Annotated in this window: 221 protein-coding genes and 1 pseudogene (2 of these 222 cut by a window edge); 97 read left to right on the top strand and 125 right to left on the bottom strand. The window is 66.7% G+C overall.

The window, feature by feature from the left end; translation table 11 throughout:
- Positions 1-466 carry the end of a cytochrome P450 gene (locus tag AC07U1_RS02140; protein ID WP_495178786.1) on the top strand. It extends 740 nt beyond the left edge of the window, so the window shows 466 of its 1,206 coding nt (coding positions 741-1,206); its start codon lies off the left edge, out of view; the stop codon is at positions 464-466.
- A 10-nt stretch (positions 467-476) separates the two neighbouring features.
- On the opposite strand, the gene AC07U1_RS02135 is transcribed toward AC07U1_RS02140, so the two are convergent.
- The 10 genes from AC07U1_RS02135 to AC07U1_RS02090 form a co-directional block, all read right to left on the bottom strand.
- Positions 477-1,343 carry a hypothetical protein gene (locus AC07U1_RS02135; RefSeq protein ID WP_495178895.1) on the bottom strand — a complete coding sequence of 289 codons (867 nt, stop codon included), beginning with the start codon at positions 1,341-1,343 and terminating at the stop codon, positions 477-479.
- A 25-nt stretch (positions 1,344-1,368) separates the two neighbouring features.
- Positions 1,369-2,307 (bottom strand): AMP-binding protein, encoded by a 939-nt coding sequence (locus AC07U1_RS02130; RefSeq protein ID WP_495197628.1) that lies wholly within the window; start codon positions 2,305-2,307, stop codon positions 1,369-1,371.
- A 31-nt stretch (positions 2,308-2,338) separates the two neighbouring features.
- Positions 2,339-3,835 carry a class I adenylate-forming enzyme family protein gene (locus tag AC07U1_RS02125; protein WP_495178784.1) on the bottom strand — a complete coding sequence of 499 codons (1,497 nt, stop codon included), beginning with the start codon at positions 3,833-3,835 and terminating at the stop codon, positions 2,339-2,341.
- Positions 3,836-3,915: 80 nt separating this feature from the next.
- Positions 3,916-4,605: an SDR family NAD(P)-dependent oxidoreductase gene (locus tag AC07U1_RS02120; RefSeq protein WP_495178783.1), complete on the bottom strand. Its 690-nt coding sequence runs from the start codon at positions 4,603-4,605 to the stop codon at positions 3,916-3,918.
- Complete coding sequence (locus AC07U1_RS02115; protein WP_495178782.1) at positions 4,602-6,206, bottom strand: GMC family oxidoreductase; 1,605 nt, start codon at positions 6,204-6,206, stop codon at positions 4,602-4,604. The genes AC07U1_RS02120 and AC07U1_RS02115 overlap by 4 nt, the downstream gene beginning before the upstream one ends.
- Positions 6,207-6,217: 11 nt before the next feature.
- Positions 6,218-7,666 carry an aldehyde dehydrogenase family protein gene (locus AC07U1_RS02110; protein WP_495178781.1) on the bottom strand — a complete coding sequence of 483 codons (1,449 nt, stop codon included), beginning with the start codon at positions 7,664-7,666 and terminating at the stop codon, positions 6,218-6,220.
- A 4-nt stretch (positions 7,667-7,670) separates the two neighbouring features.
- Positions 7,671-8,480, bottom strand: a complete 810-nt coding sequence (locus AC07U1_RS02105) for an SDR family NAD(P)-dependent oxidoreductase (protein WP_495178780.1) — start codon at positions 8,478-8,480, stop codon at positions 7,671-7,673.
- Between the two features lie 10 nt (positions 8,481-8,490).
- Positions 8,491-8,943, bottom strand: coding sequence for a hypothetical protein (locus AC07U1_RS02100; RefSeq protein ID WP_495178779.1), 453 nt, complete (start codon positions 8,941-8,943; stop codon positions 8,491-8,493).
- 4 nt (positions 8,944-8,947) lie between these two features.
- Positions 8,948-9,976 (bottom strand): phosphotransferase family protein, encoded by a 1,029-nt coding sequence (locus AC07U1_RS02095; RefSeq protein ID WP_495197627.1) that lies wholly within the window; start codon positions 9,974-9,976, stop codon positions 8,948-8,950.
- 4 nt (positions 9,977-9,980) lie between these two features.
- Entirely contained in the window at positions 9,981-11,105 is a 1,125-nt protein-coding gene (locus AC07U1_RS02090) for an Rv3169 family protein (protein ID WP_495178777.1), read from the bottom strand.
- A 137-nt stretch (positions 11,106-11,242) separates the two neighbouring features.
- On the opposite strand from AC07U1_RS02090, the gene AC07U1_RS02085 reads away from it, so the two are divergent.
- The gene (locus AC07U1_RS02085) at positions 11,243-12,166 is read left to right on the top strand and encodes an SDR family NAD(P)-dependent oxidoreductase (protein WP_495178776.1); all 924 of its coding nucleotides are present in this window, start codon (positions 11,243-11,245) and stop codon (positions 12,164-12,166) included.
- 24 nt (positions 12,167-12,190) lie between these two features.
- On the opposite strand, the gene AC07U1_RS02080 is transcribed toward AC07U1_RS02085, so the two are convergent.
- Genes AC07U1_RS02080 through AC07U1_RS02065 form a run of 4 tightly spaced genes read right to left on the bottom strand, consistent with a single transcriptional unit; the run spans position 12,191 to position 16,790 of the window.
- Complete coding sequence (locus tag AC07U1_RS02080) at positions 12,191-13,198, bottom strand: zinc-dependent alcohol dehydrogenase family protein (RefSeq protein ID WP_495178775.1); 1,008 nt, start codon at positions 13,196-13,198, stop codon at positions 12,191-12,193.
- A gap of 22 nt (positions 13,199-13,220) precedes the next feature.
- Positions 13,221-13,772: a nuclear transport factor 2 family protein gene (locus AC07U1_RS02075; RefSeq protein ID WP_495197626.1), complete on the bottom strand. Its 552-nt coding sequence runs from the start codon at positions 13,770-13,772 to the stop codon at positions 13,221-13,223.
- A 31-nt stretch (positions 13,773-13,803) separates the two neighbouring features.
- Positions 13,804-15,450, bottom strand: coding sequence for an FAD-binding protein (locus AC07U1_RS02070; protein ID WP_495178773.1), 1,647 nt, complete (start codon positions 15,448-15,450; stop codon positions 13,804-13,806).
- Positions 15,447-16,790 carry an aromatic ring-hydroxylating oxygenase subunit alpha gene (locus AC07U1_RS02065; RefSeq protein ID WP_492735922.1) on the bottom strand — a complete coding sequence of 448 codons (1,344 nt, stop codon included), beginning with the start codon at positions 16,788-16,790 and terminating at the stop codon, positions 15,447-15,449. The genes AC07U1_RS02070 and AC07U1_RS02065 overlap by 4 nt, the downstream gene beginning before the upstream one ends.
- Before the next feature lie 193 nt (positions 16,791-16,983).
- Here AC07U1_RS02065 and AC07U1_RS02060 point away from each other — a divergent pair, with 193 nt between their 5' ends.
- The 4 genes from AC07U1_RS02060 (at position 16,984) to AC07U1_RS02045 (ending at position 20,101) form a co-directional block, all read left to right on the top strand.
- Positions 16,984-17,775, top strand: a complete 792-nt coding sequence (locus AC07U1_RS02060) for a GntR family transcriptional regulator (protein ID WP_187139067.1) — start codon at positions 16,984-16,986, stop codon at positions 17,773-17,775.
- A gap of 86 nt (positions 17,776-17,861) precedes the next feature.
- A complete protein-coding gene (locus tag AC07U1_RS02055; RefSeq protein WP_056344113.1) occupies positions 17,862-18,851 on the top strand; it encodes a thiamine pyrophosphate-dependent dehydrogenase E1 component subunit alpha in 990 nt (329 codons plus the stop codon).
- A complete protein-coding gene (locus AC07U1_RS02050) occupies positions 18,848-19,858 on the top strand; it encodes an alpha-ketoacid dehydrogenase subunit beta (RefSeq protein ID WP_187139066.1) in 1,011 nt (336 codons plus the stop codon). Before AC07U1_RS02055 ends, AC07U1_RS02050 begins: the two co-directional genes overlap by 4 nt.
- A 12-nt stretch (positions 19,859-19,870) precedes the next feature.
- Entirely contained in the window at positions 19,871-20,101 is a 231-nt protein-coding gene (locus tag AC07U1_RS02045; RefSeq protein WP_187139065.1) for a biotin/lipoyl-containing protein, read from the top strand.
- Positions 20,102-20,114: 13 nt separating this feature from the next.
- Here AC07U1_RS02045 and AC07U1_RS02040 read toward each other — a convergent pair whose 3' ends face one another.
- The 9 genes from AC07U1_RS02040 to AC07U1_RS02000 are packed head-to-tail and all read right to left on the bottom strand — an operon-like array spanning position 20,115 to position 28,469.
- The gene (locus tag AC07U1_RS02040) at positions 20,115-20,816 is read right to left on the bottom strand and encodes a nitroreductase (protein ID WP_495178772.1); all 702 of its coding nucleotides are present in this window, start codon (positions 20,814-20,816) and stop codon (positions 20,115-20,117) included.
- Between the two features lie 3 nt (positions 20,817-20,819).
- Positions 20,820-21,308 carry a cupin domain-containing protein gene (locus AC07U1_RS02035; RefSeq protein ID WP_495178771.1) on the bottom strand — a complete coding sequence of 163 codons (489 nt, stop codon included), beginning with the start codon at positions 21,306-21,308 and terminating at the stop codon, positions 20,820-20,822.
- Positions 21,305-22,078, bottom strand: a complete 774-nt coding sequence (locus tag AC07U1_RS02030; RefSeq protein WP_495178770.1) for an SDR family oxidoreductase — start codon at positions 22,076-22,078, stop codon at positions 21,305-21,307. The genes AC07U1_RS02035 and AC07U1_RS02030 overlap by 4 nt, the downstream gene beginning before the upstream one ends.
- A complete protein-coding gene (locus AC07U1_RS02025; protein ID WP_495197625.1) occupies positions 22,071-23,087 on the bottom strand; it encodes a protein kinase family protein in 1,017 nt (338 codons plus the stop codon). Before AC07U1_RS02025 ends, AC07U1_RS02030 begins: the two co-directional genes overlap by 8 nt.
- Before the next feature lie 34 nt (positions 23,088-23,121).
- Entirely contained in the window at positions 23,122-24,702 is a 1,581-nt protein-coding gene (locus AC07U1_RS02020) for a GMC family oxidoreductase (protein WP_495178768.1), read from the bottom strand.
- 1 nt (position 24,703) lies between these two features.
- Entirely contained in the window at positions 24,704-24,868 is a 165-nt protein-coding gene (locus AC07U1_RS02015) for a rubredoxin (protein ID WP_495178767.1), read from the bottom strand.
- A gap of 12 nt (positions 24,869-24,880) precedes the next feature.
- Positions 24,881-26,131: a cytochrome P450 gene (locus AC07U1_RS02010; protein ID WP_495178766.1), complete on the bottom strand. Its 1,251-nt coding sequence runs from the start codon at positions 26,129-26,131 to the stop codon at positions 24,881-24,883.
- Positions 26,128-27,279 carry a serine hydrolase domain-containing protein gene (locus tag AC07U1_RS02005; RefSeq protein WP_495197624.1) on the bottom strand — a complete coding sequence of 384 codons (1,152 nt, stop codon included), beginning with the start codon at positions 27,277-27,279 and terminating at the stop codon, positions 26,128-26,130. The genes AC07U1_RS02010 and AC07U1_RS02005 overlap by 4 nt, the downstream gene beginning before the upstream one ends.
- On the bottom strand, positions 27,267-28,469 hold the full coding sequence (locus AC07U1_RS02000; RefSeq protein WP_492735940.1) for a cytochrome P450: 1,203 nt from the start codon (positions 28,467-28,469) through the stop codon (positions 27,267-27,269). Before AC07U1_RS02000 ends, AC07U1_RS02005 begins: the two co-directional genes overlap by 13 nt.
- A 323-nt stretch (positions 28,470-28,792) precedes the next feature.
- On the opposite strand from AC07U1_RS02000, the gene AC07U1_RS01995 reads away from it, so the two are divergent.
- From AC07U1_RS01995 to AC07U1_RS01985, 3 genes are read left to right on the top strand one after another with little or no spacing between them, the layout of a single operon-like run.
- Positions 28,793-29,962 carry an acyl-CoA dehydrogenase family protein gene (locus AC07U1_RS01995; RefSeq protein ID WP_495178764.1) on the top strand — a complete coding sequence of 390 codons (1,170 nt, stop codon included), beginning with the start codon at positions 28,793-28,795 and terminating at the stop codon, positions 29,960-29,962.
- Positions 29,959-31,035: an acyl-CoA dehydrogenase family protein gene (locus AC07U1_RS01990; protein WP_495178763.1), complete on the top strand. Its 1,077-nt coding sequence runs from the start codon at positions 29,959-29,961 to the stop codon at positions 31,033-31,035. Before AC07U1_RS01995 ends, AC07U1_RS01990 begins: the two co-directional genes overlap by 4 nt.
- Positions 31,036-31,854: an enoyl-CoA hydratase-related protein gene (locus AC07U1_RS01985; RefSeq protein WP_495178762.1), complete on the top strand. Its 819-nt coding sequence runs from the start codon at positions 31,036-31,038 to the stop codon at positions 31,852-31,854. It abuts the gene before it with no gap.
- 1 nt (position 31,855) lies between these two features.
- On the opposite strand, the gene AC07U1_RS01980 is transcribed toward AC07U1_RS01985, so the two are convergent.
- The gene (locus tag AC07U1_RS01980) at positions 31,856-33,166 is read right to left on the bottom strand and encodes an oxidoreductase (protein ID WP_495178761.1); all 1,311 of its coding nucleotides are present in this window, start codon (positions 33,164-33,166) and stop codon (positions 31,856-31,858) included.
- A 75-nt stretch (positions 33,167-33,241) separates the two neighbouring features.
- Between AC07U1_RS01980 and AC07U1_RS01975 the strand changes: the two genes are divergently transcribed.
- Positions 33,242-33,811 (top strand): nuclear transport factor 2 family protein, encoded by a 570-nt coding sequence (locus AC07U1_RS01975; RefSeq protein ID WP_495178760.1) that lies wholly within the window; start codon positions 33,242-33,244, stop codon positions 33,809-33,811.
- 6 nt (positions 33,812-33,817) lie between these two features.
- On the opposite strand, the gene AC07U1_RS01970 is transcribed toward AC07U1_RS01975, so the two are convergent.
- From AC07U1_RS01970 to AC07U1_RS01940, 7 genes are read right to left on the bottom strand one after another with little or no spacing between them, the layout of a single operon-like run.
- Positions 33,818-34,582 (bottom strand): SDR family NAD(P)-dependent oxidoreductase, encoded by a 765-nt coding sequence (locus AC07U1_RS01970; RefSeq protein WP_495178759.1) that lies wholly within the window; start codon positions 34,580-34,582, stop codon positions 33,818-33,820.
- Positions 34,583-34,599: 17 nt separating this feature from the next.
- A complete protein-coding gene (locus tag AC07U1_RS01965; protein WP_495178758.1) occupies positions 34,600-35,391 on the bottom strand; it encodes an SDR family NAD(P)-dependent oxidoreductase in 792 nt (263 codons plus the stop codon).
- A 23-nt stretch (positions 35,392-35,414) separates the two neighbouring features.
- The gene (locus AC07U1_RS01960) at positions 35,415-36,572 is read right to left on the bottom strand and encodes an NADH:flavin oxidoreductase (protein WP_495178757.1); all 1,158 of its coding nucleotides are present in this window, start codon (positions 36,570-36,572) and stop codon (positions 35,415-35,417) included.
- Between the two features lie 20 nt (positions 36,573-36,592).
- Positions 36,593-38,014, bottom strand: a complete 1,422-nt coding sequence (locus tag AC07U1_RS01955; RefSeq protein ID WP_495178756.1) for an MFS transporter — start codon at positions 38,012-38,014, stop codon at positions 36,593-36,595.
- A 37-nt stretch (positions 38,015-38,051) separates the two neighbouring features.
- On the bottom strand, positions 38,052-39,254 hold the full coding sequence (locus tag AC07U1_RS01950) for an acyl-CoA dehydrogenase family protein (protein ID WP_187139048.1): 1,203 nt from the start codon (positions 39,252-39,254) through the stop codon (positions 38,052-38,054).
- A complete protein-coding gene (locus AC07U1_RS01945) occupies positions 39,254-40,327 on the bottom strand; it encodes an acyl-CoA dehydrogenase family protein (RefSeq protein ID WP_495178755.1) in 1,074 nt (357 codons plus the stop codon). Before AC07U1_RS01945 ends, AC07U1_RS01950 begins: the two co-directional genes overlap by 1 nt.
- Before the next feature lie 18 nt (positions 40,328-40,345).
- On the bottom strand, positions 40,346-41,146 hold the full coding sequence (locus AC07U1_RS01940; RefSeq protein ID WP_495178754.1) for an enoyl-CoA hydratase/isomerase family protein: 801 nt from the start codon (positions 41,144-41,146) through the stop codon (positions 40,346-40,348).
- Between the two features lie 94 nt (positions 41,147-41,240).
- Here AC07U1_RS01940 and AC07U1_RS01935 point away from each other — a divergent pair, with 94 nt between their 5' ends.
- Entirely contained in the window at positions 41,241-41,933 is a 693-nt protein-coding gene (locus AC07U1_RS01935) for a hypothetical protein (protein ID WP_495178753.1), read from the top strand.
- Here the strand turns inward: AC07U1_RS01935 and AC07U1_RS01930 are convergent.
- On the bottom strand, positions 41,925-43,040 hold the full coding sequence (locus tag AC07U1_RS01930; RefSeq protein ID WP_187139044.1) for a GntR family transcriptional regulator: 1,116 nt from the start codon (positions 43,038-43,040) through the stop codon (positions 41,925-41,927). The genes AC07U1_RS01935 and AC07U1_RS01930 overlap by 9 nt on opposite strands.
- Positions 43,041-43,191: 151 nt before the next feature.
- On the opposite strand from AC07U1_RS01930, the gene AC07U1_RS01925 reads away from it, so the two are divergent.
- Genes AC07U1_RS01925 through AC07U1_RS01900 form a run of 6 tightly spaced genes read left to right on the top strand, consistent with a single transcriptional unit; the run spans position 43,192 to position 48,560 of the window.
- Positions 43,192-44,337, top strand: coding sequence for an acyl-CoA dehydrogenase family protein (locus AC07U1_RS01925; RefSeq protein ID WP_492735969.1), 1,146 nt, complete (start codon positions 43,192-43,194; stop codon positions 44,335-44,337).
- A 3-nt stretch (positions 44,338-44,340) separates the two neighbouring features.
- Complete coding sequence (locus AC07U1_RS01920; RefSeq protein WP_495178752.1) at positions 44,341-45,297, top strand: acyl-CoA dehydrogenase family protein; 957 nt, start codon at positions 44,341-44,343, stop codon at positions 45,295-45,297.
- A complete protein-coding gene (locus AC07U1_RS01915) occupies positions 45,267-46,088 on the top strand; it encodes a thioesterase family protein (RefSeq protein WP_495197623.1) in 822 nt (273 codons plus the stop codon). The genes AC07U1_RS01920 and AC07U1_RS01915 overlap by 31 nt, the downstream gene beginning before the upstream one ends.
- On the top strand, positions 46,085-47,041 hold the full coding sequence (locus AC07U1_RS01910) for an SDR family NAD(P)-dependent oxidoreductase (RefSeq protein ID WP_495178750.1): 957 nt from the start codon (positions 46,085-46,087) through the stop codon (positions 47,039-47,041). Before AC07U1_RS01915 ends, AC07U1_RS01910 begins: the two co-directional genes overlap by 4 nt.
- A complete protein-coding gene (locus tag AC07U1_RS01905; protein WP_492735977.1) occupies positions 47,038-47,823 on the top strand; it encodes an SDR family NAD(P)-dependent oxidoreductase in 786 nt (261 codons plus the stop codon). The genes AC07U1_RS01910 and AC07U1_RS01905 overlap by 4 nt, the downstream gene beginning before the upstream one ends.
- Positions 47,820-48,560 (top strand): SDR family NAD(P)-dependent oxidoreductase, encoded by a 741-nt coding sequence (locus AC07U1_RS01900; protein WP_495178749.1) that lies wholly within the window; start codon positions 47,820-47,822, stop codon positions 48,558-48,560. Before AC07U1_RS01905 ends, AC07U1_RS01900 begins: the two co-directional genes overlap by 4 nt.
- 53 nt (positions 48,561-48,613) lie before the next feature.
- On the opposite strand, the gene AC07U1_RS01895 is transcribed toward AC07U1_RS01900, so the two are convergent.
- Positions 48,614-49,657 (bottom strand): phosphotransferase family protein, encoded by a 1,044-nt coding sequence (locus AC07U1_RS01895; RefSeq protein ID WP_495178748.1) that lies wholly within the window; start codon positions 49,655-49,657, stop codon positions 48,614-48,616.
- 46 nt (positions 49,658-49,703) lie between these two features.
- Between AC07U1_RS01895 and AC07U1_RS01890 the strand changes: the two genes are divergently transcribed.
- Complete coding sequence (locus tag AC07U1_RS01890; protein WP_495178747.1) at positions 49,704-50,651, top strand: DUF7064 domain-containing protein; 948 nt, start codon at positions 49,704-49,706, stop codon at positions 50,649-50,651.
- 17 nt (positions 50,652-50,668) lie between these two features.
- On the opposite strand, the gene AC07U1_RS01885 is transcribed toward AC07U1_RS01890, so the two are convergent.
- Positions 50,669-51,652: a phytanoyl-CoA dioxygenase family protein gene (locus AC07U1_RS01885; RefSeq protein WP_056344027.1), complete on the bottom strand. Its 984-nt coding sequence runs from the start codon at positions 51,650-51,652 to the stop codon at positions 50,669-50,671.
- Positions 51,653-51,790: 138 nt separating this feature from the next.
- On the opposite strand from AC07U1_RS01885, the gene AC07U1_RS01880 reads away from it, so the two are divergent.
- From AC07U1_RS01880 to epsC, 4 genes are all read left to right on the top strand, one after another.
- Entirely contained in the window at positions 51,791-52,774 is a 984-nt protein-coding gene (locus tag AC07U1_RS01880; protein ID WP_495178746.1) for a GlxA family transcriptional regulator, read from the top strand.
- 84 nt (positions 52,775-52,858) lie between these two features.
- The gene (locus AC07U1_RS01875; RefSeq protein WP_492735988.1) at positions 52,859-53,866 is read left to right on the top strand and encodes an NAD(P)H-dependent flavin oxidoreductase; all 1,008 of its coding nucleotides are present in this window, start codon (positions 52,859-52,861) and stop codon (positions 53,864-53,866) included.
- 40 nt (positions 53,867-53,906) lie between these two features.
- Entirely contained in the window at positions 53,907-55,127 is a 1,221-nt protein-coding gene (locus tag AC07U1_RS01870; RefSeq protein ID WP_495178745.1) for an aminotransferase, read from the top strand.
- Between the two features lie 329 nt (positions 55,128-55,456).
- Positions 55,457-56,389, top strand: a complete 933-nt coding sequence (gene epsC, locus AC07U1_RS01865) for a serine O-acetyltransferase EpsC (RefSeq protein WP_495178744.1) — start codon at positions 55,457-55,459, stop codon at positions 56,387-56,389.
- 15 nt (positions 56,390-56,404) lie between these two features.
- On the opposite strand, the gene AC07U1_RS01860 is transcribed toward epsC, so the two are convergent.
- The 5 genes from AC07U1_RS01860 to AC07U1_RS01840 are packed head-to-tail and all read right to left on the bottom strand — an operon-like array spanning position 56,405 to position 61,622.
- Positions 56,405-58,075 carry an arylsulfatase gene (locus AC07U1_RS01860; protein ID WP_495178743.1) on the bottom strand — a complete coding sequence of 557 codons (1,671 nt, stop codon included), beginning with the start codon at positions 58,073-58,075 and terminating at the stop codon, positions 56,405-56,407.
- Between the two features lie 30 nt (positions 58,076-58,105).
- Positions 58,106-58,876 (bottom strand): ABC transporter ATP-binding protein, encoded by a 771-nt coding sequence (locus tag AC07U1_RS01855; RefSeq protein WP_495178742.1) that lies wholly within the window; start codon positions 58,874-58,876, stop codon positions 58,106-58,108.
- A gap of 10 nt (positions 58,877-58,886) precedes the next feature.
- Entirely contained in the window at positions 58,887-59,747 is an 861-nt protein-coding gene (locus AC07U1_RS01850; protein WP_495178741.1) for an ABC transporter permease, read from the bottom strand.
- Entirely contained in the window at positions 59,744-60,724 is a 981-nt protein-coding gene (locus AC07U1_RS01845; protein WP_495178740.1) for an aliphatic sulfonate ABC transporter substrate-binding protein, read from the bottom strand. The genes AC07U1_RS01850 and AC07U1_RS01845 overlap by 4 nt, the downstream gene beginning before the upstream one ends.
- 25 nt (positions 60,725-60,749) lie before the next feature.
- Complete coding sequence (locus AC07U1_RS01840) at positions 60,750-61,622, bottom strand: TauD/TfdA dioxygenase family protein (protein WP_495178739.1); 873 nt, start codon at positions 61,620-61,622, stop codon at positions 60,750-60,752.
- 582 nt (positions 61,623-62,204) lie between these two features.
- Between AC07U1_RS01840 and AC07U1_RS01835 the strand changes: the two genes are divergently transcribed.
- A complete protein-coding gene (locus AC07U1_RS01835; protein ID WP_495178737.1) occupies positions 62,205-63,659 on the top strand; it encodes an amidohydrolase family protein in 1,455 nt (484 codons plus the stop codon).
- Here the strand turns inward: AC07U1_RS01835 and AC07U1_RS01830 are convergent.
- The 5 genes from AC07U1_RS01830 to AC07U1_RS01810 form a co-directional block, all read right to left on the bottom strand.
- Entirely contained in the window at positions 63,656-63,931 is a 276-nt protein-coding gene (locus tag AC07U1_RS01830; protein WP_495178736.1) for a CBU_0592 family membrane protein, read from the bottom strand. The two genes, AC07U1_RS01835 and AC07U1_RS01830, sit on opposite strands and share 4 nt — an antisense overlap.
- A 49-nt stretch (positions 63,932-63,980) precedes the next feature.
- Positions 63,981-64,268: a ribosomal protein L7/L12 gene (locus tag AC07U1_RS01825; protein WP_495178735.1), complete on the bottom strand. Its 288-nt coding sequence runs from the start codon at positions 64,266-64,268 to the stop codon at positions 63,981-63,983.
- A 16-nt stretch (positions 64,269-64,284) separates the two neighbouring features.
- Complete coding sequence (acnA, locus tag AC07U1_RS01820; protein WP_495178734.1) at positions 64,285-66,957, bottom strand: aconitate hydratase AcnA; 2,673 nt, start codon at positions 66,955-66,957, stop codon at positions 64,285-64,287.
- Positions 66,958-67,112: 155 nt separating this feature from the next.
- On the bottom strand, positions 67,113-67,277 hold the full coding sequence (locus AC07U1_RS01815; protein WP_495178733.1) for a Flp family type IVb pilin: 165 nt from the start codon (positions 67,275-67,277) through the stop codon (positions 67,113-67,115).
- Positions 67,278-67,408: 131 nt separating this feature from the next.
- Positions 67,409-69,748 carry a bifunctional diguanylate cyclase/phosphodiesterase gene (locus tag AC07U1_RS01810; RefSeq protein WP_495178732.1) on the bottom strand — a complete coding sequence of 780 codons (2,340 nt, stop codon included), beginning with the start codon at positions 69,746-69,748 and terminating at the stop codon, positions 67,409-67,411.
- A gap of 235 nt (positions 69,749-69,983) precedes the next feature.
- On the opposite strand from AC07U1_RS01810, the gene AC07U1_RS01805 reads away from it, so the two are divergent.
- Positions 69,984-70,454, top strand: a complete 471-nt coding sequence (locus AC07U1_RS01805) for a MarR family winged helix-turn-helix transcriptional regulator (protein ID WP_187139021.1) — start codon at positions 69,984-69,986, stop codon at positions 70,452-70,454.
- A 33-nt stretch (positions 70,455-70,487) separates the two neighbouring features.
- Here the strand turns inward: AC07U1_RS01805 and AC07U1_RS01800 are convergent, their stop codons facing one another.
- The 13 genes from AC07U1_RS01800 to AC07U1_RS01740 all read right to left on the bottom strand — a co-directional run bounded on the left by AC07U1_RS01800 (position 70,488) and on the right by AC07U1_RS01740 (position 81,272).
- Positions 70,488-70,784, bottom strand: coding sequence for a hypothetical protein (locus AC07U1_RS01800; protein WP_495178731.1), 297 nt, complete (start codon positions 70,782-70,784; stop codon positions 70,488-70,490).
- Between the two features lie 143 nt (positions 70,785-70,927).
- A complete protein-coding gene (locus tag AC07U1_RS01795) occupies positions 70,928-72,109 on the bottom strand; it encodes a GGDEF domain-containing protein (RefSeq protein ID WP_495178730.1) in 1,182 nt (393 codons plus the stop codon).
- Positions 72,110-72,207: 98 nt separating this feature from the next.
- A complete protein-coding gene (locus AC07U1_RS01790) occupies positions 72,208-73,224 on the bottom strand; it encodes a LacI family DNA-binding transcriptional regulator (RefSeq protein WP_262408157.1) in 1,017 nt (338 codons plus the stop codon).
- Between the two features lie 49 nt (positions 73,225-73,273).
- A complete protein-coding gene (locus AC07U1_RS01785) occupies positions 73,274-74,032 on the bottom strand; it encodes a sulfotransferase family 2 domain-containing protein (protein ID WP_495178729.1) in 759 nt (252 codons plus the stop codon).
- On the bottom strand, positions 74,029-74,829 hold the full coding sequence (locus AC07U1_RS01780; protein ID WP_495178728.1) for a sulfotransferase: 801 nt from the start codon (positions 74,827-74,829) through the stop codon (positions 74,029-74,031). Before AC07U1_RS01780 ends, AC07U1_RS01785 begins: the two co-directional genes overlap by 4 nt.
- Positions 74,826-75,671, bottom strand: coding sequence for a glycosyltransferase (locus AC07U1_RS01775; RefSeq protein WP_495178727.1), 846 nt, complete (start codon positions 75,669-75,671; stop codon positions 74,826-74,828). The genes AC07U1_RS01780 and AC07U1_RS01775 overlap by 4 nt, the downstream gene beginning before the upstream one ends.
- Positions 75,668-76,300, bottom strand: coding sequence for a sulfotransferase family 2 domain-containing protein (locus AC07U1_RS01770; RefSeq protein ID WP_495178726.1), 633 nt, complete (start codon positions 76,298-76,300; stop codon positions 75,668-75,670). The genes AC07U1_RS01775 and AC07U1_RS01770 overlap by 4 nt, the downstream gene beginning before the upstream one ends.
- A complete protein-coding gene (locus AC07U1_RS01765) occupies positions 76,297-78,108 on the bottom strand; it encodes an asparagine synthetase B family protein (RefSeq protein WP_495178725.1) in 1,812 nt (603 codons plus the stop codon). Before AC07U1_RS01765 ends, AC07U1_RS01770 begins: the two co-directional genes overlap by 4 nt.
- Before the next feature lie 160 nt (positions 78,109-78,268).
- Positions 78,269-78,412, bottom strand: a complete 144-nt coding sequence (locus AC07U1_RS01760; RefSeq protein WP_156377568.1) for a hypothetical protein — start codon at positions 78,410-78,412, stop codon at positions 78,269-78,271.
- A 129-nt stretch (positions 78,413-78,541) separates the two neighbouring features.
- Positions 78,542-78,832: a PqqD family peptide modification chaperone gene (locus AC07U1_RS01755; protein ID WP_492736031.1), complete on the bottom strand. Its 291-nt coding sequence runs from the start codon at positions 78,830-78,832 to the stop codon at positions 78,542-78,544.
- 53 nt (positions 78,833-78,885) lie between these two features.
- Complete coding sequence (locus AC07U1_RS01750) at positions 78,886-79,740, bottom strand: sulfotransferase domain-containing protein (RefSeq protein ID WP_495178724.1); 855 nt, start codon at positions 79,738-79,740, stop codon at positions 78,886-78,888.
- A gap of 6 nt (positions 79,741-79,746) precedes the next feature.
- Positions 79,747-80,673, bottom strand: a complete 927-nt coding sequence (locus AC07U1_RS01745) for a hypothetical protein (RefSeq protein ID WP_495178723.1) — start codon at positions 80,671-80,673, stop codon at positions 79,747-79,749.
- Complete coding sequence (locus AC07U1_RS01740; protein ID WP_495178722.1) at positions 80,670-81,272, bottom strand: aspartyl/asparaginyl beta-hydroxylase domain-containing protein; 603 nt, start codon at positions 81,270-81,272, stop codon at positions 80,670-80,672. The genes AC07U1_RS01745 and AC07U1_RS01740 overlap by 4 nt, the downstream gene beginning before the upstream one ends.
- A gap of 195 nt (positions 81,273-81,467) precedes the next feature.
- Here AC07U1_RS01740 and AC07U1_RS01735 point away from each other — a divergent pair, with 195 nt between their 5' ends.
- The 4 genes from AC07U1_RS01735 to AC07U1_RS01720 are packed head-to-tail and all read left to right on the top strand — an operon-like array spanning position 81,468 to position 86,161.
- On the top strand, positions 81,468-82,724 hold the full coding sequence (locus AC07U1_RS01735) for a cupin domain-containing protein (RefSeq protein WP_495178721.1): 1,257 nt from the start codon (positions 81,468-81,470) through the stop codon (positions 82,722-82,724).
- Positions 82,721-83,209, top strand: a complete 489-nt coding sequence (locus AC07U1_RS01730; RefSeq protein WP_187139008.1) for a lasso peptide biosynthesis B2 protein — start codon at positions 82,721-82,723, stop codon at positions 83,207-83,209. The genes AC07U1_RS01735 and AC07U1_RS01730 overlap by 4 nt, the downstream gene beginning before the upstream one ends.
- A complete protein-coding gene (locus AC07U1_RS01725) occupies positions 83,202-84,932 on the top strand; it encodes an ATP-binding cassette domain-containing protein (protein ID WP_495178720.1) in 1,731 nt (576 codons plus the stop codon). The genes AC07U1_RS01730 and AC07U1_RS01725 overlap by 8 nt, the downstream gene beginning before the upstream one ends.
- Positions 84,929-86,161, top strand: a complete 1,233-nt coding sequence (locus AC07U1_RS01720) for a nucleotidyltransferase family protein (protein ID WP_495178719.1) — start codon at positions 84,929-84,931, stop codon at positions 86,159-86,161. Before AC07U1_RS01725 ends, AC07U1_RS01720 begins: the two co-directional genes overlap by 4 nt.
- Here AC07U1_RS01720 and AC07U1_RS01715 read toward each other — a convergent pair.
- The 5 genes from AC07U1_RS01715 to AC07U1_RS01695 form a co-directional block, all read right to left on the bottom strand.
- Entirely contained in the window at positions 86,158-87,147 is a 990-nt protein-coding gene (locus tag AC07U1_RS01715; RefSeq protein WP_495178718.1) for a DUF2891 domain-containing protein, read from the bottom strand. The two genes, AC07U1_RS01720 and AC07U1_RS01715, sit on opposite strands and share 4 nt — an antisense overlap.
- A 177-nt stretch (positions 87,148-87,324) precedes the next feature.
- Complete coding sequence (locus AC07U1_RS01710; protein ID WP_495178717.1) at positions 87,325-88,263, bottom strand: DUF979 domain-containing protein; 939 nt, start codon at positions 88,261-88,263, stop codon at positions 87,325-87,327.
- Entirely contained in the window at positions 88,260-88,934 is a 675-nt protein-coding gene (locus AC07U1_RS01705) for a DUF969 domain-containing protein (RefSeq protein ID WP_495178716.1), read from the bottom strand. Before AC07U1_RS01705 ends, AC07U1_RS01710 begins: the two co-directional genes overlap by 4 nt.
- Positions 88,935-88,991: 57 nt before the next feature.
- Positions 88,992-92,633 carry a hydantoinase B/oxoprolinase family protein gene (locus AC07U1_RS01700; RefSeq protein WP_495178715.1) on the bottom strand — a complete coding sequence of 1,214 codons (3,642 nt, stop codon included), beginning with the start codon at positions 92,631-92,633 and terminating at the stop codon, positions 88,992-88,994.
- Entirely contained in the window at positions 92,617-94,263 is a 1,647-nt protein-coding gene (locus tag AC07U1_RS01695) for a CHASE domain-containing protein (protein ID WP_495178714.1), read from the bottom strand. The genes AC07U1_RS01700 and AC07U1_RS01695 overlap by 17 nt, the downstream gene beginning before the upstream one ends.
- A gap of 181 nt (positions 94,264-94,444) precedes the next feature.
- Here AC07U1_RS01695 and AC07U1_RS01690 point away from each other — a divergent pair, with 181 nt between their 5' ends.
- Both AC07U1_RS01690 and AC07U1_RS01685 read left to right on the top strand, forming a co-directional pair.
- A complete protein-coding gene (locus AC07U1_RS01690; protein ID WP_495178713.1) occupies positions 94,445-95,092 on the top strand; it encodes a glutathione S-transferase family protein in 648 nt (215 codons plus the stop codon).
- A gap of 422 nt (positions 95,093-95,514) precedes the next feature.
- Positions 95,515-96,138 (top strand): hypothetical protein, encoded by a 624-nt coding sequence (locus AC07U1_RS01685; RefSeq protein ID WP_495178712.1) that lies wholly within the window; start codon positions 95,515-95,517, stop codon positions 96,136-96,138.
- Between the two features lie 343 nt (positions 96,139-96,481).
- Here the strand turns inward: AC07U1_RS01685 and AC07U1_RS01680 are convergent, their stop codons facing one another.
- Both AC07U1_RS01680 and bchE read right to left on the bottom strand, forming a co-directional pair.
- Complete coding sequence (locus AC07U1_RS01680) at positions 96,482-97,453, bottom strand: magnesium and cobalt transport protein CorA (RefSeq protein ID WP_187138995.1); 972 nt, start codon at positions 97,451-97,453, stop codon at positions 96,482-96,484.
- A 66-nt stretch (positions 97,454-97,519) separates the two neighbouring features.
- The gene (gene bchE / locus AC07U1_RS01675) at positions 97,520-99,034 is read right to left on the bottom strand and encodes a magnesium-protoporphyrin IX monomethyl ester anaerobic oxidative cyclase (RefSeq protein ID WP_495178711.1); all 1,515 of its coding nucleotides are present in this window, start codon (positions 99,032-99,034) and stop codon (positions 97,520-97,522) included.
- A 61-nt stretch (positions 99,035-99,095) separates the two neighbouring features.
- Between bchE and AC07U1_RS01670 the strand changes: the two genes are divergently transcribed.
- A complete protein-coding gene (locus AC07U1_RS01670; protein WP_495178710.1) occupies positions 99,096-99,467 on the top strand; it encodes a hypothetical protein in 372 nt (123 codons plus the stop codon).
- On the opposite strand, the gene AC07U1_RS01665 is transcribed toward AC07U1_RS01670, so the two are convergent.
- Together AC07U1_RS01665 and AC07U1_RS01660 are read right to left on the bottom strand one after the other, a co-directional pair.
- Positions 99,468-101,795: a GH92 family glycosyl hydrolase gene (locus tag AC07U1_RS01665; RefSeq protein ID WP_495178709.1), complete on the bottom strand. Its 2,328-nt coding sequence runs from the start codon at positions 101,793-101,795 to the stop codon at positions 99,468-99,470.
- Between the two features lie 2 nt (positions 101,796-101,797).
- Positions 101,798-103,942: a S9 family peptidase gene (locus AC07U1_RS01660; RefSeq protein ID WP_495178708.1), complete on the bottom strand. Its 2,145-nt coding sequence runs from the start codon at positions 103,940-103,942 to the stop codon at positions 101,798-101,800.
- Positions 103,943-104,107: 165 nt separating this feature from the next.
- On the opposite strand from AC07U1_RS01660, the gene AC07U1_RS01655 reads away from it, so the two are divergent.
- From AC07U1_RS01655 to AC07U1_RS01635, 5 genes are all read left to right on the top strand, one after another.
- Positions 104,108-104,485, top strand: coding sequence for a BlaI/MecI/CopY family transcriptional regulator (locus AC07U1_RS01655; protein ID WP_056343909.1), 378 nt, complete (start codon positions 104,108-104,110; stop codon positions 104,483-104,485).
- On the top strand, positions 104,482-106,206 hold the full coding sequence (locus tag AC07U1_RS01650) for a M56 family metallopeptidase (protein WP_495178707.1): 1,725 nt from the start codon (positions 104,482-104,484) through the stop codon (positions 106,204-106,206). Before AC07U1_RS01655 ends, AC07U1_RS01650 begins: the two co-directional genes overlap by 4 nt.
- Before the next feature lie 146 nt (positions 106,207-106,352).
- Entirely contained in the window at positions 106,353-107,096 is a 744-nt protein-coding gene (locus tag AC07U1_RS01645; protein ID WP_495178706.1) for a hypothetical protein, read from the top strand.
- Positions 107,097-107,098: 2 nt separating this feature from the next.
- Positions 107,099-109,150 (top strand): TonB-dependent receptor plug domain-containing protein, encoded by a 2,052-nt coding sequence (locus AC07U1_RS01640; RefSeq protein WP_495178894.1) that lies wholly within the window; start codon positions 107,099-107,101, stop codon positions 109,148-109,150.
- Between the two features lie 178 nt (positions 109,151-109,328).
- Positions 109,329-109,712, top strand: a complete 384-nt coding sequence (locus AC07U1_RS01635) for a reverse transcriptase-like protein (protein WP_495178705.1) — start codon at positions 109,329-109,331, stop codon at positions 109,710-109,712.
- A 3-nt stretch (positions 109,713-109,715) separates the two neighbouring features.
- Here AC07U1_RS01635 and AC07U1_RS01630 read toward each other — a convergent pair whose 3' ends face one another.
- Entirely contained in the window at positions 109,716-110,354 is a 639-nt protein-coding gene (locus AC07U1_RS01630) for a TetR/AcrR family transcriptional regulator (protein ID WP_495178704.1), read from the bottom strand.
- Between the two features lie 65 nt (positions 110,355-110,419).
- Between AC07U1_RS01630 and AC07U1_RS01625 the strand changes: the two genes are divergently transcribed.
- The 5 genes from AC07U1_RS01625 to AC07U1_RS01605 all read left to right on the top strand — a co-directional run bounded on the left by AC07U1_RS01625 (position 110,420) and on the right by AC07U1_RS01605 (position 116,459).
- Entirely contained in the window at positions 110,420-111,847 is a 1,428-nt protein-coding gene (locus AC07U1_RS01625; protein ID WP_495178703.1) for an efflux transporter outer membrane subunit, read from the top strand.
- Positions 111,847-112,995, top strand: a complete 1,149-nt coding sequence (locus AC07U1_RS01620) for an HlyD family secretion protein (RefSeq protein ID WP_495178893.1) — start codon at positions 111,847-111,849, stop codon at positions 112,993-112,995. The genes AC07U1_RS01625 and AC07U1_RS01620 overlap by 1 nt, the downstream gene beginning before the upstream one ends.
- Before the next feature lie 143 nt (positions 112,996-113,138).
- Positions 113,139-114,683: a DHA2 family efflux MFS transporter permease subunit gene (locus AC07U1_RS01615; RefSeq protein WP_495178702.1), complete on the top strand. Its 1,545-nt coding sequence runs from the start codon at positions 113,139-113,141 to the stop codon at positions 114,681-114,683.
- Positions 114,684-114,867: 184 nt separating this feature from the next.
- Positions 114,868-115,920, top strand: coding sequence for a rod shape-determining protein (locus AC07U1_RS01610; protein WP_495178701.1), 1,053 nt, complete (start codon positions 114,868-114,870; stop codon positions 115,918-115,920).
- 77 nt (positions 115,921-115,997) lie between these two features.
- Complete coding sequence (locus AC07U1_RS01605) at positions 115,998-116,459, top strand: hypothetical protein (RefSeq protein ID WP_056343882.1); 462 nt, start codon at positions 115,998-116,000, stop codon at positions 116,457-116,459.
- Here the strand turns inward: AC07U1_RS01605 and AC07U1_RS01600 are convergent.
- Entirely contained in the window at positions 116,456-117,478 is a 1,023-nt protein-coding gene (locus AC07U1_RS01600) for an adenosine deaminase (RefSeq protein ID WP_495178700.1), read from the bottom strand. The two genes, AC07U1_RS01605 and AC07U1_RS01600, sit on opposite strands and share 4 nt — an antisense overlap.
- A complete protein-coding gene (locus AC07U1_RS01595) occupies positions 117,471-118,046 on the bottom strand; it encodes a phosphoribosyltransferase (RefSeq protein ID WP_492736083.1) in 576 nt (191 codons plus the stop codon). Before AC07U1_RS01595 ends, AC07U1_RS01600 begins: the two co-directional genes overlap by 8 nt.
- A gap of 87 nt (positions 118,047-118,133) precedes the next feature.
- On the opposite strand from AC07U1_RS01595, the gene AC07U1_RS01590 reads away from it, so the two are divergent.
- The 4 genes from AC07U1_RS01590 to AC07U1_RS01575 all read left to right on the top strand — a co-directional run bounded on the left by AC07U1_RS01590 (position 118,134) and on the right by AC07U1_RS01575 (position 122,050).
- Positions 118,134-119,198, top strand: a complete 1,065-nt coding sequence (locus AC07U1_RS01590) for an endonuclease/exonuclease/phosphatase family protein (RefSeq protein ID WP_495178699.1) — start codon at positions 118,134-118,136, stop codon at positions 119,196-119,198.
- A gap of 90 nt (positions 119,199-119,288) precedes the next feature.
- On the top strand, positions 119,289-119,729 hold the full coding sequence (locus AC07U1_RS01585; RefSeq protein ID WP_492736087.1) for a DUF983 domain-containing protein: 441 nt from the start codon (positions 119,289-119,291) through the stop codon (positions 119,727-119,729).
- The gene (locus tag AC07U1_RS01580) at positions 119,722-121,071 is read left to right on the top strand and encodes an aminotransferase-like domain-containing protein (RefSeq protein WP_495178698.1); all 1,350 of its coding nucleotides are present in this window, start codon (positions 119,722-119,724) and stop codon (positions 121,069-121,071) included. Before AC07U1_RS01585 ends, AC07U1_RS01580 begins: the two co-directional genes overlap by 8 nt.
- Before the next feature lie 94 nt (positions 121,072-121,165).
- On the top strand, positions 121,166-122,050 hold the full coding sequence (locus AC07U1_RS01575; RefSeq protein WP_495178697.1) for a DMT family transporter: 885 nt from the start codon (positions 121,166-121,168) through the stop codon (positions 122,048-122,050).
- 142 nt (positions 122,051-122,192) lie between these two features.
- Here the strand turns inward: AC07U1_RS01575 and AC07U1_RS01570 are convergent, their stop codons facing one another.
- From AC07U1_RS01570 to AC07U1_RS01560, 3 genes are all read right to left on the bottom strand, one after another.
- Positions 122,193-123,455 (bottom strand): L,D-transpeptidase scaffold domain-containing protein, encoded by a 1,263-nt coding sequence (locus AC07U1_RS01570; protein ID WP_495178696.1) that lies wholly within the window; start codon positions 123,453-123,455, stop codon positions 122,193-122,195.
- Between the two features lie 67 nt (positions 123,456-123,522).
- Positions 123,523-123,771 (bottom strand): hypothetical protein, encoded by a 249-nt coding sequence (locus AC07U1_RS01565; protein ID WP_056343855.1) that lies wholly within the window; start codon positions 123,769-123,771, stop codon positions 123,523-123,525.
- A gap of 277 nt (positions 123,772-124,048) precedes the next feature.
- On the bottom strand, positions 124,049-125,719 hold the full coding sequence (locus AC07U1_RS01560; RefSeq protein ID WP_495178695.1) for a M20/M25/M40 family metallo-hydrolase: 1,671 nt from the start codon (positions 125,717-125,719) through the stop codon (positions 124,049-124,051).
- 274 nt (positions 125,720-125,993) lie between these two features.
- Between AC07U1_RS01560 and AC07U1_RS01555 the strand changes: the two genes are divergently transcribed.
- From AC07U1_RS01555 to AC07U1_RS01540, 4 genes are all read left to right on the top strand, one after another.
- Complete coding sequence (locus AC07U1_RS01555) at positions 125,994-128,033, top strand: calcium-binding protein (RefSeq protein WP_187142365.1); 2,040 nt, start codon at positions 125,994-125,996, stop codon at positions 128,031-128,033.
- Positions 128,034-128,123: 90 nt separating this feature from the next.
- Entirely contained in the window at positions 128,124-129,602 is a 1,479-nt protein-coding gene (locus tag AC07U1_RS01550; RefSeq protein WP_495178694.1) for a calcium-binding protein, read from the top strand.
- A gap of 83 nt (positions 129,603-129,685) precedes the next feature.
- The gene (locus AC07U1_RS01545; protein ID WP_495197622.1) at positions 129,686-130,429 is read left to right on the top strand and encodes a 2OG-Fe(II) oxygenase; all 744 of its coding nucleotides are present in this window, start codon (positions 129,686-129,688) and stop codon (positions 130,427-130,429) included.
- A gap of 50 nt (positions 130,430-130,479) precedes the next feature.
- On the top strand, positions 130,480-131,061 hold the full coding sequence (locus tag AC07U1_RS01540; protein WP_495178692.1) for an ECF-type sigma factor: 582 nt from the start codon (positions 130,480-130,482) through the stop codon (positions 131,059-131,061).
- 43 nt (positions 131,062-131,104) lie between these two features.
- Here the strand turns inward: AC07U1_RS01540 and AC07U1_RS01535 are convergent, their stop codons facing one another.
- From AC07U1_RS01535 to AC07U1_RS01520, 4 genes are all read right to left on the bottom strand, one after another.
- Positions 131,105-133,543, bottom strand: a complete 2,439-nt coding sequence (locus AC07U1_RS01535) for a serine/threonine-protein kinase (protein WP_495178691.1) — start codon at positions 133,541-133,543, stop codon at positions 131,105-131,107.
- A 64-nt stretch (positions 133,544-133,607) separates the two neighbouring features.
- Positions 133,608-135,101 (bottom strand): helicase HerA domain-containing protein, encoded by a 1,494-nt coding sequence (locus tag AC07U1_RS01530; RefSeq protein WP_495178690.1) that lies wholly within the window; start codon positions 135,099-135,101, stop codon positions 133,608-133,610.
- 365 nt (positions 135,102-135,466) lie between these two features.
- Positions 135,467-136,357 (bottom strand): hypothetical protein, encoded by an 891-nt coding sequence (locus AC07U1_RS01525; protein WP_495178689.1) that lies wholly within the window; start codon positions 136,355-136,357, stop codon positions 135,467-135,469.
- Positions 136,358-136,360: 3 nt separating this feature from the next.
- Positions 136,361-137,389: a hypothetical protein gene (locus AC07U1_RS01520; protein ID WP_495178688.1), complete on the bottom strand. Its 1,029-nt coding sequence runs from the start codon at positions 137,387-137,389 to the stop codon at positions 136,361-136,363.
- A gap of 256 nt (positions 137,390-137,645) precedes the next feature.
- Here AC07U1_RS01520 and AC07U1_RS01515 point away from each other — a divergent pair, with 256 nt between their 5' ends.
- The 4 genes from AC07U1_RS01515 to gp17 all read left to right on the top strand — a co-directional run bounded on the left by AC07U1_RS01515 (position 137,646) and on the right by gp17 (position 140,916).
- Positions 137,646-137,816, top strand: coding sequence for a GIY-YIG nuclease family protein (locus AC07U1_RS01515; protein ID WP_495197621.1), 171 nt, complete (start codon positions 137,646-137,648; stop codon positions 137,814-137,816).
- Positions 137,817-138,155: 339 nt separating this feature from the next.
- The gene (locus tag AC07U1_RS01510; protein WP_495178687.1) at positions 138,156-138,758 is read left to right on the top strand and encodes a hypothetical protein; all 603 of its coding nucleotides are present in this window, start codon (positions 138,156-138,158) and stop codon (positions 138,756-138,758) included.
- Positions 138,759-138,814: 56 nt separating this feature from the next.
- Positions 138,815-140,101 (top strand): DNA-packaging protein, encoded by a 1,287-nt coding sequence (locus AC07U1_RS01505; RefSeq protein WP_495178892.1) that lies wholly within the window; start codon positions 138,815-138,817, stop codon positions 140,099-140,101.
- Positions 140,102-140,136: 35 nt separating this feature from the next.
- Positions 140,137-140,916 carry a tail completion protein gp17 gene (gene gp17, locus AC07U1_RS01500; protein WP_495178686.1) on the top strand — a complete coding sequence of 260 codons (780 nt, stop codon included), beginning with the start codon at positions 140,137-140,139 and terminating at the stop codon, positions 140,914-140,916.
- A gap of 77 nt (positions 140,917-140,993) precedes the next feature.
- Here the strand turns inward: gp17 and AC07U1_RS01495 are convergent, their stop codons facing one another.
- Positions 140,994-141,332, bottom strand: coding sequence for a hypothetical protein (locus AC07U1_RS01495; RefSeq protein WP_492736134.1), 339 nt, complete (start codon positions 141,330-141,332; stop codon positions 140,994-140,996).
- Between the two features lie 48 nt (positions 141,333-141,380).
- Between AC07U1_RS01495 and AC07U1_RS01490 the strand changes: the two are divergent.
- From AC07U1_RS01490 to AC07U1_RS01470, 5 genes and pseudogenes are all read left to right on the top strand, one after another.
- A pseudogene (locus AC07U1_RS01490) lies at positions 141,381-141,587 on the top strand (phage tail tube protein); the annotation flags it as partial.
- Positions 141,588-141,609: 22 nt separating this feature from the next.
- Positions 141,610-142,938, top strand: coding sequence for a phage tail protein (locus AC07U1_RS01485; protein ID WP_495178685.1), 1,329 nt, complete (start codon positions 141,610-141,612; stop codon positions 142,936-142,938).
- A gap of 12 nt (positions 142,939-142,950) precedes the next feature.
- Complete coding sequence (locus AC07U1_RS01480; RefSeq protein WP_492736152.1) at positions 142,951-143,397, top strand: DUF2793 domain-containing protein; 447 nt, start codon at positions 142,951-142,953, stop codon at positions 143,395-143,397.
- 135 nt (positions 143,398-143,532) lie between these two features.
- Positions 143,533-144,657, top strand: coding sequence for an OmpA family protein (locus AC07U1_RS01475; RefSeq protein ID WP_056343780.1), 1,125 nt, complete (start codon positions 143,533-143,535; stop codon positions 144,655-144,657).
- Positions 144,658-144,911: 254 nt separating this feature from the next.
- Positions 144,912-145,337: an ExbD/TolR family protein gene (locus AC07U1_RS01470; protein WP_187141128.1), complete on the top strand. Its 426-nt coding sequence runs from the start codon at positions 144,912-144,914 to the stop codon at positions 145,335-145,337.
- Positions 145,338-145,360: 23 nt separating this feature from the next.
- On the opposite strand, the gene AC07U1_RS01465 is transcribed toward AC07U1_RS01470, so the two are convergent.
- The 3 genes from AC07U1_RS01465 to AC07U1_RS01455 form a co-directional block, all read right to left on the bottom strand.
- The gene (locus AC07U1_RS01465; protein ID WP_495178684.1) at positions 145,361-145,897 is read right to left on the bottom strand and encodes a DUF1993 domain-containing protein; all 537 of its coding nucleotides are present in this window, start codon (positions 145,895-145,897) and stop codon (positions 145,361-145,363) included.
- 29 nt (positions 145,898-145,926) lie between these two features.
- Positions 145,927-147,690, bottom strand: coding sequence for an ABC transporter transmembrane domain-containing protein (locus AC07U1_RS01460; protein ID WP_495178891.1), 1,764 nt, complete (start codon positions 147,688-147,690; stop codon positions 145,927-145,929).
- Between the two features lie 154 nt (positions 147,691-147,844).
- Positions 147,845-148,102 carry a YjhX family toxin gene (locus AC07U1_RS01455; RefSeq protein ID WP_495178683.1) on the bottom strand — a complete coding sequence of 86 codons (258 nt, stop codon included), beginning with the start codon at positions 148,100-148,102 and terminating at the stop codon, positions 147,845-147,847.
- A gap of 270 nt (positions 148,103-148,372) precedes the next feature.
- Here AC07U1_RS01455 and AC07U1_RS01450 point away from each other — a divergent pair, with 270 nt between their 5' ends.
- Positions 148,373-149,593, top strand: a complete 1,221-nt coding sequence (locus AC07U1_RS01450; RefSeq protein WP_495178682.1) for a polyhydroxyalkanoate depolymerase — start codon at positions 148,373-148,375, stop codon at positions 149,591-149,593.
- A gap of 152 nt (positions 149,594-149,745) precedes the next feature.
- Here AC07U1_RS01450 and AC07U1_RS01445 read toward each other — a convergent pair whose 3' ends face one another.
- The 4 genes from AC07U1_RS01445 to AC07U1_RS01430 form a co-directional block, all read right to left on the bottom strand.
- Complete coding sequence (locus AC07U1_RS01445) at positions 149,746-150,141, bottom strand: YkvA family protein (protein WP_495178681.1); 396 nt, start codon at positions 150,139-150,141, stop codon at positions 149,746-149,748.
- A gap of 57 nt (positions 150,142-150,198) precedes the next feature.
- A complete protein-coding gene (locus tag AC07U1_RS01440; protein ID WP_495178680.1) occupies positions 150,199-150,588 on the bottom strand; it encodes a DUF805 domain-containing protein in 390 nt (129 codons plus the stop codon).
- Positions 150,589-150,631: 43 nt separating this feature from the next.
- On the bottom strand, positions 150,632-151,096 hold the full coding sequence (locus tag AC07U1_RS01435; protein WP_495178679.1) for a pyridoxamine 5'-phosphate oxidase family protein: 465 nt from the start codon (positions 151,094-151,096) through the stop codon (positions 150,632-150,634).
- 64 nt (positions 151,097-151,160) lie between these two features.
- Positions 151,161-151,556 (bottom strand): VOC family protein, encoded by a 396-nt coding sequence (locus AC07U1_RS01430; RefSeq protein WP_495178678.1) that lies wholly within the window; start codon positions 151,554-151,556, stop codon positions 151,161-151,163.
- 196 nt (positions 151,557-151,752) lie between these two features.
- Between AC07U1_RS01430 and soxR the strand changes: the two genes are divergently transcribed.
- A complete protein-coding gene (gene soxR / locus AC07U1_RS01425; protein ID WP_495178677.1) occupies positions 151,753-152,220 on the top strand; it encodes a redox-sensitive transcriptional activator SoxR in 468 nt (155 codons plus the stop codon).
- Positions 152,221-152,226: 6 nt separating this feature from the next.
- On the opposite strand, the gene AC07U1_RS01420 is transcribed toward soxR, so the two are convergent.
- The 9 genes from AC07U1_RS01420 to AC07U1_RS01380 form a co-directional block, all read right to left on the bottom strand.
- Positions 152,227-152,679 carry a DUF3617 domain-containing protein gene (locus AC07U1_RS01420; protein WP_495178676.1) on the bottom strand — a complete coding sequence of 151 codons (453 nt, stop codon included), beginning with the start codon at positions 152,677-152,679 and terminating at the stop codon, positions 152,227-152,229.
- A 4-nt stretch (positions 152,680-152,683) separates the two neighbouring features.
- The gene (locus tag AC07U1_RS01415) at positions 152,684-152,974 is read right to left on the bottom strand and encodes a putative quinol monooxygenase (protein ID WP_495178675.1); all 291 of its coding nucleotides are present in this window, start codon (positions 152,972-152,974) and stop codon (positions 152,684-152,686) included.
- A gap of 15 nt (positions 152,975-152,989) precedes the next feature.
- A complete protein-coding gene (locus tag AC07U1_RS01410) occupies positions 152,990-153,574 on the bottom strand; it encodes a carboxymuconolactone decarboxylase family protein (RefSeq protein ID WP_495178674.1) in 585 nt (194 codons plus the stop codon).
- Between the two features lies 1 nt (position 153,575).
- A complete protein-coding gene (locus AC07U1_RS01405) occupies positions 153,576-154,757 on the bottom strand; it encodes an acetyl-CoA C-acyltransferase (protein WP_495178673.1) in 1,182 nt (393 codons plus the stop codon).
- Positions 154,758-154,828: 71 nt separating this feature from the next.
- The gene (locus AC07U1_RS01400) at positions 154,829-155,287 is read right to left on the bottom strand and encodes a MaoC family dehydratase (RefSeq protein WP_056343740.1); all 459 of its coding nucleotides are present in this window, start codon (positions 155,285-155,287) and stop codon (positions 154,829-154,831) included.
- 94 nt (positions 155,288-155,381) lie between these two features.
- Complete coding sequence (locus AC07U1_RS01395; protein ID WP_495178672.1) at positions 155,382-156,578, bottom strand: mechanosensitive ion channel family protein; 1,197 nt, start codon at positions 156,576-156,578, stop codon at positions 155,382-155,384.
- Positions 156,579-156,609: 31 nt separating this feature from the next.
- Positions 156,610-157,617: a DNA topoisomerase IB gene (locus tag AC07U1_RS01390; protein ID WP_495178671.1), complete on the bottom strand. Its 1,008-nt coding sequence runs from the start codon at positions 157,615-157,617 to the stop codon at positions 156,610-156,612.
- A gap of 83 nt (positions 157,618-157,700) precedes the next feature.
- Positions 157,701-159,083: a putative O-glycosylation ligase, exosortase A system-associated gene (locus tag AC07U1_RS01385; RefSeq protein ID WP_187141116.1), complete on the bottom strand. Its 1,383-nt coding sequence runs from the start codon at positions 159,081-159,083 to the stop codon at positions 157,701-157,703.
- A complete protein-coding gene (locus AC07U1_RS01380; protein WP_187141115.1) occupies positions 159,076-159,225 on the bottom strand; it encodes a hypothetical protein in 150 nt (49 codons plus the stop codon). Before AC07U1_RS01380 ends, AC07U1_RS01385 begins: the two co-directional genes overlap by 8 nt.
- A gap of 65 nt (positions 159,226-159,290) precedes the next feature.
- Here AC07U1_RS01380 and AC07U1_RS01375 point away from each other — a divergent pair, with 65 nt between their 5' ends.
- Positions 159,291-160,514 carry a TIGR04063 family PEP-CTERM/XrtA system glycosyltransferase gene (locus AC07U1_RS01375; RefSeq protein WP_495178670.1) on the top strand — a complete coding sequence of 408 codons (1,224 nt, stop codon included), beginning with the start codon at positions 159,291-159,293 and terminating at the stop codon, positions 160,512-160,514.
- A 20-nt stretch (positions 160,515-160,534) separates the two neighbouring features.
- Positions 160,535-161,362: a hypothetical protein gene (locus AC07U1_RS01370; RefSeq protein ID WP_495178669.1), complete on the top strand. Its 828-nt coding sequence runs from the start codon at positions 160,535-160,537 to the stop codon at positions 161,360-161,362.
- On the opposite strand, the gene AC07U1_RS01365 is transcribed toward AC07U1_RS01370, so the two are convergent.
- On the bottom strand, positions 161,359-161,685 hold the full coding sequence (locus AC07U1_RS01365; RefSeq protein WP_495178668.1) for a hypothetical protein: 327 nt from the start codon (positions 161,683-161,685) through the stop codon (positions 161,359-161,361). The genes AC07U1_RS01370 and AC07U1_RS01365 overlap by 4 nt on opposite strands.
- Entirely contained in the window at positions 161,682-161,939 is a 258-nt protein-coding gene (locus AC07U1_RS01360) for a hypothetical protein (RefSeq protein ID WP_492736179.1), read from the bottom strand. Before AC07U1_RS01360 ends, AC07U1_RS01365 begins: the two co-directional genes overlap by 4 nt.
- Before the next feature lie 126 nt (positions 161,940-162,065).
- Between AC07U1_RS01360 and AC07U1_RS01355 the strand changes: the two genes are divergently transcribed.
- Positions 162,066-162,734 (top strand): S24 family peptidase, encoded by a 669-nt coding sequence (locus AC07U1_RS01355; RefSeq protein ID WP_495178667.1) that lies wholly within the window; start codon positions 162,066-162,068, stop codon positions 162,732-162,734.
- A 7-nt stretch (positions 162,735-162,741) separates the two neighbouring features.
- On the opposite strand, the gene AC07U1_RS01350 is transcribed toward AC07U1_RS01355, so the two are convergent.
- Positions 162,742-163,047, bottom strand: a complete 306-nt coding sequence (locus AC07U1_RS01350; RefSeq protein ID WP_495178666.1) for a hypothetical protein — start codon at positions 163,045-163,047, stop codon at positions 162,742-162,744.
- A gap of 178 nt (positions 163,048-163,225) precedes the next feature.
- Between AC07U1_RS01350 and AC07U1_RS01345 the strand changes: the two genes are divergently transcribed.
- Entirely contained in the window at positions 163,226-164,512 is a 1,287-nt protein-coding gene (locus AC07U1_RS01345) for a methyl-accepting chemotaxis protein (RefSeq protein ID WP_495178665.1), read from the top strand.
- Positions 164,513-164,610: 98 nt separating this feature from the next.
- Positions 164,611-165,336 (top strand): aquaporin Z, encoded by a 726-nt coding sequence (aqpZ, locus tag AC07U1_RS01340; RefSeq protein WP_495178664.1) that lies wholly within the window; start codon positions 164,611-164,613, stop codon positions 165,334-165,336.
- A 37-nt stretch (positions 165,337-165,373) separates the two neighbouring features.
- Here the strand turns inward: aqpZ and galU are convergent, their stop codons facing one another.
- From galU to AC07U1_RS01310, 6 genes are all read right to left on the bottom strand, one after another.
- Positions 165,374-166,237 (bottom strand): UTP--glucose-1-phosphate uridylyltransferase GalU, encoded by an 864-nt coding sequence (gene galU / locus AC07U1_RS01335; RefSeq protein ID WP_056343707.1) that lies wholly within the window; start codon positions 166,235-166,237, stop codon positions 165,374-165,376.
- 43 nt (positions 166,238-166,280) lie between these two features.
- Positions 166,281-166,751: an outer membrane lipoprotein YfiB gene (gene yfiB, locus AC07U1_RS01330; RefSeq protein ID WP_492742645.1), complete on the bottom strand. Its 471-nt coding sequence runs from the start codon at positions 166,749-166,751 to the stop codon at positions 166,281-166,283.
- Between the two features lie 56 nt (positions 166,752-166,807).
- Positions 166,808-168,013: a diguanylate cyclase DgcN/YfiN gene (gene dgcN, locus AC07U1_RS01325; protein WP_492736189.1), complete on the bottom strand. Its 1,206-nt coding sequence runs from the start codon at positions 168,011-168,013 to the stop codon at positions 166,808-166,810.
- Positions 168,010-168,555, bottom strand: a complete 546-nt coding sequence (gene yfiR, locus AC07U1_RS01320; RefSeq protein WP_187141106.1) for a regulatory sequestration protein YfiR — start codon at positions 168,553-168,555, stop codon at positions 168,010-168,012. The genes dgcN and yfiR overlap by 4 nt, the downstream gene beginning before the upstream one ends.
- Before the next feature lie 137 nt (positions 168,556-168,692).
- Complete coding sequence (msrA, locus tag AC07U1_RS01315; protein ID WP_495178663.1) at positions 168,693-169,229, bottom strand: peptide-methionine (S)-S-oxide reductase MsrA; 537 nt, start codon at positions 169,227-169,229, stop codon at positions 168,693-168,695.
- Between the two features lie 32 nt (positions 169,230-169,261).
- Positions 169,262-170,185, bottom strand: a complete 924-nt coding sequence (locus AC07U1_RS01310; RefSeq protein WP_495178662.1) for a M48 family metalloprotease — start codon at positions 170,183-170,185, stop codon at positions 169,262-169,264.
- Positions 170,186-170,272: 87 nt separating this feature from the next.
- On the opposite strand from AC07U1_RS01310, the gene AC07U1_RS01305 reads away from it, so the two are divergent.
- The 5 genes from AC07U1_RS01305 to AC07U1_RS01285 all read left to right on the top strand — a co-directional run bounded on the left by AC07U1_RS01305 (position 170,273) and on the right by AC07U1_RS01285 (position 174,045).
- On the top strand, positions 170,273-171,316 hold the full coding sequence (locus AC07U1_RS01305; RefSeq protein ID WP_492736195.1) for a COX15/CtaA family protein: 1,044 nt from the start codon (positions 170,273-170,275) through the stop codon (positions 171,314-171,316).
- Positions 171,313-172,119: a hypothetical protein gene (locus tag AC07U1_RS01300; protein WP_495178661.1), complete on the top strand. Its 807-nt coding sequence runs from the start codon at positions 171,313-171,315 to the stop codon at positions 172,117-172,119. The genes AC07U1_RS01305 and AC07U1_RS01300 overlap by 4 nt, the downstream gene beginning before the upstream one ends.
- Before the next feature lie 178 nt (positions 172,120-172,297).
- Positions 172,298-172,777 carry a 50S ribosomal protein L13 gene (rplM, locus tag AC07U1_RS01295; RefSeq protein ID WP_056346996.1) on the top strand — a complete coding sequence of 160 codons (480 nt, stop codon included), beginning with the start codon at positions 172,298-172,300 and terminating at the stop codon, positions 172,775-172,777.
- On the top strand, positions 172,777-173,274 hold the full coding sequence (rpsI, locus tag AC07U1_RS01290) for a 30S ribosomal protein S9 (RefSeq protein ID WP_056343681.1): 498 nt from the start codon (positions 172,777-172,779) through the stop codon (positions 173,272-173,274). The genes rplM and rpsI overlap by 1 nt, the downstream gene beginning before the upstream one ends.
- Before the next feature lie 216 nt (positions 173,275-173,490).
- A complete protein-coding gene (locus tag AC07U1_RS01285; RefSeq protein ID WP_495178660.1) occupies positions 173,491-174,045 on the top strand; it encodes a PepSY domain-containing protein in 555 nt (184 codons plus the stop codon).
- Here the strand turns inward: AC07U1_RS01285 and AC07U1_RS01280 are convergent.
- The 5 genes from AC07U1_RS01280 to AC07U1_RS01260 form a co-directional block, all read right to left on the bottom strand.
- Positions 174,038-175,051 (bottom strand): sterol desaturase family protein, encoded by a 1,014-nt coding sequence (locus AC07U1_RS01280; RefSeq protein WP_495178659.1) that lies wholly within the window; start codon positions 175,049-175,051, stop codon positions 174,038-174,040. The genes AC07U1_RS01285 and AC07U1_RS01280 overlap by 8 nt on opposite strands.
- 54 nt (positions 175,052-175,105) lie before the next feature.
- Positions 175,106-176,149, bottom strand: coding sequence for a phosphotransferase (locus tag AC07U1_RS01275; protein ID WP_495178658.1), 1,044 nt, complete (start codon positions 176,147-176,149; stop codon positions 175,106-175,108).
- Positions 176,146-177,237 (bottom strand): Rv3169 family protein, encoded by a 1,092-nt coding sequence (locus AC07U1_RS01270; RefSeq protein WP_495178657.1) that lies wholly within the window; start codon positions 177,235-177,237, stop codon positions 176,146-176,148. Before AC07U1_RS01270 ends, AC07U1_RS01275 begins: the two co-directional genes overlap by 4 nt.
- 477 nt (positions 177,238-177,714) lie before the next feature.
- On the bottom strand, positions 177,715-178,563 hold the full coding sequence (locus tag AC07U1_RS01265) for a metallophosphoesterase family protein (protein ID WP_495178656.1): 849 nt from the start codon (positions 178,561-178,563) through the stop codon (positions 177,715-177,717).
- Positions 178,560-179,390 (bottom strand): diacylglycerol kinase family protein, encoded by an 831-nt coding sequence (locus AC07U1_RS01260; RefSeq protein ID WP_495178655.1) that lies wholly within the window; start codon positions 179,388-179,390, stop codon positions 178,560-178,562. Before AC07U1_RS01260 ends, AC07U1_RS01265 begins: the two co-directional genes overlap by 4 nt.
- 151 nt (positions 179,391-179,541) lie before the next feature.
- Between AC07U1_RS01260 and AC07U1_RS01255 the strand changes: the two genes are divergently transcribed.
- Entirely contained in the window at positions 179,542-180,456 is a 915-nt protein-coding gene (locus AC07U1_RS01255; protein WP_495178654.1) for an alpha/beta hydrolase, read from the top strand.
- A complete protein-coding gene (locus tag AC07U1_RS01250) occupies positions 180,453-181,223 on the top strand; it encodes a nucleotidyltransferase family protein (RefSeq protein WP_495178653.1) in 771 nt (256 codons plus the stop codon). The genes AC07U1_RS01255 and AC07U1_RS01250 overlap by 4 nt, the downstream gene beginning before the upstream one ends.
- 116 nt (positions 181,224-181,339) lie before the next feature.
- Here AC07U1_RS01250 and AC07U1_RS01245 read toward each other — a convergent pair whose 3' ends face one another.
- The 3 genes from AC07U1_RS01245 to AC07U1_RS01235 all read right to left on the bottom strand — a co-directional run bounded on the left by AC07U1_RS01245 (position 181,340) and on the right by AC07U1_RS01235 (position 184,394).
- Entirely contained in the window at positions 181,340-182,029 is a 690-nt protein-coding gene (locus AC07U1_RS01245) for a nucleoside/nucleotide kinase family protein (protein ID WP_495178652.1), read from the bottom strand.
- Between the two features lie 4 nt (positions 182,030-182,033).
- The gene (locus AC07U1_RS01240) at positions 182,034-182,774 is read right to left on the bottom strand and encodes a methyltransferase family protein (protein WP_495178651.1); all 741 of its coding nucleotides are present in this window, start codon (positions 182,772-182,774) and stop codon (positions 182,034-182,036) included.
- 90 nt (positions 182,775-182,864) lie between these two features.
- Positions 182,865-184,394 carry a lipopolysaccharide biosynthesis protein gene (locus AC07U1_RS01235; protein ID WP_495178650.1) on the bottom strand — a complete coding sequence of 510 codons (1,530 nt, stop codon included), beginning with the start codon at positions 184,392-184,394 and terminating at the stop codon, positions 182,865-182,867.
- Between the two features lie 124 nt (positions 184,395-184,518).
- On the opposite strand from AC07U1_RS01235, the gene AC07U1_RS01230 reads away from it, so the two are divergent.
- The 3 genes from AC07U1_RS01230 to zapE are packed head-to-tail and all read left to right on the top strand — an operon-like array spanning position 184,519 to position 186,904.
- A complete protein-coding gene (locus AC07U1_RS01230; RefSeq protein WP_056343647.1) occupies positions 184,519-185,301 on the top strand; it encodes a succinate dehydrogenase iron-sulfur subunit in 783 nt (260 codons plus the stop codon).
- Entirely contained in the window at positions 185,298-185,783 is a 486-nt protein-coding gene (locus AC07U1_RS01225; protein ID WP_187141090.1) for a PaaI family thioesterase, read from the top strand. The genes AC07U1_RS01230 and AC07U1_RS01225 overlap by 4 nt, the downstream gene beginning before the upstream one ends.
- Positions 185,780-186,904 (top strand): cell division protein ZapE, encoded by a 1,125-nt coding sequence (zapE, locus tag AC07U1_RS01220; protein WP_495178649.1) that lies wholly within the window; start codon positions 185,780-185,782, stop codon positions 186,902-186,904. The genes AC07U1_RS01225 and zapE overlap by 4 nt, the downstream gene beginning before the upstream one ends.
- Here the strand turns inward: zapE and AC07U1_RS01215 are convergent.
- Together AC07U1_RS01215 and AC07U1_RS01210 are read right to left on the bottom strand one after the other, a co-directional pair.
- Positions 186,875-187,918 carry a polysaccharide deacetylase family protein gene (locus AC07U1_RS01215; RefSeq protein ID WP_495178648.1) on the bottom strand — a complete coding sequence of 348 codons (1,044 nt, stop codon included), beginning with the start codon at positions 187,916-187,918 and terminating at the stop codon, positions 186,875-186,877. The genes zapE and AC07U1_RS01215 overlap by 30 nt on opposite strands.
- 59 nt (positions 187,919-187,977) lie before the next feature.
- Positions 187,978-188,520 (bottom strand): phosphatase PAP2 family protein, encoded by a 543-nt coding sequence (locus AC07U1_RS01210; RefSeq protein ID WP_495178647.1) that lies wholly within the window; start codon positions 188,518-188,520, stop codon positions 187,978-187,980.
- Between the two features lie 209 nt (positions 188,521-188,729).
- Between AC07U1_RS01210 and AC07U1_RS01205 the strand changes: the two genes are divergently transcribed.
- From AC07U1_RS01205 to AC07U1_RS01145, 13 genes are all read left to right on the top strand, one after another.
- A complete protein-coding gene (locus tag AC07U1_RS01205; RefSeq protein ID WP_495178646.1) occupies positions 188,730-190,241 on the top strand; it encodes an eCIS core domain-containing protein in 1,512 nt (503 codons plus the stop codon).
- Between the two features lie 224 nt (positions 190,242-190,465).
- A complete protein-coding gene (gene mdh / locus AC07U1_RS01200; protein ID WP_495178645.1) occupies positions 190,466-191,428 on the top strand; it encodes a malate dehydrogenase in 963 nt (320 codons plus the stop codon).
- Positions 191,425-192,171 carry a hypothetical protein gene (locus AC07U1_RS01195; protein WP_495178644.1) on the top strand — a complete coding sequence of 249 codons (747 nt, stop codon included), beginning with the start codon at positions 191,425-191,427 and terminating at the stop codon, positions 192,169-192,171. Before mdh ends, AC07U1_RS01195 begins: the two co-directional genes overlap by 4 nt.
- Before the next feature lie 9 nt (positions 192,172-192,180).
- Positions 192,181-193,071, top strand: a complete 891-nt coding sequence (gene sucD / locus AC07U1_RS01190; RefSeq protein ID WP_077147395.1) for a succinate--CoA ligase subunit alpha — start codon at positions 192,181-192,183, stop codon at positions 193,069-193,071.
- A gap of 94 nt (positions 193,072-193,165) precedes the next feature.
- Positions 193,166-195,985 (top strand): 2-oxoglutarate dehydrogenase E1 component, encoded by a 2,820-nt coding sequence (locus AC07U1_RS01185; RefSeq protein WP_187141083.1) that lies wholly within the window; start codon positions 193,166-193,168, stop codon positions 195,983-195,985.
- A 20-nt stretch (positions 195,986-196,005) separates the two neighbouring features.
- Entirely contained in the window at positions 196,006-197,250 is a 1,245-nt protein-coding gene (gene odhB / locus AC07U1_RS01180) for a 2-oxoglutarate dehydrogenase complex dihydrolipoyllysine-residue succinyltransferase (RefSeq protein WP_495178643.1), read from the top strand.
- Between the two features lie 13 nt (positions 197,251-197,263).
- Positions 197,264-197,629, top strand: a complete 366-nt coding sequence (locus AC07U1_RS01175; protein ID WP_495178642.1) for a gamma-glutamylcyclotransferase family protein — start codon at positions 197,264-197,266, stop codon at positions 197,627-197,629.
- Positions 197,629-199,026 carry a dihydrolipoyl dehydrogenase gene (gene lpdA, locus AC07U1_RS01170; RefSeq protein WP_495178890.1) on the top strand — a complete coding sequence of 466 codons (1,398 nt, stop codon included), beginning with the start codon at positions 197,629-197,631 and terminating at the stop codon, positions 199,024-199,026. The genes AC07U1_RS01175 and lpdA overlap by 1 nt, the downstream gene beginning before the upstream one ends.
- 22 nt (positions 199,027-199,048) lie before the next feature.
- Positions 199,049-200,386, top strand: a complete 1,338-nt coding sequence (locus AC07U1_RS01165; RefSeq protein ID WP_495178641.1) for an amidohydrolase — start codon at positions 199,049-199,051, stop codon at positions 200,384-200,386.
- Between the two features lie 9 nt (positions 200,387-200,395).
- Positions 200,396-201,022 (top strand): trimeric intracellular cation channel family protein, encoded by a 627-nt coding sequence (locus AC07U1_RS01160; protein WP_495178640.1) that lies wholly within the window; start codon positions 200,396-200,398, stop codon positions 201,020-201,022.
- 106 nt (positions 201,023-201,128) lie between these two features.
- Complete coding sequence (locus AC07U1_RS01155; protein ID WP_492742643.1) at positions 201,129-201,416, top strand: hypothetical protein; 288 nt, start codon at positions 201,129-201,131, stop codon at positions 201,414-201,416.
- A gap of 18 nt (positions 201,417-201,434) precedes the next feature.
- Positions 201,435-202,337 (top strand): alpha/beta fold hydrolase, encoded by a 903-nt coding sequence (locus AC07U1_RS01150; RefSeq protein ID WP_495178639.1) that lies wholly within the window; start codon positions 201,435-201,437, stop codon positions 202,335-202,337.
- Positions 202,334-203,071: a PepSY domain-containing protein gene (locus tag AC07U1_RS01145; protein ID WP_495178638.1), complete on the top strand. Its 738-nt coding sequence runs from the start codon at positions 202,334-202,336 to the stop codon at positions 203,069-203,071. The genes AC07U1_RS01150 and AC07U1_RS01145 overlap by 4 nt, the downstream gene beginning before the upstream one ends.
- A gap of 55 nt (positions 203,072-203,126) precedes the next feature.
- Here AC07U1_RS01145 and sppA read toward each other — a convergent pair whose 3' ends face one another.
- From sppA to AC07U1_RS01115, 6 genes are all read right to left on the bottom strand, one after another.
- Entirely contained in the window at positions 203,127-205,112 is a 1,986-nt protein-coding gene (sppA, locus tag AC07U1_RS01140; RefSeq protein WP_495178637.1) for a signal peptide peptidase SppA, read from the bottom strand.
- Between the two features lie 78 nt (positions 205,113-205,190).
- Positions 205,191-206,090, bottom strand: coding sequence for an NAD-dependent epimerase/dehydratase family protein (locus AC07U1_RS01135; protein WP_495178889.1), 900 nt, complete (start codon positions 206,088-206,090; stop codon positions 205,191-205,193).
- A gap of 17 nt (positions 206,091-206,107) precedes the next feature.
- Complete coding sequence (gene proB, locus AC07U1_RS01130; RefSeq protein WP_495178636.1) at positions 206,108-207,214, bottom strand: glutamate 5-kinase; 1,107 nt, start codon at positions 207,212-207,214, stop codon at positions 206,108-206,110.
- Between the two features lie 45 nt (positions 207,215-207,259).
- Positions 207,260-208,060 carry a MipA/OmpV family protein gene (locus AC07U1_RS01125; protein WP_492736242.1) on the bottom strand — a complete coding sequence of 267 codons (801 nt, stop codon included), beginning with the start codon at positions 208,058-208,060 and terminating at the stop codon, positions 207,260-207,262.
- 50 nt (positions 208,061-208,110) lie between these two features.
- A complete protein-coding gene (obgE, locus tag AC07U1_RS01120) occupies positions 208,111-209,154 on the bottom strand; it encodes a GTPase ObgE (protein ID WP_495178635.1) in 1,044 nt (347 codons plus the stop codon).
- A gap of 174 nt (positions 209,155-209,328) precedes the next feature.
- A complete protein-coding gene (locus tag AC07U1_RS01115; RefSeq protein WP_056346987.1) occupies positions 209,329-209,934 on the bottom strand; it encodes a TetR/AcrR family transcriptional regulator in 606 nt (201 codons plus the stop codon).
- Between the two features lie 83 nt (positions 209,935-210,017).
- Between AC07U1_RS01115 and AC07U1_RS01110 the strand changes: the two genes are divergently transcribed.
- Positions 210,018-210,923, top strand: coding sequence for a metal-dependent hydrolase (locus tag AC07U1_RS01110; protein WP_495178634.1), 906 nt, complete (start codon positions 210,018-210,020; stop codon positions 210,921-210,923).
- A gap of 111 nt (positions 210,924-211,034) precedes the next feature.
- Entirely contained in the window at positions 211,035-211,565 is a 531-nt protein-coding gene (locus tag AC07U1_RS01105) for a GNAT family N-acetyltransferase (RefSeq protein ID WP_495178633.1), read from the top strand.
- A gap of 119 nt (positions 211,566-211,684) precedes the next feature.
- Here AC07U1_RS01105 and AC07U1_RS01100 read toward each other — a convergent pair whose 3' ends face one another.
- Positions 211,685-212,131 (bottom strand): NfeD family protein, encoded by a 447-nt coding sequence (locus AC07U1_RS01100; RefSeq protein ID WP_056343594.1) that lies wholly within the window; start codon positions 212,129-212,131, stop codon positions 211,685-211,687.
- Between the two features lies 1 nt (position 212,132).
- Positions 212,133-213,056 (bottom strand): SPFH domain-containing protein, encoded by a 924-nt coding sequence (locus tag AC07U1_RS01095; RefSeq protein WP_056343591.1) that lies wholly within the window; start codon positions 213,054-213,056, stop codon positions 212,133-212,135.
- A gap of 80 nt (positions 213,057-213,136) precedes the next feature.
- Between AC07U1_RS01095 and AC07U1_RS01090 the strand changes: the two genes are divergently transcribed.
- Together AC07U1_RS01090 and AC07U1_RS01085 are read left to right on the top strand one after the other, a co-directional pair.
- Positions 213,137-213,940: an HpcH/HpaI aldolase/citrate lyase family protein gene (locus AC07U1_RS01090; RefSeq protein ID WP_495178632.1), complete on the top strand. Its 804-nt coding sequence runs from the start codon at positions 213,137-213,139 to the stop codon at positions 213,938-213,940.
- Positions 213,941-214,004: 64 nt separating this feature from the next.
- On the top strand, positions 214,005-215,510 hold the full coding sequence (locus AC07U1_RS01085; protein ID WP_495178631.1) for a M28 family peptidase: 1,506 nt from the start codon (positions 214,005-214,007) through the stop codon (positions 215,508-215,510).
- A 116-nt stretch (positions 215,511-215,626) separates the two neighbouring features.
- Here the strand turns inward: AC07U1_RS01085 and AC07U1_RS01080 are convergent, their stop codons facing one another.
- Complete coding sequence (locus AC07U1_RS01080; RefSeq protein ID WP_495178630.1) at positions 215,627-217,000, bottom strand: class II 3-deoxy-7-phosphoheptulonate synthase; 1,374 nt, start codon at positions 216,998-217,000, stop codon at positions 215,627-215,629.
- A gap of 240 nt (positions 217,001-217,240) precedes the next feature.
- On the opposite strand from AC07U1_RS01080, the gene AC07U1_RS01075 reads away from it, so the two are divergent.
- The 4 genes from AC07U1_RS01075 to AC07U1_RS01060 are packed head-to-tail and all read left to right on the top strand — an operon-like array spanning position 217,241 to position 220,311.
- Entirely contained in the window at positions 217,241-217,918 is a 678-nt protein-coding gene (locus AC07U1_RS01075; protein WP_495178629.1) for a Crp/Fnr family transcriptional regulator, read from the top strand.
- A 46-nt stretch (positions 217,919-217,964) separates the two neighbouring features.
- Positions 217,965-218,312: an ArsC family reductase gene (locus tag AC07U1_RS01070; protein ID WP_495178628.1), complete on the top strand. Its 348-nt coding sequence runs from the start codon at positions 217,965-217,967 to the stop codon at positions 218,310-218,312.
- On the top strand, positions 218,309-219,379 hold the full coding sequence (locus AC07U1_RS01065; RefSeq protein WP_495178627.1) for a glycerophosphodiester phosphodiesterase: 1,071 nt from the start codon (positions 218,309-218,311) through the stop codon (positions 219,377-219,379). The genes AC07U1_RS01070 and AC07U1_RS01065 overlap by 4 nt, the downstream gene beginning before the upstream one ends.
- The gene (locus AC07U1_RS01060; RefSeq protein ID WP_495178626.1) at positions 219,376-220,311 is read left to right on the top strand and encodes an aldo/keto reductase; all 936 of its coding nucleotides are present in this window, start codon (positions 219,376-219,378) and stop codon (positions 220,309-220,311) included. Before AC07U1_RS01065 ends, AC07U1_RS01060 begins: the two co-directional genes overlap by 4 nt.
- A gap of 93 nt (positions 220,312-220,404) precedes the next feature.
- Here AC07U1_RS01060 and AC07U1_RS01055 read toward each other — a convergent pair whose 3' ends face one another.
- The 4 genes from AC07U1_RS01055 to AC07U1_RS01040 all read right to left on the bottom strand — a co-directional run bounded on the left by AC07U1_RS01055 (position 220,405) and on the right by AC07U1_RS01040 (position 222,443).
- On the bottom strand, positions 220,405-221,187 hold the full coding sequence (locus tag AC07U1_RS01055) for a dienelactone hydrolase family protein (protein ID WP_495178625.1): 783 nt from the start codon (positions 221,185-221,187) through the stop codon (positions 220,405-220,407).
- Between the two features lie 112 nt (positions 221,188-221,299).
- Complete coding sequence (locus AC07U1_RS01050; RefSeq protein ID WP_056343571.1) at positions 221,300-221,521, bottom strand: helix-turn-helix transcriptional regulator; 222 nt, start codon at positions 221,519-221,521, stop codon at positions 221,300-221,302.
- Positions 221,514-222,002: a hypothetical protein gene (locus AC07U1_RS01045; protein ID WP_495178624.1), complete on the bottom strand. Its 489-nt coding sequence runs from the start codon at positions 222,000-222,002 to the stop codon at positions 221,514-221,516. The genes AC07U1_RS01050 and AC07U1_RS01045 overlap by 8 nt, the downstream gene beginning before the upstream one ends.
- A gap of 3 nt (positions 222,003-222,005) precedes the next feature.
- Positions 222,006-222,443, bottom strand: coding sequence for a hypothetical protein (locus AC07U1_RS01040; RefSeq protein WP_495197620.1), 438 nt, complete (start codon positions 222,441-222,443; stop codon positions 222,006-222,008).
- A 113-nt stretch (positions 222,444-222,556) separates the two neighbouring features.
- On the opposite strand from AC07U1_RS01040, the gene panB reads away from it, so the two are divergent.
- Positions 222,557-223,405, top strand: partial view of a 3-methyl-2-oxobutanoate hydroxymethyltransferase gene (gene panB / locus AC07U1_RS01035; protein ID WP_056343565.1) — the 5' portion only. 15 nt of this gene lie beyond the right edge of the window; the window shows 849 of its 864 coding nt (coding positions 1-849); its start codon is at positions 222,557-222,559; its stop codon lies off the right edge, out of view.

Genomic DNA, 223,405 nt, shown 5'->3' with positions numbered 1-223,405 from the left:
GGCGTCCGAAATATCCTATATCGCCCACTATCTCGCCCAGCATCCCGAGCAGCAACGGCGCCTGCGCGAAGAGCCCGAGATCATTCCCGCCGCCTGCGAGGAATTCCTGCGCCGTTTCGGCTTGTCGAACACCGGCCGAATCCTGACCCGCGATTTCGAATATAAGGGCGTGTTGTTCAAGAAGGACGAGATGATCATGGTCCCGAACAATTTGTCGGGGATCGACGATCGCGAATATGCTTGTCCGATGGACGTCGATTTCGATCGCAACGCGCCCGCGCACAACACCTTCGGCAATGGCCCGCACAAATGCGTCGGCCAGGGGCTGGCGCGCGCCGAGATCGAGATATTCCTTGAGGAGTTTGTCGGCCGTCTGCCCGAATTCCGGCTCGATCCGGACCGCAGGAATGTCGAGCATTGCGGGTCGGTGCCTGGCTTCGACGAGCTTTATCTTCGCTGGGACTGAGAGCCGCGCGTCAGCCGGCGGCGATCGCCTCGCCGCGATAGAGCGCCTCGACATCGGCGACGCGCTGGCGCTGCACTTCGCGCTGGTTGACATAGCCCTTGTCGGCGATCTCGTCGCCGGCGGGCGGCGCGATCAGCAGGCGCAGCGCGGAGACGCGGCGCGACTGGCCGCCCGCCGCGGCATTGTGGTGCGCGAGCCGTGCCGCGACATGCGCCGCGATCGCCGGATGACCGGCCAGCGCCGCGGCGTCGAGATCGTCCCCGGCCAGTTTGCGCGCATCGGCGATCCGCATCCAGCCGAGCGCGCGCACCTCGCCGCGTCCCTCGCCCGCGATCACGACATCCTGCAACAGCGGATCGAGCGCATCGAGCAGCGCCATGCGGAGCGCCCCGACATGGACCCAGGTGCCCGACGACAGCTTGAAATTCTCGGTCACCCGGCCGTCGAAGACAAGGCCGAGTTCGGGGCGATCGGGATCGACGAAGCGGGCGGCGTCGCCGGTGCGATAAAAACCCTCGTCATCGAAGGCGGCGGCGGTGGCCTCGCGATCGCCGAGATAGCCGGGGGTGACGGTCAGTCCCTTGACGCGGATCTCGAGCCGCCCGCCGGCGGGCGCCAGCTTCACCACATTGCCGGCAAAGGGCAGCCCGATCGGGCCGGTGGTTTCGAGCGGCCAGCCGACGATCGTCGTCCCCTGTGTCTCGGTCGTCCCATATTTGGTGATGATCGGAATCCGGCGCCCGGTGGCCGCGACCGCCAGAGCCTGCAGGCGGCGAAACACATCCTCCGACAATCCCGCCGAACCATAGCTGAGGAAGCGCAGGTCGCGGAAAAAATGGTCGCGCAGCCCGTCGTCGGCCTCCATCGCGGTGACCAGTTCCGAAAAGAAGATCGGGGTCGAATTATATTCGGTCAGGCATATCTCGCGCAGGTTGCGGATCGATTCGGCGAACTGGCCGGGCAGGGGGGCGCCCGTCGTCGATGTAAAAGCAGGCGGCCTCGTTGAAGATGTCGGCGGGCAGGGTGTTGTTGCCGCCGACATGGCTCCACGGCACCCACGACAGAAAGGCCTTGGCCGCGCTTTCTTCCTCTTCATGCGCATACATCGCCTGATGCTGCGCGACGATGCCGGTCAGGATACGCTGGGTCTGGATCACGCCTTTGGGCTTGCCGGTCGAACCCGAGGTGAAGATCGTCTTGGCGTGGGTGTCGGGGGTGATCGCGGCGAGCGACGCATCGACCGCATCGGTCGGCACGGCCGATATCAGATCGCCCAGCGCCAGCGTTTCGCCATCGGGAGCGGCCTCGTCGGTGACGAGGATCAGGTCGCCCCGTTCGTTGAGCGCGCGCATCGCGGGCAGGAAGATGCGCCAGTCGTCGGCGTAGACCAGCCGCGGCCGGCATATCGCGAAGCAGTGCCGCAGCCGCGCGAAATCGCCGCCGGCCAGCGAATAATTGACCGACACCGGCGCATAAGGCGCGCGCGCCATCTGCGCGGCGAGGTTGACGACCAGATGTTCGGGGCTGCCCCCCGACAGAACCATGACCGACGCGTCGGGGCCGATCCCCCGATCGATCAGCGCCTGCGCCAGCCCGCGCACCTGCTGCAAGGCGTCGCCGAACGATAGCCGCCGCCATTCGCCGCGGCCGCCGTCGGGCAGCAATTCGCGGCGCGCGACCAGCGGGCGATCCGGAAAACGCTCGGCGCGGTCTATGAACAGGTGCGGGATCGACGGCCACAGATCGGGCAGGCGATAGCCCGGCGTGATCAGCGTCGAGCCGTCGTCACGACCCTCGAAGCGGCAGCGATGCGGTTCGAAAGGCAAAGGCGCATAATCCACCGTCGGGCCATGCTTCAGCCGACCGGCCCGATCAAGCCGCTTCGAGCAGCTTCCTGAGTTCGGGCTGGCTGGGTTTCATCGATGGCGTCCGTGGGAAATCCTGCACTTCGAGCAGCTTGGTCGGCAGCTGATAGGCGGTCAGCCGTTCGCGCAGATACGCCCGCAGTTCGTCGGCGGCGACCGACTGTCCCGCTTTCACGCGATATCCTGCCGCGGGAACCTGCCCCAGTCGCGGATCGGACAGCGCGACGACACAGGCTTCGAGGACGGCGGGATGGGTCTCCATCGCCTTGACGACGTCGTCGGGGATGATCTTGAACCCGCCGCGGATGATCGCATTGTCGGCGCGGCCGAGGATCCAAAGAAATTGTTCCTCGTCCATGCGCGCGAGGTCGGTCGTCCGGACCCAGTTCCGGCCGTCGCCAAGATGTTTGGCGCGCAGTTCGAGCAGCCCCTTTTCGCCATAGGCCAGCGGCTCGCCGCTTTCGGGATCGACGATGCGGCCGTCGACACCGGGGTTCATCTTGCCGACGCTGCCGCGCCGCTGGGCGCCCGATTTCAGGAAATCGGGGAGCGTCCATCCCGCGACCCCTCCCGCGAACTCGGTCGCGCCATAATTTTGCAGGACCGGAATGCCGAAATGCTCGTAGAACTGGTCGGCCAGCGCGGGATCGAGCGGCGCCGTCGAGGTGCGAAAGGCGACGAGGCTGGACAGCGCCTCCTTGGGCACCCCGGCATCGAGGATCATCCGCAGCGCGGACGGCGGCGCGCCCGCGACCTTGGGCCGGTGCCGCTGCACCGCGTCGACAAATTCATCGACCCGGAAGCGGTCGAGCATGCACGACTTGCGACCCGCGGACAGCGTGACGAACAGGCTGAAGATTCCGCCGATGTGCGAGAAGGGGGTGTTGGAAATGCTCACCGCCCGCGACAAGGTCGGCGGCGCATCGATATCGCGCTTTTCGAACACCGCCGCGTCGAGCACCATCTTCGAGAAATTGGCGGCTTTCAGCGGCACCCGCTTGGGCGCGCCGGTCGTGCCGCTGGTCAGCATCTCGATGCCGATCCCCGCGGCATCGCTGTGGAAATCGGTCCCGGTGCTTGCCATGATCAGACGCGCGGGCTGATCCTTGTCGCCGGTAATCTCGATCCCCAATGCGCCGCTTTGCGCGACCGCGTCGCGCACCGGCGCGCGCTGCCAGTCCTCGGTCTGGGCGATGATGACGGGCGTCTTCAAGGTAATGATGTCGTTCGCGAGCTTTTCGTCGGGCAGCGCGGGGTTGAGCGTGACGACGCAGCGGTCCGACGTGATTGTGCCGATGATCACCGCCGCCATCGGCGGGGTGTTGCGCAATATGCCGCCGATGCGGGTGCCCGAACCGATTCGATGCTGCTGCAACAGCGCCTCGACCGCATCGATCACCCCGCTGAGGTCCCCCCAGCTGTGCCACTGCCCCTGATATTCGAGCGCCGGGGCGGCAGGGTCGATCGCCATGACGTTGCGGACGATCGAATTGAGCGTGGGCATGCTGCCGTAATCCTTGCGAGCGGTGGAAATTAATGTCTATCTGATTTATATGTATATGCCCTCGCTTTGCAAGCCATTCCTCATGAAATCAGGAAGCCGCCGTCGAGCGCCAGCATCTGTCCGGTGACGAAACGCGCCGCCGGGGAGGCGAGATAGACGATGGCGCTGGCGACATCCTCGGCACGCCCCATTCCCAGCATCAACCGGCCGGGCTGGGTGGCCGGTCCGCCCAGCCGCTCCATATCGGCTGGCGGGTCGCCCACGGGCACGGCGCCGGGCAACACCGCGTTGACGCGAATGCCGTCGTCGGCATGGTCGAGCGCCGCCGCGCGCACGAGGCCGTTGAGCCCCGCCTTCGACGCGCCATAGGCGCCGTTGCCCTTCAGCACCGGGTGGACCGATCCCATAGTCGATACCGCGACGATCGCGCCGTCGCCCTGTTGCTGCATGGCGGGAATCACCGCGCGCATGGCCAGAAAGGCACCGCGCAGATTGGCATCATGCACCTGATCCCATTGGTCGAGCGACATCGTCGGCAGCGCATAGGTGCCGATGCGCGTGACGGCATAGACCATCACGTCGATCCGGCCATGACGCGCGGCAAACCCCGCAACCGCGTCGGCGATCACCTGCTCGCCCGGTGCGATATCGGCGATTTCGGCAGTGGCCCCCAGTTCGTTGAACAGCGCGGCGGTGGCCTCGCCGATCGGCGTGGCGCCGATGACCAGGACCTTGCGGTCGGTCACTCCAAAAATGCGTTCGAGCGTCATATTCCTCTCCCGATCCATTCGGCAGCGCGTTCGGCGATCATAATCGTCGGTGCGTTGGTGTTCGCCGACACGGGTTCGGGCATCACCGACGCATCGACCACCCGTAGTCCCGCGATCCCCCGGACCCGCAAATGCGGATCGAGCACCGCCATCGGGTCGCCATCAGCGCCCATGCGGCAGGTGCCGACCGCATGATATCCGATGCCGCCCCATTGGCGGACATAGGCTTCCCACTGGTCGTCGTTTTGCGGCAGGGGATCGGGCCGCAGCGTCCCGGTGATGATCGCGGCCAAGGCCGGCGTGCGGCACAGGCTTTCGACGATCTTCAGCCCCGCGACCAGCTTGTCGACGTCGCTCTGCGCGCTTTGCAGCCGATGGTCGATCACCGGCTTGGCATCGGGATCGGCACTGCGCAGCCGGATTTCGCCGCGACTTTGCGGGCGCGCGACATGGAATCCGAACGAGAAGGACGGACGCTTCTCCACCACCGCGTCGCCCTTGTCGTTGAACGACACCGCGACGGGCAGCATCGACAGGATGATGTCGGGGTCGGCGAGGTCGGGATCGGTGCGGAATGCCGCCATGACCTGCACCGCCGGGGTCGTCAGCAGCCCGCGATGGAAGAACATGTAATTCAGCATGTGGCGTGCGAGCTTGAACGGGCCGAGCTCGGCGCTCATCGTCGGGATGTTGACGAGCTTCGCCAAGCTGACGCTGTTGTGCTCGCGCAAATTCCGCCCGACGCCGGGCAGGTCGCGCTGCACTGCGATGCCGTGCGCGGCTAGCCCCGCCGCCGGACCGACACCCGACCGCATCAATAGGGTGGGCGACAACAAGGTGCCGGCGCACAGCAGCACTTCGCCGCGCGCCCGGATGACGCGGCGCTCGCCGGCCACGCGCACCTCCACCCCGGTCGCCCGGCCGCCCTCGATGACGATCCGGTCGACATGCGCCTGGGTGACGACGGTCAGGTTCGCGCGGCCGCGCACCGGATCGAGATAGGCGCGCGCCGCCGAACAGCGCTGGCCGTCCTTCTGCGTCGCGAAGATGCGATAGACGCCGCTCTGGCTGCCGTTGCAATAATCCTCGTTCAGCGGAATCCCGGCCTGGGTGAAGGCGTCGATGACATATTGGCCGATCGGTTGCGGATCCTGGATCGGCGAGACGCTGAGCGGGCCGTGCCGGCCATGCGATTGCATCGGCGGCCCGTGAAACTCCTCGGCCTTCAGGAAATAGGGGAAGACATCGTCATAGCCCCAGCCGGTGCAGCCGGCGGCGGCCCAATGGTCATAGTCCGACCGTTCGCCGCGCATATAGACTTGGCCGTTGATCGCCGAACTGCCGCCCAGCGCCTTGCCCGCCGCCCATTGCATCGTGCGGTCGTTGATTGATGGGTCGGGTTCGGTCGGCAGGCACCAGTCGAACTTTTTGTGCCCCATCAGTTTCGCGGTGCCGGCGGGCATCCGGACGAGGAAATCGCGGCCTTCGCCGCCGGCCTCGAGCAGGATCACCCGATGCCCGGGATTTTCGCTCAGCCGCGCGGCCAGGACGCAGCCCGCGCTGCCCCCGCCCACAATGACAAAGTCCGCCTCGTCGTCCACGCCTCATCCCCTCAGCGCAGGTGCATCAGCACCTGCTTGATCTGCATGAATTCCTCGAGCCCCGCACGGCCGCCCTCGCGTCCGAAGCCGCTTTGCTTGACGCCGCCGAAGGGCTGATTGGGGGCCATCGGCAACATGCCGTTGACCGCGACGCATCCGGCCTCGAGCGCGGCGGCGACCTTGTGCGCGCGCGACAGGTCGCGGGTGTGGAGATAGGCGCCGAGGCCGAAGCGCGAATCATTGGCCATCGCCACCGCGTCGGCGTCATCGTCGAACCGTACGATTGACAGCACCGGGCCGAAGACTTCCTCGCGGGCGAGGTGGCTGTCGTGCGCGACGCCGGCGAACACCGTCGGCTCGACGAAGCTGCCGGCGGCGAGGTCGCCTTGCCCGCGGCGACCCCCGGTGACCAGCCGGCCACCGCTTTCGGCTTTGGCGCGGTCGATCACCCCGATGATCCGCTGCGCGGCGGCCTCGTTGATGACGGGTCCGATGATGGTGGCAGGGTCGAGCGGATCGCCAAGCGTGTAGCTTTCGGCATGCGCGCGCACCCGGTCGACGAACTCGTCGAAGATCGCGCCATGCGCATAGACGCGCGTCGGCAGGACGCAGCCTTGCCCCGCCAGCGGGACCAGGCTGCAACCGGCGGCCATCGCCGCCGCGACATCGAGATCGGCATCGGCGAAGATCAGGTTCGCCGACTTGCCGCCGAGTTCCAGCGCGACGGGTTTCAGATGCTCGGCGGCGGTCCGCATCACCGCCTTGGCGACGATGTCGCCGCCGGTGAAGCTGATCTTGCCTACCGCCGGATGCGCGATCAGTGCCTCGCCCGCTTCGGCATCGCCGGGAACGATGTTCAGCACTCCTGCCGGAATCCCCGCCTCGAGCGCCAGTTCGCCAAAACGCAACGCGACGAACGGGGTCTGCGTCGGCGGCTTGAGGATGACGGCATTGCCCGCCGCCATCGCCAGGATCGCGGTCATCGCGATCGCCACCAGCGGCGAATTCCACGGGATGATGACGCCGATCACCCCGATCGGCTCGTGCCGCGAATAGGCTAGTCCGGCGATGCCAAAGGGTTCGCTGTAGCTGCCCTCGATCTTGTCGGCCCAGCCGGCATAATAGCGGATCCACGACAGCGCGAGGCCGCTCGAATTGCTCGACAGCGGCGTGCCGCATTCGAGCGCCGCCATCCGCAGGAGCTTGGCCGCGTCGGCTTCGATCAGGTCGGCGAGGCGCAGCAGGCTATCGCGCCGCTTTTCGGGGCCGAGCGCCTGCCACGCCTGTTGGCCGAGAACGGCAGCGCGCGCCGCGGCATCGATCTCGCTGGCGCCGCCGATCAACACGCGTGCCTGAACCTGTCCGGTGGCGGGATTGACATGATCGCGCGCGCCGAGGCCGGTCGTCGCCGGGCGCGTATCGCCGATCAGGGGACGGCTGTCGGAGAGCAGGTCGGTCATGCCATCAACCCTTGGTGAAGCCGGCGTCGACGAGCAGTTCGGCGCCGGTGATATAGCTCGCCGCGTCGCTGGCGAGGAACAGGATCGCGCGCGCCATTTCGATGGGATCGGCGATGCGCCCCATCGGGTTGCGCCCCGGGATCGTCGCCGGCCCCGCGATGACCGCGCCGCCCGCCGCCTGCGCCGCGCGCATCTTGTCGGGTCCGGGGGTCGCCATGCCGCCGGGCAGCACCGAATTGACGCGTATCCCGTCCTTGCCGAACTCGACCGCCGCCAGCCGGGTGATCGCGTCGACCCCGGCCTTCGCCGAGTCATAATGCATGTTGGGAAAGATCGTCGGATGCTGCGCGCTCATCGACGAGACATTGACCACCGACCCGCCGCCGCGCAGCCGCATCTGCTTGACCGCTTCGCGCAGGCACAGGAAACTGCCGCGCGTACACACGGCGTGCATGATGTCCCATTCGGCGACCGACATGTCCATCGTGTTCGCCTTGCCGCGATAGGCGGCGTTGTTGACCAGCACATCGACGCCGCCGAACCGCTCCGCCGCCGCAGCAAACCCGGCTTGCACCGCCGCCTCGTCGGACACGTCCATGCCGATGCCGAGCGTCGGCCCCTGGGCCGCGAGTTCGGCGGCAACCGCGGCGGCGCCCTCGGCATTCAGGTCGGCGATCACGACGCTGGCGCCGACGTCGAGGAAAAGCCCGGCGGTCGCCTTGCCGAGGCCCGACGCGGCGCCGGTTATCAGCGCGATCTTTCCAGTCAGGGTGAAGGGCGCGAGGGCGGCGGACTCAAGGATAGTGTCGGTCATAGTGGGCTCCTCAAAACATCGGTCCGTCGAGCGCGGGAACGCAATAGGCGGCTTCGCGGCCGATCTGCGCCGCCAGTTGCGCGCGCAGGCTGGTGCGGACGGCGGGGGCGAGCGGCTCGGCGAGCGCCCGTTCGAACAGGCGTTTCCACGCGTCGTTGAGCGCGGTGAGATCGGCCATCGCGATATGGCCGGGTTCGGCGTCGGCGGAGAGGGTGCGAACCTCGGCGGCGAGCGCCGGCGGAAATTCCCCCGCTTCGGTCAGCGTGCCCAGCAGACAGCGCTTCTCGCGGCAATCCTCGACCAGTGCGGCGCCTTCCTGATCGAGGCGCAGGATGACATGGTTGATCAGCATGCGCGCGCACATCATCGCGCTTTTCGCATGCGGACTGCTGATTTCGGGCGCGACCAGCTCTTCGAGATTCTCGACGCAACCGCGAAGAATGTCCTGTGCTGAAGGATTCATCGCCTCAACCCTTCCCGAACTGTGCGGCGGCGGACAGGTTCGCCTGGACCATCACCGGATAGAGGCAACCGAGCGTAAGAAGTTGGACGCGGCGGTCGCGGCCGTCGTTGTAGTTGCGCAAGGCCGAGTGCAGCGCGCACGCGCCCTTGTAGCCCCAGAAGCGCCGGTACCAGCCGACCGCCTCCTGCGTCACCGGGTGCGGCGCGACGCTGTTGTAATAGGCGAGCGCGGCATCCTCGTCCCAATATTTGGCGGTCGTCCCCATCGCGACGGCCAGGTCGAGCGCCGGATCGCCCAGGCTCGCGCCCTCCCAGTCGCACATGCCGACGATCCTGCCGTCCTGCCAAATCTCTTCGCCGATGCCGTTGTTCTCCTTGCGCAGGACGATACGCGCCGGGGCGGGGGGCGGGTTGTCGAGCAGCCAGCGACCGATTTCGCGCAGGCCCGGAAGCGGCTCCTGCGCGTGGCGGTCGAGCATCTCGAGATGCCGGACGACATCGTCCTTACCGCAATTCTCGGGGTCGGACGGAATGGGCAGCAGCTGGCCGAAGCCCATCGCGTCCCAGTCGAGTGCGTGGAGCGCGGCCAATTTGTCCATCTGTTCCTTGACGATGCCGATCTTCGCCGCTTCGGCTTCGTCGCCGGTCTCGCGAAGACAGGCCGGCTCGATCTCGCCATCGATCCATTCGCGGATCGTGAATTCGCGTCCCTCAAGCAGCCATTGGGGACGGTCCTCGTGCACCACCAGGCGCGGCACGGGCACCGCGGTGCCATGGAGCAGGCGATAGACTTCGCTTTCGTCGCGGAGCGGACTGTCGGACATGCAGCCGCCGGGCGGATCGAGACGGACGACGAATTTCTCGCGGCCCTTTTCGCCGTCGGCGTCCCAGGCGAGCGTGACCCACCAGGTTTCGCGCGACATGCCGGGGTAGGAGCGCTTGACCGTTTCGAGGCGCGCCTTGGGCCGATCCGGGAAAAGCTGTTGGAAATAGGCCGTCATCTGCGGCTCGTTGAGGGGTTGATAGAGGGGCATCGATTTATCCCTGCAGCCGGTAGCGTGGGTGGGGGCCGGTAAAGCCGACCATCGAATCGGCCATGCCGGCGGCGCCGTTGAGGGTGATCGCCAGCGGATATTCGTGCGGCAGGACGGCCGGAAAGGTCACACGACCGCTGAGGTCGCGCACGCTCGACGGATCGCTGACATCATAGGTCTCGCCTTCGACGATGCCGTCGCCGCGCCACGCGCCGAGTCCGCGCTGGTCCCAATAGCCGTTGTAATAGCCATAGCCCTGATAGACGAAACCGTCCGAGAGCGGCGTGCCGCGCAGTTCATACCGGTCGCCGCCGGCGGTGAAATCGAAATTCAGCGCCGTCGGTTTCAGCGTGCCGGGGACGAGGCCGATATCGACCGTCGCGCCGTCGATGGTCATCTCGCGCCATCCGTCGCCGTCGGGCCGCACCAGCTTGCCGCCCGAATAGACGGTGCGGCCGCTATCATCCTCCTGGATCTGGACGCTGCCATGGGTTCCGTCGTCGCAGGCGAAGGCCATGCCCGAAATCACCGACGTGACGCGGCCGCCCGCGACCGGCGCGGGCGGGGTCGGCGGTGGCGGGCCGCCGACCGACGGGCGGACGCCGAAGGATCGGTCGCGAAAGCCGAACCAGTCGACGATCTCGATCCGCGTCCCCTGCGCCTCGGCCCAGCCGTTGACCCGCCCGAACTGATAATAGCGCCGATAGTCCTCGTGCAGCACCCCGTTGATATGGCGGCGGTGATGCGGCTCGTCGAACGCCGGCAGCGTCGCTTCCCAATGCATGTCGAAAGACACGCCAAAATCATTCGGTTCGAGCAGCAGGCGAAAGCTCTTGAGCCCCTCCTTGATGATATAGTCGAGCGGCCCCGCGCCGATCCGGCCGACATTCGGGCGCCAGGCGCGAGACGTCCGCACATTATGCTGCTGCCCGTCGAGCAGGATCGTCCCGAAGCCGTCGAGCACATTCATATTCTTGTAGACGCCGAGGCCCGAGTTCACCTGCGCGCGATTCTCGGGATCATAGGCGACCCACCAATAGCGGTCGAAAAAGCGATGGTCGCTGCTGCCGGCACAGTCGAAATGGTCGGCGATCTGGTGATAGGGGTAATCGTCGAACGCGCTCAGCATGCATCTCTCCCATCGGCAGCTCCTGTCATATGAGGCCGTCCGGCGATCGTGAGTCCGGTTGAATCATGCTCACAATCGTATAAAACCTATATACCTTTAATCGGGAATCGACACAGAACACAAGTAGGGAGCAGGATATGGGACGATATGACGGCCGGGTGGCCGTGATCACCGGCGCCGGGCGCGGAATCGGGCGCGAAACCGCGCTGCTGATGGCGCGCGAGGGGGCAAAGATCGTCGTCAACGATCTGGGCGGCGGGCCGCAGGGCGGCGGCGGCGATGCCAGTTTCGCGCAGCAGGTCGTCGACGAGATCAAGGCCGCAGGTGGAGAGGCGGTCGCCGACACCTCGAGCGTCGCGTCGATGGCGGGCGGCCAGGCGGTCGTCGATTGCGCGATCGACCATTTCGGGCGGCTCGATTATCTGATCAACAACGCCGGCATCATCCGTCCGCGCCGGATCACCGAGATGAGCGAGGAGGATTTCGACATCGTCATCGCGGTCAACCTCAAGGGCTATTTCGCGACGATCCGCGCCGGGGCCGAGCATCTGAAGAAACAGGGCGGCGCGATCGTAAACTTCGCCTCCCCCTCGGGCTTTGGCCATTATGGCATGGCCAATTACAGCGCCGCGAAAGAGGGTGTCGTCGGCATGTCGCGCACCGTCGCGCGCGAATTGGCCGAATATGGGGTGCGCACCAACGTCATCCGCCCGATTTCGGGGCCGAGCAACATGAATATCCCCGAGGTGTACGAGACGCTCGGCTATGCGATGAACACGCTCAAGATTCCGCCGCTGTCGAACCACTGGATCGGCAACAGCGGCCCCGACGGCCGCCCGTGGAATGTCGCCGCGGTCGCGGCCTGGCTCTGTTCCGACCTGTCGGAAAACCTCAACGGACGCGAACTCTTCATCAACGGCGGCCATGTCGCGCTGGTGCAAGAACCCGAATATGTACGCAGCCAGTTCGCGGTCGACGGCTGGACCTTCGAGGGCCTGTGCAACGAGGGAACCACGCGCGCGCTGACGTGGGACATCCGCAACCGATTTACCGGGAAATAAGAAGGAAAAGGTGATCCGCGTCGCTCAGACCCGGATCACCACTTTTCCGAAATGGGTTCGCGATGCGAGATGAGCCAGCGCCGCGCGGGCCTGATCGAAATCGAAGACGCGGTCGATCACCGGCGCGAAATTTTGCGCCGCGCAATCGACGAGGTGGACGAGATCGGCGCGCGATCCGACCGAGATGCCGCGGATGGTGCCCGTCGTCCGCATCAGCGGCAGCGGGCTGATCGCGCTCATCGGATCGTCGAGTAACCCGACCAGCGCAATCTCGCCCTCGGGCGCCAGCGCCGCCATCGAGCGGGGCAGGGTGCCCGCGCCGCCGACCTCGACCACACGATCGACCCCGCGCCCGTCGGTGAGTTCCAGAACCCGCCGGTCCCATGCGGGGTATTCGCGATAATTGATGACGTCGCTCGCGCCCATGGCGAGCAGGCGCTCGGCTTTGGCCTCGCTCGATGTCGTGGCGACCACCCGGGATCCCCTGGCGCGCGCGATCTGCAGCGCGAACAGCGAAACCCCGCCGCTGCCCATGACGAGGACGCTGTGACCGGGGCCGACCGGCGCGCCGCGATCGAGTGCGGCCCAGGCGGTGACGCCGGCGCACGGAAGCGTCGCGGCCTGTTCGAATGACATCGAAGCGGGGATCGGAACCACGGCGCGCGCCGCCACCGCGACCTGTTCGGCGAGGACGCCGTCGACCGCGCCGCCGAGGTCGGTCGCGATCGCCGCGGGATCGAAGGGGCCGCCGATCCAGCCGGGGCGGAACGGGATGACGACGCGCATTCCCGGCGCGATGTCGGTCACCGCCGATCCGCAGGCGATGACCTCGCCCGCGCCGTCGGACAGGGGGATCAGCCCCGGTTTCGGGCCATAGGGTGAGGGACCGAACACCATCATCAGGTCGCGGGCGTTGAGCGACGCGGCGCGGATGCGGACGAGCACCTCGCCGGACCCGATTTCGGGAACCGGCGCGCCCTCGATCGCCAGATTGTCGAGCGACCCGTGATCGCGGAGGCGATAGACTTTCATCGCTGGGGACGCGGCCGCTGCGTCAGGTGCCGGCGAGAATATCGACGTTGATCCCGACGCGTTCGGGCGGGATCGTCAGCGGCCGCTCGTACGAGCAGTCGCTGGCATCGCGCGCGGTCGTGCCGCTTTGCGCCAGCATCGCGCGCGCCTCCGGGCTGATCTGGGTCGCCACCGGCTGGCCGCCCCAGTCGGGGACGCATTTGCGCGCCGCGATGCGCCATTCGCCGCCGCGTTTTTCCATGCGGTCGACATAACGCCCGCCGCCGATCGTCAGATTCTGCCCGTTCGGATCGAGCGCGGCGAACATCCAATAGGTTTCGCAATGCGCGGTGTCGCCGTCGAGCTCGCAGCTGTGGTTGGTGATGATGTGCTGATGGGTCGCCTGGGCGGTGGTGTGATAATGGTTCACCCACGCCCAGAATTCCTCCGGCCCCGCGACGACGAAGCCATGGTCATCGACCGCGTCGGGGTGATAGGCCGACAGGAACAGGTCGCGGTCCATCCGGTCGACCCCGCGGCAATAGCGCGTCACGACCTCGCGGATCTTCTGCTTGTCATACAGTTCGCGCACCATTGCTTCGACGGAGGGTTCCATATCCGGGCTCTCAGTTTGGCAGGCGGTGCAGCGCGTGCTGTGCCGCGACCCAGCCGAAGATGAACGACGGCGAGATGCTCGCGCCCGCGCCTGGATAGGTCTTGCCCATCACCGAGGCGGTCGAGTTTCCGGTCGCATAGAGGCCGGGGATCACGCTGCCGTCGTCGCGCAGCGCGCGCGCATATTCGTCGGTCAATATGCCGCCGAAGGTGCCGACATCGCCGGGAAACACCTCGATCGAATAGAAGGGCGCCCGTTCGATGACGCCCAGCGTCGGGCTCGGCTTGTGGGTGCGGTCGGCATAGACGAGGTCATAGGCCTTGTCGCCGCGGCCGAAATCGGGATCCTTGCCGACGCGGGCGAACCCGTTGAAGCGCTCGACCGTCGCTTCGAGGCCGTCGGGATCGATCCCGCGCAGCGCCGCGAGCTCGCGCAGGCTCGCCGCCTGTTTGAGGAAGCCGCTGTCGTACCAGACCTGCGGAATCGCGCCCATGCGAAAGCCCCAGCTATATTTCTTGAAATAGGACGCATCCATGATCGCATAAGCGGGCACCGCGCCATGCGCGTAAAAGTCCTGCCCGTTCGCCATATAGGATTGCGCTTCGTCGAGGAAGCGCTTGCCCAGCTTGTCGACCAGGATGCAATGCGGCTTGGGCAGGTCGGGGACATTCATCAACGGCGCGCCGTCGGGCGGGACCGAGGTCGGGATCCACACCGCCTGATCGGTCAGGTCGAGCGCTGCGCCATGCGCGCGGGCGATCTCGATCATTTCGCCGGTGTCGCCGGGATTGGCGTTGGTCCATGCGGTCGATGAGGGCTGCGGGCCATATTTCTTGCGGAGCTCGGCGTTGTGGGCAAAGCCGCCCGCGTTGATCAGCACGCCGTCGCGCGCCTCGATCCGCCAGGGCTTGCCGTCCTTTTCGGTCACCACGCCGACGATGCGGCCGTCCTGTTCGACCAGATCGCTGACCCCCGAATCGGTGCGGATATCGACGCCATGGTCGAGCGCCATTTTTAGCATCCGCCCCTGGATCGCGGCGCCCGAGCCGACCTGGTGGATGCCGAGGATCTTGTTGCGTATCAGGCGCAGGCCGATCTTCACCATCGCGAGCTTGCCGGCCCAGGTCACCTTCATCAGCGTCAGATGCTTGGTTTCGGTGCGCTTGGCGGGAATGCCGAATTCGCCGCGGCGAAGCTTCGGATACCATTCCTTGCCGAGCGTCTTGATGTTGAAGATTTCGACGCCGAGCGAGCGGCCCTCGGCCAGCCCGCCGGGCAGATCGTCGTGATAGTCCGACCAGCCGCCGTAGCGGACGAAGGGCATGCCCTTTGCTTCGAGATAGTCGACCATCCGCGGACCCATTTTCAGGAACATGTCCTTGCGCTCGCGCGACGTCGACGGGCCGACGTCGCCGACCGCCGAATCGAGGTAGGTGCGCGCCTTGTCCGCATTGTCGTCGATGCCGTCGCGCGCCTGCAAGGGGTGGTTCGGAATCCAGAAAACCCCCCCCGACAGCGCGGTCGAGCCGCCGACCCGGTCGGTCTTTTCGAGGATCAGCGGTTTCTTTCCGGCATCGATTGCGGAGATCGCGGCGAGCATCGAGCCGCCCCCGCTGCCGACGACGATGAAATCGGCACTCTCGTCCCACCCGCTCATTGGGCGTATCCATTCTCGACGAAGTCGTCGAGGCTGCGGTGGAAGTTGATGACCGCGATCTCCTGCCGCGGATTGGGCTTGGCGCCCTTGAAGCCCTTCGACTTCATGCCCTTCTGGACCTGGCCCATATTCTGATAGTCCTGGGTCAGGATCAGGCCCCAGAAATCGACGTCGCCATGATCCTGGCTCCATTCATGCTCGACCTTCGGCACCTGCCCTTCGGGATAGCGCTGAAGCGAATAGACATCCCAGACGCATTTGTCGGGGTCGTTCCCGAACGGACGCGCGCGATAGCCGAGCAGGCCGGTGGGACCCATCAGCATGATCTGGTTCGGGAACAGATGCCAGTCGACGCCCGCGGCATACATCTGCTCGGGCGTGATGCTCGGCCATTGCAGGCCCTGCGAGGCGGCATTTTCATATATATACTGGCCGAATTTGGCGAGCACCTCCATCGGCGGGGTGCCCGGCGGCACCTCCTGTTCGACACGCCGCGCGGCAAAGACGGTCTGCACCGACGAACCCGCGTTCAGCGTCGCCGCCATATCTTCCATATAGTCGCGGATGCCGGGGCGGATATCCTCGGTCGGCTTGCCGTCGGTCAGCCGGGCCGAACGCGAACCCATCGGCATCGATTCCCAATAGCCGAAGTGCGAATGGCGCCCGCGCGCATAGCTTTGCGTCCAGTCGTCCATGTAGCGCAGCATCTGGTTGTGCGTCGTCTGGACATGATAGCCTTCGTTGAAGGCTTCGAGCGCGACCTTCCAGTTGCAGTCGAAAATCGTCGATTTGCGCCAGTGATAATTCATCCCGCCGATATCGTAGGGGTCGAGATAGGCTTTCGCGGGCGCCAGATGCTCCTCCAGGCTGATGCTGTCGGGGTCCATGTTGATATAGACCCAGCCGCTCCAGCGTCCGACCTTGACCGGGACCAGGTTGAGGTCGTCGTCGGTCAGCGATTCTTCGGGCCATTCATGGCGATCGACGACCTTGGCGATCGTCCCGTCGAGCTTCCACGACCAGCCATGGAATTTGCAGAACAGGCGCGCGGCGTGGCCGCATCCCTCGGTGATCGTGCGGCCGCGGTGCGGGCAGACGTTGTAATAGGCTTTGATCTCGTCGGCGGCGACGCGGATCACGATGATCGACTGGTCGACGATGTCATAGGTATAATAATCGCCGACGTTGGGAATTTCCTCCTCGCGGCAGGCCATCTGCCAGACGCGATACCACAGCTTTTCCGCCTCGATTTTCGCGAATTCGGGGGAAATATAGTGATCGGCGGCAACGACATAGCCCGCGCCATCCTGCTGCAGTCCGTCCTTGGTCTGAACGTTCATCGAAATTCCTCTCCTCATGCCCATTCAGTGTACTGAATGGGCGCGCGTTCCGCAATGCCGATCGCGCGCCGACGTGTGCCTTATCATCTAACTAGGTAATATGACTGTTTGCAAGAGGCGAGTCGATCCGGCTAAGCTTGCGCGGCGCGCGGTTTCGGGGCAAAAGGCGCCCAACCCCATAAAGGAATTAAACTTGTCTAACGCTTTTGTCGCAATACCCGTCGGCAATCGAAGCAATGCGGCGGCCGTTCGCGTTCCCAAGACCGCCGAACTGGTCGCGAAACAAATCCGCAACGCCATCATTCGCGGCGAACTCGTCGATGGCGATACGCTTCCCGCCGAATCGCATCTGATTGCCGAATTCGAAGTGTCCCGCCCGACGATCCGCGAGGCGGTGCGTATTCTCGAATCGGAGGGACTGGTGACCGTCGCGCGCGGCGCGCGGGGCGGCGCGCGCGTCAGTTCGCCCAATTATGTGATGATCGAACGCGCCGCCGGGATCACCTTGCAGGCGACGGGCGTCACCATCGGCGACCTTTACGAGATGCGCACCCTGATCGAACCGCCCGCGGCGCGGCTGGTGGCCGAGCGCAACAGCGAAAAAGCGGTGCCGATCCTGCGCGCGATGATCGAAGGCGAAATGAGCCATATCAAGGACCGGTTCGCGATCACGTCGATGATCGCCGAATTTCACCGGGCGATGATCGACCTCGCCGGCAACAAGACGCTGATCATGTTCTCGCACGCGCTCAGCGGTCTGGTGAATGAACATCTGAACCTGGCGCAGCGGCGCAATTCGGTCGACCCGGAAATTTCGCTGAAACAGCTCCGGTTCGGCCTGAAATCGCATACCAAGCTTGTCGATCTGATCGAAGCCAGGGATGGCGCCGGCGCCGAAGAACATTGGAAGGCGCATATGGTCGCGGCGGGCAAAGTGTGGCTGGCGCAGGTCGGCCCCAATTCGGTGGTCGATCTGATCGACTGAAATTCCTCGCATATCACTCTCGACAGAAGCAGTGTAATTATATAACTGATTGCACTGATAAACGACTGTCTCAGGGAGTGTGATCGATGGCCAGCAAGCAGTTTGTGGCGAATCCAGCGGTATTGCTGGAGATTTATCAACGCGCCGCGTTGCTGAAAGCGAACGACGAGCGTGCACGGAAGGTGATTCTCTCGGGTCAGATCGCGATGGTCTATTATTCCTATCGCGGGCAGGAAATCATTCCCTCGGTGATGGGGCAGGTGCTGCGCGACGACGACAAGCTGTGTACCATCTATCGCGGCATCCACGACATGCTCGGCAAGGGCTTTCCCTTACGCGAACTCTGGGCCGAGCTGGCCGGGCGAACCACCGGTTCGTGCAAGGGCAAGGGCGGGCCGATGCACCTGACCTATCCGCCGAAGGGGATCATGGTCACCACCGGCATCGTCGGATCGTCGGCGCCGATCGCCAACGGTCTCGCCTGGGCGGCGCAACTCGACAAGAGCGACCGGGTTTCGGTCTGCACCTTCGGCGATGGCGCGTCGAATATCGGCGCCGTCCATGAGGCGCTCAATCTGGCGGCGGTCTGGAAACTGCCGACGATCTTCGTCTGTCAGAACAATCTGTTCGCCGAGCATACCACCTTCGAAAAGATGACCGCCGGCGGCAATATCGCCGGCCGCGCCGAGGGCTATGGCATCCCGGGCGTTCGCGTCGACGGCAACGATCCCGAGGCGATGTATTCGGCCTTTGCCGAAGCCGTTGCGCGCGCCCGTGCCGGCGAAGGTCCGACACTGCTCGAATGCATGACCTTCCGCTTCCATGGCCACACCTTCGGCGATGACGACAGCTACATGCCCAAAGGACAGAAAGCCGAGGCGATCGAGGCCGATCCCGTTCCCCGCCTCCGCGCACGCCTGCTCGCCGACGGAATCGCGAGCGAGGATCAACTGGCGGCGATCGAGGCGGATATCGAGAAACAGATCGACGATGCGATCGAATATGCGCTTGCCTCGCCCTGGCCCGAACGGGACTCCTTGCGCTTCGACGTATTCGCGCAGGAGATAGCAGCATGAGCGCGGCGGAAAAGGCGGCGAAGCCGAAAGTCACCATCATCGAGGCGATTTCGAAAGCCTATCAGGACGCCTTTGCCGACGATCCGACGGTGATCACGCTGGGCGAAGATCTCGCCGATCCGGAGGGCGGTGGCATCGCCAAGATCACCAAGGGGCTTTCGACGACGTTCGGCGACGACCGCGTCCGTTCGACGCCGATTTCGGAACAGGCGATCATGGGCGCCGCAATCGGCGCGAGCCTTGGCGGTTACAAGCCGATCGCCGAGATCATGCTGATGAACTTCACCACGGTCGCGATGGACATGATCGTCAATCACGCCGCGAAGCTGCGGTTCATGTCAGGCGGGCAGACGAGCGTGCCGATCGTCATCCGGACGATGACCGGGCTGGGCTTCGGTTCGGGCGGCCAGCATTGCGATTATCTGGAGGCCTGGTTCGCGCACACGCCGGGGATCAAGGTCTGCGCGCCGTCGACGCCGGCGGACGCCTATGGCCTGCTCCGCGCGGCGATCGACGATCCCGATCCGGTGATCTTCATCGAGAACCTGCCGACCTACCGGACCCCGATGGCGTTCGAACTGCCCGACAGCAGCCACCGCGTCCCGCTGGGCAAGGCCGCGGTGCAGCGCGAGGGCAGTGACGTGACGATCGTCACCTATGCGCGCATGGCGGTGCTGGCCCGCGCCGCCGCCGATCAGGCGGCCGAACAGGGGATTTCGGTCGAGGTGGTCGATCTGCGCACCATCGCGCCGTGGGATCGTGAGACGGTGCTGGCATCGGCGCGCAAGACCGGTCGGGTGATCGTCGTCCATGAAGCGGTCAAGCAGCATGGCGCCGGCGCCGAAATCGCCTCGGTGATCAACGAGGAACTGTTCGGCGCGCTCAAGAAACCCGTCAAAAGGCTCGGCGGCGCGTTCAGCGCGGTGCCCTATTCGCGGCCGCTCGAAACCGCCTATGCGCCGGATACCGACACGATCCTCGCCGCCATCAAAGACATCGTCAGCTAAGGAGGCCCCCAAGTGGCTGTGCAAGTGACCATACCGAAAATCGGCTTTTCAATGAACGAGGGCATTCTTGCCGAATGGATGGTGGAGGACGGTGCCGACGTGACCGAAGGCCAGCCGCTTTATGCGCTGGAGGCCGACAAATCGACGAACGAGGTCGAGAGTCCCGCGAGCGGCAAGATCCGGATCATCGGCGAAGTCGGCGAGACCTATGAGGTCGGCGATCTGATCGCGGAGATCGGCTAGCGGGGCGCGGCGCTCAGTCGTCGAACCCGACGAAGGTCGCCGCCTCCTCGACGGCTTTGCGCGTCGAGACCACCGCATTGGCCGGAAAGCTTTCGTCGGGCCAGCCGATCGCGATGCAGATCATGATCGTCTGGTCGTCGGCGATTCCGGCCTCGGCGCGCACCACCGCCGAATGCATGATGCCCTGGCTGTTGATCACGCAGCCGAGCCCGCGCGACCAGGCGGCGTTGACGATCGCCGTCGCGACCGCGCCGCAATCGAAGGGTGCGATGTCGCTTCCCACCAGCACCCGGTCATAGGTGACGACGATACAGGCCGGTGCATCGAATTGCCGAAAGCCGCGCAGCACCCAATCCTTGCGCTTCGGCTTGTCGTCGCGTTCGATCCCCATCGCGCCGAACAATTGCTTGGCCACGCCGACCTGGCGTTCGCGGTGGACGCCGTCGTAATTCTCCATGCTGCGGAATTCGCGGGTGTGCGGAATGCGATCGAGATTGCGCTGGGTGTTCCCGGCGCGAATCCGCGCCAGCGGCTCGCCCGTCACGACATAGAAATTCCACGGCTGGGTGTTGAGCGACGAAGGCGAGCGCATCGCCAGCTCCAATATCTCGACGATGAGCGACCTGGGTACCGGATCGGGCTTGTAGCCGCGAATGCTCCGCCGCCCGTTGACCACCTCGCTATACGCCTGCGCCAGCGCTGCTCTGTCTTCCATTGCTTAATCCACCGTTGCGCCGGCGCCGACCGGCGCCGCGTCGATATTGACGAAAATCATCTTTGCGATCTCTGGCCCGCGATTGCGCCACGCGTGCGGGACGCCGCGGTCGACGATCAGGTCGCCGGGCACCAGATCGACTTCGCCGGTCTGGGTGACCAGGGTGATCCGGCCCGCCAGCATGACGCCATAGTCGAGCGTGTCGGTCGCGTGCATGCCGGGTCCGAGCAGTCCGTCGCCCGGATCGAATTCGACGATCAGGAACTTGGTGCCGCCCCGAGCAAAGGCGAAAGAATAGGCGGCGTCGGCTGCGTCGGTGTCGCTGCTGTTGTCCGCCGGCGACCGGTCGCTCTGCCACAGCGATGTGACGCGGACACCTGCCGCTGCGGTGACGAAGCCCCCGGGGCCATCGAACAGGATGCACGACCGCCCCGTCGGATCGAGCCCGGTCACGATGCGGCGATGACCCGTGCGCTGCGCCTCGCCGGTCACGGCAATCGGTCGCCGCGCCGGATGGCGTCCTTGCCGCCGTCGGCGAAGATCGTTTGCCCGACGATATAGCGATTGTCGGGACCGGAAAGGAAGCTGAGCAGCGGCGCGATGTCTTCGGCTTCGGCATAGCGATCGACCGCGATCGGCGTCGCTTCGGCCAGCATTGCGCCCCCCTCTTCGGTGGCGAGGATCGGCCGGGTGATCCGGGTCAGCACCGTGCCGGGCGCCACCGCGTTGAGCAGGATGCCCGCGCCTGCCCATTCGGGACGGATCGCGTGATGTCGGACCCAGCGGCTCAACGCGACCTTCGTCGAGGCATAGACCAGCCGCGGTTCTTTCGCCGCCAGATGCAGGGCGTGCGTCTCGTCGCCCGCAAGGCAGGCTTCCACCAAGTCTTCATCATGGCCGAGGATGATCGAGGACGAGGAGACGGCAACCGCGCGCGGGGCTTCGGCCGCTGCGAGCAGTTCGCGCACGCCTTCGAGCAAGGCGATCGTGCCGAAATAATTGACCCCGACCATCGCCGCGGTGTCGGCACCGGCCAGTCCCGCGCAGGCGATGACGCCGTGCAATTTCCCCTCGCTCCGCTCGCCCACCGCCTTCAGCGCCGCCGCCCGGCCGCCGGGTGTCGCGAGATCGGCGATGATGTCGGCATCGTCGAGATCGAGCCCAATCGGGTGGTGCCCTTCCTCGCGCAGCCATTGGACGGTGGCCGCGCCGATGCCGCGCGCCGAACCGGTCACCAGAATATTGCGCTGTGCCCTAAACACCGAGCGCGCCGAAGCTGTCGAGATCGACCATCGCCATCGCGAAGCGCGTCGCGGCGGCGGTATTGTTCGCCTCGGTCTGGAAATGCGATCCGTTGAGCATCCAGATCAGCAAGCCCCACACGACGTCGCGGCGATAGGCGGCCCACGCGTCGTCGAACGACGGCGGAGCCACGCCATGATCCTTCAGGCAATTGAGATAATGGTCGAGCAACGCGGCTTCCCAGCGTCGCCGGTCGACGAGGTCGAGCCCGGCGATCAGGAAATAGCTGACGTCGATCGACCAGGCGCCGAGACGCGGCTGTGAATCGAGGAAACCAGCAGTGCCGTCGGCATCGACGTAGAGATTGCCGAGGTGCATATCGCCATGATTGATGACCCGCGCCTGCGTTTCGTGCGCCGCGCGCATCGCCCGGTGCGCGGCGCGGATGCGCGGCGGATCGAGTAGCATGCGCGGCATCGCCGCCCCGCGCGGTGCGGTGGCATAGGATTGAAACTGGTCGGGCGTCAGCAACAGGCCGAAATAATGCGCCATCGATTCTTCGCTGGTGCCCGGCACCCACGAAAAGCGCGTCGCGAGCTCGGGCGCATTCCACCATCGGGCGTGCAGTTTTGCGAGGCCCGACAGAAAGGTCTTCGCGAGATCAAAACCGATCGGTTGCTGCAACGACAGGAAGCGCACGCCCCGCCGGCACAGATCCTCGAGGATGACGAGTGCCTTGCCTTCGTCGTCGATGACCGCGGCCAGGCAATCGGGGACGTTGAGCCCGGTCGTCGGCATCAGGTCGTGATAGGCGTGATATTCGTTGACGTGCATCTTGCGCATGGCGGGGCTGTGCGGCTCGAACCCCGCCTTCATCAGCATCGTCGGGGGCAGGTGGGGGCGGTCGCCATGGACCGCCAGTCGTATCTTGGTGCAGGCGCCGTGGATCAGATCGACAGTATCGACCCGGTCGATCCGTACTCCGGGAAAGCGCGGCGCGAGCGCCTCGCTCAGCCAGGCGGGCGTCACCTCCGCAAGATTGTCAGGAACCCGCATCGCAATACTAGCCGGCATCGGCGAGGATAAGCTCACCGGCGCGCGACGCCATCGCCATCGCGGGCGCATTGGTGTTGCCCGACACCAGCGACGGCATCGCCGAGATATCGACGACGCGCAGCCCCGACACACCGCGAACGCGCAGGCTGGTGTCGACAACCGACGCGTCGTCGGTGCCCATCCGGCAGGTGCCCGCCGCGTGATAGCCGCTGCCGCCGATCCGGTGATAGGCGTCGATGATCTCGTCGTCGGTCTCGATGCCGGCGCTCGGGTCGACCTCGGCGACGACGAACGGCGCGAGCGCCGGCTGGGCGAAGAGGTTGCGGATCGCGCGGAACAGCGCGACCGACACGCGCCGGTCGTAATCGGTCGCCAGATAATTGGGATCGATGATCGCCGGCGTCGCGATATCCGGCCCCGCGATCAAAATGCTGCCCTGGCTTTCGGGGCGCATCACATAACCGCCGCACATCGCGCCGTGGAAATCGTGGAGCGACAGGCCCGGGGTGCGGCTGTCGATCGACATCGGCCCCATGCCGAGCTGGGCGTCGGGTCGCCCGCTGCCGGGCTCGGTGCGAATGAAGCCGCCGACCTCGAACGCCGCCGACGTCAACGGTCCCGATTTGAACAGGAAATAGCGCAGCGCGCTGAGATAGAGGCCGAGGCCTTGAAAGGAGGAATTCTCGCTGCCGCCGCGCAGCCGGTATTGCGCGCGGAGCAGGCGGTGCTCGCGCATATTGTGGCCGACCCCCGGCGCGTTGTGGAGCACCTCCATGCCGACGCTTTTCAGATGGGCGGCGGGGCCGATGCCCGATCGCTGGAGCAGCGTCGGCGAGTTGAGCGCGCCGGCGCTCAATATCACTTCGCGCGCGGCAATCTCTTGTTCGCCCGAAGCGCTGCGGATGCGCACGCCGGTGATCCGGCTGCCCTCATGCGTCAGCCGCAGCACATCGGTGTCGGTCACGACCGTGACATTGGGCCGCTGCATCGCGGGGCGCAGAAAGACCTTTGCGGCGCTTTGGCGCTTGCCCTTCCAGATGTTGCGCGGCTGGTAGCCGAAGCCGGCGCTGTCGAGCGAATTGAGGTCGTCGACCGTCGGCACCCCCATTTCGGCGGCGGCGGCGATCATCGCCTCAAGCACCGGCAATTTCGTCGGGTGGACGGTGATGTTCAGCGGACCGCCGGTCCCGCGCATATCGGATGCGCCCAGTTCATGATTTTCGAGCGCCTTGAAATGCGGCTTGAGGTCGGCCCAGCGCCAGCCTTCGCAATCCCACTCGTCATAGTCGCTCGGCTGGCCGCGGACATAGACCATGCCGTTCAGCGAACTCGACCCGCCGAGCGCCTTGCCGCGCACCCAATATTCGGGTTCGTTATGGCCGCCGGTCTTCTTCGCGACATAGGCATGGGTCAGCTTCGGATCCATCAGCGTCCTGCCGAAACCGCGCGGCATGTCGATCAGCGGGCTGGAATCGACCGGGCCGCTCTCGATCACCAAAATCTTGTGGCGGCCGCTGCGGCTGAGGCGTTCGGCGAGCACGCAGCCCGACGATCCGGCGCCGACGATGATATAGTCGAACGGTCCCATCTCAGATCTCGACCATGTCGAATTCGGCCTTCAATGCGCCGCAATCGGGGCATTTCCAGTCGCCCGGAATATCCTCCCACGCCGTGCCGGGTTCGATCTCCCCGGCCGGGTCGCCCAGCTCCTGCTCGTAAATCCAGCCGCAATTCATGCACATCCACTTCTTCATGGGCCGCCTCCGTCAGCTGTCGAACCTGACCCACAGATGCTCGGGCACGCGCAGCAAATGTCCCCGGATATCGGGGCCGGGCTTGTCGGGATCGAGCCGGAGGCCCGGCAACCTGTCGAAGATGGCATTGAGCGCGCGCGTCATTTCGACCCGCGCCAGATGCTGCCCGATGCACAGATGCGGGCCGCTCGCAAAGGCGATGTGGCGCGTGCTGCGGTTGCGGAAGATGTCGAAGCTGTCGGGATTTTCGAACTTGCGCGGATCGCGGTTGGCCGAGGCGAGGACCAGGTTGATGAAGGTTCCCGCCTTGATCGTTGTGCCGTCGATCTCGCTATCCTGCGCCGCATAGCGGAAGGTCGAGGTCACCGGCCCTTCCCAGCGCAGCGCTTCGTCGATCGCCTGCGGGATCAGGCTGCGGTCGGCGGCGACCGCGGCCAGCTGCTCGGGATGGGTCAGCAGGCCGGTCAACAACACGCTGGTGCCGCGATAGGTGGTGTCGCCGCCGGCGTTCATCAGCTGGCGAAGGAAGGAGATCAGCACATCGTCGGGCAGCCGCTCGCCGCCGACCTCGACCGTGGCGAGGTGACTGATCAGGTCGGTGCCGGGATTCTCGCGCTTGCGCGCCAGCAGCGCGCCAAAGAAGGTGCCGAGTTTCGTGCTCGCCTCGGGACCTTGCGGCAGGCCGATCGACGACAATATCTGCGCGATCGCCAGCTTGTGGAACACCGGCGCCTGGTCGGGTTCCAGCTCGACCTGCGCATAGATGACCTGGAACGGATAATGGTGGGTGAATTCCTCGATCAAATCGGCTTCGCCGCGCCCGACGAATTCGCCCATCAGCCGGTTGACCACCGGATCGACCACCGTCTCGCCCCATTGGGTGACGATCTGCGGCAGGAACGCCTTCTGGAATATCTTGCGGTAGTGGGTGTGTTCGGGGGCATCCATCACCGTCACTGTGTTGCCGAACGAGCGGCCGAGGTTGCGCCGGAACGCTTCCTTGTTGGTGAAGATTTCGGGCTGGGTCAGCACCTTCATCACCGCGTCGTACCCCAGCACCATCACCTGCGGCAGATGCCCCATCTGCGCGTCGGGCACGTCGGTGAACTGCATGCGATAGCTGCCCTCGACGACCGCGCCCTGCTCCATCAGCTCGTGGATGCGCGGGTAGGGGTCGGGGCAGTTGCCTGTCGACAATTTCTCGACCAGGAACGGGTCGAAACTCTTGTCCTCGAGATCTTCGAGGCGGGGCATCGCGGTCATGATTTCCACTCCAGGCCGAGCGCCGCGACCACGGCCTTGGAAATCGGCAGGATCGGGTCATCCTGCGGGTCGCGCGCGTTGAACATGCGGTTGTGGCAGATCGCCACGGCGAGGTGCTGGTCGGGGTCGGCCCAGCCGATCGAGCCGCCGGCGCCGGGATGCCAGATCGCGCGCGGGCCGCTGACGCGGTGGCCGCCGAGCCAGTATCCGCCGATGCTGATCGGGATCGGGATGCCGAACATCACCGGGTCGGGTTCGTCGCCATTGTCGCGGATCGTGGAAAAGCCGGCGACGCGTTCGGCGGACAACAAGCGCGCGCCGTCCAGCTCGCCGCCGCCCGCCAGCATCGCCCAGAAGCGCGCTTCGTCGCGGGCGTTGAAGATGCCGCCGACCCCGGCGATGCACGCCCGCTGCACCTCGGGCCGCGCGAACACCGGCGGCACCAGATCGACCGCGGCGGGCATCGAGCGGGCATAAAGCGTCGCGGCGGGAGGCGGGGGGTCATATTCGTTGCGGTTCGACATGACGGCGACGCGATCGGCGACCGTATCGGGGATGCCGATCCACAGGTCCTTCAGGCCGAGCGGCGCGTTGATCTCGTCGAGCACGAACTGGCGGAAGTCGCGGCCTTGGGGGTCGCTGCGCCGGACGATCTCGCCGATGATCCAGCCGAAGGTCATCGATTGATAGAGCGTCTTCTCGCCCGGCGGGGCGAGCGGCTCCATCGCGGCGATCGCGCCGGTCATATAGTCCCAGTCGCACATCGCCGCGGGGGTCACGCCCTCGGGCATCAGCGGGACGCCGGCGCGGTGGGTGAGCGCGTGGCGCACCGTCGCGGCGGCCTTGCCGTTCTGGGCGAATTCGGGCCAGTAATCGGCGATCGGCGCGTCATAATCGATATAGCCGCGCTCGGCCTGGATATGGAGCGCGGTCGCGGCGACCGCCTTGGTCACCGAATAGACGTTGTACAAGGTATCGGCGTCGGCCTTGCGCCCCGACGCGGGGTCGGCGAGGCCGTCCCACAGGTCGAGCACCTTAGCGCCCTTGTGATAGGCGACGACATGCACCGCCTCTTCATGCCCCGCGTCGATCGCGGTTCGGATCGCGGCGCGGACGCCGCTGTCGTCGATGCCCATCACACCGCCCATTTCAGATAGAGTTTGTCGACGCCGTTGACGCTGCCGGCGGCAAAGACCGGCGGACGGTCGGGGTCGATCTCGAAATCGGGGATCGCGGGCAGCCATTCCTCGAGGAAGATGATCAGTTCGCGCCGCGCCAGCACATTGCCGGGGCAGACATGCGGCCCCGCGCCGAACGCGGCGTGCTTGATCTCCGACGGCTTGCGGTGGAAATCCACGACCTCCGGTCGGTCATTGATTCGGTCGTCCAAACCATAGAGGCATTTGGGCATCTGGATCATGTCGCCCTTTTTGAACTTCAGGCCCTTATAGTCATAATCTTCGGTCAGCTGCCGTGCGGTGTTCGGCAGGCCGTAGCGGCGCAGGAATTCCTCGCAGGCGACCTGCGCCAGCTTCGGATTTTCGACCAGCTCGCGGCGATGGCCGGGGTTCTTCGCCAGAAAATGCGCAACGAAACCGATCTGCGACGCGACCGTATCGAGCCCGCCGACGAGCACCAGCAGCGACATTGCCATGATCTCGTGCGGCGTCAACGCGCGTTCGCTGACCTCGCCATTGACGATCATGCCGAGCAGGTCTTCGCGCGGGTTCGCCTTGCGGTCCTCGATATGTCCCATCAGATAACCGGCGAGTTCGCCCTGGGTCCTGGCCTTGAGCTCGATGTCGTTGCTGCGGACCGCGATTTCGGCGCGCGGTAACAGGAAGTCGCGATCGCTCAGCGGCAGGCCCATCATCGTCAGGAACACGTTGATCGGCAGCACCTTGGCAAAATCGTCGATGAATTCGCATTCGCCGCGCGGCTTGAGTGTCGCCACGAGTTCCTGCGCGGTCTCGCGCGCGACTTCGGAATATTGGCGGACCTTCTGCGGCGTGAAGCCGGTCATCAACAGCTTGCGATAGGGGGTGTGATCGGGCGGGTCGAGCGACAGCGGGATCGATTTCATCCGGCCGGGGTTGAGCGGGATGTCGAATTCATTGTGGCTGAAATGCTCGTGATCGACCTGCATCACCTGGATGTCGGCGGCCCGCGTCGCGATCCAATAGCCGCCATAATGCGGGGTCCACACGATGTCGGGGCCCTTGTGGAGTTCGGCCCAGGCGAGTTGAATATCCTCGGCCTTGCCGGCGAGCGTGTAGAAATCGAAATCGACCACCAGTTCGGGTGGCACATTGTCGGGGACCGCGACTGTCTGCGGCATCGCTCGCTCTCCTCATCCCATCGTCCGGTCTTAGAGACCGTCGTTTCTTGAAGTTTTCATGCGCCCAAAGAGGCGAGTTACCCACAGTTCTGACGTTTGGACAAAATTTGTCAATTCGTTTCTGGCCGCTTCCGGGTGGCCATCGGTTGCCGAAAGGTCAAGGGCGGCCTGTCTGGCTTTCCGCGAATCCGGCGCCGACAAACCTGCGCCTCGGCTGCTGTATAATCAAGTGACTTAGTTATCTGATTATCACGTTTTCGATTGACTCTTGGCGGCCGCAGCATTTGAAGGAGGGTAAGCGCTAATCATATAGAGGATTGAGGATGGAACTGGGCTTCGGGGCGGAGTATGACGCCTTTCGTCAGGAGGTGCGGGACTTCATCGGCCAGCATTGGCCGCCCGCCGACGGCAATCTGAAATCGCGCGAGAACGAGCGGGCGTTCGTGATCGCGGCGACCGAACGCGGATATCTGCACCGTGCGATCCCCCGGCGTTTCGGCGGCAGCGAACAGGCAGCCGATATCGGCAAGGCGGAGATCATCCGCGAGGAACTGACCAAGGCGCGCGCGCCGGCGGGCCGCATTCCGGGCAATGGGCTGGTCGTCCCGACGCTGCTCGAATGGGGCACCGAGGACCAGAAGGACCGCTTCATCGCGCCGACGCTGCGCGGCGACATCGTCTGGGCGCAGGGTTTTTCCGAACCCAATGCCGGGTCGGACCTCGCATCGCTGCGCACCAAGGCCGAGCTTGTCGGCGACAAATGGATCATCAACGGCCAGAAAATCTGGACCACCCACGCGCACAAGGCGACGCACATGTTCTGCCTCGTGCGCACCGAACCCGATGCGCCGAAGCATGCCGGCATTTCCTATCTGCTCATCGATATCCGGCAGCCCGGGGTGACCGTGCGGCCGCTGGTCCAGATGACGCGCCAGAAGGAATTCAACGAAGTGTTCTTCGACAATGCCGAGACCCCCGCCGACATGCTGGTCGGCGAGCGCGGTCGCGGCTGGAACGTGACCCGCTCGACGCTGAAACACGAACGGTCGGGCATTTCGTCGATGACGTGGAGCCTGTCGATGTTCCGCGACCTGGTGAAGATGGCGAAGGAGGTCGAGCGCGACGGGGCGCCCGCGATCAAGGATCCCCGCATTCGCGAGGAACTGGCCGCGATCGAGGGCCAGTTGATGTCGCTCACTTACTCGACCTATCGCGCGACATCGCACGACATGCACGACCGCGACATCGGACCGTTTCAGACGATGCCGAAGCTCTATATGACCGAGCTCGCGGGGCGAATTTCCAAGCTCGCGCGCGATATCATCGAGGATGATTTCACCGACATGGGCGGTGCACGGCTGAAATGGATCGAGCGCTTCATGATCTCATTGTCGATGTCGATCGCCGGCGGCACATCGAACATCCAGCGCAACATCATCGCCGAACGGGGTCTCGGTCTGCCGCGCGACCGGTCGCAGGGAGCGGGCGCATGAACTTCCTGCTCTCCGCCGACCAACTCGCGCTGCTCGCCTCGATCGAGGATCTGCTGCGCGACCGCTGCGATTCGCTGCGCGTCCACAAGATTTTCAATGTCGCGGGCGAGGCGCAATATGACGCCGAGCTATGGGCCGCGCTCGGCGATATGGGCCTGCCCGCGATCTTCGTACCCGAGGAACAGGGCGGCCTCGGGCTGGGCATGGTCGATCTCGCGGTCGTCGCCGAACTGCTCGGCGCCTATGCCGCGCCGGTGCCCTGGCTCGGCCATGCGCTGGCGGTTGTCGCGATCGCATTGGGCGGCAGCGATGCGCAAAAGGCCAAATGGCTGCCACGGCTGGCGGCGGGGGAGATATTGGCCACCGTCGCCTTCGGCGAAGGCAAGGGCGCCTGGCTCCCGGGGGAATGGCAATTGTCGGCGGCTGGGGGACTGACCGGCACCAAGGTGCTGGTGCCCAACGCCGCGGAAGCCGATCTCATCGTCGTCGGCGTGGCCGAAGGGCTGGCGCTGGTCGAGAAGGGCGCGGCCTATAGCACGCAGCGGATCGACAGCGGCGATCGCACCCGGCCGGTCGATACGGTGGTTTTCGACGGCGCTGAGGCCGAGCTGCTCCCGGATGGGCGCGCGGTGCGGGACCGTCTGATCGACGCCGCTGCGGTCCTGATCGCCGCCGATGCCTTTGGCGGCGCCGAGCGCTGTGTCACGATGTCGGTCGACTATGCCCGGGTGCGCGAACAATATGGCCAGCCGGTCGCGGGCTTTCAGGGGCTGCGCTACCAACTCGTCGAAATGGCGCTGGCGACCGAACCGGCGCGTGGGTTGTACTGGTACGCCGCGCATGCGTGGGATGCGCTGCCCGAAAAGGCTGCGCATGCCGCGGCGCAGGCAAAGGCGCATCTGACCGACACCTATCTCCAGGTGACGCGCGACACGGTCGAGGCGCATGGCGGCATCGGCTTTACTTGGGAGCATGACACGCACATCTACATGAAGCGCGCCATGCTCGACTGGGCCTGGCTGGGATCGCCCAGCCGCCACCGGCTTCGCGCGGCGGATCTGGCGGGCTGGTAGATGGACCAGGGGCAGGATGTCGTTCTCTATGCCGTTGAGCGTGGCGTTGCGCGGATCACCCTCAACCGTCCCGACCGGCTGAACGCGTCCAACGGTTTATTGTCGCGCGGCCTGACCGCCGCTTTCACCCGCGCCGCCGTCGATCCCGAAGTGCGGGTCGTGCTGCTGACGGGGGCGGGGCGGGCGTTTTGCGCCGGCGCCGACCTGCAGGTTCTCGACGAGCTTTCCGATGATCCGGCGGCGCAGAATTCGGGCTCGGGCGGCCTGCGCTATGACGGGCTGATGTCGATGCCAAAGCCCGTCGTCGCCGCGATCCATGGTCCGTGCGCCGGGATCGGGCTTGCGCTCGCCTGTTCGGCCGACATTCGCATCGCCGCCGACGATGCGGTTTTCGTCGCCCCGTTCGCCAAGCTTGGACTGTGCGCCGAGGGAGGATTGGCGTGGCTGTTGTCGCGGCTCATTGGTCCGGGCAATGCCGCCGAAATGCTGCTCTCCGCGCGGCGGATCGCCGCCGACGAAGCCTATGCCAAGGGGCTTGTTTCGCGCCTGTTCCCGCTCGCGGGCTTTCACGATGCGGCCTTGGCCTATGCGGTCGAACTGGCGCAGGGCGCGCCGTCGAGTTTTGCGCTGATCAAGCGCCAGCTTGGCGATGCGAGCGGCGAGGATTTCGAAACGGCGCGGGCGAATGCGGCAAGGCTGACACGCGAAACCCTCGATGGTAGTGATTTCGGCGAAGCGCTGGCGGCGAAACGCGAAGGGCGGCCGGCGCGCTTCACGCCCGTCACCGCCGCCTTCGCGCCGCCCATGAGCGAGAGCTAGATCATTCGAGCTTCATCAGATGTTCGGTCCGGTAAACCTGCAGCGCGGCGTAGTCGCCGTCGCGGACGCGGTTCGCGAAATCGGGATTGGCGATCATCATCCGTCCGACCCCCAGCAGATCGAAATCGCCCCGTGCAAAGCGCCGCAGCGCCTCTTCGAGCATATGCGGCGGGCCGTCGATCGTCGCGATGTCGGTCGGCGCCGCCGCTTTGCTGCCGGCCGCGACGGCGCGCAGCGCGGCCATCGCGTCCTTTTCCAGCACCTCTCTGGCGATCCCTAGCGAGCCGACCATCATCGTCGGCTTTCGCGTCAGCCTTTTGATCCAGCCCGACAGGCTGAGGTCCGATCCGGCGAATTCGGCTTCCCAGAACCGCCGCGTCGAACAGTCGAACAGGTCGGCGCCGGCCGCCGCCAGCGGTTCGACGATTTCGGCCAGCTCGTCGGCGGACTCGGCGATCCGTGCGCGATAGTCCTGCTGTTTCCACTGCGACAGGCGCAGCATGATCGGAAAGTCGGGCGCCGTCGCGGCGCGGCAGGCGGCGACCACTTCAGCGGCGAAGCGGACGCGGTTGACCAGGCTGCCGCCATAGGCGTCGGTGCGGCGGTTGAAGCGCGACCACAGGAATTCGTCGATCAGATAGCCGTGCGCGCCGTGGATGTTGATCCCGTCACACCCGATTGCCATCGCGGTCGCCGCGGCGCGGGCATAGGACGCGATGCAATCGTCGATCTCGGCGACCGTCATCGGCTCTTCGACCTGCACCGGGTCGGGCGGGGTCAGCGACGGATCGATCAGCCCCGGCATATAAAGCCCCGACGGCCCCATCGACTTCATATCGCGGTTGGCCATTTCCAGTTTCGGGTCGTCGGCCGGATAAGGCGAACGCATCAGCGCGGCGTGCCAGATCTGCGGCATGAACGCGCCGCCCTTGGCATGCACGGCATCCGCGACCTTCGCCCAGGCTTCGGCGCCCGCACCATATATCGTCGAACTGGTCCGCATATGCATCGCGGTCGGATGATCGATCGCGGTCGCTTCGCCGATGACCAGTCCCGCTCCGCCTTCGGCGCGGCGGGCATAATAGGGGGCATAGCCCGGCGACAAAACCCCGTCGCTCGCCGAACCGCGCCCCATCGGTGCCATGACGAAGCGGTTTTGTAGCGTCAGCCGGCCGATCGTCAGCGGCGTGAAAAGCGGCGCGACGTCCAGCGGCTGCGCGCCGTTTCCGGCTGTCGCGCCGGTGGTTTGCCCGCGCTCAGGCTCCGCCGGGCCGGCCTCGTCGGTCATAGCGATCGTCGCGGTTTGCAGCATAGCTCACTCTCCCCTTGTTCGTCTGACGTCTTTTAAATAGTATACTGATATAATCAGGTGACAAGGGGGGAGTCGATGGCGGACGGCGCGACGGAGGATTGGGCGCAGCGGTTGGAGAAGGTCGAAGCGCAGCTCGCCATCCAGCAACTTGCCGCGCGCTATGCGCGCGCGGTCGACAGCCGAAACCTGGACGATCTCGGCGCGTTGTTCGCGCCGCAGACGCGCTTCGGCGACGACGGGCTGGGGGCGACCGGCGCGCGCGCCTTTTACGGCCGCGTGCTCGCCGGCTTTTACCGCAGCTTTCACCAGGTCGCCGGCCATGTCATCACCGATATCGCCACCGACAGCGCGCGCGGCACCGTCTATTGCCGCGCCGAGCATGAGGACGGCGACCATTGGATCGTCAACCTGATGGTCTATTTCGACCGCTATTGCCGCGTCGACGGGCGCTGGTATTTTCTCGGACGGCGGCCGCGTTTCCTGTTCGTCGGCGACCCGCGCACCGCGCCGCGCACGATCGATTTCAACCAATGGCCGGGGCGCGAGGATCGCTTCCGCTGCGAATTGCCGCAATCGGACGAGAGCTGGGGTCAGTATTGGGACGGGCATCCCGATGCGCGGGCGGACGTGACCAGCCTGCCCTGAGCGGCCTCAGCGCGCCGACCAGCCGCCGTCGATCGGGATCGTCAGCCCCGTCGCACGCGCGCCGGCGGGCGCGGCGGCCCAAGCCACCGCATCGGCAATCTGTTCGGGCGACACCATCTGCCGCGACGGGTGAAATTCGCCGACGAGCGCGGTGCGCGCCTCTTCGCTCATCGCCCGCGCGATATTGGGGGTCAGCGTCAGGCCGGGCGCCACGACATTCACGCGAATGCCGCGATCGGCATAGAGCACCGCCGCCGCTTCGCTGAGGTGCACGACCCCGGCCTTCGCGGCATGATAGGCATAGGAGGCAAAGCGCGTCACCCGGATCCCCGCGAGCGACGCGACGTTGACGATGCTGCCCGACCCGGCGGCGAGCATCGGCGGCAGCGCATATTTCATGCCGAGCATGCAACTCGTCAGGCACTGGCGCAGGGTGTTGTCCCAGGCCGCGAGCGCGAGGTCTTCCAGCCCGATTCCCGCGGCATCGCCGGCGCCGAAATTGCCGACATTGTTGATCGCGATATCGAGGCGGCCAAAGGCGGCGAGCGCTGCCGCGACGCTCTGTTCGGTATCCGCCTCGACGGTCGCATCGGCGCGGAAGAAGGTGACGGCGCCCGGCATTTCGCCCGCCATGCGCTCACCGGCGGCTTCGTCGATATCGGTGAACAGCACCTGTGCGCCATCGGCGACCAAGCGCCGCACGATCGCTTCGCCGATACCCGATGCGCCGCCGGTGACGAGCGCGACATCGCCTGCGAACCCCTGGGTCATGACATGCTCCCGCTCGCCTAGGGCGACATGAACAGGCCGCCATCGGCCTGGAAGGTCATGCCGGTCAGGAAGGAGGCATCGTCGCCCGCGAGGAACACCGCGAGGCGGCCGCCGTCGGCATAGATGTCGCCATAGCGGCGCAGCGGGATCGTCTCGACCGCCTTTCGGGCATGGTCGGCCTGGTTGCGGACAAAGCTCTGCAGCGCGTCGGAGGCGATCGCCGGATTGATCACATTGGCGGTGATCCCGTACTTGCCCCATTCGCGCGCGGCGGTCCGCGTCAGCCCGCGGATCGCCTCTTTCGCCGCGTTGTACGCCGCCGATCCTTCATAGCCGACCTGCCCCCAGTAGGAGCCAAAGTTGATGATCCGTCCGGCGCCCGAAGCCTTCAGATGGGGAAAGGCCGCCTTCATGAAATAATAGGTTGCGGTCGGACCCGTCGCAAAGGTGCGGTCCCACTCGCCGTCGTTGAAATCCTCCAGCGGCGTGATCACCGGTGTCGGCGCCGGCTGCTCGGCGGTGCCGAAACTTTGCGCGTTGTTGACGAGGATATGGAGCGCGCCAAAGCGCTCGACCGCGCCGGCGACGGTCGCGGCGATATGGCCTTGATTGCCGACATCGCAGACCATCCCGACGCCCGTGCCGCCCGCGGCGCCAATTTCGGCGAGGGTTTCGTCGATGCTGCCCTGCGATCGCGAGGCGACGACGACATTCGCGCCTTCGCGCGCCAGTTCGACCGCGATGCCGCGCCCGATCCCGCGCCCGGCGCCGGTGACGATCGCGGTGCGGCCGTCCAGCAATCCCGCCATGCTTGCTCTCCTCGCTCGCCGCGTCAGGTCAGCACCAGCCGCGAATTTTCGTCGAACGGCAACAGGTCCTCGCCCTCGCGAATGCGGCGCGTCCAGTGCGGATCGTGCATGATCGCGCGGCCGACCCCGACGAGGTCGAACTCGCCGCGCGCGAGGCGTTCGGCCACCTTGTGGACATTCTCGCGCGCCGCATCGGAGCCGCCGGTCCTTTTCGAATCATAGACCCCCGACGACAGGCCGACCCCGCCGACGGTCTGCGACGCCTTGCCGGTCAGCTTTTTGGCCCAGCCCGCCAGGTTGAGCGGCGAGCCTTCGAATTCGGGCTTGTCGAAATAGCGCTGACTGCCGTCGAAGATATCCACCCCGGCATCGGCGATCGGACCAAGCACCTCTTCCAGCTGCTGCGGCGTATCGGCGAGGCGGGCGCGGACGTCCTGTTGTTTCCATTGCGAGAAGCGGAAGTTGATCACCGGATCGGGGCCGATCTCGCGGCGCACGGCCTGGACCAGCGCGGCGGCGAAGGCGGTGCGGCCCTTATGGTCGCCGCCCCAGTGGTCGGTGCGGCCGTTGGTGCCCTCCCACAGGAAATTATCGACCATATAGCCATGGGCGCCATGGATCGCGATCCCGTCGAAGCCCGCCTCCATGGCCCAGCGGGCACTGCGGGCAAAGCCCTCGATCACGTCGCCGACCTCGCTGTCGGTCATCGCCCGGCCGGGTTGGGCCGCGACCCGTTCGATATAGTCGGGCGAGACCATCGCGGTCCGGTCGAGTGGTCCCCAGACGCCCGACGGCCGGACCGTTTCGACGTTGGGAAAGGGGCCCGTGCCCATTTCGCGCATCACGCCCTGATGCCATAATTGCGGCATGATCACGCCGCCGGCGGCGTGGACGGCATCGATCACCGCGCGCCAGCCGTCCAGCGCCGCCTGACCATACATGTGCGGGGCATTGTCGCCATCGACGCCGCTGCCGCCCAGCGCGGCGGGATGATCGACGCCGACGCCTTCGGTGATGATCAGCCCGGTGTCGGCGCGGCGGCTATAATAGTCGGCGACATCGGCGCCGGGGACACCCCGCGGTGAAAAGCCCCGCGTCATCGGCGCCATGACGATCCGGTTCGCGAGGCGCAGCGAGCGCAGTGCGAAGGGAGAGAAGAGGGGAGCGATCCGCTCGTCCATGGGGTGTTCTTTCGCCTGGGTCATTGCGACGGGGCCGCAAGGCTGCGCGGGAGTCTCTGTGCCACAAGCGCACCGATCAGCGCGGTGGCGGCGACGAACAGAAAGACATTCTCATAGGCCGCCTCGGTCGGGAAGACGCCGGTGGATGTCCCGTGATGTCCCCCCGTCGACAGCATCGTCGCGACGGTCTGGGCGCCGATCGCCATCGCGGTCGACCGGATCACCGCCATCATCCCGGTGGCTTCGCTGACCCGGTCCATCGGCGCCGCGCCGACGATGACGATCGGGATGGTGACGTACACGATGCCGAGGCCGACCGCCTGCACCACGAGCAACAGCATCACGGTCACGATATCCTCGTGCCAGGCGACCAGCGCGAGAAAGGACGCCACCACCATCAGGCACCCCGTCGTCGCGACGCGGCGCGGACCGAATTTCTGGTTCGCGCGCGCCACCAGCGGATAGATCAGCCCGGTGAGGATATTCGCGGGCAGCAACAAAAAGCCGGCGAGCGTCGCGCTGAGTCCCAGCCCGGCGCCGGTCGCGGGCGATTGCTGGCCGAACAGCGCCATGATCTGCCCACCCTGAAACACGCCGAGCGCGATCGTCACGAACAATATATTGGCCCAGGCGATCTGCGGCTTCGCCAGCAGCCGGACGTCGATCAGCGGATTTTCGACGGTGAGTTCGCGCCAGATCCACGCGATCAGCGACAGTAGGGCGACCGCCGCATAGACCATCGTCATCGGATCGGTGAAACCGGCGTGGCCCCCGTTGTCGATGGCGAGCAACAGGCCCACCGCCGCCGGGATAAACAGCAGGCCGCCGACCAGATCGTCGCGCACGCCGCCGAGGTTGGACCGCTTGTCGGGGGCGACATGGATCAGCACCGCGACGAAGGCGATGGCGCCCATCGCCGCCGAAACCTTGAAGATCATCGACCAGTCGGCATAATCGACGATCAGCCCGCCGATCACGAGCCCCGATGCCGCCGCGATGCTGGCCGACGACGCGATGAGGCTGATGCCGAGCGGCACGCGGTCCGCCGCGACCCGTTCGCGGATCAGGCCGAAACACAGCGGGATGATCGCGCCGGCCAGGCCCTGCATCGCGCGCCCGGTGATCAGCCAGCCGAGGTCGCTGGTGACGCTGCTGATCAGCGATCCGACCGTTGACAGTGCGACGACCCAGAGCAGGATGCGCCGCCGTCCCAAAAGATCGCCGAGCCGGCCGAACAGCGCCGCGCCCGCCGCCGACGACAGCATGAACGATGTGACCAGCCAGCCCGCCGACGACGTGCCGCCGAAGTCGGCGACGAGGCTGCGCATCGCGGCATAGATCATCGTCAGTTCGAGCGCCGCGACGACCTCGGCGATCATCAGCGGAATGATGAGCCGGTAAAAGGCCGAAGCCTCCGGTCGGACGGGCAATGCTTCGGTCACTCTATTCTCTCTCCCGCACGATCATTCTGTCTTCGGATCAGCCGCGCGGCATGCCGAGGATGCGTTCCGATACGATATTGCGCATGACCTCGTTCGATCCGCCCGCGATCGTCCAGCCATAGCTTTTCAGGAAATCGTTCATGCGCAGCCGGCTGCTGTGCCCGGTGCCCGGAATCGACGGCTGCCACTTCAGCGCCGCGATGCCATCGGCGCGCAGCAGGAATTCGGTGTAGCGTTGCAGGAACGGGCCCCAGATCAGCTTGATATAGGTCGGCAGCGTCGGCGACGCCTTGTCGGGATTCGCCTCGAGTTCGATCAACAGCTTGCGGATCATCAACCGCAACGACTGAAGCTCGGCATGGAAGGCGGCGTATTCTCGGCGCAGCTGGACGTCCTTCATCCAGCTGTCCTTGGCCTCCTCGGCGTCGAGCTCGAACGACCGCGCGAGCCGCTCGACCGCGCCGAAGATCAGCAGGCCGCGTTCGGTCGACAGGGTGGATTGGGCGATGTTCCAGCCATTGCCCTCGGCGCCGATCAGATTTTCGGCCGGGATTTTCACATCGTCGAGGAAGATTTCGGCGAACTCGGACTCGCCGGTGATCTGCAGGATCGGGCGGACCTCGACCCCCGGCGATTTCATGTCCATGATGAAATAGGAGATGCCGTCATGCTTGCGCTTGCCGTGCGGGTCGGTGCGCGCGAGGAGCAGGCAATAATCGGCGTGCATCGCCGCCGACGACCAGATTTTCTGTCCGTTCACGACATAATGATCGCCCTCGCGCCGCGCTGCAGTGCGCAGCGAAGCAAGGTCGGATCCCGCGCCGGGCTCCGAAAATCCCTGGCACCAGATGTCGGCGCCCTGCGCGACCCCGCCGATATAGCGGTCCTTCTGTTCCTGCGTGCCATGTTCGAACAGCGTAGCCGGGGTGTGGAACAGCGAGATGGTGAACATGTCGAGTTCGGGCGCGTCGGCCCGCGCGAATTCTTCATAGACGATGATCTGATACGCGAAGGGAATACCGGGGCCGCCCCACTCGCGCGGCCAATGCGGCGTCGCCAGCCCGACCTTGCGGCGTTCATCGAGCCATTCGACGACGATCGCCTTGAGTTCGGATTCGCGTACCGCCTGCCATTGCCGGCGCCAGTCGGCGGGCACGGTGGCGGCCAGCCAGTCGCGGATTTCCTGTCGGAAAGCCGCCTCGTCGCCGACCTTGGAAACGATGTCGAATGTCCGGCCCATCACGCGGCCTCCAGCATGTCGGCAATGCGGTCGAGCAGGACCACCCGGGTGCCGAACAGCGCCTCGTTGAGCTTGGCGCGCTTCAGATAGATATGCGGGAAATATTCGGCGGTGAAGCCGACCCCGCCGTGAAGCTGGATGCAATCGCGCGCGATCTCCGCGACGATCCGCGTCACATGCTGTTTCGCCGACAGCGCGTCGAGCAGCGCGTTGGGGTCGTCCGCCGCCAGTCCCGCCGCATGCTCGACCAGTCCGCGCGCCGCGACCAGCGCCGCCTGATGATCGGCGACCCGGTGCTTCAGCGCCTGGAACGACCCGATGACGACGCCGAATTGCTCGCGCATCTTCATATAGTCGATCGTGCCGGCCAGCGCGACTTCGCCGCCGCCGATCGCATCGGCGGCGATCGCCACCGCTGCGGTGCGCAGCAACAGATCGTCGAGCGCGCCGGGATCGCCGGGCAGGATGATGGCATCATCGCCAAGCGCCACGCCATCGAGCGTGACGGTGCCCAGCGTGCGGGTCGCGTCGGTCAGCGCATCGCGGGCGACCGAAACCCCCGCCGCGTCGCCCGGAATCGCGAGCCAGCAGGCCCGGCCCGCCTGGTCGCCTCGAAGGAAAAGGAGGTTCGCCGACGGCGCGTCGACCATGTCCGCAACCGTGCCGCTTGCGGTCTTTCCGTCGGTCGCCACGATCGCATCGCCCGGCTGTGCCACGGCGGCGCGCAGCGATCCGTCGGCGAGCCGCGGCAGCAGCGCGGCCTGCTGCGCGTCGCTGCCCGCCGCCGCGACCAGCGCCGCAGCGAGCGTCGTCCCGAGCATGGGAACGGGCGCCGCCACCGCGCCGAGCGCCGAATGCAGCGCCGCGGCGGCTTCGGTGCCGAGTCCCAGCCCGCCATGCGCTTCGGCTATGGTCAGCGCGGTCCAGCCGAGCGCTGCCATCTGCTCCCACAACGTATCGGCCATCAGCGCGGGCGCCCGCGACCAGGCGACCGCGCGTTCGCGCGGCCATTCGGCGCCGAGCATCTCGGCAAAGCTTTCGGCGAGGACGCCGAGGTCGATGTCATCGGACATGGTGTGGGGGCTTTCTGTTCACTCGTCGATGAAATCGGGCGGGCGCTTGTCGATCATCGCCTGCACCGCCTCGCGGTGATTGGGCGATTCCCACGACCGGGTTTCGAGCCGCAGCATCTCCCCCATGTGGCGCCGCGCCTTGTCGAGGATGTCGAGGTTCAGCGCCTGCTTGGTCGTCTGCAGCGCGCTCGGCGATTTGGAGAGGAAGGTGGCGACCCATTTGGCGACCGCGGCATCCAGATCGTCGCGGGCCACCGACTCGGTGATCAGCCCCTTGGCGGCGGCGTCCTTGCCGCGCAGCGGATCACCGCTCAGCAAATGGCGGCGCGCCTCGACCAGTCCGACCAGATTGGGCCACAGCAGCGAACCGCCGTCGCCCGCCGCGAGACCGACGCTGACGTGCGGGTCGCCGATCAGCGCGTCTTCGACCGCGATGGTGATGTCGGCCGCGAGCGCGAGGCTGGCGCCCATGCCCATCGCATGACCGTTGATCCGGGCGATGACCGGCTTCGGGCATTCGAGCATGCCGACGATGATCGCGCGCGCTTCGAAAATTCCGACATGCCAGCGCTCGCGATTGCCCCAATTGTCGATCATCCTTTTGGGATCGCCGCCGGCGCAAAAGCCGCGTTCGCCCGCACCGGTGAAGATGATGACACGCACGCCGGGGTCGGCCCCGGCGTCGGCCCAGATGCGCGTCAACTCCTCATGCGCCTCGGGCGTCATGCCGTTGAGCGGCGGGTTGTCGAGTGTGATCGTCAGGACATGGCCGTCCTGCCCGACCTTGATGGCCGAATAATTCGCGTATCGCGCTGGCACCCTCAATCCTCCTAACTGGTATACCATATTCCTTGCATCGAACGGCGGTTCGCGGCAAGCCCCATTTCGACATGGCGCGTGACGGAGAGCGAATATGACCGAAGCCAAGGCGATGATGCTCGTACTGCAGAACCCGAAATCAGGCCGGGAAACGGCGCACCGCGACTGGTATCTGGCGCATCATCTTCCCGATGTCTGCGGCGTGTCCGGGGTGCTGCGCGGCGAATTTTCCCGCGTTGCCGAGAGTGAGGAAAACCCGCGATGGTCGAACGCCGCGACCTATTGGCTGGACGGCGACCCGGCCGCGATCCTGACGGAAATATTCACCCGCGCCGGCAGCGGCGACTGGACGATGAGTGACACGCTCGACGGCGAATCGATGATGATGGCGATCGCCGAGGCGTTGACCGAACGTCGGCGGTCGACCGTCACGCCCGACGCCGGGGGCAAGGACCGATTGCTCCATATCGTCCTCACCAACGCCAAGCCCGGCGACGACGACGTCTTCAACCACTGGTACAATCACACCCATCTCCCCGACGTCCTCGCGGTGCCCGGTTTCGTCGCAGTCCAGCGCTTCCGGCTGATCGACCATCCGGCATTGCGTCCCTATCCCTATCGTTATCTGGCGATCTGTGAAGTCGCGGCGGGGGAGGCCGATGCCGCGCTCGCCGAACTCGCGGCGCGGGCCGGGACCGAACGCATGGTTTTGTCGCCGACGCTCGACCGGTCCGGGGTCGCCGCTGCGCCCTTCGCGGTCGACGGCATTTGCCTTGGCTCAGTCTGACAATTCGGCGGCCCGACGTTCCTGCTTGCGTTCGATTCGCGCGATCCAGCGACGGGCATGATCGAACATCGCCCGCATCGACGCCATCGCGCCATCGCGATCGCCGGCCGCGATGGCATCGACCATGTGGCCGTGCTGCATCTTGAGTTCGGGAAGGAAATTCTCGTCGGGCATCGGCATCACCGTCAGGCCGTATCGGAGCGCCACCCCGACAAACAGCGCGAGCGCGCGGTTGCCGCTGTGATCGGCGATGATCTGGTGAAACTCGCACGCCGATGCGAGATAATGGCCCGCCGACGCCTGGTCGAGCCGCACCAGCGCCTTGCGCAGCGCGCCAAGCGATTCGGCGTCGGCGCGGCGGACGAATTTCTCGACCGCCGCGATCTCGAGACAGCTTTGGGCCTCCCACAGATGCGACAGCGGGATGCGCGAGTAGGTGAGGAAGATCGAGGTCAGTTCGATCGTATAAGCCGGGTCGCATTCGCGGATGATGACGCCGCCTTGCGCGCCGGTCTTGACCCGCACGATATCGTGAAGTTCGAGCGGCCGGAGCGCCTCGCGCATCACCGCGCGGCTCGTGCCATAGCGCCGCTGGAGTTCGCCTTCGTTGCCCAGGTTGGTGCCGCGCTTCGCCCCGGCATTTTCGATATCCTGGACCAGCCGCAGCGCGATCGTCTCGCTCAGCTTGGGCACCGAGCCGGCGACCATGCGCTCGTTGGCGAGATCGGTGATCGTCCGCCGGTCGACCGCCTCGAGGAAAAGTTCGATCGCCAGGTTGTCCGCGTCGGCGTGCAGCCGCGGCGCGGCGCGCAGGATCGCGGCCGTGTCGTCGAGCAGTGGGCGTTCGACCTTCGTCAGCTCGAAATAGGTTTTGGCGGCAAAGACGATCGCGTGGCGCGGCGGCGCCTTGACGACGAGGCCGCCATAGACGCCGCGCCGCATCCCCGCCGCGCCATGCCATTCGAGTTGGCGCACCGCTTCGCGGAAGGTCGCGCGTGAGACGCGGAACATCTCCATGAAATCGGCTTCGGTGCCCAGCACCTCACCCTCTTTCCAGCCGCGCCGGATGATCTCGCCGATGATGCGTTCGGCGACAATCTCCCCCAATTTTCGTCTGCGCTTGCCCGCGCCCACCATCTTCGATCTGCCCCCCGGGACGGTACGTCCCCTCTCGCCTTCCGACACTTCGTGATTTTCCTCTCGTTTGACAAGCGAACGATGCGCAGAATAAGTATACCAGTTAAGCGAGGAGAGCGATGTGGAATTTGCCTGGAGCGATTCGGAGGCGGCGTATCGGGCCGAACTCCATGAGGTGCTGGCGACCCTGCCCGATGATTGGTGGGAAAATTATGCGCCGCACGGGCCGTCCAGCCCCAAGCTGATGGAGCATGCCCGTGCCTTCAATGCCCGGCTCGCCGAACGCGACCTGATCGTCCGGCACTGGCCAAAAGACTATGGCGGCTCCGATGCCAGTGCGTGGCAACAAATCATCGTCAGCGAGGAAATGTGGTCGATCGGCGAACCGCGCTCGTCGCTCTACCTCGGGACCAACTGGGCCGGTCCGGCGATCATGAAATTCGGCACCGAGGCCCAGAAGCAACGCTATCTGCAGGCGATCGCGGCGGGCGAACTCCTCTGGTGCCAGGGCTTTTCGGAACCCGAGGCGGGGACCGACCTCGGCAATATGCAGACGCGCGCCGAGCCCGATGGCGGCGATTATGTCATCAACGGGTCGAAGATCTGGACCTCCTACGCGGCGCGCGCCGACATCATGTTCCTGCTCGCGCGCGTCGGCGGCAAGGGCAAGGGCGGGGTGAGCTGCTTCATCGTGCCGATGGACACCCCGGGCATCGAAATCCGTCCGATCCCCGGCGTCCATTCGCGCCACGATTTTCACGAAATCTTCTTCACCGACGCGCGCGTGCCGGCGGATGCGCTGCTCGGCGACGAAGGCCATGGCTGGAAGATCGTCCAGGCGATCATCCATTATGAACGGATCGGCGCCGGGCGCTATGAAAAGGCGGCGCGCGGCCTCGCGCATATCGTGGATGTGCTGAAAGCGCGCGGCGATTTCGACGATGCGGTGGTGCGCGCCGATTGCGCGATCGCGCTCGCTGCGGTCGAGGCAGCGCGCCTGCAAACCTATCTGGTCATCGACGGCCGCGCAAAGGACAGCGACCCCGGCGCGGAAACCTATCTCGCGCGCTATGCGATGATCCAGGCCGACCATGCGGTCGCCAACCTCACCTCGACCTATTTGCCCGACCTGCTCGTCGATGGCGCCGACGGTCATCTGCGCGCGCAGTTCAACTCGGCGATCACCGCCGGCATCGCGGCGGGGGCGGCGGAGGTTCAGCTCAACATGATTTCGGGCCGCTACCTCGGCCTGCCGCGGGGAGCCTGAGCCATGGATTTCGATTTTTCCGCCGACCAGCGGGCGCTGCGCGAAACGATCATGCGGATGGTCGCTGACAACCGCGACCTGCCGCGCACCGGCAATGTCGTCGAACCAAAGACCTTCCACCGTGCTGCCGCGCTTGATGCGTCGCTCGCGGCGGGTGGCTTTTTCGATGTCGCGCTCGAACCGGGCTGCGGCGCCGTCGATGCGGCGGCGCTCGTCTATGAATGCGCGCTGTCGCCGCTGGTGATCGAGGTCGGCGCCTCGGCGCTGGTCGCGCCGTTGCTCACCGGCGAAGCGTTACCGCGTCCGATCGCGATCGGGCGGCTGGCCGATCTGACCCGAGGGATCCGTTTCCTCGGCGACGCGCGGACCTTGCTGATCGATCTGGGCGACGATGTCGCGGTCGTCGATATGGCCGGGCTGGCGGTTACCGAACTCGACGGCGTTTATGCCTATCCGCTCGGTAAGCTCGCGGCGCCGCCCGATCTTACCGCCGCGCGGCGGCTCGGCGCCGGCAAGGCGGTCGAACTGCGGCGGCTGTGGCGCCTCGCGCTGGCGCTCGAAATCGCCGCGGCGATGCAGGCGGCGACCGACTTCACCACCGACTATGTGAAACAGCGCCATGTGTTCGGCCGCCCCGTCGGCTCGTTCCAGGCGGTGCAACATCGCCTCGCCGCCGACGCCGAAAAATGCCGGGGCAGCTATTGGCTCGCAATGAAGGCGGCGTGGAGCGGCCGGCCGCTCGACGCGGCGCTGGCGGCGCTGCACGCGCAGCGCGCGATCACGCAGGTCAATTACGACGTCCACCAGTTCAACGGCGCGCTCGGCATGACGCTGGAGCATGCGCTGCACCTGTGGACCTTTCGCCTGCGCTGGCTGGTCGGCGAAATGGGCGGCTTTCGGACCCATGTGGCGGAGGTTGCCGAACGGGCGTGGCCAGACGCTCTTCGGAAAGCCAGCTGATGAACGTCGAGGTTTCGCGCCCGCTGGTGCGCCATATCTATGATCTGGTCGACGGCGCCTATGTGCCGACCGCGCTCGCGACCGGGCCGTGGGACCGCCGCTTGCAAAGTGGGGTCGTGCTCAACGCGCTGATCGCGCATCTGATCGAACAGGCGCCCAGCCCGGTGCCGATGGTCACCAGCCGTCTGCTCCTCGACATGATGAAGCCGACGCTGATGGCGCCGGTCGAGACGCGGGTCTCGGTGCTGCGCGAGGGCAAAAGGCTGCAATTGCTCGACGTCGAACTGATACAGGACGGCGCCACCACCGCGCGCGCCTCGGCCCTGCGAATCCGGGCGGGAGAATCCCCGGCCACCGATGCGCCGCGCCACCCGCTGCCGCCCGCCGACCTGCCGAGCCTCAACGGCGGCCGCTCGCCGCTTCAGCATATCAACGAGACGCGGCTCGAATCGGGCGGGCTCGAAGTCCCGGGGCCGGGGGTCGTGTGGGCGCGGATGACCGGCGAGATCCTTCCCGGCGTGCCGATCTCACCCTTCGTCCAACTCGCGATGGCCGCCGATTTCGGCAGCGGCACGTCGAGCTTTGTCGACTGGCGCGAATGGAGCTTCGCCAATGTCGACATCAGCCTGCACCTGACCCGCATGCCGCAGGGCGAATGGGTGCGGATCGCCGCCGAAACCCGAAGCGCGGGCAATGGCATCGCGATCGTCCATTCCACACTCGCCGACGAACAGGGCGAACTGGGCCACGCCCACCAGACCCTGTTCCTGGACAAAAGGAAAAGTGAATGAGCCGCATAACCTCCCCCTTCGGCTGGGAATCGACCGCCGCCGAAGTCGCCGCCGGCCATGATTTGTCGGGTAAGCGCGCGATCATCACCGGGGCGAACGCCGGACTCGGCGTCGAAACCGCGCGCGTGCTGGCCAGCCGCGGCGCCGAGGTCGTGCTCGCGGTCCGCGACACCGCTGCCGCCGCGCCGCTGGTCGCCGAGATCGAGGCCGCAGGCGGCAAGGCCAGCGCCGCCGCGCTCGATCTCGCCGACCTTCGCTCGGTCGAGGCCTTTGCCGTCGCCGACAGCGGGGCGCCGCTGCACCTGCTGATCAACAATGCCGGGATCATGGCCTGCCCTTTGATGCGCACCGCGCAGGGGTTCGAAATGCAGCTCGGTGTGAATCATATCGGCCATTTCCACCTGACCAGCCTGCTGCTCCCGGCGCTCAAGGCCGCGAACGGCGCGCGTGTCGTCGCGGTGGCGTCGAGCGGGCATTTGTGGAGCGGCTTCGACTTCGACGACCCCAATTTTGAACGCACCGACTATGATCCGCTCGCCGCCTATGGCCGGTCGAAGACTGCCAATGCGCTGTTTGCGCTCGAACTCGACCGCCGCTATCGGGGCGATGACATTCGCGCCTTTTCGCTGATGCCCGGCGGCATTCACACCTCGCTCGGGCGGCATATGACCGACGAAATTCGCCAACGGCTCGGCGTCGATCCCGCGAGCGCGAGCCAGTACAAGTGGAAGACGGTCGAACAGGGCTGCGCGACGACGGTCTGGGCGGCACTCGGCCGCGAACTCGACGGCAGCGGCGGCCTCTATCTCGAAGATTGCAACGAAGCGCTGCCCAATCGGGAGGGCCGGCGCGACGGGGTCAAAGCCTGGGCGCGCGATCCGGATGCCGCCGAACGGCTCTGGGCCTGGACCGAAAACGCGATCGCGGCCACCAAGGGAAAGGGACGGACATGAAGATCGATCTTGCCGGAAAAGTCGCGCTGGTTACCGGCGGCGGGCGCGGCATCGGCCGCGTCATCGCGACGCAGCTCGTCCAGAATGGCGCGCGTGTGATGATCGCCACCCGCACGCAAGCCAGCGGGCAGGAGGTCACCGACGAGCTGCGCGTGATGGGCGGCGAGGTCGAACTGGTCGCGCTCGACCTTTCGACGCGCGCGGCATGCGATGCGGCGGTGCAGGCGGCGGTCGATGCCTTTGGCGGGCTCGACATCGTCGTCCACAACAGCGCGATCTTTCCGTTCACCCCGTTCGAACAGGTCACCGACGAGGAGTTCGACAGCGTCCTCAAGACCAATCTTTACAGCTTCATGTGGCTGAGCCGCGCCGCGCTGCCGTATGTGAAGACATGCGGCAACGGCCGCATCGTCGGCATTTCCTCGCTGATCGGAAACCACGCCTGGCTCGCCGGGCTCGACAGCTATGCCGCATCGAAGGGCGGCATGAACGGCCTCGCGCGCAACCTCGCGCTCGAATTCGCGAAGCATGGCGCGACGGTGAACGTCATCGAACCGGGCCTCGTCATCGACGATCGCAGCCCCAAGATGGATGATGTCACGCGCGACAAGATTGTGCCGAACATCCCGCTGCAACGCGCCGGCCTGCCCAGCGATATCGCCAATGCGGTGATGTTCTTCTGTTCGCCGACCTCGCAATTCGTGACCGGGCAGGCGCTGGTCGTCGATGGCGGCCATATGCTGCCCGACATGTCGAGCTATGCGATGGCCGCGCGCCTGTGAGCGGTGCGCTGGACAGCAAGGTCGCGCTGGTTACCGGGGCGGCCGGGGGTATCGGCGGCGCGGTCGTCCGCCGCTTCGTCGCCGATGGCGCGCGCGTGTTCGCGAGCGACGTCGACGGGCCGGGGCTCGAACGACTGGCGGCGGACATATCGGGTGTGCGGGTCCACGCCGCGGACATCACGGTGCCCGAGGGCGTCGCAAGCCTGTTCGCCGCGCTGGATGCGGCCTTTGGGCGGATCGACATATTGGTGAACAACGCCGGCATCGGCGGCCCGCGCACCAAGCGGCTACACGAGCTCGACCTTTCCGAATATGACGCGGTCATGGGCGCGAACCTGCGCGCGCCGCTGGCGCTGACGCGCGCAGCGCTGCCGCTGATGATCGCGCAGGGTGGCGGCGCGATCGTCAATCTGGCGTCGCCCGCGGGCATGCACGCGGTGCCGCGCGTCGGCCCCTACAGCATCTCCAAGGCGGGGATGATCATGCTGACCAAGCAGACCGCCAAGGAATATGCCGCCGACGGCATCCGCTGCAACGCGGTCGCGCCGGGGGTCACCGACACCGCGATCCTCGACGGCCTGCCCAAGGCGCATCTCGATCAGATCGTCGCGATGATCCCGCAGGGCCGCATCGCCCGGCCCGACGAAATCGCCGCGATGATCGCCTTTCTGGCGAGCGACGCGGCGAGCTTCGTCAACGGGTCGGTCGTTTTGGTCGACGGCGCGGCGGGAACCTGAAACCGAAGGAGCGCGCGATGTTTTCCCTGGAGGGCAAGACGGGCGTCGTGCGCCTAGCCGGGGATCAGTTCGCCGAGCAGTTGCACCGCCGGATTGGCCGCGCCGCGGGCTTCGGGAGGCAGGCGTCCGGCGGCGATCGCCAGCGCGCGGGCGCGCTCGCTGATCAGTGCGAAGCGATAGCCGGCGAAGACGATGTGCCATTCCATCGCCTGCGCCTTGCGCCCGGCCTCGGCTTCCCACAGCGCCACGGTCCGTTCGGCGTCGCCGATCCCGTCGAGCCGCGGCACGCCGGCGGCTTCGCAGATCATCCGGTCGTAAAACAGCCACCAGCCAAGGTCGGTCTCGGCGCCGCCGAGCGAGGCGGTTTCCCAATCGAGCAGCGCGGTGCAGCGGCCATCGGCGAACAGCAAATTGGGTGGCCGCGCATCGCCCCACGCAAAGCCCGGCGGGCGCGGCGCGGGGCGATGATCCTCCAGCCACCGCCGCGCATGGTCATAGAGCGGCAGGTGGGGGATGGCAGCCCAGCCGCGATAGCGGTCCCACCGCACCAGTTCCTGCGCCACGCCGTCGACACCCGGCGCGATTCCCGGCGGGGCGAGAAAGGCGAACGGCGCGGGATCGAGGCGGTGGAGCCGCGCCATCAACGCAATGCCCTGCGCCCACATCGCCTCGCGCTCGGCGCGCGTGGCGGTCGCCAGCAGTCCCTCGCGATGATAGTCGTTCGGCGGCGCCACCCCCGGCGCGCGCGCCATCAGGAAAAAGGGCGCGCCGAGAATGTCGGGGTCGTCCTCTTGCGCGATCGGCGTCGGGATCGACAGGCCGGATTCGCCCGCCAGCACCTCGATCACCCGATATTGGCGCGCGACCGACGGGTCCTGATAGACCTGATGGCCTCGCGGCTCGATCCGCAGGACCCAATGGGCCGGCCGATGATCGGGGCCGACCAAGGCGTCGATCAGCCAGGTTTCGCTCGACGCCCCGCCCTGCGCCGCGATGATCGCCCCGATTTCGACGCCTCCCAATCGGGCCAGTCGGCGCTTCGCCCAGTCGCCGAGGCGCCGGCGCAGGTCGTCCGGGCTGCGCTCAGCGTGCGGCATCGCGTGGCCCTTTCGCGCTCGTTACGACGCCAACAAGGATAGCGCCATGCATATCTTTTCCGAAGCCGACGACCGCCCCCACCGGCCCGATGACGATCCGCTGTGGCAGGAAAGCAGCCTGTTCGTCTGGCACGACCTCGATGCCGGCGTCGGCGGCTTCTGGCGCCTGGGCCAGGAACCCGTCGCGGGCGCGGTCAACAGCTGTTTCGGCCTCTTCACCCATGACGGACTGCGCTTTCGATCGAATGTCACCGGCACGGCGCTCGATCCTGCCGACCGGGGCGAGGCGCATATGGGCTGGGGTCCGCATCTTCGCGTATCGTTCGACGGCGACGCGGCGATCGTCGCCGATTTCGCCGACTGCGAAGCGGCGCTGCGTTTCACCGACTTCCACCCGCGTTTCGACTATCATGCGGTCGCCATGCCGGGGCGCCAACTGACCGGTGCGGCGCATCATTTCGAGGTGTCGGGGCGGATGACCGGGACGGTCCGCATCGGCGACCGCGAGATCGCGATCGACGCGCTCGGCTATCGCGACCGCTCGTGGGGGCGGCGCGACTGGTCGCAGAGCCGCGGCACCCGCTGGTGGCCCTGCGTCTTCGGTCCCAACCTCACGACCCACATCATCCATCTCGTTCACGCGGGACGGGTGATGAAGGTCGGCTATGTCTGGCGCGACGGGACGACGATCGCGATCGTCGACAGCGACCTGGTGGTCGGGCTCGAATCGGACGCGCTGACGCCGCGGCATGGCGAAGCGGTGCTGCATCTGGCGACCGGCGAGGTGTTGCGCGTCGCGTGCGACCGCGCCGACGCCATCTTGATGCAGGTGCGCGGCTATACCGCGGTCGAGACGATCGGCACCGCGACGCTGGATGGACGGCGCGGCATGTCGAACCTTGAGGTCAGCACCAACGCCGCTGGCGGCCATGCCGCGCCCTTGTGCACCCTGGGGTCCAATGCGGCCGACGGCCTCAGCCGGCGATCGCCCTAGCCAGCGCACCGACCGCGTCAGTTTTCGGATGCGCGGCGCAGCGTTTCGGCATGGTCGCCGTCGAACACCACGACGATCCGCTTGCCGGGCGCCGCGCTCGGCACATAGTCGGACCGCTTCTGGCGCACCCCGGGGTTTTCGATGCGGATGAAGGTCTGGTCGTCGACCGCGAAGCCGCGTTCCTTGCCGTCCAAGGTGCGCACGCGGATCGAATCGGGGGTCGCTTCGACGATATCGGCCATCAGTACGCGCGGGTCGGCCGCCGACTGGACCCGCGTGTCGATCGTCACGCGGCAGCGGTTCGAAACATTGGGCATGCTGGCGTGCGGGGTGCAGGGATTGAGGATCAGCACGTCGCCGGGGAAATAATCGGTCGTCGCCCAGCTGTCGTCGGGGATCACGCCTTCGGGGATCGAACTCGGCGTCTTGGCGATATTGTGGAAAAATCCCCGGTTGCACTGGCGCACCGCCAGCATCAGCCCGCCGACCTCGCGTTCGCAATTGGTCAGCGGGGTCCACACCGGCTTGTAATTCTTGATTCCGGGGCTGAAAAATCCGTCCTGATGGACGCCGGTGACCGATCCGCCCGGCGGATAGGCGCGATATTGCACGATCGGGATGATGCACGCGGGTTCGCCTAGGATCTGTTCCATCAGCCGCATATTGGTCGGATGCTCGATCAGCTTGCGCGCGATGCCCGAAAATTCGGGGCTCTCTTCCATCCCGCCCGGCGACGGCGTGCCGGTCCACACCGGCTCGGTCGCGCCGGCTTCGATCAGGCCGTGCTTCTCCATCACCGCGAACATCGCCTGGCGTGCCTCTTCGACCGAAGCGGCGTCGAGGACGCCGCGCAGCAGGATATAACCCTCCTCGTCATGGAAGCGGATCAGCGCGGCATGATCGTCGAGCAGATGGTTGCAGGATTGCAGTTCCTGCACCGGCTTGACGCTCAGGACATCGAGATCCTTCGCATCGGGCATCGAGATGGATTGCACGGCCATGAGCTTCCTTTCTGATCCTCTCCGCCGCGACCGGTATCGACCGGCTCTCCAGCATCGCCGATGATTTGAGCGAAAGCCCGTCTCGACAACAAGGGGCGTTTTTGACATTATAGGAGGGCATTTTTCCGAAAGCCGGGCATGTCCTACATCGCCGCCGTCGTCACTTCGCCCAGCTATGTCGCCACCCTCGGCGCGATCATCGACGCTCATGCGCGGCTCGGGGAGGTTTTTGCGACCAATCCGGCGCTCGGCGACTATGCCCGGATGCAGACCGAGCTGCGGCTTCTCGCGGCCGAACCCGGTCCGATCGCGCTGGTCGGCGGGCGGCGTTTCGCCGCCGACGCGACCCTCGCGGAAACCGACGACCCGCGCTTCATCTTCCTGCCCTCGTTCCAGCTGGTCGATCCCGATGCGATGGCGGGGCTGCTGTCCGGCTTCGCACCCCTGCATGCGTGGCTCCGCGAGCAGAATGCCAAAGGCGTCGATATCGGCGCCTGCGGGGCGAGCGTGTTCCATCTCGCCGGGGCGGGGCTTCTCGACGGCCGTGCCGGCGCCGTGGGCGCCCGGCTGGTGCCGGCGATGCGGCGGCTGTTTCCGCGTGTGGCGATCGACCCCGACAATGTAATCACCCACGCCGGCAACATCTGGACCTGCAGCCGCGACGCCGACAGCGCCGCGCTGGTGGCGCGCCTGTTCGCCGAATCCTATTCGATCGCAGTGGGGCGCGGCATCGCGGCGCGCGAACCGCCGGGTCCGCTGGCTGCGGCACTCGCGTCCGCCGCCGACCCCTTCGTCGCCCGCGCGCAATTGTGGATCCGTGACCGCTTCACCCGCCGGTTCCGGATCGGCGACCTGGCGCGCGACCTCGGCGTCAGCCACCAGTCGCTGATCCGCCGCTTTCGGGCCGTCGGGTCGGCGACGCCGCGCGAATTCGTTCAACGCACCCGGGTCGATTCGGCGATGATCATGCTCACCGAAACCCGCCGTTCGGTGACCGAAATCGCGCAGCTGGTCGGCTACACAGACATCCCGTCCTTTCGCCGCGTTTTCTTCGCGGCGGTCGGCATGTCGCCCGCCGCCTATCGCCGCGCGCATCGCGCGGCGCGGCCAGAGGGCGCTTGACAAGCGCTCGCGCTTGCGGTTCTAAAAACATATATATAATTAAACTGTAAATGTCGCGGAGGCGACAGGGTGGGAGGATTTCTTATGGCGCTTGAACCTGCACTGCGCGACCGGATGGTCCTTCCGGCGGTCTGCGCCCCGATGTTTCTGGTCAGCAACCCCGCGATGGTCCGCGAAGCGTGCAAGGCGGGGATCATGGGCGCCCTCCCGCGTCAGAACGCGCGCAGCTTCGAAATGTTCGAATCCTGGCTGAAGGATATTCGCGAAGACCTCGATCGTCATGCTGAGACCCATCCCGGTGCGCGGGCCGGTCCGCTGGCGGTGAACCTCGCCTCGCGGATGGACCCCGCAGAGGCGGAGCGGCATCTCGAAGTCGCCAAACGCTATGGCGTCGACATCATCATCAGCGCCCTCGGCAACCCCGCCGAACTGACGCGCCGGGTCCATGACGCGGGATTGAAGATATTCCACGACGTGGTGTCGTTCCGCTACGCGGAAAAGGCGATCGCGGCGGGGGTCGACGGGCTGACCTGCGTCGGCGCGGGAGGCGGCGGCCATTCGGGCAGCGTCGGTCACCTCGTGCTGATCCCGCGAATTCGTAAGATTTTCGATGGCACCCTGTTGATGGCGGGGTCGATCTCGACGGGAGCGGCCATCCGCGCGGCCGAAATACTCGGCGCCGACCTCGCCTATATGGGGACCCGATTCATCGCGACGCAGGAGGCCGGCGTCGATCCCGAATATGCCCGGATGCTGGTCGAATGCCATTCGGAGGATTTGATGTTCACGCCCAAAATCGCGGGCGTGGCGGCGAACTGGCTGCGGCCCTCGATGGAAAGGCTGGGCCTCGACCCCAAAAATCTGCCCGCACCCACCGGTCCCGGCATGAGCCACGATCATTTGCCCGAAGGCGTGAAACCATGGAAAAATCTGTGGTCGGCGGGTCAGGGCATCGACCTGATCGGCGACGTTCCGGCTATCGGCGATCTTGTGCTCCGTCTGCGCGCCGAATATCTGGCGGCCTGCGCGCAACCCAGTTTCGCCGATGTCGCGCGGCTCGTCGATCAGGCGCTGGACGCCGCCGAGGACTAGCATCCGCCTTTACAGCGATGGCTCCGATGCGCGACAATCCATGCCCAATGCGCTGCCGGAGTGTGTCGTGACCCGCCTGAATCCCATTTACGAAGCGATGGAACCGACGATATTCGAATATATGTCGGGCCTCGCCATTGCGCATGACGCGATAAACCTCGGGCAAGGCTTTCCGGACGAGGCCCCGTCGCCGGACATGATCGAGGCCGCGGCGCGGGCCCTGCGTGAGAAATCGAACCAATATCCGCCTGCTTTCGGTCTGCCGGAGCTGCGCGACGCGATCGGTCGTTTCTATGGGCGCCGGCAAGGGCTGCGTATCGCCCGCGACCAGGTGGTCGTAACGTCGGGCGCGACCGAGGCGCTCGCGGCGTCGATCCTGGCTCTCGTCAAGCCCGGCGACGAGGTGATCCTGTTCCAGCCCGCCTATGACAGTTATGCGCCAATGATCCGGCGAGCGGGCGGGATGCCGGTTTCGGTCCACCTCAGCCCACCCGATTGGGGGTATGATGCCGTTGCCCTCGATCGCGCGATGACGCCTCGCACCCGCTTGATCCTGTTGAACGATCCCCTCAATCCGGCGGGCAAGGTTGCTTCCGGGAGCGAGCTCGCGCTCATCGCCGCAGCATGTCGGCGCAACGATCTGGTCGCGATCTGTGACGAGGTCTGGGAAGACGTCCGGTTCGACGGCGTGCCGCATCGCTCGCTCTGGTCGATGCCCGGCATGGAAGAGCGGACGGTGAAGATCGGCTCGGCAGGAAAAATATTCGGACTGACGGGATGGAAGACGGGCTGGCTCTGCGCGTCACCCGACCTGGCCCGGGCCATCGGCCGCGCGCATCAGTTTCTGACCTTCACCACGCCGCCGGCCTTGCAGTGGGCGGTCGCCGAGGGGCTGGATCGGCCCGACAGCTGGTTCGCACCGCAACGCGCGGCCTGGGCAGCGTCGCGCGAACGGCTTGCCAGGGGTTTGACCGATGCCGGCTTTGCGGTGCTGCCGAGCGCGGCAACCTGGTTCCTTTGCATCGACCTCGCGGCGTCGGGGATCGCGATCGACGACCGGAGCTTCAGCGAGCGGGTGGTCCGCGAGGCGGGCGTGGCGTCGATTCCGGTCTCGGCCTTGTTCGAGGGCGAGGGGCCGCGCCATATCGTGCGGCTGTGCTTCGCAAAGGACGCTGCCGTCCTCGACGAGGCGGTGGAGCGGCTCGCGCGCTTTCGTGACGGGCTGACGGCCGAAGGGAACGATGGCGCGGGGCTTCGCTGAGGCGAAACTTTTGCTTTCGCGCGGCCAAGAAAGCTTCGCGCGACATATCTCAATCAAATAAGTAGATAAATTGCAGATCTTCGGATCTCGCGGCTTTTGATAGCTGTCAGCTTGCTCCGCGTCACCAACGGCTAAAGCGCACGAAGACCTGGCGACACGTCGGATTCGTGCTTCTGTAAAGGAGATACGAATATGAGAGTCCGGCGCCAAGAAGGTCCCCGTCGCCGTCAATCGACCCTGTCGCAGCCCCTCCCGCATCCGTCATGGCTGCCGCATCCGGCGGACAGGCGGCGCGTGAGCGCGCAGGAATTCTGGCAGCGGCTCGGCCTGTGATCGGGACAGCCGACGCGGATCGGCCCGAACTGACCGATGGTGTCGCGGCGATCGCATCCGAACTTGCCGAGATTCGCCGCGAATGGCGCGACGCCTATGGTCACAATGCGGAATATGGCAGTGACGGCTTCCCGTCGCGCGGCGATTTGCTGAAGATCGTCGGGGCGCTGTGCGGCGCGCTCTATCCGCTCCGACTCGGTCCCGATTTCGTGCGGCCGCACAACGAGCATGTGTTCGTCGAACAGACGCTGCAGACGACGCTTGCGCGGCTTTACGGGCAGGTGCGGCTCGAACTCATCTACGCCATGGCCGACGAAACGACCCATGCCGTCGATGCGCGCGCGGCCGCGATCGTGCGGACCTTCACCGAGCGGCTACCGGCGCTCCGCCGCCTGCTCGATAGCGACGTCGAGGCGGCGTGGCGCGGCGATCCCGCCGCGCGCAGCGTCGACGAGGTGCTGATCTGCTATCCCTCGATGCTGGCGATCATTCATCACCGCCTTGCGCATCAATTGCATGTCGATGGCGCGAGGCTGGTCGCCCGGATCATCGCGGAGGTGGCGCACGACAAGACGGGGATCGACATCCACCCCGGCGCTCAGATCGGCGACAGCTTCTTCATCGATCATGGCACGGGGGTGGTGATCGGCGAAACCGCGATCCTCGGGCGCAACGTCCGACTGTATCAGGGCGTGACGCTCGGCGCGCGCAGCTTCGCCGCCGACGAGGCGAGGGTGATGGTGCGCAACATTCCGCGCCACCCGATCGTCGAGGACGATGTCGTGATCTATGCCGGCGCGACGATCCTCGGCCGCGTCACGATCGGCGCGGGATCCGAAATCGGCGGCAATGTGTGGCTGACGCATGACGTCCCGCCGAAGAGCCGTGTCATTCAGGCGCGCGAGCAGAACAGCATAAGCGGCGCGTAGACGGCCCACGCGGGGTCATGCGGTCTCCCGTTCGCGCGGATCCGAAATCCAGCCGGCCTCGAACGCCGCCGGGTCGCTGTCGAAGAAGCTGATCGCTTCCTCGATGACGCCATTGTCGCGCACATAGTCGCGCCAGTGGGCGAGCAGTTCGGCGAGCTTGTCGGGACGGGTTGCGGCGAGATCGTGGACCTCGCCGCGGTCCTGCGACAGGTCGTAGAGTTGCCATTGCGACCTGCCGTCGGCGCCGGGGACATAGACCGCCTTCCAGTCGTCCTTGCGCAGCGCGCGGCGGCCGAACAGCTCCCAGCCGGTCGTCGTGCCCGCGGGGTGGATCGCCTCGGCGCCGTCGAGCCAGGCGGCGAAGCTGCGCCCCGATGGCGCGGCGATCGCGCGGCCCCGGTAGCGGGTGCCCGGATGCTGAACCCCCGCGAGTTCGAGCAGCGTGGGCGTGACGTCCTTGACCGTCCCGAACACCTGCGAAATCTCGCCGGCGCGCTGGCCGCCCGGCGCGCGGATGATCGTCGGCACGCGGATGCCGCCCTCGGTCGTGTAGGTCTTGACCAGCCGCGACGGCGCGGTCGCCGCCTGCGCCCAGCGCGGACCGTACCAGGCATAGGAGCCGGGGCGGCCGAGATTGTCCAAGCTGTTGTCGCAATGCTCGGCGATCAGCCTGGCGAACACCGGGCCCATGATCGGCATCGCCTCGACGATCGCGCCCTCGGCGCCATTGTCGGAGAGGAAGATGACCAGCGTGTTGTCATATCGGCCGGTGCGCTTGAGGTGGCCGACGACGCGCCCGACATTCTGGTCGATGCGGTCGACCATCGCGGCATAGATTTCCATCGTGCGCGCCGAATGCGCGCGCTGCTCGGCGGTCTGGTCGGCCCATTCGGGCTCGCCCTCGGCAACAACCGGCGCGATCGTCGTGTCGGGCGCCACCAGCCCCAGCGCCTTCAGCCGGTCGAGCCGGCGCGCGCGCAGCGCATCGGGGCCGTCGTCATAGACGCCGCGATATTTCTGGATGTCGGCGTCGAGCGCCTGCAGCGGCCAGTGCGGGGCCGAGAAGGGGAGGTAGGCGAAGAAGGGGCGATGGTCGCCGGCGGTGTCGGCTTCCTCGAAAAATTCGATCAGCCGCGTTGCGAAATAGTCGGTCGAATAGAAGGGCGTCGGCAGGTCGGTCACCCATTCGCCGTCCTCGGCATAGATCGGGCCGCGCGCCGCGATGCGGTCGAGCGGGCCGCCGCCGAAATGGTCGGCGCCGCCCGGCAGCAGCGCAAAGCTGCGCTCGAACCCGCGCGCGTGCGGCGCGCGGTCGAGCGTGTGGCCGAGATGCCATTTGCCCGACAGGATCGTGCGATAGCCGGCATCGCGCAGCAGTTCGGGCAGCGCCGCGACGCTGTCGTTGAGATAGCCCTCGTAGCCCGGCGCGCCCTTGAAGTCGGGGCGCACCGTCTCGATCATCGAGCCGATGCCCGCGATATGATGATCGACCCCCGAGAGCAGCATCGCGCGCGTTGGCGAGCAGGCGGGCGCCGAGTGGAAATCGGTAAGCCGCACGCCCTCAGCGGCGAGCGCGTCGAGGTGCGGGGTGTCGATCTCGCTGCCGAAAGCACCGAGATCGGAAAAGCCCATGTCGTCGACGACGATGAGCAGGACGTTGGGACGGGCGTCGTTGGTTTTCGTCATGGCGAGGTCCTTGGGTTGGGGGGGATGGAATTATTCGGTCTGCGGCACGCCCAGTTCGGCGAGCAAGGTGTCGCGCAGTGCGTCGAATTCCTTGCCTCCGGCGCGGCGCGGGTGGGGCAGGCGAACGCGGGTGTCGTATCCGATCGCGCCGTCCTGCAGCACGAGGATGCGGTCGGCGAGCAGGATCGCTTCTTCGACGTCGTGCGTCACGAGCAGCGTCGCGGGGCCGTGCGCCTGGCACAGCTCGCCGATCAGCCGCTGCATCTTGAGCCGGGTCAGCGCGTCGAGCGCCGCGAAGGGCTCGTCGAGCAACAGCAGCCGCGGTTCGCGTACCAGCGCGCGGGCGAGCGCGGCGCGTTGGGCTTCGCCGCCCGATAGCGTTGCGGGCCACGCGTCGGTACGATGGTCGAGGCCGACCTCGGCGAGCGCGGCCTCGGCGCGTTCGCGCGACGCCTGCTTGCCGCTCAGGCCGATCACGACATTCTTCCAGACCTTTTTCGACTGGACCAGGCGCGGCTCCTGAAACACGACGGTGCGCGCCTCGGGAACCCAGGCCTCGCCGCCATCGGGGGCATCGAGGCCGGCGAGAATGCGCAGCAGCGTCGTCTTGCCGCTGCCCGACGCGCCGAGCAGCGCGACGAATTCGCCGCTGTGGATCGTGAGGTCGAGGCTGTCGAGGACGCTATTGCCCGCAAAGCTGCGGCTCACTTCGCTGGCCTCGACTGCGACCGGGTGATGCAGGAAACTGGGCTCGGCGACGCGCTCGGCGGCTGCGAAATCGATCGAAAGGACGGCACTCATGGACAATCTCCTATCGGACGGCAATGCCCGCGCGCCACGGCATGAACAGCCGTTCGAGCGAGCGGACGATCAGGTCGGCGCTGAGGCCGAGGACGGCGTAGATCGCGATGCAGATCAGGATGACATCGACCTGCTGATACATTTGCGCGCTGTTGAGCAAATAGCCGAGCCCCGCGGAGGCGTTGATCTGCTCGGCGGCGATCAGCACGAGGACCGAGACCCCCAGCGCGAAGCGCAGCCCGGTGAAAATCTGCGGCAGCGCCAGCGGCAAGACGACGTCGAGGATCAGCCGGCGGCCGCCGAGTCCGAAGCTGCGCATCGCCTCGATCACCTTGCGGTCGACATTGCGCACCCCGGCATAGGTGTTGAGGTACATCGGGAACATCGTCGCGAGCGCGATGAGGAGAAGCTTGGGCGCCTCGCCGATCCCGAACCAGACGATGAACAGCGGGACGAGCGCGAGGAAGGGGATTGTGCGCAGCATCTGGAGCAGCGCGTCGAACAACTCCTCGCCGAGCTTCGACAGGCCGGCGATCGTGCCCAATACCAGCCCGAAGATGATACCCACCGCGCCGCCAACGAGCGCGCGGGTGAGCGAGGTCGCGATCTGCGTGGCGAGCGCCTGCTCGGTCCACAGCTGTTGCCATCCCGCGGCCAGCCCGGCGGGCGAGGGGAGGATCGACGGGTCGATCCAGCCCGCGCTCGTCGAAACCGCCCAGAGCGCGACAACAATCAGGGGTCCGATGGCGCGGCGGACAAAGGACAGCTTTTCGGAGTGGTTTCCGGCCTGTCGGACGACCGGCTGGACGAGCCGGCCGGGATCGCCCGACGCGGTCAGCCCCGACGCGGCGATCGGCGTCGGCGCGTTCACTTCGCCGCCTCCTGCGCGGCGACGATGCTGTCGTAGCGCTTGTCGAAGATTTGTGACGCGTCGAGCTTCTTGCGGATCAGCCCTTCCTTGAGGAACAGATCGGCTTCGGCCTGATGCGCCGCGATGATGCTGTTGTCGATCGGGGTGTATTTCGACGGCGATCGCTCGATGATCTTCTCGGCGATGTCGATGCCGACATTATATTGCTTCGCGAGCGCCGGTGCGGCCTTCTTCACATTTTCGCGCTGCCAGCGCTGTGCGCGCGCCGCCCGCGCGGCAAGGTCGCCGATCGCCCTGGCCTTGGCCGGATCCGCCAGCGCCGCGTCCGACGCGACCAGATAGTTGAAGCCCGGCGTATAGTCGGCGCCGTTGGCGATGATCCGGATCTTCCCCGCTTGTTCGAGTTCGGTCAGGAAGGGTTCGGTCAGGATGATCGCATCGGCCGCCCCCTTGTCGAGCAGGCCCGTGCCGAAACCCGTCGCCTGCACCTGCTTGATGTCCTTGAGCGACAGGCCCTGCTTCTCAAGCAGGTTCGCGATGAAATAGTGCAGCACCGTGCCCTTCATGAAGGTCACCGACTTGCCTTTCAGATCGGCGGCGGTGCGGATCGGCGAATTGGGTTTGACGACGAGCGCATAGGCCGATCCGCCCGCCTTCGCCGACTGGCTGACCGCGACGACCTTCACCGGGCTGCCCGCGGCCTGCGCGAAGATCAGCGGGGTTTCGGCCATCCAGCCGACGTCGATCGATCCGCCGGTCTGCGCGGCGATGATCGGCGGGCCGCCGATGAAATTGGCCCATTCGATCTTGTAGTCGGTCGGCTGACCCTCGCCCGCGACGTCGAGCGAGGATTTGAGCGCGTGGAGCTGGTCGGCGACCTTCAGCGTCGTGCCGCTTTCGGCCGCGCCGCCGCACGCGGCGAGCGACAGAAATGCGCCGGCAACAATCGCGCGAAGTGGGGTGAGGGAGAGTTTCATGGTGACCGCCTTTGTTTGTTCTGGGTCAGGCGGCGGTCGGGCCGACGGGGCGGTCGCCGACGATCGTCACGCGCTCCATGTGGCGCGCCTCGCTATAGTCGGGGACGGCGTAGTGCTGGGTGGCGCGATTGTCCCAGAAGGCGATCGATCCGGGCTGCCAGCTCCAGCGCACATGGAATTCGGGGCGCTTCACCTGATCGAACAGCCGCGCGAGCAGCGCCTTGCTCTCGTCCTCGGGCAGGCCGACGATATGGCGGGTGAAGACCGAATTGACGTAGAGCACTTTCTCGCCGGTCTCGGGATGGATGCGCACCACCGGATGTTCGACCGGCGGGAAGCTGGCGCGGAGCGCCTCTTTCTTCTCATCGCTGTCGAGGAACTGGATGAAGATGCTCGGATCGTGGATCGCGGTGAGGCCGTCGATCCGCGCCTTCGTCTCCTCGTCGAGCGTGTCATAAGCGGCGACGGCGTTGGCGAACACCGTATCGCCGCCTAGCGAGGGCGAAACGCGCTGGATCAGGATCGATGCCGCCGACGGCTCGGCGCGAAAGGTCGTGTCGGCGTGCCAGTTGCTGTCGGTCGACTGGCGATATTTGCCTTTCAGCTCCTCCGAAATCAGCGGCAGGATCTGCGGATAGTCGGGCAGCGAAAAGACCGGATGCTCTTCAAGATCGCCGAACGCGGCGCCGAACGCGATATGCTGTTCGCGCGTCAGATTCTGGTCGCGAAAGAAGATCACGCGATATTTGAGGAGCGCGGCGCGGAGCGCGTCATAGCTGTGCCGGTCGATCGGCTTGGCGAGATCGATGCCGGTGATCAGCGCGCCGAGGCTCGGCTGGAGCGGTGTGACATCGAAGAGTGCGGTTGCGGTCTCATGCTCGAGCGTCTGGACGGTCATGTCGAAGTTCCTTGTGTCGAATGGGAGGCGGGCGCCAGAATGGCGCGCAAATGGGTCGGCGATCGCGCAGCGGCGATTCCGGTATGAAGCGGTAAGCTCGCCGCTGATGAGATAGGCGCGCGCTCTGGGCTAGAGGTGGCGCACCGTTTTGGACATGTGGTCGCTATCGCGGCGGAGAATATTGCATCGTATCACCTCATCGAATGAGGGGAACACGATACCTGGCGCTGTCGCCTGAGCATCGCGCGCTTTAGCTGTTGGTAACGCGGAGCAAGCTGCTTCCCGGTCAAAAGCCGCGAATCCCGAAAATCGATGCCGGTCGGGATCAGCCCGGTAATTCAACTTGATTGGTAGAGTTGAAATGGTCAAGCCTAGTTTCGCTTTCAGGCGGCAAAGCGTCGCTGGGTTGGCCCGTTCCGTCGCGACCGGGCACGGGTGATCCTTTAGGGGCGTCATCGGGGTGACGACATTGCGAGCGCGCGTTTCGCGAATGATCGCGCGGGAGGCCGGACGGCGCTTCATCCTTGTTCTATCCGGCATGGCGGCGGTAAGGGATTTCAACTTCGCAAAAAGGTCGTCCCCATGAAATTCCTGATCGCCACTCTCACCTCGGCCCTGCTCGCCTTCGCGACTCCCGCGCTGGCGGCGCCGCGGCAGGGCGATGTCATCATTCGCCATGTCACGCTGATCGATGTCGAGGCGGTGAAGGCGGTGGAGGACCAGGCGATTGTGTTGCACGGCGACGATATCGTCGCGGTCGGTCCCGATGCCGCGATCGCGCAGGCGTGGCGTGCGAAGCAGCGGGTCGAGGGCAAGGGCAAATATCTGATCCCCGGCCTGTGGGACATGCATGTCCATTTCGGCGGCGGACCCGACCTGATCGAAGAAAATGCGGCGTTGTTTCCGCTCTATGTTGCCAACGGCATCACGACGATCCGCGACTGTTCGGGCGACCTCGCCGACCAGGTGCTCGCGTGGCGCGGCGCGATTACGGAGGGCAAGCTCTTCGGCCCGCGCCTGCTCACCTCGGGCGCGAAGATCGAAGGGATCGCGCCGCTGTGGAAGGGGACGATCGAGGTCGGCAGCGAGGCCGATGTCGATGCGGCGCTGGACCGGCTGAAGAACCGCGACAAGGTCGATTTCGTCAAGATCACCGACAGCACATTGAAGCCCGAGCTTTTCCTCTATGCGCTGAAGCGGGCGAAGGCGCTCGGCATCCGCACCTCGGGGCATATCCCGATGGCGCTGACGACGGGGCAGGCGGTCGACGCGGGGCTGAGCTCGATCGAGCATCTCGACTATGCCTATAATGCCGGGGCGAAGGACGAGGCCGCAATCGCCGCCGATTTCGCCGCAGGCCGCATCGACCGCGCCGAGGCAAACCGTCGGCTCGACAGCGGGTTCGACCGCGACACCGCGATGACCGCCTATCGCCGCTTTGCGCAGCAAGGTGTGTTCGTCACCCCGACGCTCAACGGCAGCCGGATCATCGCCTGGCTCGACCGCGACGATCACAGCAAGGACGCGGGGCTCACCTATATGGGCCCCAAGCTGCGCAAGACCTATGAATGGCGCGTCGAGCGCGCGGCCAAAGCCGATGCGGCGGCAATCGCCGCACGGCACAAGCAGATCGAGGATGTGGGCACCATCCTGCCGATGCTCGCCGAGGCGGGGGTGCCGATCATCGCGGGGACCGATGCGGGTTTCCTCAACAGTTTCAACTATCCGGGCTTCGGGCTGCACGACGAGATCGCGCTATTCGTCGAAAAGGGGCTGACCCCGGCGCAGGCGCTCGCTGCGGCGACGCGCGCGGGGCCGGCGTGGTTCGGCTGGCTCGATCGTTATGGCGCGATCAAACCGGGCATGGCGGCCGATCTGGTGTTGCTCGATCGCAACCCGCTGGAGGACATCACCGCGACGCGCGCGATCGACACTGTGGTGATGCGCGGGCTTGTCCATGACCGGGCCGCACTTGATAAGATGCTCGCCGATACCCGCGCGAAGGTCGCGGCCTGGAATGCCGCCGCGAAGCCCTAGTGGACCGTCGCGCGCGCCGCAGTGCGCGCGCGCCAGACGCTCCACAAAGTGAACAGCCCCATCGCCGCCCAGATGACGTTGAGTCCCGCCGATGGCAGTGCGCCATTATAGCCCGAGTTGATGACGAAGCCGCCGGCGCCGACAACGTTCATCCACTGGTAGAGATAGCCGCGCGGCTCGAGCTTGCCGAGCGAGATCAGGATATAGCTGGCGAGAATGATCGCGGCGGCGGTCCAGCCGATGATCTCGATGCCGATGTTGAATGCGCCCATATCTCGTCCCTTCGCGGCCGTTTGCGCCGCCTGTTTCGGGGACGGCCGTTCAGCGCATGCCCCGTTCGAGTGCTTCGACCGCATCCTTGGCTTCGGCAAGCCCCAACCCGGTCTTTTCGCGCATCAATTTGATCGCCTCGATCTTGCGGTTCTGGCGGATGAGGTCGAGGATTTCGTCATCGCTGATCCGTTCGTCGCCGACGTGGACCATGGGGCGCGGTGCAGGACGTGGTGGCGCTGTCAGGTCGCGCTGGTCGCCCTGACCCTTGCGGATCAGGAAGAGGGTCAGCGCGACCCCAAGCAGCAGTCCGAGGACGAATGGGATCAAGGTGCCCATCGTCCTCGCCTAGTCCTTAAGCGGCCAGCTTGCGCAGCACATAGTGCAGGATGCCGCCGTTCATATAATATTCGACCTCGTTCGCGGTATCGATGCGGCAGAGCGTGTCGAAGGCGAAGGTCGAGCCGTCGGGGCGGGTGACGTTCACCGTGACCGTCTGGCGCGGCTTGAGGTCCGCGACGCCGGTAATGGTGAAGATGTCGTCGCCGGTCAGCCCCAGCGTTTCGCGCGTGTCGCCATCCTGGAACTGCAGCGGCAGCACGCCCATGCCGACGAGGTTCGAGCGATGGATACGTTCGAAACTTTCGACGATCACCGCGCGGACGCCGAGCAAATTGGTGCCCTTCGCCGCCCAGTCGCGCGACGAGCCGGTGCCATATTCCTTGCCCGCGATGACGACGAGCGGGGTGCCGTCGGCCTTGTGGCGCATCGCGGCGTCATAGATCGGCATGACCTCCGAACCGTAACGCGACATGCCGCCTTCGATGCCGGGGACCATTTCGTTTTTGATGCGGATGTTGGCGAAGGTACCGCGCATCATGACGTCGTGGTGGCCGCGGCGGGCGCCGTAGCTGTTGAAGTCGGCCTTGTTAACCTGATGTTCCATCAGCCATTTTCCGGCCGGCGAGTCCGCCTTGATGCTGCCCGCCGGAGAGATGTGGTCGGTGGTGATGCTGTCGCCGAGGATCGCGAGCGGCTTGGCGTCGATGATGTCCTTCACCGGCGCCGGGGTCATCGTCATGCCCTCGAAGTACGGCGGATTGGCGACATAGGTCGACCCGGCACGCCACTGATAGGTGTCGCTGCCTTCAACCTCGATCTTCTGCCAATGCTCGTCGCCCTTGTAGACATGGGCGTAGCGCGCGACGAACATGTCGCGGTCGACCGCGCCGGCGACGGCCTCGGCGACCTCGAGATTGGTCGGCCAGATGTCGGCGAGGAACACGTCCTTGCCCTGCTGGTCCTGCCCGATCGGGGTGGTGGTGAAATCCTCGATCACCGTGCCCTTCAGCGCATAGGCGACGACGAGCGGCGGCGAGGCGAGGAAGTTCGCGCGCACGTCGGGCGACACGCGGCCTTCGAAGTTGCGGTTGCCCGAGATCACCGCCGCGGCGACGAGGCCATTTTCGTTGATCGCCTTCGAAATCGGCTCGGCGAGCGGGCCCGAGTTGCCGATGCAAGTCGTGCAGCCATAGCCGACGAGGTTGAAGCCGATATTGTCGAGATGCTGCTGCAGCCCGGCCTTGACCAGATAGTCGGTGACGACCTGCGACCCCGGGGCGAGGCTGGTCTTGACCCACGGCTTGGGCTTCAGCCCGAACGCATCGGCTTTCTTCGCGACGAGCCCGGCGGCGACGAGCACGCCGGGGTTCGAAGTGTTGGTGCAACTGGTGATCGCGGCGATGGTGACGTCGCCATCGCCGATGTCGAAATCCTTGCCCTCGACCGGAACGCGCGTCTGTTTCTTGTTATAGACGCTCGCCATGTCGGCGTTGAACACATCGTCGACGTCGGGGAGCGAGACGCGGTCCTGCGGACGCTTCGGCCCGGCGAGCGACGGCACGACGGTGCCGAGGTCGAGTTCGAGCGTGTCGGTGAACACCGGGTCCGCCGCGCCCTCGACGATCCACAGCCCCTGCGCCTTGGCATAGGCCTCGACCAGCGCGATATTTTCGTCGCTGCGGCCGGTCAGGCGCATATAATCGATCGTCTTGTCGTCGACGCCGAAGAAGCCGCAAGTCGCGCCATATTCGGGCGCCATATTGGCGAGCGTCGCGCGGTCGGCGAGCGACAGCGAGGCGAGGCCGGGGCCGAAATATTCGACGAAGCGACCGACGACGCCCTTGGCGCGCAGCATCTGGGTCGCGGTGAGCACGAGGTCGGTCGCGGTGACGCCTTCCTTGAGCTTGCCGGTGAATTTGAAGCCGACGACTTCGGGGATCAGCATCGACACGGGCTGGCCGAGCATGGCCGCTTCGGCTTCGATCCCGCCGACGCCCCAGCCGAGCACGCCGAGGCCGTTGATCATCGTCGTGTGGCTGTCGGTGCCGACGCAGGTGTCGGGATAGGCGACGGTTTCACCTGTCGCATCGGCGCTCGACCACACCGCCTGCGCGATATGCTCGAGGTTGACCTGGTGGCAGATGCCGGTGCCCGGGGGGACCGCCTTGAAATTGTCGAGGCTCTTCGATCCCCATTTCAGGAAGTCGTAACGCTCGCCGTTGCGATAATATTCGATCTCGACATTCTGCTCGAACGCCTTGGGGGTGCCGAATTCGTCGACCATCACCGAGTGGTCGATGACGAGGTGGACGGGGACGAGCGGGTTGATCTTGGTCGTGTCGCCGCCAAGCTTGGCGATCGCGTCGCGCATCGCGGCGAGGTCGACGACGCAGGGAACGCCGGTGAAATCCTGGAGCAGCACGCGCGCCGGGCGATACTGGATTTCCTGGTTCGAATGCGGGTCCTTCTGCCAGTCGACCAGCGCCTTCACGTCATCGGTCGACACGGTGAAGCCGCCATCCTCGAAGCGCAGCAGATTTTCGAGCAGCACCTTCATCGAAAAGGGCAGCCGCGACACGTCACCGAGCTTCGCCGCGGCCTTGTCGAGCGAATAATAAGCGTAGCTTTTGCCGCCGACGTCGAGCGTCGAGCGAGTTCCAAGCGTGTCGTTGCCGGTGGTCGTCATGGTGCAGCAGTCCCCTGTAGGCGCGGCGGGGGAAGACCGTCCGACGGACCGAGCGGGAGAGCGGGGCCGAAGGGAGTCGCGCGCGCGGTTATTGTTGGCGTGGCCTTACGCCGGGGGCGGGGAAATGCAAGGGGGTGGCAGAGGAGTATGCCTCGTTATCGTCCGTTCAAGGCATCGTCGATCATCGTGAAGATATTGGCGAGGCTGAGCCCGAGCATCTGAAAGGCAATGATGCAGGCGACCGCGATCAGTGCCGCGATCAGTCCATATTCGATGGCGGTCGCGGCCCTTGTGTCGTCGATCAGCCGAATTTTCCACATGGTGAATTCCCCGTACAGGATCGGCCCCCGCGACCCCGGGCAATCTGGAGCGTTACGTCAGAACAATCTGTTCGAGGACGGGGTTAACGGGCGTGAAGCTATGCGGTGTGGCAGGCGGGTGCGCGGGCGGCTCAGCCGTCCGATTGCGCCTCGCGCGGCGGAGCGCCCTCGGCATAGGGATTTTCGGCGGGGCGGCCGAAATAATAGCCCTGCGCCTGCGGACAGCCCTCGTCGAGCAGCATCTGGCGCTGCGCCGCGGTCTCGACCCCCTCGGCGACGATCGGCATGTTGAAGCTGCGCCCCAGGCCGATGATCGCGCGGACGATCGAGCGCGCCGCATCGTCATCGTCGATCGCCGAGACGAAGCTCTTGTCGATCTTGATCTTGTCGAAGGGAAAGGCCTTGAGGTTCGAGAGCGACGAATAGCCGGTGCCGAAATCGTCCATCGCGACGCGCACCCCCATGTCGCGGATCGCGTGGAGCGCCTTGAGCGCGCTCTGGCGGTTGCGCAGGAAGGCGGTCTCGGTGATCTCAAGCTCGAGCCGGTGCGGGTCGAGCCCCGATTCGCGCAGCGCCTCGCGGACCAGTCCGGGCAGGTTGGGGACCTGGAACTGGATCGTCGAGACATTGACCGCGATCGAGATATTGTCGGGCCAGGTGGCGGCGGTATCGCACGCCTGGCGCAGCACCCATTCGCCGATCTGGACGATCGCGCCGATCTCCTCGGCGATCGGGATGAAATCGTCGGGGGGCACCTCGCCGCGCTCGGGATGGTCCCAGCGTAGCAGCGCCTCGTAACCCACGACCGAGCCGAAGGCGGTGGCGACGAGCGGCTGGAAGACGAGGCGCAGCTCGCCGCGGGTGATCGCGTGGCGCAGGTCGTGTTCGAGCGCGCGGCGTTCGCGCGCGACCTCGTCCATCTCCTGGTCGAAGAAGGCGGCGGTGCCGCGGCCGTTGTTCTTGGCGCGGTAGAGCGCGGTGTCGGCGTTGCGCTGCAGCGTCTCGGCGTCGGCGCCGTCGGCGGGGAAGAGCGCGACGCCGATGCTGACCCCGACCGCCATCGGATCGCGTGCGACATCCATTTCCTCGGCGAGGGCTTCGAGGATGCGGGTCGCCAGCCGGCGCGCGTCGTCGGGGGCGGAGACCGCGCGCTGGATGATCAGGAATTCGTCGCCGCCAACGCGCGCGACGATGTCGTCGCCGCGCACCGCGGCGCGCAGGATATCGGCGACGCGGCGCAGCACCGCGTCGCCCGCGGCGTGGCCGAAGATATCGTTGACCGCCTTGAAGCGGTCGAGGTCGAGCGCGAGCAGCGCGAAGGGGGCGTCGGCGGCGATCGCGTCGTCGAGCGCGACGGCGAACTGCGTGCGGTTGGCGAGGTCGGTGAGCGCGTCGTGCGAGGCGAGATGCTCGATCGCGCGCTGCGCCCGTTTGCGATCGGAGAGGTCGCGGATCGCGAGCACCTGGCAGCTGCGGCCGCGATATTCGATCGTGCGGGTGCCGATCTCGAAAATCTGGTCCTCGTCGGCGCTGCCGCGCAGCCGCGCCTCCACCGACGGACCGTCGGGGGCGGCGAAGGGCGACCCGTCGAGGCGGACGAACCAGTCGCCCGGCGCGCTGCCGAGGATCGCGCCGGCGCTGACCCCGAGCAGATCGCCGAGCTGGTGGTTGACCTCGACGATGCGGCCGTCGTGGGTGATCGCGAGCGCCTCGAGCGTCGCTTCGGCGAGGCCGTGGGCATCGGTGAGCCAGCGGTCGATCAACGAGCCGGTGAGCGCGAGCGCGACGAGCGCGAGGTTGGCGAACACGATCGCGGGGACGAGCCAGTCGCGGGTGACCGCGGCGCCGAGCGCGTCGCCGCGCGTCGGATCGGGGACGAGCGTGGTCGCCGACATCGCGGTGAAATGCAGCGCGACGATCGCCAGCACCGCGAGGCTGGCGGGAAGGGCGATGCGGCGCCACCCGCTGCTGCGTGCGAAGGCGACGAACGACGCCCAGAAGCAGAGCCACGAGACGGCGAGCGAGACGAGGATGGGGGCGACGGCATAGGAGACGTGCGCCGGGGCGATGATCGACGCCATGCCGGTGAAATGCATCGCGGCGACCCCGACCGCGGCGCCCGCGGCGGCGATGGCGCAGCGCGCGGCGGTCGGCGCCTTGCCGAGCCAGCGGAAGCTGACCCAGAAGAAGCCGATCGCGATCGCGACCGAGAGCAGAGTGAGCGAGCCGTCGAAGCGGATCGGCATCGCCCCGCGATAGGCGAGCATCGCGACGAAATGGGTGGCCCAGACCCCGACCCCCTGCGCGACCGCGGCGACGACGAGCCAGTGGCGGCGGCGCGTCTCGATGCAGAAGGTCGAGCGGTTGAGGACGACGAAGAGGCAGATGTTGCCGAGGACGCAGACGAGCGCGGCGACAAGGACCAGCCACAGGTCATGCTGATACACCACGCATTCGAGGACGCTGAACATAAAATTCCCCCTGGTCCCCGCGCTTATCAGACCAGACAGGCGTAAAGATTGGATTATTATTGGAGAAGATACTGAAACCGGTTGAGAAATAAATGATTCAATACTGAGGGGTACCGCGAATCGGTGCGACGGGGCGGCATCCTGCCCGCGCGCGACGGGCACCCCCTCCTGCCTTCAGCGCTTGCGCTTCGCTGCCTTGTCGGCGACAGTCGCGCGATCGGGGGAAGGAGCGCGCGTGCAGGCGGTCGACGACGACAAGGCGCTGGGAATGAAGGTGATGAAGCTGTCGCGCATGCTGCGGCTGCGCTTCGACCGGCGTGTCCAGCCGTTGGGGCTGACGCGCGCGCAGTGGCAGACGATCGCCTGCGTGCGGCGGCGCCCCGGCGCGACGCAGCGGCAGGTTGCAGAACTGCTGGAGGTCGGCGAGGTGACCGTGGGCCGATCGATCGACAAGCTGGTCGAGGCGGGACTGGTCGAGCGACGCCGCGATCCCGCGGACCGGCGCGCGCACCGCATCTGGCTGACCCACGCGATCGAACCGTTGATCGGTGAATTGACGCGGATCGGTGCTGCGGAGGAAGCCGCGGCGCTGGCAGGCTTCGACACGCAAGAGCAGGCGCTGCTCCACGCGATGCTCGACCGCATCACCGCCAATTTGGGCGGCGACGCGGTCGAAGCCGTGACCTGCGAGCCGGAGCAGCGTTGAGAGGGGAGAGCCTTCCGGCGACGCAGGTCCGGATTATTTCTGCTTGAGCGCCTCCGACTTGCTGAGCGTCGTGACCAGCTTGCCGTTGACGATGCTGAGCGTGCTCGCGGGGATGCGAACGGTCTCGCGGTTGACGATCGCGAGGAGGTTGCCCGACGCCTGAACCTTGTAGACCTTGCCGACGATGCGGGCGCTGGTGTCGCGCAGGACTTCGCCTTCCTTCGGCGCGCGTTCGAGCGCGGTGGTCGCTTCGGCCGGCAGCGTAGCGGTTTCGACGGCGAGGGCGGGCGTGGCGACGGCGAGAAGCGCAATGGTGACGAACATACGCATGGGAATGACCTTTCGACTTTATACTAAGTCATATTAGTATATGCTAGTTTAGTGTGCAACGCACAAAAAACTGCCCGCCGCGAAAGCCCGGCTTTGCCGCCGCCGGTGCCATAGGTGTGAAGCCCAAGCGGATGCCCGCCGTGTCAGGACGCGGTGGCGATACGAACCGGTGCCGGGGTAAAGGCGCGGACGCGATTGCGTCCGGCGCGCTTGGCTTCGTAGAGCGCCTGGTCGGCGTCGCGCATCAGCTGCGACAGGCCGGCGCCGGGCACGGCGACCGCCAGCCCGATGCTTGTCGTCGGCGGCGTCGCGCCGGGGAGGCAGGGCTGGCACGCGATAGTCATGCCGGTGCGAACCGCCTCGGCCAGCGCGCGTGCCGTCTCGATCCCGCTGCCGGGCAGCAAGAGGGCGAATTCCTCGCCGCCGATGCGGCCGGCGATCGTCCCGGCAGGGCCGGCCGCGCGAAGATGGGCGCCGAAGGCGGCGATGATCGCATCGCCAGCGGCATGACCGTGATTGTCGTTGACCGCCTTGAAATGGTCGATGTCGGCGATGAGCAGCGCGGCGGGCCGCCCCTGGTCGGCGCAGGCGCGCACCGCGGCGCCCGCCTCCGCCTCGAACCCGCGCCGGTTGAGCAGGCCCGAAAGCTGGTCGCCGTCGGCCTGTTCGCGCAGTTCGGCCATCAGGTCGATCGCCACCGCGACCATCAGCGTGATCGCCGACAGCACCGAGCAGATCGCTTGGGTGAACTGGACGGTGGTCCAATAGACCGACTGCTGGAAGCCGACATAATTGACGATGTCGCCGGTGACCCCGAGGACGAGCAACGGTCGCAGCGTGTAGTTGAGCGCCCAGACGATGCCGAGCCAGAAGAAGATATGATCGACGATGTGCCGTTTGGGCAAGCGGCGCAGGCAGACGGGAATCATCAGCGCGATCAGTCCGAGCGCGAAGCTGATCGCATAGATGCGCCCGACTATGCTGGGATCGACGAGCAGGAACCAGAGGAAGATGGCCATCGACACGGTGCAGATGACCGCCATCGTGCGGCGCGGCACGGCGACGCGATAATGGGCGATGATCGCGCCGACGAGCAGGCAACCGGCGAGGAGATAGCCGAAATTGGCGGGAATCCGCTGCAACTCCATCGGCAGCACCGGGCCAAGATCCTGGACCAGGAAGGCGGCGGCGGTGATCGCATGGCCGGCGGCGGCGGCGAGGAGGTAGCGATATTCGCGGCGGTAGAGCCAGAGCAGCAGGAAGGCGCCCGCCAGCAACAGGCCGATGCCCGGATTGAGCAGGGAAATGAAAAACTGACCCGACAAACGCTTACTGCCTCTCGCACGCAGCGTAACAAGATCAGGGATAATAAGCCGTTACGAGGGCAGTGGGAAAGTGACGAAGCGGTGAACCGTTGACGCCGTCAGGCGCTGCCGCGCACCGCGAGGCGGACCGGGACGCGCGTGCCGTCGCGGACATGCTCGTCATCCTCGAGCGCCATCGCGACGAGCGCCTCGCCGGCGGCCTCGAGATCGGGTTCGAGCGTGGTGAGCGCGGGATCGGCGAGGGTGCCGGCGCGGATGCCGTCGAAGCCGATCAGCGCGACATCCTCGGGCACGCGGCGCCCGATTTCCTTGAGGCCCTGGAGCACGCCGAGCGCGAGCATGTCGCTGGCGGCGAAGATCGCGTCGGTGTCGGGATGCGCGGCGAGCAAGGCATGTGCGGCGGCGACGCCTTGGGCATGGCGGTCGGCGGCGGGCGCGGCCGCCCAGACGACCGGGTCGATAGCATGCGCGGCGAGTGCGGCGGAAAAGCCTTCGCGCCGTTCGTCGAACTGGCGCTGTGCCGAATCGGCGGGGCCGATGAAAGCGGCGCGGCGGCGGCCGGTCGCGATCAGATGTTCGGCGGCAAGGCGCCCGCCGGCGTCATTGTCGCTGCGCATCCAGTGGAAGGGATCGCCCGGGCTGCCCCAGCAGACGAAGTCGAGTCCCGAGGCCTGCGCGGCGCCGAAATAATCCCACGCCGCGTCGTTGCTGGTGGTGCCGATGACGATCATCGCATCGGCGAGCCCCGAGGCGACGAAATCGGCGCGGAAATTGGCGGGGCTTTCCTGGAAGCTGACGAGCAGGTTGAAGCGGCGCGCCGACGTCGCCTCGGCAATGCTGCCGAGCAGCGCGAAATAGAAGGGGTTGATCGCGCTGCGATCTTCGCCGGGGCGGCAGATGGTGACGAGCGCGATCGTCTCGCTGCTTTTCAGGCGCAGGCTGGAGGCGTGGCGGTCGACGACATAGCCGAGTTCGCGCGCGGCCGCCGAGACGCGGGCGCGGGTTTCGGCATTGACCCCGGGGCTGCCGCGCAGCGCGCGCGAGACGGTCGATTGCGACACGCCCGCACGCTCGGCGACGTCGAACGATGTCGGGCGCAGCATTTTCGCGGTCACGATCCCATTCTCCCCTTGATCGCGTCTGTTGCGCGGGCGACGGGCGCTGTCAATCGGCGAGCGGCCAGCGTCGGGCGCGGACCCAGTCGACGAGGCGGACGTCGCCGGGCGAGTCGGCATGGATACGTGCGCGCAGCGCATCGTCGAGGGCGACGCGGCGCGCGACCACTTCGCCTCGCGACGGGTGCGAGGCGGGGAGCTCGATCGAACGTCCGGCGGCGCGATAATGGTCCCAGTCGGCGGGGATGCCCATGGCGGCCGACAGGAAGTCGAGCCCCTCGTTCCAGCGATCGGTGGTGGTGGCGAACCAGCACAGCTCCAGCAGCCGCTGCGCCATCGCAAGCTGCTGTTCGGGATCGGCGGGGAGGTCGGCGCCATAGAGGCGCTGCGCGAAGAAGCGCACCATATAGTCCGACTGTTCGGGGCGGTACCAGTTCATATACCAATCGTCGAAATCGTCGGGAGCGTGGCCGCGGCTCCAGCGGAAATTATAGAGCGAGACGCAGCGTTCGGCGGGGTCGCGGACGACAGTGAAATAGCGCGGCTCGCGCAGCCCAGGAACGAGGCGGTGAATGCCGTAGTCGAGCTGGTGCCCAGCAAGGATTTCGGCGCGGGCGCGCTCTTCGGCCGGGCGATCCTCGAATTCGGGCCGGCCCTGTTCCTTGCGGTAGCGGCGGCCCCAGTTGGAAAATTCGACCAGCTGCTCGTCCATGGCGAAATGGCGTTCGAGATGCGCCTTCAGCGTCGTGCCGCCGCATTTGGGGACGTGGAGGAATATCCACAGGGGGCGGCGCGGGGTGTCGGTCATGCCCCGATCCTGTCGTAGCCGAAGCCGTTCAGCAAGTCGCGGTGATCGTCGAAGACCCGATTGAGATCAGCCAGTTGGGCAGGGGTGAGCCGGGCGATCTGATCGGCGTTCATGTCGCGCAGCACTTCGTTGTAGCGGCCCTTCACCGGAAGCGAGCGGTCGAGTTCGAGGTCGGCGAAAGCCGGGACGAGGCCGGCGATGCGGGCCGCGACGGCGGCGGGGGTGCGGCACATCTGCTCATAGGTGAAGAAGGTCGTGCGCGCGCCGAGTGCGGCGCGGTTGGCGGCCTGCGCCGCGAGAGCGGCGACGATGTGGCGCGCGGCGGTGGTTGCGAGGCTGTCGCCCGGCGCCACCGGGCCGGCGTCGGCGCCGCGGCGGATGATGCCTTCGGCGACGGCATAGGGATTGCGGACCATGATCAGGAAAGCGGCGTCGGGAAACGCTGCCGCGAGCCGGTCGGCGACGAGCAGGAAGGGCGGCGCGGCGACGACCAGCGTGTCGGCCTCGGCATCGGCAGTGCGGGCGTGGAAATGCCAGGCGCGGCGGGTGCGGTCCCAGTCGTAAGCGGCGGGGTCGCGGAAGGTCGCGATCGCCGCCGGCGTGGCCGCCCACAGCAGGCGGGTGCCGGTGCCGCGCGAACTGGGGCCATGGAAACCCGTCACATGCTGGCCCTCGCGCGGCAGCGACCAGGCGCGGGCGCAGCCGGCGAGCGCCCCGGCAAGGAAGGTCGAGCCGCTGTTGTTGGGGGCGAGCAGGAAGAGGTGGCGCCTTATCGCGCCTTCGCCGCCGTCGATCATGGCCGCGCCCGCAGCCAGTCGGCGCGCGCCGCGGCCCACAGGCGGACGGCGGCGGCATATTCGGGGTCGCGCGCGATCGCGGCGGCGTGGCGATCGGGGCGCCAGGGCTTGGCGCCGCCGTTGAAGTGGAGGACGCGGGCGTCGGCGAGTGCGACGGGTTCGTGCGCGAAGCTGGCGGCGCGGTGGCCGATCATCAGGTTCCAGCGCGTCCCGACGAGATGGACGCGGTCACGCAACAGCAGGTTCCACACCGCCTGGTCGGTGTGCTGCGAGGCGATGCGCGCCCAGCCGGCGGGATCGAGCAGCGGCCAGAGCGCGGCGGCGACGCCGGGGCCGGCGGCGACGGGGTCGTAGACGAGCAGCCCGGCGTTGAAGCTGGCGGGCGCGGTTTCGCCGGCGGCGACCTCGGCCAGAGAGTCGGCGTCGCGGACATTGCCGCGCAGCATCGCGGCATCGGGGCAGGCGACGAGTGCGGCGTCGCGGTCCAGCAGCGGCGCGATATCGCCGCGGAACAGCAGGTCGCTGTCGGCGAAGAGCAGCCTGCCGGTCGCCGGCAGGAGCAGGGTTTCGAGGCTGAGGAAACGGTCGCGGCGCGCTGCGAGATGCGGGTGCGCGGCAGTGAGCGTATCGATCGCGGCGGCGAGGGGCGGGTTCGCCGTGCGGCAGACGAGGCGCGGGAAGGACGCGGCGAGTGCGGCTTGGTCGGCGCCGGGCAGGCGGCTGTGGAGGACGAGGATGTCGCCCGCGAACCAGCGATTATGCGCGAGGAAGCTCGCGAGCATCACTTCGGTGCCGATGCGGAAATCGGGCGAGGAGACGGTGACGAGCGTCGTTATGGTCATGGCGCGGCGGCTGGATCGTAACCGAAGAGCGCGAAGTCGCGGGCATAATGGTGGCGGATGAGATCGGCGAGTTCGGCGTCGAGTGCGGCGCCCGCCCGTTCGGGCGAGACATTGACCGCCTCGAGCGGCGGCAGCGGGGCGCCGAGGGCCGCCGACAGCCGGGTCATCTCGGCCGCCAGATCTTCGTGGCGGAGGAGCAGGGTGGTGCGGACACGGCCTTCGTCGTCGCAGACGAACTCCTGCTGCGGGCGGAGCAGGATATGCGCGCGGCGCGCGGGATCGGTAAGCGCCGCCTTCATCGTGCCGAGCGGGTCGCGGACCATCGCGTCGCCGTTCCGCCAGGCGAAGCGGGCATAGGAAAGGAAGCGGTCGAAGGGCGAGCGGACGACCGCGAAGCTGGTGAGGCCGTCCCACTGGCCGGGGAGCAGGAAGGGCGCGACGTCGCGATAGCCGAGGTGACCGTGGCCGATCGCGGCGAGCGGCGCGACGGGGAAATAGCGCTTGTCGAACAACGTGCATTGTTCCCAGTCGTTCACCGCGAGCAGCGGGCGCAGCGCGGTGCGCAGTGCATGACCCGCGGTCTTCGGGATCGCGACGAAGGCGAAGCGGCGGCTGAACGACAGGATCATGGCGTGTCGAGGAACTGGAGCGCGAGGCGCAGCGCCGGGTCGCGGCCCGAACCGGTGCGGCGGGCGCGGGCGACGTGCTTTTCGAGGCGCGCCATGTCGATGTAGCGGGCGCGGGCGGGCGGGGGATCGCTCGCGGCGATGCGGTCGCCGATCAGCACCATGGTTTCGCCGAGCGCCTTGTCGATCCAGGCGACGCGTAGCGGTTCGGTCTTGCTGTTGTTGAGGCGCACGACGTCGGGGAGCAGGCCGTCGCTGGCCTGCTTGATCAGCCAGCGCCGCATCGCGCCGCGGCGAAACATGCGCGGCGGCAGGCTGTAGATGAATTCGAGCAGGCGGCGGTCGAGCAGCGGGAAACGATAGTCGATGCCGCGTGTCGCGCCGCTGATCGCCCAGTCCTCGAGCCGCCCCGTCGTCGCGCTGTAGCGGAGCAGCGTATGCTGGGTGCGGCGGACGCCGAACTCGCGCGTCACCTTCATGGGGAGCAGGCGGGCGCGGCGGACGAAGGCGGGATCGGCCAGGCTGTGCCCCGCGAGCGGGCGCCAGCGCAGCGGCAGCTGCGGGCGAAAGGTCCGCACGGTGCGGCGCGCGGCGTGATAGATGGTGCGCAGCCCCGCCCTGACGCCGGGCCGGCTGGCGTCGCGATAGAGCGTCACCCAGCGGCCGGTGGCAAAGAGCCAGGGATGATAGCCGCGGCCATTGTACGAGGCGGCTTCGTCGCCGCCCCAGCCCGACAGGATGACCTCGACATCGCGCGCCGCGGCGTCGCGCTGGATCGCTGCCTCGTGGAGCAGGTTGCGGATGTCGGGGCCGCGGGTCCAGTCCTGCGTGAACAGCGCCGCCATCTCGTCGGTCGAGAGGGTGGGGGCATACAGCTGAAGGCCGAGGCGGGCGCGGATCGCTTCGCTCCAGCCGGGTTCGCTGTCGGGGTCGGCGTCGGGATCGACGATATGCCAGCTGTAGCCCTGCGGATCGGCGAGGCCGCGGGCGCGCAGTTCGGGTGTAGCCACCGCGGCGATGAGCGAACTGTCGAGCCCGCCGCTGAGATGCACCGCGAACCGCGTGGCGCCCGCGAGGCGATCGGTCACCGCTTGCTCGACGAGTTGGCGGTAGCGCGCGATGGTCGCGGCGTCGTCGGCGCGGTCGTCGACGGCGATCTTTTCGGGGGTCCACCAGCGGTCGAGGCGCGCGTCGCCGCCCACCAAAAACAGGCGGTGGCCGGGTTCGAGGCGGCGGACCGCGCGCTGGAAACTGCGACCCATCGGCTGGAACTTGCGATGGATGAGGATCGAGGCGATGAAATCCTCGTCGAGGTCGTCGGGCACGCCGGGGAGCGCGAGCAGCGCTGCGGGGTCGCTGGCAAAAGCGAGGCAGTCGCCGGTTAGCGCATAGAAAAAGGGGCGGGCGCCGACATGGTCGCGCGCGGCGAAGCTGGTGCCGCTGTCCCGATCGTGCAGCACGAAGGCGTAATCGCCATAGAGGAACAGCGGGCAGTCGGCCCCCCAGCGGCGCCAGGCGGCAGCGATCAGCGCGGCGGCGGAGGTATTGGCGGGCGGCGCGAGATCGGCGAGCGCGGCACGCAGGTCAGCCTGGCCGTCGATCCGCGCGTCGGCGACGACGATGAGGTCGTCGGCGATATGCAGTGCGTCGATGGATCGCGCCTGTTTCGCGGTCGCGAGCGCGGCGAAGCTTGCCGTAGCGAGGCTGTTGGCGACACTGGCCGCCCCGAGCGCGGCCCGAACCACGGCGCTATCGGCGATGGAGGGTGCGGCGGACGCCGAACGATCGATGATGCCACAGAAGCGATGCACGGCCGATAGTCGATCCCGTCAGGACGCGGGGGCGCCGGCGCCGATCGTGCCGCCGTCGCCCGAAGGCGTCAAGCGCACGAACAAATTCACGCGCAAGCAGTTTGGCCCCGCGATGCAGGGCCAAACCACTATTTCCATCTCTGAACTGGAGTGGCGCGAATCAGGACGCGTCGTAGAAGGTATCGTCCGGATCGGGGCTGGGGCCGCCGCCGCCGCCACGCGTGCGCGCCGCCGGCACGACCGAGCGCAGTTCCGGCTTTTGCCAATCCTTGCGCGGCACATGCTTTTCCACGGTCTTGGTCATCAGAATCCCCCTATTTGATATCGGTCCCACCGTTCGCCCGCAGATGCTTTTCACTGACTGGCGATTTACTTGGCCATGATGAGACAAAAATGCTGACCAGTCAAGGTAAACGGCCCGTCTACCAATGGTTTAGGAGGGACGCAGCGTGACCAGCCCCTTGCCGGCAAGTTCTTGGACGAATCCAATGGTTTCGGTGCGACAAGTCCCGGGTTCGACGTCATATTCGGCGACCAGCGAATCGCAGATGGTGTCGAGCGTCGCTGGCGAATCGAGCAAGGCCCATATCCGTCCGCCGACCGAGTCGACGTCGAAATAATTGCCGCTGTCGATGTCCATCATCATCAGCCCGTCGTCGAAGTCGTTGAAGAGTATCGACGGATTGCGCGTGATCAAGGTGTTGCCGGTTAGTGCGACCGTCATGTCCTGCCCCCCAAAATCCCCGCAGATGCGATAGCGAGCGCCGCCGCCACGCGTCAAGCCATTGACGCGGGAAGATAATCGAGCGCCGCCATCTGGCCGCGATGATCGGCGACGATATGCGTGACCTGGGCGGCGGTCAGCGCCGAGCGCCATTCGCCGGCGCGCCCGGCGCGAAAGAAGTTGGGCATGTTGGCGGGCTTTTCGGAAAAGCCCTCGATCGCCTCACGATCGCGCAGCCGGTCGAAACGACTCGCGGCGACCGCGGCGGCAATCGCGGCGGGCGCAGCATCGAGGCCCGCGGCGGCGGCGGCGCGCGCAAGCGCGGCTGCGGGGTCGGTCAGCATATCCTCGTAACGCAGCAGGCAGAGCGGGATCGCATCCTGCTGTGTCCAGCCCGCGACATGGTCGCTCCACCGGCCGAGATGGACGGGCAGGAAATCGCTGATCCGGTCGGGCCACCGGTTGAGTGTCGAATCGGCGTCGGCCATCCGCGCGATCGTCGTGTCGACATCCTGCTGGTTATGGTGTGCGAAGGAGAGGGCGACGTCGAGCGGATTGCGAACGATGTAGATCGCGGCGCGGCTGGCGTCGGCGGGGAAGAGCGCGGTGTCGCCCGGCCCCAGCGCATATTGGTCGTGCGTCTTAACGAAGAAGGGCGCGGCATTCTCCGCCGCCATCTGGCGGTGGAGCAGCGCGCGATAGTGCAAGAGTTCGGCGGGTTTCATCTCCGCCGAGGAAATGGCGCAGGCGTCGTCGAGCGCGTGGCGGTCGCCGCCCTCGGGCGCCCCGGCGAGCGCATTGACCGAGACATCATCGCCCGGCGCGGCGAGCAGGTGGGTGAGCATCGCGCGCAGCCAAGTGTTGCCCGATTTGGGATAGGAAGCGAGCCAGACGATCGAGCCGGGCATGACGCGCTATGGCGTCGGCTGAAGCGCGGGGGCGAGGCCGAAATATTCGATCACCGCATCGGCCATGCCCGCCGGGGTCGCGCCGGTCGCGGGGCGACCGATCGCGACCATGTCGATCGACCCGGCGAGCTTTACCACCGCGTCGAAGCCCCAGGGCTGGAGACCGAGGCCGCGCAGGAATTTCTTGCGATGGACATAGCGGGCGAGCGCTTCGACCCGGTTGCCCATCAGCACGGGGCGCGTCAGGACGCCGGTTCCGCTGTGCGATTGAAGCAGCACCACCGCGTGCACCGGCATCGGGTCTTTGCGAAAGCGGTCGACCGCGACATAATATTTTTCGATATCCTCGCGAACCTGGATCTTGTCGTCGTCGTCACGGTCGAGCAGCGACAGGCTGTCGGTCCACAGCCGCATCGCGGGAAAGGCGGGGATCGCGGTCGCGCCGGCATCGTCGACGGTGACCCCGGTGACATCGTCCGCAAGCATCGTGCAGCCCGCCGCCATCAGCCCGCCGAGCAGCGTCGACTTGCCCGCGCCCGAGCGCCCGATGACGAGGATCGCACCGCTGTCGCTGGCGATCGAGCAGGCGTGCATCGGCAGGATGCGGCGCTGCATCAGCAGCGCCGAAATGCCGGTGCCGAGGATGATCGAGACGAGCGCGGCATCGGTCGCCCCGGCTTCGCGGTCGACGGTGATCGACGTGCCGCCGGCGATCAGCAACCGGCCGATGCCGAAGGCGTGAAACAGGATTTCGCCCGGTTCGGCGCGCCAGTTGCGAAAATGCATCGCCTCGGCCAGCCGGTCGTCGGCGATCGGACCGAGGCGGATCTCGATGTCGATCGGGGCGGCGACATCGCCGGGCAGCAAGTGTGGCAGCGCGAGGTCGGAGCGCAGCGTGAAGCCGTAGTGGCGGTAAAAATGACTCTGGGTCATGCGGTCGTCGCGGCTTCGGCCCCGGCCCCCAATGGCGCCGTCGCGGCGCGGTCGAACACTTCGAAGATGAAGTGGATACGGTCGGCGTCGCCTTCGTTAACCCCGCCGTGCGACGCGATATTGTTGACCTCCCACGCATGGCCGAGGCCGAGATGGTGGCGGTTCGGGCCGCTGAGAAAAAAGGCCCCCGGATTGGTGATCAGCGGCACATGGATCTTGTGGGTGCGCAGGTTCGATCCGGCGCCGTCACGGTGGAGGTCGATTTTCTGCCCGGCCTGGAGCCGCGCGAGCATCGCCTTTGGAAAGGCGGGATCGGCGAAACCATAGGGCCGGATCGCGGCGTCCATCACCGGCTGGAGCAGCGGCCGCCAGACCATCCATGCCGGATTGTCATAATGGTCTTCGGGTTCGCGATTGCCCGGGGTGAAACGGAAGATGATGTGGCGCGTGTGGTGGAAGACCTCGAAGTCATTTTCCTTGCGCGCGTCCTCGCCGGCCCAGACGCGTTCCGAAATCGCGGCGACACGCGCGGCGAGCGCGGTCGCGTCGACCGGGCCGAGGTCGCGGACATTGGCAGGCTTTGTGACGATGACGGCCATGGGATGAAAATTGCCCCCGCAATTGCCGGGTCGTTCTGGCGCGCGTTGCGCCCCGCGACAAGGGTAAAGTCACCCCGATTTCGCTTTGGGACACAGGTGCTTCGCGCCGCAGGGCCGCATTGAACCTTTGGCGCGCGCTGGCTAAGATCGTGGTGGTGCCGGTGGGGACGCGGCCGGACCCGGGGGAGTGTTTCGATGGCGGATCAGGATCAGGGGCAGATGACCCGCGAGGTTGGCGCTTTGCCGTCTTCCGGCGAGGTCGATGCCGCGCCGCCGTCGCTGGCGGCGTTGGTCACCCCGTTGAGCGTCTGCGAATTCCTTGAGGGATATTGGAACCGCGCGTTTCGCGCCTGGCCGGGGCAGGCGGGGCGCTTCGCGGCGCTGATCGGCTGGGACGAGATCAACCATATCCTGGCGACGCAGCGGCTGGAGCCGCCGCGCCTGCAACTGGTCAAGACCGGGAAAAACGTGCCGGCCGAAAAATTCGTCGATATGACGGGGCCGAACCGCCGCCTCGATGCCGGCGCGGTCACCGCGCAGTTGGCGCAGGGCGCGACCTTGGTCTTGAGCTTCGTCGACGAGATGGTGGCGCGGATCGGTGCGCTCGCCGACCGGATGGCGGACGAACTCGGCGTGCGTTGCAACGTCAACCTGTATGCGGGGTGGCGCGCCGACCATGGGTTCGACCTGCATTGGGACCATCACGACGTCGTCATCCTGCAGGTCGCGGGACGCAAGCACTGGCGGGTCCAGCGGCCGACGCGTGACCACCCGGCGCGCGGCGAGACCGTGCCGCCGCCCGCGGAGGGCGATGATCCGGTCCATGACGCGATATTGGAAGAGGGCGCGATCCTCTATATCCCGCGCGGCTGGTGGCATGTCGCGACCCCGGTCGACGAGCCGAGCCTGCACCTGACGATCGCGCTGTCGCCACCGACGGGGCAGGATTATATGCGCTGGCTGGTCGGCAAGGCGACCGGATCGCCGCTGTTCCGTGCCGACTGGCCGGCGGCGCGCGGCGCCGAGGCGACCGCAGCCTATTGGCGAGACCTGGGCGAAGCGATGCAGGCGCTGCACGCCGCGCATCCGCCCGAAGCCTTTCTGGCCGAGCAGCGCGCGGCGCCGGTGGCGCGCCCGGTCTTCACCCTGCCGCAGTTCGCGGCGGGCAAGATGGCGCGGATCGGCGGCGACAGCCGGCTGCGCATCGCGAGCCGGCGCGCCTTCGCGGCGGTTCGCGATGCGGTGAGCGGCGACCATGGGATCGAGATCGGCGAGCACTTCTTTCCGTGCAGCGTGGCGGTCGGTGCGGTGCTCGGGCGGCTGTCGAGCGACGGCGATGTTGCCTTCGACGCGCTCGCCGCCGGGCTGGACGACGCCGCGCGGCGCGAACTCGAGCAATTGCTGATCCGGCTCAATGCGGCGGGATATTTGTTCGTCGACCTCGGCGCATGACCGGGCGGATCGCCCTTGCGCGGCGCAAGCTGGCGAGCGCGTGGCGGCTGGGCGGGCGGCGCGGGTTGCTGGTCGCCGAGGCGAGTATATTGCTGCTCGGCGCGCGGATCGCGGTTGCGACGCTGCCCTTTCGCCGCGTCGCACGCTGGCTCGGTACGCCGGTTTCGCCGGGCGCGCTGGTACCGCCGGCGCCGCGCGAACGCCCCGACGATGCCGCGACGATGGTGAGCTGGGCGGTGCGCTTTGCCGCCGGGCGCCTGCCCGTCGAGGCGGTGTGCCTGCCGCAGGCGATCGCGGCGCGCGCGATGCTGAAGCGCCGGGGGATCGCGGCGACGCTGCACCTGGGGGTGTGGCGCGACCACCGCGAGGCGGTGAAGATCGATCCCGATACGCCGCCCGCCCATGCCTGGCTCGACGCGTCGGGGCAAAGAATCGCCGGTTATCCGGTCGATCCGGCGCTGATCGAGGTGGCGGCCTTTGTCTGAACCCGTGGCTTCGATCCGGCCGCGCGCGCTGCTCGGCGCGATGCTGGCGAGCGCCGACCGGCGCCAGCTGGTCGTGGTGATGGCCTTGATGATCGCCGCGGCGCTGACCGAGGGGGTCGGCATCATGATGCTGGTGCCGATGCTGGCGCTGGTCGACGCCGGCGGCATGCGCGCGCCGGGGCGGGTCGGCGAGCTGCTGCACGGCCTGGTCGGCACGGTGTCGCTGGGGCAGGTCGTGCTGGTCTTCCTCGCGCTGCTGTTGCTGCGCGCTTATGTAAAACATGCGCAGACGATGAAGGCGCTCGAACTGCAGCACATGCTGGTCGACCGGATGCGCGAGAGCCTGTTCGCGGGGCTGGTGTCGGCCGAGTGGCGCTGGCTGGCGACGCGGCGCGCATCGGATCATGCCAGCCTGTTGATCACCGACATCGGGCGGATCGGGGCGGCGTTCCAGCAATTGATGACGCTGGCGGCGACGCTGGTGACCGCGATCGCCTATCTGGCGGCGGCCTATCTGCTGTCCTGGCAGGTGGCGCTGGTGGCGACGCTGGGCGGGGCGCTGATCCTGTTCGGTTTTGCCGGACACCGGCGCCGCGCGGTGCAACTCGGGCGCTTGCTCGGCGGCGCGAACAAGGGGTTGCAGGCCGAGATCGTCGAAGGGTTCGACGGGGTGCGGATCACCAAGATGCTGGGCGGCGAGGCGCGCCAGCGCGCGCGCTTTGCCTCAGTGCTCAGGACGCTGCGCGGGCAGCAGATCGATTATGCGGCAAGCGCGAGCCACGGGCGCATCGCGCTGCAACTGGGCGGCGGGGCGTTGCTGGCGGCGCTCGTCTATGTCGGGTTGGCGGTCTTGAAACTGCCTCTGGCGGCGATGCTGCCGATCCTGCTGGTCTTTGCACGGCTGGTGCCGATGCTGGGGGTGATCCAGCAAAGCTGGCACAGCTGGCTGCACGCCGCGGCGGCGATGGCCGAGACCGAGGCGCTGCGCCGCGAGACGGCGTCGGTGGCGGAAGCCGGCGCGCCCGCCGATGCGCCGCCGCTGGCGCTGGCGCGCGCGGTGACGCTGCGCGGCGCGGGTTTCACCTATGCCGGGCGCGAAGGTGCCGCGTTGCACGAGATCGACCTGGTGCTGCCGGCGCGCACGACGACGGCGATCGTCGGGCCTTCGGGCGCGGGCAAGAGCAGCCTGGCCGACATCCTGATGGGGCTGCTGTCGCCCGACACGGGCGAAATGCGCGTCGACGATGTCGTCATCGCGGGACCGACGCGGCAATTGTGGCGGCGTTCGGTCGCCTATGTCCAGCAGCAGCCCTTCCTGCTCGGCGGCAGCATCCGCGACAATCTGTTGTGGGCGGCGCCGGAAGCCGAAGAGGCGGCGTTGCGCGCGGCGCTGGCGAAAGCGTCGGCCGATTTCGTCTTTGCGCTGCCGCGGGGGATCGACACGCTGGTCGGCGATCGCGGGCAAACATTGTCGGGCGGTGAGCGCCAGCGGATCGCGCTGGCGCGGGCGCTGCTGCTGTCGCCCGAACTGCTGGTGCTCGACGAGCCGACGAGCGCGCTCGACCCCGCGAACGAGGCGGCGATCCGCAAGGCGATCGCCGGACTGCACGGCGCGGTGACGCTGGTGATCATCGGGCACCGGCAGGCCATGCTCGACCTGGCCGACCAGTTGGTGCGGATCGAGGACGGGCGGGTCGTACCCCGGGCGGAGGCGGCCGAATGACGGCGCGCGCGGGGCTGGCGCGGCTGTTGCTCGACATGCTCGCCGATGTGCGCGGCGCCGACCGCGCGATGCTCGCGGCGCTGTCCGACGCCGAATGGGAGGTGATCGGGGACATGGCGAAACAGCACCGGCTGGCGTCGCTGCTCCACCGCCAGATGGCGGGGCGCGGGAGCGACTGGCCGGTGCCCGAGACGCTGAAAGCGCGCTGGGCGCGCGGATGGCTGGCGGCGGCGGCGCGGGCGCTGGCGATGCAGCAGGCGCTGGGCGAGGTGGGCGCGCTGGCCGGGCACGCGGGGCTGGACTATGCGGCGTTGAAGGGCGCCTGGCTTGCCTGGCAGGCCTATCCGCAGCCGGCGCTGCGCCCGATGCGCGACATTGACCTGCTGCTCGGCGAGGCGGATGCGGTGCGCCTGTACGCGGCGATGATCGCGGCCGGGGCGGTGCCGGGGCCGGTTTCGCATACGCCGATCGACTATGCGCGCGCGCATCACAAGCATCTGCCGCCACTGCACTGGGGGCCGCAAAAGGTGGCGTTCGAACTGCACTGGCGGCTGACCAACCCGGTCCCCGGTGAGGATCGCGACGCGGTCGCGGCGACGACGGCGGGGCTGCTGGCGCGGGGGGTGCGGGCGAAAGCCGGGCCGGTCGAGATCGCCTATCTCGATCCGACCGACACCCTGCTGCATCTGGTCGTCCATGCGGCCTATGGCCGCCAGCCGTTCGACACCGGGCCGCAGGTGCTGTGCGACCTCGCCGCCGCGATCGATACGGCGGCGATCGACTGGCCGCGCTTCTGGGCCGATGCGGCGGCGCAGGGACGGACGGGTGGTGCGCGGCTGCTGTTCGCGCTGATGGCGAAATATATGGGCGCGCGGGTGGTTGATGATCCCGATCCGGCGCCGCTGCCCGAGCGGCTGGTCGCGGCGGCCGAGGCGCTGATGCTGCAGGACATGGGCGCGCGCGCCGAGCGCGGTTTCGCGACGCAGATCGCCGAGGCGGGGGGCAAGCGCGGCAAGGCGGCCTTTGCCTGGGGCCGCGCCTTTCCGCCGCGGCATATCGTCGCGCACTATGCGGGCGTGCCGGTCGACAGCTGGCGTGTGTGGCCCGCTTATCCGGTGCGTATGGCCGATCATGGCTGGCGCTGGCTGGTCCAGCGCGGCGGCGACGCGATGGACGCCGAGGTCGCCGACATGCGCGCGATGCGGCGCTGGCTGGGTACGGGCGGCTAGAGCCCGTCGAGCGCGAGCAGCGCGAAGCTCGCGAGCCAATGTTCGCCCATATAGTCGCCGGTGACGTGCGGGAGCGCGGCGTCGAGGTGGTGCCGCGCCGCGGCTTCGGCGGCGGGACTGACGGGGTGCGCGGGGCCGAGCGCGCTCGCAATCGCGCGCCAGCACCAGGCGCGGCTGAGATTGAGGCCGTCGAGATGCGCGATCTTGCCGTCGCTGCGATCGGAGACGGTGGCGGGGGTGAACAACGTCGCGGGCTGCTGCCCGGCGGCGCGGGGCAGGAAGGCGTCGAACCATGCGGCGAAATCATCGCCAAGGACGACCGACATCATATGCGCTTCGGTGAGTGCGGAGGAAAGGAATTCGTCGCCGCCGGGTTCCCATGCCTGACAGTTGCGGTCGCCACCGAACCAGTCGCGGGCGCGGGTGTCGATCAGGGCGACGAGATCGGCGTCGCGGGCTTCGGCCCAGTGGCGCGCGAGGAGCAACGCAAAGCTAATGTTGAAATGGGTGCCGACGCGCAGCGGATAGGTGAGCTTGGGCAGGAAGGCGTGGAAGCGCTGCGCGAAGGCGAGCGCGAGCGGTGCGAGCGCGGCGGCCCAGGGGGCGTCGTGACGTTCGGCCTCGGCGTGGAGCGCGAGGAGCCAGGCCCAGCCGTAGGGACGTTCGAAGCCGGTCGCGGTGGCGCGCGCGAGATAGACGAGTTCACCCGCGACCTTGTCGGGCACGAGCATCGCATCGGCGCGGGCGCGGATGTCGGCGGCGATCGGAAGATCGGGGAAGCGGCGCGCGAGGCGGAGGATCTGCCACCAGCCGTGGACGCAGCTGTGCCAGTCGAAGCTGCCGTGGAAGATCGGATGGAAATCGCGCGGGGGCCGGGCGTCCTCGGGGCCGGCAAGGACATGGTCCATCTTGTACGGATATTCGCGGCCGAGGTGCGACAGGGTGGCGGTCGCGAAGCGGGCGGCGTGGTCGGGGGTGAGGTGCATGCGATCCTCTTATCCGTTTGCATCGAGCGAAGTCGAGACGATCCTCCCCACGCGAAGCGATGGGGAGGTGGCAGCGGCGTAGCCGCTGACGGAGGGGTAATGGCGCTGACGTATAACCCCTCCACCACGCCCTACGGGCGCGGTCCCCCTCCCCAACGCTTCGCGATGGGGAGGATCTTAGAAAGCAAACAGGTAGATGAAGACGATGTTCACGCCCAGCAGCGGCAGCGCGGTGCCGATCTGCGCCCTGATTACCCCATAGGGGTTTTTGAGTTCGAGCAAGGCGGCGGGGACGAGGTTGAAGTTCGCCGCCATCGGGGTCATCAGCGTGCCGCAGAAGCCCGCGAGCATGCCGATCGCCGCGACCACCGCGGGGTCGCCACCGTACTGCTTGATGAGCAAAGGCATGCCGACCGCCGCAAGCATTACCGGGAAGGCGGCGAAGGCGTTGCCCATCACCATGGTGAAGAGCGCCATACCGAGTCCGAAGGCGAGCACCGCGCCGAACAGGCTGCCCTGCGGAATGGCGGTGCCGATCAGCCCGCCGACGACGTCGCCGACGCCCGCGAGTGCGAAGACCGCGCCGAGGCTGGCGAGCATCTGCGGCAGGATCGCCGCCCAGCCGACCGAGTCGAGCAGGCGGCGGCCCTGTTGCAGCGGGAGCAGGGCGGGCGGTTTGAGACGCGCCATGCCGACCGCGAGCGCAATCAGCACCCCGATCGCGAGCGAGATGAGCGTCGCCTGCTTGGGATCGGCGAGGCCGGGAATTTCCTTGAACAGAAAAGTCCCGACGAGCGCGACCACCGGGATGATCAATGCGACGAGGAGGAGGAAATTGCCGTATTTCGTGGCGCGTTCGGCCTGCACCTCGGCAGGAACTTCGCCGCCGGGCGCGCGGCCGATCTGTCCGGCGCCGGCGATGGCGACGAGCGCGAGGACGAGCAGCCCGTTGTAGAAGTCGCCGAGCCGGTCGCCCGCGAGCATCGACAGCGCGAGCAAGCCCCAGAAGGCGGCATTGCCGAAACGCTTGGGGTTGCTGCGATCGAGGGCACCGAGCGCGGCGAAGAGCGCGAAGGTGAGGCCGGCGAGGATATAGACGTGGCCGAGCGTGATCATGCGCCGCGCTCCGCCGGTGCGGCCATGCGCCGTTCGAGACGGCGAAGCCGGAAGCCGTGGATCAAGAAGGCGGCGATGGCGGTCGGGATCGCCCAAAGCGAGAAGTGCAGCGGCTCGATGACATAGCCATAGCCTTCGAGCACGCCCTTCATCAGCAGGATCGAGCCGATCGCGAGGAAGATGTCCTCGCCGAAGAACAGGCCGACATTGTCGGTGGCGGCCGAATAGGCCTTGATCTCCTCGCGCTGGTCATCGTTGAGCGCGGGATTCTGCGCGTCGGCGGCGGCCTCGGCCATCGGGGCGACGAGCGGACGCACGGTCTGCGCATGGCCCGCGACCGAGGTGAGGCCCGCCGCCGACATCGCCTGACGCAGCAGCAGATAGCCGGTCAGAAGGCGCCCCAGCGTCGCGCCCCTCATCCGGGCGATCAGCGTGCGGGCATGTTGTTGCAGACCATAGGCTTCGAGCAGGCCGATGACGGGCAGGACGATCCAGATGATCGAGACATAGCGCGTGTCGTTGAACGCCTTGCCGAAGGCGGCGATGATCGCGGTGACGTCGAGCCCTGCGGCAAGACCGGTCGCGAGCGCCGAGGCCATGATGACGAGCAACGGATTGAAGCGGAGTAGGAAGCCCGCGATGATGATCAGGATGCCGATCAGGACGAGCATGATCGATATCCTGTCATCCCGTCATCCCCGCGTGGGGTAGACCGCGCTGTCGTCACCCTATCTCTCCCCTGTTTTCCCATAGCCGCCGCCGCCCGGCGTTTCGATCACGAACGCGTCGCCCGCTCCGAGATCGGCGCTACCCGTCGCGGCGAGCATCTCGACCGACCCGTCGGCGCGCTCGATCCAGTTTTGTCCCGGTGCGGCATCGTCGCCGCCCGCGAGCCCACTGGGCGCGATCCTGCGGCGGTTCGCGAGGATGTTCGCGGTCATCGCTTTGCGAAAGCGGATGCGACGGGTGGCGCCGTCGCCGCCCCGCCATTGGCCCCCGCCGCCCGAGCCTTTGCGGATCGAGAATTCCTCGACGATGACGGGGAAGCGCATTTCCATGACTTCGGGGTCGGTCATGCGGCTGTTGGTCATATGCGTCTGGATCACCGACGTGCCGTCGAAGCCGGGGCCCGCGCCCGAACCGCCGGCGATCGTTTCATAATATTGGTAGGCGTCGTTGCCGAAGGTGAAATTGTTCATCGTCCCCTGCGCGGGCGCCATCGCGTTGAAGGCGGCGAACAGCGCGTCGGTGATGACCTGGCTGGTCTCGACATTGCCCGCGACGACCGCGGCGGGATAGCTGGGGCTAAGCATCGAATCCGCGGGGACGATCAGGGTAACGGGGGCGAGGCAGCCCTCGTTCATCGGGATCGGGTCGTCGAGCATCGTGCGCAGCACATAAAGAACCGCGGCGCGGACGACCGGCAGCGGCGCGTTGAAATTGTCGGGCAGGGTCGCCGACGAGCCGGTAAAGTCGATGGTGACATGGCGCGCGGTGCGGTCGACCCGGACCGCGACGACGACCTCGGCGCCATTGTCCATCGCGTAGCGGAAGGCGCCGTCGTCGAGGCGGGCGATGAGCTGGCGGACCGCCGCTTCGGCCTGCGCCTGGCCGTGCGCCATATAGGCGGCAACGGTGGCGGTGCCGTGCGCGGCGGAAAGGTCGGCAAGCGCGCTGGCGCCGCGCTGGCACGCGGCGACCTGCGCCTTCAGATCCGCGATGTTGAGCGCGGGGTTGCGCGCGGGGAAGGTGCCGTCGACCAGATGCGCGGCAACCTCCGCGTCGAGGAAATTGCCGTCGTCGACGATGAGTATGTTGTCGAAGAGAATACCCTCGTCTTCGATGCTGCGGCTGTCGGGGGGCATCGATCCCGGCGCGATGCCGCCGAGGTCGGCGTGATGGCCGCGCGCGGCGACGAAAAAGGCGGGGGCGTCGGCTTCCTCGACGAACACCGGCATGATGACGGTGATGTCGGGGAGGTGGGTGCCGCCGTCGTAAGGGGCGTTGAGGGCGTAGGCGTCGCCGCGACGGAGGCCGCGGCCGTCTTTGGTCCGTTGGCGCAATATGGTGCGGACGCTTTCGCCCATCGAGCCGAGATGCACTGGCATGTGCGGGGCGTTGGCGACGAGGCGGCCCTCGCCGTCGAAGATCGCGCAGGAGAAGTCGAGCCGCTCGCGGATGTTGATCGACGAGGCGCTGTGCTGGAGCGCGCCGCCCATTTCCTCGGCGATCGCCATGAACAGGCTGTTGAAGATTTCGAGGCGGATGGGGTCGGGGGTTGCGGGGTCAGTGCTCCCCGGCGGAAGCCGGGGCCCAGACGGCGCGCTGCCGTGCGCGTTTTCGGTTGCGCTGGGCCCCGGCTTTCGCCGGGGAGCACTAGAGAGCCTGAGCGTTCCTTCTGCCTCTACCGTCGCATTCCACCCCGGCTCGACCACCGTCGTCGCGAGTGCGTCGATGATGATCGCGGGACCGGTGACGGTGCGGCCGGGGGCGAGGGCGTCGCGCTGGTGGAGCGGGACGTCGTGGCGGGCTCCGGCGAGCCAGGCGGAGACGGTTTCGGGCGGCGTTTCCTCGGATGCAGCGGGCGGCGAAATCGCGGCGGGGGTATCACCCGCCTCGGTCAGTTCGACGCGGATGCGGTCGACGACGAGATTGGCGTGCGGGGCGTAACCGAAGCGCTGGCGGAAGGCGGCGGCGAAGGCCTGCGCCACGTCGGCGGGCGGCGCGAGCGGGAGTTCGATCGCATTGTCGCTGTCGGCGAGGCGGACGAAGAGCAGGGTTTCCTGGGTCGTTTGGGCGTCGGGGGCGAGGTCGGCGCGGGCTTGCTGCGCTAGCTCGGTTTCGACCTCGGCGAGCGTCGCGGCGCATCGGGCGTCGAGCGTCGACCCCAGCGTGCGCTCGCGGATTGCCGAGGGCCGGGCGAGGCCCATGCCATAGGCCGAGAGCACCCCCGCGAGCGGATGGAGCAGGATTTCGTCGACGCCGAGCGCGTCGGCGACGAGGCAGACATGCTGGCCCGCGGCGCCGCCGAAGCCGACAAGACTATAGCCTTCGGTCACGTCATGGCCGCGCGCGATGGTGATGCGCTTGATCGCGTTCGCCATCTGCTGGACTGCGATTGCGAGCAGGCCTTCGGCGAGAGCTTCGGGAGCGAGGCCGACGTCTTTCGCCATGGCGGCGAATTTTCGGGCGACCACGTCGCGGTCGAGCGGCTGGTCGCCTGCGGGGCCGAAGAGTTTCGGGAAATGATCGGGCTGGATCTTGCTGAGCAGCACATTGCAGTCGGTGACGGTGAGCGGCCCGCCGCGACCATAGGCGGCGGGACCCGGGTTGGCACCGGCGCTTTCGGGGCCGACGAGCAGGCGCGCGCCGTCCCAGCGGCAGATCGAGCCGCCGCCCGCCGCCACGGTGTGGATGCGCAGCATCGGGGCGCGGATGCGGGTACCCGCGACGATCGTTTCGTTGTCGCGCTCGAGGCGGCCGGCATAATGGCTGACGTCGGTCGAGGTGCCGCCCATGTCGAAGCCGATGAGGCGGGTCTTGCCCAAGGGGGCGGCGCTGCCGACCATGCCGACGATGCCGCCCGCGGGACCCGAGAGGATCGCGTCGCGGCCGTGGAAGGCGCTGGCCGAGGCGAGGCCGCCCGAGCTTTTCATGAATTGTGGTTCGACGTCGTCACCGAGTTGGGCGCAGAATTGATCGACATAGTGGCGCAGGACGGGCGAGAGATAGGCGTCTGCGAGGGTCGTGTCGCCGCGGCCGACCAGCTTGATCAGCGCGCTGACGTCGTGGCTGGTCGAGATCTGCGTAAAGCCGGTTTCGCGCGCGATTTCGGCGAGGCGCAGTTCGTGCGCCGGATAGCGATAGCCGTGGATCAGGACGATCGCGATGCTGGCGAGACCGGCGTCACGGGCGGCCCGCAGCGATGCGCGCGCGGCATCCTCGTCGAGCGGGGTCAGGATGCTTCCGTCGGAGCCGGTGCGTTCGGCGATCTCGGCGACCGCGGCATGCGGCGGCGGGATGCGGTCGAGCCGCCGCGCGAAGAGGTCGGGGCGGTCCTGGTAACCGATAGTCAGCGCGTCGCCGAAACCGCGGGTGATCGCGAGCAATGTCGGTTCGCCCTTGCGTTCGAGCAGCGCGTTGGTCGCGACGGTCGAGCCCATGCGGATCGCGAGCGGCGGCAGCGCGCCCGTGCCGGCGCCGGTCAGGTCGCGGATCGCATTGGCCGCGGCGTCACCGGGGCGCGCGGGATCCTCGCTCAGATATTTGGCGGTGACGACCGCGCCGTCCGGCGACCGCGCGACGACATCGGTAAAGGTGCCGCCGCGATCGATCCAGACCTGCCAGTCGGCGTCAGTCCGCGATGTCACGGTCGGGCCAGCGGATGGTGATCGAGAGGCTGTGGTCGGCGGCGCTGCGGTTCCAGCTGCCCTTGAGCTGGCGTTCGATCAGGGTTCGGATGAACTGGGTGCCGAAGCTTTCGGTGTCAATCTGCGGGGTTTCGGGAAGGCCGCTTTCGACCCAGTTGAGTTCGATATCCTCGGCCGCACGGCGCCAGCCGACGGTGAGTTCGCCCTTGCCGGCGAGCGCGCCATATTTGATGCTGTTGGTGACGATTTCATGCACCGCGAGCGAGATCGCCTGCGCCGCTTCGTCGTCGAGGCGGACGTCGGGGCCGGTGACGTCGTCGGACGCCCGGCCGGTGGTTTCCAGTTCGCGGCGGATGATCTGGCCGAGGTCGACGGTGTCGACGGCGCCAGTGACGAGCATCTGTTTCGCATCGGACAGCGCGCGCATGCGGCCGTCGAACTTGGCCTCGAAATCCTGAAGGTCGGTCGATTCGCGCAGCGTGATCCGCGCGAGCGCCCCGATCCGCGCGAAGGCGTTTTTCATCCGGTGCGCCATTTCGCCGATCATCAGTTCGCGATCCTCGGCATGGCGCGCCTTTTCCGCGGCGAGCGCCTGGGCGGCGTCGATCCGGCGGCGCTGGACGCGGTGGAGTTGGGTCGCGAGCACCGCGAGCGCGAGGCCGAACAGGAAGATGCCGAGCGGCCGCCCGAGCCGGTCGATGAAGCGGCCATAGGAAATGCGGATGATCCATTGCCGGTCGGCGACGTGCAATTTCTGTTCGTGCGCGTCCCAGCCGATCGTGCCGTGGCTGAAGACGAGCGGCGCCGACGGACCCTCGCCGGCGCGGACCTCGATGCCATCGACGCCCTTGAGCTGTTCGCCGAGCACCGCCTTCATCATGTCCTCGGTGCGGAAGGGGGCGTAGACGAACGCCTCGACCGGCCGCGCGTCACCCATCGTCGCGATGATGGCGGTGGTGGAGGGAACGGGGACATCGCCGGTGTCGGCGGGTTCCAGTGCCGTGCGTTGCCGCGCATAGACGGGGACGTAGACGAGGAAGCCCGGCTGTTTGACCTTTGACACGCGTTCCTGCGCGAGGTGGACGATGCCGCTGGCGGCGGGGCGTCCGGTCTGCCAGGCGCGGCGCATCGCCTCGCGCCGGGTCGCTTCGCTGTACATATCGAAGCCGAGCGCGGCGTTGCGGCGCGGCGTATAGGGTTCGACGAGGACGACCGCGAAGCCGATCTTGCGGGGGCTGGTGGCAGGCCAGATCGCGATGTCGCGGCCGTAGTTGAGGCGCAATTGCGCCACCGCGGGGGCCAGGTCGTCGCGGCGGACCGCGGCGGCGATGCCGACCCCCTCCATGCCCGGCGCCTGCACCTGCGGCTGCAGCGCGGCGAGATAGGCGCGGATGCCGGGACCGCTGGCGGCGGTGTCCGACTGATACAGCGCGCGGACGCCTTCGAGCACCGCGATATGGTCGCGCAGCCGCATATTGACCTGCGTCGCGACGCGGCTGGCCTGGTCGGCCTCCTGCGACTGGTTGTAGAGGAAGCTGGCGGCGGCGGCGATCAGGGTGGCGACAAGGATCACCAGCCCGACGAAACGGACCAGCAGCCCTATCAGCCGATCTGCCCAAACCGAGCGCATGCTCTTGTTATTTTCCCGTGGTTTATCGCTGAGCCCGGCGCCCCTGTGGCCGCAATATTCCCACGCGGACGGGCGCTTAGCAAGCGCAATGTCGCGCCTATGCACCCGCCGCGGCGATGGTTGCGGTTTATGCCCTTTGGCGTAAGACAGGCGCGATGGAGAAGAACAGGGGAGCGGTCGGATGATCATTTACGGTTCGTTGGTGTCGCCTTTCGTGCGCAAATTGCTCGCCTATCTCGGCGAGAAAGGGATCGACTTCGAACTGAAAGGGGTGGGGATCGGCGATCCCGATCCGGGGTTCCGCGCCGCCTCGCCGCTCGGCAAGATGCCCGCGATGGACGATGATGGCTTCATGCTCGCCGATTCGAGCGCGATCATCCAGTATCTGGAGGCGAAACATCCCTCACCCGAACTGATCCCCGCCGACCCGCAGGCGCGCGGACGGGCGATCTGGTGGGAGGAATTCGGCGATACGGTGTTCGCGGCGTGCAGCGGCAAGATGTTTTTCAACCGCATCGTCGCGCCGAAATTCCTGGGCCGTGAAGGCGACCTCGCCGCGGCGGCGCTCGCCGAGAGCGAGGAGTTGCCGAAGCTGCTCGACTATCTGGAAAGCGCGATCCCCGCGTCGGGTTTCCTCGTCGGCGACCGGCTGACGCTCGCCGACCTCGCGGTGGCGTCGCCGCTGATGAATTTCCGCCATTGCGGCGCGGTCGTCGATGCGGCGACGCACCCGAAGATCGCGGCATGGAGCGAAGCGATCCTGTCGCGGCCGAGCATGGCGCCGTGGGTCGCCAAGGAAGAGCGGATGATGGCGAAGGTGCTCGCCTGAGCCGATGCGGACGCGGGCGAGCATTTGCGCGCGCAAGGCGCGTTATGCTTCGGCCGAAGAGGCGATAGCCGCAGCGCGGGCCAGCGGGCTGGTGCTGCGAGCCTATCGCTGTGACCGGTGCGCGCGGGTTCATTTGACGAGTCGGACCAAGGGGAAGTGGGTGCCGAAGGCGGCGGATTCAGGTGATTGGCGATGACCGCCAATGACCGTGAGTGGTCGCACGTCCGGATAACTGAAGATTGGCGGGCGCGATCCAAAGGGGCCACCTCGCGCTCCAATGTCCTCGCTTCCCGCGACAGGCGCCGACCAGCAACGGACGCCGCGACACAGCGCGCAGGTGACGCTCCGATATTGGGTGATTGCCTTGATTGATGTCATATGCTTTCGTCCGATCCGGAGCGCCATTCGAAACGGGGGAAGCAATGACGGTTTTGAACACCAGTTCGGTGTCAGTGAATCTGGCGGATGTGACGACCGTCCGGATAAAAAACAGTCTTTGGGCGTACGTGCCAAAAACGGTGTCAGTCATCATTCTGCTCTTCGCGCTTTTCATGATCGCGAACCTCGGAGGTGCAATCCTCGGTGGCTTCCCCGCCAATGCATCCATTTGGGAGCGCATCGGCGGGACGCTGTTCTTTCTCTTCTTCATCGGTGTCGCACTTGCCGTGGGTTTTGCCGCAATCAAGATACTTACCTCCGACGATGTTGACGAGGGGGATTTGACGATGCTCCGATGGGTTATCGGAATTGCGGCGGTTTTAGGCCTTTCGGGCGCGGCGTTCAGCTTCAACTCCGTGGAGACAATTCAACAGACGGGCGGCTCATTCGGAAATGACGCGGTCCGATTGGAATATATCCAGTCGCTCCAAACGAACGCCACCATCCAGGTTCTGACGGTCTTTGTCCTTGTCCTTTCCATCCTCTCACTTGGCTTGGTCGGTCGAAAGGACGTCTACCTCACCAGGGCCAGTGGGACCGAGAAGGTCGGCAACCTGAGCAGAGAAGACGCCATCATGATAAAGAACGCTGCACGGAATGCGGGGTAGGCGCTGATCCAGTTCAATGCACCTTGCCGAGAACGGGGCAGCATTAGCCCGACCGCAACCGAACGTTAATTTGGGCTTGGCTGACCACGGCTGACGAAGGGCTAAGCCGGACGTCGCCTCTCAAACAAATTTTGGGGTTAACCGCTATCGGCGGCGGAATTGCAGCACAACAATTTGGCCGGATGGGGCTCCCAAGCGATCCTGGGTTCCCATCAATGGCGGGGGCAATTTTCGCATTTGCGACATTGCCGGGCGGCGCGAGACGAGCAGCGCGCCGCCCTTTTGGTTCCAAGCCACCATTCGGTTCAGGCTCGCGACGGCGGCTTTCCACCCTCCAGCCGCGTTACAGCCAGCCGATATGCTTGAAGCGCCAGAAGACGAGCGCCGAGCCGCCGAAAATCAGCCCGAGCGCGAAGGGGTAGCCGAGCTGCCAGTCGAGTTCGGGCATGAATTCGAAATTCATGCCGTAGATGCCGGCGATCGCGGTCGGGACCGCGAGGATCGCGGCCCAGGCGGCGAGCTGGCGGGTGATGACGCCCTGGCGCTGCTGTTCGAGCATCGAATTGGTCTCGATCACCGAGGCGGTGACGTCGCGCAGCCCGGTGAGGCGGAATTCGGCGCGCTGGACATGGTCCCAGATGTCGCGGAAAAAGGGGCGCACCGCGTCGTCGATGCCGGGCAGCTCGTCGTCCCCCGCGAGGCGCCAGGCGACGTCCTTCATCAGCCCGACGATGCGCTGGAAACGGATGACCTCGTGCCGCTGGGCATAGAGATGGCGGATTTCTGCGGCGTCGAGCGGGGTATCCATCACGCTTTCCTCGACGAGCAGCAGCCGGTCCTCGATCGCGTCGATCACCGGGAAATAGCCGTCGACGATGAAATCGAGGATCGCATAAAGGACATAGTCGGGGCCGTGCGCGAGCTTCGCGGGCAGGGTTTCGAGCCGCGCCCGCACATCGGTATGCGCGCGCGCCGAGCCGTGACGGACGGTGACGATGAAATGGCGGCCGACGAAGATCGCGGTCTCGCCCGACTGGATCGTATCGCCCTCGCGGTTGCCGGTCGCGGCGATGACGAAAAGCTGGTCGCCATAGACCTCGACCTTGGGCAATTGCTTCGCCTTGAGCGCGTCCTCGACGGCGAGCGGGTGGAGGCCGAAGCGCTTGGCGATGCCCGCGAGTTCCTCCGGCGTCGGCTCGAAAAGGCCGAGCCAGTAGAAATCGCCGTCGTCGCAATCCTCGGGGATGATGTCGTCGGGGCCGAGCTCGCGGACGAGCAGGCCTTGGTTGTAGTGGCGGGCGGCCATGATCGGCATCGGCGGGACTTCCTTGCGAACCTGCGCCCTCCATAGGCCGCTGCGCGATGAAGGGAAGGGGGTGCGTCAGGCGGCGCGCGGGACGCGTTCGACGACCATAGACTCCTCTTCGGCCTCCAGCGTCGCGCCGGAAAATTCGGCGAGGGTCCGGCCCTTGTCGCGGGTGCGGTCGCGGAAGAGGAAGCCGAAGATCTCGTGGAACCAGACGCGGCGGCCCATGCGGTAGTACCAGCGGACCGCGTGGCGGATCTTCGGGTCGGGGTTCCACGCCCAACGGCGCAGCGAGCGGGGGCGAAGCTGCGCCGCCGCCTCGATCGCCTTGACCCACAGGAAGAGGCGCCAGGGCGGCATGCGGTCCATGCCGAGCACCTGATGCTTGTAATCCCATTTGGTGCGGTCGTCCTGCACGACGCGGCGGTCGCGAGCGAGCGAGAAGAAGGGGGTCCAGCGATGCGGGGTCACGTAAAGCGCCTGAATCTGGTCGGGGTCGTAATCGATCAGCTGTCTGAGACCGTGCCAGAGGTCGCGGTCGCTCTGGTCCGAAAAGCCCGCGACCCAGGTCGCCATCGAGAGGATATTATGCTGGCGGAGGAGGCGGATCGCTTCGCGGTCGGCGGCGATAGTGCCGCCCTTGCGGATCAGCTTGAGTGTCGCCTCGTCGGTATTCTCCATGCCCATCAAAAAGCGTTCGAAGCCCGCTTTCTTGTAGAGATGGAGGATGTCGGCGTCGCGCACGATGTCGTCGGCGCGGGTCGAGCCGACGAGGGTGACCGAGATATTTTCGGCGATCAGCGCTTCGAGAAAGGCCTTCCAGGGTTTGCGCCCGGCGCTGGGGTTTTCGTCGGCGAAGTTGAACACCTCGACGCCATGGTTGCGGTGGAGATGCGCGATTTCGGCGGCGAGTTTCTGCGGGTCGCGGTGGCGCCAGCGGGTCCAGAAGCCGCGCTGGCCGCAATAATTGCACAAATGCGGGCAGCCGCGCGAGAATTGGATCACGACCGCGCGCTTGCCGCCCCAATAGGAGTAACGGCTATGGTCGATCAGCTCCCAGCCGATGCGGTGGGCGTCGAGGTCGTTGATCGCGGCGGCGGGGGGCGTGGCGATGGCGCGGCCAGCAGGGTCGCGGAAGGCGAGGCCGCGGATCGCGTCGATCGGCGCTTGCGCGCGCAGCGCCGCGAACAGCGCGGCGCCGGTCGCCTCGCCCTCGCCGCGCACGATGATATCGACATGGGGGTCGGCGGCGAGGATGTCGCGCCAGTGATAGGTCGGGTGGACCCCGCCATAAACGATCGTCGCATGCGGAAGCGCGGCGCGGATCATCGCGGCGATCGCGGTGATGATCGGTTGCGCCGAGGATGATCCCGAATGGCCGAAGAGCACGGCTTCGGCCGCGAAGGCGGCGATGTCGGCGGCGAGGGTTGCCAGCGGCACGGGGCCGAATTCGCCGTCGAACAGGCGCACCTCATGCCCGTCGTCGATCAGCGGCCCGCCGACGCAGAGCAGCCCGAGCGGCGGGAGCTGTTCGTCGGGAATACGGCTGCCGATCGCGGGATGCGGGACGTTGACCAGGGCAATGCGCATCGACCGTTCACTCCATCGGGTTTGGCCGGTATATCAGCGCATTGGCGAAGCGCGAGGGGATATGATGAACAGGGACGCGTTGCTGGTCCGTTACCGGGTGATGAGCGACACAAGGCTGCATTTCAGCCGGCTCTATTTTGCCGTGGTCGCTTTTTCGGTTCTGCTTACGGTCGCGCTTTGGGCGCTGTTTCCGGTGCCGCGTGCGTTGGTCGCGATCGGGCTGGTGCCGGTGGCGGGGGCGTTCGTCGCCCAGCGGCTGCTGCTGCGCGAGCGGTCCGCCTTTGCGGCGATGACGGCGGCGTGGCGCGAATTGAACGGCGAGGCGGAGCCGGCGGGAGTGCGGTCGGCTCCGGGGGCGATGGCGCTGGTGCTGATCGGCGAAGTTATCGCCGGGCTGGCGCTCGTTGCGATGGGCATGGCGGCGCTGCTCTGATCATTTGTCGGCGGTCGACATCGAATAGGGCCGGGCCTCCGCCGCTTTGCCCCACGACTTGTTCGGCGCCGGCTGCATTGTGAAGCGTAACGTGCCGCCGGCGCGGATTTCGGCATCGGCGATCCAGCTGCGCGCGAGCGGCTTGCCGTTGAGTTCGACCTTGCCGACATAGGGGTTGGCGTCCGACAGCCCGACCGTCTCGACGGTGAAACGCTTGCCGCCCGGCAGCGTCAGCACCGCGCGGTCGACGAACGGCCGGCCGATGATATATTGGTTCGACCCCGGCGCGACAGGGTAGAAACCGAGGCCGGTGAAGACGAGCCACGCCGACATCTGGCCGAGATCGTCGTTGCCCGACAGGCCGTCGGGGGTCAGTTTATACTGGCTGTCGACGATCTGCTTGAGCCGTTCCTGCGTGCGCCAGGGCGCCCCGGCATAGGCGTAGAGATAGGCGACGTGATGGCTCGGCTCGTTGCCATGGATATATTGGCCGATGAGGCCGGCGATATCCTCGGCATGGCTGTAGTCGAGTTTGCTGTTGTCATAATCGAACATCGCGTCGAGCTTGGCGATCGCCTTCGCGTCGCCGCCGAGGGTGGCGAAGAGCGCGGCCTGATCCTGCGGGACGAACCATGAATATTGCCAGGCGTTGCCCTCGGTATAATCCGACCCATAGTTGATCGCGGTGGGATCGAAGGGGGTGCGGAAGCTGCCGTCCGATTTGCGCGCGCGAAGCCAGCCGGTCTTGGCGTCGAAGCTGTTCCGCCAAGAACCGGCGCGTTTGTAGAAGCGGTCGGCGATGTCGGTGCGGCCCATTTTCTCGGCCATGCGGGCGATGGTCCAGTCGTCATAGGCATATTCGACGGTCTTTGACGCCGCCTCGGGCTCGCGGTCGATCGGGACGTAGCCGCGCGTCATATAGTCGCCGAGGCCGCCATAAGGCGCATAGTCGGCGCTCGCGACCATCGCGTCGAGCGCGTCGTCGGCGCCGAAATCGCCAAGGTCCTTCATATAGGCGTCGGCGATCACCGGGACGGCGTGATAGCCGATCATCGTCCAGGTCTCGCGCCCGTGGAATTGCCAGACCGGCAAGATGCCGTGCGGGCTGTGCCGCTGGCTGGCGAGCAGCGAGCGGACGATATCGGTGGTGGTTTGCTCGGGCTGGACGAGGGTGAGCAGCGGATGCTGGGCGCGGAAGGTGTCCCAGAGCGAAAAGGTCGAGCGGACGGTGAAGTCCTTGGCGACATGGACTTGGTCGTCGGGACCGCGGTAGCGGCCGTCGACGTCGCTCCACACGCTGGGGGCGAGCAGGCTGTGGTAGAGCGCGGTGGTGAGGTTTGTGCGCATCGGCGCGGGCGCCTCGATGGTGAGCCCGCCGAGCGCTTTGCGCCATGCACCCTCAGTGCGGGCGCGGACGGCGTCGAAGTCCGCTCCTTCCGCGTCGAGATTGGCGATCGCGCCAGCCTCGTCGACCCCCGAGAGCGCGACGCGGACTTCGAGCGGGCCGCGCAATTCGCCGAAGTCGAAGCGCGCTTCGAGCGCCTTGCCGAGCTTTTCGGCGAGCGCGTCGCTGCCGCGGCCCGGGCCCTGGAAACCCTTGTACGGAATCTTGCCATCGCGATCGATGAAGGCGTGGCCGAACAGCGGGTGCGAGAAGCGCATCGCGAAATAGAGCTTGCGCCCCGGCGCCCAGCCGCGGGTCTCGCGGAAACCGGTGATCGAGCCGTCGGCATGGCGGCGGAGCCCCGACCAGAGGATCTTGCCCGGATAATCATAGAGCGACGAGCGGAGGTCGAGGAGGAGATGCGCTTCTTGCCCGGCGGGGAAACTATAGCGGTGGACGCCGACGCGGGTGCCGGCGGTGAGTTCGGCGCGGATCCCGCTGTCGGCGAGGGTCACGGCGTAGTAGCCGGGGCTGGCGGTTTCGGTGGCATGGTCGAAGCGCTGGCGATAGCCCGAGCCGGGCCGGTTGGGATCGCCGGGATCGAGCTTGACCTCACCCACCTGCGGCATGACGAGAAAATCGCCGAGGTCCGAATGGCCGGCGCCCGAAAAATGGGTGTGGCTGAACCCCTGGATCGTCGGGTCGTGGTAGCTGTAGCCCGCGGCATGCGCGTAACAGTCACGAATCTGGCACGTCGTGTCGGTGTCGGGCGACAGCTGGACCATGCCGAACGGGGCGGTGGCGCCGGGGAAGGTGTGGCCCTCGGGTCCGGTGCCGATCATCGGATCGACGAAGGTCAGGATATCGGGCGCGGGTTCCTCGGCCGCGCCCGGAATCGCCAGCACCGCGAGCAGCAGCGCGGCGGTGGTGGCGAGGCGTTTCATGCTCATTCGCCCGCCGGCCGGGTCCATCCCTTCTTATATTTCTCGAACCAGGCGAGGATCGCCGCGGCCTTGGCCGCCGATTGCGACGGGCGCGCGGCGATGCCGCCGTGGCTGGCGCCGGGAACCTTGATCAAGGCGGTGGGGACGCCGCGCAGGCGCAGCGCGGTGTAATATTGTTCGGACTCGCTGACCGGGGTGCGATAATCTTCGGCGCCGACGACGACCATCGTCGGGGTCTCGACATGGCCGACGAGCGAGAGCGGCGAGCGCGCCCAGAACAGCTCGGGCTTTTCCCACGGCATCGCGCCGAGCCAGTAGCGGCCGAAGAAGGCGGGGCCGTCGGCGGTCAGCGCCTGGGTCGTCCAGTTGATCACCGGTTTCTGCGTCACCGCCGCCTTGAAGCGGCTGGTCTTGCCGACGATCCAGCTGGTGAGCACGCCGCCGCCCGAGCCGCCGGTGACGAACAAAGCGTCGGGGTCGGCGATGCCGAGCGCGATGGCGCGGTCGACGATGCTGATGAGGTCGAAATAATCATTGCCCGGATAGGCCTTGTCGATCTCGTTCGCGAAGGCGGCGCCATAGCTGGTCGACCCGCGCGGGTTGGCCGAGAGCACCACGTAGCCGGCGGCGGCATAAAGCTGGTTGTCGGTCGAAAAATGCGGGCCATAAGCCGCGAAAGGCCCGCCGTGGATTTCGAGGATCAGCGGCACCTTGGTGCCCGCGACATAGCCGGGGGGCAGGGTCAGCCAGCCTTCGATCGCCTTGCCGTCGTGGCTCGACGGGGTGGTGATCTTGCGGACCTCGCCGAACGCCTTGACGTCGCGCAAGCTGCGGTTGAGGTCGGTGAGGATGCGGGTTTTGCCGGCGCTCGCCAGCTGAACTTCGGCGGGGCGGGTGGCGGTGCCGCCGGTGAAGGCGATCGCGTCGCCGTTCGAGACCGAAAAGCTGCCGCCGGTGTAGGGGCGGTCGAGTCCACCGCCCGACAGGCCGGAGGCGACGGTGCGCACCGAGCCGTCGAGGCCGATGCGTGCGACATGGGTTTCGCCATGGTCGTCATATTGGACATAGACGCCGCCGCTGTCGGCATCCCAGAGGATCGCGTCGGCGCCAAAGTCCCAGTTGGCGGTGAGGCTGCGGCGGCCCGAGCCGTCGCGGTTCATCACATAGAGTTGAGTGTTTTCATAAGCGCGCAGATTGTCGTCGAAACCGAGCCAGGCGATCTTGCTGCCGTCGGGCGAGACGACGGGATTTCCGTCGGGGCCATTGCGGTCGGTCAGCGCGGTGACGCCGCCGCTCGCGACGTCGAGCGCGTAGATTTCGCCCTCGACCGGGTCATTTTCCCAATCGGGTTTGCGGTTGGCGCCGAAATAGAGGGTGCGGCCGTCGCGCGACCAGCTGAGCGGGCCGCCGTCGTGATAGGGGCCGAAGGTCAGCTGGCGCGGGGCGCCGCCGGTGGCTGGGACGGTGAAGATCTTCTCGAACCCCGGCTCGATATACCCCTCGCCGTCGGCGCGGTAGGTGAGCAGGTCGCGGACCTCGAGCGGCTCGGCCCATTTCGCGCCTTCGGGCTTGTTCGCGGGGGCCTTGCCGAATTTCGGCCCGTCGTCCTTGACGAGCATCGTGTAGGCGATCGACTTTCCGTCGGGCGACCATGCGAGGCTCGACGGGCTGGTCGGCAGACCGGTCAGCCGCACCGCTTCGCCGCCGTCCATCCAGCGGACCCAGAGTTGCGCGCTGCCACCCTCGGCCGAGGCATAGGCCAGCCGCTTGCCGTCGGGCGACCAGCGCGGCGAAAAGGCGCCGCCATTCTGGCCGGCAATCGCGACTTCCTCACCGGTCGTCGTGTCGATCAGCCAGATCGCGCTGGCCGCCTTGTCCGACATGATGTCGTTCGCGCGCCGGACATAGACGATGCGCCGGCCGTCGGGGCTGATCTGCGGATCGGAGGCGATCGCGAGGTCGAACAGATCCTCGCCGGTGAAGCGATGCTGCGCCCCGGTGCGCGCGCTGCCGGTGGCCGAGGCCGACATGGCAGGGGGTGTGTTCGGGGTTGCGGTCGCGGCGGGGGCGGGGGGAGCGTCCTGCGCGGCGGCGGATTGCGCGGCGAGAGCAAGAAGGCTCGCCCCGAGGATCGCGAGTTTACGCATAGATATCATGCCCCTTGTTCGACTGGATGGCGCGGGTCTGAACCTTAAGCGGCGGGTGGTCAACCGGGTGCCCGAACGGCGACGTGTATTATGCGAATAAAACCCCTTGCCAAGTCGGCGCTACAAATGTAGCACGCTACAAATGTAGCGCATGAGGTGATTCGAATGCTGTCCAGTCTGCCCCCGCGGGAACGCGAGATTGTCGATATTCTGTACGAGCGCGGTGCCTCGACGGTGACCGAGATCGGCGACGCGATGCCCGATGAACTGTCGGGCTCGGCGATCCGCGCGATGCTGAAGCGGCTCGAGGCCAAGGGCTTCGTCGCGCGCGAACATTCGGAGCGTGGCTTCCTCTATGCGCCGAGCGTGCCCGAAAAGGCGGCGAGCAAGTCGGCGCTGGGGCAGGTGGTGCGCGTCTTCTTCAACGGATCGGCGACGAGCGCTGCCGCGGCGCTGCTCGGCATGCAGGACGAGATGAGCGGATCCGAACTCGACGAACTGGAAAAACTGATCGCGCAGGCGCGCGAAGGGAGGGCGAAATGATGCTCGATGCCAACATGCTGCTGGGCTTTGCCTGGAAATCCGCCGCGATCGCCGGCGCCACGCTGTTGCTGCTGCGCCTCGCGCGGTCGCGCTCGTCGGGCGAACGGTCGATGATCGCGCACAGCGGGCTGTTCGCACTGCTCGCGCTGCCCGCCGCGATCCTGTTGATGCCGCAATGGGCGCCGCTGCCCGCCGCATGGTTCGCAAACGCGGCCCCGGTGGCGCTGGCTGCGGGCGACCTTTCGACAACGGGGGGACCGGTGGCCGACCTGGCCGCCCCCGCCGCGACGTCAGTCCCTGTCGCGGCGGGGGCGACCGGGTCGCCGCCGGTCGTATTGCCATCGCTGGGGGATATTGCCCCCTTTCTCTATGCGGTCCCGCTCGTCCTGCTGTTTGGAGTGATGCTGCTCGCGGTCGTCCGCCTGTTCGCGATGCGCGGCCGCGCCGAGGTGCTGGTGCAGCCGTCGTGGCTGTCGGCGCTCGCCGAGGCGCAGCGCCGCATGGGCTTCAAGCATGGCACCGCGCTGCTGGTGAGCGAGGAATTGCGCTCGCCGATCAGCTGGGGCGTGCTGCGCCCGACGATCGTGCTCAGCCCGAAGGCGGTCGCGGCGACCGGCGAGGCCGAGGCGATCATCGCGCATGAACTGGCGCATGTCGCACGGCTCGACTGGGCGAAACTGCTCGGCGCGCGGGTCGCCTGTGCGGTGTTCTGGTTCAATCCCTTTGTATGGATGCTGGCGCGCGAGAGCCACCAGCTCCGCGAGGAAGCCGCCGACGATGCGGTGCTGATGGCCGACATCGACGGCCCCGACTATGCGACGCTGCTGGTCGGCGCGGCGCGCCACGACAATAAGGCCGTATTGCTGGCGGCGCATGGCGTCGCACCCGCCAAGAGCAGCCTGAAGCGGCGGATCACCCGCGTGCTCGACGGCAGCCTGAAGCGCGGTCCGGCGAGCGGCGGCTGGATGCTCGGCAGCCTGATGCTGCTGGTCGGGCTGACGGTGCCGCTCGCCGCCTTTTCGGCGACCGCACCCGAAGCGCGGCAGGCGGCGGAAGAGGCTCGCGCCGTCGCGGTCGCATCGCGCGAAACCGCCCGGGCGTCGGCGCGGACGGCCGTCGCTGCCCAGGCCGTCGCCGAGAAGGAGGCCGAGGCCGCCGCGGCCGGCAAGCCGCTGACCCCCGAGCAGCTGATCAGCATGCGTGCGGTCGGCGTGACCCCCGAGGACGTCCGCCAGATGCAGGACGAACGCTGGTCGGTCGATGCCGACGATGTGATCGCGGCGAAGGCGAGCGGGGTCGACAGCGCCTATATCGGCCAGATGCGCCGGTTGTTCCCCGGATCCGACGTCGGCGACATGATCGGCGCCGCGTCGGTAGGGGTCGATGCCGCCTATGCCCGCGAAATCCAGTCCTATTTCCCCGGCGTCGGCCTCGACGACCTGACCGGGATGCGCGCGATGGGGGTCGACGGCGCCTATATCCGCGAGATGCGCAAGGCCGGTGTGGTGCTGCGCACCCCCGACGATGCGATCGCGTTGCGCGCGGTGTCGGCGCCGCGGCGACCCTTTGTCGCGAAGGGGCCGAAGGGCGGCAAAGGCGACAAGGCGGCGACGGTGCGGGTCGGCCCCGGCGGGGTGATCGAGGCGCGGTCGGCCGACGGCCGGGTCGCGCGGATCGAAATCCCGGAAGCGCCGCAGCCGCCGGAACCGCCCGAAGATTGATCCCCGGACTCCGGTCCGGCCCAACCGGCCGCTGACGCCCGGACATTCGTCCGACCCTGGCGGCCACTGATCGAAAGTCTGTGTTGAAACGTCGCTGCGGCGGCGAGCGATGACGCTCGTCCGGCGCACGAGGGAGGAGTGTAGCCATGAAGAGCATGATTATCGCGTCGAGCCTGGCCCTGATGTCGGTGCTGGCCTGCGCCGGACCGGGCGAGCCCGCGACCGCCGCGGCGCAGGAAACCGGCGCGATCGCCTGGGACGTGAAGCCGGCCGACGGCGCCGGCGACCAGCCGGTGCTGCGCCTGCGCCAGAAGAATTCGAACAGCGACATCGCGCTCGACGGCGCGCGCCCCGAATTCGCCGCGGCGCGCAGCGCGCTGGGCGGGACCGGACCGGTCCGCTTTGCGGTGCGGCATGCGGCGGGATCGCTCGATTGCACGGGCACACTGACCGCAGTGCACAAGGGACAGGGGCGGTGCGATTTCACCCCCGATGCCGGTTTCGAGCGCGAACTGGCAGCCCGCGGACTGGCGCCCGAGAAGCGCGGCGACCTGCTCGCGATGCTGATGGTCGATGCGACGCTGACGCTCGCCGACGGCCTGACGCGCGAAGGCGTGAAGCCGAAGGACAGCAATGATTTGATCGCCGCCGCGGCGCTGGGGGTGACCCCCGACTATGTCCGCGACCTCAAGCGGGCGCCGCTGAAGCTGACCGAGGTCGAGGATGCGATCGCGTGCAAGGCGCTGGGCGTAACCGGCGCCTATGTCCGCGAACTGGTCGCGGCGGGATATGACACGCTCGACGTCGAGGATGTGGTGGGGATGAAAGCGATGGGCGTCACCGGCGACTATGCCAGGGCGATGAACCGGGCGACGGGGGGCGGCCAGTGAAGATGGTGGCAAGCCTGACGGCGATGGTCGCGGTACTGGCGGCGCTGCCGGTGGCGGCGCAGGATGCGCCGACCGGCGACACGCCGCCGCCCGCGCCGACCGAGGCACCCGCCAGCGGTGCGAGCAGCACCGCGCGGCAGGTCTATTCCCCCGCCGACTTCGCGCGCTACGCGCCGAAGAACGCCTATGACATGCTCAATCAGGTCCCCGGCTTTTCGATCCGCGACAACGAGAATCTGCGCGGGCTGGGGCAGGCGACGGGCAATGTGCTGTTCAACGGCGAAAGGCCGTCGAACAAGGGCGACGACATGTACACCCAGCTGTCGCGCATCCCCGCGGGCAATGTCGAGCGGATCGAGATCGTCGACGGAGCGACGCTCGATATCCCCGGATTGTCGGGGCAGGTCGCGAACATCGTCTATCGCGCCGACAGCTTCTCGGGCCAATTTTCGTGGAAGCCCGAGTTTCGGGCGCATTACACCGATCCGCTACTCACCCGCGGCGACGTGTCGGTGCGCGGGCGGTCGGGCGATCTGGAATATGAGGCGGCGCTCAACAACGACGATTCGGCGCGCAGCGGTGCCGGCGGCCCGACGCTGATCACCGACGGCGCGGGCAACCTCATCGAGCGGCGCAAGGATATCTGGAACACCCATTATGATACGCCCAAATTGTCGGGGCGGATCACCTGGGACCCGGCGGGCGACAGCGTCGCGAATCTGGGCGGCCATTATCAGCGCAAATATGACCGTTATTATGAGGATGGCGTGCGCACCGGTCCCGGGCTCGTTGACCGGCTGCGCACGGTGCGCGAAAATGCCGACAGCTGGAATTACGAGGTCAGCGGCGATTATCAGTTCGGGGTCGGACCGGGCAAGCTCAAGCTGATCGGGTTGCGGCGGTTCAGCCACGAGCCTTACTCACAGGAAATCGTCACGACCTTTGCCGACGACCGGCCGGCCGAGGGCGACCGCTTTGCGCAGACCGGCGATTTGGGCGAGACGATCGCGCGCGGCGAATATCAGTGGAAGATGTTCGGCGGCGACTGGCAATTGTCCGGGGAAGCGGCGTTCAACACGCTCGACAATGTGGCGTCGATCGAGGGCGGGACGGGTGTGGTGAGCGAGGATCGTTACGAAGGCCTGCTGAGCTTCGGCCGCAAGCTGACGAACAAATTGTCGTTCCAGATCGTCGCCGGCGCCGAACATTCGACGATCATCCAGACCGGGGTCAACGGCCTGACGACGCGCACCTTTTTCCGGCCCAAGGGGTCGCTGTCGCTCGCCTGGACCCCGACCGCCGATTTCGACGTCTCGCTGAAGATCCGGCGGCGGGTGTTGCAGCTGTCCTTCTATGACTTCCTCGCACGCGCCTTCCTCAACGACGGCAACCAGAATGAGAGCAACAACGACCTGCGGCCCCAGCAGGACTGGAGCTATGAGGCGGAGATCAACAAGAAGTTCGGCGCGTGGGGATCGACCAAGATCAACCTGATCTATCGCGACGTCGAGGACCGCGTCGATGTCGTGCCGATCGGCAATGGCGAGGCGGTCGGCAATATCGCCAAGGCGAAGGCGGGGGCGATCGACTGGACTTCGACGATCAACATGGACCCCGCGGGCATCAAGGGCATGAAGTTCGAGACCCGCGTGCTGCTCCAGAAAAGTTCGCTGCGCGATCCGTTCACCGGCGAGAAGCGCCAGTGGAGCGGGTTCACCGACACCGTGATCGAACTGGGCACGCGGTACGACATCCCGGGCAGCGATATCGCCTTGGGCGCGAGCGCCAACTATGGGCATTACCAGCCCAATTATCGCCGCAACCAGGTCGATAAGACGTGGGAAGGTCCGTGGTTCGCCGCGGCCTATATCGAGCACAAGAATGTGATGGGGCTGACGGTGCGGGCGCAGCTTGCCAATGCCGCCAACGCCCGGTCGAAGCGCGACCGCACCGTTTACACCGGGGTGCGCGGCGAAAGCCCGATCGCCTTCGTCGAGAAGCGCGATCGGCTGATCGGGCCGGTCTTCGCTTTCTCGGTGCGCGGGAAGTTCTGAGGAAATCCTCCCTGTCGCGCAGCTATGGGGAGGTGGCAGCGCGAAGCGCTGACGGAGGGGCGTTGGCGCGACGTCGCTGGCCCCTCCACCACTCGCTTCGCGAGCGGTCCCCCTCCCCATTCCTTCGGCACAGGGAGGATCGGTTCTCGATCGCGCCGCTTTGCGGTAAGCGAGCGCTATGATCAAGACCCGTATCAAGATCTATTTCGACGGCGGGGCGCGGCCGAATCCAGGGACGATCGAGATCGCCGTCGTGTGCGGCGGGGTCGCGCATATCGAGCGTGATGCGGGGCGGGGCTGCAGCATGGACGCCGAATGGCTGGCGCTGATCGCGGCGCTGCGGCTGGCACGGGCGCGGGGGTTAGAGGATTTCCTGTTGCTTGGCGATGCCGCCGCTGTGGTGGCACAGGCGAACGGGGCGGTAAGGGCGCGCGGCGGTGCGGCGGTCCATCTGGCGGCCTTTCATGCCCTGGTGGGCGACGGCCTCAGGCCGCGGGTACGCCATGTCGGTCGGGCGCAGAATTTGGCGGGGATCGCGCTAGCGAAGCTGCACGGACGATAGGGGTCAGGCCCGGCGCTCGGGACCCCAGGCGCGATAGAAGGTGTCGACCGCCGCATCGACTTCGGCGGCGATCCGTTCGGTTTCGCGGCCTTCGGGAAGGCCGAGAACCGCGTGCTGGTAAATGCCCGACTGGCACAGCCCGGCAAAATGGCGAACCGCCTGCATCGGGTCGCCCGTGCGCAATTCGCCGCGCGCCATCTTGGCGGTGACCCAGATGGCGGCGCGCGCCTTGCCGCGGCGGGGCCCGCGATCATAGAAAGTTTCGGCGAGATGCGGAAAGCGCTCGGCCTCGCCGACGACGAGGCGGAACAGCGACAGCAACGGCGTCGTCACGAGCGCCGCCATCAGCACATTGCCGAAGCGCGTCAGCACCTCGACCACCGGCTGGTCGACCGGCAGGTCGACGTGCAGCGCGGTGCCATATTCGCCGACGATTTCGTCGACCACCGCCGCGAACAGGTCCTCCTTCGACGGGAAATAGGTCCAGAGCGTCGTCTTCGACCCGCCGACCTTGGCGGCGATCGACGACATGGTGGTGCCGCTATAGCCGTTTGCCAAAAACAGCGCGCGCGCGGCGTCGACAAAGGCCTTGCGCCGCGCCGCAGCGGCATCGTCCAAAGTGGTCGTACTGTCTGGTATCATTTCGATTGACAACTTATCGTCCGCAGTTCAATGGCGCATGATACCAGCTAGTATCGTTGGATGCCATGCCCCGCAGAATATTTCTTGTCACCGCTGTTTTCGGCCTGCTTGCGGGCTGCGTTGCGACCCCCGACGTCGGGCCTAAGCCGGTTCCCGTCGTGCCCGAGTCGCTGGCGTCGAGCGCCTCCTTCGCCGACGCGAACGGTGCCTGGCCCGCCGAGGGCTGGTGGCAGGGGTTCGGCGATGCACAGCTGACGGCGCTGATCGACGAAGGGCTGGCCGGATCGCCCGACGTCGCGATCGCCGCGGCGCGGGTGCGCGCCGCCGATGCGCTGGCGCAGCAGGCGGGCGCGGCGCTCGGCCCGCGCGTCGGCGTCGAGGGCAGCGCCGGCGGCACCCAGCAGAGCAAGAATCTGGGCATTCCGCCGCAGTTCGTGCCCGACGGCATCCAGGATACGGGGCATATCGCCGCGACTTTCGGTTTCGACCTCGACTTGTGGGGCAAAAACCGCGCGGCGCTGGCGGCGGCGACCTCGGAGGCCGAGGCGGCGCGGGTCGATGCGGCGCAGGCGCGGCTGATGCTGACCACCGGGATCGCAAGCGCCTATGCCGACCTCGCGGGGCAGTTCGCCGCGCTCGACGTCGCCAACGCGGCGGTGCGGGTGCGCGGGACGAGCGCCGGGCTGTCGGCGGAGCGCGCGCGGGCGGGGCTGGAAAATCTGGCGGGGCAGCGGCAGGCCGAGAGCCGCACCGCGGCGGCGCGCGGCGATGTCGTCGCGCTCGAAGAGGCGATAGCGCTGACGCGCAACCGGATCGCGGCGCTGGTCGGCGCAGGCCCTGATCGCGGGCTGGCGATCGCCAGGCCGGTGCTGACCGTTCCCGTGGCGGGATTGCCGGCCGATGCGGGAATCGCGTTGATCGGGCGGCGGCCCGACATCGTCGCGGCAAGGCTACGCGGCGAGGCGGCGGCGAAGCGCATTGATGTCGCACGCGCTGATTTCTATCCGAATATCAGCCTGTCGGCGCTCGTCGGGCTGCAATCGCTCGGGCTGTCGAACCTGTTCGACAAGGGGTCCGAATATGGCAATGGCGGGGTCGCGCTGAGCCTGCCGATCTTCGACAGCGGGCGCCTGCAGGGGCGCTATCGCGGCGCGCGCGCCGACTATGACGTCGCGGTCGCCAATTACGACAAGAGCCTGATCGCCGCGCTTCGCGACGTCGCTGACGTCGTGCGCAGCCGCGAGGCCAATGCCCGGCAACTGACCGAACGGCGCGCGGCGCTGGCGGCGGCCGAGGAGGCATCGAAGCTCGCCGGATTGCGCTATCGTGCCGGATTGTCGAACCAGATCGTCGCGCTGACCGCCGAGGACAGCGCGGTGGCGCTGGCGCGCGGCGTCGCCGACCTCGAGGCGCGGCAGCTGTCGCTCGACATCAGCCTGATCCGCGCGCTGGGCGGCGGTTATCGGGCCAAGACTTCCACAGGAGACAGATGATGGCCGACGATACGGCTGCGATCCCCGCCGAAACCTCCCCCACCGCCGAGGCGAATGGCGCGAAACGCAAGAAATTCCTGCGCATCCTGCTGATCGTCGTGGTTAGCGTCGCACTGCTCTGGGCGGTGTGGTATTTCCTGACGCAGGCGGGGCGGGTGCATACCGACAATGCCTATGTCGGTGCCGATTCCGCCGTCGTCACCGCGCTCGTCGCCGGGCCGGTGCAGGAGGTCCGCGTCGCGGGCACGCAGGCGGTGATGAAGGGCGACATCCTCGTCATCCTCGACGATAGCGATGCCAAGCTGGCGGTCGCCGACGCACAGGCGGCGCTGCGGCTGGCGCGGCAGCGTTACGGCCAGGCGGGCGCCAATGCCGATGCGGCGCGCGCGCGCGTCGTCGCACGCGGCGCCGATGTGAACCAGTCGCGGGCGCGGCTGCGCGATGCCAATGCGATGGTCGACAAGGCGCGCGCCGAACTGGCGCGGCGCGAAAGCCTGTCGGGCACCGGCGCGGTGTCGGGCGAGGAAATCACCTCGGCACGCGCCGCGCTGCAGTCGGCGACGGCGGCGCGCGACCTGGCATCGGCCGGAATCGCCTCGGCGCAGGCGACGCAGGGCTCAGCAACGGGCGACCTCGGCGCGGCCGAGGCGCTGACGCGCGGGACGACGATCGATAGTGCGCCCGACGTCGCGGCGGCACAGGCGCGGCTCGAAAAGGCCGAGCTCGACCTCGCGCGCACCATCATCCGCGCGCCGGTCGACGGCATCGTGACGAACAAGCAGGTTCAGGTTGGGCAGCGGATCGCCGCGGGCGCGCCGATCATGACGATTGTGCCGATCGCCACCGCCTATGTCGACGCGAACTACAAGGAAAGCCAGTTCAAGGACATCCGCATGGGCCAGCCGGTCGAATTGGTGTCGGATTTCTATGGCGATGACGTCGTGTTCCACGGCAGGGTCGTCGGCATCGCGGGCGGCACCGGCGCGGCGTTCTCGCTGATCCCGGCACAGAATGCGACGGGCAATTGGGTGAAGGTGGTGCAGCGCCTGCCGGTACGCATCGCGCTCGACCCCAAAGAACTGAGGGCGCATCCGTTGCGCGTCGGATTGTCGATGGAAGCGACGATCGACACGCGCGGCGGCAAGTAACGATGCTGTCAAACACTTCGTCATTGCGAGGAGCCGAAGGCGACGCGGCAATCCAGGGGCGGTTCAAGCCCGCTCTGGATTGGTTGGCCTACGGCCGCCTTCGGCCCGCTACGCTCGCAATGACGGAGTTTGGGGGATGAGCCGTGGCTAGCTCGGCCACCGCCATCCTGTCCGACGAACCCGCGCCGCTGACGGGCGTGCGGCTGTTCGCGGCGGCGTTCGCATTGGCGCTTGCCAATTTCGTCGTCGTGCTCGACACCACCATCGCCAATGTGTCGGTGCCGCATATCGCGGGCGGACTCGCGGTGTCGCCGACACAGGGGACGTGGGTCATCACCAGCTATGCGGTCGCCGACGCGATCAGTGTGCCGCTGACCGGCTGGCTCGCGATGCGTTTCGGCACGGTGCGCTGGTTCCTCTATTCGATCGTCGGCTTCGGCATTTTCTCCTTCCTTTGCGGCATATCGCAGACCCTCGACGGACTGATCGTCTTCCGCATTCTGCAGGGGCTGTCGGGCGGTCCGCTGATGCCGCTGTCGCAGATCTTGCTGCTGCGTATCTTTCCCAAGGAGAAGGCAGGGATCGGCCTCGCGATCTGGGCGATGACGACGACGACGGCGCCGATCCTCGGGCCGATCCTCGGCGGGCTGATCAGCGACAACTGGAGCTGGCCGTGGATCTTTTTCATCAACCTGCCGGTGGTCGCGCTCTGTTTCTTCGGGGTCGGGAGCCTGTTGCGGCCGTTCGAAACCAAAAAAGCCAAGGCGCGGATCGACACGGTCGGGCTGATCCTGCTCGTGCTGTCGGTCGGCGCCTTCCAGTTGATGCTCGACACCGGGCGCGAGCATGACTGGTTCGGATCGGCATGGATCGTGACGTTGGCGATCGTCGCCGCGATCGCTTTTGTCGCGTTCGTGATCTGGGAACTGACCGACGAAAATCCGGTCGTCGATCTGCGCGTCTTTCGGTTCCGGGGGTTCAGTTTCGCGACGATCGCGATCTCGCTGGGTTTCGGCGCCTTTTTCTCGCAGGTCGTGCTGACCCCGCTGTGGCTGCAGCAGGTGGCGGGCTATACCGCGACCGAGACCGGCTATGTCGTCGCGTGGATCGGGGTGTTCGCGGTCTTGCTGTCGCCGGTGGCGGCGGGGCTGATCGGCAAGATCGACATTCGCATTTCGATCAGTGCCGGCATCATGTGGATGGCGTTCGTGTCGATCCTGCGCGCGAGCTGGAACGCCGATGTCGATTACTGGACGCTCGCGCTGCCGCATCTGTTGCAGGGGATGGGCATGCCCTTTTTCTTCGTCGGGCTGACCGCACTCGCACTGTCGAGCGTGCCGCCCGACAAGCAGACGTCGGCGGCCGGGCTGATGAGTTTCCTGCGTACCTTGTCGGGCGCGATGGGGACGGCGATCGCGACGTCGGCGTGGGACAACCAGAACCGCGTCGCGCGGTCCGAACTGGTGAGCCATATGAACGACACCGGCGGCGCGATGGACCAGTTGCAGCGCGCCGGGCTGAGCCTCGAACAGGCGCGCGCGGCGATCGAGCGGATGGTCGATGTGCAGGCGGGCACGATCGGGGTTCTGCACTTGTTTCTCGCAGCCGGGGTGGTGTTCGTCATCGCCGCGATTGCGGTTTGGTGCGCGCCGCTGCCCAAGCAGGTGTCGATGGGCGCCTCGCACTAACGCGATCGGGGCACGGCCCGGCGCGGTAATATCGTTCGGCCCTGATTAACCACCGTTCCGGCTACCGTTCCGGTTGACGCGCCCCGCCGCGCGCCACAAGCGAGCCTGACAGAGGGTTCGGGCGCGGGTGGCCGGCCGGACCCCGCCTCCCCCAACGCCGCCAAAAAAAGGGTCCGCACCCCCCATGAGTTTTTTCCATCGTTTCGGCCAAGGTTTCGGCAGTTCCGCGCACGACATGGCCATCGACCTCGGTACCGTGAACACCGTCGTTTATGCCCGCGGCCAGGGCATCGTGCTCAACGAACCTTCGGTGGTCGCGCTTGAAACGCGCGATGGCGTGCGGCGGGTCAAGGTCGTCGGCAACGACGCCAAGTTGATGATGGGCAAGACCCCCGGCAATATTGAGACGATCCGGCCGCTGCGCGACGGTGTGATCGCCGACATCGACGTCGCCGAGCAGATGATCAAATATTTCATCGACAAGGTGCTCGGCGGCCCGAGCCGGCTGCGCCGCCGCAGCCATGTCGTGATCTGCGTCCCGTCGGGGTCGACGATGGTCGAGCGCCGCGCGATCCGCGATGCGGCGAGCAACGCCGGCGCGGTGTCGGTGCAACTGATTGAGGAGGCACTGGCCGCCGCGATCGGCGCCGGGCTGCAGGTCGCCGAACCACGCGGGGCGATGGTCGTCGACATCGGCGGCGGCACGACCGAGGTCGCGGTGCTGTCGCTCAGCGGTATCGCGTACAGCAATTCGGCGCGCGTCGGCGGCGACAAGATGGACGAGATGATCTCGTCCTACATCCGCCGCAAACATAATCTGATGATCGGCGAGATGACCGCCGAGCGCGTCAAGCTGGCGATCGGCTGCGCAACGCCGCCCGAAGGCGACGGCACGGTGATCAGCGTCAAGGGCCGCGACCTCGTCAACGGCCGTCCCGCCGAAATCCGTGTGTCGGAGGTCGAGATCGCCGAGGCGCTCGCCGAGCCGGTCGGCCAGATCGTCAGCGCGGTGCGCGCCGCGCTGGAACAGACCCCGCCCGAATTGTCGGCCGACATCATCGACGAAGGCATCACCCTGACCGGCGGCGGCGCCTTGCTCGGCCGGATGGACCAGGCGATCGCGCAGGCGACCGGGCTCGACGTCAAGGTCGCCAAGGACGCGCTGACCTGTGTGGCGACCGGAGCGGGAATGGCGTTCGAGGACCCCGCTTACCATGGAGTGCTGATCGCGGGGTGATCCCATAGGGGCGCAGGTCGGTCACCTGTTGTTAGTCGTTGGCGATTAGCGTTAAGGAGCGAACCTCAGGAGCGCACGTGCAACAAACCCATCCCCTGCCGATCCATCATAGCTGGCCGCTTTACGAGCGTGCGCGGCACTTCGAGCTGGGGCAGTTGCACGACTATGACGCGGGACTGGTCTTCGCCGATGCCGGGCGAAGCTTGCCCGCGGGGATGTCCAGACCCGGCGAATGGAGCTGCGAACTGGCTGACAACCGGCTGAGCTGGTCGAGCGAGGTCTATACGATCTTTGGCCTGCCCGACGGCGCGCGCGTATCGCGCGCCGAGACGGTCGCGCTCTATTGCGAAGGATCGCGCGCGGCGATGGAAACGCTGCGCGCCTATGCGATCCAGCACCGGCGCGGCTTCACCCTCGACGCCGAGATCGCGCCCGCGACCGGCGCGCGGCGCTGGATGCGGCTGATCGCGGCGCCGGTGTGCGAGGGCGGCGAGGTCGTCCGGCTGCAGGGATTGAAGTTTCTGGTGCCCGCCGCTTAGGCCCAGGCGTCGATCGCGGCGAGGTGCTTCGCTTTGTCGGCCTCTTCCAGGAATGAGCCGGTGAAGCTGTTGCGCGCAAGGGTGACCAGTTCGGACTTCGACAGGTCGAGCGCGTCGGCGACCGCCTGATAATTGGCGCCGACATAGCCGCCGAAATAGCTGGGGTCGTCGCTGTTCACCGTTGCGACTAGGCCCGCATCGAGCATCGTCCTGAGCGGGTGGGCGGTCAGGTCGTCGACGACGCAGAGCTTGAGGTTCGAGAGCGGGCAGACGGTGAGGCAGATGCCTTCGGCCGCGAGACGGGCGACGAGTGCGGGGTCTTCGAGGCTGCGGTTGCCATGGTCGATGCGGTCGACCTGGAGGATGTCGAGCGCTTCATGGACATATTCGGGCGGTCCCTCCTCGCCGGCGTGGGCGACGATTTTCAGGCCGAGGCCGCGGGCGCGGGCGAAGACGCGCGCGAACTTCGAGGGCGGGTGGCCGACTTCGGAGCTGTCGAGGCCGACACCGTCGATGCGGCCCAGCCAGGGCAGCGCTTCGTCGAGGGTCGCCTCGGCGTCGGCTTCGCTGAGGTGGCGGAGGAAGCACAGGATGAGTTTCGAGGTGATGCCGTGCCGCGCGTGGGCATCGTCCAGGGCGCGGGTGATGCCGGCGATGACGGTTTCGAAGGCGACACCACGTTCGGTATGGCCCTGCGGGTCGAAGAAGATTTCGACGTGGCGGACATTGTCGGCGTGGGCGCGCGCCAGATAGGCGGCGGTGAGGTCGTAAAAATCCTGCTCGGCGATGAGCACGCCCATGCCCTGATAATAGATGTCGAGGAAATCCTGGAGGTTCGAGAAGGCATAAGCCGCCCTGACCTCATCGACGCTGGCGAAGGGGATCGCGATGCCGTTGCGCTGCGCGAGGTCGAACATCAGTTCGGGTTCGAGGCTGCCCTCGATATGGAGGTGGAGTTCGGCCTTGGGCAGGCCGGCGATGAAGGCGGCGCGGTCGCTGGACGTGAAACCGTCAGGCATTGCTGTTTCCCTCCTCGCGCAGGATGATCGCCGCCTCGGGCTTGTGGCGGCGGATTTCCTCGATCGTCAGCCCGTCGATCTCGTGCGGGAAGATCAGCCACTGGTCGGTTTCATGGACGAAGAAATCGGGGCGGAGATCGGTGACGTTGCGGCGCGGTTTATAATAGACGGTGGCGATGCGGATGTCGCGCGGCATATTGTGGCGGCAGCGCGCCCTCAGTTCGGCGATGAAGGCGCGGATGCTGCGCCCGCTGTCGAAGACGTCGTCGATGATGAGCAGCCGGTCCTCGGGGTCGAGGGTGTCGATGAGATAGCCGAGCGCGAAGACTTTGACCTCGGCGTCCTGTTTGTCGATGCCGTGGTAGGAGGAGGTGCGGATCGCGATATGGTCGCAATGCTGGCCATGATAATCGAGCAGTTCCTGCACCGCGATGCCGACCGGCGCCCCGCCGCGCCAGATGCCGACGAGATGGGTCGGGCGGAAGCCGCTGTCGATGACCTGCATGCCGAGCCGGAGCGAATCGGCGAGGAGGTCGTTGGCGCTGAGGAAAATCTTGTCGGTGGTCATGGTCGTGGCATAGCCCCGCCACGCCGCGCCGCCAATCCGTCTCGGAACCGGTGACGGATCGGCGATGCGGCGATATGGGCTGGTGCGATGACCCCCCGATATGCCCAGATGATCCTGATGGCGTGCAGCGCATCGCTGCTCGCCGCCTGCGGCCCCAAGCCGCCGCTGCGTATGATGTCCTGCGCGGCAGCCCCCGCTATGCCGGTCCGGACCGAGGGCGAAAGCCGGACCGCGACGCTGTCGGTGCTGACCTATAATCTGGAAGGGCTGGGCTGGCCGGCGCGCAAGGGACGCGCGCGCGAACTGGCCGAGATCGGGTCGCGGCTGGCGGCGATGCATGCGGCGGGCACCGCGCCCGACGTCGTGCTGTTCCAGGAAATGTTCAGCCCCGCCGCGAAGCGTGCGGTCGCGGCGAGCGGCTATCCCGCGATCGTGCCCGGCCCGCGGCGCACCGATCCGCCCGCCGCCGCGAACGGGCGGATGCCGGGGACGGCGAAGCCGCTGAAGGGCGAGGTCGGGCTTCGCCTGCTCGGCGGCGGGCTTGCCATCGCGTCGCGCTACCCGATCGTCGCGACCGAGGCCGACGCTTTTGGACGGCGCGCCTGTGCGGGGCTCGATTGCCTTGCGAACAAGGGGGTGATGCTCGCGCGCGTCCATCTGCCCGGGGTGCCGGGACCGATCGACATCTATAACACCCATATGAATTCGCGCGAGGCGTCGGGGGTCGCTGAAACGCGCAATCTGGAAGCGCATGCGCGGCAGGCGCTCGCGGCGTCGGACTTCATCGCGCGGACGCAGGCGCCCGAGAGCGCGCTGATCTTTGGCGGCGATTTCAACATGCGCCATTCGGAGGCGCGGTGGGAGGGGTTCTCCGCGCATCACCCGCTGACCCTGGTGCATGAGGTGTGCATCGACCCCGCGGCGGGATGCACGGTCGCGCTGTCGTGGGACGGCGACGCGCCGTGGATGGACACGCAGGACCTGCAGTTTTTCGCGAACGGCGAGCGGCTGACGATCCGACCGCTGCGTGCCGAGGCGATGTTCGACGGCCGTCCGGACAGCCCGCGATTGTCGGATCACGACGGCTTTCTCGTCACCTATGAACTGCGCTGGCCCGCGGCGATGGCGGCGGCACCCGTCCCCGCCTGCTGAACGTTTCGCAAATATTGACTCCGCAACGTCTCGATATTATGTATGGCATTGTGTATGGGTATATGCACGGTGACATGCAGGATTAAGACGATGACCGGCGAGCTTGAGGGTCGCGACAAATGGCGGTGGATCTATCGGGCGGGGCTGCACGGGCTGTGCCCGCGGTGCGGCGAGGGAAAGATGTTCCGGCGCTGGCTGAAAGTCGCCGACCATTGCGATACGTGTGGGCTCGATTATGATTTCGCGACGCCTGACGATGGTCCGGCGTTCTTCTCGCTGTGCTTCGTCGCCTTTCCCTTGCTGTTCCTCGTCGTGTGGTTCGAGGTCGCGCTGAATCCGCCCTGGTGGGTGCATCTGGTGACCTCGGTGCCGCTGATGATCGTGCCGTGCCTGCTGATGTTGCACCCGATCAAGGGCTGGCTCGTCGCGTCGCAATATGTGAACAAGGCGCAGGAAGCGGGGACCGGCGCACTGTGGGCCGAGCTGAACGCGCGGGCGAAACGGGAGGTGGCGAGCGACGGCGATGGCTGAGGCATGGATTCCCGACCTGAACGAAACGCCGGGCGCCAAATATCTGGCGATCGCCGACAGCATCGCGGCGGCGGTCGAGACGGGGCGGCTGCGCGCGGGCGATCGCCTGCCGCCGCAGCGTGATCTCGCGGCGCGGCTGGGGATCGACCTGACCACCGTCACCAAGGGTTATGACCAGGCGCGCCAGCGCGGACTGATCGGCGCGCGCGGGCGGGCGGGGAGCTTCATCCTGCCGCAGGATGCGATCGCGGCGGGGCCGCCGCCGCTCGACACCGGCATGAACATGCCGCCCGAGGTCGCGGGCGGGTCGTTGCTGGCGGCATGGGAGCGCACCGCGGGTGCGTTGTTGCGCGCGCCGGGTGCGGGCGGGCGATTGCACTACACACCGGCGGGCGGGCGCGCGGCTGACCGCGCGGCGGGCGCGGCGATTTTCGCGCGGCTGGGCCTCGATTGTTCGGCCGACGAGGTGATCGTCACCGCGGGCGCGCAAAATGCGCTGCACGCGATCGTCGCGGCGACGTTGCAGCCCGGCGATGTGGTGGCGTGCGGGACGCATATCTATTCGGTGTTCCTGCAGTTGGCGCGCAAGGCGGGGCTGAGGCTCGCGCCGCTGGCGGCGATGGACGCCGACGCGCTGGAGGCGCTGTGCCGGACCAGAAAAGTGGCGGCGCTATATGTGGTGCCGACCAACGACAATCCGACCACGCGCACGCTGGACGCCGGCGAGCGGCGGGCGCTGGGCGAGGTGGCGCGGCGGCACGGGGTGCGGATCATCGAGGATGACGCCTATGGCCAGCTTCCCGAGCGCGCGATCGCGCCGTTGACCAGCTTCGCGCCCGAGCTGGGAACTTATGTGGCGAGTTGTTCGAAGATCCTGTCGCCCGCGCTGCGCGTCGCGCATGTGCGCGCGCCGTCGGTGCGCGAGGCGCTGGCGCTGGCCGCCGAGGTGCACAAGAGCTGCGTGATGGCGCCGCCGCTCGACGCCGCGCTGGTGACGCGCTGGCTGGAGGACGGCAGCTATGACCGGCTGGTCGCCGAGACGCGCGCCGAAGCGGTAGCGCGGCAGGGGCTTGCGGCGGAGATATTGCCCGCGAGTTCCTATGCGGCGCATGCCAGCGGCTATCATCTGTGGATGCCCTTGCCGGCCGGGGCCGATCAGGGGCGGATCGCCGAGGCGCTGCGCGGCGCGGGAGTGACCGCGATCGCCGCCGATGCCTTTGCGGCGGGCGAGGGCGGCGAGGCGGCGCTGCGTGTGTCGTTGGGCGGCGCGGTGACGCGCGAGGTGCTGGCGCGCGGGCTGACGGTGCTGGAGATGGAATTGGGTGCGGGTAAAGCCGCATAGCGATTACCCGGTTCTGCGGGTTCCATGATGCGCCCTATCTGCTAACGCGGCCCGCGAGTGCGGACGTCCGGCTTTCCGCCATTCGGGTGAAACGGTGCGCGTCCGCGATTTCCTCCTCCTTGTTGCGGTGTGCCTGATCTGGGCCTTCAACAATGTGCTGAGCAAGATCATCGTCGACAGCTGGGCGATTCCGCCGCTTTTCTATGCGGCGCTGCGCTTCGCCGTGGTCGCGGCGGTGATGCTGCCCTGGCTGCTGCCGATGCCGCGCCCGGCCTGGCGGATCGTCGCCATCGCTTTGTGCCTGGGCGGCGGCAGTTTTGCGCTTTTGTTCGTCGGACTGCAAACGACCTCGCCGTCCTCGGCGGCGATCGTGCTGCAGATGGGGGTGCCCTTCACGATGCTGCTGTCGGTGCTGATCCTCGGCGAGCGTATCCACTGGCGGCGCGGGCTGGGGATCGCGCTGACGCTGGTCGGGGTGCTGATCGTCACCTGGCGCCCCGGCTTCGCGCTGTCGACGGGACTGTGGCTGATCGCCGCCTCGGCCTTTTCGGGCGCCGCCGGGGCGGTGCTGATGAAGCAGGTCGACAATGTCGCGCCCTTTCGTTTTCAGGCGTGGGTGGGACTGGTATCGGTGACCGCGCTGGGCTTCGCGTCGGCGGCTTTCGAGCAGGGGCAACTGGCGGCGGCGCTGGCGGTCGGCTGGCCCTTCCTCGTCGCGGTGCTGTTCACCGCGCTGATCGTCTCGGTTGGCGCGCATTCGGTCTATTATCACCTGATCGACCGCTATGAGGCCAATCTGCTCGCGCCGCTGACGCTGATGACGCCGCTGGCAACGATCGGGTTCGGGGTGTGGATCACCCACGATCATTTCGACCTGCGGATGGCGATCGGTGGCGGGCTGGCGATGGTCGGGGTGCTGATCGTCGCGCTGCGGCGCAAGCCCGCGACCGCATTGCTGGTCGAGCGCGAGGTGCGCTGACGATCCTCCCCGTCGCGCAGCGATGGGGAGGGGGATCGTTCGCGAAGCAAATGGTGGAGGGGCCAGCGATGCTGGCGCCATTGCCCCTCCGTCAGCGCTTCGCGCTGCCACCTCCCCATGGCCTCGCCACAGGAGGATTTTGCTACCCGTCGCGCCCGTACACATCCTCGCGGAACGCGACGCCCTGTTTGGTAGCAACAGGCGTGAGGTAGGTCAGGTAGACGGGGACTTCGTACGGGAGCGCGACGGCCTGTTCGGGGGCGCCCGATTTCGATTTGATCGAGCGCTGGAGCAGCCACTGGCCGAGTTCGGCGGCGTTCTCCAGCCGGATGCAGCCGTTGCTGAAATGGCGATCGTCCTTCTTGAGCAGGGCGCGGTCGGGGGTGTCGTGGAGGTAGATGCCGAGCTTGTTCGGGAAGAGATATTTGACGCGGCCCATCGAATTGGCACCGCCGGGCAGTTCGCGCAGGCGCAATACCTGCTGGCCCGAGGCGACCGCGGGCCAGTCGATTTCCGACGGGTCGAGCTTGCGCGCGCCGGGGCTCCAGTCCGACAGCGCCTCCATGCGCAGCGAGGCGAGGCTGCGGCCGGCGAGCACCTTGGGCGCGATGCTGTTCTGCGCGAGATAGTCTGGGACGTTCCAATAGGGGTTGAGGATCGCCCATTGCAGCTTGCCCGCGAGCAGCGGGGTGGGGGTGGCGGGGGCGCCGACGACGACCTTCATCGTGCCGACGCGCTTGCCCGCGCTATAATAGCTGAGCTGGCCGGACGACGCGTCGACGACGACATGATGGACCCACGGCCCGGGCAGGATGCGCGCGCGGTCGAGGTTGAGGCGGAGGCGCGCCATCTGGTCGCGCGAGGCGCCGCGTTTCGCGGCTTGCCCGGCGAGGGTGCGGAGGCGGGCATAATCCTCGCTCATCCAGTCCATGCCGGTCATGTACGCGCCGAAATCCTTGGAGAAGGCGGCGGCACGCAGCACGGTGATTGCTTCGGGGCGCTTGGGTTTGAGCGACTTGTCGGCATAGACGGTGCGGTCCTTGCCGGGTTTGCGCTGGTCGCGGACATAGGATGCGAAGGCGTCAGACAGCGCGAGTTCGGCGCGGACGACCGCCTCGGGGTTGCCGCCCTGCGCGTCGCGGATCAGCGCGCGCAGCTTGTCGACGCGATAGGGTTTGAGGCCGTCGAGATCGGCCGAGGCGAGGTAGCCGAGCAGGGTGTCGGCCTGCGGGCCGATCCGGCCCGCGCGGACCCAGAGCGGTTTGTAGCCGCGCTCGGCGTAGAAGCGTTTGATGTCGCCGCCCGCCTGTTCGCGCAGCGCGGTGTCCAAACCGGTGGCGGCGCTGGCCGTCGCGGGGGCCTTTGCGGGCGCGGCCGAGGCGACGATCGGCGCGGCGGTCGCCATCAGCGCGAGGAAAAGGGGAATGCAGCGGCACCGCATTCCCCGGCATGTCATCTGGTCCAAAGGGCGATCAGCCCTTTTCGCCGATACGGGTCGGCGGCGGCGGGGGCGGCGGGGTGTAAGCCGGCTGGTTCGGATGATAGATGCCGTCGGCGGTGTAATAGCCGTCGATGATGCCATCGCCGTCGCGGTCGGCGGCGACGCTACCCGCGACCGCGCCCGGCGGTGGCGGCGGGGCCATGGCGACCTCTTCCTTGGCGGCGCAGGCTGACAGTAGCAGGGCAGCGGCCCCGGTGACGATGAGGGGGGTGAAACGCATGGGTCGCTCCTTGGAAATGGCGCAGGGTGGGGATTCCCCCCGACGCGCGTGCGAAAAAGCTACGCGGCGTGGTGGCCAATGTTGCACGGGCGCGTCGGGCGCGCGATCAGCGGTGCGCTTTGCGCGACGAGAGGGGGAGTTTTGGCGGCGGAACGCCGGACGCGGGCGAGCCCTTCACCCTCACCCTTCCGGCGCTTCGCGCCTCCTTCCCTCTCCCGGAGGGAGAGAGAAGGTGCCCGCCGGCAAAGCCGGTGGGAAGGGTGAGGGTGTCTGAGGTTTACTTGCGCGCCGCGGCGCTCGCGTCGCGGATCGCCTTGAACTCGCTGCCGTCCTTCCACGTCGGCCATTGGGCCGAGCGCGCGAGCTCGTCGCCGATCTGCCGGAACAACTCGATATCCTGCACCGCGCCGTCGAGGTTCCAGCTCTCGTCCCACGCGTCGCAGGCCTGATGGTAGCAATTGCCGGTATAGTCATCGACCCATTTCTGGCCCGCCGCCTTGCCGCCGACGACGAGGTCGGAGGCGCCCGCGATGCCCATCATCAGCAGGACGGGGACGCCGCGCTTGGCCATCGAAAAATGGTCGGCGCGGTAGAAGAGGCCGCGTTCGGGCAGGCTCTCGACCGAGACCGTGCGGCCCTGTGTCGCGGCGACGCGGGCGAGGTCGTCCTCGAGCGTGCCTTGCCCCTTGCCGACGAGGATGACATCCTTCGCCTTGCCCGCGGTCTGCAGGATGTCGAGGCCGAGGTTGGCGACGGTCTTCTCGACCGGGTAAACGGGGTTTTGCGCATAGGCCTCGGAGCCGAGCAGCCCGCGCTCCTCGGCGGTCCAGAAGGCGAAGACGAGGCTGCGGTCGGGCGCGGGCGCGGCCTTGAACGCGCGGGCGATCTCGAACAGCCCGGCGACGCCGAGTGCGTCGTCATTGGCGCCGGCGCGGTAGATGCGACCCTTGGCGTCGGGCTTGCCCTCGCCATAGGCGTCCCAGTGGGCGCCATACATCACCACCTCGTCGGGGCGTTTGGCGCCGGGGATCTTGGCGAGGACATTCTGGCTCTGCACGACCTCTTGGCGGACCGGAATTGCGGCGTCGAGCGTGACGCCGGGCAACGGCACGGGGCGGAAATCGGCGCGGCGCGCGGCGATGCGGAGCTGGTTCAGATCGAGTTTGGCGTCGGCAAAGAGCTTGTCGGCGACGTCGTGCGCGATCCAGCCCTGCAGTTGCAGGCTGGTGCGCTTTTCGGGCGGCACGACGAGGCCGTAATTCTCGCCGCCGCCGCTTTTGACGACGTTCCAGCCATAGCCGACGCCGTCGGTGTCGTGGACGATCAGCGCGGCGATCGCGCCGCGGCGCGAGGCTTCCTCGAACTTGTAGGTCCAGCGGCCGTAATAGGTCATCGTCTTGCCGCCGAACTTGCCCGCGACGGGTTCGCCCGCGGCGGCGGAGAAATCGGGGTCGTTGATCAGGAAGACCGCGACCCTGCCCTTGAGATCCTGTCCCTTGAAATCGTCCCAGCCGCGTTCGGGGGCGCTGACCCCGTAACCGACGAAGACCAGCGGCGCCGCGGCGACGGTTGCGACATCGACGGGCTGGAGCGTCGAGACATAGATGTCGGTACCCTGGACGAGCGGTTGGACATTGCCGTTCCGTGCGAACTGCAGCCTGGTCGGCGCGGCGAGTGCGGTGTGGAGCAGCGGCACCGGCTGGGTCCAGCCGCCGTCGGTTCCGCCGGGTTCGAGCCCCAAGGCCTGCAGCCGCCCGATCAGATAGCCGATCGTGCGCTCCTCGCCGACCGTGCCGGGCGCGCGGCCCTGAAACTGGTCCGAGGCGAGGGTTCGCACCGTTTCGGTGAGGTTGTCGGCGGAGATCGTCGGGGCGGGCGCCGTGCCGGTTTGTGCGGCGGCGGGGGCGGCGAGAGCGAGGAGAAGGGCGGCGGTGAGGCGCATCGACATGATAAGGTATAGTCCCGGCTGGAAAGGGTGGGTTCGAAGGTCCCGACCCGTCAGAGTGCGTTTTTCCGTCCATGGCACATTCGCGGCGCCAAAGCAGCGGGGATGTTCTCCGGGGCCACCCCACAAGCTGCCGCGATCGGGCGCCCCGTCGACGACCCATGCGGCATCCCACCCGAAATTTATTGGGATGGGCGGCGCGCCGGGTCGAATCTAGGCAGGTGTGGGGGGCGACGCATCTGTCTGTCTTTTGGTGCATTTCCGTGGGGAGAATCCTGTGGCGACCGTTGCAAGAAAAGTGATTCCCGGCACCGATGGCGTCGATGACATTGTCGGCACCGCCGACGCCGACGAGATCGCCACCGGCAAGGGCAACGATATCGTCCATGCCGGCGGCGGCGACGACGTGGTCGATGGCGGCATCGGCGACGACATTTTATATGGCGAGGGCGGCAACGACCGGCTTTACGCGACGGTCGGCAACGACAGGCTGTATGGCGGCGAAGGCAATGATACGCTGGAGGGCAGCCTCGAGGCCTTTGCAAACGCCGATTTCGCCAGCCTGGGGTTGCCTGCGAACGGGCGCCAGACCAGCTATCTGTACGGTGAGGCGGGCAATGACACGCTAATCGCCGAGGCCACCTTCGGGACCGCTCAGACGGGCACCCGCACGACCTATATGTACGGCGGCACTGGTGACGACACCTATTATGTGCGCTTCGCCGACCAGAACTATATCTTCGAAAATCCCGGCGAGGGCACACGCGACACGATCATCCTGCTCTATCGCGAGACGCCGGGAAGCGGGAACGTGTTTTACATGCCCGCCAATGTCGAATGGCTGCGCGGAGTGCTGGGCACGCGCACAGTGAACGGGGTTCGCGAGTCGGCGACGATCGTCGGCAATAACCTCGACAATTATATCGAGACCTCGGCCGAGCTGGGCGGGGTGAAGACACCGACGGGCAACATGACGATCCTGGCCGGGGCGGGTAATGACTCGGTCTTTTCCGATGCCGGCAACGACGTGTTGTACGGCGAGGCGGGCGACGATTCCCTGAGCGGCGGCACGGGGGTCGATGTGCTGATCGGCGGCGAGGGCAATGATTCGCTCGACACCTCCTTTTTCGCGAGCGATCCGACATTCGCCGACGCGCTGTATGGCGGGACCGGCAACGACACCTATGGCATCGATCATGCCGGGGACATCGCGTTCGAAAATGCCGGCGAAGGCACCGACACCGCGCTCGTCCGCATCGCGAACGGCGGCTGGTACGCGCATGCCCATATCGAAAATATCTGGTCGAGTTCGAACACCCTGACCTTTCTGGTGGGCAATGCGCAGGACAATGACATTCGCGGCGGCGAGGCGAGCGAATTGCTGCTCGGCGGCGGCGGCAACGACAGCATCAACGGCGGTCTGGGCAATGACAGCCTGTTCGGCGAAGCCGGCAACGACTTTCTGTTTGGCGGCGGCGGGATCGATTATCTCGCCGGCGGGACCGGCAATGACTCGCTCAACGGGGCCGGGGAGGCCGATGCGCTTTACGGCGAGGATGGCGACGATTTCCTGTTCGGCGGCACCGGCTTCTTCACCGACATATTGGTCGGGGGCGCAGGCAACGACAGTCTGGACGGCGGCACCGGCGATCGCAACGCCTCGCTGGGCGACTATGACCTGATGGACGGCGGCGCCGGCGACGACAAATATTATGTAGACACCCCCGACGACCTGACCTTCGAGGCGGTGGGTGGCGGCAACGATACGGTCTATGCCCACATCAACGGCGCCGGCTACTATCTCTACGCCAATGTCGAGAATCTGTACCTGTCGGGCAACACGAGCTTTGGCGTCGGTAACGAGCTCGACAATCTGATCTCCGCCGAAGGCAACACCGCGGTGACGTTGCTCGGCGGGCGGGGCAACGACAAATTATATGGCAATAACGGCGCGAACGGGCTTTACGGCGAGGACGGCAACGACGAACTTTACGGCGGCGGCGGCAATGACGTGCTGATCGGCGGCGCCGGCAATGATTTCCTCGACGGCGGCGCGGGGGGCGACGTCCTGGTCGGCGGCGCGGGGGCGGACCGTTTCTTCATCGGCACCCATGGCAACGATATCGACTATATCAGGGACTTCGAACGCGGGATCGACCGGATCCAGCTCAGCGCCAGCTATATCGACTTCGCGTCGCTGCAGTCGCATTTTTCGCAACAGGGCGCCAACACGGTGATCGAATATAGCAGCGGGCGGTTCCTGGTGCTGGAAAATGTCGTCGCGACGACGCTGACCGGCGCCGATTTCGGATTTTAGCCGCGCCCACATTGCCGTTGTGCGAACTGGTGCCGCTGAATATCGGATGTTTAGGCGGCGAGGAGGCCGGGACGCAGAACGGGGAAGATCGTGTTGAAGAAGGTGGCGCATAAGGAAATCGTCGGTACTGCCGGGGACGACAAGATCACCGGGACCGACGGGGATGACATCATCCGGGCCGGTGCGGGGAACGACCTGGTGGTCGGCGGTGCCGGCTATGACGAGATAGATGGCGGGGACGGCGACGACATTCTCTATGGCGCATCGCTGAACGGTGGCAGGGGGACTGATACGCTGGTTGGCGGGTTCGGAAACGACTCGCTCGATATCCGTTTCGATCCGTCCGAAGCGCCGTCGGCCGATCTGCTCTATGGCGGTAAGGGCGATGACCTATATGGTATCGACCATCCGGGCGATATCGTGTTCGAAGATGCCAACCCGCCAGGCCTCTCTCTTTATGGCCGGGATACGGCCTTTGTCCGCATTCAGAATGGCGGCTGGTACGCCAATGAAAATATCGAGACGATTATCGTCGAGTCGGACACGCTGACCTTTCTGGTCGGCAATTCCCGCGACAACCGGATCGAAGGCGGGCTGGGTGACGAGTTGTTGCTGGGCGGCGCCGGGAACGACTCGATTGCGGGCGGCGGCGAAGGCGAGCCGTTCGGTGGCAACGACAGCATTTTCGGCGAAGACGGCAACGATTGGCTGTTCGGGCTGTACGGGAATGATTATCTGGTCGGCGGCAATGGTCACGATCTGCTTTATGGTGGCGACGGTTCGGATGCCCTCTATGGCGAGGACGGCGACGACGAACTGCAAGGGGGTGAGGATTTCGCCACCGACATCCTCGTCGGCGGTGCCGGCAGAGATGTTCTGGACGGCGCGGGCGGACTTGGTGACTATGACCTGATGGACGGTGGTGCCGGCAACGATAGCTATCGTGTCGATACCCCCGCCGATCTGACCTTCGAAGCTGTGGGCGGCGGAAGCGACAGTGTCTATGCCCTCATCGAAGGGGCGGGCTATTACCTCTATGCCAATGTCGAGAATCTGTACGTCTGGGGCAACACGACCTTTGGGGTCGGCAACGAACTGAGCAATCTCATTTCGGCTCGCGACCAGCGCGGTCGACCGGCTAGCGAACTCAACGTCGCCTTGCTGGGCGGTGGCGGCCATGACCTGATCTTGGGCAATGACGTTGCCAACGGCATCTATGGCGAGGATGGCAACGACGAGTTGTACGGTTATGGCGGCAACGACGTCCTCGTTGGTGGCGCCGGCCGCGACTATATCGATGGCGGCGACGGCAACGACGTCATGGCCGGCGGCGCGGCAGGGGACCTGTTTTTCGTGCAAGCGTCGACCCTTCCTTCGATCGACTATATCCTCGATTTCGAAGACGGCCTCGATACGATCAAGGTCGACGGGTATTCGGATTTTGCCGCGCTGCAGCCGCATATCTATCAGCAGGGCGCCGACGCGGTGGTCCAATATGCGGCCGATCGTTTCCTGGTGATCCAGAATTTCAACATGTCGCTGCTGTCGGGCGCCGATTTCGGGTTCTGAGCGGCGGCAGTCGATGTTCGCCGGCATTTGACCGCAAGAAACGGGGCGCTGCGCGCGCTGCGCGAAGCCATGGCGGCGGGATGATGACTGGTATCGCCCCGCCCGCCCGCTCCGCCACCCACCCGATCGAGGCGCGGATCGCCGCGATCGATTGGCCGGCCCTCTCGGCGGCGCTCGATGCCGAGGGCTGGGCGGTGGTGCCGGGGTTGCTGGGCGATGCCGAATGCGATGTGATGGCCGCGCGTTACGATGCGCCGCAAGGGTTTCGCAGCCATGTCCATATGGCGCGGCACGGGTTCGGGCGCGGGGAATATCGCTATTTCGCCTATCCGCTGCCGGAACTCGTCGCGGCGCTGCGCACGGCACTCTATGCGCGGCTCGCGCCGATCGCCAACCGCTGGCACGCGCGGATGGGGATGGCGGTGCGCTTTCCCGATGCCCATGCCGATTTTCTGGCGCGTTGCCAGGCGGCGGGGCAGGGACGGCCGACGCCGCTGCTGCTCTCCTATGGGCCGGGTGATTATAACTGCCTGCATCAGGATCTGTATGGCGAGCATGTCTTTCCGCTGCAGGTCGCGGTGCTGCTGTCGGCGCCGGGGGCGGATTTTTCGGGCGGCGAGTTCGTGCTGACCGAGCAGCGCCCGCGCATGCAATCGCGCGCCGCGGTCGTGCCGCTGGGCAAGGGCGACGCGGTGGTCTTTGCGGTCAACACCCGGCCGGTAAAGGGCGCGCGCGGCGATTATCGGGTAGCGATGCGCCACGGGGTAAGTGCCCTACGAACCGGTCAGCGCCGCACCCTCGGCCTGATCTTCCACGACGCGGGGTGACGCGAGCGAAGCCCGCTTGCCAAACTGCTGGTCTGGCCGCATAAAATCATTTGGTCAGACTTGCTGGCGGGCCGCGTTGCGGGGGAAAGTCGATCGATCCGGATACGCCCCCTGAGGACGACCTGCCCGGTCCCGCCGACGCGCTGGTGGCGGGCCTTTATGCCGAACTGCGGACGATCGCGCGGCGCGAGCATTATCGCGCCGGCGGCCCCCAGACCTTGCAGACGACGGCGCTGATCAACGAGGCCTATGTCAAATTGCGCCGCGCCGACGGGTGGGAAAGCCAGTCGCATTTCCTCGCCTGCGCGGCGACCGCGATGCGCCACATATTGATCGACGCGGCGCGGGCGCGGCTGGCGTCGAAGCGCGGGGCGGGGGATTACAGCTTTACCCAGAGCCTCGATTCGCTCGCCGCCGCGGTGCCCGAGGACGAACAGGTGCTGAAACTCGGCGACGCGCTCGAGGCGTTGAAGCGGCAGGACGCCAATCTGGCGCAGGTCGTCGATTGCCGTTTCTTCGCCGGGATGGACGAGCGCGAGACTGCCGACGTGCTGGGGGTAACCGACCGAACGGTGCGCCGTTGGTGGGTACAGGCGCGGGCGTGGATCCATCAGGAAATGGCCGCGGCTTAAGGCCTGCTGCCATGAGCCCAATGGTCGCCGGCGCGGTCCCGGCCTAGCCCGCTGCGGCGATGCGTTTGCGCAGCGCCGCGACCGATTGCAGATAGGGGATGCCGCTCGGCCCGGCCTTGCGGAAGATCGCGTCGGCGTCGTCGACTTCCCGGCGCGCTTCGGCGAGGCGGCGCTGCTTCAGGCGCAGGATCGCGCGGGCGCGGCCGAGGACGGCGGCGGGGAGACCGGGGGGCATGGCGTCGAAAAGCGGCTGGAGCTGATCGATCAGCGCCTGTGCACCCGCAACGTCGCCGGTTTCGGCGCGCGCCTCGGCGAGCGCGGCACCGATGATGATCGTCGGCAGCGCCTTGGGCGAAAGATTGTCGGCCGCCATCGGATAGGCTTCCTCCAACGCTTTGCGCGCCGCTGCATATTTGCCAAGCGGCATCTGAGCGCGGCTCAATTGCACCAGGTCGACCGCGAGGCCCGCCGATTCACCGAGCGTCGCGCGGCGCTGGGCGACGAGGGCGATCAACAGCGGTTCGGCCTCGGCGGGCTTGCCGAGCCGGATGAGGCGCAGCGCCTTCAATTGGCGGATGTTGAGGTCCGATCCGCTGTTCTCATCGCCCGAGCGGGCGATCACCGCCTCGGCACGCGCGATGACCGGCGTCATCGCGTCGAGCTGGTTGGTTTCGATCATGTAGACGAGGATATTGTTATAGACCGACAGCAGGTCGCGATGGTTTTCCTTCCACACCGCTTCGGCGTCGGGGAGGGTCGAGACGAGGAGCTCGATCGCCTCCTGGGTCTTGCCCGTACGGCGCAGATATTGGGCCTTCGCCTGTTTGAGTTCGACGATCTGCAGGCGGTAGCGCATCGGATCCGTCGCAAAGACGCGCTCGGCGTCGGCGAGCAGCGCGGGCATTTCTTCGGTATTGTCGATCGCGGCGGCGCCGGCCGCCTTTTTTACCTTCAGGTCGGCGGTCGCGGCGGCGCTGTCGCTGCCCACGCCGCGTTCGAGGGCGCGGCTGACGAGGGTGTAGGAGCCTAGGTTGTCTTCGAGGTTTACGTAGAGGTTGAAGAGGGTGGCGACGAGGACCGCCGATTCCTCGCTGTGGTCGAGCGAATTGGCGAGCTTCTCGGCGGTCTGGTCGAGCATCTGCTTGACCGTCGCGGTCTCGCCCTCGTCGGTCGCGGCGGTGTCGCGGAGCATTACGGTGAGCAGCCGGTTGATCGCTTCTGACCGTTTGGCCTCGGCGAGCGCGGCGTCGCGTTCGATCGCGGTGGCGCGCGCCTGCCAGGCGATGCCGCCCGCTCCGACGAGCAAGGCGGCAAGCACCGCGGCGGTCGCGGCGACGCCCCAGCGGTACCGGCGCAGGAAACGCCCCGCCATATAGCGGGTCGACCCGTCGCGCGCGTGGACGGGCAGGAACTGCTGGTGGCGCGCGACGTCTTCGGAGAGCGCGCTGACGCTGAGATAGCGTTCGGTCGGGGTGCGGCGCATCGCCTTCATCACGATCGCGTCGAGATCGCCGCCGATCTTGCCTGCGGGGACCGGGCCGGCGCCGGTCGCGGCGGCGCGGCTGGGCAGCGCCGCATCCTCGTAAAGCACGCGGCGGATCATCGCGGGGACCGAGGATTTTTCGGTGCGCCAGGGGCTTTGGCCGCTGACCAGTTCGTAGAGGACGACGCCGAGCGCATAGACGTCGGTCGCCACCGTCGCCTCGTCGCCGCCGAGCTGTTCGGGGGCGGCATAGTCGGGGGTGAGCATCGCCTGCGTCGTTGCGGGCAGGGCGGCGCTGTCGTCGAGCAATTTGCCGATCCCGAAATCGACGAGGCGCGGTTTTCCCGCGGGGTCGATCAGGATGTTCGAGGGTTTGATGTCGCGGTGGACGACGAGGTTGGCGTGGGCGAAGGCGACCGCGTCGCACGTTTCGCGGAACAGCTTGAGCCGCGTGTCGAGGTCGGCGGCGTGGCTGCGGCACCAGGCGTCGATCGGTTCGCCGTCGACATAGTCCATGACGATATAGGGCCGGCCGTCGGGGGCGACCCCGGCGTCGATCAGCCGCGCGATCCCCGGATGGTCGAGCCGCGCGAGCAGGCGGCGTTCGCGCGCGAAGCTTTCGGCGCGCTCGGCGGCATCGACGCGCAGCAGCTTGAGCGCGACCTTCTGGTCGAAATCGGCCCCCGCACGGCGCGCCAGATAGACCTCGCCGAGCCCGCCGCGCCCGATCAGCCGGTCGATCGTGAAGCCGCCGACATCCTGCCCGGCGGCGAGCGAGGTGTAGGCGGCGGGCGGCGCTTCGGTGCCGAGCGGCGGCGGCGTCCCGTCGAGGATGCCCTCGCCGCGCGACGCGGTGAGCAGCCCGCGCACCGCGGTGACGATGTCGGGGGCGAGCGCCGATCGGGTCAGCCGCCGGGTCTGGGTATCGGGGGGCAGATCGACCAGTTCATCGAACAGCGCCTGGATGGCCTGCCAATCGTCCCGGTCGAGTCCCGCCATATGATGTCCCCCTGTCCTCGGTGTAGGGCAAGACAGGGAGAGGTCAATCGCTGGAATCGCGGCGTTATTCGGCCTCGGTGCTGAGCCCCAGCGCGGGGATGCCGATCGAGCGGCGGCCGCCGAAGTCCGAGCGGACGACGACCGCGCCATGTTTTTCCATATAGTCGACGAGGCGGCGGATGCGCCCCGGCGAGCGGGTGCCGTAAGCGCGGCCGAGCGCGTCGTCGTCGGGGCAGGCCAGCCCCTCCATCGCGGCGCGGCCGATCTGGACGAAGGGCGCGAGCATGTCGTCGGGCAGGCGCGACGCGGCGTCGAGCAGGTCGGCCCAGCGCGGGTCGGCGGGGTCGAAGATGCCGCCCTTCGCGAGCGCGAAGCGGCGGCGGAACTGCGCGAGGTCGAGCGGCACGCGCGCGAGCCGCGCCATGCGGCAGCGCACCGAGAAGTCCTGATAGAGAAAGGCCTCGGGATGGAAGGCGCCGTCGGGGTCGGCGAGCATGTCGTGCAGCGCCGCGACGATGCCGGCCTCGATATCCTCGGCGGCGGCGGTCGCCGCGGCCTGTGCCGCCTCGACCTCTTCGGGGCTGAGCGTGGGATCGGGTTCGGCTTCGGCGAGCGCGAGGTCGTCGTCGTGCGCCGCGAACTGCCGCATCAGGTCGTGCGCGGGGACGGGTTTCGGCGGTGGAGGAGGGGGCGGCGGCATCGTCTCCAGCTCGGCGAAGAGCATCGTGCGCATGTCGTGCGGTTCGGCATCGGGCAGCGGCAGCAGGCTGTGGGTGCCGGCGCGGGTCGCGGTCTGGGTCGCGCCGATGCGGATCGACACCGGGCGGCGCGAGATCGCGGGGCCGAGCCCGAGGAAATGGCCGCGGTCGAGGTCGCGGATCGCCTCGGCCTGGCGGCGTTCCATGCCGAGCAGGTCGGCGGCGCGCGCCATGTCGATGTCGAGGAAGGTGCGCCCCATCAGGAAATTGCTCGCCTCGGCCGCGACATTCTTGGCGAGCTTGGCGAGGCGCTGGGTCGCGATCGCCCCGGCGAGCCCGCGCTTGCGGCCGCGGCACATCAAATTGGTCATCGCCGACAGGCTGGCGCGGCGGACGGTGTCGGACACGTCGCCCGAGGCGCTGGGCGCGAACATCTGCGCCTCGTCGACGACGACGAGCGCGGGAAACCAATGCTCGCGCGGGGCGTCGAACAGCGCGTTCAAAAAGGCGGCGGCGCAGCTCATCTGCGCCTCGATATCGAGGGTGTCGAGCGCGACGACGACCGAGGCGCGATGTTCGCGGATGCGCGCGCCCATCGCCGCGATCTCGCGCTCGCTATAGTCGCCGGCGTTGATCACGACATGGTTGTAACGGTCGGCGAGGGTGACGAAATCGCCCTCGGGATCGATCACCACCTGCTGGACGAGGCCGGCGCTTTCCTCGAGGATCCGGCGCAGCAGGTGCGACTTGCCCGACCCCGAATTGCCCTGCACGAGCAGGCGCGTCGCGAGCAGTTCCTGCACGTCGATGCGGACCGCATTCTGCGCGGCGTCGGTTCCGATGGTGATGCTGCTGTCCACGATGGACTGCCACTAACGGGGCGGGGGCGGGGTGGCAATGGTGGGCCGCGCGTGCCGTGAGTCGCGTCAGGCAATCGCCAAGTGCGGAGTTACCCATTAGTCCTTTTTGGGTGAGCCGAGACGGCAGGAAACTAACGATTCCGGACCCACTGCTTTCAAAATGGTTCGTTCAGACCGCTGCCGTTCCGTTGGATTAGTCGAAGGGCAGATAAAGCCCAGCCTTCATTGTCGCGCGGGGGCATCTAATAACGGCTCAAAACAGAGCAACGTGCTGCTTCACGAGCGGTCTGTCCGAGCGTGGAGGCGTGTCTGGAGACACGCATCGAAACGGCAAGCATTTACGGACGTAGCATAAGCAGCCCTGGTCAGATAATTTGTCTTCCAACTGTGCGAACTATTTCAGTATAAACCAAGCAAAACCAATAAATTAATTCGTCGATGCATAATTTGCAGACGATCTCGGACCCGCCAAGCTTTACAAGGTCGATGTTTCGCTCGCCGTTGCGGTAATGGAACATGCGGTTTCGAAGTGATGCAAAGAGGTGAGACATATCGTTAAAAGGGACTCTGAATAGTATGTCTCCTTGATCCTCAAATTCCATGCCTGCGACAGCCGGCTTTACCGCAGCGTACAGTTCAGATTTTAACCCGTCTACAAGACCAACATCGTAGCCGCTGATTGAAAAGTCAAACAGAATGCCGTTAAGATTACCTTGCGCTGACAGTGTAGGTAAAGCCTTGGATAGAATTTTCAAATCACCTTCTTTTCCATCAGCGACAAGTGACTTAAGAAAGCTTTGAGATCCAGCGAAGTTCTGGTGAGAAAGCGCGTAGAGCATCGGGAATGCTACCGCCGTAAATTCCATAATTCTGTAAAGGTAAAGAAAGGATTCTGTATAATTTTGCTCTTTTCGAGCAACCAAGCAAAGTACTAGCTCATCTCTAATCGTCACAAAGAATCTGTTATTTCGAGCGCCAACCGTGCCAAGGAGTCGGGCGTAATCATCAAGGTCCACATTTGAATCAAATAACAGTCGAACCACTCGAGCTACCTTGTGGGCGCGAAGCGGTCTTGTCCTAAGCTCGTTCCGACGAAGCTTGAGTAAACGGCCGGATGATCGATCTTTAATGTCAACATTTCCAACAATCATTCGTACTATTTCGTGAAGTGCATATCCATTGGAACCTAGGCCGAAAGGCCTGGTCGGCGCGTCTGCGACAATAGCAGGTTCAGAAAGGTCGAAATTTCGAACCATTTGTTATTCGACCATCGTCTTTTCAAAGAAGACTTGCGTCAATTCGTCAGAATCAATGTCCTTATATCGATCAAAGTTTGCAAATAAATGCATAGCAAGCTCACGCCTAAACTTTCCAACGTTGATCTTAGAGACGTTGAGAGCAGAGAACGAGTCTTCAAACGTCTCAGTTAATACTCTGAAATGATCTTTGCTTATTGCCTTTAGAGAGATGAAGCTTTTCTTCGCGCCAACGGCAAACCCGACGAGATTATTGCCAAGGCGCAACCAGTCGCGAGCTGTATTGTCCTTCGAAAAATTATCGACCAAATCAAGAATATCAGAAAAGGATACGTCTGATGTGGTAAGATCGGAATCCATCACCTTCCCAACAAGTATTTCATCTAGCTTAGATTCAATAATCCTAGAATTCTCATTGTTTACACTATTTGTCAAAAAGGCGGTATATGCTGCCGCTATGTCTCCACGCTTAAATGCCCCATGCGGCTTGGATATTTCAGTATCTTTTTCAGACGATATAACGATATCAAGATGATCTGTATCGAGTACGCCTTTTGTAAGCATCTCTATCTGATGGCGTGCCGTCATCGGCTTCTGCCCATTATTTAATGTGATCATTCGGTACAATAAATGGTCATATCGTTCCGCTATAATCACATTGACGCTCAAAGTTCCGTAAGCATTGAACTTTGGATCTTCTGAAGCGTCGCGCAACGTATTTAGCCGCTGCATGCCGTCCAATATGTATCCTTCTCCAACATTTTCTTTTACAAATTTTTCGATACGTTCTGCATCAAGCTCATCAGAAACTTGGTCGTTGACGAATGCCAACGTTATGGGCGGCATCATGCATCCGCGAAGAATGTCGGTTTTGAGGCGATCGTAGAACTTTTTCCGCTGCACCTTCCTCTGTTCCTCGAACTTGTCGATCAGGGGGTAAAGGCTATCGAGCGCATATCGATACGTGGTCACGCCAGTTGCCACGGCGCTGCGAATCACTTCGTCTTTAACGACGCTATAGACGGTAATCATCGTATCCCCGATCTAATGCCATTGGGCGCTGGTCCACAAGGAGCAGGCTAGGGCGGTTGGGTCCATGCCGCCAGAAAAATTAACGGTGCGCAGATGGCGGGCAATATTCAGGGCGAGATCGCGCTATCGTCGGTAACTGGCTATCAAAAATTTATGAATCACAGGCCTGGCGGAGCGGTAGCAGGCCGAGACCTTCGAGGGTTACACCAAAGATTATGGCATCAAACGCCTCGTCTGGTTTGAACGGCATGGGGCGATGGACACCGTGATCCTGCGCGAGAAGCGCATCAAGCGATGGGTGCGGCCGTGGAAATATGATTTGATCAACGCGATGAACCCGACCTGGCGCGACTTGGCCGAGGATTTCGGGTTTGAGCCTTTGTCGCTTGGAAGAAGGAAGGCGGGTCCCGGGTCAAGCCCGGGATGACGATGGGGCCTCGCGTAAAATCCTCCCTGCGCCGAAGGCGTGGGGAGGTGGCGGCGCGAAGCGCTGACGGAGGGGCTTTGGCGCTACCGTCGCTGCCCCTCCACCACGCCCTTCGGGCGCGGTCCCCCTCCCCATGGCTTCGCCACAGGGAGGATTGGCCGGGTCCGTCTTGGCTCGCTTCTGGCAATGAACGTCATATTGGAACCATATAGGTTATTATCCTTGACATCGTCACGCTGATATGGCACATGAGCCTCATCATGCAGAATTGCGAGTCGGGCCGGGGCCTCTTCCGATGCGGAAGGGCTTTCCGGCCCTTTTGCTTTGGAGGCGGGCGATATGGACGAGGTGGAGCGGAACGAGGGTGACGATGAGGGCGAGGAGATTACCCCCTATAGCGCGGGGCCGGCGCAGCGGCGTAAGGCGAAGCCGCTTCGCTGGACCAAGGCGCGACGCACGGCTTTCCTGACCGAGCTGGCGCACAGCTGCAATGTCCGGCGCGCGCAGAAGGCTTCGGGGATCAGCATGCGCGGCGCCTATGCCCTGCGCTATCGCGATCCCGAATTCGCGAGCCAATGGCAGCAGGCGCTGGAACTGGGCTATGCGCGGCTGGAAATGGCGCTGGCGCGGCGGGCGCTGGAGGTGCTGGGCGAACTGCAACTCGACGAGCGCGAGGAGCCGCTCGAGAAGATGACGGTCGAGCAGGCGATCGCGGTGATGAACCAGCATCGGCGTAGCGTCCAGCAGGGGCGCGCGCACCAGCGGGGGCTGCCGCGCGTCGCGACGCAGGAAGAAACCGACGCGGTGCTGCTGAAGAAGATCGCGATGATCAAGCGCCAGCGGGCGCTGCGCGGCGTGACCGTCGACGGCGGCGAGCTGGTCGCCAAACCCGCGCCGCGCGAAGGCGATGCCCCCGATGGCGCATCGGACGGTGGCGCGTGACGCTGGAATCGACGCCGGTCGCGCGGCAGGCGCGGTCGGATGGCATTTTTGCCGACATGGGGGACATGACGCCGAGCGAGTGGCGCAGGCTGATGCGCGCGCTGAGCAAGGGGCAGAAGGCCGAGCTGATCGCGCGCTGGTACGGCGCGGAGAACAAGGGGCAGCGTACCCCGCCGGGCGACTGGCGGATCTGGCTGATCCAGGCGGGGCGCGGGTTCGGCAAGACGCGCGCGGGCGCCGAATGGGTGAGCGAGATGGCGCGCGATCGGCCGGGGGCGCGGATCGCGCTGGTCGCGGCGACGATCGCCGACGGGCAGCGGGTGATGATCGAGGGGCCGAGCGGGCTGCTGACCGTGGCGCGGTCGCACGAGACGCCGCGCTGGGTCGCGGGGCGGCGCGAGCTGCTGTTCGACAGCGGCGCGGTGGCGATGCTCTATTCGGCGGAAGCCGGCGAGGAATTGCGCGGGCCCGAACATCATGCGGCCTGGTGCGACGAGCTGGCGAAATGGCGGCGCGGGACGGCGGCGTGGGACAATCTGATGCTGGGCATGCGGCTGGGTGAGCATCCGCGGGTGCTGGTGACGACGACGCCGCGGACCAATGCGGCGATGCGGCGGGTGCTGGCGGCGCCGGGCATGGTGCCGACCTATGGGCGGACGGGCGAGAACCCGCACCTGCCCGAAAGTTTCGTCGAGGCGATGCTGGCGAGTTATGGCGGGACGCGGCTGGGGCGGCAGGAGCTGGGCGGCGAGATGCTGGAGGATGTCGAGGGGGCGCTGTGGAGCCGCGCGCTGGTCGAGGGGTGCCGGGTCGATGCGGATGCGGTCGGCAAGCCGGTGCGGGTGGTGATCGGGGTCGATCCGCCGGCGACGTCGGAAGGCGACGCGTGCGGGATCGTCGTCGCGGCATTGCTGCGCGACGGGCGGCTGGCGGTGCTGGAGGATGCGAGCGTCGAAAAGGCGTCGCCTGGCGTGTGGGCGCAGGCGGTCGCCGCGGCGGCGGCGCGCCGGGGCGCCGACCGGGTGGTGGCCGAGAGCAATATGGGCGGCGAGATGGTGACCGGCACGCTGCGCCAGGCCGATTGCACGCTGCCGGTGGTGCCGGTGCATGCGAGCGTCGGCAAGGCGCGGCGGGCCGAGCCGGTCGCGCTCGCCTATGAGCGCGGGCAGGTGGTGCATGCGGGGGTGTTCGCGGAGCTGGAGGACCAGCTTTGCGGGTTCCAGGTCGGCGGCGGCTATGCGGGGCCGGGGCGGTCGCCCGACCGGGCGGATGCGTGTGTGTGGGCGCTGGCGGAGTTGCTGCGCGGGATGGGCGCGGCGGGGCCGGGGGTGCAAAAATTATAGCGCCGCTTTCGGGCGCGACGGGTCAGGAGAACATCATGAACTGGTTTGGCCGAAAGGCCGCGTCGACGGCGACGCGGCCCGCTTTGTCGCGGGTGTATGGGTCGTGGAGCGCGCCCGCGCCCCTGTCGTTCGAGGCGCAGGTGCGCAGCGGATATCTGGAGAATCCGATCGTGCGGCGCAGCGTGCAGCTGGTCGCCGAGGCGGTCGGCGGGGCGCCGCTGGAGGCGAGCGATCCGGCGCTGGCCGCGCTGGTGGCGGGGACGTCGGGCGGGCAGGGGTTGCTCGAGACGCTGGCGGCGCAGTTGCTGCTGCACGGCAATGGCTATGTGCAGATATTGGGCGACGGGGCGGGGGCGCCGGCGGAGCTGTTCGCGCTGCGCCCCGAGCGGGTGACGGTCGAGGCCGATGCGCGCGGCTGGCCGGTCGCTTATCGCTACAAGGCCGGGGGTAGCGCGGCGGTGCTGGCGGCCGAGGATGGCGCGGGGCGGACCGCGGTGGTGCACGGCGTGTTCGACTGGGTGCCGGCGCGGGCGAGCGCGCCTTATGTCAGCGTCGGCGCGTCCGAGGGGGCCGATTGGGGGACCAAGGATGTCGCGGGACGCGAGGTGCGGCTGACGCTGGCGTTGGTCGGGGTCGGCGCGGCGGCGGGCGATGGCGCGGCGGGGCGGATCGAGGCGCTGGTGCCGGGGCTGCGGGGGACAGGCGATGGCTGGAGGATCGTCGGCGCGCGGGTGGTCCGGACGCGGTTCGGCTTTGCGAAGGATGGGGGGTGGCGGCACGAGATCGTCGTGCGGTGCCGGTGTCTGGTGGGGTGAGGCGATACGTCGCCCCCGCCTTCGCGGGGGCGACGGTAGTTTTTGCTGCACCTTATGCTGCGGCCTCGCCGCGGCGCTTATTCGCCGCCGGGCAGGGTGTTGGTCGAGCTGTAATCCTTGAACTTGTCGGTGAAGTTCGCGTGATAATCCTCGATCTGCATGTCGGCGTCGTCGGTGGCGTTTTTCTCGCTGTCGCCGGCGGCGCGGCCGAAGGCGATCACCGCGGCGCGGAAGGCGTCGCGCTCGGCCGAGCAGGTCGATTTCAGCGCCATTTCATATTCGGCCTCGCCCATCTTGGCCTCGAGCGACTTCTTCATGTCGTCGCGCAGGCATTTGGTGAAGGCGGCGCGCGTCGTGTCGACGCTGGCGGTCGACGCCGGCGCCATGGTGGCCAGAAGTATCGTTGCAATCAGCATCCTGCGACTCCCCGTTTACGCATGATTTTATGTTGAGGAGATTAGACGATGGCAATCGAAAATGGGAGCGCCTTTTTGCTCAAGATCGGCGACGGCGGCGTGCCGCCCGCGTACCAGACGGTCGCGGGTTTGCGGACGACGCAAATGTCGGTGAACGGCGAGGCGGTCAACGTCACGACCAAGGACAGCGGTGGCTGGCGCGAGCTGTTGTCGGGCGCCGGGGTGCGCTCGGTTTCGGTGAGCGCGGCGGATATCATCGGCGCGCGACGGGACCGAAGTGCGCCGGGCACCGCTGTCGGCGCTGCCCGGGGCGATCCGGCTGCGGCATTACGAACCCGAGCGCGACTATCAACTCGGCCAGCAGAGCGCGCTGGTCGCCGGCGGCGGGCGGCGCGAAGACCGGATCGACCTGCCAGCGGTGTTGCCGGCGGGCGGTGCGCGGACCCTGGCGCGGCAAATCGCCGCGGCGGCGGCCGACGGCCGCGAGACACGGGTGTGGCGCGGCGACCTGGCCGCGCTGGCGCTGCCGGTCGGCGGGGTGGTGACGTTGAACGATGCGAGCGCGTGGCGCGTGGCGTCGCGGACGGTCAAGGATGGCGAGGTCAGGATCGAGCTGCTGCGCTACCAGCCGGTGACGATCGCGGACGGGGAGGCCGATCCGGGGGTGTCGGTGCCCGCGCCCGACTGGCCCGACAGCGAAGGCGTGGTGCGGCTGTTCGACCTGCCGAACCTCGGCGGCGGCAGCGCGACCGCGCCGCGGATCCTGGTCGCGGCGGCGGGGGGCAATGACGGGTGGCGCGGGGCCGAGACCTGGCTGGTTCCGGCGCCGGGCGCCGAGCCGATCCCGGTCGGGACGATCCGCCCCGCCGCGGCGCTGGGAGTGCTGGCGACGGCGCTGGACCCCGGCGGCGCGACGCTGTTCGACATGGAACGCAAAATATCGGTTTCGCTGACGAATCCGTCGATGGTTCTGATGTCGGTCGACGATGCGGCGCTGCTCGGCGGCGCCAATCGCGCCATGATCGGCGACGAGTTGATCCAGTTCGGCGTCGCCGAAGCGCTGGGCGAAACGACCTGGCGGCTGTCGCGCCTGCTCCGCGGGCGGGCGGGGACCGAGCGGGCGGTGGCGCATGCCGCCGATACGCCCTTTGTCCTGCTCGACGACGCGGCGCCGGTCGTGCTTCCCGATGCGCTGGCGGGTTGGGCCGACGGCGGCATGGCGTCACTGCAATGGGCGGCGCGCGGCGGCGCCGAACTGACCGAGGTGGCGGTGCCCGATACGGCGGCGGCGCTGCGCCCGCTGGCGCCGGTGCATGGCGCCGTCGCCGGCGATGGCGCGGGCGGGATGCTGGTCGCATGGGTGCGGCGGAGCCGGACCGATACCGGCTGGCGCGACGGGATCGACCTGCCGCTCGGCGAAGGACGCGAGGCCTGGCGGGTGACGGCGGTGCCTCCGGTGGCGGGCATCGGTCCGTGGGAATGCCCCGCCGCGTCGCTGCACCTCGGCGCGGCGGAGGTCGCGGCGCTGCCGCCGGGCACGAGCCTCGCCGTCCGCCAGGTCGGCGATTTTGCCCTGTCGCTACCGCTTATTCTTCCCCTCGATTGAAAGGATTAGGTGATGACCGACCTGCCGAGCACGGCGCGTTTCGCGCTGCCCCTGTTGGCGATGGCGCAGGCGCAGAAGGAGGTAACGCACAATGAGGCGCTGACCCTGCTCGATGCGCTGGTGCAGCCGGTGGTCGAGGACGGGCCGCAGGCGGTCCCGCCCTCCGCGCCGGCCGCCGGGCAGGGCTGGATCGTCGGTGCGGGGGCCAGCGGGGCGTGGGCCGGCAAGGATGGCGGGCTCGCCTTGTGGACCAGCGGCGGATGGCGCTTCGTAGCACCGCGGCCGGGCATGCGGACACACCGGCTAAGCGACGGAGGCTGGCTGCGATTCGACGGTGTGGCATGGGTCGAACCCGGCCCGATCGCGAGTCCGGCGGGGGGAGCGACGGTCGACTCCGAAGCGCGTGCGGCGATCGCGGCCGTGATTCTGGCTCTTGTCGGCCATGGTCTTCTGATTTAAGGCTGATTTTACCTATTATCGCCCGACAAGTGCGGCTTTTTGGCAACAGATTGGCAATTTGTTCGCTTGCGCGGAACCAAAGGCGGGGGTAGGACGTCTGCGAGACGTAAATCTCAATTGAAAGGGGAATCTACTATGAGGAAGCTTGCCGCCGCCGTGGCGTTGGCCTCCACCGCCCTTGCGACGCCTGCTCTGGCGCGCGACGACTCCTGGTACGTGGGAGTTGGGGGTGGTGTCATGATCGTCGAAGATCTCGATCTCGACATCGGCACCTTCAACAATGCAGGTACGCTCGACCACAAGAAGGGTTACGACTTCGAAGGCGTCGTCGGCTATGATTTCGGCGGTTTCCGCGCGGAAGTCGAAGTCGGCTACCGCGAAGCCGACATCAAGGCCGGCCGTTTCAACACCCCCGGCATCCCGGGCTCGGCCAATGGCACGGGTAACCTGGTTACCGGCAGCTATGCCATGAACGGCGATTCGAACGCGCTGAGCTTCATGGTCAACGGCATGCTCGACTTCGGCGACGATGACGGCCTCCAGGGCTTCGTCGGCGGTGGCGCCGGTGTGGCTCGCGTCGATGTCGCTCCGGTCTTCGCCGGTCCGTTCCTCGACGATTCGGACACCGGCTTCGCATGGCAGGCCATCGCGGGCGTTCGCGCTCCGCTGACCCGCAACATCGATGTCGGCCTGAAGTATCGCTTCTTCAACGCCAGCAACCTCGACCTGGTCGATCAGCGCGGCCGCGACGTTTCGACGCGCTTCCGTTCGCACTCGATCCTCGGCACGCTGACGTTCAACTTCGGTGGTGCGGAACCGGTGGCACCGACGGCACCTCCGCCGCCCCCGCCGCCTCCGCCGCCTCCGCCTCCGCCTCCGCCGCCCCCGCCGCCGCCTCCGCCGGTTTGCGAGCCTGGCCCGTACATCGTCTACTTCGACTGGGATCAGTCGAACATCACGCCCGAAGCGGCGTCGACGCTGGACAACGCCATCAGCGCTTACAACCGTGGCTGCTCGGGTACGCAGGTTTGGCTCGCCGGTCACGCTGACCGTTCGGGTTCGGCCAAGTACAACGTCGGTCTGTCGGAACGCCGCAACACCGCGGTTCGCAGCTATCTCACCGCTCGCGGTATCTCGGATGGCTCGATCAGCGCAGAAGCGTTCGGCGAAAGCCGCCCGGCCGTTGCGACCGCCGACGGCGTCCGCAACGACCAGAACCGCCGCGTGGAAATCAAGTACGGCCCGGGTTCGGGCAACTAAGATTTCCCGCCCGGTTGGGTTGGAACCAAAAGAGGGGCGGTACCGAAAGGTGCCGCCCTTTCTTTATGCGCGCGGCGGGTCGGGCGTTGTCCGGTCCGGCGCGCTTTTTGTTTGCGCCGTATCTATAATGTTATACCATAACAAAAGATCGGTGACCGCTTGCGAGCGGCGCAAGGGGGCCGATCGATAGCGGGACCCGGCTGCGACGGCCGACAATGTCGCGCCGATGTCGCGCTTCGACAGGGAGAGAGACGATGCGCCGACGTCGCAGCATTTTCCGGAGCGATCCCAACGCCAGTCCGGTGATCAACACCACCCCGCTGATCGACGTGATGCTGGTGATGCTGGTGATGTTCATCATCACCATCCCGTCGCCGACGCACATGGTCGACATCACGTTGCCGGGCGAAATCGACGGGCCGACCGACGTGCGGGACGAGAACCGCATTACCGTAGATACGGCGGACACGATCCGCTGGAACGGCGAGGCGGTCGACCTCGCGCAACTGGGCAAGCTGGTGAAGCTCGCGTCAGATCGTACCGAGCCCGCGACGCTGATGTTCGAACCCGAGGCGCGGGCGCGCTATTTGCGGGTCGACCAGGCGATCGGCGCGATCCGCCGCAACGGCGGCAGCAAGCTCGCCTTTCCGGGGATTCACCAATATGGCGGTCTGATCTGACGCGCCGCGGCGCCTGCTGCCGGTCAGGCGGCGGGGGCCGTCCCGGGGCGCAGATAGGACAGCATATAATTCACATAATCGACCTTGCCGAGCGGCACGCCCATGTGGCGGAGCACGGCGTAGGCGGCGACGAGGTGGAAATAATATTGCGGCTGGGCCCAGTCGCGGACGTAAGTCGACGCGGTCATGTCGAACGCCATGCCGTTGGGCAGGTCGAAGCCCACGGGGCGGTTGGGATCGCTGTCGATGGTCGCGGCGTCGACGCTGTCGAGCCAGGCGAGCGTCGCGGTGAGCTGCGCCTGGAGGCCGGCGAAGTCGGCGGCGTCCTCGGCGAATTGCGGGGCACCGGCGGCGCCGAGGCGGGTGAGCGCCTGGATCGCCTGCTGGCACGAGAAGCGCACCTGCGACGCGAGCGGGAACATGTCGGGGGCGAGCCGCGCGGCGATGAACTGCAGCTCGCCGACGCCGTTTTCGGCACCCCAGCCGAACGCCTTGTCGAGCTGCGCCGACAGCGCGCGGAGGCCGTTGCGATAGGCGGGTACCGTGAAGTCGTAGAGCATCGTCTTGTCCTTCGAAGGGGTGACAGGCGTCAGGCGGCGTGTTTGTCCTGGAACTGGAGCCGCGCGAGGCGGGCGTAGAGGCCGTCGGCGGCGACGAGCGCGTCATGCTTGCCCTCCTCGACGATGCGGCCGTCGTCCATCACGATGATGCGGTCGGCGGCGCGCACGGTGGCGAGGCGGTGCGCGATGACGATCGTCGTGCGGTCGTGCATCAGCGCCTCGAGCGCGTCCTGCACCAGCTTTTCGGATTCGGCGTCGAGCGCCGAGGTCGCTTCGTCGAGCAGCAGCAAAGGGGCGCGGCGGAGCAGCGCGCGGGCGATGGCGACGCGCTGGCGCTGGCCGCCCGAGAGGCGGGCGCCGCCCTCACCCATGAAGGTGTCGAGCCCCTGCGGCAGCTTGGCGAGGAACTCCTCGGCATTGGCGGCGCGCGCCGCATCCCACAATTGCTCGTCGGTGGCGTCCCAATTGCCATAGCGCAGGTTGTCGCGCGCCGAGGCGGCAAAGATCACTGTTTCCTGCGGCACCATCGCGATCCGCGCGCGGATGTCGGCGGGGTCGGCGTCGGTGAGCGGAATGCCGTCGAGCAGGATCTGCCCGCCCTGCGGATCGTAAAAACGCTCGGCGAGCTGGAAGAGGGTCGACTTGCCGGCGCCCGAAGGGCCGACGATCGCGACGGTCTCGCGCGGGGCGATCGCGAGGCTGAAGTCGTGGAGAGCGGGCGCGTCGGGCCGGGTCGGGTAGCGGAACTCGACGTTCCGGAATTCGAGCGTGCCGAGCGGCGGGTCGGGGAAGCGGCGCGCGTTGGCGGGCGGCGCGATGCTGGGTTCGGCGTTGAGCAGCTCGGAGAGGCGTTCGGCGGCGCCGGCGGCGCGCAGCAGGTCGCCATAGACTTCGGTGAGGGCGCCGAAGGCGCCCGCGACGAGCCCGCCGGTGAGCACGAAGGCGGCGATCGTGCCGCCGGTGATCGTCCCCGCGGCGACACCCGCGGCGCCGTACCAGAGCAGGGTGGTGATCGCGCCGAAGAGCAGACCGATGACGATCGCGGTCATGATCGCGCGCAGGCGGATGCGGCGCTTCGCGGTGGCGAAATTATTCTCGACCGCCAGGGTGAAGCGGTCGGCCTCGCGGCTTTCCTGTCCGAAGGCCTGGACGATCTTCATCGCACCCAATTGTTCGGCGGTGGTCGCACCGATGTCGGCGACGCGGTCCTGGCTCGAACGCGAGACATTCTGCAGGCGGCGGCCGAGCAGCACGATCGGCATGATGATCACCGGGATGCCGAGCAGGATGCCGCCGGTGAGCTTCGGCGAGAGCGAGAAGAGATAGATGATGCCGCCGATGCCCATCACGGTGTTGCGCAGCGCGACCGAGACGGTGGTGCCGACGACCTGTTCGATGACGGTGGTGTCCGACGTCATCCGCGAGGCGATTTCCGACGGGCGGTTTTCTTCGAAAAAGCCGGGGGCGAGGCGCAGCAGGTTGCGCTGCACCGCCTGGCGGATATCGGCGACGGTGCGTTCACCGAGCCAGCTGACGAAATAGAAGCGCAGCGCGGTCGCGACCGCGAGCAGCAGCACGATAACGTAGAACAGGCGGAAATGCGGGGCGACGTCGCCGCCGCCGGCGACGAAGCCGCTGTCGATCATTTCCTTGAATTGCCAGGGGATGGCGAGCGTCGCGAGCGCCGCGACGCCGAGCGCGATCGCGGCGATCAGCAATTGCAGCGGGTAGCGGCTGGCGTGCTGCCAGATCATCCGCAAGCTGCCGAGTTTGCGCGGACGCTTGTCCGGCATTTCAGCGGGAGCGGGGGAGGGAGAGGCCGGTTCGTCTGATCTTGTCGCCATGGCTCGCCCTAGCAGCGGCGATGCCGCCGCTCAACGCCGCAGAATGATGCGCTGGCTTCAAGCATTATGAAGCCAGCGCACATTATCGGACCCTTGCGGTGGTTCAGCGGTTGTCGAGTTGCGCGCGCACGGCACGAAGCCCCGCTGGCGTGATGCGGTACGGCGCGCCGCCCAGCGAGCCGATGAAGCCGCGATGGCGCAGCCGCCTGAACAGCGCCAAACCCACGCCGGCCAGCACATGGCCGTCGCGGGTGAAGCAGATCGCCTCGACCAGACGGCCGTTTTCATCGCGCCGATGGCGAATCATGCCGCCCTGCGCCAGCACGTGGAGCACGCGCTGTTCCGATTTCGAGATATTCATGAGATAGTGTCCGAGATTGGCAACAACAAAAGCGCGCCGACGCCAGGGTCGGCACGTGCCATTCATCCTGTTTCGCCAGGATGTTAGCGGTTGCCCGCAATCTCGGTCATAATCACTCCGGCAACGCCAGGACGGCGTCGCGGCGCAGGATATGGGCAAATATCCTGCGCCGCAATGTTTATGATGCATTGCACAATGGAACGGAACGCCTAGACTGCGAAGCAACACAGGCGCCGACAGAGCGCCGCGCAACGCAAGGAAACGTCGCATATGCTGTATCACGCCTTTGACATGCAGAAGAGCTGGCTCGCGGGGGCGAGCGCGCTCGCGACCGCGGGGGCGCAGGTGATGCAGCACCCGGCGAACCCGCTCGGCTATTTCGGTGGCAGCCCGCAATTCGCATCGGCGCTGGAAGTGTTCGCACACGCCGCGGCACCGCGCGGCAAGCCGGGGTTCGAGCTGTATGAGACGATCGTCGACGGCGAAACGGTGCGGGTGAGCGAGAAGGTCGAGGCGCGCAAGCCGTTCGGCCAGCTCAAGCATTTCCAGCACAAGGGGTCGAAGGATGCCCCCAAGCTGCTGATCGTCGCGCCGATGTCGGGCCATTATGCGACGCTGTTGCGCGGCACGGTCGAGCGCATGCTGCCGGGGCATGACGTGTGGATCACCGACTGGCGCGACGCGCGCAATGCACCGCTGTCGGCGGGCAAGTTCGATCTCGACGATTATATCGATTATCTGATTTCGTGGCTCGAGCATATCGGACCCGGCGCGCATATGCTGGCGGTGTGCCAGCCGTCGGTGCCGAGCCTCGCCGCCGCGGCGATCATGGCGGCGAACAAGCATAAGTGCCGTCCCAAGACGCTGACGATGATGGGCGGGCCGATCGACACGCGCAAGGCGCCGACCGCGGTCAACCAGCATGCGATGACGCGCCCGCACGCCTGGTTCCAGGAAAATGTCATCGTGACCGTTCCTGCCTGGTATCCGGGCGCCGGGCGCCGCGTCTATCCGGGCTTCCTGCAGCTCGCGGGCTTCATGTCGATGAACCTTGGCAACCACATGATGAGCCATTGGTCGATGTTCAAACATCTGGTCGACGGCGACGGCGAGGAAGCCGACAAGACCAAGGAATTTTACGACGAATATCGGTCGGTGTGTGACATGACGGCCGAATTCTATCTGCAGACCGTCGACCTGGTGTTCCAGCGCCATGCCCTGCCCAAGGGCGAGATGCTGCATCGCGGGCAGGTGGTCGACCTGAATGCGATCGAGGATATCGCGATCCTGGCGATCGAGGGCGAGCGCGACGATATTTCGGGGATCGGCCAGACCAAGGCGGCGCTGACGCTGACCAAGAATCTGAGCGCTGAGAAGAAGAAATATCTGATGGCCAAGACCGTCGGCCATTATGGCATCTTCAACGGCCGCAAATGGCGCGAGGATATCGCGCCGGTGGTCGAGGGGTGGATCCGCAGCAACGGGGGGTGATGCCGCCGCCCCTTAGCTGATCATTCTCCAACCCCGTTTGTGTCGAGCGAAGTCGAGACACCCATCAGAAGCGCATGACTTCAGGGTGTCTCGACTTCGCTCGACACAAACGGGAAAGGAGGAAGCCGGAGGAATGAACGCTTCCGGATTCTTCAATGCCAGGGCGAGGTCCGCACGCTCCAATAGACGATGTAGAGCAATCCCGCCCACAACAGCAGGATGAAGGCCATGCCCGCACGGCTCGACGGGCGGTCGGCGGCGGCTTCGGCGGCGGCGTGGAGTTCGGCCCATAGTGGGTCGGGGATCAGGCGGCGGACCAGCCACAAGCCGAGCGGCACGATGAGCAGGTCGTCGAGCCAGCCGAGCACGGGTATGAAATCGGGGATCAGGTCGATCGGCGACAGCGCATAGGCGGCGACCGCGACCGCGAGGATGCGCGCGGGCCAGGGCACGCGGCTGTCGCGCGCGGCGAGCCAGGCGGCATGCGCCTCGACGGCGAGACGGTGGCCGAGGTCGCCGATGCGTTCGGAAAGGGATTTGCCGGTCATTGCGGGCGACCTTAGCCGGTCGGCATCGCTATCCAACCGAAAAGCGCGCGCGCGTTTCTAGGTGGCGGTTGCCGTGTCGCGGTCGGGCGCGAGCGCCGCGACGGCGATCAGGATTAGCGTGATAACCAGCGAGGAGGTCACGAAGGTGCCGGCAATCGGGATATTCACGAAAAGCGCGAATAGCAGCCAGCGGCGGGTTATGCTGGCGGATCGTAGCCGGCGCGCCGTCAACAAGGTCCATCCGATCATGTAGAAGATGCCAAGCAATAGCAGCGTCGCACCCAATGGACCGAAATCTTCGAAATGGAGCCGGCCATTACGGCCGAACGCCATGAGGCTCCAGAGCAAGGCAATTTCGACGGCAATGATCAGCGGCAGCCAGCGACGATATTCGTCGCGGCTCGTCCTGCCGTTCCAGTCGAAATGATCTGCCAGCCATGCGACCATGTGCCCTTATCGGGCGAACATGGTCGCATGTCCAGAGCGCCGGCTAGAGCGCCACTTCGGCGTGCTGGCCGAGTTCGCCTTCCTTCATCGTCATGCCGGTCGCCATCTTGAACAGTCCCTTGATGCTCGCGTCGGCGGTCCAGATTTCGGCATTGTCGAGGTCAAAGCGGAGGAGGACGAGCTTGGGGTCGCTCTTCCCGCCTTCGTACCAGGCCTCGATGCTGTTGTTCCACAGCTTGTCGAGCACGGCGCGGTCGGTTTCGGGGCGCAGCGTTCCCGCGATGCAGGCGAACAGGTCGTGGCCCTTCGACGCGAATTGCGCCATCGCCGGGCCGCCTGCCGACAGGCGGTTGTCGGTCGCGGTGAAGAACCAGAAGGCGCTGCTGGCGTCCTTGTCGAGCTGCGCGTTCATCGGGATATGATGATCGCGCTCGCCGGCCAGCCCGACCATCACATAGGGACTGGCGTCGAGCGCCTTCCAGAAGGTCTTCTTGATATCCTCGCTCATGGGGAAACTCCTTTTTCCCCCTCGATACAGCGACAACGCGGCAAGGGCTTGGATGTTGCCCGGTTCAGCGCGGGCGTGGCTCGTTGTAGCTGACGACTTCATATTCGATGCCGTCGGGGTCGAGGAAATAGAAGCGGCGGCCGGGTTCATAATCGCCGTGGCTGAAGGGGACGAGCCCGACCGCTTTCACGCGCATTTCGATGGTGTCGAGGTCATCGACCTGGACGCCGAGGTGGTTGAGCGGAGCGCCCTTGGCATAGCGCGCGTCGGCATGCTCACCATCGGGGCCGGTGTAGAGCGCGACATAGGCGGTGTCGCTGCCAAGATGGATGGTGCGGCCGCCATCGCGCGCCGGGCCACGCCAGCGTTCGTGCCAGCCGAAGATCGCCGAGAGGATGCCGGCGCTGCGGTCGGGGTCGCTGACGGTCAGGTTCACATGTTCGATGAAGGGGTGCGTCATGGTGCTGCTTTCATGATTCGGGTTGACGCAGTGGGTTATGAAAGCTCAAGTGAGGTTTAGATCAAGAGGAAATGCGGTGCCGGCTTATGGCTCGTCATCGCGAGCGGAGCGAAGCAATCCAGAGCGGTTACCGCACACTCTGGATTGCCGCGTCCCCCGGATCAAGTCGGGGGTCCTCACAATGGCGGAGGTTGGGATGCACCGGACAGACCTGATCGCGATCGGCGACCTGGCAGCGCGCACCGGGGTCGCGGTGTCGGCGATCCGTTTCTACGAGGCGAAGGGACTGGTTGCCGCGCTGCGCACGCGCGGCGGGCAGCGGCGCTTCCTGCGTGCCGACATCCGGCGCGTGTCGTTCATCCTGATCGCGCAGCAACTGGGGCTGAGTCTCGAGGAGATTGCCGCCGAGCTGGCGCGGCTGCCCGCCGAGCGCACGCCGAATGCCGCCGACTGGGCGCGGATCAGCGGGGGATTGCAGTCGCGGATCGCGGCGCAGATCGCCGCGCTCGAGCGGACGCAGGAATTGCTCGGCGCGTGCATCGGCTGCGGCTGTTTGAGCCTCAAGAAATGCGGGCTGTATAATCGCGAGGACAAGGCGGCGCAGCGCGGGGCGGGGCCGCGCTATCTGCTGGGCGATCGGTCGGGCGAGATTACCGAGCGCTGACCGAAGTCAGCGGCAGGCGCCGAGCCATTTGCCACTGGTCGCGGTGACAACTTTCAGCGGCCGGCCCGCCCGCGTGCCAGTGGTCACGCTGCGCGTGACATAGCCCTTTTCGCTGTAGGTGCCGGTGGTGATCGTGCGCACCGGGGTGTCCAGTTCCTTGACCCGGCACACCGACTGGCCGCGGATCTTGCCTGCGGCCAGCGTGTAGCTGCGCGACGAACAGGTCGCGCCCGGCGCATGGAGCAGGACCTGCGGCGTGGCGGCGGCCTGCTGCGCGGTCAGGCAGGTGGTGCGCGGCTCGCGCTTGTCGGCGGCGCGGACCAGCGTTTCGGGCACGCCGGGAATGTCGGCGCTGACCAGTTGGGTCACATGCGTCCATTTTCCCGCCTGCGGCCCCGGCACGGTCGCCGCCGCCGCGCCCGCGACCGCGAGCGGGATCAGAAGGACTGCGCCGTGCACCGGGTCAGACCGCCGCGAGCCGTTCGATCTCGGGCGCACCGGCGAGGCAGGGGCCGAGCCTGGCGCCGAGGGTGCGGAAATGGTCCGACGCGCGGTGCGCTTCGACCGCCGCGTCGTCGTCATAGCATTCGAGCACCTTGTAGACGCCCGCCTCTTCGGTGCGGAACAGCTTGTAATAGCTGTTGCCGGGCTCGTTCGCGCGCACGGCGGGGGCGAGTTCGGCGAAGACGCCCTCGAATTCGGCTTCCTTGCCGGGCAGGACGCGCAGGATCGCGACGACGCCGATTTCACTCATGTGTCTCTCCTTTGTTCAGGCCTTGAGGTCGGGGTCGACCGTCCAGCCTTCTTCGACCTGGATGCCGAAGCTGTTCAGCATCATCGATACCTGGGTATATTGGCCGACGGTCATCACAAGGTCCATACGGCCCTTGTCGCCGAGCGGTGCGAGCGCGGCCCAGCTGGTGTCGGAAACGAAATGATTGCCGATAAGCTCGTCGGTGGCGCGGAGCATCGCGCGGTCGAGGTCGCTCCAGCCTTCGGCGTCGGGACCTGCCTTGATGCGGGTGATCTCGGCCTCGGTCAGCCCGCAGTCGAGCCCGATGCGCTTGTGCTGGGTCCATTCATAACCCGATCGGCAATTATAGCCGGTGCGCAGGATGACGAGTTCGCGGTCCCGCGGGCTGAGCGCGCTGCGCTTCGACAGGATATAATTGCCCCAGCCGAGGAAGGCGGTCATCGCCTTGGGCGCATGCGCGAGGGTGCGGAAGATATTGAGAATGCGGCCGCCGCCCACCCGCCCGCCGTCGGTGGCGAAAAAGGGTTCGAGCGCGGCGCGCTGGTCGGTATCGAGCCGGTCGAGGTCGACCGGCTCGATACGCGGAGCATTCAGGCGCAAATCAGAAGACCTCGAACAGGCCCGCTGCGCCCTGGCCGCCACCGATGCACATGGTGACGACGGCATATTTCACGCCGCGGCGCTTGCCTTCGATCAGCGCGTGGCCGACGCAGCGCGCGCCGGTCATGCCGAAGGGGTGGCCGATCGAGATCGAGCCGCCGTTGACGTTGAGCAGTTCGTTCGGGATGCCGAGCTTGTCGCGGCAATAGAGGACCTGCACGGCAAAGGCTTCGTTGAGTTCCCAGAGGCCGATGTCGTCCATCTTGAGCTCGAAGCGTTCGAGCAGCTTGGGGATCGCGAAAACCGGACCGATGCCCATTTCGTCGGGCTCGGTGCCGGCGACCGCCATGCCGACATAACGGCCGAGCGGCTGGAGGCCGCGCTTCTCGGCGATCTTGGCTTCCATCACGACGCAGGCCGACGAGCCGTCGGCGAGCTGGCTGGCGTTGCCCGCGGTAATCGTGTGGCCTTCGCCCATCACCGGCTTGAGGCTGGCGAGCCCTTCGAGCGTGGTGTCGGCGCGGTTGCATTCGTCCTTGCTGGCGACGACGTCCTGGAAGGTGACTTCCTTGGTTTCCTTGTTCACCACCGCCATGGTCGCGTTGCAGGCAACGATCTCGTCGTCATATTTGCCCGCGGCCTGCGCGGCGGCGGTGCGCTGCTGCGACTGGAGCGAATATTCGTCCTGCGCTTCGCGGCTGATGTTGTAGCGCTTCGCGACGACCTCGGCGGTGCCGATCATCGGCATATAGGTGTCCTTGTGCATCGCGATCAATTCGGGATCGACCTCGATGAACGCCTTGCCGCTGCCGCTGACCTTCGAGATGCTCTCGAGGCCGCCGGCGACCGCGATGTCTTGGCGGTCGACGATGATCTGTTTGGCGGCGGTCGCGATCGTCATCAGGCCCGACGAGCACTGGCGGTCGATCGACATGCCGGGGACGGTGACGGGCAGGCCCGAGCGCAGCGCGATCAGGCGCGCGACGTTCATCGTCTGCGATCCCTGCTGCATCGCGGCGCCGAAGACGACGTCGTCGATCTCGCCGCCTTCGAGTCCGGCGCGTTCGATCGCGGCCTTGACCGAATAGGCGCCCAGCGTCGGGGCGAGGGTGTTGTTGAACGAGCCGCGTCCCGCCTTGGTCAGCGGGGTGCGGGCGGTGGAAACGATGACGGCGTCACGCATGATAGGGGTCCTTCTGCTAGGTTCCGGTTGTCTTTTCGGGGGAGGTCGGCCGGGTCAAACCTGGGTGCGGGTCACACGAAAAACTGCGTGATCCATTCGGCGATCAGCGCGGGCTTGTCTTCACCCTCGATCTCGACCGTGATCTCGTTGGTCTGCTGCCACTGGCCGGGGCGCTTTTCGTCGAGTTCGAGCAGCTTCACATGGCTGCGCACGCGCTTGCCCGAACGGACGGGGGCGAGGAAGCGGACTTTGTTGCCGCCGTAATTGACGCCCATCTTGATGCCGTCGATCTTGGGCGAGTCGGTTTTCGCGCCGAGCATCGGGATCAGCGAGAGCGTGAGGAAGCCGTGCGCGATCGTACCGCCGAAGGGCGTCAGCTTCGCCTTTTCCTCGTCGATATGGATGAACTGATGGTCGCCGGTGGCGTCGGCAAACTTGTTGATCATGTCCTGATCGACGAGCACCCATTCGGACGTCCCGATGGTCTCACCGACCCTGGTCTGCAATTCCTGCGGCGTGATCGTGGCCATATGCCATCCCCTCTATTGCTGGTTCGGGGCGCGTTCTAGGCCTGTCATGCGGCATTGCACAAGGGCCAAGCCCCACGTCCGCGCCGCCGTAGCGTCAGCCCGGATTGGCCGCCTTGGCTGCCCCCGCCCTCGGTTTCGGAGACTCGGCATAGGGTAGGATCATCGTTCCGTCAGGGGCGGCGGTGAAGGTCGTTTGCGTCGGATAGGCGAATTCATAGCCCGCGGCGGCGAGCGCTTCGAACAGGCGGATGCCGACATCGGTCCTTGCCGCGACCACTTCCTCGAACTGTTCGGTGAAGACGTCGAACAGCAATTCGAAATCGAGGCTCGACGGGCCGAAGGTCAGGAAGCTCGATCGGATGAACTCATGGCCCGCCGCCTTGACCTGTTCCTCGAGCAGTGCGGGCAGGTCGCGCAGCATCGCCGGGGTCGTCTGGTAGATGACGCTGATCGTGAAGGTCACGCGGCGCCGGTGGAGGTGCGCGAAATTCGTGATCTCCTTGCCGAGGAGGTTGGTGTTGGAGATGACGAGCAGTTCGCCGTTGACCGAGCGCAGCCGGGTGCTTTTCAATCCAATACGTTCGACCGTCGCGGTGCTGGTGTCATATCTGATCGTTTCGCCGACGCGGAACGGGCGGTCGAAGATGATCGAGAGCGAGGCGAAAAGATCGGAAAAAATGCCCTGTGCGGCAAGACCGATGGCGATGCCGCCGATACCCAGGCCGGCGATCAGGCCGGTGACGTTGACCCCCATATTGTCGAGGATGACGATCGCGGCGATGGCGAAGAGCGCGATGCTGATCAGCAGGCGGATGATGCCCATCGCATTCGACAGCGTTTCGTTATGCCCTTCGGCGGCGCGGCGCTGGATGAGGCCGAGTATGATTTCGCGCCCCCAGATCGCCGCCTGCAGTACCACGGCGATGGTGAAGACTGTCTGGATGGTGCCGAGGATCAGCGCCGGCGGCTGGGCGTAGCCCGCGACCATGCGGACCGCGATGATCGCGAGCACGATCGATTTGGTCTTGTGGATCACCCGGCCGACGATGTCGGTCAGGGTGAATTCGCCCGGCGCCGACTGGGCGCGCTTCAGCGCGAAGGTGCGGATCATCGACAGCAGGAAATAGATGACGAGCCCGACGCCGATCGCGATGCCGATTTGCAGCCAGTGGCTGTTCACCCACGCGATGCTGGCGTCCCACCAGTAACGCAGATCGTCGAGCGGGTTGTTGGCAGGCGCGGCGGGTTTCGCGGCAGCCGTCGTCGCGGCGGCAAGAATGGAGAAGGTCATGGCGGGCCGTTGGCGTCCTCTTGGTCGGTGGTCAGGCGGAGCGGAGCAGCGCCGCCGCATCGGGTGCGCGCTCCAGATAGGTCAAAAAGCCGCGTTCGACACGCGAAAGATATCGGGTCGCGCGGGGGAGGGGGCCGACCGCCGCGGCGAAGTCGGCGCGTTCCAGCGCCGCGGCGAGTATCGCCGGGTGGACATAGGCCTTGCGCGCGACGGCCGGGGTGTTGCCGAGATGGTCGGCGACATGCTGCAAAAGCTGTTTGAGCGTCGGGGGTTCGGCGGCGGCATGGAGATAGGCGAAGGCCTCGACGCTCGCCGACCAGGTACGGAAATGCTTGGCGCTGAAGTCGTCGCCCATCACATCCTGGATATAGGCGTTGACGTCTTCGGAGGCGACCGCGCAAAGGTCGCCGTCATCCTCATATTGAAAGAGATGCTGCCCCGGCAGGTCTTGCAGCCGGCGGACCAGCGTCGTCAGGCTGCGGTCGCTGACGACGACGTCGCGCTTTGCGCCGCCCTTGGCGCGGTAGCGGAGGCGAAGGGTCTTGCCGGTCAGTTTTGCGTGGCGCTGGCGCAGCGTGGTGGCGCCGAAGCTGTTGTTGGCGGCGGCATATTGTTCGTTGCCGACGCGCAGCGCGGCGAGGTCGAGCAGGCGGACGACGGCGCCGACGACGCGCTCGGGGCACAGGGTGCGGCGCGCCAGATCCTGCTCGAGCCGCGCACGGAGCAGCGGCAGGGCATGGCCGAAGGCGGCGCAGCGGTCATATTTGTCGGCGTCCTGCGCGCGGCGGAAATCAGGATGGTAGCGATATTGCTTGCGCCCGCGCGCATCATAGCCGGTCGCGAGGATATGGCCGTTGGCGGCGGGACAGAACCACGCATCCTCATAGGCGGGAGGGAGCGCGATGGCGTTCAGCCGTTTGATTTCGGCGGCGTTGCGGATGATCCTGCCTCTGGCGTCGCGGTAGCGCCAGCCGTCGGCGAGGCGTTCGCGGCCGATGCCGGGCAGGCTGTCGTCGACATGGATCAGGCGCGCGGACATGGGGGGATAGCGCGTTGGCGCGCGCGATGGTTCCCATGCCCGTCATCTCGGCCTTCGCCGGAATGACGATATAAGTGAGGCGCCTAATTTGCTTGCGCGACCGGATGCCGGGTCGGGACCTGTGCCGGGCGGGCGGTCAGCGGGCGCCAGCCGGCCTCGCGTTCGCGGCGGCGCACATAGGTCGACAAGCCCATCTGCAGCGCGAGCATCATGTAGATGAAGGGCTGGAAGGCGATGCCGACGAACAGCGACCCGATGAGATAGGTGATATGGCCGTGCTGGAGCGCGGTGGCGAGCGGCGCGATCCATTGCTCCTCGCCGCGGCGCGTCTTGAGATAGCGCCGCCGCAGCCGTTCCATCTGGATCAGGCCGGTAAGGTGGAGGAGGAGCCAGAGCGTCAGGCCCGGATAGCCCTGTTCGCCGAGCATTTCGAAATAGCTCGAATGATAGGCGCGACCCTTTTCCTCATAGACCGTCGGTTCGGCCTCCTGCGGCTTGAGCGGATCATAGGCGCTCGCCGCCTTTTCGACCCGGACATGGTTCTGCATATAGGCCTCGAACCCGCCGCCGAAGGGATTGTCCTTGGCATATTCCCATGTCCACGCCCACACCGCGACGCGGGTCGAGGCCGACTGGTCGGACTTGTGGTTCTGGATCGTTTCCATCCGCTCGGTGAAGCTTTGCGGCAGGAAGGGGATGGCGGCGAGCGCGAGCAGCCCGGCGCCCGCGACATAGAGGAAGCGGTGCTTGACCGCGCGCAGCGACAGGCCCGCGAGGATGACGAGGCAGACGAGTCCGGTGCGCGCCTGCGTCCCGATCGGCAGCAGCACGCACGCGAAGACGAGGGCGAAACAGAAGAGATTGACGCGCCAGTCGGGCGGGAAAATCGTGCCATGCCTGCGGTACCACAGGATCAGCGGAATGATCGAAATGCCGACCGCCGACATGATCGAGCCTTCGTAGAGGCCGTAATTTTCGTTGAGCAGCAGCTGGAGCGTGCCATAGCCGCCGCCGCCCGCCGCGGTCTTGATACCGCCGGCGATCGCGATCGCCGCCGCCGAGAGCAGCATGACGAGGGTCAGCGCTTCGATCCGCAGCTTGGTGCGCAGCGTGAGAGGCAGGAAGATCGCCCAGACGAGTGCCTTCCACACCCAGCTCCATTTTTCCTGCGCCTCGACCGGGAAATCGGCCTGGATCGTCGTCATCCAGCAATAGAGGAGCAGCGCGAGCAGCAGGAATTGTCGCCCCGACCACCTGGTATCGCGCTTGTCGTCGACCGCGAGCCAGCCGACGATTGCGAGCCCGAAGACGATCAGCGAGATCGGGATCGAGTTGATCAGGAAATAGCTGAGACGTTGCGGCGCGACGATATCGATGTAGCAGAAGCACAGCACGAACAGGAAAGGCTTGCGAAAGCCGAGTCCGATGAAGGCGAACAGAAAGGCGACGAAAGCGATGTCACGCATCGCCGCGCTCTTCCGCGTCCTTGCGGCGCTGCCACAGCATGCGCGGGCTGACTTCGCGGTCGAGGTCGTCGCGGTATAGCAGTCGCCACAGCGCGATTCCCAGCAGGACGTGCGTCAGACCGATGGAGAAATTGTCGACCATGGGCGCACGCCTACGCGATCTGGGTTGACGGCGCGTTAAGGCTTGTATGCCATTGAACGCGGGTCATGACCCGTATCCTCCACGTCCTCGACCACAGCCTGCCCGCGCACAGCGGCTATACCTTCCGCACCCGCGCTCTGATGAAGGCGCAGGTGGCGAAGGGGTGGGAGGTCGCCGGAGTGACCGGGGTGCGCCATCCCGAACCCGGGCCGGACGGCGAGACCGTCGATGGCCTGACCTTCTATCGCACCGCCCCGATCGCGCCGGCGCGCTCGCCGATCCGCGAATGGCGCGAGATCGGGGCGCTCGCGGCGCGGATCGAGGCGCTGGTCGACGAATGGCGGCCCGATCTGCTCCACGCCCATTCGCCGGTGCTCGACGCGATGGCGGCGCTGCGTGTCAGCAAAAGGCGCGGCATTCCGGTGTTGTACGAGATCCGCGCCTTCTGGGAGGATGCGGCGGTCGGCAACGGCACCGGGCGCGAGGGCAGCGCCAAATATTTCCTGACCCGCCAGCTTGAGACGCATGCGGTGAAATCGGCCGATGCGGTCGCGGTGATCTGCGACGGGCTGCGCGGCGATTTGATTGCGCGCGGAGTCGATGCCGGCAAGATCGTCGTGTCGCCGAATGGCGTCGACCTCGAGCTGTTCGGCGACCCGCCGCCGCGCGATGCGGCGCTGGCCGCCACGCTGGGGCTGGGCGACGGCGATGCGGTGATCGGTTTCATCGGCAGTTTCTATGATTACGAAGGCATCGACGACCTGATCGCCGCGATGCCGGCGCTGATCGCGGCGCAGCCGGGCGCCCAATTGCTGCTCGTCGGCGGTGGTCCGATGGAGACGGCGCTGAAGGAACAGGCGGCGGCCTCGCCCGTCGCGAGCCGGATCCACTTCGTCGGCCGGGTGCCGCACGACCAGGTCGAGCGTTATTATTCGCTGATCGATATCCTCGCCTATCCGCGCAAGAAGATGCGGCTGACCGACCTCGTCACCCCGCTGAAGCCGCTCGAGGCGATGGCGCAGGGCAAGCTGGTCGCGGCGTCGGATGTCGGTGGGCACCGCGAGCTGATCGAGGACGGGGTAACCGGGACGCTGTTCGCGCCCGACGACCCGGCGGCGATCGCATCGGCGCTGGCCGGATTGCTCGCATCGCAGGAGAGCTGGGCCGAGCAGCGCCGCGTCGCGCGCGTCTTCGTCGAAAAGCATCGTAACTGGTCGTCAAACATTTTACGTTACGAACCCGTTTACCAGCGACTGCTGCGACGCGATTCCGCATCGCTTGCGGCCTGACGCGGACAGGTTGGGACGATATGGACGACGAACAGGAAAAGTCCGGACACGAAACGCTCGCGGCGCTGTGGCGCGGTGTGCGCCCGACTGTGCCGGCGGTGATCGGTGCCGGGGCGCTGACCTTTTTGTTCGCGGCGGTCATGCCGCTCGCCTGGGTCGCCGGGATCAGCTGGAACCTTTATCTCGATCGCCTGTCGGATTTCTTCTTGCCGCCCGTCGGCAACGCCGGACGCCTTGCGCTGGCGGTCGGCATGGCGACGATCGCCGCGTTGTTCGCGGGACTGGTCGCGCTTCTGGTCGCCAAGCCCTCGGTGCGCGGCAACGACCTGCTCAATCGCCGCGTCTCGGCGCGCGCGAAACGGCAGGCGAAGGTCGAGGCCGAAGCGGCGCTGCCGCGCCGCCGTGCCGACATGCACCCCGACGATGCGCCGCGCCCGCCGATCCGTGCCGGCCGCGACCTGCCCGTGGGTGGGCTGGGGCCGCTGGTCGCGCCCGCGGTCGATGATGGCGACGACGATTTCGACCTGATGCTGACCGATGTCGCGGAGGCCGAGGACGAACTGGTGCTCGCCGACCTCGCGCCGGTCGATTATGACGCCGACGACGCCGATGCGCCCTGGCTGCAACCCGCCGAAATGACGCGTCCGCCGATGCCCGAAACCAGCGACAACAGCCTCGGCGCGATGGTCGCACGGTTCGAGGCGGGGCTCGCGCAGCGTCGAAAAGCGGCCGCGGCGACGCCGGTAGCGCCAGCGTCCGCCGCCAACGAGGATGTCGAGCAACCCGACTTCGCGCTCGAAGCGGCGCTCAGCACGCTGCAGCGCATGACTCGCCGCGCGGTCGGCTAATCCTCCACCGTCAGCACTTCGATCCGCAGATCCGCTCCGTCGTCGGCCATCTCGACGACCAGATCGGCGACGATATGTCCCGGCAGGCGCCATTCGATCGTTTCGAGCCGGGCCTGCAGTAGCGGGCGCAGCACCGCCGCGTCCTCGTCGCCGATCAGGCACGGGAACAGGTGCCGCGCGCCGACGAAATTGGCGCTCGCCCATGGCCGCAGCGTCGAGGCAGCGAGCGACAGCCCGTGCGGCAGTTCGCGCTCGAGCAGACGGCGAAGGCGGCGGTGCGGGCATCCAGGGCGCGGCGGCCGTGCGGGCGACCAGCGCATCATGGCGTTTCTCCCGGATGACGCACCGCGTAGAGGCGCAGGTCCCCGCACGGCGCGACGCGCCCGGCACGATGGTCGGCCCGCCATTTGTTCATGAAATGTTCAACACGGCAGATGATGCGAAGTCCGGCGACGCGGCCTTCGCGCAGATCGGCGACGAGGCGCGGGTCGCGCACCGCCTCGCGGCCGAAGACGCTCGGCGGCATCGCCGATTCGGCCAGAAACGCCTCGATCCGCTGCAACAGGTTTCGCGCCATAAATCCTCCCTGATCGCTCCAACCGTCGGGCGACTCACCCGATAGGATAATTCCTATCTGATGGGTATTTTCCTACTTGTCTAGGATAAATCCTATTGGTAGACACGAAATAGGAAGGAACCGCTCATGGCCAATTTCGGGGATGATCCGCGCGCCGCGCTTGACCGGCTGTTGCGGGAACGGGGCGTCGACTATGCGCGGCTGTCGGAAAAGATCGGACGCAATCCCGCCTATATCCAGCAATATATCAAGCGCGGTTCACCGCGGCGGCTCGCCGAAGAGGACCGGGCGCGCATCGCCGCCTTTCTGGGTGTGCCCGAAGCGATGCTGGGTGGGCCGGTGCATCGCGTCGCCGCGCCGGCGCGGGCGCGCGGGGCCGATATGGTGCTGGTGCCCAAGCTGGCGATCGGCGCTTCGGCGGGGGCGGGAGCGAGCATCGACGGCGAGCCCGTCGAGGGCGAGGTCGCCTTCGATCCCAAATGGCTGCGCGACCTGGGCGCCGATCCGCGCGCGCTCAGCATCATCCGCGTGGAGGGCGATTCGATGGCGCCGACGCTGAACGATGGCGACGACATTTTGGTCGATGGCGGCGACGCCGCGGCGCGGCTGCGCGACGGCATCTATGTGCTGCGCATGGACGATGTGCTGATGGTCAAACGCATCGCACGCGCACCGGGGCCGGGGCGGATTTCGGTGATCAGCGACAATGTCCAGTATCGCAGCTGGGATGCCCTGCCGATGGCGGCGGTGCAACTGGTCGGCCGGGTGGTATGGACCGGGCGGCGGGTGCGGTAGCGGGCGTCTAGTTCGGCGCCGCCATTTCGGCTTCGATCTCATGCTCGAGCACCTCGGCGCGCTGGCACTGTTCTTCCTTGCCGTCGCGGCATTTCTCGGTGGCCTTGTCGCGCTCGCGGGTCAGCTTGCCGAGCCGTTCCTCGCGCTTGCGCAACTCGCGGCCGCGGTTGCGGTCGGCTTCGTCCTGGCTGGTGGTCGACCAGTCGGCGACCTGGCCGACCGCCTTGAACGGGGCGGTGACGATCGTTTTGGCCGTACTGACGCAGCCGCCGAGCAGCGGAGCGGCCAGCAGGAGGAGGAACATCGCACGCATATCGGCATCCTTTCGAACGAGCGGCAGCAATCGCATATCGCGCCGCGGCTGAACAGGGGATTGCGGCGGAAGGAGCACCCGCCAGGTGCTGCTGTCATATCATTGAAACAAATGGTTAAAACTGTCTTTACTATCGCGGGTTAGGTCTGCCGGGCCTCCTCCAGCGTAAAGTCTATCCATGAACCCCGTCGATCTCGCGCTTGCCCCCACCCCCGGCCATTCGGCCGCGATCCGCACCGACGCCCATTTGTCCGAGGTGATCGACCTGTTCCGGCACGAGCCGCAACTGCGCGTCCTCGCGGTGCTCGATGCGCGCGGCCACCCGGTCGGGATCATCCGCGAGCAGCGGGTGCGCGAACTGCTGTTCTGTCCCTACTGGTTCTCGCTGATGCAGAATCCGACGATCGGCGGGTCGATCGTGACGATGACCGAACCCTGCCTGACCGCCGACGTTGCCGAATCGACCGCGACCCTGCTCGCCATCGTCTCGCGCGCGGCCGGCGCCGAGGGGCTGGTGCTGGTGCGCGACGGCCGTTTCGTCGAAACGCTCGACAGCGGCCAGCTTGCCAAACTGGCGATGTTGCGCGAGGTCGAACTGGCGCAGGAACGCAGCGCGCGCGCCGCGCGGGTCGATGCGGCGGGGGACCGGTTCCACGAAGATATCGCCGCGCTCACCGCCGCGCTGTCGCACACTGCACGCCAGGTCGAGGAGGTGGCGCGCGACCTTGCCGAACGCGCGCAGCAGACTGGCCGCGATGCGGTGTCGGTCGCGGGGGCGACCGCGCAGACGCTGACCGGGCTCGGCGAACTCGGCGACCGCGGCCACGCGCTCGCCGCCTCGATGCGGCGGATCGTCGACGACGGCACCCACGCCCGCACCGTCCGCAGCGACGCGCACCGCAAGGTCAAGGCGGCGAGCGAGCGCGCCGCGGCGCTCAAGGCGGCGAGCCTGTCGATCGAACAGATGCTGGCGCTGATCATCGACATGGCGAGCCGTACCAACATGCTGGCGCTCAACGCCGGGATCGAGGCGGCGCACGCCGGCGATGCCGGGCGCGGCTTTGCCGTGGTCGCGTCGGAGGTCAAGACGCTGGCGAAGCAGACGCGCAGCGCGGCGGGCGACATCACCCACTATATCGACCGCATCCGCGACATCGTCGGCCAGGTCACCGAGGGGTTCGACGAGGTCGAAAAGGCGATCGTCGCGAACAACGGCTTTTCCGACGCGGTCGACAAGGCGGTCGACGGGCAGAGCGCGACGACGCTGATGATCGCGAGCTATGTCGAGCAGGCGGTCGCGGCGGGGCGCGAGATCGACACGCGCGTCCAGCACATCGGCCGCGGCGCGACCGCGGTCGGCGACGGTGCGCAGTCGCTCGGCAAATTGTCGGCGGGGTTGACGCAAGCAGCGCAATCGCTGCACCAGCGCGCACGGCACTTCGTCGAGGCGGTCGCCGCCGCCTGATCCGCGCCGGCTCAAGGGCTTGTCGTCGCCGATGGCGATGCTAGGCTGTTTTCTGCGCCAGCCGCGCTCATCGCCGTCGGCGCTGAGGGGAGGGTCATATGAGTAACATGCAAAAGGGCTTGGCCGAATTTATCGGCACCTTCTGGCTTGTATTCGGCGGGTGCGGGAGCGCCGTGCTCGCTGCCGCATTTCCCGACGTCGGCATCGGGCTGCTCGGCGTCTCGCTGGCATTCGGCCTGACCGTGGTCACCATGGCCTATGCGATCGGCCATATTTCGGGCTGCCATCTCAATCCCGCGGTGACCGTGGGCCTGTGGGCGGGCGGCCGGTTCGCGGCGCGCGACATTCCGCTCTATGTGGTGGCGCAGGTGCTCGGCGCGATCGTCGCGGCGTTTCTGCTCTGGCATGTCGCGGAGGGCAATCCGGCCTTCGACCTTGCGACCAAGGGGCTCGCGACGAATGGCTATGAGGCCGGATCGCCCGGTGGCTTTGATCGTACCTCGGCCTTGATCATCGAGATCCTGCTCACGGCCTTTTTCCTGTGGATCATCATGGGGTCGACGGACGGGCGCGCGCCCGCGGGGTTCGCGCCGCTCGCGATCGGGCTGGGGCTGACGCTGATCCACCTGATTTCGATCCCGGTGACCAACACGTCGGTCAATCCGGCGCGGAGCACCGGGCCGGCCCTGGTCGTCGGCGGCCTCGCGCTGCAGCAACTGTGGCTGTTCTGGGTCGCGCCGCTGATCGGCGGCGCGCTCGGCGGATGGCTTTATCGCACCATCGGTGCCGACAGCTTCCCGAAGCCGAATATCGAAGGCAATTGAGGATCGGGCCGGCGGCGGCGTTTCGCCGCCGCCGGTTCTATTTCAAAAGGTCGATCGCAAAGGCGCGGACCTCGTCGGCGATGTCGGGCCGTTCGAGCGCGACCGCGAGATTGGCCTGGATGTAGCCGGCCTTCGACCCGCAGTCGTAGCGCGCGCCGTCGAAGGTCACGGCGTGGAACGGCTGTTTGCCGATCATCGTCGCCATTGCATCGGTGAGCTGGATTTCGCCGCCCGCGCCCTTTTCCTGCGCCGCGAGGACTTTCATCACTTCGGGCTGGAGGATGTAGCGGCCCGAGATGATCAGGTTCGACGGCGCGTCGGCGATCGCGGGCTTTTCGACGAGACCCAGCACTTCGGTCATCGCGCCGTCCTGCGTCCCTGGCGCGATCACGCCATAGCTCGACACCTGTTCGTGCGGCACTTCGAGCACCGAGAGCAGGTTGCCGCCGACGCGGTGGTAGGCGTCGACCATCTGCTTCATGCAGCCCGGCGTGCCGTGCATGAATTCGTCGGGCAGGAAGATGGCGAAAGGTTCGTCGCCGACGATGTCGCGCGCGCACCAGATCGCATGGCCGAGGCCCAGCGGTTCCTGTTGGCGGACATAGGCACAATTGCCGGGGCCGAGGCGCGTCGGTTCGAGCACCGACAGGTCCTTGCCGCGTTCGGACATCGTCTTTTCGAGTTCGAAGGCGATGTCGAAATGATCCTCGATCGCGCTCTTGCCGCGCCCGGTGACGAAGATCATCTGCTCGATCCCCGCCTCGCGCGCTTCGTCGACCGCATATTGGATCAGCGGTCGGTCGACGACGGGGAGCATTTCCTTGGGGATCGCCTTGGTCGCCGGCAGGAAGCGGGTGCCGAGGCCGGCGACGGGGAATACGGCTTTGCGGATCGGTTTCATGGGCGCGGGCTTAGCGGCGAAGCTTGGCCAAGGAAAGCGGGGCCTATTGCGGCCAGACGATCACGACGACACGGCGATTGTCCTGGCGGCCTTCGGCGGTGGCATTGCTCGACAGGGGCAGCGCCTCGCCGCGGCCGATGACCTGGTCGGGAGCCAGCGACATGCCATTCGCCTGCATCGGCGCGGCCACCGCCTGTGCGCGGGCCTGCGACAGCTTGAGATTATAGGCGCTGCTGCCGACCGAATCGGTGTGGCCCTCGACGCGTGCGGAGGTGATCCCCACCGCCGAGAGGCGTGCGGCGATCTTTGAAATGGTTTCGATCTGATCGGGCTTCAGATTGCTTTCGTCGGTCGCGAACAACAGCCGCTCGGGCAGGGTAAGCGTCCAGCCGGCATCGGTCTCGACGAAACCTTCGGCTTTGAGTGCGGCGACCTGCGCGGCGTTGAAGCCGGTGGGCTGGGGGACGCTCTGACAGGCGGCGAGTGCCGCCGCGATGAACAGGAATGACAGCACGCGTAAGGGACGGCGAAGGGCATGGATCACGGCATCAACTCGCTTCATTGGGGGGATCAAGGGCGGGTTCGGTTGGATAGTTTGTCGGCGTACATGGCGGCGTCGGCAACGGTGAGGAGCGCGGCGGCATCGGTTGCTTCGTCGGGAAAGACCGCGACGCCGACACTCGCCGTCGGGCGATAAAGGGCGTTGCCCGGCAGCGTCACCGGCTGCGAGATGCTGATGCGAATCCGATCGGCGAGCGCCGATGGCTCCATCGCGGCATCGAGCGGATCGACGAGGACGACAAATTCGTCGCCGCCGATCCGCGCCGCGAAGTCGCCGTCGCGCAACGTCGCGCCGATCCGGTTCGATAGCGCGACGAGTACGGCGTCGCCCGCCGCGTGGCCGAAGCGGTCGTTGGCGGCCTTGAAATTGTCGGCGTCGATGAAGAGCAGGGCAAGGCGGCTGCCTTGTTGCTGCGCCTTCCCGATGCGCTGCGCCAGTTGTTCGTCGAAGGCGGCGCGATTGGGCAGTTCGGTCAGCGCGTCGTGCGAGGCGCGGTGTGCAAGCATCGCGCGTTCGCTTTCCATGCTGCCCTGCCAGCCCTGCAGTTCGTCGAGCAGCGCGTTGATGTCGCCGCCCAGCCGGTCGAGTTCGGTGATGCCGAGCGACTGAACGCGTTTGTCGAACCGGCGATGGAGGCGCACGTCATGGGCGACCGTGGCGATCTCGTTCAGCGGCTTGACCAGTTCGTACTCGAAGCGCCGCGCCATGGCGATCGTGCCGAGCGCGGTGACGATCAGGCAGGCGAGCCCGGCGAGCAGCCCGATGCGGACATAGTCGATCAGCGTCGAGGAATCGCCCCACACCTGGATTGTGCCGATGGCCGATCCGTTTCGGCGGATCGTCACGGCAACGGGTTCGGGGAAGAAGACGCGGGTCAGCAACGGCGCCGGGTCCTCCGACGGCGACACCCATTCGGCGAGTGGCCGGCCGCGGTCGTCGAGCACCCGCAGCCTGGCGATGCCGGGAATTTGCATCAGGGGCGCGAGCCCTTCGCGCGCCGCGGCGGCATCGTTGAACACCAGCGCGGGTTCGACGCCATAGGCGCCGAGTTGCGCCGCGAGTTCGATATTGCGATCGGCATAGCCGCGCATCGCGGTGATGCCCGACAGCAGGATCGTCAGCCCCGACAGCGCGACCGCGAACAAGGTGACGCCGAAATGGAAGCGCGACAGCAGTTTTTGCAAGCTGGTACGAACGAGCGGGCGGCGCGTCATGGCGTGCCTCCGTCGGCGTGGCCGATCTTGAGCACGCGCGGATCGACGCGCAAGGGGCCGCGGCCGATCGAATCGAGATTGACCGAGAAGCTCAGTCCCGCCGGTTTTTCGGCGAGGCAGAACATCGCGCCATAGAGGCAGGCGGGGTCGTCGTCGCTGATCGTCAGCACCGGGCGGCCGCGCACCCAGCCGATCAGGCGCTGGCGGTCGGCGATTGGCAATCGTCCGAGGAACAGGATGTCGCAATCGCCGTTGCTTATCACCGCGCCGGGGGTGGTGCGGCGGACCGTGATTCGCGGGCCGTTGCCGGGCAGGTCGGGGGCGACCCGGGCTGTCAGTTGCGGGGTGCCGACGAGGCAAAAGGTGCGGTGGCTCTCGGCCGGTCCCGGCCAGCGCGCATAGGTGATGATGCCGCCGGTCATCCGGTTGACCGCATTGGTCATTCCGTCGATGCCGTCTTCGACGATCGTCTGGCTGGCGGCCTGAACCGACATCTGCGGCGTCGACCAGATCGCGCCGATCAGGAACAATGATGCCAGCACGCTTTTTTGCGACCCCCAACGCGCACGAGCCAACCTGCCCGAATGTGGCCGCGTCCGCTAGCCGAAACGGCAGGCAAGTCAATGACAAGTCACGTCATGCGGCCATTATGCAACACCCGTCGCACCGGCCATTCTGCCTAGTCGGTGCGCAGCCGGTCGGCGAAGCCCTTGCGCAGCTTGGCGAGCTTGGGCGGGATCACCGCCATGCAATAGGGATTGCGCTGGCCTTCGCTGTCCCAGTAATTCTGGTGATAGTCCTCGGCCGGGTACCAGGTCGCGGGTGGTTCGATCGTGGTCACGATCGGCGCCGTCTGGTCGCTTTGGGCGCGGTCGATCGCGGCGCGCGCGGAATCGCCCTGCGCCGCGTCGAGCGGGAACAGCGCGCTGCGATATTGGGTGCCGATGTCGTTGCCCTGGCGGTTGAGCGTCGTCGGATCGTGCGTCGCGAAATGGACGTCGAGCAGGTCGCCATAGGAGATGACGGCGGGGTCGAAGGTGATGCGGATCGCTTCGGCATGGCCGGTGTCGCCGCCACACACCTGCTTGTAGGTGGGATCGACGACATGGCCGCCGATATAGCCGCTTTCGACCTTGTCGACGCCCGCAAGGCCCCGAAACACCGCTTCGGTGCACCAGAAGCAGCCTCCGGCAAAAATCGCGGTTTCGTGGGTCATGGCGGTAATCCTTGTCGGGAGCGGGGATGGCCTCAAAATAGGAATGCGCCGCGCAATTCCAAGGGCCGCGCGGCGGGGTCGGCGGCGCGCGCGGTTCGCATGGCCGCAATTTCGGCGTCGATCGCGGCGATCCGTTCCTTGCGCGGCGGGTGGCTGGCGGCGCGGACCAGCGGCTTTTTGTGCCGGTTCCAGAAACGGATCGCGGCGGCGGGATCATAGCCCGCATCCGCCATAAGCCACACCGACAGCCGGTCGGCTTCCAGTTCGGTCTGGCGTACGCGGTCGATCGACCGGTCGTCCGCCAGCCGTTCGCGATGGCGCAGGATGTTATGCGCCAGTTCGTGCGCGACCACTGCCGCCATTTCCTGATCGTCGGCGATCGAGCGCGCGAGGCCGAGCGTCAGGCGGACGAGCCTGCCGTTCGCGGCGGCCTGCGGCCCGGACCGCTCAATCCGGAAACTGCTCGCGCAGCCGGGGGCGGGGGCGATCGGATGCACGACCCCGGCGCCATCGGTGACGGTCAGCGCGGCGGTGGACTCGAGCGCGTCGAGCATCACGACGATCGCATCGATCCGCATCGTCGGCCCGGCGCCGAGTGTCGGTACCGGCTGGCCGTTGATCGCGGCGATCGTCGCGCCGCGTACAAGTCCGGCGCGGGCGGCGGGCGTATCGGGGGCGAGCGCGGCGATGAACGGGCCGTCGCCGGTCGTGCCATAGGTGGCCGCGGCGGACGCCCGGTCGCGCTGGTCGAACCGCCGCGCGTCGCTGAGCAACCAGCCCGGCTGCGGCACGGTGTCGGGGCACCAGTGCGCGCTGCCCGTGGTCAGCCGATAGGCGATTGCCGCCAGTCGCGCTTCCTGCGCGGCGAGCGCGGCGGAGTCCGTCGACGCGCCGCGCGCCGCGCCGGGCGCGAGCATCGCCGCGGCGGCGAGCAGGGACAGGGCGGAGGAGCGCATCGCCGTCTGATACCGACCGGTTGGCCCGCCGGCCATGATTTTCGTCGCCCCCTTGCCTAAGTCGGGGCGAGCGACGATAGGGCGGCGATGGCGAATAATCCTGTTTCGACCGCCCCCCCCGGACCCCGGCCCGCCGCGCTCGCGCGTTGGCTCTGGGGCGTGGCACTGCTGGTCATCCTAGTCGTGGCCGTCGGCGGTATTACCCGCCTGACCGAATCGGGCCTGTCGATCACCGAATGGAAGCCGGTGTCGGGCGTGCTGCCGCCGCTGAACGAAGCGGGCTGGCAGGAAGAGTTCCACAAATATCAGCAGATCCCCGAATATAAGGAGATCAATGTCGGTATGTCGCTCGCGGCGTTCAAGGCGATCTTCTTCTGGGAATGGCTGCACCGCGTCCTCGGTCGGCTCGTCGGCGGCGCGATGCTCGTCCCGCTGATCTGGTTCGCGGCGCGGCGCGCGATCCCGGCCGGCTACGGCTGGCGCCTGTTCGCCTTGACCTCGCTGGTCGGGCTGCAGGGTGCGATCGGGTGGTGGATGGTTGCTTCGGGCCTCGAATATCGCACCGACGTCAGCCATTTCCGCCTCGCGACCCATTTGCTCACCGCGCTGTTCCTGCTGGCGGGTCTGGTATGGACTGCGCGCGATTTGACGGCACTGGCGCGTGATCCGGCCGCCCGGCCGGCGCGGTTGACCGGCGCGGCGATCGCGGTGATCGCGATCCTTTTCGTCCAGTTGCTGCTTGGCGCCTGGGTTGCCGGGCTCAACGCCGGGCAGGTGGCGAACACCTGGCCGGCGATGAACGATCATTTCGTCCCCGAGGGCATCGACTGGTCGGACGGCGCGTGGATGGCGCTGACCAACGATCCCTTCCTGCTCCATTTCCTCCACCGCTGGTGGTCGTGGGTCGCGGCGCTGGCGCTGCTCTGGCTTGCTCGCACGCTCGCGCGGCGTGGCGCGACGGGCGTGGCGACGATGCTGGTCGCGGTGGTCGCCGCGCAGATGATGCTCGGCATCCTGACCGTGCTGACCGGCGTGTCGCTGTGGATCGCGGTGCTGCACCAGGTGACCGGCGCGATCCTGGTCGCGACGGCGGCGGCCGGGCTTCACCGGCTGGGCCGCGCCGCCGCATGATCGGCGCGGGCGTCTGGGCGGGGGCGTTTCTGCTGCTCGCCGCGCCCGAGACTGCAGTCGCAACCGTGGAGCAGCCCGCGTCGATGGCGGTGCGCGAACAGCGCTTCGCGCCGCCAGTCGGACAGCCGATGGCGTATCGCGTCACGACGCGGCGGATCAGCCGCAACGGAACGCTGATCAGCTTTTCGCTCGTTTATGCGCTCGAATGGCAAAGCGCGGGGCGCGGCTACCGGCTCGACGCGGTGCTGCGGCGGATCGAATCCGACGCGCGGCCCGAACTCGTCCGGGCGCTGACCGGGCTGGTCGAGCCGCTGGTCGGCGAGACGCTGACCTATCTGGTCGATGCCGATGGGCGCAAGGTCGCGCTCGCCGATCCCGATAGTTTGTGGGCGCGCGTTGCCGGGCGGACGCAGGGACTGGCGGCGGGCGCCGAGGCACCCGAGGCGCAGCAGGTGGCGGCCCTGCTTGCCTCGCTGCCCGAAACCGAGCGTGAGAAGCTGGTCACCGCCGACATCCGCGCGCTGATCGCACCCGCCAATGCAGCGATCCCGACCACTGATAATGGCGATGCGTCGGTATCGATCCAGCAAGACGACGCGCGGCTTATTGTCGCCAAGGTCGAAAAGGGCGAGGTGACGGCTGGCGCCGCGCCGCTCGACATCGACACATTATGGACGGTCGATACGGACACCGGACTCATCCTGCGCGAACAGCGGCAGAGCTGGGTGGGCGAGCCTGGAAGCGCCGCGCGGACTCTCGTCGAAGAGCGGATTCGCGCGCTGACGCCGGGCGATCCGGGGTAGTGCTGACTTAGAAGGTATTATTTTACCCGTCAGCAAAGCCGCTCCTTGCTTGACTTTCGGCGCAGTTATCGCCATTGGCCCGCTCCGAAGCGCCGCGATGTCCCGCTCGGGACGTGCGGCGCGGTTTGTTTCGGGCGGGTCCTCTCGCCCTCGTCCATGTCTTAAGGAGGTCGCCATGATGAAGGCGCTGACCAAGACGACCGTATCGGCGAACGCCGCAACGGTCGAAAAGAAATGGGTGCTGATCGACGCCGACGGCCTGGTTGTGGGCCGCGTCGCATCGATCATCGCCAATATCCTGCGCGGCAAGCACAAGCCGAGCTTTACCCCGCACGTCGATTGCGGTGACAATGTCATCGTCATCAACGCCGAGAAGGTGAAGTTCACCGGCAAGAAGTTGCAAGACAAGCGCTATTACAAGCACACCGGCTATGCCGGCGGCATCAAGGAAACCAGCCCCGCCAAGATCCTGGAAGGCCGTTTTCCCGAGCGCGTGCTCGAAAAGGCGATCGAACGCATGATCCCGCGCGGCCCGCTCGGCCGCCAGCAGATGCGCAACCTGCGCGTCTTCGCCGGCACCGACCATCCGCATGCCGGGCAGAACCCCGAAGTGATCGACGTCGCTTCGATGAACCGCAAGAACAAGGTGGGTGCATAATGGCCGACGAACAGACCATGACCGATCTCAAGGATCTCGGCGGCGCCGTTGAAGGCACCGTTGCCGCCCCGACCAGCAATGCGCCGCTGCGTGAAAAGCAGGTCGACAAGCAGGGCCGTTCCTACGCGACCGGCCGCCGCAAGGACGCCGTCGCCCGCGTGTGGCTGAAGCCCGGCACCGGCAAGATCACGATCAACGGCCGCGACCAGGAAGTGTATTTCGCACGTCCGACGCTGCGCCTCGTCATCAACCAGCCGTTCGGCCTCGCCGATCGCATTGGCAGCTATGACATCGTCGCTACCGTCAAGGGTGGCGGTCTGTCGGGCCAGGCGGGCGCCGTGTTGCACGGCATCTCGCAGGCGCTGACCCGTTTCGAACCCGCACTGCGCGGCATCGTGAAGTCCGCTGGTTTCCTGACCCGCGACAGCCGCACGGTCGAGCGCAAGAAGTACGGTAAGGCCAAGGCCCGCCGCAGCTTCCAGTTCTCGAAGCGCTAACGAATTTTCCGTCGACGGACGGAGAAGGGAAGGGCGGTCCGGCAACGGGCCGCCCTTTTTCTTTGGACGCGGGCACCCGGCGATCCAACAACGCATCGGTTGAGATAGGCGCGCCGCCCGCGCACGCGGTTGTAAAATATTGTTGCATGCGCCGGCACCAGCTTGACTATGCGATATAATCCTGTCCGACCGGGCGCTTCCATCGGGAGAATTTTCATGCACCGTCTTTTGGTCCGCTGGCACATGCTGGTCGCCGCTTTCCTCTTTCCCGCCATTCTCCTCTACCTGCTGACGGGAGCGCTCTACACCTGGGGTGCAAAGGGCGACTATGTGACGAGCGACCATGTGGTGACGCTGTCGGCACCGCTGACCGACGACAAGGCGGCGCTGCAGGCGATCGTCGTGAGGGAACTCGCCAAGCAGGACGTTGCGCCTCCGACCGGTGGGGCGACGGTCAAGCCGGTCGGCGACAGTTTCCAGCTCGACTGGACCGGCTCGCGGCGCGACGTGACGCTCGAGCCCGGCGAAACCGCGGCCACGGCCAAGCTGATCGTCAAGGAAACGAACTGGCACCGCTTCTTCGTTCAGTTGCACAAGGCGAAGGGCGGGACGCCGTTCAAGATCTATGCCGCGATCCTGGCGCTCGGGCTGTTCTTCCTCGTGACCTCGGGGCTGATCGTGGCGCTCAAGGTGCCGAACATGCGGCGCGGCGCCATGGTCGCTTCGGCCGTCGGATTGGCGGCGTTCGCCGGGATCGCGGCGGTCAGTTAGCGTTCTCGCGCAGCGACTGAAGCGGGTGGTCTGGCGACGCGCCGCCCTCTTTCTTGGTCTCGATGCTCGTGGCGATCCGTCGCGCGGCATCGGCGAAAGGCATCAGTACCGCGCCGGTGAGCCCGTGCGGATCATAGGCGATGCCATCGACGCCGAAGCGCAGCCTTTCGCGCTTCGCGGCGGGCAGGTGGAGCGTCCCGAAGATCCGGTCGAAGATCGCAAGCGTCGATCCGAAATTGCGGTCGTGATGCCGTTCCTCGACCGAATGGTGGATCTGGTGGTGCGCCGGGCTGAGCAGCCAGCGGCCCGCGCCACCGGGCAGGCTGATCCACAGGTGTGAATGCTGAAGATAGGTGAAGATTATGGTGGCGAGGAAGGTGAGGGCATTGGCGCCGTGGATGAGGAATCCGCCGCCGACGCGCCCGAAGGCGAAATGAACGAGCGCCATGGCGATGCCTGCGGATGCGGCGGCCATGTTGAAGAACAGGATCGTGTCGACCGGATGGACCCGGAAATTGGTAAGCGGCGTCAGCGATTCGGCGGTGTGATGCACCTTGTGGAATTCCCACATCCAGCCAACGCGGTGGCTGAGGCTGTGGTTGAGCCAATATGCGAATTCATAGGCCGTGAAGAGCATCAGGGTCATGACGGTGCCGGCGACCCACGCCGGCGCGGCGATCGGCGCGGGCGATCCGAACAGCATATGGAGGCCGCGTAGCATATGGCCCGCGAACCATTCGCCGGACCAGAGCGCCCAACCCAGTGCACTTGCCGAGAACAGCACGCCGAAGAGGAACCAGGCAATATCGGCGCGGCCCGATGGGCTGCGCACGATCCGTGCGGGCAGGAGCGCGCGCAACAGGACCTTCGTGCGCACCGGGCGTGACCGGCCGCGCGGGATCGCGAAACGGAGCATCAGCGCGAGCGCGAGCAGGGCCGCCGCAAGCGTCAGTGCGTGGGGCGCCCATGACGACAGGGTCGCTGCGATGTCCGGTTGTTCGCCCATTGCCTCCGTCTTAGGGGGGGATGGTAAATGGCGACCTAACGGGGACTTTTCGCGTCAAAGCAGATCGAGACTGCCGAGCGCCAGCGCCTGCCGCGCCGGGCGTTCGGCCATCACCGCGAACATTTCGTCGCCGCGCGTCGTGCGCTCGACGCTCATCGACGCGAAGACCGCCATGAAATAACCGCTGAGCGCGCCGAGACGATAGTCGGTCCATAGTGCATCCGCGTCGGGATCGACGCCTTCGGCTTTCAACGCCGCGATCCAATGGTCGAACGCCGGGCGGTCGGCGGCGGCGCGCTCGAACGGGTCGGCGATGCTGGTGCCGACGAGGTAGGCGAGGTCGGTGGCGCCGCTGCCGCGCCCCAGCGTCTGCCAGTCGACGAGCCAGCATGCGTTCCCGTCCGGACTGAAAAGGATGTTGTCGATCCGGAGGTCGCCATGGGCGAGGCTGCGCGCCGCGGGTTCGCGGGACAAATAGGCGTCGAGCCGGTCGACGATCCCCGCACCGAGATCGAGCACCTCGGGCGCCAGGCGTTCGGCATAACGCTCGCGAAAGCCGAGATAGAGCTGCGGAAACATCGCGCGAATCAGGCCGCTATTGTCGCGCGCGAGCCAGGACATGTCGGCGAGGCCAGGATCGTTCCACAGATGGGCGTGGAGCTTCGCCACTGCATTGATGCAGGGCACCAGCCCCGCGAGGTCGCGGCCGGCGAGCTGGTCGCCCTGCGCTGCGGGGGCGAGGTCGGAGAGGAGCAGGACGAATTCGACCTCGTCATCCTCGATCGCGTGGAAATAGCAGGCGGGCGCCGGCACGCCGCTGGTCGCGGCGAGGTCGCGGTACCAACTCACCTCCTTGATATAGGTGCCGGTCAGCTTGGCGATGTTGCGGCTCGCCTCGTCGTGGCTCGGGCATTTGGCGATGATCGTTGCCGGCGCGTCGACCCCGTCGGCCCAGTCGAGCGTCAGGCGAAAGCTGTCGCACATCTGCCCGGTGCCGACCTTGCTCGCGGTAAAGCCGCGCAGCGCGCCCGGGGCCTGCCCCAATTTCTCCGCGATCCATGCGGGCGACATCGCCTCCGGTGAAGTCGGGAAGCTCATGCGGCGGGGTCCATCAGGCCGGAGAGGCCGGTCGGGGTGTGCGGGCCGACAAAGAGCTGTTCGAGGACACCGACCCCGCGATGCGTGGTGCTGCCGTCGACGAGTTCGGCGGTGACGAGCGCCTGGATATGCATCGCGAGCGGATTGCCCCAGCCGCGCTCGCCCTCTGCCATGCTGTCGTGCGCGACGGCAAGATCGGGGCCGTGGTCGAACCCATGACCCCAGACGGGATGGGTGTAGCCGAGGCCGCTCATCGCGAAGACCGGGCCGGTCGGCGACAGCGTCAGCGACCGCCCGCCGCCGAGCTCGGTGCGCTGCGCGGCGACGCGGCGGCTACCCCCCTGCCAGTCGAGCGCAAAGGTGGCGGCGTCGAAATGCGTCTCCGACCCATTGTCGCCGACGATCACCGCGCGGCGGTTCCATGGGTTGCCTTCGCCATCGTCATTGCTGTGGAAGAACAGCGAGGCATGGTCGAAATTGCACGGCGTCCACAGCCAGAAGAACTGGTTGAAATTGCCCTGCGGCGGCGGTTGCGGTTCGCCCGCGCCGACCGGGCGGATGCCCCAGCTGCGGTCGCGGGTGCCGGTCCAGCCGTCGCCGACGGCGACGCGCTGGCCATCGACCGACAGCCAGCCGGCCCAGCGGCCGTTCTGCGTCATGCGCGTATAGTCCATGAACAGGCGGGTGCCGTTGCGGCGGATGAAACGCGGTTCCTCGATCGGGAAATGGCGGCCGGTGAAGGTCATTTCGGCGGCGAGCGGGCCGTCATTGGGTGCGATGCTCAGCGTGACGCGTTCGAGCGGCGCGTCGATCAAAATTGCGATCGGTCCGACCGAAAGATCGAGCCGCTCGCCCGACGACCGCCGGCTGGCGCGGAGGTTGTGCTGGACGCCGTCGACGACGACGCAAAAGGCGGCGTCGACGATGCCGAGCTGCGGATAGAAACCCATGGCGGCGGCGAAAAAGACCGATCCGTCGGGGCTGTAGCCGTTGAAGAAATAGCGGTCGTAGAAATTGCGATCGGTGCCCGCGAAGGCCACCGGCTCGCATGTCTGGTGCAGCGGAAAATCATCGCCTTTGGTCAGCATGGTTCATCCTCATCCCGTTTTTTGTTGCAACCTATCGCGGCGCCTGCGGGATGGGAAGGGGCTGGTTTAGGTCTTAAGGACACAAAGGACACGGACGGACGCGTCCGAACTGTCTCCTTTGTCGCTTTAAGCCGGTAATATGGGCCGGGCTTGAAACCTGCATTCGACGAGGCAAGCGACATGGCCATCCCGAAGAATAGATCATGGCGATGTTTTTTAGGAAAGCGGTTTTTGCGGCATCGGGCGATGGCGGGTTTCGGGCGGGAAGCGGACATGAAATCCTCCCTGTGGCGAAGCCATGGGGAGGGGGACCGCGCCCGAAGGGCGTGGTGGAGGGACCGAAAGCTTGCGCGACGCCTGACGGCGTCGGCCCCTCCGTCAGCGGCTTCGCCGCTGCCACCTCCCCATCGCTGCGCGACAGGGAGGATTTAAGCAACGTCCGCTTCCCACCCCAAAACCAACGGTCGGGGTCGCTCTTCAATGCACCGGGGGATCGACCGGCGGCACAGCGCCGACGGGGGCGACCGGTTCGGCCGGGTCGCGCGGTGGCAGGGCGTCGGGCGGGACGTCGTCGATCTGCATGTCGGGGGTGGGTATTTTTTCGAGGTTGCGCACGCGCACGCCGATGGTCCCGTCCGCGATGGTCAGCTCGTTGAAGCTCGGCGGCGTCGAACGGATGCGCTGCGACAGGGTGCCGGCGCCGATCATGCGGATCGGGCCGTCGGGGGTCTCGCGCACCAGGTCGAAGGCGTCGTGGACATGGCCGGTGAGCACCGCCGCGACCCCGCGCGAGGCGAGCGCACGGAGCGCGGTCTCGCCGCCGCGGGTCAGCGCGCGGCCGCGGGTGCCTGCCTCGACCAGCGGATGGTGCGCGGTGACGAAGGGGGTCGTGCCGCGGGGCAGCGCATCGATCGCCGCCATCGTCTTGTCGAGCGCGCTGCGCGTCACCCAGCCCTTCGACCAGTCGAGCCGCCACTGCGCGCGCGCGGTGGTCTTGAGCGGAACGACCGCGACGCCTTCGAGCTCAAGTTCGCGTTCGACGAGCCGCTCGATGCGGCGGATGCGGGCATAGGGCCAGAAAAAGCGCGCGAACGGATTGAAATAGGGCAGGTCGTGATTGCCGACTTCGACGGTCACCGGCACGTCGAGCCGTTCGATCCAGTCGCAGGCGGCGGCGAATTCGCGGGACCGTGCGCGCATCGTCAGATCGCCGGTGACCAGCACCGCATCGGGCCGTTCCGATTTCACGCAATCGGCGAACCAGGCGAGCGCCGCGCGATCCTCGAGCCCGAAATGCAGGTCGCTGATGTGGAACAGGCGCGTCATGCGGTGGTGAGGAAATCGACCGCGCTCATCCCGAGCGTGAAGCGCGCGGGGGAGGGTATTTCGCTGAGCTCACCGTCATATTCGAGGCTGATCGGAGCTGCGCTTTCGAGCAGGATCGTCTCGGCGGTCGCGATCGGCTCGCTGGGGCCGTCGCGGAAATCGCCGCCGAGCCAGGCGAGTCCGTGACGCAGCACGTCGCCGGTGCCCTCGGTTAAGATGCCGTCGGCGGCGATGCCCTTTTCGGTCGGGGTCAGAATGACGGCCGGATAGGTCTTGGTGTGCCCCACGACGCCGACCCCGGGGGCGTTAAGCATCGTGTCGAGCGCTTCGGGCGCGGCGCGGCTGGCCTCGATCACGCCGTCCTGCCGCATCGTTTCGCGCACCGTGGCCCAGCGCGTCGCGGGTCCCGCGACGACGGTAATGAAAGCTTGCTTGGTCGCCGAGCGGATGATCGGGATCGGTCGCCGGCGCCCTTTGCCGACGAGCGCGTCGGCAAGGATCTCGGGCGCGGGGCGGTCGCCGTGCAATTGCTTCGAAAGCAGGTTCAGCGTGCCGCCGGGTAGCGGCAGGATCGCGCCACGCCATCCCTCGACCTGCGCCGCGGCGGCGTTGATCGTGCCGTCGCCGGTCCACACGAGCAGCAGGTCGATATCTTGCGCGCGCAGCATCCGCGCATCGGGCAGCGAGGCATCGGGCAGCGCGAAGGTCGCGGCGAGCGGCGCGCCGGCGGCGCAGCAGGCCTCTTCGATCGCGGCGCGCATTGTTTCGTCGTGGCTGCCGCTCCGGGTGTTGCAGACGAGGGCGGGGCGGGTGAAGGCTTTGGTCATCGGCCATCCTACGCACGAACGCGCAAAAGGTCGCGGCGGTGTTGGGCGCTTGTTCGGCGACGCCCGCCCTTGTAGGGCGCGGGACGGCCCGACGTGCGGCTTGGTGGAGAGCGGGCCTATGTCGGGTGAGCCAGTCAAGGGACAGCGGCGGTTGATCAAGATTCTGATAGTGGTGGGCCTGTTGGTCCTGCTGTTCGGCGGTGGCACGCGGCTGATCGTTGGCGGCGGCGCGAAGTCGCTCAACCTCGGCGACAAGCTGCTTGGCGACGGCGATGGCGCGACGTTGCAGGTCGCGGCCCAGCCTTACGGCAGTGGCGAGCGCAACAAGCTCAACATCTGGGTGCCGACCGGAACGAAGAAGAGCGACCGGCTGCCGGTGATCGTCTGGCTCTATGGCGGCGGCTGGTACAGCGGCCAGCGCGACGATTATGGCTTTGCCGGGCGGGCGTTCGCGAAGCAGGGCTTCATCGTCGTCATTCCCGATTACCGGATCGTGCCCGAGGGGCATTGGCCCGACTTCCTGCGGGACAGTGCGGCGGCGGTGGCGTGGACCGAGAAGCACATCGGCGACTATGGCGGCGACGCGGGCCGGATCGCGCTGTCGGGGCATTCGGCGGGCGCCTATAATGCGGTGATGCTGGCGCTCGACCCGCAATGGATGAAGGCGGCGGGCAGCGACGCGTCGCATATTCGCGGCGTCGCGGCGCTCGCCGGACCCTATGATTTCCTCCCCTTCGAGAAGGGTGGTCGCGCCGATGTCGCGATGGGCGACATCCGTCCCGCCGAGCGCACCCAGCCGATCGCCTTCGTCCGCGCCGATGCGCCGCCCTTGTGGCTCGGCCATGGCACCGCCGATACCGTCGTGCGCGTGCGCAACAGCCAGCATCTGGCGGCGGCGATGGAGAAGGTCGGCGGATCGGCGGAGCTTCGGACCTATGACGGACTGAGCCACAACGACCTCGTCATGGCGCTCACCGGGCCGCTGTCGTACAAGGGACCGATCCTGGCCGAGGCGACCGATTTCCTGCGCGGCGCGACCGCGCGGCGGGTGACGGCGGCGCAATGACCATCAAGATTCCGGCGATCGTGATGGCGGGCAGCCGGCCCGGCCCCGACCCGCTGCTCAGCGGCACGGGGGTGTCGACCAAGGCATTGCTGCCGATCGCGGGGCAGGCGATGCTGGTGCATGTCGTGCGGGCGCTGCGCGCGTCGCCGCTGGTCGGGCCGATCACCATCCTGGCGCAGAACAGCGCCGAACTCGCCGCCGAGCCGGGGCTGGCGGGGCTCGCCGACCTGCATTTTTCGGATTCGGGGCAGGGGATCAGCAGCTCGCTCGCCGCGGCATTGCCGCCCGGCGACGATCCGCTGCTGGTGACGACCGCCGACAATGTGTTGCTGACGCCCGCGATGATCGCCGAGTTCCTCGATGGCGCCGAAGGCAGCGACGTCGCGGTGGCGATGGTCGAGCGCGCGGTGCTGCTCGCGCGCTATCCCGAATCGAAGCGGACCTGGCTCAAGTTCCGCGGCGGCTGTTGGTCGGGGGCGAACATGTTCCGGCTGCGCGGGCGGCGGGTCTTGCCGCTGCTCGATTTCTGGGGCCGGATCGAGCGCGACCGGAAAAAGGGGTTGAAGATCATTGCGGCGTTCGGTCCGTGGTTGCTGATCGGCGCGCTGCTGCGGCTGTTCACGATCCAGCAGGGGGTGGCGCGCGCGGGGCTGCGCTTCGGGCTGAAGGCGACGGTGGTGCCGATGAGCGACCCCGAGGCGTGCATCGATGCCGACAAGCCGGTCGATATCGAGCTGATCGAGAAGATCATGGCGGGGCGAGTGTAAACGACCTGACGTTCCAACATCTCGTCATTGCGAGCGAAGCGAAGCAATCCAGGGCGGTTTACGCGGACTCTGGATTGCCGCGTCGCTTCGCTCCTCGCAATGACGAAGGGGGAGTTTCAGGCCTCGGCCAACGCCTTGTCCACCGCAGCAATCGCGATCGCCAGTTCCTCCGTATAAGGAATCGTCGCGTCGATATCGACAATCGGCGCGCCATTGAACGTCAGCAGCGGCACCGTTTCGACCTTGCGCTTGATCAGCGCGCGGTCGTGGTCGGGCTTGCGCAGCATCACCGTGTCGACATCGACGTGCAGGCGGACGACGAGGGTCGGCTTGTACACCGCCATCTCGGCATAAAGCGCGCGCTCCTCGGCCTGCATCGCGGCGAGGCGCGGCGTGGTCGCGCGCCCGGCGAGGATCGGGCCATCGTGGAGGCCGGGGACTTCGAGCTGCGGATAGCGGTCGGTGACGATCACCTTGCCGGCGCGCCGCTGGTCGAGCAGCGCGTCGAATTTGGCGCGGCGCTTCTTCGACTTGTTCAGCGCATAGCGCGCGGCGAGATATCCGGGGATTGGTTCGCCGGGTTCGCGCAAGCGGTCGGCGATGCCGTCGAGGAAGCGATGCAGCGGCGGGCCGATGATCGGCCAGCGCCCGATGCGGCGGCCCTGCTCGCCCGAGCCTAGCCCGAGATAGCCCGACTCCGCCGCGTGGGTCTTTTGGATATGCGCGAGCAAATCCGCCGACAGGGTCGACTTACCCGACCCGTCGCTGCCGACAACCGCGATCAGGGGAGCGAGATCGCTCCCCATGCGATCAGCTCAGTTCCTTGAAGAAGCCGATCATCTTGAGCCCGCCGATGACGAAGCGGACGACGACGAGCGCGCCGAAGGCATAGACCCAGTTCCACTGCGCGGGCGTGAGCGCGTCGAAGTTGAAGTCGAGGCGCGCGAACCAGGTCAGGAAGACCGTCGTCGCGAGCAGGAACAATTTATTCTGTTCGCGCCAGATCATCCGCTTCCACCAGAAGGGATATTTGGGCTTTATCCAGCCGTGAAAGCGCGGGAGCAGCGCGGGGACGTCCTTCGCCCATTCGGCATGCGCCGCGCCGAACTTCTCACGCAGATATTCTTCTTCGTAGATCGAGATGCGCTCGTAGATCAGGATGCCAAGCAGGAAGACGATCGCGCCGAACACCCAGCTTCCCGACAGCATCGCGATGCCGGTAAAGTTCAGGATGCGGCCGACATAAAGCGGGTTGCGGACCAGGCTGTAAGGGCCGGTGGTGTTGAGTTCGCTGGCTTCGGCGGCGACCTTGGCGCGGCCCGAGGTGCCGAGCGCGGCCCAGCCGCTGGTGAAGATGCGGACGATCGCGCCGGCGCTGGCGATACCGAGCGACAGCCAGAACCAGGCACAGTCGCCGAAGGCGGTCTGGAACGGACCCCAATCCTTGCTGCACCAGGCGATCAGCACCGAGATCGCGATGGTGATGTAGATATAGGTGCCGCGAATGAAAAAGAGGCGCTTGCCGCTGCGGGCGAGTTCTTGCTGGTACATTTGGATCCGCCTGTTGGCCGCACACGCGCGGCGTCAGAATAAGGTGGGACGTCTCTAGCGATTTTTGCGGCTAAAATAAGACCGAATATTTCAGACGAGGCGCAGCTTGCGCGCCGTCTTGCCGAGCGAGGCGCGGTCGGCGTGGGGCAGGGCGAAGCGCAGCGACAGCCAGATCGCTGCGACCGCGAGCAGCACGATCAGCGGCAGCGCGATCGCGTCGGGCAGGCGCCCGGCGAGCCAAGCGGCGGCGCCCGCGACGAGGGTGATCGCGATGCCGCGCAGCGCGACGCCGGCGAACTGGTGGTCGAACGGATGGAGCTTTTCGTTGATCGCGAGCTGGAGCATCGGGATGCCGCCCATCACGACGAGGCCGATCGACATGGCGAGCGTCACGCCGGTCAGCGCATCCATATGCCCGACGATCAGCCAGCCCGCGCCGACGGCGACGATCACCCCGACGATGGCCGCGGTGAGTTGGTGGCGGAACGCCGCGACGACCTGCAGCACCGGCAGCGAGATGCCGAGCACCGCCTCGGCGGCGCGCGCGAAGAGCAAGATGACCAGCGCAGCCTGCGCCACCTTTGCCTCATGCCCGAACAGGCTGAGCAGGGGCGCGCTGCCCGCGGCGAGGATGGCGGCGAGCGGGAGCGCGATCGCCATGATCAGCCGCGTCGCATAGGCATAGATGTCGGTCACCTGCGCGCGGTCCTCGCGCTCGGCGCTGGCTGCCAGCGGCGCCATCACATAGACGAAGGCGATGCGGACGAGCTGGACGACGCTCGAGAGCTTGCGCGCGATGGTGAACAGCGCGGCGGCCGCGGCGCCCGCCGCGCCGGGCAGGATCAGGTTGAGCACCAGCGCCGGGGCGTCGCCGAAGAGGCGCGCGATGACGTTCGAGGGCAGGATCGACAGCCCGGCCCAGAACGTATTCTTCGCGGTCTCGCCGCCGCGCCCGCCGTGGAGCAGCTCACCGAAGACATAATAGCGCCGCAGCAGTCGCACACAGAGGATCGCGGTGATTGCGAGCGAGCAGAGATGCGCGATAAACAGGCCCTTGAGCCCCAGCCCGCCTGCGAAGAACAGCCCCGCGAACACCAGCCGCATGATCTGTTCCCACACGATGCGCAGGCGGATTTCGGCGCCGAACACCATGCGCGCGCGCATCGCGCTGGTCGCGATTTCGACGAAGGCCCAGAGCGGCAGCGCCCAGATGAAGAGCTGGATCGCGGGCACGACGAGCGGCCGGTCCTTCGCCGCGACGTTGAGGAAGGGCGCGAGGTCGGCGGCGAAGACGGCGATCAGCGTGGCGACGATCAGGCACGGCCCGACCCCGAACAGCATCGCGGTGCGCAGCGCCGCGGCGGCATCGGCATCGCTCGCCGATTGCGGCACGGTGCGCTGCATCGCGCTGGTCATGCCGAGGTCGAAGAGATTTTCGAGCAGGTTGATCGTCGCCCACAGCACGGCATAGAGGCCGTAACCCGCGAGCCCGAACATCAGCACATAAAGCGGCTGCGCGACGATCTCGACCACCGCGCCGAGGCGCGCGAGCACGGTGGTGCCGAGCCCCTTCGCGACGCTGCGGCTGGTAACGGCGGGGGCGGGCGTGTCGTCGCTCATCGTGGCGCCAGTAGCCGCTCGCGCGCGGCCCCGCCAGCGGGTTTCGCTTTTGCGTCCGTCACCCCTTGTCGTCGCGATTAATCGGGTCTAGTCCGACCCCGACTGCATCAGGGGAGCCAGCGACATGGCCGAATTTCGCCTTCCGAAGAACAGCCGCATCCAGAAGGGCGGCCAGACCCACAAAGCCGAAGGCGCGGCCAAAGTCCGGAAATTCAAGGTCTATCGCTACGACCCCGACAAGGGCGAGAACCCGCATTTCGACAATTTCGAGATCGATCTCGACAAGTGCGGCCCGATGGTGCTCGACGCGCTGATCAAGATGAAGAGCGAGCAGGACTCGACGCTGACCTTCCGCCGCTCGTGCCGCGAAGGCATTTGCGGCAGCTGTTCGATGAACATGAATGGCAAGAACGGCCTCGCCTGCACCACCGCGATCGAGGATCTGAAGGGCGACATCAAGATCACCCCGCTGCCGCATATGGAAGTGATCAAGGACCTTGTCCCCGATTTCACCCATTTTTATGCGCAATATAATTCGATCGAGCCCTGGCTGAAGACCAAGACGACGACGCCGAGTGGCAAGGAGCGGCTGCAGTCGCCCGCCGAGCGCGAGAAGCTCGACGGGCTGTACGAATGCATCCTGTGCGCCTGTTGCTCGACGAGCTGCCCGAGCTATTGGTGGAACAGCGACAAGTTCCTTGGCCCCGCGATCCTGCTCCAGGCGTATCGCTGGCTCGCCGACAGCCGCGACGAAATGACCGGCGAGCGCCTCGACGAGTTGGAAGATCCCTTCCGCCTCTATCGCTGCCACACGATCATGAACTGCTCGAACGCCTGCCCCAAGGGGTTGAGTCCGGCACGCGCGATCGCCGAGATCAAGAAGCTCGAGGCCGAGCGGCAGGTGTGAACGACGGGATAGAGGAACCTCGCCGCTATAGCTTTAGCGCCGAGGACGAGGGCGATGGCTGGCTGAGCTGGAACCTCAAGGACGCGAGCCGCTTCAACAGCTTCATCGAGCCGCTGTCGGTGCGTGTCGAGCCGAACACGCCCGACGGCCGTCCGCAGGCGCGGGTGCGGATGATCCCGGAGCGCAAGCACAGCAACCTCGGCGACAATGTCCATGGTGCGGTCACGCTCGCGCTCGTCGACATCGCGCTGTTCGCGGCATCGCACCAGTTCGGATCGCTCAACGCCGGCCATTCGGTAACCCTCGACCTGTCGACGCAGTTCGTCGGCGCCGGCCGGCTCGGCGAGCCGCTCGACGCCGTGGTCGAACTGGTGCGCGAAACCGGGCGGCTGATCTTCCTGCGCGGACTCGTGGTCCAGGGCGAGGGCGACAGTCACATCGTGCTGACCTTTGCGGGGACGATCCGCAAGGCGAGCAAATGACGACGGGCGTGCTCGCGGCCTATGATGCGCTGGTCGCGGGCGGCGAGTTGCGGCCCGACCCCGAGCAGCGCGCCGGGGCCGAACGGCTCGACCGCCTGCAAAAGGAACTCGAGGCGGTGCCGCCGCGCGGCAGCTTGCTCTGGCGGTTGACCGGCCGCAAGCCCGAGGCGCCGCGCGGTGTATATCTGTGGGGCGCGGTCGGGCGCGGCAAGTCGATGCTGATGGACCTGTTCTACGACCAGCTGACCATCCAGCGTAAGCGGCGCGTCCATTTTCACGCCTTCATGATCGATGTTCACGCGCGAATGCGCGAGGTGCGCAAAAGCGAGGCGGGCGATCCGATCCCGCTCGTCGCCGACGCGCTCTGCGAGGACGTCCGCTGCCTCGCCTTCGACGAGATGGTGGTGAACAACAGCGCCGATGCGATGATCCTCTCGCGGCTGTTCACCGCCTTGATCGACCGCGGGGTGACGGTGGTCGCGACTTCGAACCGGCCGCCGACCGATCTCTACAAGGACGGGCTCAACCGTGAGCATTTCCTGCCCTTCATCGCGCTGGTCGAGGCGAAGCTTGACGTGATGGGGCTGAACGGCCCGACCGATTATCGCCGTGACCGGCTAGGCGACGGGGCGCGCTGGTTCGTACCCGCCGACGCGGCGGCGAGTGCCGCGCTGTCGGCGGCCTTTTTCCGCCTGACCGACTATCCGCCTGAGGATCGCGCGCATGTGCCGACGCTCGACCTCGACCTCGGCGGCGGGCGCATCCTGCACGTGCCCAAGGCACTGAAGGGCGTCGCGGTCTTTTCGTTCAAGCGCTTGTGCAGCGAAGCGCGCGGCGCGTCCGACTATCTGGCGGTGGCGCGGCATTTCCACACCGTGATCATCGTCGGCATCCCGCGCATGGGACCCGAGAATCGCAACGAGGCGGCGCGCTTCGTGACGCTGATCGACGCGCTCTATGAATATAAGGTCAAATTGCTCGCGAGTGCGGCGGCGATGCCCGACGCGCTCTATGTCGCGGGCGACGGGGCGTTCGAGTTCGAACGCACTGCGAGCCGGTTGTCGGAAATGCAGTCCGACGACTATCTGGCCTTAGGCCACGGCCAGGAAGACGCCGCCTAGCACCTTGCCCCAGCGCGAGGAGTTGACCGTCACCGCGATCAGGTCGCGGACATAGCGGACCTCGTGGACGACATGGCCGACGCCCTGTTCGATGATACGGCGCAGGGTGCGCAGCGGCTTGGGCGCGGCGATGCCGATCCGCGCCGGGCGCGAGGGCGGGGCGGGCAATGTCGCGAAACCCCCGCTGGTGACGCGGGGATCCTCGGCGACGGCGCGGCACAGCGCCTCCATTCGCGCGATGGCGAGTCCGTTGGGCACCGCGCGGTCGCGGCTCAGAAGTTCAAAGCTGTGGCTGAAGGCCGAGAACTGGATGGCGCCGCTTGCCGCGCTATGACCCAGGGCATCGCGCATCTCTTCTTCGGACATCGCGCAGAGTTGGGCGGGACGGAAACGGCCCACGCGGTCCATCAACCCGCTGACCGGGACTTCGCATATGCCTTCATGCGCGCGGACCGCGAGGTTGCCCGGGTCTAGCGAAATGGCGCAGCCATGATCGCGATACGCCCCGTTGAAGCTGCTGTCGAAACGGAAGCCGAGCGCGGCGAGGGCGCGCAGCGTGTCGTCGTTGGCGCCGAAATTGCCGGCGCGAAAGGCGGTGGGCTTGGGCGCCCCGGCGCCGACGAGAATATCGCGGGCCAGGCCGATCAGCTTTTTCTGCGCGCCGAGGGGAAAGTCGCCGATGTTGCGGCCGGTGAGCCGCCCGATCGGGTTGAAGCGCGCGAATTCGAGCCATTCGGTGTGGATGTGAAGCTGAACCTCGTGCCCGCGCGCGACGATCGGCTGGACGATCCTGTCGATAATTTCGGGTCCATAGACGAGCGCGGGCATCGGATCGATGAAATAGACCCCGGTCAGGCCATGGCGTTCGAGCATGTCCATCTGGAAATGCACGCCATAATCGCCGTCGCGGCAACGACCGAGGATCGAGCTTTCGAAATTGGCACGCGCATCGGCGCCCCGTTGATAGAGGCCCGCCGACAATTCGGTGTCGAAGCTGATGATAGCCCGCGTCATCCCCGCGAGCCTAACAGGCAGGGGGATAAGGGAGGGTTAACCGGGGGTTGCGGCGGACCTCAGAAGCGCAGCGTCACATCGACCCCGGCGCTCTTGGTATCGGCCCAGGGGAAGATGTGGATATTATCGTTCGCCTTGGTGGTGATCAGATGCCCGGTCGCGGTGCCGATCGCGGCGCCGACGAGCACGTCGCCGACGCGGTGCTTCTTCGCTTCGACACGGCTGAGGCCGACGAAGGACGCGACCAGATAGGAGGGCAGGCCGGCTTCCCAGCCGTAGCGGTTGTGCAGCGTCGCCGCGGCGGCGAAGCTCGTCGAGGTGTGGCCCGAGGGAAAGCTCTTGTTGTCGCTGCCGTCGGGGCGGCGCGAAGGGAAGGCCTCCTTCAACCCTTGGGTGATCAGGATCGTGCCGCCGATGCTGCCACCCGCTTCCAGCACGCCCTCCCAGTCGCCCTGCACCGCCGGGACGCCAAAGGCCGCGACGACGAGCGCATTCTTGGCGACGGTGCCGGCATCGTCCCAGCCCTTTTCGCTGGCGTGGGCGGGCGCCGCGCATGCCAGCGCGATCGCGGCGCCGGTGATGGTCAGTCCAGATCGTATCATGTCGCTCGCCTCGTGCCGTTATGGCACCGATGCATAGCGCAGAATTGGCCGCGGCCAAAATTGCGGCTCCGGTACGCCGCTTTTGGCGGATTGGTCCAATTGGTGCGCCGGGAAGGCGGTTAGGTTCTCGCCGGGCCGGCTTGTATCGGGGTGACGAAAAGGGGGAATTCCGATACAAGCCGCCGACCGGAGTTGGAAGGCGAACTGCCATGTACCGACGCGCGATCCGCCGCAAAAACCGCGTTCTGCCCGCCACCGGCGCGCCGCAACAGGCGCCGGCGCGACGCGCGCGCGCGCCGCTTGCTTCGCTTATGGGGGTACCGTCGCACGCACCGCTGACGATCGGCGCTGCGAACGACCCCGCCGAACAACAGGCCGATGCCGCCGCCGATCATGTGATGCGCGCGGCGACGCCAGCGCGCGGCGAGGTGTCGGCGCCGGTCGTGCGGCGCGAGGCCAGCGGCGGTTCGATCACGGGGTCGGCGCCCGCGACCCCGGCGGCGCAGTCGGCGATCGCCTCGCTCGGGTCGGGGGCGCCGCTCCCGGCATCGGAGCGGGCGTTTTTCGAGCCGCGCTTCGGCGCCGACCTGTCGGGCGTGCGTGTCCATGACGGGGCCGCCGCCGACATCGCATCGCAATCGATCCAGGCGCGCGCCTTCACGCTGGGCAGCGACGTCGCCTTTGCCCGCGGCGAATATCGGCCGGGGACCGGCGATGGGCGGCGGCTGATGGCGCACGAACTGGCGCATGTCCTGCAGGGGGGCGGCGAGGCGCGCCGCGTCGTGCGCCGCGTCACCGCCGATCAATGCGCGTCGGACTGCACGATGGAAGATGGCATCGCGACCAAGACCGGCAAATATACGCTGACGATCATGGCGGACAAGGAGGGGCCGTTCCTGCTGATCCCCTTCACCTCCAACGTCGGGCACGCCTGGTTGCGGCTGCAGGACGACACCGGCAATTACTGGACCTATGGGTTCTGGCCGCAGACCGGTTTCGATGCCAGCCAGCCCTTTGCCGACGTCGAAGGCTGCGTTCATCATCCCGACACCGCGCACGACGACCATATCACCGCGTCGCAAAGCTATGAGCTCACCGCGGCTCAGTTCGCCGCGGCGAAAAGCTACGCCTCGGGGATATGCGCGGCCAAGCCCAAATATAATCTGTTCCAGTTCAACTGCACCGAATTCGTCCGCAAGACGCTCGACGCCGCGGGGCAGGGATCGTGGGGCGGCTTTGGGCTGATCTGGGAAAGCCCCAACGGGCTCGATGCCTGGATGCGTCTCCATGCGCTGGAAATCGGGACCAGCGCCACCGCCGCGACCACCGCGCCGAAGGCGGCGGGCGCCGGCTCGTTCGGGTTCGAACTATCCTATCGCCATCAATTTTATTCGATGCTGGGGCATAAATTGCGGCTCTATGGCGTTGGCCAGACCGAGTTGGGCGGGCCGATCAAGATCGCGGGGGCCGGGGTCGGGGTGTCGCTCGATCCCCAGCGCGTCTGGCTGCCGTCGCTCTATGCCGAGGGCATGGGGACATTCGGCGACATGAACCCCGGCGCGGATAAATTCGGCGCGGGCCTGTCGGCGGGTTATGGGCTGAACTATCGCATCGACGCCTTGGGCTCGATCGGCGTCGAGCATAATTTCCTCAAGGATTTCGTCAACGACGACCCCGCACTGGGTCGGTTGATGATCAAAGCCAAGATCAATCTGTGGTAGCCTTGGCGTTGGCGATCGATGCCGGAGGCCGGTGCAAATCGGCCTCTATCACTATTGCGAACTATTAGCAATTAATCTTTGATTTTCATGCTTTTCGCGGTTGTTTCCTTAAGGGAATCGGCGTAGGGCGGCGCCGTCTAGGGACCGGCGCGGCGATTTGGCCCGTGTGCCAGCCGGTTTTGTGCTTCATTGCCGGGCTTGCCACGAAGGGAGTGCCGCGCGCCATGGGACGCAAGAAAATCGCTTTGATCGGAGCCGGAAATATCGGCGGAACGCTGGCGTTGCTGGCGGCGCAGAAGGAACTCGGTGACGTCGTCCTGTTCGACGTCGTCGAAGGCGTGCCGCAGGGCAAGGCACTCGACCTGTCGCAGGTCGGCCCGATCGCGGGCTTTGACGCGAAGATCACCGGCACGAACGACTATGCCGACATCGCCGGCGCCGACGTCATCATCGTCACCGCCGGTGTTGCCCGCAAGCCGGGCATGAGCCGCGACGACCTGCTCGGCATCAACCTGAAGGTCATGAAGGCCGTCGGCGAGGGCATCAAGGCCAACGCCCCCGACGCGTTCGTCATCTGCATCACCAACCCGCTCGACGCGATGGTGTGGGCGCTGCGCGAATTTTCGGGTCTGCCGCACAACAAGGTCGTCGGCATGGCCGGCGTGCTCGATTCGGCGCGCTTCAGCCACTTCATCGCCGACGAGTTCGATGTGTCGGTGAAGGATGTGAACACCTTCGTCCTCGGCGGCCATGGCGACACGATGGTCCCCGTCGTGCGCTATTCGACGATCAACGGCATCCCCGTCCCCGATCTGGTCAAGATGGGCCTGTCGTCGCAGGACAAGATCGACGCGATCGTCAAGCGCACGCGCGGCGGCGGCGGCGAGATCGTCGCGCTGCTCGGCACCGGTTCGGCTTTCTACGCCCCGGCCGCGAGCGGTATCGCGATGGCCGAAGCCTATCTGGGCGACCAGAAGCGCATCCTGCCTTCGGCCGCTTATGTCGATGGCCAGTACGGCCTCGACGGCCTGTATGTCGGCGTGCCGGTGCAGATCGGTGCCGGCGGCGTCGAGAAGATCATCGAGATCGAACTCGACGACGCTGACAAGGCCGGCCTGCAGGTCTCGGTCGATGCGGTCAAGGAATTGCTCGACGCGTGCAAGAATCTGGATCCGTCGCTGGCGTGATGCTGCGTCTCTGCCTTCTTGCGGTGATGTTGTCCGGGTCCGGTGCTTCGGCACTGGCCCAGGATGTATCGACGCGTGGCAGGGACGAAATATCGCAAAGCCGGATTTCGCCTGAGAGGCCGGACCTGGTCCGGCCTCCTCCGATCATCCTGCCTCCGACGGTTTCGCCGAAGTCCGACCTGCGCCCGATTGCGGAGCAGCTTGGTGCGCCTGCGTCTCCTGCCGATTTCGTCGAAGATGCGCGGCGGTGTATGGCTGTCGTCAGCCCGGACAACAGCGTTCACTCGTATATTCTGGCGGAGAGCGGCTGGTCCTATACCCTGCCGCGCCAGAAGTCGAATGAGCTCGGTAACTATGAATTCATCCAGTTCTCTAAGGATGATCGGAGCATCGCGCTGCTGGACTTTGGCTCGCGCGTTATGTGCCGCGTGGTTGGTCGTGTGGAAGAGTTGAGCCAATTGGGCGAGGTTCGCAGGGCGCTTATCGACGGGCTTGCCGCCGCGTCGATTGGTGAATTGCCGAAATTCGAGCAGCTGGCAGCGAATATCCGGCGCAACGCCCCCGAAGTCGATCTTTCCAATATCCTCGTTGCGGGCAACCACATGCTGGAGCTTGCGGCGACCGAAAAGAGCGTCGCTCTTCGATCGGGCGAGGCTGACACGCAGTTCCGCGCCGTCATGGTGTCGTCGGTACCTTTACCAAAAGAATTCCAATCACATGCGCCAACCGGCGCGACCAATTAGGAGTCGTTCATGTCCATTCTCATCGACAAAAACACCAAGGTCATCACCCAAGGCATGACCGGTGCCACCGGCACCTTCCACACCGAACAGGCGCTGGCGTACGGCACCCAGATGGTCGGCGGCGTGACGCCGGGCAAGGGCGGCACGACCCACATCGGCCTGCCGAACTTCAACACCGTCGAGGAAGCCAAGGCCGCGACCGGCGCCACCGCGAGCTGCATTTACGTGCCGCCGCCGTTCGCCGCCGACTCGATCCTCGAGGCGATTGACGCCGAGATGGAACTGATCGTCTGCATCACCGAGGGCATTCCGGTGCTCGACATGGTCAAGGTGAAGCGCGCGCTGTCGGGTTCGAAGTCGCGGCTGATCGGTCCGAACTGCCCCGGCGTGCTGACGCCGGGCGAATGCAAGATCGGCATCATGCCGGGCAGCATCTTTTCCAAGGGCAGCGTCGGCGTCGTGTCGCGTTCGGGCACGCTGACCTATGAAGCGGTGTTCCAGACCACCAACGCCGGCCTTGGCCAGACGACCGCGGTCGGCATCGGCGGCGATCCGGTCAACGGCACCAACTTCATCGACGTGCTCGAACTCTTCCTCGCCGACGAAGCGACCAAGTCGATCATCATGATCGGCGAAATCGGCGGCGACGCCGAGGAGCAGGCGGCGCAGTTCCTGATCGACGAAGCCAAGCGCGGCCGCAAAAAGCCGATGGCCGGCTTCATCGCCGGCCGCACCGCGCCTCCGGGCCGCCGCATGGGCCACGCCGGTGCGATCGTGTCGGGCGGCAAGGGCGACGCCGAAAGCAAGATCGCGGCGATGGAAGCCGCCGGGATTACGGTTTCGGCGAGCCCGTCCGAACTCGGCACGACGCTCGTCGAAGTGCTGAAAGAACGCGTCTGAGTATCGCGCCCGCCGGAACGAAACGGTTCCGGCGGGCGTCCCCTTCCCAACCCTTCTCCCCGGAGCCATTTCTCGCAAGGGAATGGAAAAGATCATGAACCTCGAACGACAGAGCTTTGACATCGACGAGCCGCAGGCGGGCCCCAGCTGGGCGCCGAAGAACTGGCCGCCGATCGACAGCGACGACCTGACCGCTGCGCTCGATCCGCAGCAGATGCAGGTTGCGGTGAAGGCCGCCGCCGCCAAGGCCGGTGCGCCGCTGTCGAATGCCGAAGTCGAACGCGCGGCGAATGATTCGATCCGCGCGATGATGCTGATCCGCACCTATCGCGTGCGCGGGCATCTCGCCGCGAACCTCGATCCGCTGGGGCTCAGCACGCGCGAGCTGCCCGCCGATCTGACACCCGAATATCATGGTTTCGTCGGCGCCGATCAGGACCGGCCGATCTTCGTCGGCGGTGCGCTCGGCCTTGAAAAAGCGACGATCCGTGAGATCGTGGCGATCCTGCGCGCGAATTATTGCGGCAATGTCGGCCTCGAATATATGCACATCGCCGACATCGAGGAGCGCCAGTTCCTGCAGGAACGGATGGAAGGCGCCGACAAGATCATCGAATTTTCGGTCGAGGGCAAACGCGCCATCCTGAACAAGGTGATCCAGGCCGAGGAATGGGAAAAATTCCTCGCGCGCAAATATGTCGGCACCAAGCGCTTCGGCCTCGACGGCGGCGAATCGATGATTCCGGCGATGGAAGCCATCATCAAATATGGCGGCCAATATGGCGTGAAGGAAATCGTCTACGGTATGGCGCACCGCGGCCGCCTCAACATGCTCGCGAACGTGATGGCCAAGCCGTACAAGGTGATCTTCCACGAATTTTCCGGCGGCAGTGCCAACCCCGACGATGTCGGCGGGTCGGGCGACGTCAAATATCACCTCGGCACCTCGACCGACCGCGAGTTCGGCGGTGCGTCGGTGCATATGTCGCTGGTTCCCAACCCGTCGCATCTCGAAGCCGCCGACCCGGTCGTGCTCGGCAAGGTGCGAGCGCAGCAGGTGGTGCGCGACGACCTTGCCAAGCATGAGCAGGTGCTGCCCGTGCTGATCCACGGCGACGCGGCCTTCGCGGGGCAGGGGATCGTCTGGGAATGCCTCGGCTTCTCGGGCATCCGCGGCTACAATACCGGCGGCTGCATCCACTTCATCGTCAACAACCAGATCGGCTTCACGACCAGCCCGCAATATGCGCGCTCGTCGCCCTATCCGTCGGACGTCGCGAAGGGCGTGATGGCGCCGATCCTGCACGTCAACGGCGACGATCCCGAAGCGGTGACCTTTGCCTGCAAGCTGGCGATCGACTTCCGCCAGCAGTTCAAGCGCGATGTCGTCATCGACATGTGGTGCTATCGCCGCTTTGGCCACAACGAGGGCGACGAGCCTTCGTTCACCCAGCCGCTGATGTACGCCGTCATCCGCCAGCACCCGCCGGTGTCGCAGCTTTGCGCGGCAAAACTCGAAGCCGAGGGCGTGATCGATGCCGGCTGGGCCGACGCCCGCCGCGCCGAATTCGTCGCGCGGCTTGAGGATGATTTCGAATCGGCGAAAAGCTACAAGCCGAACAAGGCCGACTGGTTCGCGGGTCGCTGGTCGGGGCTGCACGCCCCCGCCGATCCCGAAAACGCCCGCCGCAACATCTCGACCGGGGTCAGCGACAAATTGTTCGACTCGATCGGTCGGATCATGACGACGATCCCCGCCGACCTCGACGTCCACAAGACGCTGCGCCGCGTCATCGACGCGCGTGGCGCGATGTTCGCCGACAAGAGCGACAAGGAAGTGTTCGACTGGGCGACCGCCGAGCAACTCGCGTTCGGGACGCTGCTCAGCGAGGGCTATCAGGTGCGCCTGTCGGGGCAGGATTCGGGCCGCGGTACCTTCAGCCAGCGTCACGCGGTCTGGGTCGACCAGCAGACCGAGAATAAATATGTCCCGCTGACCACCGTGCCGCACGGCCGGTTCGAGGTGCTCGACAGCCCGCTCTCCGAATATGGCGTGCTCGGGTTCGAATATGGCTATGCGATGGCCGATCCGAAGAGCCTCGTGCTCTGGGAAGCGCAGTTCGGCGACTTCGCCAATGGCGCGCAGATCATGATCGACCAGTTCATCGCGTCGGGCGAAGCCAAATGGCTGCGCGCCAACGGCCTCGTGATGCTGTTGCCGCATGGCTATGAAGGGCAGGGTCCCGAACATAGCTCGGCGCGCCTCGAACGCTTTCTGCAGCTGTGCGCGGGCGACAATATCCAGGTGTGCAATATTTCGACCCCGTCGAACTATTTCCACGTCCTGCGCCGCCAGATGCTGCGCCCGTTCCGTAAGCCGCTGATCATCATGACGCCCAAGTCGCTGCTCCGCCACAAGCTGGCGGTCTCGCAGCGCTCGGACTTCATCGGCGACGCGCATTTCCGCCGCATCATGTCGGACCGCACCCCGCCCGCCGATAGCGATGTGAAACGCGTCATCCTCTGTTCGGGCAAGGTCGGTTACGACCTGATCGAAGCGCGCGATGCCGCGGGCCAGACCGATACGACGGTGATCCGCATCGAACAGCTCTACCCCTTCCCGGGTGAACCGCTCGCCGTGCGTTTGAAACGCATGCCGAAGCTCGAGGAAGTGGTGTGGGCGCAGGAAGAGCCGCGCAATAACGGCAGCTGGTCCTTCGTCGAGTCGTTCGTCGAGGAAGCGCTGACCAACGCCGGGCACAAGGGCATGCGTCCGCGCTATGCCGGCCGTGCCGCGGCGGCATCGCCCGCCACCGGGCTGATGAGTCGTCACCAGACCGAGCAGTCGGCGCTGGTCGCCGACGCGCTGGGCCTGAGCGTTCGCGCCGAAATCCGCCGCACCAAGAATAAATAAGCGCCCCAAAGGAAAGCAAGATGAGCACCGAAGTCAAAGTCCCCACCTTGGGTGAAAGCGTCACCGAAGCGACGGTCGGCGAATGGTTGAAGCAGCCGGGTGACGCGGTCGCGCTCGACGAGCCGATCGCGAGCCTCGAGACCGACAAGGTCGCGGTCGAGGTACCCTCGCCCGTCGCGGGCGTGATGGGGCAGCAGGTGGTGGCCGCGGGCGACACCGTCGCCGTCGGCGCGGTGATCGCGACGATCGAGGCTGGCAGCGGCAAGGCTGCGGCGCCCGCAGCGCCGGCTTCGGCTCCCGCTCCCGCCGCGAAGGCCGAAGCCGCAGTGCCCGCGCCTGCCGCGACGGCGAGCGAAGAGACCGGCGACGGCGTCACCACCCTGTCGCCCGCGGTGCGTCGCCTGGTGCTCGAGCATGGCGTCGACCCGAGCAAGATCAAAGGCAGCGGCAAGGACGGCCGGTTGACCAAGGAAGATGTGCTCGCCGCCGCCAATAATGCGCCCGAGGCTCCGGCGGCCGCGCCGGCGCCCGCCGCTGCCGCCCCTGCGGCATCGGGTGCCCCCGGCCGCCGCGAAGAGCGCGTCAAGATGACCCGCATGCGTCAGACGATCGCCAAGCGGCTGAAGTCGGCGCAGGAAACCGCGGCGATGCTGACGACCTTCAACGACGTCGACATGTCGGCGGTGATGGCGACGCGCGACAAATATCGCGAAAGCTTCGAAAAGAAGCATGGCGTCCGCCTCGGCTTCATGAGCTTCTTCACCAAAGCGGTCGCGCTCGCGGCGCACGACATTCCGGCGGTCAACGCGCGCATCGACGGCGACGAGATCGTCTATTTCGATTACCTCGACGTCTCGGTCGCGGTGAGCGCGCCCAACGGCCTCGTCGTGCCTGTCGTGCGTAACGCCGACAGCCTGAGCTTCGCCGAGATCGAAAAGGCGATCGCCGACCTCGGCAAGCGCGCCAAGGAGGGCACGCTGACGATGGACGACATGACCGGCGGCACCTTTACCATTTCGAACGGCGGCGTGTTCGGCGGCCTGATGTCGACCCCGATCATCAACCCGCCGCAGTCGGCGGTGCTCGGTCTCCATCGCATCGAGGAACGTCCGGTCGTCCGCGACGGCCAGATCGTGGCACGCCCGATGATGTATCTGGCGCTGAGCTATGACCACCGCCTGATCGATGGCCGCGAGGCGGTGACCTTCCTCAAGACGATCAAGGAAGCGATCGAGGATCCGACGCGGCTGCTGATCGACCTGTAATAGGGAACGCCGCATGCGCGACGCCACCGAAGCCTTGTTCGCCTATGGCACGCTCCAATATCCGGACGTGCAGCGCGAACAGTTCGGCCGGTTGCTCAGCGGCACGGCGGACGCGCTGACCGGGTATCGGCTCGGACGGATCGCGATCGCCGACCCCGAGGTGGCCCGCAAAAGCGGCGAAAATCACTATCCGGTGCTCGCACCTGACAGCGAAGGCTCGCAGCGGATCGCGGGCACCCTATATTGGATTACAAGACAAGAACTCGAAGCGGCCGATGTCTATGAGGCCGAAGACTATCAGCGGCAGCGCGTCGCACTGGAATCGGGCGAGAGCGCCTGGGTCTATGTCGCCGCACCGGGCCTGCAATGGAGTATATGATGGCTGATTACGATTACGACGTCCTTGTCATTGGTGCCGGCCCCGGCGGCTATGTCGCGGCGATCCGTGCGGCGCAGCTCGGCCTCAAGACCGCCTGTGCCGAAGGGCGCGAGACGCTGGGCGGCACCTGCCTCAATGTCGGCTGTATCCCGTCGAAGGCGATGCTCCACGCGTCCGAATATTATGACGCCGCCGCCAATGGCGCGATGGCGAAGATGGGGATCGATGTGACCCCCAAGCTCAACCTGCCCGCGATGCACGGCCAGCGCATCGACGCGGTCAAGGGCCTGACCGGCGGCATCGAATTCCTGTTCAAGAAGAACAAGGTCGACTGGCTGAAGGGCTATGCGCAGTTCACCGGCAAGGACAGTGTCGAGGTCGCGGGCAAGACGGTCCGCGCCAAGAATATCGTCATCGCCACCGGATCGTCGGTCACCCCGCTGCCCGGCGTCGCGGTCGATAACGACAAGCAGATCATCGTCGATTCGACCGGCGCGCTCGAACTCGCGAAGGTTCCCGAGCATATGGTCGTGATCGGCGGCGGTGTGATCGGACTCGAACTCGGCAGCGTGTGGCGCCGGCTTGGCGCGAAAGTCACCTGCGTCGAGTTCCTCGACCAGATCCTGCCCGGCATGGACGCCGATGTGCGTAAGGACGCGAACCGCATCTTCAAGAAGCAGGGCATCGAATTCAAGCTCAAGACCAAGGTCACCAAGGCCGAGGTCAAGGGCAAGAAGGCGGTGCTGACGCTCGAACCCGCCGCTGGTGGTGACGCCGAGACGCTCGAGGCCGATGTCGTGCTGGTATCGATCGGGCGCCGCCCGAACACCGAAGCGCTGGGTCTCGACAAGGCGGGCCTCGCGGTCAACGCGCGCGGCCAGATCGAGACCGACCATGATTTCGGTACCCAGGTGCCTGGCATCTGGGCGATCGGCGACGTCATTCCGGGGCCGATGCTCGCGCATAAGGCCGAGGACGAAGGCATTGCGGTCGCCGAGAATATCGCCGGGCTGACCGGCATCGTGAACCACGACGTCATCCCCTCGGTTGTCTATACCATGCCCGAAATCGCCGGCGTCGGCCTGACCGAAGAGCAGGCGAAGGAGCGCGGCGAGGTCAAGGTCGGCAAATTCCCGATGGCGGGCAACAGCCGCGCCAAGACCAACCACGAACCCGACGGTTTCGTGAAGGTGATCGCCGATGCGAACAGCGACCGCGTGCTCGGCGTCTGGATCATCGCCAGCGTCGCGGGCACGATGATCGCGCAGGCCGCGCAGGCGATGGAATTCGGCGCGACGTCGGAAGACATCGCCTACACCTGCCACGCCCACCCGACGCACAGCGAAGCGGTGAAGGAAGCGGCGATGGCGGTGACCGGCAAGCCGATCCACATCTGACAGGCATTTGGGGGAGAGAGTGATGGCGAAGCATGGGCTCTGGGCAGCGGCTTCGCTTGCCCTCTTTCTGGTCCCGGCGGGCGTTCAGGCGGCGCCTGACATGGCTGCGGCGAACGCGCGGCTGACCGCGCTTCTCGACAAAAATTATCCGGCTCTCGAGGCGGTCTACAAGGATTTGCACGCCAATCCCGAACTGGGGATGCAGGAGGTGCGGACCGCCGCGATCCTCGCCCAGCATCTCCGCAAGGCGGGCTTCACCGTGACCGAGAAGGTCGGCGGGACCGGCGTCGTCGCGGTGCTGAAGAACGGCGACGGGCCGACCTTCCTGGTCCGTGCCGACATGGACGCGCTGCCGCTGGAGGAAAAGACCGGGCTGGCCTGGTCGAGCAAGGCGCGCGCGACCTATGAGGGCAGGGATGTTCCCGTGATGCACGCCTGCGGCCATGATACGCATGTGGCCTATCTGATCGGCGTCGCGCAGGCGCTGAGCGCGATGCGCGACAGTTGGTCGGGGACGGCGGTGCTGATCGGCCAGCCGGCCGAGGAACCGCTGAAGGGCGCGCGCGCGATGCTGGATGACGGGCTGCTGACGCGTTTCCCCAAGCCCGACTTCGGCTTTGCGGCGCATGTCTCGAACCTGCCGGCGGGCGTCGTCGCGATCAAGGCGGGCGCGGGGTCGTCGGCCTCCGACAGCTATTCGATCACCTTCCACGGCCGCGGCGGGCACGGATCGATGCCCGCGGCGACGATCGACCCGATCCCGATCGCCGCGCGCTTCGTCACCGATACGCAGGTGGTGATCAGCCGCGAAAAGGATCCCGCCGCCTTTGGCGTGCTGACGATCGGCGCGATCAACGCCGGCAGCGCGCCCAACATCATCCCCGACAGCGCCGAGGTGAAGGTCAATCTGCGTTCGCAGTCGCCCGAGGTGCGCAAGCTGCTCCAGGACGGCACCGCGCGCGTCGCGAGATCGGCGGCGGCGATGGGCAATGCGCCCGAACCGACGATCCGCTACCTGAGCGGCACCGGCATTCTCACCAACGACGAGACGATGGCCAAGGCCGCGGTCGCGGCGCTGACCCCGGTGTTCGGCAAAGGCCTCGTCTTCGCCCCCGCGAGCGCGGCGCCGATGTCGGGCAGCGAGGATTATTCGGAATTCGTCGATGCGGGCGTGCCGTCGCTGTTTTTCGGCATCGGCGGTTATGATCCCGCGGTGCTCGCCGACCTGAAGGCGAAGGGCGAACCCGCGCCGACCAATCACTCGCCCTTCTTTGCGCCCCGCGCTGAGCCCGCGATTCGCAATGCGGTGACCGCGATCATGCTCTCGATCGTCGGCGGTGTTCGCCCCGCCGCGAAATAGCGACGCGCGATGCCCGTCCCCGACAATGACCTGCTGATCCGGCTGCTCGATCTTGCCGGGATCGGTGTGTTCGCCTTGTCGGGGGCGCTGATGGCGGTGCGTCTGCGCCAGACGCTGGTCACCGCGATGTTTTTCGCGCTGGTGACCGGGGTCGGCGGCGGCAGCGTGCGCGACCTGCTGATCGGCGCGCCGGTATTCTGGGTGCAGGACGGGGCGATCGCGGCGGTGTGCATCGCGATCGCGCTGGTCGTCTGGGTGACCCCCGAACGCTGGTGGCAGGGGCAGTTGCTCGAATGGGCCGATGCCGTTGGGCTCGCGGCTTACGCGGTCTTCGGCACCGCCAAGGCGCTGGCGTGGGGCGTGCCGCCGGTGCCCGCGCTGCTGATGGGGGTGATCACCGGCTGCGTCGGCGGCACCATCCGAGATATCCTCGCCGGGGTGCCATCGATCATTGTCAGGCCTGAAATCTATGTCACCGCGGCGGCGCTCGCCTCGGGGCTGTTCCTGGCGCTGCTCTGGCTGGGCACGGGGACGCCGATCGCGGCGCTGAGCGGTGCGGTCGCGGGCTTCGTCCTGCGCGGCGCCGCGATCTACTGGTCGCTTGCGCTGCCCGCCTATCGCGAACCGACCCGCTGAACGGGTCCCGGTTCGGGACGGAATGACCCGAACGGCAGCCGGGCTGTCAGAATCGATTAACCCGCCACGCCTAGCCCGCATCGCACGAAAGGGGCGCGTGGGGGCCTTGGAAGTTTTGTTGATCAGTTTTGGCGCCGGCGTCGCGTCGGCCGACTGCGCGGTCGATTGCGATGCGGCGATGACGGCGGGGGTCATGCTATTGGCCGCGCCACCGATCCTCGCCGCGGTGATGCTGCGCGACCGGCTGTTCGCGATGTGTGCGGGATGGGGTGAGCGGTTCGGCCGCTTGCGCGCCGCGCGCGGCTCCTGCGCCGCGGGCTTGCCAAATACGCTGGCTGTGGCAGGTTCGTCGGTGAACACGGATGTCAGCACCATCGCCGCGCGAAGGGCCTGACCCTTGCAGGGGCTTTCCATGACGACAACGCAGACGACCGCAAACGGCATCGACATCACCTATGAGGACAAGGGGCCGCGCGATGCGCCGGTCATTCTGCTGGTAATGGGGCTGGGCGGGCAGCTGACTTTGTGGCCCGACGAGTTCGTGGATGCGCTCAATGCTCATGGTTTCCGCACTATCCGCTACGACAATCGCGACGTCGGCCTGTCGACGCGCTTCGAGGCGGCGGGGGTACCCAACCTGAAATGGATGTTCGTCAAGGCGGCGTTGCGCCTGCCGGTGCGTCCCGCTTACACGCTCGCCGACATGGCGGCCGACGGGATCGCGCTGCTCGACCATCTCGGCGTCGTGCAGGCGCATATCGTCGGCGCGTCGATGGGCGGCATGATTTCGCAGCATATCGCGGCGCGCTATCCCGACCGTACCCTGTCGCTGACCTCGATCATGTCGACCACCGGCAACCCCAGATTGCCGCGCGCCAACAAGGACGCGATGGCGGTGCTCGCCAACCGGCCGATGAGTGGCGATCCCGAGGCGATGATCGCCTATTCGGTACGCGCCGCGCGGGTGATCGGCAGCCCCGCCTATCCCGCCGAGGAAGAACGGTTGCAGCGCCGGGTGCGCGGCGATTTCGAGCGCGGCTGGTACCCGCAGGGCGTCGCGCGGCAGATGGCGGCGATCGTCGCCGACGGCGACCGCCGCGCGATGCTGAAGACAATCGCCGCGCCGGCGCTGGTGATCCATGGCGAGGCCGATCCGCTCGTGCCGCTCGCGGGCGGCAAGGACACCGCGGCGAGCATCCCCGGCGCGCGCTTGATGACGATCCCGGGCATGGGGCATGACCTGCCGCTCGCGCTCGTCGATACGCTCGCCGATGCCATCGCGGGTCATGCGCGGGAGCTGGCGGCGGCGGCATGAGCGCGCTGAAGACGCGGCTGCGCGCGCAGCTGCTCCGCATCCATATCTGGCTTGGCTGGCTGGTCGGCGTGCCGCTGATCCTGTGGACGCTGTCGGGGTTGGTCATGGTGATCAAGCCGATCGATGAAGTGCGCGGCAGCGATCTGCGCAGCGAGCCGGTTGCGATCCCCGCGACCTTGGCGGCGGTGCCGCCGCAGCTAAATGGCCGCCCGGTGCAAAAGCTGGAGCTGGCGATGCGCGGGGCGAAACCGGTGTGGCTGGTGCGCTATACCGGCGACGACAGCCGCGCCGCCGATGCGACGACCGGCGCGCTCTTGCCGCCCGTCACCGCCGCCGAGGCGCGGGTGATCGCCGATGGCGCGTTAAAGGCGCCGGGCAAGCTGCTCTCGGTACGCCGCTTCGCCGCCGACGCCAATCCGATCGAACTGCGGCGCGATCGCCCGGCGTGGCGGATCGTTTATGACGGCGGGCTTCATGCCTATGTCGATGCCGATACCGGCGAGTTGCTGGCGCTGCGGACGGGATATTGGCGCGGCTATGATTTTTTCTGGGGGCTGCACATCATGGACCTGCAGACCCGCGAGGATACGCACCACCCGCTGCTGATCGGCTTCACGGCGGTCAGCCTGGTGACGGTTGTGCTGGGATTCGTGATGCTGTTCGTGCGCCAGCGGCGGCGGCGCAAACAGTCCCCCTCCCGCTCGCGGGAGGGGTTAGGGGAGGGCATGTCGTAAGGGCGGGAAGGCAACAGGCCCTCCCCCGACCCCTCCCGCAAGCGGGAGGGGAGTATCAGCGCATCAACAACGCTAGCGTGGCGAGGAAACCCCGGGTCTCCGCCTGGCCCGGCCGCGGCACGGCGGGCAGATAGGCGCGGCAGTCGAGGCACGATGCCTGCACCGACCCGGCCTCGGTCAGCAGCGAGAGGTCCTGCACGACGCGGCGTTCGATCATCTGGCGGTTCATCGCCGCGATGCCGAACCAGCCGCGCGGCAACGCCGCGGTCGGTTCCTGTTCGGCGCCGGTCCAGCTCGCGAGCATCTTCGAAAACTCGCTCGGCTCATTCTCGAAATATTTGGCGTGGACGTCGCCATCGACCTTGGCCAGTTTAGCCGCGGCGGCAATCGCGTCGGGCAGGCCGCCGAACTGGTCGACCAGCCCGATCTGGCGCGCGGTGCCGCCGGCCCAGACACGCCCTTCGGCGATCTCGCGGATCTTCTCGATCGGCTGCTTGCGGCTTTTGGCAACGAGGCCGGTGAAGCGCCCGTAGATATCCTCGACGCTGGCCTGCGCCAACTGGTTGAACTCGTCGTTCACCCCGCCGAGGATGTCGGGCTGGCCCGACAAGGGCGTCGTCTTGATGCCGTCGGTGGTCACGCCGGCCTTGGCGAGCGTTTGTTCGAAGCTTGGCAGGATGCCGAAGACGCCGATCGACCCGGTGATCGTGTCGGGTTCGGCGAAGATGCGGTCGGCGGGCGTTGCAATCCAGTAGCCGCCCGACGCCGCGACATTGGCCATCGACACGACGACGGGCAGTTTCTTCGCCTTTGCGGCGAGCAGCGCCTGGCGGATTTCCTCGGATGCGAGCACCGACCCACCGGGCGAATCGACGCGCAGGACGATCGCCTTGACGCTGTCGTCGGCCGCGGCGTCGAGGATGTGCTGGGCGATCGTCTGGCCACCGGCGCTGCCGTTCGGCGCCTCGCCGTCGACGATCTCGCCGATCACGGGCACCACCGCGATCGCGCTGCCGGGCTGCTTCGGCGGATTGGCGGCGACCCAGTTGTCGAGCGGGATCGCATTATAGTTCCACGGCTGGCTGTCGTCGAACGAACCGCTGATTTCGGCGACCCGGCTGCTGAACGCCATCCGGCTGCCGAGCGTGTCGATCAGCCCGGCGTCGAGCGACGCCTTCGACAGGTCGTTGCCCGCGGCGCGCACCGCACCCGCGGTGTCGGCGATGAAGGGATCGATCTTCGCCTTCGGGCGGGCCTTTTTGACGTCGGCCAGCCAATTTTCCCACAGGGCGCCGGCATAGGCGAGGTCGGCCTGTTTCGCTTCGGGCGACTGGTCGGCGCGCAGATAGGGCTCGACCGCGCTCTTGAAGGTGCCGACGCGATAGATGTTCGCGGTGACGCCGAGCTTGTCCATCAGCCCCTTGTAATAGAGCCGCGAACCGCCGGGTCCGGCGATCGCGACGCCGCCGATCGGGTCAGCCCATATCTCGCTGGCGTGGGAGGCGAGCTGATAGCTGTCAGTCGTGTAGGCGGTGGCGAAGGCGAGGACGGGCTTTTTCTGTGCGCGGACCTTGTCGAGCGCGTCACCGATCTCGGCGAGCGAGACCTGCCCGCCGCCGAGGAAGCGGTCGAGGTCGAGCACGACCGAGGTGATCCGTTTGTCGTCGGCCGCGGTTTCGAGCGCGTGGACTACGTCGCGGACGCGGATTTCCTTGAGATTGTTGCCGCCCGACAGCGCCGCGAACGGATCGATCTCGGCCGGCTGTTCGGTGACGACGCCGTCGAGCTGGAGTAGCAAAGCGCCTTCGCTGACCGGCAGCGATGGATTGGGGCGCCCCGCGAACAGGCCGAAGAGTACGACGAAGAAGAGGAGCAGGAAGATGAGCGCCAACCCGTCCTTGATCGCGACGAGCAGGTTCCAGACCTTGCGCGGAAAGCTGGTCGTGCCTTTCGGCTTGTCCTCGCCGGGCAGCGGGCGGCGAACGGGGATGGCCCAAGGGCCGGCGGGATCGTTGGGCGTGTTCGCGGTGCTGTCGGTCATATGTGCAAACCTAGGGATGCGGCTTGCCCTTGGCAATGCACGCTTCGACCGGCGGGCGACGGCGCCCCACCGGCGGCGTCAGAGCCAGTTTTCGCGGCGGTACCAACGGACTGTTTCGGCCAGCGCATCGCCGGTGTCGATTTCGGGGCGCCACAGGTCGGGCGGCGGGCAGGCGCCGGCGGTCGCGACCCAGTCGGGGTGCGCGATATAGCGCGCGCGGTCGGGGGTCAGCTTGGCGCGGCTGCGGCGCACCAGCTTGTCGATCCGTCCGCCGGCCTTGAGCAAGGTCGCCGGAATAGTGAGGGTCGAGACATGGCTGCGGCCGACGGCGCGGCCGACCGCGCGGGCAAAGCTGCGGTGCGACCAGCCGCCGGCCTTCCCGTCGTCGGGTTCGTAGATCGCGCCGATGCTGGCGTTGCGATCGGCGGCGAGCGCGACGAGCAGGCGCGCGAGTTCGTCGACGTAGATTGCCGACATCCGCCCTGCGGGCGGCAGCAGCGCGATGCCGCGGCGCGCCATGCGGAAGATGTCGAGCATCTCGGTATCGCCGGGTCCGAACACGGCCGGCGGGCGAACGATCGTCCAGTCGAGCCCGCTCGCCTTGACGATCGTTTCGGCGCGCGCCTTCGACCAGCCGTAGTTGGAGAGGTCCGGCTCGCGCGCCGCAAGCGACGAGACATGGACGAAGCGGGTGATCCCTGCGCCGCGCGCGGCATCGACGACGTTGCTGGTCGCGGTGGCGTTGCCGGCTTCGAACGCGGCGCGGGTGAGCACATTGACGACACCCGCGATGTGCAGGACGATGTCGCTGCCCGCCGCGAGGTCGGCGAGTGCATCGGGCTGGTCGAGCGCGCCGGCGATCCAGGTGACGCCGTCGCGTTGCTCCTGCGGACGACGGGTGAGGGCGCGGACGTGCCAGCCCTGTTCTATCGCGCGTCGCATCGTCGCGCCGCCAACAAAGCCGGTCGCGCCGGTCATCGCCAGCACCGGCGCGGTCACAGCAGCACCATATGGTCGCGGTGGACGACGGCGCTGCGCGGCGCATAGCCGAGCGCCGCCTCTTGCGCGTCGCGGCCGAGGCCGAGGATCGCGGCCGCGTCGGCGGCGGTATATTCGGCAAGACCGCGCGCGACGACGCGATCATCGGGACCGGCGATGTCGAGAATGTCGCCGCGTGCGAAGCTGCCTGCGACGGTCGATACTCCGGCGGCGAGCAGGCTGGCGCCGCCCTGCAGCGCCTTGACCGCGCCGGCGTCGATGCCGAGCCGTCCCTTGGCGGTCAGCCCACCGGCGAGCCAGGCCTTACGCGCGCTCGCGCCCTTTTCGGCGACGAACAGGCTGTGCCGCGCTTCGGTCGAGAGCGGGTGGTCGATGCGCCCCGACGCAATCGCGAGATGCGCGCCCGCGGCGTTGGCGATCCGCGCCGCCGCGATCTTCGACACCATGCCGCCCGACCCCATGCCCGAGGCCGACCCGGTGTCGGCCATCGCCTCGATGGCGGCGTCGATACGCTCGATGCGCGCGATATGGACGGCGCCATCCTGCGCGGGGTTGCGGTCGTACAGCCCGTCGATGTCGCTGAGCAGGATCACGCCGTCGGCGCCCGCCGCCTGCGCCACGCGCGCGGCGAGCCGGTCGTTGTCGCCAAAACGGATCTCCTCGGTCGCGACGCTGTCATTCTCGTTGATGATCGGCACCACGCCGAGGCTGAGCAGGCGGTCGAGCGTCGCGGCGGCGTTGAGGTAACGGCGGCGATGTTCGAGGTCGTCGAGCGTGACGAGCATCTGCGCCGCGGTCAGCCCCTCGGCGCCAAGCACCTCGGCCCACACCTGCGACAGCGCGATCTGTCCGGTTGCGGCGGCGGCCTGCGCATCCTCGAGGCTGGCGCGCCCGCCCTTGGTCAGCCCGAGCCGCCGTGCGCCGAGCGCGATCGCGCCCGACGAGACGACCGCGACCTGCTGGCCTGCCCTGGCGCGTGCGGCGATGTCGGCGGCGATGCCGGTCAGCCAGTCACGCCGCACCGTGCCGTCCGGATCGACGAGCAACGCCGAGCCGATCTTGACGATCAGGCGGGGGCAGGCGGCGGGCGGAAAGAGGCTCATGATGGCGCCGATAGCGCGGGCGGCGCCGCGCGCCAATGGCTTTGCTCAGCGATCGCCGCCGAAGGTGTAGCTGAGCGCGACGCCGACCGATGGCTGGTCGCGCGACCCCAGTTGGCGGACGACGGGCGAGCGCGCGGCGTCGCCGACGAGGCGGTCGTAGCGGGCATAGGCCGCGAGACCCCAGTTCGGGCTGAGCTGGCGGAGATAACCGGCAGTCAGCCCGACCGCGTGAACGCCGCCGTCGATATCGAAGGCGGGAAGGCCCGAGGCGGCCGCTGCGGCCGGGCTCACCCCGAAATAGGCGCGCTGATATTTGCCGTCGCCGAGCGTCACGCGCGGGCCGACGGAGAAGAGCCAGTCGTCGCCGTCGCGCACGACATAATCGGCACTGACCTCGCCGACGAAGCCGTCATGGCCGCCGAGGCCTCGCCGTGCCTCCGCCCGCAGGCGAAAGTTCGGGGTCAGCGACACCTGCGCGAACCCGCCCGCTTCGATCGTCAGCCCGACCTTGGGCAGGTTGGCGCCGACATCGGCGGCGGTGCGTTTGCCGACGAAGCCGAAGGCCGGGCCGAAGGCGAAGTCGCCGGCCTGGAGGAGCGGCGCGCCGAAGCTTTCGTCGGCGGCTTCGAAGGTGAATTCGGTGCCTTCATGCTCGCGCGAGAGATCGAGATAGGGGCCGATCGACAGGTCTTTCGCGCCCGGCCAGGCTGGCGAAAGCTGTGGTCCGGCGATGATGCGCGTGCGTTTGGGGGCGGGCGTTTCGGCCTCTTGCGCGAAGACAGGCGCCGTCAACGCCAGCAAGGACGAGGCGGCGAGGCTATAAGGGATCAGGCGACGAGGGGGCATTGGGGACTCCTGCTGTTCCCTCAACCAAGTCCCGCCTCGGCGCTTGGTTCCTAGACGGGGGACCATGCGGCGTCGGCATCGCCGTCGGGGTCTTCGCCCGCGACGTCGCCCGCCACCGCTTCGAGCAGCTTGTCGAGCACGGCTTCGATGCCCGCGCCGCTCGCGCCCGACAGCGCCATCACCGGATGGCCGCTTTCTTTGGCGAGTTCGGCCGACAACGCCGCGATCAGCTCGTCGTCGAGCGTGTCGACCTTGTTGAGCGCGACCACCACCGGCTTGTCGAGCAGGTCGGCACCATAGGCCTCAAGCTCGTTGCGCACGATGCGATAGCTGGTCGCGACATCCTCGTCGTTCGCGTCGACGAGGTGGAGCAGCACGCGGCAACGTTCGATATGGCCGAGGAAACGGTCGCCGACCCCGGCGCCGTCGGCGGCGCCCTCGATCAGGCCGGGGATGTCAGCGACGACGAATTCATTGCCCTTGTGGCTGACGACGCCGAGCTGCGGGCGCAGCGTGGTGAAGGCGTAGGCGCCAACCTTGGCCTGCGCATTGCTCACCGCATTGATGAAGGTCGATTTGCCGGCATTGGGCAAACCGACCAGCCCCGCGTCGGCGAGCAGCTTCAACCGCAGCCACACCCACATCTCCTCGCCGGGCCAACCGGGGCCGTGCTGGCGCGGGGCGCGGTTGGTGCTGGTCTTGTAGCTTGCATTGCCGCGCCCGCCGTCGCCGCCGCGCAGGAAGGTGACCTGTTCGCCCTCCTTGGTCAGGTCGGCGAGCAGGCTGCGCTCTTCGTCGTCGTCGAGGATCTGGGTGCCGATCGGCACCTTGATCAAGAGGTCGGGGCCACCGGCGCCGGTGCGGTCGCGGCCGGCACCGGGGGTGCCGCGCTTGGCCTTGAAATGCTGGGTGTAGCGAAAGTCGATCAGCGTGTTGAGCCCGGCGACCGCTTCGAAGATGATGTCGCCGCCCTTGCCGCCGTTGCCGCCGTCGGGACCGCCATATTCGACATATTTCTCGCGCCGGAAACTGACGGCGCCGGGGCCGCCGTCACCGGACTTCACGAATATCTTGGCTTGATCGAGGAAATGCATGGCGGGGCCTTTGGGCGCGGGAGACGGGAAAACTACACATCAAATCCCGTTCGTGTCGAGCGAAGTCGAGACACCCATCGGGGCACACGACCGAAGGGAGTCTCGACTTCGCTCGATGCGAACGGAATGACGGGATGCGGCCCCTTAGCGCGCGCGCAACAAAATTGCTAGCCTTCAGGCAGCAGGCTTGCCGCCGTGCTCAGCCCAGAATTTCGCGATCCTGCCGGTGATCAATTCGGTCGCCAGCACCCGCGACGTGTCGCGCGGCAGGTCGAGCGCCTCGGCCATCGGGCCGCCGAGCTGCGCATCGCCCAGCGCCATCAGCACCAGTGCCAGCGTATCTTCGTGCATCAGGCGCTTTTCATGCGCGTCGGGCGCGATGTTGTCGATCAGCCGGTGGATCGCCTCGACGATCGGGTCGAGCGCATCCTCGTTGCCCGTCGCAGCCATCCAGGTCGCGAGCGCGCCGGCGCCGCCCTCGTTGAAGGCGTCGAAGGCGAGGTCGACGATCTCGCGCACATTGCGTTCGCCCGGTGGCGATTCCGCCATCTTCCGGCCGATCGTCGCGCAGACGGTTTCGGCCTGATAGGCGGCGAGTGCCTTTTGCAGTCCCGCCGCGCTGCCGAAATGATGCAGCAGATTGGCGTGGGTGCGGTCGATGCGCGCCGCCACGGCTTTCAGCGTCACCGCCGCCGGCCCCATCTCGATCAGGATCGTCCGCGCCGCCTCGAGCGCCGCCGACCGGCTCTCTTCGGGACTCAGGCGCTTCTTCGCTACTATTGACACCACTGTAAGTAACCTTTAACATATGCCCCATAGGACGTCCCCACGCCCTTCCTCTCCTTTTCGACGGTGCAGACCATATGTCCAGCTTTTCCCACAACCCGACCCCCGCCGACCTTGCGATCACGCCGCGCGACATGCGCTTCGGCCGCGACGACCGGCAGGGCCGCTGGTGGCTGAACGGCGACCCGATCGCCTCGGCTTTTCACACCGCGCTGTCGGTGACCTTCCCGCGCGGCGAGGCGATGTTCATCGAGGCGGTGAAAGCGCACCGCGATGGCGTGCCCGACAAATTGGCGCGCGAAATCCGCGCCTTCACCCAGCAGGAAGTGATCCACAGCCGCGAGCATGTGGTGTTCAACAAGAAGGCGGCGGAAGCGGGTTACGACCTCAGCGAGCTCGAAGACGATGTGAACCACGTCCTCGACCTGATCAAGGCGCGGCCGCAGATCGTCAACCTGATGGCTACGATCGCGCTCGAACATTATACCGCGATGATGGCAGCGGTGATGCTGCGCGACGACAGCATGTATGCGGGCGCCGAACCCGAATGGGCGGCGCTGTGGAAATGGCACGCGATCGAGGAGATCGAGCATAAGGGCGTCGCCTATGACACCTGGCTGCACGCGACGAAGGACTGGAGCCGATTCAAGCGCTGGCGCGCCAAGTCGATCATGATGCTGCTCGTCACCACCCGCTTCTGGCCGAAGCGCGTCAAGGGGATGAAGGCGCTGCTGAAGCAGGACGGCCTGACCGGCTGGCGGGTCACGGCGCGTATCTGGTGGTATCTGCTCGGCAAGCCGGGGGTGCTGCGCAAGAGCTTCCTGCCCTGGCTCAGCTATTTCCTGCCTGGCTTCCACCCGTGGAATCATGACGACCGCGCACTGATCGGCAAATATGAAAGCGATTATGCCGATGCGGTGATGCCGCAGCACAGCTCGGCAGCGCCGGCGCGGCACGAGGAATTGGCGGCCGTGGCCGCCTGACCGGCTCGCAAAGGCGGAGCCTCCAAAGGGCTCTCTCTCCCCATTTTCGGGGCTTCGCCTTTGCGGGATCGGCGGCTTGCCGCGCAGCGTGTGCGCTGATAGCCCGGCGCCATGTTCACGACGCCCCCGATCATCGAAACCGACCGCCTGCGCCTGCGCGAGCACCGCCTGTCGGACAAAGCCGACCATATCGCGATGTGGGCCGACGAGCGCGTGACGCGCTTCATCGGCGGCGAACCGCGCGCGCCCGATGTCAGCTGGGGAAAATTCCTGTCGGCGGCCGGGCTGTGGCCGGTGATGGGCTATGGCTATTGGGTGTTCGCCGACAAGGCGACCGACCGGCTGATCGGCATGGGCGGCCTCAGCTATTTCGGGCGGGGCATAGCCGAACTCGAGGGGCAGCCCGAGGCGGGTTGGGCGTTCGACGCCGATCACTGGGGCGGCGGCCTCGCGACCGAGGCGATGGGCGCGGCGCTGGCCTGGGCCGACGCGAACCTCAATGCGGCGGACATCCGTTGCATCATCGAACCGGGACACGGCGCATCGGAGCGCGTCGCGGCGAAGCTGGGGTTCGGCCTGATCGGCGAGAGCGATGTGCTACCCGAGATCGTTAATATCTACGTACGACCGCGCGGCGGATAGAGATATTCGTCATTGCGAGCGGAGCGAAGCAATCTCCGGCTATCGACCTTGCGAAAGGCCGATAGCTTGAGATTGCCGCGTCGCCTTCGGCTCCTCGCAATGACGAGATGTGGTTTAGCCTAAGCCAGTTCCACCACCAGCAACCCGCCCTCGGCGCTGACGACGCGGACCTTGGTGCCTTCGGCGGTATCCGGGCCGCGCACCGGCCATTCGCCGTCGCCGACCTTGGCGCGGCCGCGGCCGTCCTCGATCGCCTTGGTCACCGTCAGCACTTCGCCGACCAGCCGCCCGCCGCGCTGGTTGAGCAGCGGGTCGGTGGTGGTGATCGGATTGTCGCGCAGATATTTGCGCCCCGCGTAAAGCGCGACGATCGACAATATGGCAAAGATAGCGAGCTGCAGCGGGACACCGATCGGGACGATCCACGCGACGATGCCGGTGACGATCGCGGCGGCGCCGAGCCAGACGAGGAAGAAGCCCGGCGCGACGATCTCGGCCGCCGCGAGCAGCACGCCGATCGACAGCCAGGCCCAATGCGGCTCCATGTTCGCAATCCAGTCGGGCATGTCAGCGGCTCCCTTCGCGGCTGGCCAGCGCATCCTTGGCGAGTTCGCCGATGCCGCCGAGCGTACCGATCAACTGCGTCGCCTCGACCGGGAACAGGATCGTCTTGGCATTGGGGCTGGTCGCGAACTGGCCCACTGCCTCGACATATTTCTGCGCGATGAAGTAGTTGATCGCCTGCGCATTGCCGTTCGCGATCGCGTCGGACACCATCTGGGTCGCCTTGGCTTCGGCCTCGGCTTCGCGTTCACGGGCCTCGGCGTCGCGGAAGGCGGCCTCGCGGCGGCCTTCGGCCTGCAGGATCTGGCCTTGCTTCTCACCCTCGGCGCGCAGGATCTCCGACGCGCGCATGCCTTCGGCTTCGAGGATGTTGGCGCGCTTTTCGCGCTCGGCCTTCATCTGCCGCGCCATCGCGTTCGAAATGTCGGCGGGCGGGCGGATGTCCTTGATCTCGACGCGGGTGATCTTGACGCCCCACGGCGTCGTCGCATCGTCGACGACGTGCAGCAGGCGCGCGTTGATCTCGTCGCGCTTCGACAGCGTCTCGTCGAGGTCCATCGAACCCATCACGGTGCGCAGGTTGGTCGTCGTCAGGTTCATGATCGCAAGATAGAGGTCGCTGACTTCGTAAGCGGCCTTCGCGGCGTCGAGCACCTGGAAGAAGACGACGCCGTCGACCGCGACCATCGCATTGTCCTTGGTGATGATTTCCTGGCCCGGGATGTCGAGCACCTGTTCCATCATGTTCACCTTGCGGCCGACGCGGTCGAAGAAGGGGGTGATGAAGTTGAGCCCCGGCTGCGCGGTGTGCGTGTAGCGTCCGAACCGTTCGATCGTATAGCTGAAGCCCTGCCGGACCGGCGTCATCGCCCAGATCAGGAAGAACAAGGCGAGCACTACGATCGCGATGGCAAACCCAAAACCCATGACAAATCCCCTCTGCTTGGTCGCAAACCTCTGGCGCTAACTTATTGCGACATTGCCCGGCTTGCGCCACAGAAAAGCGCATGATCGATTTTGCGCCCCGCTCGTTGCTCTATGTTCCCGGTTCCAACGCCCGCGCGCTGGAGAAGGCGCAGGGGCTTGCGGCCGACATGCTGATCGTCGATCTTGAGGATGCGGTGCCCGCCGACCGCAAGGAAGAGGCGCGTGCGGCGATGCGCGCGGCGGTGGTCGCTGGGTTCCCGGGCAAGCGGATCGCGGTGCGGATCAACGGCACGGGGAGCGAGCATCAGGCGGCCGACATCAACGCGGTCGCCGGGCTGCGGCTCGATGCCGTGGTGCTGCCGAAGGTCGATGCCATCGCCGACCTCGAACCCGCGCGCGGACTCGGCCTATCGCTGCTTGCGATGATCGAGACCCCGACCGCCATCTATGCCGCGCGCGAGATTGCGGGCGATCCGGCGGTGGCAGGGCTGATCGCGGGGCTGAACGACCTTGCCTACGAACTGAAGCTGCCCGACGGCATGGACCGCGGCGCGATGAGCCACGCGATTCAGGCGATCGTGCTCGCGGCGCGCGCGGGTGGGAAATATGGCTTCGACGGGGTCTATAACGCCATCGACGACGCCGAAGGTTTTGCGACGGAAGCCGCCGAGGGGCGGCGGCTGGGGTTCGACGGCAAGACGCTGATCCACCCGTCGCAGGTCGAGCCGTGCAATGCCGCCTTTGCGCCGTCCACGCGCGAGATCGCCGAGGCCGAAGCGCTGGTTGCCGCGGCGACCGGCGGGGCGCAGCGACATGCGGGGCGGATGATCGAAGATATGCATGTCGCCGCGGCCCGCGCGCTGCTGGAGCGGGCGGGGCGATAAACGCCCGACCCGCTTCGACGAACCGTCTTGCCGGTCGTTCGCGGACATGCCATGCCGCGCCGCCATGCACGCAATAAAATTTCGCGCCGCGATCGCGGCCGTCGCTCTGATCGCCGTCTCCGTTTCCGCCGTTCAGGCCAGGCCGGTCGATCCCCCGATTACCGAAGCCGACCTCGCCGCGCATATGCGCGTGCTGGCGAGCGACGCGTTCGAGGGGCGCGCGCCGGGGACCGAGGGCGAGAACCGCACCATCGCCTATATCGTCGGCGAATGGGCCAGGATGGGGCTCCAGCCCGTGCCGGGCAGCGAAACCCCCTGGCTGCAACCGGTGCCGCTGGTCGAAAGCGCCGCGATCGCGGGCAGCGTCCAGTTCAAGGTACGCGGCCGCGCCTTTCCGCTGTCGGACGACAGCATCGTCCTGACCGGACGCGACGCCTCGCTGGCGCTGGCGGACGTTCCGGTGATCTTCGTCGGCTATGGTGTCGATGCATCGGGCGAGGTCGCCGCCGATGTGAAGGGCAAGGTCGCGATCCTGCTCTCCGAGGCGGTGCCGTTCGGCGAGAAGATGCCGCGCTATCGCGACCGGCGCCAGATGCTCGCCGACGCGGGCGCGACCGCGGTGCTGGTCGTCGCGAGCGACGCGCTGCCCTGGGCGGCGGTGCAGGGATCGTTCGGATCGCAGACCACCAAGCTTGCCGGCGCCAAGCCCGGCGCGGCGGCGACGGGCTTCATCGCGGCGCCCGCGCTGCAGGCCTTGCTGACCAAGGTCGGCAAGCCGGCGGTCGCGGCGCTCGAAGCCGCCAAGTCGCCCGATTATCGCGGCACCGACCTCGCCGTCACCGCGAACCTCAGCGCCGAGACCGAAGTGCGTTCCTATGCCAGCCACAATATCATCGCCAAACTGCCGGGCGCGAAACCCGACGGCAAGGCGGTGCTGTTCCTCGGCCATTGGGACCATCTGGGGATCTGCGGCGGCGAGGGCGATGCTGACCGCATCTGCAACGGCGCGGTCGACAATGCGAGCGGCATCGCCGTGCTTACCGAGGTCGCCAAGCGGCTCGCCAGCGGCCCGCGTCCCGACCGCGACATCTATTTCATGGCGACGACCGCCGAGGAAAAGGGCCTGCTCGGCGCCACTTATTTTGCCGACCATCCGGTGGTGCCGCTGGGCGACATCACCGTCGCGCTCAACATCGACACCATCGCCATCTCGCCGCGCGGCACGCCGGTCGCGACGATCGGGCGCGGGCGTCCCGCCTATGACGCGGTGGTGCGCAAGGTTTCCACCGACCTCGGCCGCAAGCTTGACGAGGATGGCGAGGCCGACGCCTTTGTCCAGCGGCAGGACGGCTGGGCACTCGGCGCCAAGGGCGTGCCGTCGCTGATGGTCGGGGGAAGTTTCTCGGACATGCCGTTGCTCGAGAAATTCCTCGGCAGCGACTATCACAAGGCCGCCGACAATTTCAGCGACGCGATCCCGCTCGGCGGCGCGGCGGAGGATGCCGACCTGCACGTCGCGCTCGGCCGGGTGTTCGCCGACACCAAGGCTTGGAGCGGGACGGAGAAATAGGACCGGAGAAAAAGGCTTCGTCATTGCGAGCGAAGCGAAGCAATCCAGGGCGGTTTACGCCTGCTCTGGATTGCCGCGTCGCTTCGCTCCTCGCAATGACGAGTTGATGAGGCTGATCAGGCCGCCTGCTTCGCCCGTTCGCTCATTTCCTGGTTGAGCATTTCGGCCAGCAGGAACGCCAGTTCCAGCGACTGACCCGCGTTCAAACGCGGGTCGCAATGGGTGTGATAGCGGTCGGCGAGGTCCATCTGGGTCACGTCCATCGCGCCGCCGGTGCATTCGGTGACATTCTGGCCGGTCATCTCAATATGGATGCCACCGCCATGCGTGCCCTCGGCGCGGTGGACCGCGAAGAAGCCGCGCACCTCGGCGAGGATGCGCTCGAACGGGCGCGTCTTGTAGCCGTTGGGCGTCTTGATGACATTGCCGTGCATCGGGTCGCACGACCAGACGACGGGATGGCCCGATTCCTTCACCGCGCGGACAAGCCGCGGCAGGTGCGCCTCGATCTTGTCATGGCCATAACGCGTGATCAGCGTCATGCGCCCCGCGACATGATTGGGATTGAGCGTGTCGAGCAGGCGGAGCAGGACGTCGGGTTCGAGGCTCGGCCCGCATTTCATGCCGACCGGATTGCCGATGCCGCGGAGGTACTCGATATGCGCCGAGCCTTCGAAGCGCGTGCGATCGCCGACCCACAGCATATGGCCCGAGGTGTCGTACCAGCCGCCGGTCAGGCTGTCCTGCCGCGTCAGCGCCTGCTCATAGGGAAGCAGCAGCGCTTCATGGCTGGTGTAAAAGCTGGTGCCCTTGATCTGCGGCACCGTTTCGGGCGTGACGCCGCACGCTTCCATGAAGGCGAGCGCTTCGGAAATGCGCGCGGCGGTTTCCTGATATTTCTTCGCCCAGGGGCTGCGGTCCATGAAGTCGTGCGTCCAGGCGTTGACCTGGCGCAGATTGGCATAGCCGCCGCCGGCGAAGGCGCGCAGCAGGTTCAGCGTTGCCGCCGACTGGTTGTACGCCTTGACCATGCGCTGCGGGTCGGGCGCGCGGCCCGATGCTTCGAACGCGATGTCGTTGATGATGTCGCCGCGATAGCTCGGCAGCTCGACGCCATCGATGTCTTCCATGTCGGCCGAACGCGGCTTGGCGAACTGGCCCGCCATGCGGCCGAGCTTCACCACCGGCATTTTCGACGCGAAGGTCAGCACGACCGCCATCTGGAGCAGCACGCGGAAGGTGTCGCGGATGTTGTTCGGATGGAATTCGGCGAAGCTTTCGGCGCAGTCGCCGCCCTGGAGCAGGAACGCCTTGCCCTCGGCGACGCGGCCGAGTTCGCTGGTCAGTTCGCGCGCCTCGCCGGCAAACACCAGCGGCGGATAATTCGACAGCTCGCGCTCGGCCGCGGCGAGGGCGACCTCGTCCGAATAGGTGGGAAGCTGGCGGGCTTCGTGCGAGCGCCAGCTGTGCGGCTGCCATGGCTGTGTCATAATCAAAATCCAAAAATCGAATCGCGCGCCGCCATGGCGCGAATGGACCATGGAGGCAAGGATCAGGAAATTAGCATCGGCGCGGCTTTTGCGCACCTGTGCTTTTCTTTGCCGCGAAAAACTGATAGTTTGCTATGGTTTTTGGGACGTGCGCGCGGGGATCGCGATCGTCCGTTCGGCAATCCGTAACCTTCTACACTTAGTGGCCCAGGTAAGGGGCCACCTGTTGAAAAGATTCATATGGCGAGTTTCGATCCCGCCTGGTTCGGATATGGCGCACTTTTGCTGGTGCTCGGAACCAGCTTCGCGCTGACCCTGACGCACGTCCGCATCGGGCTGGCGCTTGCGGCGCTGGTCGCGCTGCCGCTCACCCTGTTCCATGCTCCGGGCGCCGGCTATTCGCTGCTCGTCGGGCTGATCCTCGCGGTCAACCTCGGACAGGCGGGGCGGGACTGGATCGGCGATGCCCAGGTGGCTTTTTCGCCGGAGGAACAGGAATTGCGGCGGCTGCACTTCGAAGCGCTCAGCCCGAGCAATGCGCGCCGGCTGATCGATCAGGGGCACTGGATTTCGGCGCGGCGCGGCGAGGTCTTGATCCGCGAGGATCAGGCGGCGCCCAGCCTCTTTTACCTTGCCGACGGGGTTGCGACGATCCGGCGCGAGGGCATCGACGTCGGCACCGTGGCGGGCGGGACGCTGATCGGTGAGGCGACAGTGCTCGACGGCAGCCATGCGACCGGGACCGTCTTGCTCGCGAGCAACGCGCGGATGTGGTTCATTCCGGCGCATTCGCTGCGCGCCTATCTCACCGCCAATCCGGGCATCGCCGCCACGCTGCACGAAGGCTTTGCGCGCGCGCTTCGCGGTAAATTGGCGAACGCCAACGCCCGCATTGCCGACCTGCCACCCATCGCTTAGGGTCTGCCGCATTATTGTCATCGGCGGCTTCTAACATGGACTATATATGGCACTGACTTTGTACGGAATTCCCAATTGCGACACGGTGAAAAAGGCGCGGACCTGGCTCGATGCGGCGGGCGTTCCGTACAGATTCCACGATTTTCGCAAGGACGGGCTCGATCCCGCGACGCTGCAATCCTGGATCGACGCGATCGGCTGGGAGAAATTGCTCAACAAGGCCGGGACGACCTTTCGCAAGCTGCCCGATGCGGACAAGGCGGATCTGGACGCGGGCAAGGCCAAGGCCTTGATGCTCGACCAGCCGGCAATGATCAAACGGCCGGTAGTCGAGGCGGCCGACGGAGTGAGCGCGGGCTTTTCGGCCGCCGAATGGCAGACGCGCTTTGCATGATCCGGCGCTGGGCGGTGGTGCCGGCGCTGCTCCTCGCGGCGTGCGGGGCTGAGCCGATGGCGGCGCAGCAGCCGACGCTCGACGGCAAGGCCCCGATCGTCATCGCGCACCGCGGCGCGTCGGGCGAGCGCCCCGAACATACGCTTGAAGGCTATCAGCTCGCGATCGACCTCGGTGCCGACTATATCGAACCCGACCTCGTACTGACCAAGGACGGTGTGCTCGTCGCGCGCCACGAGAATGAGATTTCGGAGACCACCGACGTCGCCGATCATCCCGAATTCGCCGGCCGCAAGACGACGAAGACGATCGATGGAACCGCGTTCACCGGATGGTTCACCGAGGACTTCACCCTTGCCGAACTCAAGACGCTGCGTGCGAAGGAACGATTGCCGCAACTACGCAGCACCGGATATGACGGCAAATATGAGGTTCCGACCTTCGCCGAAATCCTCGAGCTGCTGGCCGAAGCGAACAAGGGGCGCCGGGTCCCGGTCGGCGTCTATCCGGAAACCAAGCATCCGGGCTATTTCGCGTCGATCGGCCTGCCGCACGAGGCGACGCTGCTGGCGATGCTCGACCGCTATGGCTATCGCGGCCGCACCGCGCCGGTCTTCATTCAGAGCTTTGAGGTCGCGAACCTCAAGGCGATCCGCGCCAGGAGCGACCTGCCGCTGATCCAGTTGATGGACGGCGAAGGCGGTCCTGCCGACGATGCGAAGACGACCTATGCCGCCATGGCGACGCCTGCCGGGCTGAAAGCCATCGCCGCCTATGCCGACGGTATCGGACCCAACAAGGCGATGGTCATCCCGCGCGGCGCGCTCGGAACGCTGGGCGAGCCGACGACGCTGGTGGCGGACGCCCATGCGGCAGGACTCAAGGTTCATCCCTGGACCTTTCGCCGCGAAAATTATTTCCTGCCGCTCGCCGACAAGGGGGGCATCAATCCCGCCGGCCATGGCGATCTGGGCGCCGAGATCGACGCCTATCTGAAAACCGGCATCGACGGGCTGTTCAGCGACAACCCGCGCGAGGCCGTTGCGACGGTGAAAGGCAAGCCATGACCGAACGCGCATTGGGCCAGAGCGGCCTGTCGATCCGGCCTTTCATGCTCGGTGGCAATGTCTTCGGCATGACCGCGGACCGCGACGCGAGCTTCGCCGTGCTCGACCGATTCGTCGAACTGGGCGGCGGCATGATCGACACCGCCGACGTCTATTCGGCCTGGGTGCCGGGCCACAAGGGCGGCGAGTCCGAGCGCATGATGGGCGCTTGGCTGAAGGCCGGCGGCGCGCGCGACCGGGTGATGATCGCGACCAAGGTCGGCATGATGCCCGGCGGGCTGAAGCCTGATCGCATCCGCGAGGCGGTGCAGGGTTCGCTCGACCGGCTCGGCACCGACCGGATCGACCTGTATTTCGCGCACAAGGACGATCCGGACGTGCCGTTGGACGAGGTGCTCGGCGCGTTCGGCGAACTGGTCGACGCGGGCGTCGTGGACGCGATCGGCGCGTCCAACTATTCGGCCGATCGGCTGGCCGAGGCGCTGCGCGTGGCCGACGGCAACGGCCTGCCGCGTTTCACGGTGATGCAGCCCGAACTCAACCTGCTCGATCGCGGCCAATATCAGGGCGCGCTGCAGGATTTGTGCGTTGCCGAGGGGCTGGGTGTCGTCACCTATTTCAGCCTCGCTTCGGGGTATTTGTCGGGCAAATATCGCAGCGTCGACGACATCGGCCAAAGCGCGCGCGGCCCGCGCGTGAAGCCCTATGTCGAGGGCAAGGGGCCGGCGATGCTGGCGGCGATGGATACCATAGCGGCGGAGACGGGTGCCACCCTGTCGCAGATCGCGCTTGCCTGGGTCGCCGCCCAGCCGGGCGTCACCGCGCCCATCGCGAGCGCGACGAGCGTCGCGCAACTCGACGAGATCATGGGCAGCGAGGATGTGGTTCTGAGAGAAGAGCAGCTCGCGGCGCTAACTGCGGTGGGCGCCTGACCCCATATAGTCGTCCCGGCGAAGGCCGGGATCTCACCGTCTCGGACTGACGCAATGTCGAGATCCCGGCCTTCGCCGGAATGACGAGGTGAATTAATCCAAAGCGCAGCTTTCCCCACTGATCGCCCGCTCGGTCAGGAAGGCGTCGATAGCGGCGAGCGCGTTGGCGTGCGCCGCGCTGTCGAAATCCTTCTCGATCGTCGCGCTCGCCGGATCGTCGACGGGATGCGCAACGTCGAAGCGATGTTTGGCACCGGGATAGAGTTTGATCACAAACGGATATTCGTCATTCTTGATGCGTCCGGCGGCGAGGGCTTCGAGCTTTTTGGCCGGTGCGGTCCCGTCGGCGGTACCTTGCAGCGCCAGCACCGGCATCCGCTGCGGCCAAGGGGACGGCTGGCCGCCAACCGAGGGATAATAGGCGATCGCGGCGCGAATGCCGCTGTCAGTGCCTTGTTTGCTCGATGCCAGCGTGAGTGCGCCTTCGCCGCCGCGCGACCAGCCGACGACGACGCCGGGGCAGCGCATGTCGAAGCGGCCCTGCTCACGCAGCCGTGCGATCGCGTCGAGCGCAATCGTCGCGCGCTTTTCACCCGCCGATCCCTTCGGGGCAAGGCGCTCGAGCGCCGCGTCGTCGTCGACGATCACGACGTCGATGCCGCGATCATTCAAATATCGGGCAAGGTCGGCATTTTGATTGCCGGGTGCGAGTATGCCGACCCCCGCGGCGCGTGGGAGGAATATCGCCCAGGGGCGTGGTTTCGTGTCGGGAGCGACCGGGACCAGGTGCAGGTCGGCGGGGAGCGGGGCGGGCGACTCCGCCGACAGCGGCGCGGCGGCCAGCAGGGCGGAGCAGAGCAATGCAAGGCGGGGCACCGGCGACTCCTTTCGGACGGTCCAGCCTAGGCCTTTTCGCGGGCGCTGCCAAATCAAGGTGCGGCCCCGGCCCCGGGGAGAGCCGAGGCCGCACCCGCGCGGCCGCGCTGTTTCAATCGGCGCTCTCGTCCCACTGGAACACCGCTTCGAGCGGCTTGTCGAACGTGCGCGCGATGCGAAAGGCGACTTCGAGCGAGGGAGAATATTTGCCCTGTTCGATCGCCGCGATCGTCTGGCGGGTGACCCCGACCCGGTCGCCGAGGTCGCCTTGGGTCATCTCGCCCGAAAGGAAGCGCAGCGTACGGATGTCGTTGGTGAAAGGGGGCTTAGCCATGCCAGCCCCTCCGGTAGCTCAGGAGCACGACGACGCTGTTCACCAGTTCGGCGGCGACGATCGCGAACAGGCCGCAATTCGCCAGCCGCACCCCGCCGTCGACGAAGGGCATATAGACGCCGACGACCATCATCCCCACCAGCAGCACATAATAGGCGGCGGTCGCCCCGCGGCGGCGGATCGCGCGGTCGCGCTCGTCGGCGCGCGCGCGCTCCGACTTCGGGGCCTGCGCCGACAGGATGATCGTGCCGACGATGACGGTGGCGGCATGCGCTATGGCGATCGATCCGAAGAGCCACAGCATGGGGAATATTTCGCGCCCGGCGGGATGCCCGGACAGGAGCAGCCCGAAATAGAGGGTATAGGCGGCGACCATCGCGATGACGTTCAGCCAGGCGGTCTTTTCACGGAAGTTCATCGACAAGTCTCCGGTGTCGGCGCCGGCAAGCTGCCGCGCGGATTCGAGGGTCGCGGGGGACATGGCTCAGTACCCCCGGCGATAGAGGAACAACTGGGTCCCGATGCGGACCAACTCGGCGACGACCAGCGTCGCGATCATCAGATTGAGCTGCTGCGCCTGGCCGATGCCCCAGAAGATCAGGAAGATGTTGCCCCAGATGCCGACGACGAGCGGATAATAGGCATAATGGGTGCCGTGCATATGAAAGCTGCGGTCGCGTTCATCCTCTTTGACATCGACCTCTCCGCGGTTGCGGATCGCAAGGAAGGCGGTGGCGACGGTCATCGCGACGATGATTGCGATGGTGACCGGCACCAGCATCCCCGCCGTCGCCCACACGGCCGCCGGACTGTCGGCGATCTGCCAAGGGTAGGCGAGGAAGTACCAGCCGAAGGCCAGGATCATCGTCACCAGCGTGACCCAGTGAATTTTCTCGCGGAAGGCCATCCGATTCGACTCCATGTCATGAAATATGCACTCTATGTCTAATATTTTTAACATAGAGTCAACAAATAATAACATGACATGGCTTTGGCGCTTTCGCCGCCTTCTATTTGGGGGTAAGCGGCGACCCCATGTCCACGCTCCCAAAAACGCTCACCTACGACACCTCAACCAGCCGCGCCAATCCGACGCCGCAGCCGATGAAACGCCTGACGGTGCCGCGGATTCGCCAGCGCAAGGGCGGCGAGCCGATCGTCATGCTGACCGCCTATACCGTCCGCATGGCGCAGCTGCTCGATCCGCATTGCGACATGCTGCTCGTCGGCGATTCGCTGGCGCAGGTGATCTATGGCCTGCCGCACACCGTCGGCGTGACGATGGACATGATGGCGCTGCACGGCGCGGCGGTGGTGCGCGGCAGCTATCATGCGGCGGTGATCGTCGACATGCCCTTCGGCAGCTATGAGGGCAGCCCGCAGCAGGCGTTCGACAATGCGGCGCGGCTGCTCAAGGAAACCGGCGCCGCGGCGGTCAAGGTCGAGGGCGGCAAGGTGCTCGCCCCGACGATCGAATTCCTGACCCAGCGCGGCATTCCGGTAATGGGCCATGTCGGGCTGACCCCGCAGGCGGTGAATATCCTCGGCGGCTATGGCGTGCGGGGCAAGAGCGAAGAGGAAGCGCGCTCGATCGTCGAGGACGCGATCGCGGTCGCAAAGGCGGGCGCCTTTTCGATCGTCATCGAAGGCGTGCTCGAATCGATCGCGATCGAGATCACCGAGAAGGTCGACTGCCCGACGATCGGCATCGGCGCCTCGGCCAAATGCGACGGCCAGGTGCTGGTCACCGACGACATGCTCGGCATGTTCGATCGCGTCCCCAAATTCGTGAAACGCTATCAGGATATGGCCGGCGTGGTGAACGGCGCGGTCAAGGATTATGCCGACGAAGTCAGGTCCCGTTCATTCCCCACCGAAGATCAG

It is taken from the genome of Sphingopyxis sp. GW821-FHT02C12, assembly GCF_059421785.1.
The sequence above is the reverse complement of the archived record's forward strand: the minus strand, read 5'-3'. Positions and strand labels throughout refer to the sequence as shown.

Coding starts and splice junctions, on each gene's coding strand:
- AC07U1_RS02125 (WP_495178784.1), bottom strand. CDS start 3,835: ATGCCCACGCTCAATTCGATCGTCCGCAACGTCATGGCGATCGACCCT.
- AC07U1_RS02120 (WP_495178783.1), bottom strand. CDS start 4,605: ATGACGCTCGAACGCATTTTTGGAGTGACCGACCGCAAGGTCCTGGTC.
- AC07U1_RS02110 (WP_495178781.1), bottom strand. CDS start 7,666: ATGACCGACCTGCTCTCCGACAGCCGTCCCCTGATCGGCGATACGCGC.
- AC07U1_RS02105 (WP_495178780.1), bottom strand. CDS start 8,480: ATGACCGACACTATCCTTGAGTCCGCCGCCCTCGCGCCCTTCACCCTG.
- AC07U1_RS02100 (WP_495178779.1), bottom strand. CDS start 8,943: ATGAATCCTTCAGCACAGGACATTCTTCGCGGTTGCGTCGAGAATCTC.
- AC07U1_RS02095 (WP_495197627.1), bottom strand. CDS start 9,976: ATGCCCCTCTATCAACCCCTCAACGAGCCGCAGATGACGGCCTATTTC.
- AC07U1_RS02090 (WP_495178777.1), bottom strand. CDS start 11,105: ATGCTGAGCGCGTTCGACGATTACCCCTATCACCAGATCGCCGACCAT.
- AC07U1_RS02085 (WP_495178776.1), top strand. CDS start 11,243: ATGGGACGATATGACGGCCGGGTGGCCGTGATCACCGGCGCCGGGCGC.
- AC07U1_RS02080 (WP_495178775.1), bottom strand. CDS start 13,198: ATGAAAGTCTATCGCCTCCGCGATCACGGGTCGCTCGACAATCTGGCG.
- AC07U1_RS02075 (WP_495197626.1), bottom strand. CDS start 13,772: ATGGTGCGCGAACTGTATGACAAGCAGAAGATCCGCGAGGTCGTGACG.
- AC07U1_RS02070 (WP_495178773.1), bottom strand. CDS start 15,450: ATGAGCGGGTGGGACGAGAGTGCCGATTTCATCGTCGTCGGCAGCGGG.
- AC07U1_RS02065 (WP_492735922.1), bottom strand. CDS start 16,790: ATGAACGTTCAGACCAAGGACGGACTGCAGCAGGATGGCGCGGGCTAT.
- AC07U1_RS02055 (WP_056344113.1), top strand. CDS start 17,862: ATGGCCAGCAAGCAGTTTGTGGCGAATCCAGCGGTATTGCTGGAGATT.
- AC07U1_RS02050 (WP_187139066.1), top strand. CDS start 18,848: ATGAGCGCGGCGGAAAAGGCGGCGAAGCCGAAAGTCACCATCATCGAG.
- AC07U1_RS02040 (WP_495178772.1), bottom strand. CDS start 20,816: ATGGAAGACAGAGCAGCGCTGGCGCAGGCGTATAGCGAGGTGGTCAAC.
- AC07U1_RS02020 (WP_495178768.1), bottom strand. CDS start 24,702: ATGGGACCGTTCGACTATATCATCGTCGGCGCCGGATCGTCGGGCTGC.
- AC07U1_RS02015 (WP_495178767.1), bottom strand. CDS start 24,868: ATGAAGAAGTGGATGTGCATGAATTGCGGCTGGATTTACGAGCAGGAG.
- AC07U1_RS02010 (WP_495178766.1), bottom strand. CDS start 26,131: ATGACCGCGATGCCCCGCCTCGAAGATCTCGAGGACAAGAGTTTCGAC.
- AC07U1_RS02005 (WP_495197624.1), bottom strand. CDS start 27,279: ATGGGCGGTGTGATGGGCATCGACGACAGCGGCGTCCGCGCCGCGATC.
- AC07U1_RS02000 (WP_492735940.1), bottom strand. CDS start 28,469: ATGCCGCAGACAGTCGCGGTCCCCGACAATGTGCCACCCGAACTGGTG.
- AC07U1_RS01995 (WP_495178764.1), top strand. CDS start 28,793: ATGGAACTGGGCTTCGGGGCGGAGTATGACGCCTTTCGTCAGGAGGTG.
- AC07U1_RS01990 (WP_495178763.1), top strand. CDS start 29,959: ATGAACTTCCTGCTCTCCGCCGACCAACTCGCGCTGCTCGCCTCGATC.
- AC07U1_RS01985 (WP_495178762.1), top strand. CDS start 31,036: ATGGACCAGGGGCAGGATGTCGTTCTCTATGCCGTTGAGCGTGGCGTT.
- AC07U1_RS01980 (WP_495178761.1), bottom strand. CDS start 33,166: ATGCTGCAAACCGCGACGATCGCTATGACCGACGAGGCCGGCCCGGCG.
- AC07U1_RS01975 (WP_495178760.1), top strand. CDS start 33,242: ATGGCGGACGGCGCGACGGAGGATTGGGCGCAGCGGTTGGAGAAGGTC.
- AC07U1_RS01970 (WP_495178759.1), bottom strand. CDS start 34,582: ATGACCCAGGGGTTCGCAGGCGATGTCGCGCTCGTCACCGGCGGCGCA.
- AC07U1_RS01965 (WP_495178758.1), bottom strand. CDS start 35,391: ATGGCGGGATTGCTGGACGGCCGCACCGCGATCGTCACCGGCGCCGGG.
- AC07U1_RS01960 (WP_495178757.1), bottom strand. CDS start 36,572: ATGGACGAGCGGATCGCTCCCCTCTTCTCTCCCTTCGCACTGCGCTCG.
- AC07U1_RS01950 (WP_187139048.1), bottom strand. CDS start 39,254: ATGGGCCGGACATTCGACATCGTTTCCAAGGTCGGCGACGAGGCGGCT.
- AC07U1_RS01945 (WP_495178755.1), bottom strand. CDS start 40,327: ATGTCCGATGACATCGACCTCGGCGTCCTCGCCGAAAGCTTTGCCGAG.
- AC07U1_RS01935 (WP_495178753.1), top strand. CDS start 41,241: ATGACCGAAGCCAAGGCGATGATGCTCGTACTGCAGAACCCGAAATCA.
- AC07U1_RS01920 (WP_495178752.1), top strand. CDS start 44,341: ATGGATTTCGATTTTTCCGCCGACCAGCGGGCGCTGCGCGAAACGATC.
- AC07U1_RS01910 (WP_495178750.1), top strand. CDS start 46,085: ATGAGCCGCATAACCTCCCCCTTCGGCTGGGAATCGACCGCCGCCGAA.
- AC07U1_RS01905 (WP_492735977.1), top strand. CDS start 47,038: ATGAAGATCGATCTTGCCGGAAAAGTCGCGCTGGTTACCGGCGGCGGG.
- AC07U1_RS01895 (WP_495178748.1), bottom strand. CDS start 49,657: ATGCCGCACGCTGAGCGCAGCCCGGACGACCTGCGCCGGCGCCTCGGC.
- AC07U1_RS01890 (WP_495178747.1), top strand. CDS start 49,704: ATGCATATCTTTTCCGAAGCCGACGACCGCCCCCACCGGCCCGATGAC.
- AC07U1_RS01885 (WP_056344027.1), bottom strand. CDS start 51,652: ATGGCCGTGCAATCCATCTCGATGCCCGATGCGAAGGATCTCGATGTC.
- AC07U1_RS01880 (WP_495178746.1), top strand. CDS start 51,791: ATGTCCTACATCGCCGCCGTCGTCACTTCGCCCAGCTATGTCGCCACC.
- AC07U1_RS01875 (WP_492735988.1), top strand. CDS start 52,859: ATGGCGCTTGAACCTGCACTGCGCGACCGGATGGTCCTTCCGGCGGTC.
- AC07U1_RS01870 (WP_495178745.1), top strand. CDS start 53,907: ATGCCCAATGCGCTGCCGGAGTGTGTCGTGACCCGCCTGAATCCCATT.
- AC07U1_RS01860 (WP_495178743.1), bottom strand. CDS start 58,075: ATGACGAAAACCAACGACGCCCGTCCCAACGTCCTGCTCATCGTCGTC.
- AC07U1_RS01855 (WP_495178742.1), bottom strand. CDS start 58,876: ATGAGTGCCGTCCTTTCGATCGATTTCGCAGCCGCCGAGCGCGTCGCC.
- AC07U1_RS01845 (WP_495178740.1), bottom strand. CDS start 60,724: ATGAAACTCTCCCTCACCCCACTTCGCGCGATTGTTGCCGGCGCATTT.
- AC07U1_RS01840 (WP_495178739.1), bottom strand. CDS start 61,622: ATGACCGTCCAGACGCTCGAGCATGAGACCGCAACCGCACTCTTCGAT.
- AC07U1_RS01835 (WP_495178737.1), top strand. CDS start 62,205: ATGAAATTCCTGATCGCCACTCTCACCTCGGCCCTGCTCGCCTTCGCG.
- AC07U1_RS01830 (WP_495178736.1), bottom strand. CDS start 63,931: ATGGGCGCATTCAACATCGGCATCGAGATCATCGGCTGGACCGCCGCC.
- AC07U1_RS01825 (WP_495178735.1), bottom strand. CDS start 64,268: ATGGGCACCTTGATCCCATTCGTCCTCGGACTGCTGCTTGGGGTCGCG.
- acnA (WP_495178734.1), bottom strand. CDS start 66,957: ATGACGACCACCGGCAACGACACGCTTGGAACTCGCTCGACGCTCGAC.
- AC07U1_RS01815 (WP_495178733.1), bottom strand. CDS start 67,277: ATGTGGAAAATTCGGCTGATCGACGACACAAGGGCCGCGACCGCCATC.
- AC07U1_RS01810 (WP_495178732.1), bottom strand. CDS start 69,748: ATGTTCAGCGTCCTCGAATGCGTGGTGTATCAGCATGACCTGTGGCTG.
- AC07U1_RS01800 (WP_495178731.1), bottom strand. CDS start 70,784: ATGCGTATGTTCGTCACCATTGCGCTTCTCGCCGTCGCCACGCCCGCC.
- AC07U1_RS01785 (WP_495178729.1), bottom strand. CDS start 74,032: ATGACCGACACCCCGCGCCGCCCCCTGTGGATATTCCTCCACGTCCCC.
- AC07U1_RS01780 (WP_495178728.1), bottom strand. CDS start 74,829: ATGATCGACGGCGGCGAAGGCGCGATAAGGCGCCACCTCTTCCTGCTC.
- AC07U1_RS01775 (WP_495178727.1), bottom strand. CDS start 75,671: ATGACCATAACGACGCTCGTCACCGTCTCCTCGCCCGATTTCCGCATC.
- AC07U1_RS01770 (WP_495178726.1), bottom strand. CDS start 76,300: ATGATCCTGTCGTTCAGCCGCCGCTTCGCCTTCGTCGCGATCCCGAAG.
- AC07U1_RS01760 (WP_156377568.1), bottom strand. CDS start 78,412: ATGACCAAGACCGTGGAAAAGCATGTGCCGCGCAAGGATTGGCAAAAG.
- AC07U1_RS01755 (WP_492736031.1), bottom strand. CDS start 78,832: ATGACGGTCGCACTAACCGGCAACACCTTGATCACGCGCAATCCGTCG.
- AC07U1_RS01750 (WP_495178724.1), bottom strand. CDS start 79,740: ATGCCCGGCTCGATCGTCTGGCTCGCTTCCTATCCCAAATCGGGCAAC.
- AC07U1_RS01745 (WP_495178723.1), bottom strand. CDS start 80,673: ATGACCCAGAGTCATTTTTACCGCCACTACGGCTTCACGCTGCGCTCC.
- AC07U1_RS01740 (WP_495178722.1), bottom strand. CDS start 81,272: ATGGCCGTCATCGTCACAAAGCCTGCCAATGTCCGCGACCTCGGCCCG.
- AC07U1_RS01735 (WP_495178721.1), top strand. CDS start 81,468: ATGGCGGATCAGGATCAGGGGCAGATGACCCGCGAGGTTGGCGCTTTG.
- AC07U1_RS01730 (WP_187139008.1), top strand. CDS start 82,721: ATGACCGGGCGGATCGCCCTTGCGCGGCGCAAGCTGGCGAGCGCGTGG.
- AC07U1_RS01720 (WP_495178719.1), top strand. CDS start 84,929: ATGACGGCGCGCGCGGGGCTGGCGCGGCTGTTGCTCGACATGCTCGCC.
- AC07U1_RS01715 (WP_495178718.1), bottom strand. CDS start 87,147: ATGCACCTCACCCCCGACCACGCCGCCCGCTTCGCGACCGCCACCCTG.
- AC07U1_RS01710 (WP_495178717.1), bottom strand. CDS start 88,263: ATGATCACGCTCGGCCACGTCTATATCCTCGCCGGCCTCACCTTCGCG.
- AC07U1_RS01705 (WP_495178716.1), bottom strand. CDS start 88,934: ATGCTCGTCCTGATCGGCATCCTGATCATCATCGCGGGCTTCCTACTC.
- AC07U1_RS01695 (WP_495178714.1), bottom strand. CDS start 94,263: ATGCGCTCGGTTTGGGCAGATCGGCTGATAGGGCTGCTGGTCCGTTTC.
- AC07U1_RS01690 (WP_495178713.1), top strand. CDS start 94,445: ATGATCATTTACGGTTCGTTGGTGTCGCCTTTCGTGCGCAAATTGCTC.
- AC07U1_RS01685 (WP_495178712.1), top strand. CDS start 95,515: ATGACGGTTTTGAACACCAGTTCGGTGTCAGTGAATCTGGCGGATGTG.
- AC07U1_RS01680 (WP_187138995.1), bottom strand. CDS start 97,453: ATGCCGATCATGGCCGCCCGCCACTACAACCAAGGCCTGCTCGTCCGC.
- bchE (WP_495178711.1), bottom strand. CDS start 99,034: ATGCGCATTGCCCTGGTCAACGTCCCGCATCCCGCGATCGGCAGCCGT.
- AC07U1_RS01670 (WP_495178710.1), top strand. CDS start 99,096: ATGATGAACAGGGACGCGTTGCTGGTCCGTTACCGGGTGATGAGCGAC.
- AC07U1_RS01665 (WP_495178709.1), bottom strand. CDS start 101,795: ATGAAACGCCTCGCCACCACCGCCGCGCTGCTGCTCGCGGTGCTGGCG.
- AC07U1_RS01660 (WP_495178708.1), bottom strand. CDS start 103,942: ATGCGTAAACTCGCGATCCTCGGGGCGAGCCTTCTTGCTCTCGCCGCG.
- AC07U1_RS01655 (WP_056343909.1), top strand. CDS start 104,108: ATGCTGTCCAGTCTGCCCCCGCGGGAACGCGAGATTGTCGATATTCTG.
- AC07U1_RS01650 (WP_495178707.1), top strand. CDS start 104,482: ATGATGCTCGATGCCAACATGCTGCTGGGCTTTGCCTGGAAATCCGCC.
- AC07U1_RS01645 (WP_495178706.1), top strand. CDS start 106,353: ATGAAGAGCATGATTATCGCGTCGAGCCTGGCCCTGATGTCGGTGCTG.
- AC07U1_RS01640 (WP_495178894.1), top strand. CDS start 107,099: ATGGTGGCAAGCCTGACGGCGATGGTCGCGGTACTGGCGGCGCTGCCG.
- AC07U1_RS01635 (WP_495178705.1), top strand. CDS start 109,329: ATGATCAAGACCCGTATCAAGATCTATTTCGACGGCGGGGCGCGGCCG.
- AC07U1_RS01630 (WP_495178704.1), bottom strand. CDS start 110,354: ATGATACCAGACAGTACGACCACTTTGGACGATGCCGCTGCGGCGCGG.
- AC07U1_RS01625 (WP_495178703.1), top strand. CDS start 110,420: ATGCCCCGCAGAATATTTCTTGTCACCGCTGTTTTCGGCCTGCTTGCG.
- AC07U1_RS01620 (WP_495178893.1), top strand. CDS start 111,847: ATGGCCGACGATACGGCTGCGATCCCCGCCGAAACCTCCCCCACCGCC.
- AC07U1_RS01610 (WP_495178701.1), top strand. CDS start 114,868: ATGAGTTTTTTCCATCGTTTCGGCCAAGGTTTCGGCAGTTCCGCGCAC.
- AC07U1_RS01600 (WP_495178700.1), bottom strand. CDS start 117,478: ATGCCTGACGGTTTCACGTCCAGCGACCGCGCCGCCTTCATCGCCGGC.
- AC07U1_RS01595 (WP_492736083.1), bottom strand. CDS start 118,046: ATGACCACCGACAAGATTTTCCTCAGCGCCAACGACCTCCTCGCCGAT.
- AC07U1_RS01590 (WP_495178699.1), top strand. CDS start 118,134: ATGACCCCCCGATATGCCCAGATGATCCTGATGGCGTGCAGCGCATCG.
- AC07U1_RS01585 (WP_492736087.1), top strand. CDS start 119,289: ATGACCGGCGAGCTTGAGGGTCGCGACAAATGGCGGTGGATCTATCGG.
- AC07U1_RS01580 (WP_495178698.1), top strand. CDS start 119,722: ATGGCTGAGGCATGGATTCCCGACCTGAACGAAACGCCGGGCGCCAAA.
- AC07U1_RS01570 (WP_495178696.1), bottom strand. CDS start 123,455: ATGGCGACCGCCGCGCCGATCGTCGCCTCGGCCGCGCCCGCAAAGGCC.
- AC07U1_RS01565 (WP_056343855.1), bottom strand. CDS start 123,771: ATGCGTTTCACCCCCCTCATCGTCACCGGGGCCGCTGCCCTGCTACTG.
- AC07U1_RS01560 (WP_495178695.1), bottom strand. CDS start 125,719: ATGTCGATGCGCCTCACCGCCGCCCTTCTCCTCGCTCTCGCCGCCCCC.
- AC07U1_RS01545 (WP_495197622.1), top strand. CDS start 129,686: ATGACTGGTATCGCCCCGCCCGCCCGCTCCGCCACCCACCCGATCGAG.
- AC07U1_RS01535 (WP_495178691.1), bottom strand. CDS start 133,543: ATGGCGGGACTCGACCGGGACGATTGGCAGGCCATCCAGGCGCTGTTC.
- AC07U1_RS01525 (WP_495178689.1), bottom strand. CDS start 136,357: ATGGTTCGAAATTTCGACCTTTCTGAACCTGCTATTGTCGCAGACGCG.
- AC07U1_RS01520 (WP_495178688.1), bottom strand. CDS start 137,389: ATGATTACCGTCTATAGCGTCGTTAAAGACGAAGTGATTCGCAGCGCC.
- AC07U1_RS01515 (WP_495197621.1), top strand. CDS start 137,646: ATGGACACCGTGATCCTGCGCGAGAAGCGCATCAAGCGATGGGTGCGG.
- AC07U1_RS01510 (WP_495178687.1), top strand. CDS start 138,156: ATGGACGAGGTGGAGCGGAACGAGGGTGACGATGAGGGCGAGGAGATT.
- AC07U1_RS01505 (WP_495178892.1), top strand. CDS start 138,815: ATGGGGGACATGACGCCGAGCGAGTGGCGCAGGCTGATGCGCGCGCTG.
- gp17 (WP_495178686.1), top strand. CDS start 140,137: ATGAACTGGTTTGGCCGAAAGGCCGCGTCGACGGCGACGCGGCCCGCT.
- AC07U1_RS01495 (WP_492736134.1), bottom strand. CDS start 141,332: ATGCTGATTGCAACGATACTTCTGGCCACCATGGCGCCGGCGTCGACC.
- AC07U1_RS01480 (WP_492736152.1), top strand. CDS start 142,951: ATGACCGACCTGCCGAGCACGGCGCGTTTCGCGCTGCCCCTGTTGGCG.
- AC07U1_RS01475 (WP_056343780.1), top strand. CDS start 143,533: ATGAGGAAGCTTGCCGCCGCCGTGGCGTTGGCCTCCACCGCCCTTGCG.
- AC07U1_RS01470 (WP_187141128.1), top strand. CDS start 144,912: ATGCGCCGACGTCGCAGCATTTTCCGGAGCGATCCCAACGCCAGTCCG.
- AC07U1_RS01465 (WP_495178684.1), bottom strand. CDS start 145,897: ATGCTCTACGACTTCACGGTACCCGCCTATCGCAACGGCCTCCGCGCG.
- AC07U1_RS01460 (WP_495178891.1), bottom strand. CDS start 147,690: ATGCCGGACAAGCGTCCGCGCAAACTCGGCAGCTTGCGGATGATCTGG.
- AC07U1_RS01455 (WP_495178683.1), bottom strand. CDS start 148,102: ATGAATATCTCGAAATCGGAACAGCGCGTGCTCCACGTGCTGGCGCAG.
- AC07U1_RS01450 (WP_495178682.1), top strand. CDS start 148,373: ATGCTGTATCACGCCTTTGACATGCAGAAGAGCTGGCTCGCGGGGGCG.
- AC07U1_RS01445 (WP_495178681.1), bottom strand. CDS start 150,141: ATGACCGGCAAATCCCTTTCCGAACGCATCGGCGACCTCGGCCACCGT.
- AC07U1_RS01440 (WP_495178680.1), bottom strand. CDS start 150,588: ATGGTCGCATGGCTGGCAGATCATTTCGACTGGAACGGCAGGACGAGC.
- AC07U1_RS01435 (WP_495178679.1), bottom strand. CDS start 151,096: ATGAGCGAGGATATCAAGAAGACCTTCTGGAAGGCGCTCGACGCCAGT.
- AC07U1_RS01430 (WP_495178678.1), bottom strand. CDS start 151,556: ATGACGCACCCCTTCATCGAACATGTGAACCTGACCGTCAGCGACCCC.
- soxR (WP_495178677.1), top strand. CDS start 151,753: ATGCACCGGACAGACCTGATCGCGATCGGCGACCTGGCAGCGCGCACC.
- AC07U1_RS01415 (WP_495178675.1), bottom strand. CDS start 152,974: ATGAGTGAAATCGGCGTCGTCGCGATCCTGCGCGTCCTGCCCGGCAAG.
- AC07U1_RS01405 (WP_495178673.1), bottom strand. CDS start 154,757: ATGCGTGACGCCGTCATCGTTTCCACCGCCCGCACCCCGCTGACCAAG.
- AC07U1_RS01400 (WP_056343740.1), bottom strand. CDS start 155,287: ATGGCCACGATCACGCCGCAGGAATTGCAGACCAGGGTCGGTGAGACC.
- AC07U1_RS01395 (WP_495178672.1), bottom strand. CDS start 156,578: ATGACCTTCTCCATTCTTGCCGCCGCGACGACGGCTGCCGCGAAACCC.
- AC07U1_RS01390 (WP_495178671.1), bottom strand. CDS start 157,617: ATGTCCGCGCGCCTGATCCATGTCGACGACAGCCTGCCCGGCATCGGC.
- AC07U1_RS01385 (WP_187141116.1), bottom strand. CDS start 159,083: ATGCGTGACATCGCTTTCGTCGCCTTTCTGTTCGCCTTCATCGGACTC.
- AC07U1_RS01380 (WP_187141115.1), bottom strand. CDS start 159,225: ATGGTCGACAATTTCTCCATCGGTCTGACGCACGTCCTGCTGGGAATC.
- AC07U1_RS01375 (WP_495178670.1), top strand. CDS start 159,291: ATGACCCGTATCCTCCACGTCCTCGACCACAGCCTGCCCGCGCACAGC.
- AC07U1_RS01370 (WP_495178669.1), top strand. CDS start 160,535: ATGGACGACGAACAGGAAAAGTCCGGACACGAAACGCTCGCGGCGCTG.
- AC07U1_RS01365 (WP_495178668.1), bottom strand. CDS start 161,685: ATGATGCGCTGGTCGCCCGCACGGCCGCCGCGCCCTGGATGCCCGCAC.
- AC07U1_RS01360 (WP_492736179.1), bottom strand. CDS start 161,939: ATGGCGCGAAACCTGTTGCAGCGGATCGAGGCGTTTCTGGCCGAATCG.
- AC07U1_RS01355 (WP_495178667.1), top strand. CDS start 162,066: ATGGCCAATTTCGGGGATGATCCGCGCGCCGCGCTTGACCGGCTGTTG.
- AC07U1_RS01350 (WP_495178666.1), bottom strand. CDS start 163,047: ATGCGTGCGATGTTCCTCCTCCTGCTGGCCGCTCCGCTGCTCGGCGGC.
- AC07U1_RS01345 (WP_495178665.1), top strand. CDS start 163,226: ATGAACCCCGTCGATCTCGCGCTTGCCCCCACCCCCGGCCATTCGGCC.
- aqpZ (WP_495178664.1), top strand. CDS start 164,611: ATGAGTAACATGCAAAAGGGCTTGGCCGAATTTATCGGCACCTTCTGG.
- galU (WP_056343707.1), bottom strand. CDS start 166,237: ATGAAACCGATCCGCAAAGCCGTATTCCCCGTCGCCGGCCTCGGCACC.
- dgcN (WP_492736189.1), bottom strand. CDS start 168,013: ATGACGCGCCGCCCGCTCGTTCGTACCAGCTTGCAAAAACTGCTGTCG.
- msrA (WP_495178663.1), bottom strand. CDS start 169,229: ATGACCCACGAAACCGCGATTTTTGCCGGAGGCTGCTTCTGGTGCACC.
- AC07U1_RS01310 (WP_495178662.1), bottom strand. CDS start 170,185: ATGCGCTCCTCCGCCCTGTCCCTGCTCGCCGCCGCGGCGATGCTCGCG.
- AC07U1_RS01305 (WP_492736195.1), top strand. CDS start 170,273: ATGGCGAATAATCCTGTTTCGACCGCCCCCCCCGGACCCCGGCCCGCC.
- AC07U1_RS01300 (WP_495178661.1), top strand. CDS start 171,313: ATGATCGGCGCGGGCGTCTGGGCGGGGGCGTTTCTGCTGCTCGCCGCG.
- rplM (WP_056346996.1), top strand. CDS start 172,298: ATGAAGGCGCTGACCAAGACGACCGTATCGGCGAACGCCGCAACGGTC.
- rpsI (WP_056343681.1), top strand. CDS start 172,777: ATGGCCGACGAACAGACCATGACCGATCTCAAGGATCTCGGCGGCGCC.
- AC07U1_RS01285 (WP_495178660.1), top strand. CDS start 173,491: ATGCACCGTCTTTTGGTCCGCTGGCACATGCTGGTCGCCGCTTTCCTC.
- AC07U1_RS01280 (WP_495178659.1), bottom strand. CDS start 175,051: ATGGGCGAACAACCGGACATCGCAGCGACCCTGTCGTCATGGGCGCCC.
- AC07U1_RS01275 (WP_495178658.1), bottom strand. CDS start 176,149: ATGAGCTTCCCGACTTCACCGGAGGCGATGTCGCCCGCATGGATCGCG.
- AC07U1_RS01270 (WP_495178657.1), bottom strand. CDS start 177,237: ATGCTGACCAAAGGCGATGATTTTCCGCTGCACCAGACATGCGAGCCG.
- AC07U1_RS01265 (WP_495178656.1), bottom strand. CDS start 178,563: ATGACGCGCCTGTTCCACATCAGCGACCTGCATTTCGGGCTCGAGGAT.
- AC07U1_RS01260 (WP_495178655.1), bottom strand. CDS start 179,390: ATGACCAAAGCCTTCACCCGCCCCGCCCTCGTCTGCAACACCCGGAGC.
- AC07U1_RS01250 (WP_495178653.1), top strand. CDS start 180,453: ATGACCATCAAGATTCCGGCGATCGTGATGGCGGGCAGCCGGCCCGGC.
- AC07U1_RS01245 (WP_495178652.1), bottom strand. CDS start 182,029: ATGGGGAGCGATCTCGCTCCCCTGATCGCGGTTGTCGGCAGCGACGGG.
- AC07U1_RS01240 (WP_495178651.1), bottom strand. CDS start 182,774: ATGTACCAGCAAGAACTCGCCCGCAGCGGCAAGCGCCTCTTTTTCATT.
- AC07U1_RS01235 (WP_495178650.1), bottom strand. CDS start 184,394: ATGAGCGACGACACGCCCGCCCCCGCCGTTACCAGCCGCAGCGTCGCG.
- AC07U1_RS01230 (WP_056343647.1), top strand. CDS start 184,519: ATGGCCGAATTTCGCCTTCCGAAGAACAGCCGCATCCAGAAGGGCGGC.
- zapE (WP_495178649.1), top strand. CDS start 185,780: ATGACGACGGGCGTGCTCGCGGCCTATGATGCGCTGGTCGCGGGCGGC.
- AC07U1_RS01215 (WP_495178648.1), bottom strand. CDS start 187,918: ATGACGCGGGCTATCATCAGCTTCGACACCGAATTGTCGGCGGGCCTC.
- AC07U1_RS01210 (WP_495178647.1), bottom strand. CDS start 188,520: ATGATACGATCTGGACTGACCATCACCGGCGCCGCGATCGCGCTGGCA.
- AC07U1_RS01205 (WP_495178646.1), top strand. CDS start 188,730: ATGTACCGACGCGCGATCCGCCGCAAAAACCGCGTTCTGCCCGCCACC.
- mdh (WP_495178645.1), top strand. CDS start 190,466: ATGGGACGCAAGAAAATCGCTTTGATCGGAGCCGGAAATATCGGCGGA.
- sucD (WP_077147395.1), top strand. CDS start 192,181: ATGTCCATTCTCATCGACAAAAACACCAAGGTCATCACCCAAGGCATG.
- AC07U1_RS01185 (WP_187141083.1), top strand. CDS start 193,166: ATGAACCTCGAACGACAGAGCTTTGACATCGACGAGCCGCAGGCGGGC.
- odhB (WP_495178643.1), top strand. CDS start 196,006: ATGAGCACCGAAGTCAAAGTCCCCACCTTGGGTGAAAGCGTCACCGAA.
- AC07U1_RS01175 (WP_495178642.1), top strand. CDS start 197,264: ATGCGCGACGCCACCGAAGCCTTGTTCGCCTATGGCACGCTCCAATAT.
- lpdA (WP_495178890.1), top strand. CDS start 197,629: ATGGCTGATTACGATTACGACGTCCTTGTCATTGGTGCCGGCCCCGGC.
- AC07U1_RS01165 (WP_495178641.1), top strand. CDS start 199,049: ATGGCGAAGCATGGGCTCTGGGCAGCGGCTTCGCTTGCCCTCTTTCTG.
- AC07U1_RS01160 (WP_495178640.1), top strand. CDS start 200,396: ATGCCCGTCCCCGACAATGACCTGCTGATCCGGCTGCTCGATCTTGCC.
- AC07U1_RS01150 (WP_495178639.1), top strand. CDS start 201,435: ATGACGACAACGCAGACGACCGCAAACGGCATCGACATCACCTATGAG.
- AC07U1_RS01145 (WP_495178638.1), top strand. CDS start 202,334: ATGAGCGCGCTGAAGACGCGGCTGCGCGCGCAGCTGCTCCGCATCCAT.
- sppA (WP_495178637.1), bottom strand. CDS start 205,112: ATGACCGACAGCACCGCGAACACGCCCAACGATCCCGCCGGCCCTTGG.
- AC07U1_RS01135 (WP_495178889.1), bottom strand. CDS start 206,090: ATGACCGGCGCGACCGGCTTTGTTGGCGGCGCGACGATGCGACGCGCG.
- proB (WP_495178636.1), bottom strand. CDS start 207,214: ATGAGCCTCTTTCCGCCCGCCGCCTGCCCCCGCCTGATCGTCAAGATC.
- AC07U1_RS01125 (WP_492736242.1), bottom strand. CDS start 208,060: ATGCCCCCTCGTCGCCTGATCCCTTATAGCCTCGCCGCCTCGTCCTTG.
- obgE (WP_495178635.1), bottom strand. CDS start 209,154: ATGCATTTCCTCGATCAAGCCAAGATATTCGTGAAGTCCGGTGACGGC.
- AC07U1_RS01110 (WP_495178634.1), top strand. CDS start 210,018: ATGTCCAGCTTTTCCCACAACCCGACCCCCGCCGACCTTGCGATCACG.
- AC07U1_RS01105 (WP_495178633.1), top strand. CDS start 211,035: ATGTTCACGACGCCCCCGATCATCGAAACCGACCGCCTGCGCCTGCGC.
- AC07U1_RS01100 (WP_056343594.1), bottom strand. CDS start 212,131: ATGCCCGACTGGATTGCGAACATGGAGCCGCATTGGGCCTGGCTGTCG.
- AC07U1_RS01095 (WP_056343591.1), bottom strand. CDS start 213,056: ATGGGTTTTGGGTTTGCCATCGCGATCGTAGTGCTCGCCTTGTTCTTC.
- AC07U1_RS01090 (WP_495178632.1), top strand. CDS start 213,137: ATGATCGATTTTGCGCCCCGCTCGTTGCTCTATGTTCCCGGTTCCAAC.
- AC07U1_RS01085 (WP_495178631.1), top strand. CDS start 214,005: ATGCACGCAATAAAATTTCGCGCCGCGATCGCGGCCGTCGCTCTGATC.
- AC07U1_RS01080 (WP_495178630.1), bottom strand. CDS start 217,000: ATGACACAGCCATGGCAGCCGCACAGCTGGCGCTCGCACGAAGCCCGC.
- AC07U1_RS01075 (WP_495178629.1), top strand. CDS start 217,241: ATGGCGAGTTTCGATCCCGCCTGGTTCGGATATGGCGCACTTTTGCTG.
- AC07U1_RS01070 (WP_495178628.1), top strand. CDS start 217,965: ATGGCACTGACTTTGTACGGAATTCCCAATTGCGACACGGTGAAAAAG.
- AC07U1_RS01065 (WP_495178627.1), top strand. CDS start 218,309: ATGATCCGGCGCTGGGCGGTGGTGCCGGCGCTGCTCCTCGCGGCGTGC.
- AC07U1_RS01060 (WP_495178626.1), top strand. CDS start 219,376: ATGACCGAACGCGCATTGGGCCAGAGCGGCCTGTCGATCCGGCCTTTC.
- AC07U1_RS01050 (WP_056343571.1), bottom strand. CDS start 221,521: ATGGCTAAGCCCCCTTTCACCAACGACATCCGTACGCTGCGCTTCCTT.
- AC07U1_RS01045 (WP_495178624.1), bottom strand. CDS start 222,002: ATGTCCCCCGCGACCCTCGAATCCGCGCGGCAGCTTGCCGGCGCCGAC.
- AC07U1_RS01040 (WP_495197620.1), bottom strand. CDS start 222,443: ATGGAGTCGAATCGGATGGCCTTCCGCGAGAAAATTCACTGGGTCACG.